Origin of the sequence: Streptomyces sp. NPDC057939, from assembly GCF_042887545.1 — a bacterium.
GTDB lineage: Bacteria > Actinomycetota > Actinomycetes > Streptomycetales > Streptomycetaceae > Streptomyces.
Genome location: NZ_JBHVPG010000008.1, coordinates 54481 through 226116 on the forward strand (window position 1 = coordinate 54481; position 171636 = coordinate 226116).

Consider the following 171636-nt stretch of genomic DNA (forward strand, 5'->3'; position numbering starts at 1 on the left):
GCCGAGCTGTCGTACGGGAACGGCGCGGTGATGCTCGGCAGCAAGGGCACCGGCGGCGCCTTCGACAAGGCCATGGAGGGCGCCGGCCCGGCCGGGGTCTACGTCGTCGTGGACGACGTGGACGCGCACCACCGCCGGGCGGCCGAGCACGGGGTGGAGATCGTCATGGAGCCGACCGACCAGGACTACGGATCGCGGGACTACATGGCGCGCGACGGCGAGGGCAACGTCTGGAGCTTCGGCACGTACGCGCCGCAGGTCTGACCCGCGGCGCGCACCCGTCCGTTCGGGTCCGCCCCGGCTACGCCCCGCCGGTGTGGACCTGGAAGGCCGCCCGGCGGACGGCCTTGGCCAGGGCCGGGTCGGGGTGGGCGGCGGCCAGTGCCACCAGGACCTGCACGGTGCGGGGGTGCCCCACCGCGCGGACCTCGTCGAGCAGTCGGGGGACGGTCGTGCGGACGGCCGAGTCGAGGTGGCGCGCCAGCAGGTCGGCCTCGCCGTGGTCGGCGATGGCGGCGGCCGTGTCCACCCAGAGCCAGGTCGACTCCTCGGCGGTGAGGACCTCCTGGGCCTCGTCGGGGTCGACCCCGTCGTGCTCGGCGAGCCACAGCAGGGCGTAGGGGCGCAGGGCGGGTTCGCGCACGGCGGCGCGGACCTCGCGCTCGGCGGGGGCGCCGACCACGCGCAGCGCCTCGAAGGCCAGGCCGCGCAGGAGGGCGTCCTCACCTCGGGCGGCGTGCAGCAGCTCGCTGACGGCGTGCCCGACGGGCCGGGCGGCGAGCCAGGCCTGGTACTCGGCGCGGGCCGGTCCCGGGGTCAGCCGGGCGCAGCCGTGGAGCATGGCGGCGGCGGACTGCTCGATGTTTCCGGCCGGGCTCTGCGCGGCGACGCAGATCTGCTCCAGCTTGACCCAGACGGCCCAGCTGCCGAGCGGGGTGAGGGTGGCCCGCGCGGGGCCCAGGGTGACGGCGTCGACGGCGGCGAGGCCCCCGAGCGCCCAGCGCAGCAGCCGGGCGAGGGGAAGGGGCCGCGATTCGGCGGGCGCGGCCTCGCCGGCCGGGTCCCGGGATCCGGCCGGCTCCCCCGCGTACGGGACCTCGCAGCGTTCGTCGCGCAGTTCGGTGACGCGCTGACCGAGGAGGTCCAGCAGGTCGGGGACGGTCACGGGACCGGCCGACAGCTGGAGGAGGGAGAGCAGCTGGGGCATCGCCTCGACGACCTCGGCGACGGCCCCGGGGGCGATGTCGGCGGGGGCGGGGTGGACGAGGGACCAGGCGTCGAAGAGGGCCACCCAGCCGCGCAGGACGGCGGTGTCGTCGCGGTCCCAGGCGCGCAGGCGCCAGCCGGGCCGGGCGTGGCCGCCGTGCACCTCGACGAGGCCGGAGAGCCGGGCGCGGTCCCAGCCGACCCGGATCTGACCGTGCGTCAGACGTAGTTCCGCGGCGGCCCGTTCCACGTCGGAGGCGGGCAGCGCGCCCGCCGTCGCGGGGCGCCCGCCATCGCCCGCCCCGAGGTTCAGCTCGGCCCAGCGGGCCAGCCGTACCGCGTCGGCGAGGGAGGCGCGGGCCCGGTTCGCCAGGTCTGCCGTGGCGGGGGTGCCCGCCGGCGGCCGGGGGGCCGGCCGGGTTCGCCGGTCGGTCACCGCCTTGCGCGCCGTGGCGACGGAGCGCGGGGAGACGAGTCGGAGTCTGGAGTCGCGAGCCAACTGCTCATCAGGCTTTCGGGACGTCACGGATGCAGTCTCGCCCGTCACTGGCCGAAAGCCCAAACGGAACCAGCCGTTTCCACAGGTCACCGGATGGATGAACCGGGACAATCCGCCCCCTACGTCCCGTCCGGCACGAGCCCTTCACCCCGGCGCCGCGCGGCGCGCCCGACGGCGCGTCACATGAGGGGGGTGAGGAAGCGGCGCAGCGCCTCCTCGTACCCGGCCGGGTCGACGTTCCACATCGCCCCGTGCGGGGCGCCCCGCACGGTGTGCAGGGTGACCAGGTCGGGACGGGCGGCGGCCAGCCGTCGGGAGGGCTCCCAGGGGGCGAGCGTGTCGTCGGGCCCGTGCAGGATCAGCACCGGTACGCGCAGGGCCGCCGGGTCCGCGCCCGGGGGGCGGCGGTCGGCGCGCAGTCCGGCCCGGCCCTCGGCGGCCCGTACCGCGAGCGGGATCAGGGGGGCCGGGGTGCGGCGGGCGGCGGCGAGGGCGCGCAGGGTGGCCTGCCAGTCCATGACGGGCGAGTCCAGCACCAGTCCGGAGATCCGGTCGGCCAACGCGGAGCGTTCGGCCGCGTGCAGGGCCATGGTGGCGCCGGTGGACCAGCCGTGCAGGACCACCCGCCGGGCTCCGTAGCGCAGGGCGTAGCGGATGGCGGCGTCCAGGTCCCGCCACTCCGACTCGCCGAGGTGGCCGAGGCCGTCCGGGGAGGCGGGGGCGCCGAGGTCGCCGCGGTAGGCGAGGTCGAGGACGGGGAGGTGGTGGCGGTGCAGGAAGGGCATGACCACCATCGGGTGCTCCCGGCCGGCGCCGAGCCCGTGGACGGTGATGACCCAGGTGTCACGGGCGGCCGGCACGAACCACGCGGGCAGCGCGCCGAGCTCGCCGGGGACGTCCACGTCGGCGTGGTCGAGGCCGAGCGCGGTGCGCGGGTTGCCCAGGTGCACCTGGGGGGTGAGCGTGACCCGGGCCCGCGGTTCGAGGCTGCCGTGGGTGACGGCGAGGAGGCTGCGCACGACGGCGTCCGGGTCGTGCGGGACGTCGGGCAGGACGGGTCCGACCGCGGCGTGCACGCCGGGCGCGGACAGGCCCCAGGTGCCGGGCAGCAGTGAGGCGAGCGAACGGGTGAGCGTCACCCGGCCCGCACCGGCGGAGTGGACGCTCAGCCGGGGCCCGCCGGGCAGCGGGCGTCCGGGTTCGGGCCGCAGGGCGGCGTCGGCGGCGTACCGGCCGGCCGCGACCGCGGCTGCTCCGGCACCGATCAGGGTCGTTGTGACGGCCGCTGCCGTCGCTGTGGCGGTACGCACGGCTCCAGTGTCGGGGCGGGCCGGCGGTCGGGCCACCGGAGCCGATCGCCCCGCGCCGCCGTCCGGCGGAACCGGAACCCGGCCGACGGCCGCTCGGGGTGACGGCCGCGGCGGGGCCGGCCGGAGCCCGCCGAGGGCCCCCGCGCGTGATCTGGGTCTCTTCCGTGCCGTCGCGGGCGGGTCGCCCCGGGCCGGAAGTCCTCCCGGAAGGGGCGTGTTCGCCCCGCTCTGACGTGCACGAATCGCTATATTCGCGGTGGAACCGGGAGATAGGTCCCGATCACACGGCACACCGAGACACCACTCCGCCCGCCCCAGTTCACCTTCCGTTCATCCACGTTGCCTACGGTCGCCGAGCCAATGACGTCAAACAGAAGCCTGGGTAAATGGAGCACATAACGCTTCTCCTCGGGATCGTGATCATCACCGCTCTCGTGTTCGACTTCACGAACGGTTTCCACGACACGGCCAACGCGATGGCCACCACCATCTCGACCGGCGCCCTCAAGCCCAAGACCGCGGTCGCCATGTCCGCCGTGCTGAACCTCGTCGGCGCTTTCATGTCCGTGGAGGTCGCCAAGACGATCTCCAAGGGCCTGGTCAACGAGGAAGGCATTCAGCCGGAGGTGATCTTCGCGGCCCTGGTCGGCGCGATCCTCTGGAACCTCGTCACCTGGCTGGTCGGACTGCCCTCCAGCTCCTCCCACGCCCTCATGGGTGGCCTCATCGGTGCCGCGGTCGCCTCCGCGGGTCTCGACGCGGTCAACGGCAGCGTCGTCGTGACGAAGGTGCTGATCCCCGCGATCGCCGCCCCGCTCGTCGCCGGTGTGGCCGCCATGCTGGCCGCGAAGCTGACGTACAAGCTGGGCAACCAGGTCGGCGAGAAGACCTCCGCCAAGGGGTACCGCGCCGGTCAGATCGCCTCGGCCGGTCTCGTCTCCCTCGCGCACGGCACCAACGACGCGCAGAAGACGATGGGCATCATCACCCTGGCGCTGATCGCCGGGAACGCCCTCCCCGCCGGCGCCAACCCGCCGGTCTGGGTCATCGTCTCCGCCGGTCTGGCCATCGCGATGGGCACCTACCTGGGCGGCTGGCGCATCATCCGCACCATGGGCAAGGGCCTCACCGACCTCCAGCCGCAGCAGGGCTTCGCCGCCCAGACCTCGGCCGCGAGCGTCATCCTGGCCTCCTCCACCCTCGGCTTCTCCCTCTCCACCACCCACGCGTGCTCCGGCGCCGTCATGGGTGCCGGCCTGGGACGCAAGGGCGGTGTGGTCCGCTGGTCCACCGCCACCCGCATGTTCATCGCCTGGGGCCTGACCCTGCCGGCCGCCGCGCTCGTCGCCTCCATCGCCGAGCTCGTCATGCGCACCGGTGACATCGGCATCGCCGCGGTCACGGTCTTCCTGGTCGGTTCCTGCTTCGCCATCTGGCTGATCTCCCGCCGTCAGGTCGTCGACCACAACAACGTCAACGAGCTGGAGACCCCCGGCGCGACGGACGAGCCCGGTGTCGTCACCACGGCCATGGCCGCCGTCACCGTCCCGCCGACCACCGCCGCGGCCGGTACCACCGCCGCCGTGACCGACGAGGACCTCAAGGCCACCATCCCGGCCTCGACCGCGACCCCCGCGGCTCCGGCCGCAGCGGTCTGACCCCGAGAACGACAGAGGATTCAGCGGTATGAAGATCGACTGGGCATCACTCGGCTCCGTCTTCGGAGTCAGCCTCACCGCCACGGTCGCCCTCGTGGCCCTCTTCACCCTGGGCCTGGTGGGCCTGTCCAAGCACGAGGCAGCCACCGAACGCGGCGGCGCGGCTGTCATGGCCCGCAGCGGCGCGTACGTCTGCTTCGCGCTCTGCACGGCGGCCGTGTCGTACGGGATCTACCTGATCGTCAGCTGAGACGGTGCGTCCGAAGCTCCCTCCGGGTCTCCCGGGGGGAGCTTTCGCATGCCCCGGCGCACTACCCGCCGGCACCTCGCCCGGCACCCCGCCGCGCACCCGCCGCAGGTCAACGGCAAGTTGACGGGCGTTCTCGGTGCGTGGTGGACTGCGCGAGCCAATACGGCGGCATGGAAGAGGAAGTCCGGTGCGAATCCGGCGCGGTCCCGCCACTGTCACCGGGGCGGCGCACACGGTGCGCGCCCCGGGAGCCAGGAACTCTCGCCGCCGGACACGTCGAACCAGGGCGCGGACCCTGAGTGAGGACATAGCTGCCACCATGCGTGCCGATCGCGTCTTCGCGTACGGCGCCGCGGCGGGCCTGATCGGCGACCGGATCCTCGGGGATCCGCGCCGCGGGCACCCCGTGGCCGCCTTCGGGAGAGCCGCCGCCGCCGTCGAACGCGCCCTGTGGCGCGACGACCGCGCCCGCGGCGTCCTCCACACCCTGGTGTGCGCCGGGGGCGCGACCGCCGTCGGCGTCCTGGCCGCCCGCGCCGTGCGCTCCCGCCCCGCCGCCGCCCGCGTGGCCCTGACCGCCGCCGCCACCTGGGCCGTCGTCGGGGGCACCTCGCTGGGCCGGGAGGCCCGCGCCATCGGCGGGGCCCTCGCCGTCGGCGACACCGAGGTCGCCCGCGAACGGCTGCCCCACCTGTGCGGGCGCGACCCGCAGTCCCTGGACGGGCAGCAGATGGCCCGGGCCGTCGTGGAGTCCGTCGCCGAGAACACCTCCGACGCGGTCGTCGGGGCGCTGGTGTGGGGGGCCGTCGCCGGGGTGCCCGGCCTGCTGGCCTTCCGCGCCGTGAACACCCTGGACGCCATGGTGGGCCACAAGTCACCCCGTCACCTGCGCTACGGCTGGGCCTCCGCCCGCCTCGACGACCTGGCCGGCTGGCCCGGAGCGCGCCTCACCGCGCTGGCCGCCGTCGTGGCCGGTCCCGACCGGCGGGGAGCCGTACGCGCCTGGCGCGCCGACGCGGCCGCCCACCCCAGCCCCAACGCCGGACCGGTGGAGGCCTCCTTCGCGGGGGCGCTCGGGGTCCGGCTCGGCGGCACCCTGTCCTACGGCGGCCGGACCGAGCACCGTGCCGTGCTCAACGGGGGAACCGGGCGGCCCGTGGAGGTCGCCGACATCGAGCGGGCCGTACGCCTGTCGCGGCAGGTCACCTGGCTGGCGCTGGGCGCCTGCGTCGCGGTCCGGCTGCTGGTCTCCCGTACCACTTCGAAGGGACGGCGCGCATGAGCGGCACCGGGCGCGGCGGCGGGATGCTGGTCGCCGGCACCACGTCGGACGCGGGCAAGAGCGTGGTCACGGCGGGCATCTGCCGGTGGCTGGCCCGCCGGGGGGTGAAGGTGGCCCCCTTCAAGGCGCAGAACATGTCGCTGAACTCGTTCGTGACCCGGGAGGGCGCCGAGATCGGCCGGGCCCAGGCCATGCAGGCCCAGGCGGCCCGGGTGGAACCGACGGCCCTGATGAACCCGGTCCTGCTCAAGCCGGGCAGCGACCGCAGCAGTCAGGTCGTGCTGCTGGGCAAGCCGGTGGGCGAGATGAGCGCGCGCGGCTTCTTCGGCACGGCGGGCCCCGACCGGATCCCCGGGTCGGCCGCGCCCGGTGGGCACCGCGAGCAGCTCCTCGGCGTCGTCACGGACTGCCTGGAGCAGCTGCGGGGCACGTATGACGCCGTGATCTGCGAGGGGGCGGGCAGTCCGGCCGAGATCAACCTGCGCCGGACCGACATCGTGAACATGGGCATCGCGCGGGCCGCGCGGTTCCCCGTCGTCGTGGTCGGGGACATCGACCGGGGCGGCGTCTTCGCGTCCTTCTTCGGGACCACCGCCCTGCTGTCCCCCGAGGACCAGTCGCTGATCGCCGGATACCTGGTCAACAAGTTCCGGGGCGACGTCTCCCTCCTGGAGCCCGGCCTGGAGATGCTGCGCGGGCTCACCGGCAGGGCGACGTACGGGGTGCTGCCCTTCCAGCACGGGCTGGGCATCGACGAGGAGGACGGGCTGCGGGTCTCCCTGCGCGGCGCCGTCCGGGAGTCCGTGGTGGCCCCGCCGGTCGGCGAGGACGTGCTGCGGGTCGCGGTGTGCGCGGTGCCGCTCATGTCGAACTTCACCGACGTCGACGCCCTAGCCGCCGAGCCCGGCGTGGTCGTGCGGTTCGTGGACCGGGCCGAGGAGCTGGCCGACGCCGACCTGGTCGTCGTACCGGGCACGCGCGGCACCGTGAAGGCGCTGGCCTGGCTGCGGGAGCGGGGGCTCGCCGACGCGCTTTCGCGGCGGGCCGCCGAGGGCCGCCCGGTGCTCGGCATCTGCGGCGGCTTCCAGGTGCTCGGTGAGCACATCGAGGACGAGGTCGAGTCGAAGGCCGGCGCGGTGGACGGGCTCGGCCTGCTGCCCGTGCGGGTCCGCTTCGCCCGGGAGAAGACCCTGGCGCGGCCGGTCGGCTCGGCGCTGGGCGAGCCCGTCGAGGGCTACGAGATCCATCACGGGGTGGCCGAGGTGCTGGGCGGGGAGCCGTTCCTCGACGGCTGTCGCGTCGGCGCCGTGTGGGGCACCCATTGGCACGGCTCGCTGGAGTCGGACGGCTTCCGGCGGGCGTTCCTGCGGGAGGTGGCCGCGGCCGCCGGCCGCCGGTTCGTGCCGGCCCCGGACACCTCGTTCGGGCTGCTGCGCGAGGAACAGCTCGATCTGCTGGGCGACCTGATCGAGGAACACGCCGACACCGCCGGCCTGCTGCGGCTCGTCGAATCGGGCGTCCCGGACGGGCTGCCGTTCCTGCCGCCGGGTGCGCCGTGACGGCGCCGCGCGTCCCGGGGCCCGCCCCCTCGGACGCGGCGAGCGCGGCGGTGGACCGGCCCCGGACGCACCGGGAACACAAGAACCCCATGGCCGAAGGCCGTCGCGGCCCGATGAGCGACCGGCCCAGTCCACTCGAAGGAGTGATCAGCGGATGAGCAGCACCCACTTCCCGTTCACGGCGGTGGTCGGGCAGGACGACCTGAGGCTGGCGCTCCTGCTGAACGCCGTCAGCCCGGCGGTCGGCGGCGTGCTGGTGCGCGGTGAGAAGGGGACCGCCAAGTCCACCGCCGTGCGCGCGCTCTCCGCGCTGCTGCCGCAGGTGGACGTCGTGCCCGGCTGCAGGTTCTCGTGCGCGCCCGCCTCGCCCGACCCGGCCTGCCCCGACGGTCCCCACGAGCCCGGCCCCGGCAGCGCCCGCCCCGCGCGGATGGTGGAGCTTCCGGTCGGCGCCTCGGAGGACCGTCTCGTCGGCGCCCTCGACATCGAGCGGGCCCTCTCCGAGGGTGTGAAGGCCTTCGAGCCGGGTCTGCTCGCCGACGCGCACCGCGGGATCCTGTACGTCGACGAGGTCAACCTCCTGCACGACCACCTCGTGGACGTGCTGCTGGACGCCGCCGCGATGGGTGCCTCGTACGTGGAGCGCGAGGGCGTCTCCGTGCGCCACGACGCCCGCTTCCTGCTCGTCGGCACCATGAACCCCGAGGAGGGCGAGCTCCGGCCGCAGCTCCTGGACCGGTTCGGGTTGACCGTGGAGGTCGCCGCGTCCCGCGAGCCCGCCCTGCGGGTCGAGGTGGTGCGCCGCCGGCTCGCGTACGAGGACGATCCCGCGGGCTTCGCCGGCCGCTGGGCCGGGGACGAACGCGAGGTCCGGGCCCGGGTGGTGGCCGCGCGGACCCTGCTCCCGAAGGTGGTGCTGGACGACACGGCGCTGCTGCGGATCGCGGCGACCTGCGCCGGTTTCGAGGTCGACGGCATGCGCGCCGACATCGTGATGGCCCGCACGGCGACCGCCCTGGCGGCCTGGGCCGGGCGGACGGACGTCCGCAAGGAGGACGTCCGGCAGGCGGCCCTGCTGGCGCTCCCCCACCGGCGCCGCCGCAACCCGTTCGACGCGCCCGGCCTGGACGAGGACAAGCTCGACGAGATCCTGGACCGCTTCCCCGACGACGAGCCCGAGCCGGACCCGGAGCCCGAGGGCCCGGACGACGACGGCCCCGACGGCGGACCCGACGGCGGCGGCACTCCCCCGCCCGACGAGGGTCGGGGCCGGCCGGCCCCGCCCGCTCCCGAGGGCTCCGATGACGCCCGGTCGCCGGAGGCCGAGCCGTCCGAGCCGTCGGAACCCCGTCCCGAGCCGCAGCCCGCGCAGGGCGACGCCGGCGCCGACGGGCCCGAGCAGGCCGCCGTACGGGCCTCCGAGCCGTTCCGGACCCGGATGCTCAGCGTCCCCGGTCTCGGCGAGGGCGGCGCGGCCGGTCGGCGCTCGCGCGCCCGTACCGCGCACGGCCGGACCACCGGCGCCCGGCGGCCCCGGGGTCAGCTGACGAAGCTGCACCTGGCGGCGACCGTCCAGGCCGCGGCCCCGCACCAGCGGGCGCGCGGGCGCAGCGGAACGGGCCTGGTGGTCCGCAAGGACGACCTGCGGCAGGCGACCCGGGAGGGTCGCGAGGGCAACCTCGTGCTGTTCGTGGTCGACGCCTCCGGATCGATGGCCGCCCGGCAGCGGATGAGCGCGGTCAAGGGCGCGGTGCTGTCGCTGCTGCTCGACGCCTACCAGCGCCGGGACAAGGTGGGTCTGGTCACCTTCCGGGGTGCGGCCGCCGAGCTGGCGCTGCCCCCGACCTCGTCCGTGGACGCCGCCGCGACCCGGCTGGAACGGCTGCCGACCGGGGGTCGCACCCCGCTGGCCGCCGGGCTGCTGAAGGCCCGTGAGGTGCTGCGGATCGAGCGGCTGCGCGATCCCTCGCGCCGGCCGCTGCTGGTCGTCGTCACCGACGGCCGGGCCACCTCGGCGGGCGGCGTCGGCGGTTCGACCCCGGGCACGCCCCGCGAACTGTCCGAGCGCGCCGCCCTGTTGCTGCGTGCGGAGGGGGTCACCTCGGTGGTCGTGGACTGCGAGGCCGGTCCGGTCCGGCTGGGGCTGGCCGGGGTGCTGGCCGCGGACCTCGGCGGTCCGGCCGTCACCCTCGACGGGCTGCGGGCGGACGCGCTGGCCGGGCTCGTGAAGAACGTACGTACCTCGGTGGCGTCCACCGCCGGGCACAGCAGCAACAGGAGGGTCGCGTAATGCCTCAGGGACAGCCGTCCGTCGTTCCGGACGACGGGCTCACGACGCGGCAGCGCCGCAACCGTCCGCTCGTCTTCGTCCACACCGGCCCGGGCAAGGGCAAGTCGACGGCCGCCTTCGGCCTGGCGCTGCGCGCCTGGAACCAGGGCTGGCCGATCGGGGTGTTCCAGTTCGTCAAGTCGGCGAAGTGGAAGGTCGGCGAGGAGAACGCGCTCAAGGCGCTCGGGGAGACCGGCAAGGGCGGCAGCGTCGTCTGGCACAAGATGGGCGAGGGCTGGTCCTGGGTCCAGCGCGACGCCCAGCTCGACAACGAGCAGGCGGCCAAGGAGGGCTGGGAGCAGGTCAAGCGCGATCTGGCCGCCGAGACCCACAAGCTGTACGTGCTGGACGAGTTCGCGTACCCGATGCACTGGGGCTGGATCGACGTCGACGAGGTCATCGAGGTGCTGCGGAACCGACCGGGCACCCAGCACGTGGTCATCACGGGCCGCAACGCCCCGGAGAAGCTGGTCGGGTTCGCGGACCTGGTCACCGAGATGACCAAGGTCAAGCACCCGATGGACACCGGCCAGAAGGGCCAGAGGGGCATCGAGTGGTGATGTCCGTGAACGTGCCCCGGCTGGTCATCGCCGCGCCGTCGTCCGGCAGCGGCAAGACCACCGTGGCGACGGGCCTGATGGCGGCCTTCGCGGAACGCGGCCTGGCCGTGTCCCCGCACAAGGCCGGGCCCGACTACATAGACCCGGGTTACCACGCGCTGGCCACCGGCCGCCCGGGCCGCAACCTCGACGCCTTCATGTGCGGGCCGGAGCTGGTCGCGCCGCTGTTCGCGCACGGTTCCGCCGGCTGCGACCTGGCCGTGGTCGAGGGCGTCATGGGGCTGTACGACGGGGCCGCGGGGCGGGGCGAGCTGGCCTCGACGGCGCAGGTCGCGAAGCTGCTGCGGGCGCCGGTGGTGCTGGTCGTGGACGCCTCCTCGCAGTCGCGTTCGGTGGCGGCGCTGGTCCACGGCTTCGCCTCCTTCGACCCGTTGGTCCGCCTCGGCGGGGTGATCCTCAACAAGGTGGGTTCCGACCGGCACGAGGTCATGCTGCGGGAGGCGTTGGAGGAGGCCGGGATGCCGGTCCTCGGCGTGCTGCGGCGCGCCCCCCAGGTGGCGACCCCGTCCCGGCACCTCGGGCTGGTCCCGGTCGCCGAGCGGCGTACGGACGCCCTGGCCTCCGTGGCGGCGCTGGCGGAACAGGTCCGCGCCGGCTGCGACCTGGAGGCGCTGATGGCGCTGGCCCGGACGGCGCCGGCCCTGGAGTGCGAGCCCTGGTCGCCCGGGGCCGCCCTGGCCGAGGAGGCCGGGGACACGGCCGTCGGTCCGCTCGACGGGCGGCCCGTGGTGGCCGTCGCCGGCGGGGCGGCGTTCACGTTCTCGTACGCCGAGCACGCGGAGTTGCTCACCGCGGCGGGCGCGCGCGTGGTCACCTTCGATCCGCTGCGGGACGAGGCGCTGCCGGACGGTACGGCCGGCCTGGTGATCGGGGGCGGGTTCCCCGAGGTGTACGCGCCGGAACTGTCGGCCAACGAGCCGCTCCGCAAGGCGGTCGCCGCGTTCGCCGAGGCGGGCGGGCCGGTGGCCGCCGAATGCGCGGGGCTGCTCTACCTGGCCCGGAGCCTGGACGGGAAGCCGATGTGCGGGGTCCTCGACGCGGACGCCCGGATGTCGGAGCGGCTGACGCTGGGCTACCGCGAGGCGGTCGCCGTGTCGGACAGCGCCCTGGCGGCGGCCGGTACCCGGCTGCGCGGGCACGAGTTCCACCGGACGGTGATCGAGCCGGGCGCGGGCTCCGCGCCGGCGTGGGGGTTCACCCATCCGGAGCGCCGCGTCGAGGGCTTCGTCCGGGACGGGGTGCACGCCAGCTACCTGCACACCCACTGGGCGGCCCGGCCGTCCGTCGCCCGTCGTTTCGCGGAAGCCGCGGCGCGGCACCGGTGACCGGCAGGTGAGTTCACTCCGCGAGGCCCACGACGAGCCAGATGCCCGCCACCCCGCCCACCGTGCACATCGTGTCGACAGGGCGGGGTGTTCGTGGTGCGCCTCGGGCAGGATCTCGGCCGCCGCGAGGTACAGCAGGACCCCGCCGAAGAAGCCGAGGTACGCGCCCAGAGGTTCCTCCGGAAGGGTGAACAGCAAAGTGGACGCGGCGCCCACGACGGGTGCGGCGGCGTCCGCGAACAGCATCAGCACGGCCTTGCGGCGAGCGTTCCCGTACAGCCGGGTGAGCGTGTACGTGTTGAACCCGTCGGCGAAGTCATGGGTGATGACGGCCAGCGCGACGGCGACGCCCATGCCGCCGCCGACCTGGAACGCGGCGCCCAGCGCCACCCCGTCGGCGAGGCTGTGGCCGACCATCGCGGCGGCCGCCGTGAGCCCGACCTGGGGCACCCGGGCGCCGTCCTCGGCGCCGTGCGCGGCCTGGCGTACGGCCAGCAGGCGCTCCACGACGTGCCCGACGAGGAAGCCGGCCACGAACAGCAGCAGCGCGAGGGGGACGCCGAAGACCTCGCTGCCCGCCGCGTGCATCGCCTCGGGGAGCAGGTCGAGGCCGACGACGCCGAGCATCAGTCCTCCGGCCAGGCCCAGCACGAGGTGGCGGCGGTCGGTGACGCGTTGCGCCGTCCAGCCACCCGCCAGCGTCATCAGGAACGCGCCCAACGCCACGATCACCGCCATGTGCCCCTGAATACCGACTGCGGGGCGCGGGCGCACTTCCGTGTGCGGGTGGCGGACTACGCGGTGTTGACGCGGGAACGCGGTACCGGCGAGGAACGAACGACGTACGGACGGATGGCCGACGGGTGACCGCGACCGTGACGAGGGAGGGAGGATCCCGGTGGGTGACTACGTGACGCGGCTGGTGGTCGGGGTCGGCGCACGCGCGGGGGTCTCGGTGGCGGAGGTCTGCGCGCTGATCGAGGAGACCCTGCGGGGCGCCGGGCTCACCGTGGAGGCGGTGGCGGCGCTGGCGACCGTGGAGGCCAAGACGGCGGAGCCGGGCATCGTGGGTGCGGCGGAACGTTTCGGCGTGCCGTTGGTGGGCCATCCCGCCGAGGAACTCGCGCGGATCTCGGTGCCGCACCCGTCGGGGGCGGTGCTGGAGGCCGCGGGGACCGGCTCCGTCGCGGAGGCGGCGGCGCTGGCGGGCGGCGGGGAACTCCTGGTGCCCAAACGCCGGTCCGTGGCGGCGACCTGCGCCGTGGCCACCGTCCAGCCGCACGACCTGCGCCACCACGGGGACGCGGAGGTCCTGGACGCGGGCGGGGCGCTGGTCGACCTGGCGGTCAACGTACGGGCGGACACGCCGCCGGCGTGGCTCAAGGAGCGGATCGCGGCCTGCCTCGGGGACCTCGCCGCCTACCCGGACGGTCGGGCGGCCCGCGCGGCCGTCGCCCGGCGACACGGGCTGCCGACCGAGCGGGTGCTGCTGACGGCGGGGGCCGCGGAGGCGTTCGTGCTGATCGCGCGCGCCCTGGAGGCGGTGCGGCCCGTGGTGGTGCACCCGCAGTTCACCGAGCCGGAGGCGGCCCTGCGGGACGCCGGACACCAGGTGGAGCGCGTGCTGCTGCGGGCCGCGGACGGCTTCCGGCTGGACCCGGAGGCGGTGCCCGAGGACGCGGACCTGGTGGTGATCGGGAACCCCACCAACCCGACGTCCGTCCTGCACCCGGCGGCGACCCTGGCCGCGCTGGCCAGGCCGGGCCGGATCCTCGTCGTCGACGAGGCGTTCATGGACGCCGTCCCGGGCGAGCGGGAGGCCCTCGCCGGGCGGCTGGACGTGCCGGGCCTGGTGGTGCTGCGCAGCCTGACCAAGACGTGGGGGCTGGCGGGGCTGCGCGTCGGTTATGTCCTGGCGGAGCCGGAGGTGATCGCGAAGCTGGCGGCGGCGCAGCCGCTGTGGCCCGTGTCGACCCCGGCGCTGGTCGCGGCCGAGGCCTGTCTGGAGCCGTCCGCGCTGGCGGAGGCGGAGGCGGCCGCCGGGCGGATCGCCGTGGACCGGGCGCACCTGCTGGCCGGGCTCGCGGAGTTCGACGAGGTCACCGTGGTGGGAGAGGCCGAGGGGCCGTTCGTCCTGATCCGGGTGGAGGGGGCGATGGAGGTACGGACCCGGCTGCGGGCGCTCGGCTTCGCCGTCCGGCGCGGGGACACCTTCCCGGGCCTCGACGGGTCCTGGCTGCGACTGGCCGTCCGCGACCGGGCGACGACGGGCCGACTGCTCCAGGCCCTGGACCACGCCCTTGCCCTGGCCGGGCGGTGATCGGGGGCGACGCCCGCGGCCCCCGAACCGGCCACGGCCCCGACCCGGAAGCCGAGGAGCGACTGCCGTCGGCCGTCGGGGGTCGGGCGTCGGGCGTCGGGCGAACCGGACCGGTCACCGGCGTGCGGCGGCGGCCCCGGCGTGGGGCGGTGTGCCCGGTGAGTGACGGCGGGCCCGACGTGTGACCACGGGCCCGGCGGCGTGCCGGCCCGATCGACGGCGTGCACCCCACGTCCCCGGTGGCGACGCGGGATCCCGGACCCGGCCCCGGGAGCTGAGAAGTGACGGCCGGCGGGCCGGAACCGTCGCAGGCGTATGGCCACGGGCCCGGGGCGTTCCGGCCCCATCGACGGCGTACGGACCCCACGTCCCCGGTGCCCGGTCCGCCGTGTCCGGCCCAGGGCGTACGGCCCCCGGCAGCCCCGCGGGGTCACCCCGGTGGCGACGCGGGATCGCGGACCCGACCCCGGAAGCCGGGACACTACGCCCGGCGGGCCGGGAATGTCGCAGGCGTGTGGCCACGGGCCGGGGGCGTTCCGGCCCCGATCGCCGGCGCGCGGACCCACGTCCCCGGTGCCCGGTCCGCCGGGCGCAGGGTTCCGGCGGCGCCGCGGGGTCGTGCCGCGGCTGCGGGGGCGGGGGTGGTCCGCGGTGCGGCAAGGCGCCCCGGGGTGCGGTCCTCCTCCGGCAGGGTCCCGGCGGCGGGGCGGGCGGGGCGTGCCTACGATGGCGGCCCCGGCAGGTGTGCCGGCGGCGCGTGACGACAGGGGGCGGCGGCCGTGAAGGCTTCCATACGAATAGGCGTGGTTCTGGCGGGGCTGGTCGTGGCGGGCGGTGCGGCCGTGTACGCGGTTCCGGGTCTGCTGGACAGCGGTGCCACGGACCAGCGCCTCCAGGGCCGGCCAGGGGGGACCGAACCCGGCCCGGCGGCGAGCGGCGGCAGCCCCGGAAAGCCGTTCACGCTGGTGGCGACGGGTGACATCATCCCGTACCCGTCGATCATCCAGCGGTCGGCGGACGACGCGGGCAAGGCGGGCGAGTACGACTTCCGGAAGATACTCGCCGGCGTCAAACCGGTGGTGTCCGCCGCCGACCTGGCGGTGTGCCACCACGAGATACCGTACGGGCGGCCCGGCGGCCCCTACACCGGGTACCCGACCTTCAAGGCCCCCCACCAGCTGGCCGACGCGCTCAAGGACGCCGGGTACGACAGCTGCTCGACCGCCTCGAACCACACCCTGGACGACGGGTACGACGGTCTCGTCCGCACCCTCGACCACCTCGACCGGGTCGGGATCCCCCACGTCGGTTCCGCCCGCAGTGCCGAAGAGGCCAAGGCCCCGGCCCTGCTGTCGGCGGGCGGCGCGAAGGTCGCCCAGCTGTCGTACACGTACGGCACCAACGGAATCCCGCTCCCCGCGGGCAAGCCCTGGGCGGTCAACCTCATCGACCGGCAGCGGATCATCGACGACGCCCGGGCGGCCCGGGCCGCCGGCGCGCACGTGGTGGTGCTCAGCATCCACTGGGGCACCGAGTGGCAGACCGCGCCCGACCAGCAGCAACGCGATCTGGCGCAGGCGTTGACCGCCTCGCGCTCGGCCGACGGCCTCGCCGACATCGATCTGATCATCGGCACGCACAACCACGTGCCCCAGCCCTACGAGAAGATCAACGGCACCTGGGTGGTCTTCGGCATGGGCGACCAGGTCGCCAGCTTCGTACCGGCCGACAAGCTGCGCGGCAACCAGTCCTCGATCCCCCGCTTCACCTTCTCCCCCTCGGCGGCGCATCCGGGCCGCTGGGAGGTGGTGAAGGCCGAGTACCTCACGCAGTACTCGGACATGGGGCCCCCGTTCCGGGTGGTCTGCGCCTCCTGTTCGACCTCCGACACCGCCCTCCCGGCTGCGAAGCGCACCGAGTACGGGCGCATCGACCGTCAGGTGACCGAGGCCGTGACCTCGCGCGGGGCCACCGCCCAGGGCCTGGAGCACGCCACCCGCTGAGCCGGTCGGCGCCCGCCCGACGGGCCGTGCAACCCCGGGCCGCCGCGGCCCTGCGGGGCTCCGTCGCACCGGGTTCGTCCGGCGCGCGGAGCCCCGCCCCGCCGGGTCACGATCCCTGCGGGGCCTTGCCGCGCCGGGTGACGACGAGCGCGCACCCGCCGATGCCGAGCAGGAGCAGCGCGCCACCCGCCACGTACGGGGTCACCGAACCGGCGCCCGTCTCGGCGAGGTTGGCCTGGGCGGCGGGCTTGCCGCCCGTCGTGGTCTGCGGCTTGACTTCGGCGACGGCCGCCGGCTTGGCTTCCGGCTTCGCCGCGGGCTCGGCGCTCGGGGCCCGGCCCGTCGGGGCGGTGCAGTGCGCCTCGGCGAGCACGATCTCGCCGTCGACCTCGGCGACGTTCAACTTGGCGGGGTTCACGGCCACCTTCAGTTTCAGCGCGGTCGCGGCGGCCGTGGTGGAGGTGGTCTCCGTCGCGGACAGCTGGAGGGTGACCGAGCCGACGCCGGGCACGTCCACGACGGTGGGTCCGGCGGCGGACAGGGTGATCTTCTTGCCCAGGGCGGTCACCGAGCCGAGGACGTTGGAGGTGGCCACGGGCTTCTTGCCGGCTTCGCAGACGGCCTTGGAAGTGACCTTCTCGACCTCGATGAGGGAGAGGGCGGGCAGCCCCGGGACGTGCACGCGGGCCTTGGCGAGGTTGGCCTCGGCCTCGGCCCGGTTCTTGTCCGCGGTCGCCTCGGACGTGGCGACGTCCGCCTTGAGGATGTTGATGGGCTGCCCCTGCTCGACCCCTTCGAGGGTGACGGTGAGGGCCCTCTGCTGAGCCGTCCGGGGCGCGCTGACCTCGTTGAGCGAGGTCTTCAGCGGTACGTTCACGGTCTTGTTGAGCAGGCTCACGTCCAGTCCGGCCCGCAGGACGACCGCGCCGGAACTGCCCTCGGCGCCCTCGCCGCCACCGCCGGGGCCGCCCGTGGCGAGGGCGGGCGGAGCGGTGAGGAGGGCGACCGCCCCCGCGGCGAGCAGGGCGACCGCGGGCATGCGGAAGGTGTTGCTGTTCAAGGTGGTGGAACCCCCGGGGAGATGGGAGCCGTCGCGCCGCCAATGGGGGACATTGCGCGCGCCGACGGCCTCGACCCTGGGAATTTTTACGCACTCCGGGTGAACGGGCGGAAACCTGGAGGGAGTTCACCCCAACGGGTGGTTTCCACGCACACATTCGATTCATTGCGCCCCGACCGGCACACAAGTGCTCTCCTGCCCCGCCCGCAGGGCCCACCACCACCCTGAAAGGGCATTTCAAACGACGGAAGGGCCGCGCCGACACGGCCCGTCAACCCGGTGCGCCGGGCGGCCTGGGCACGCCGACCCCCGGCCGCCGCGCTTCAGGCGCGGACCGTCCCGTTCACGATCACCCGGTCCGGCTGCGCCAGCGCCCGTACGTCGGCCCGCGGATCGGTGCCGTAGACGACGAGGTCCGCGGGCGCGCCCTCGACCAGACCGGGCCTGCCGAGCCACTCGCGCGCCGCCCACGTCGTCGCCGAGAGGGCGTCCGGGGCCGGGATCCCGGCCTTGACGAGTTCCATGACCTCGGCGGCGACCAACCCGTGCGGCAGGGAACCCCCCGCGTCGGTGCCGACGTACACCGGGACGCCCGCGTCCCAGGCCGCCCGGACGGTGTCGTACCGCCGCTCGTGCAGCCGCCGCATGTGCGCCGACCAGCGGGGGAACTTGGCCTCGCCACCGGCGGCCATCTTCGGGAACGTGGCGATGTTGACGAGGGTCGGCACGATGGCGACGCCGTGTTCCGCGAACAGCGGGATGGTGTCCTCGGTGAGCCCCGTGGCGTGTTCCACGCAGTCGATGCCCGCCTCGACGAGGTCCCGCAGGGAGTCCTCGGCGAAGCAGTGCGCCGTGACCCTGGCGCCCAACCGGTGCGCCTCGGCGATGGCCGCCTCGACCTCGGCGCGCGGCCAGCAGGCCGTCAGGTCGCCGACCTCGCGGTCGATCCAGTCCCCCACCAGCTTGACCCAACCGTCGCCGCGCAGGGCCTCGCGGCCGACGTACTCGACGAGGTCGGCCGGTTCGATCTCGTGGGCGTAGTTGCGGATGTAGCGGCGGGTGCGGGCGATGTGCCGGCCGGCGCGGATGACCTTCGGGAGGTCGTCGCGGTCGTCGATCCAGCGGGTGTCGGAGGGGGAACCGGCGTCGCGGATGAGGAGGGTGCCGGCGTCCCGGTCGGTGAGGGCCTGCCGTTCGGCGGTCGGCGCGTCGACGGCGCCGTGGCCGTCCAGGCCGACGTGGCAGTGCGCGTCGACCAGGCCCGGCAGCGCCCAGCCGGTGACCGTGGTGACCTCGCGGGCGGTGCGCGGCCGCTCGTAGGAGATCCGGCCGCCGACGATCCAGAGTTCGTCGCGCACCTCGTGGGGCCCGACGAGCACGCGTCCCTTCACATGCATGACTGCGCCGTCATGCATGGCCATTGCATCGGTCATGTCGGCACTGTACGTGCGCGCTGGGTACGCTCGACCGGAAACCCCGGACGAAGAGAGCACCGCCGTGACCCACCCCCTCCTGGACCTTCCGCCGCTCACCGCCGAGCACTTCGCGTCGATCGAGCGGGGGGTCGCGCGGCTCCTCGACACCCGGCAGGACGTGGTGATCACCCAGGGCGAGGCGCTGCTGCCGCTGGAGGGGTGCATCCGCTCGGGGGCGCGGCCCGGCTCGACGGCGCTGAACGTCGTCACCGGCCCCTACGGGACCACCTTCGGCAACTGGCTGCGCGACTGCGGGGCGAACGTGGTGGACCTGGCGGTGCCGTTCGACACGGCGGTGACGGGCGCGCAGGTGGCCGACGCCCTCGCCGCGCACCCGGAGATCGACTTCGTGTCGCTCGTGCACGCGGAGGCGGCCACCGGCAACACCAACCCGGTCGCGGAGATCGGTGAGGCCGTACGGGCCCACGGGGCGCTGTTCATGCTGGACGCGGTCGCCTCGGTGGGCGCCGAGCCGCTGCTGCCGGACGCGTGGGGCGTCGACCTGTGCGTGATCGGCGCGCAGAAGGCGATGGGCGGCCCGGCGGGCGTCTCGGCGGTGTCGGTCTCGGAGCGCGCGTGGGCGCGGTTCGCCGAGAACCCGGCGGCCCCGCGCCGCTCGTACCTCTCGCTCCTGGACTGGAAGGAGCGCTGGATCGACGGGGGTCGCAGGACGCTGCTGCACGCGCCCGCGCAGTTGGAGATGCTGGCGCTGGAGGCCTGCCTGGAGCGGATCGGGGTCGAGGGCCCGGACGGGGTCCTGGCCCGGCACGCGGGCGCGGCCCGGGCGACGCGGGCGGGCGCCGCCGCGCTGGGTCTGTCCCCCTGGGTGCGCGATCCCGCGCAGGCCGCTCCGGTGGCGACGACGCTGCGGGTCGCGGACGCCTCCTCGCTGGTGGCGAAGGCCCTGGCGGCGGACCCGGCGGCCCCGCTCGCCGCGGGCGGCGGGGCGCTGGCCTCGGAGATGGTCCGGGTCAACCACTACGGCCCGGCGGCCTCGCCGGAGGCGGTCGAGGCGTCCCTGCGCGCCCTGGCCGCGGCCATGTCCGCCGACCCGGCGCCGGCCCTCTCGGCGGCGGCCTCGGCCTGGCGGTAGGGGCAGGGTACGGTCCCCGTCGCCGTCGAACGGCGACGGGGACCGAGGGCGGTCAGGCCGCCAGTACGTCGAGCAGCCGGTCGACGTCCGCCTCGGTGTTGTAGAGGTGGAAGGAGGCCCGCAGCGCGCCCGCGCGGGCGGCGGTGGACACGCCGGCGGCGAGCAGTTCCGGCTGCCGGGAGGCCAGGCCGGGGACGGAGACGATCGGCGCCGTGCCCGGCACGGGTTCGTGGCCCAGACGGGCCAGGCCGGCCCGGTAGCGGGCGGCGAGGGCGGTGTCGTGCGCGTGGACGGCCTCGATGCCGACCCGCTCCAGCAGGGCCAGTGCGGGCTCGGCGGCGTGATAGGCCAGGAAGGCCGGCGACTCGTCGAAGCGGCGCGCGTCGTGGGCGAGTTCCGGCATCGGGCCGTAGGTGGCTTCCCACATGGACTCCGCCGCCACCCACCCCGCGTGCAGGGGCGTCAGGTCCTGCTGGGCCTCCTCGGACACCGTCAGGTACGAGGCACCGCGCGTGCCGAGCAGCCATTTGTAGCCGGCGGTCACGGTGTACTCGTAGGGCGCGGCGTCGAAGGGCAGCCAGCCCGCCGCCTGGGTGGCGTCGACGAGCATGCGCGCGCCGTGGGCGCGCGTCGCCGCGCGGACGGCGGCGAGGTCGGCCGTCCGCCCGTCGGCGGACTGCACGGCACTGAGGGCCACCAGCGCCGTGTCGGGGCCGACGGCTCCGGCCATCCCCTCCAGGGGCGCGTAGCGGACCTTGAGGTCCCCGCGCAGGGCGAAGGGGTTGATGACGGAGGCGAACTCGTTCTCGGGGCAGAGGACTTCGGCGCCGGGCGCGAGGGAGGCGGCGACCAGCCCGACGTGGGTGGCGACGGCCGAGCCGACGGCCACCCGGGCCGGGTCGACTCCGACCAGCCGGGCGAAGGAGGCCCGTACCCGGTTGACCCGGTCGAAGTCGCCGAAGCCTGCGGGGTCCGCGGCCCCGGCCGCGTCGGCCAGGGCCCTTACCTCGGCGACGGCCGCCCGCGGGAGGATCCCGCAGGTGGCGGTGTTCAGGTAGGTGGTGGAATGCGCGAACTCGGCGCGGGACACGTCGGAGAGCGGAAGACCCATGCCGTCAACTCTGCGCCAGGATCACCCCAAAGTCCATTGCCGAGTTCTGCGCGTTCACCCAAAGGTTCACTTATGCATGGCGGATCGGGGCGCTCCGGTCCAGAGCCGGCCCCGTCCCTACTTCTGCGGGACGGCGCAGGAGCCGTCGGGCTCGCACGCGTCGACGGCGGCGGGTTCGGCCACCTCGCGGCCGGCCCAGGCCTGCTCCAGAGCCCGGGTGAACACCTCGGCCGGCTGCCCGCCGGAGATGCCGTAGCGGCGGTCCAGGACGAAGAACGGCACGGCGTTGGCACCGAGTTCGGACGCCTCCCGCTCGTCGGCCCGCACCTCGGCGGCGTAGGCGGAGTCGTCGGCGAGGACCGCGCGGGCCTCCGCCTCGTCCAGCCCGGCCTCCACGGCGAGGGTCACCAGGACCTCGGGGTCGAAGACGGAGCGCTCCTCGCCGAAGTTGGCGAGGTAGGCCAGGTCGAGCAGTTCCTCCTGGCGACCGCGGGCGGCGGCCAGGTGCAGGAGGCGGTGGATGTCGAAGGTGTTGCCGTGGTCGCGGCCCTCGGTCCGGTACGTCAGCCCCTCGGCGCGGGCGGCGGAGGCCACGTGCTCCTCCATGCCGCGGGCCTCTTCGAGGGTGCGGCCGTACTTGCGGGCGAGCATGTCCACGACGGGCGCGGTGACGCCCTTGGCGCCGCCCGGGTCGAGTTCGAAGGAACGGAAGACGACCTCCACCTCGTCGCGGTGCGCGAAGTCGGCCAGGCCCTTGGCGAAGCGGGCCTTTCCGATGTAGCACCAGGGGCAGGCGATGTCGCTCCAGATCTCGACGCGCATGTTCCTTCTTCTCTCCGGTTCCCGGGGTTGACGGTTCGAGCCGAACGGTTCGAACCGAACGGTTTGAGCTTCAACCATTCGCCCCGGCGTCTCATTCCCCGGACACGGGAGGTACGCGCAACCGGAGGGTGAGGTGCGAGCCGGTGCGACCGGACGGCGGCTCCGACTCCCAGCCGTGGGCCGCGTAGAAGGCCTGGGCGCGGAGGTTGTGCCCGTAGACCTCCAGGCGGACCTGTTCGATCCCGGCCCTGCGCCAGGCGTCGAGGCAGGCCTCGTGGAGGGCGGCGCCGGTACCCCGGCGCCAGTGGTCGGGGTCGACGTGGAGCTGGGTGAGGGTGGTCTCGCCGTCGGCGTTGCGGAAGGCCGCGACGCCGGTGACCTCGCCGTCGCGCTCGGCGCACAGGACCTCGCCCTCCGGCGCGGTCCTGGCCACGGCGCGGGACCAGGCCTCGCGGGCCCGCGCGAGCGCGAGGTCACCCGCGTAGGTCTCCTCCGGCACCCGGCCCTCGTAATAGGTGGCCCGGGCCCGCACGTGCAGGGCGGCTATGGCGTTGACGTCGTCGGCGCGCGCGTTCCTGATCATGGAGGGGAAAACGCGCCGGGAACCAGGTCGGTTCCCGGCGCGCGGGCCGTGCGGGAGGGGGTGTCCGTGCCCGGGGCTACTTCTTCACCCAGGCCGCCATCATCTTCTGGGCGATCGGCGCGGCCAGCTTGCCGCCGCCGATCTCGGTGCGGTCGGTGTCCGAGTTCTCGATCATCACGGCCACCGCGATCTGCTTGTCCCCGGCCTTGGCGTACGAGGTGAACCAGGCGAGCGGCGGGATGCTGTTGTTCACGCCGCGCTGGGCGGTACCGGTCTTGCCGCCCACCTCGGCGCCCGCCACCTGGGCGGGCTTGCCGCCGCCCTCGGTGGCGACCGTGCGCATCGCGTCCGCGAGCATCGACGCCGTCTTCGGGCTCAGGACCTCTTCGGACTTCGGGTCCTTGAAGCTCTCCAGGACGTTGCCGTCCGCGTCGGTCACCTCGGAGACCACGTGCGGGGCGACCAGCTTGCCGCCGTTCTGGATCGCGGCGGTCACCATGGCCATCTGGAGCGGGGTGGCCTGCACGTCGAACTGGCCGATGCCGGTCTGCGCGACCTGGTCGACGGACATCTTCTTCGACGGGTACTTGCTCGACGGGTTGGTCCGGATCGGGGTGTCGATCTGCTCGTTGAAGCCGAGCTTCTCGGCCATCGCGCGCATCTTGTCCTGGCCCAGCTTGAAGGCCAGCTCCGCGAAGACGTTGTTGCAGGACAGCTTGAGCGCGGTACGGGCCGAGACGTTGTTGCAGGCCGCGTCGCCCGCCTCGCTGGGCAGGTTCGTACGGGTGCCGGGGATCGTGTACGGGGCCTGGATCCCGGTCTGCTGATCGATGTTGGTGATCAGCCCGTTCTCGATCGCCGCCGCGAGGGTGACCAGCTTGAAGGTGGAACCGGGGGCCTGCGGCTTGCGCAGGGCGACGTTCTCCATGGCCTTGCCCTTGTCGGCCGAGAGTTCCTCCCAGGCGGCCGAGTCGTTGGCACCCGAGATGCGACCGGGATCGAAGGACGGGTTGTTCACGACGGCGAGGATCGCGCCGGTCGCCGGGTCGATCGCCACGGCGGAGCCCTGCTTGCCGTCGAGGGCGTCGTACGCGGCCTTCTGGACACCCTTGTCGATCGTGGTCAGGACGTTGCCCGGGTCGGCCCGCTTGTTGGTGAGCATGTCCATCACGGTCTTCAGCCGGGTGTCGTTGCCGTTCAGGATGTTCTTGTAGACACCCTCCAGCATGGTCGTGCCGTAGGCCTGCGAGCTGTAACCGGTGATCGGCGCGTAGAGGGGACCGTCGACGTAGGTCCGCTTGTACGCGAAGTCCTTGCCGCCCGTCTTCTCCGATCCGGTGATCGCCTCCCCGCCCACGATGATGTTGCCCAGCGGGTTCTCGTACTGCCCGATGAGGTTGCGCCGGTTGTGTTTGTCGTCTGCGAGGGCCTGGCCTTGGTACGCCTGCACCCAGGTGACCCGCACCAAAAGGGCCAGCACCAGAAGCAGACAGAAGACCGACGCACGCCTGATCGTCTTGTTCATCCCCCAGAAGGACGCACCAATGGCCCCGGGCGTTCCGCTCTGCCCCGATTGTGGCGGGGTTCTCAGTCTTTCTTCATGATGAAGCCCCCCTCGTAGGCCGCGATGACCGCCTGCGTACGGTCGCGGGAACCGGTTTTGGCGAGGACGGACGCCACGTGCGTCTTGACGGTCTGCGGTCCCACCCCGAGCCGCTCGCTCAGCTCGTGGTTGGACAGGCCCGTGGCCATCAGGCGCAGGACGTCCGCCTCCCGCTCCGTCAACCGGGCCGCCCAGGCCGGGGCGGCGGGCGGGGTGGCCGCCGCGTGCGCCGCGGCCAGGGTGCGGACGGCTGACGGGAAGAGCAGCGAGTCCCCGCGGGCGACGAGACGGACCGCGCCGATCAGCTCGTCCGGGTCGGCCCGCTTGAGGAGGAACCCGGCGGCGCCCGCGCGCAGCGCGTCGTACACGTAGGCGTCGTTCTCGAAGGTGGTGACCACCACGATCCTGGGCGGCGTTTCCATGGTCCGCAGGATCTGCTCGGTGGCCCGGATGCCGTCCGCCCCGGGCATCCGGACGTCCATCAGCACCACGTCGGGGGCCAGGGAGCGGACCACCGAGACCGCCTCGGCGCCGGAGGCCGCCTCGCCGACGACCTCCATGTCCGGTTCGGCCTCCAGGATGACCCGGAGGGCGGTGCGGACCATGCGCTCGTCGTCGGCGAGGACGATGCGCAGCGGCGGCCGGCTCATCGCGCGACCCCGCCGAGCGGCAGGACCGCCCGCAGCCGCCACAGGCCCTCGTGCGGTCCGGCCTCGATGAGGCCGCCGAGGAGCGCGGCCCGCTCCGCGGAGCCCCGCAGTCCGCGGCCGCCGCCCGTGCGCGGCTCAGGTGCCCCTCCCCCGTGCGCGGAGGGAAGGGTGGTCGGCGGATTGGTCATGGTGATCTCCAGTTCACGGTGTGCGTCGCGGACGCGGACGACGATCGACAGGACGACGGGGCCCCCGCCGTGGCGCAGGGCGTTGCTGAGGCCCTCCTGGACGATGCGGTACGCCTCGCGGGAGGTGATGGCGGGCAGGTGCGCCCAGTCACCGGCCGGGCCGGGGTCCTGGTGGGCGGTGACGGTGGTGCCACCGGCCCGGGTGCGGGCCAGCAGCCCGGTGAGGTCGGAGGCCAGGGTCGGGGCGGGAGCGACCTCGGCGCGGGCCGGGTCGCCGTCCCGCAGGAGCCCGAGGACCGCGTCCAGCTCGCCGACCGTGCGCCGGGTGGTGTCCTCGATCGCGGCGAGCGCCTCCCGGACGAACTCCGGATCGCGGTCGAGTACGCGGCGGGCCGCGCTCGCCTGGAGGGTGACTGCGCTCAGCGCGTGCCCGACGGCATCGTGGAGTTCCCGGGCCAGCCGGTTGCGCACCGCCAGGTCGGCGGCCCGTTCCTCGGCGGCGGCCAGCCGGTCCGCCGCGGTCGGTCCGAGCAGCAGGGGGGCGCACCGGGCCAGCAGCGCCCCGGCCCCGACGGCGCACAGGGTGAGCCCCACCAGGACCCCCGCCCCGAGCAGGGGGGCCGCGTACACCGAGCCCCCGGTACGGAACCAGCCCCCCGCGACCGGGGACTCCCGCAGCCGCTCCGAGAACGGCAGCACCATCAGCAGCACCGCCATCGGCGGCAGCGCCAGGCTGAGCCCGCTGACCAGCGCGCCGACCCCCAGGTGCAGGGTCCACCAGGCCGAGGCCCGCCACCGCGCGGCCCAGGACCGGGCGGGCCCCTCGGCCAGCCGCTCCCCCGGCACCCCGCACATGGACCGTACGGCGGCCACCGACAGCGGCCGGACCGGCCCGAACAGGGCCGTGGCGGCGGCCATCGGGAGTGCCACGGCGTAGCTGAGGAGGGCTCGCGGCAGGGAACTGACCACCTGGCCCCCGCCGGAGAACAGGCCGGCCCCGACATCGGCGAGGAGGAAGTAGGGCATCAGCATCGCGCCGCCGAGGATCAGGTGCACCCACCGCAGCCGAACCCGCTCCCCCACCACCGCCCGAAGCCGTGCCACGCCCGCGACCCCCGGCCCCCACGCCCCCCGCCCGCACGCTCCCGACATCCGCACTCCCCGCTCCGTCGCACCCGCCCGGGGCGCCCGGGGCGCCCCGGCACCCTGCCCGTCCGGATCCTCCGCTCCCGCCCCGGTCCCCGCGGTGGGCCCCACCCCCGCGCCGCCCCCCGGCATCGCCTCCCCCTCAGGCCGCGCGGTCCGAGCCGAGGTACCGGATCAGGACGGCGGCCGCGAGCAACCCGGTGAGCGTCTGGCCAGCGTAGGTCAGCATGATCATGGCGGTGGGGGGTTCGGTCGGACCGAAGTCCAACCCGAGCTGCGTCGTCAGCATCCACAGCCCCCAGGCGGCGGCCGCGGACCCACCGACCCAGGTCAGGGCCAGCGGCCAACGCGCCCGGCGCTTCCCGCCCCTCGCCAGCATCACCGCCCCCACCCCGGCGGCCAGCGCGCACGCGGCGTGGGCCACCGACACCACGCCCGTCTCCGCGGAGTGCTCCGCGATGCGCGCGGCGGGCAGCCAGGCCGTCCCCCCGAAGGCCCAGTACAGGTGCACCGCGCCGACCGCAGTGCCCATGACCGCGCCGGCTCCCGCCACCACCCCCGTGGGTGACGGGAGCCGGCGCCGCGGCGCACCCGGTCCTCGCCCGCCCCAACGCTCCCGCGCATAGGGGACGAACAGACCGGCCAGGGCGAGGCCTTGGATCGTGAAGCCTCCGTAGACGACGGTGAACACCCACGGGTCGAGGAAGGGGTCCCGCGCCGCCCGCACGGCCTCCCCGGCCCCCAGCCCCACGGTTCGGAGCAGCATCTGCCCCGGGAAACCGATGAGGATCGGGGTCAGCAGTCCGGTGGCGACGAACACCGGGACGGTCAGCAGCCATCCCGGTACGCGCATGCCCCAGGGGCGGGTGAGCGCCAGCACGAGCACGATCAGGCAGGCGTCCATGGCCAGGGTCGCGGTGTTCGCCACGACGACGACCGGCCCGTTCTCGCGCAGCACGCTGCCCTCGGGTATCCCCATGTGACTCCCCGCCACCCAGGCCGCCTTGAGGGCGAGGTAGGGCACCGTCGAAGCCAGGGCGACGGCCCGCAGGATCCGCCGGCCGGTGCCCGGGGCGGGGACCGGCGGCCGTGTCGCGTACGTGGGGCGGAGAACTCGTGTGGTCATGCGCCAACGGTCCCGTGCCCGCGGCCCCGCCACCTCCCCCACGAAGGTGAACCGTCTCCCCCGCGTGGGGGAGGTACCCGCGCATCCACCGGGTCCCCCGGAGTCCCGCCGCCCCGTCACCCCGCCCCGGTCACCCCGTCACATGCGCCGCGTCACCACGGACAGCCGGTCCCTGGCCTCGAACAGCGCCGCCTTGATCACCTGCTCGTGCCCCGCCGTCAGCCGGGCCACCGGCACCGAGCAGCTCACCGCGTCCCGCGCCGGCGTGCGGTACGGCACCGCCACACCGAAGCAGCGCAGTCCGAGCGTGTTCTCCTCGCGGTCCACCGCGTACCCCTGCTCCCGCACCAGCGCCAGCTCCTCCACCAGTTGCTCCCGGTCGGTGATGGTGTGCTGCGTGACGGCCTCCAGCCGCCGCGGCAGCAGCCTGCGCACCTCCTCGTCGGTGTGCGTGGCCAGCAGCGCCTTGCCGAGCGCCGTCGAATGGACCGGCAGCCGGCGTCCCACCCGGGTGAAGGGCCGCAGGTAGTGCTGCGACTGGCGGGTGGCGAGGTAGACGACGCTCGTCCCGTCCATCCGGGCCAGGTGGATGGTCTCGGTCGTGTCGTCGGAGAGCCGGTCCAGGGTCGGCCGGGCCGCCGCGACGACCTCGTCCCCGTCGATGTACGAGCTGCCGACCAGCAGGGCCCGGACGCCGATCCCGTACCGGGTGCCGGTGGCGTCCGTCTCCACCCATCCGAGGCTCACCAGGGTGCGCAGCAGCATGTAGAGGCTGGACTTGGGCAGGGAGAGGTCGCTCTGGATGTCGGCGAGGCTGTGCAGGCCCGGTCGTGCCGCGAAGTGTTCCAGCAGCAGCACGGTTCGGACCGCCGACTTCACCGGCGCCGCCGGGACACCACCGGGCCCGCCCGCACCCTCCCCGCCGTCCCCGCCACCCGTGCCGTCCGCCCCGACCGCACGTTCCACGCCTTCCACGCCGTGCCCGCCCGCCACGTCCTCCGCGGCGGCAGGGCCCTCCGGCTCGGCTGTCGTCATACGCCTGGTTCCCCTCTGGTCGGCTCTGATCGCCTCTTGTCACGCGGTGGACGCGGAAATAGGCTCCGCAGCAGAAGTGATCATTCATCCACCGGAACGGCGTTCAGAATACTGAACGATCCAGGAGGTAGCGGGCGATGGCAGCGAACCCAGTCTGGAGTGTGGACCCCCGCACCGGGAAGCAGCGCGAACGGGTTGCGGCGGAAGCCACACCCCGCGAGGTGGACGACGCCGTCCGCGCGGCGCACGCCGCTCGCGGCGCACTCGCCGACGCCTCCGCCCGCGCCGCCTTCCTCCGCGGCGCCGCGGACCTCCTCGACGGCTCCGCCGACCTCGTCGTCGCGACCGCCGACGCCGAGACCGCGCTGGGCACGGCCCGGCTCACCGGCGAGCTGGCCCGTACCGGCGGACAGCTGCGGGCCTTCGCCGACGCCGTCGACGAGGGCTCCCACCTCGACGTGCGCATCGACCGGGCCGACGCCTCGCTCACCCCGCCCCGCCCCGAACTGCGCCGCTACAAGGTGCCGCTGGGCGTGGTCGCCGTCTTCGCCGCCTCCAACTTCCCGCTGGCCTTCTCCGTGCCCGGCGGCGACACCGCGAGCGCCCTGGCCGCGGGCTGCCCCGTCGTCGTCAAGGCGCACCCCGACCACCCCGCCACCTCCGAACTGTGCGTCTCGCTGCTGCGCCGGGCCGCCGTGTCGGCCGGGCTGCCCGCCGACGTGATCGGCCTGATCCACGGCTTCGACGCCGGCCCGGAGCTGATCCGCCACCCGCTGGTCGGCGCCGCCGGCTTCACGGGCTCCGTGCGCGGCGGGCGGGCCCTGTTCGACGCGGCCGCGGCCCGCCCCGTGCCGATCCCCTTCCACGGTGAGCTGGGCTCCCTCAACCCCGTCGTCGTCACCCCGGCGGCCGCCGCCGAGCGCGCCGAGGAGATCGGCGCCGGGCTGGCGGGGGCCGTCACGCTGGGCGTGGGCCAGTTCTGCGTCAAGCCCGGACTGGTCCTGGTTCCCGAGGGCGCGGACGGCGACCGACTGACCGCAGCGCTCGCCAAGGCCCTCGGGGACGGCGGACCGGGCGTGCTCCTCGACCACCGGATGCGGGAGAACTTCCTCGCGGGGGTCCGCGAGCGCGCGACCCTGCCCGGCGTGGCCGCCCCGGTCGCCGCGGGCCCGCACGGCGAGCACGCCGTCGTCCCGGGCTTCCTGGACGTCGCCGCCCGCGAGCTGCTGGAGGGCGCCGGGCACGAGCTGCTGCTGGAGGAGTGCTTCGGCCCGGTCACCGTCGTGGTCCGGTACGCCGGACAGCACGAGGCGGCCGACGTGCTGGGGCGCCTGGGCGGGAACCTGAGCGCCACCCTCCAGCTGTCCCGCGCCGAGGGCGAGGGGGCTCCGGGTCCGGCCGCCGAGCTGATCCGGCAGGTCACGCGGCTCGCGGGCCGGATCGTGGTGAACGGCTGGCCCACCGGGGTGGCCGTGGCCCCGGCCCAGCACCACGGCGGCCCCTACCCGGCCGCCACCTCCCATTCCACCTCGGTCGGCGGCACCGCCATCGAGCGCTGGCTGCGCCCGGTGGTCTACCAGTCGGTCCCTGACGCCCTGCTCCCCCCGGAACTGCGCGAGGCCAACCCCCTCGGCGTCCCGCGCCGCGTGACCGGCGCCTGACCCGGGGCACCGGGCACCGCCCGCGCCGCACACCGGCGCGGGCGCACCGACCACCGGGCCGACCGGCCGCCGGGCGGACCGGCCGCCGGGCGGACCGGCCGCCGGGCGGACCGGCCGCCGGTAATTGCGTTGCCGGCCCGCCCGCGCCCCGGCAGGCTGCCACCCATGCCGAAGCCACAGGGATTCACGTACGAGACGCACCGGGACGGGACCGTGGTCATCACGCACCGGGGCCGTGACGCGGGCACCCTGCGCGGTGGTCGGGCCGCCAAGTTCCTGGCCGAGGTGGAGTCCGGCGACGCGCAGCTCGTCATGGCCCGCTGGACCGGCGCCTACAAGTTCGGCAACGAGCGCATGGCGAAGAACCACCCGCGCAACCGGCACTGAAATTGGCCACGAGGGTAAGGGAACGGCAAAGCCCCTCCGGTCGTTCACCCGGCATGACCGCTATGACCCCTGGTTCCAACCTGCCGCTCAATACCGCCCGTGTGACGGTGGACGTGGCTGCCCCGGTGCGGCTCGACGTGTCGGGACTCCTCCTCACGGCGGACGGCAAGGTGCGTTCCGACGCCGACTTCATCTTCTACAACCAGCCGTCCGGCCCCGGTATCACCTACCGGTCCGGAGGCGGGTCGGCGCCCGACTCGATCACCGTGGACACCGCCGCGTTGCCGCCGGGCATCGAGCGCATCGTGGTCACGGCCAGCCCCGACGCCGCCGGGCAGACCTTCCAGGGCGTCGAGCCCACCGCCACCGTGCGGGACGCGGTCGGCGGCTCGGTGATCGCCACCTTCACCCCGCCGCAGCTCGGTTCCGAGACGGCGCTCGTGGTCGTCGAGGTGTACCAGCGGGGCGGCGCGTGGAAGGTCCGCGCGGTCGGCCAGGGGTACTCCAACGGTCTCGCCGGGATCGCGACCGACTTCGGGGTCTCGGTGGAGGACGAACCGGCTCCGGTGGCCGCCGTCGCTCCCGTCACGCCGGCCGCGCCCCCGGCGCCGCCCGCGCCGCCCACCCAGCACCAGGTCTCCCCGTGGATCGGCGGTCCCACGACCCCCGCGGCCCCCACCACCCCCTCGGCCCCGCCCGTGCCCCCGTCGGCCCCGCCGGTGGCCGCCGCGCCCGGCGCCGGGAAGATCAACCTCGACAAGGGGCGGGTCAACCTCCAGAAGAACCAGACGGTGTCCCTCGTCAAGGGCGGCCGCCCGCTGCTGTCGCAGGTCAAGATGGGCCTGGGCTGGGAGCCCGCGTTCCGCGGCCGGGACATCGACCTCGACGCGTCCGTCATCGCGTACGGCCCGCAGCGCAACCACCTCGACAGCTGCTATTTCGGCAAGCTGTCCATCCTGAACGGCTCCATCAAGCACTCCGGCGACAACCTGACCGGTGAGGGCGCCGGGGACGACGAGGTGATCGTCGTGGACCTCGGCCGGTTGCCCGCCGACGCCACCGGCCTCGTCTTCACCGTCAACTCCTTCTCCGGGCAGAAGTTCACCGAGGTCGCCAAGGCCTACTGCCGTCTGATCGACGCGGCGAGCGGCGAGGAGCTGGTGCGCTTCGACCTCACGGGCGCCGAGCCGCAGACCGGCGTCATGATGGCGAAGCTGATCAAGCAGTTCTCCGGCGAATGGGAGATGACGGCCCTCGGGGACTTTGTGAAGTCCCGCACAGTGCGCGGCATGGTGAAGCCCGGTTCACAGGCACTCTGAGCAGGTGGGCGGGCACATGGCGCTACGGGCGTCCGTACCGGGTGATCGACCACACCCGTAATTCGGAAGTCTGCGCCGGTGCCCGCCCGTAGCCTTGACCCATGCAGAAAACACTCCGGCCCGCGGGTCCCGCGCGCCCGTCCGCCGCCGAGGCGAACGAGGCGATCCGGCACCTCGTGGAGACGCGGGTGGACGGCGAGTGGCCCTCGGACGCCTACGAATTCCTGTTGGAGGAGTGGGCCACGGCCAGCGCCGAGGCCGGCGCGGCCCAGTAGCCGGGCCGCGCCGCCCCCGCCCCTCACCCGCCGCGGCCTCAGCGCCCGCGCCGCCACGGTCCGGTGACGGCCAGCATGATGCCCGGGTCCTGGATGTTGGCGTACAGGGTGCGTCCGTCCGGGGAGAAGCACACCCCGGTGAACTCCGAGTACTCCGGCTCCTCGGCCGACCCGATGTTCAGCTCGTTGCGCGCCAACGGATAGGTGCGGCCCGATTCCGTGGCGCCGAACAGGTGCTGCAGGCCGCTGCCGTCCTCCGCGATGACCAGCCCGCCGTACGGCGACACGGTGATGTTGTCGGGGCCGTCGTACCCACCGCCGGTCGACGGGTCGGCGTTCACCCCGATGAGGACGGTCAGTCGGACCGTGCGCCGCTTGGGGTCGTAGAACCACACCTGGCCGTCGTGCGCGGCGCCCGGGCTCTCCTCCCGCGCGTACGAGGAGACGAAGTAGGCCCCGCCGTCGGCCCACCACATGCCTTCCAGCTTGCGCCCCCGGGTGATGGCGCCGTCGGCGAACTGCTTGCGCACCGGTACCGCCCGCGCGTCGCGGTCGGCGACCGGCGACCAGTCGACCCCGAACACCGTGCCGATCCGCGTCGCCCGCGAGAGGTCGTCCACGAAGCGGCCCGAACTGTCGAAGCACTTGGCGGCGGCGAGCACTCCGGCGTCGGCGGCGAGCGTACGCAGCCTGCCGCGCCCGTGGCGGAACCCGCGCGGCGGGGTCCAGCGGTAGAGCAGCCCGTTGGGGCCGGAGGCGTCCTCGGTGAGGTAGGCGTGGCCCTGGCGCGGGTCGATGACCACGGCCTCGTGGTCGTACCGCCCGAAGGCCTTGATGGGGCGCGGGTCGCGGTTGGCCCGCCGGTCGCACGGATCGACCTCGAAGACGTAGCCGTGGTCCTTGGTCATGCCGTTCCTGCCGGCCAGGTCCGAGTTCTCCTCGCAGGTCAGCCACGTGTCCCACGGGGTCGAGCCGCCCGCGCAGTTGGTGGAGGTGCCGGCGATGCCCACCCATTCGGCGACCTCTCCGCCGCGCCGGACCTCGACGACCGTGCAGCCGCCCGCGGCGGCCGGGTCGTAGACGAGGCCCTCGGCGAGCGGGACGGGGTGCTTCCAGCCCGTGCGCGGGCCCTTGAGCTCGTGGTTGTTCACCAGGAGGGTGACCCCCCGATGCCCCTCGAAGGCGGCCGTGCCGTCGTGGTTGGAGGGGGTGCTCTCACCGGATTCGAGCGTGGTGACGCCACTGTGGGTGATCACCCGGTAGGTGAAACCGGCCGGTAGCGCGAGCAGTCCGGCGGGGTCCGGGAGGAGGGGGCCGTAGCCGGGGCCGGGCGGGCGGCCCTGCTCGTCGTGCCGCGTTCCGTCACCGGCCGCCAGGGCCCCGGGGGCGGTGGCGAGCGCGCCGACTGTTCCGGTCAGGGCGACGCCCGCGCCGGCGAGCGCGGTGCGGGCGGTGAAGTCTCTGCGACTGAGGGGCATCGGGTCTCCAGGGGTGGGGAGGTGGCGCGCCTGACGTACGGTCGTCGGCGCACACGCTCCCGCCCGTACGTGAACGGCCGCTGAACTACCCAGAAATGCGGAAGGTCCCCTTGAGAGCGCCCGGAATGGCGCACTCCGACCCGGGGAACGGCCTGTTGTGGGTCCCCGACGCGCCGCCGGACGCGTCCCCCGGTCGAAGTGGCCCCCGGTCGAAGTGGCCCCCGTGCGCGGGCCCGGCGGGTCAGGGCTGCCGGGAGCGGGCCTTGAACGCGGCCTTGCGGGCCTCCTTGGACGCCTTCTTGTCCGGGTGCAGCCGCCCCATGGCCTCCAGGACGTACGCCGTCGCCGGGTGCTCCACCCGCCAGACCTGGTCGAAGAAGCCCGTGTGGTGCTCCGTCAACGACTGCATCAGCAGCGGGAGTTCCTCCGTCTCGCCGTCCGCGGCGAGCTGCGCCGCGATCGTGTCGACGGTCAGCCAGAACACCATGGTCCCGTCCGGCGCCGGTACGTCGGCCGCCCCGCGTTCGGCCAGCCAGACCCGCGCGAGCCCGCCGAGTTCCGGGTCGTCCAGCACGGCCCGGACGGCGTCCTCGGCCTCCGGTCCGGCGGGGGCGAGCGCCTGCTGGCAGCGCAGCCGGCGCAGCGGGCCGCCCTCGTCCACCCCGCGGGCCGCGGCGAGCAGTTCGGCGACCGCGGCGGGCATGTCACGACCGGCCAGCCACTGCTCGATCTCGGCCTGGGCGGCGCCCTCCGGATAGAAGGAGACCGCGTCGAGGAGGGTGTCGGCGCCCTTGTCGGCGAGTTCCCCGATCGCCGGGGCCTCCACCCCGGCCTCCAGCATGCGGGCGCGGACGCCGTACAGGCCGAGCGGGGTCAGCCGGACCATGCCGTACCGGGAGACGTCCTCGTCGTCGTCCCGCCCGCCGGATTCCCCGGCCGCGGCCGGGGCGTCGGCGCCCTCGGTCGCGGGGAACTCCTCGGCTTCCACCATCAGGGCCTCGTCGACGGGCCGGAACTCGACCAGTCCGATCGGCTCCAGCTGCCGGAACTGGTCGTCGAGGCGCATCATCGCGTCCGACACCTGCTCCAGCACGGCGTCACTGGGGTCACCCATGTCGTCGGGGACGATCATCGACGCGGCGAGCACCGGGAGGGGCACCGGCGCCTCGCCCGCGCCGCCCTCGGTGACGCTGAGCAGGTAGAGGTTGGCGAGGACGCCGTCGAGGAAGTCGGCCTCGCGCTGCGGGTTCCAGTCCAGCCGGTCGAAGTCGATCTCGCCGCCCTCGTCCATGGCGTCGACGAGGTCGTCCAGGTCGGGTACGGCGGCGTCCGCGAGAACGGTGTCCAGGGCCGCCAGCCACAGGTCGAGCACGTCGCCGGGTGCCCCGCCGGCCAGCAGGGCAAGGTCCTCCCCGGGGGCGGCGGTGCCGTACTCCGGCTCCCCGCCCTCGGCGCCGTCGCCGGTGTCCTCCTCGGGTTCGGTCACGTCGACCAGCCCGGTGTCCACGGCCACCCGCCAGGCCTGACTCGCGTGGACGGGTCCGTCCTCGTCGGCGGGGTCGAGGCCGAGCACGGCGGCGGCCTCGGGCAGTTGCTCGGCGACGAGTTCACCGCCGACGTCGACGCGGGTGTCGGGCCCGGCCCAGCGGGCGAGCCGGACGGCACGGGCGAACAGCGGGGCGACGAGGGCGTCGCGGGCCAGCTCCGCATCGGAGTGCAGCCGTACCGGCGGCAGCGTGGGGTGCGGCTCTGCGGACATGGGGTGGTTCTCCTCGGACACGACGGGATGTGGGGCCTTGAACACGACGGGACGTGGGGTGTTGAACACGGCGGCCCGACGGGACGGCCCCGCCCGGGCGGGCCCCCGCAGGGGCCCGTTCCGGGGCCGGTGCCGGGCCGTCAGGCCTCGTACGGCGACCCAGCGTAGACGCAATTCGGGCAGCTCCGGGGGGCCATCGCCTTTGGTTCATCCCACAGTCGACCGGTGTATCCCCTGGAGGCCTTGACAACGTCGATGGTCACCCAGGAAATTGACGCGCGTAGATGTATCGGGACCCTCAGGGTTCACCCTCCACCTCCTCCACACACCGGAGTTCCCGCCCATGCGCTCCTCGCATCCCCGTTCCGCCGCCGTCGCGGCCCTCGTCGCCACCGCGCTGGCCACCGGCCTGCTCGTCGGTACCGCCGACGCGGCCGAAGGCGCCGTGTCCGCCGATCCGATACGCATTCACGACATCCAGGGCACGACCCGGATATCCCCGCTCAACGGCAAGGCCGTCGCCGACGTCGAGGGCATCGTCACGGGCGTGCGCACGTACGGTTCGCGCGGATTCTGGATCCAGTCCGCCGACGACGCCGCCGACGACGACGCCGCGACCAGCGAGGGCGTCTTCGTCTTCACCAGTTCGGTCCCGACCGTCGCCGTCGGCGACGCGGTCAAGGTCTCGGGCACGGTCGGCGAGTACGTCCCCGGTGGCGTCAACTCCGGCAACCAGTCGGCCACCCAGATCTCCAAGCCGACGGTCACCGTGGTCTCCTCGGGCAACGCGCTGCCCCGGGCCACCGCCATCAACGAGTACACGGTCCCCGCCGAGTACGCCCCGGCCGGCGACACCGCCGCCGGCGGCAGCATCAACGGCCTGGCGCTGGACCCCTCGCGCTACGCGCTCGACCACTACGAGTCGCTGGAGGGCATGAACGTCAAGATCGGCACCTCGCGCGTCGTCGGCGCCACCGACCCGTACTCCGAGCTGTGGGTCACGGTGAAGGGCTGGGAGAACACCGCCAAGCGCGGCGGGACGATCTACGGCTCGTACGAGTCCCAGAACACCGGTCGCCTCCAGATCCAGCAGCTCGCGCCCGTCGCGCAGCAGCCCTTCCCGGTCGCCAACGTCGGCGACAAGCTGACCGGCACCACCGAGGGCCCCCTGGACTTCAACCAGTTCGGCGGCTACACGCTGGTGGCGCGCACCCTGGGCACCGTCAAGGCGGGCACCCTCGCCCCCGAGAAGACCAAGGCGCAGGCGGCGAACGAGCTCGCGGTGGCCACGTACAACGTCGAGAACCTCGACCCGACCGACCCGCAGGAGAAGTTCGACGCGCTGGCCAAGGCCGTCGTGGAGAACCTCGCCTCCCCGGACATCCTGGCCCTGGAGGAGATCCAGGACGACAACGGCGCCAAGAACGACGGCGTGGTCACGGCCGAGCAGACGCTGACGAAGTTCACGGCGGCCATCGCGGCGGCCGGCGGCCCGGCCTACCAGTGGCGGACCGTCAACCCGGAGAACAACAAGGACGGCGGCGAGCCCGGCGGCAACATCCGTCAGGTGTTCCTCTTCAACCCGGCGCGGGTCTCCTTCACCGAGCGCGCCCCGGGCGACGCGGTGACGGCGACCGGCGTGACCACGGTGAACGGCAAGGCCGCGCTGACCCACTCCCCCGGCCGCGTCGACCCGGCGAACCCCGCGTGGGCCGACAGCCGCAAGCCGCTGGCGGGCGAGTTCTCCTTCAAGGGCAAGCCGGTCATCGTGATCGCGAACCACTTCGGTTCGAAGGGCGGCGACGAGGGCCTGACCTCGCACCACCAGCCGCCGGTGCGCTCCTCGGAGGCCAAGCGCCTGCTCCAGGCCCAGGCGGTGAACGGCTTCGTCAAGGACGTCCTGGCGGCGCAGAAGAACGCCAACGTGCTCGTCCTCGGTGACATCAACGACTTCGAGTTCTCGGCGACGACGGACGCCCTCGCGGACGGCGGCGCCCTGTACCCGGCGATCAAGTCGCTGCCGAAGGCGGAACGGTACTCCTACGTGTACCAGGGCAACGCGCAGGTGCTGGACCAGATCCTGACCAGCCCGGCGATCAAGACCTTCACGTACGACAGCGTGCACATCAACGCGGAGTTCGCGGCGCAGAACAGCGACCACGACCCGCAGGTGCTGCGCTTCCGTCCGTAGTACCCACGGACCGCAGGGGGCCCGGGCGCCGTCCCGCCCGGGCCCCCTGCCCGCGTTCCGGGGTGGGAACGGCGCCGTCGGGTGGGCGCGGGCCGGTGGGTGTCGCGGGACAACCAGGGACTTTCGGCACTGGCGTGAGCCTCGCCACATCCTTCCCGAATGGGCCGGTTGTGGTGGTTGAGTATGCGCACGCCCGATCTTCCACCCGTATTCGTACCGGCTCGTCCCGCTCGCACCCCGCGGAGGACCGCGTGTTCCCCTCCATCTCGCCCGCCCAGGAAATCGGCCTCGCGATCCTGTTCGTGGCCGCGCTCGTATGGATCGTCGGCCTCGGCCACATGTTGTGGGACAGCCGCTTCCACCACCCCGAGCCGGCCGGCCACGAGGGCCTGTCGGTCATCCCGGTCCAGCGCGGTCCGCAGTCGCACCCGATGGAGTCGGTGGAGCTGACCGAGGCGGAGCAGGAGGCCTTCGCCGGCCTGGTCCGGACGATCCCGCTGCGCTGACGCCCCTCCCCCGGAGCCCCGCGCGGCCCTGCCCGGGCGCACCGGACGAGCGGACGGAGCCCCCCACCCGGTCGGGTGGGGGGCTCCGCGCGTACCGGCCCGCGAGGGTCAGTTGTGGCTGTGCAGTACCTCGTTGAGGCCGCCCCAGGCCGCCTTGTACGGGCGGGCCTCGACGGCGCCGGTCACCGAGTTGCGGCGGAAGAGGATGTTGTTGGCGCCGGACAGCTCCAGGGCCTTGACGATCTGGCCGTCCGGCAGGGTGACGCGGGTGCCCGCGGTCACGTAGAGGCCCGCCTCGACGACGCACTCGTCGCCCAGCGCGATGCCGACGCCGGCCTCGGCGCCGATCAGGGTGCGCGCGCCGATCGAGATGATCTGCTTGCCGCCGCCCGAGAGGGTGCCCATCGTGGACGCGCCGCCGCCGATGTCGGAGCCGTCGCCGACGACGACGCCCGCGGAGATGCGGCCCTCGACCATGGAGGTGCCGAGGGTGCCGGCGTTGAAGTTGACGAAGCCCTCGTGCATGACGGTGGTGCCCTCGGCGAGGTGCGCGCCGAGGCGGACGCGGTCCGCGTCGGCGATGCGCACGCCCTTGGGGGCGACGTAGTCGGTCATGCGCGGGAACTTGTCGATCGAGGTGACCTGGAGGTGCAGGCCCTCGGCGCGGGCGTTCAGGCGGACGGTCTCGACCTGGTCGACGGCGACCGGGCCCAGCGAGGTCCAGGCGACGTTGGTCAGCAGGCCGAAGACGCCGTCCAGGTTCTGGCCGTGCGGCTTGACCAGGCGGTGGCTCAGCAGGTGCAGGCGCAGGTACGCGTCGTGGGCGTCGAGCGGCTTGTCCTCCAGGGAGGCGATCACCGTGCGGACGGCTACGACCTCGACACCGCGGACCGCGTCCGAGCGGATGGCCTTGGCAGCGGCGGCGCCGAGGAGCTCCACGGCGCGCTCGGCGGTGAGGCGCTCGGTTCCGGCCGGGCCGGGCTCGGCGACCAGCTCGGGGGCGGGGAACCAGGTGTCGAGGACGGTGCCGTCGGCGGTGAGGGTGGCAAGTCCGGCGGCGACGGCGCCGGTGGTACGCGTAGCAGTCATGCCCGAAACCTAACCGGCGACGGCCCGCGGTCGCGAACCGGTCTCATGTGACGGTCGCGCGGCGCGTCGGGCCTGCCGCAGCGAGAGCCCGATGACGACCGCGCCGGCGCCGCCCGCCAGCGCCGCGCACAGGGGCCACAGCAGCCCGGGGGCGGCCGCGTAGAGGGCTCCGCCCGCGGAGGGTCCGATGACGACGCCGCAGACCGAGACCCCCGCGTACAGGCTCTGGAACCGGCCGACGGCGTGTTCGGGGGCCTGATCGGCGACGTAGGCGGTGGCGGTGGTCTTGTAGAGGATCTCGCCGAGGCTCAGCAGCACCATCATCGCGACGGCGGCAACCGGCCCGGCGCCCGTGATCAGCGCCGCGTACCCGGCTCCGACGAGGACGAGTCCGGTGCCGATGACCGCGAGCGGCGGCCGGTCGCGCAGGGCGACGGCGGCGGGCAGCTCCAGCAGCAGGACGACGGCCCCGTTGAGGGCGATGACGAGGCCGAAGGCGCGCACGTCGAGGCCGTGGTCGGCGAGGAAGACGGGGAAGGTGAAGTACTGCTGCCGGTAGACGACGTCCACCACCATGATCGCCACGAGCAGCACGGGCACGGCGGGGCGGGCCCACAGTTCCGCGAGGACGCCGCGGCCCAGACCCCCGTCCGGGGCCGCGGCGCCCTTGCGGACGGCGCCCCGGGCGGGTACGGCCCGGGCGGTCCAGAGGGCGAAGAAGAGGGTGCCGAGGCCGTCGCCGACGAAGAGCCACTCGTACGAGAGGCCGCTCGCGACCAGGGCGCCCAGCGGCGGGCCGAGGGTGAAACCACCGTTGGCCGCGCACCGTACGACGGCGAACGCCTGGCGGCGGTTCCCTTCGGGGACGGTCACGGCCACCAGGGCCGCGTTGGCGGCGCGGACCACGCCGGAGGCGTACTGGGCCAGCGGCAGGGCCGCGTACAGCAGCGGGGTGGTGAGCAGCGGGAAGGCCATCAGGGTCAGGCCGCCGAGGGTGGAGGCGGCGAGCAGGACGCGGCGGTGGCCGAAGCGGTCGCCGTACCAGCCGCCGGTGAAGTTGCCGGCGACCAGGCCGACGCCCCCGATCCCCGTGACGACGCCGGCCTCGGCGGCGCCGAGGCCGCGCGGGCCGGTCAGGTAGAGGAAGACGAAGACGAACGTGAAGCTGACGACGGCGTTGACGAACACTCCCGCGGCCAGCAGCCACACGACCCTCGGTACGCCCTTGAACCCCTGCGGCACACCGCACCCCCGCATTCCCCGAGTAAGTTCCCTTTAGGAACGGACTATGTCAGCATGGCAGCCTGGGGTCAACGGACGAAGGAGTACCCATGGCCCAGCGCACGCACCTCGGCGACGCGGACTGTTCCATCGCCCAGGCGCTCGACGTCGTGGGCGACTGGTGGACGCTGCTGATCGTGCGCGACACCGCGCGCGGCGTGCACCGCTTCGACGAGCTCCAGCGCGAACTCGGCATGTCCCGCAAGGTCCTCACCGAGCGACTGAAGATGCTGGTCGAGGCGGGGGTGCTGACGCGCGAGCCGTACCAGGAGCGCCCGGTGCGGCACGAGTACCGGCTGACCCCGCGCGGACGGGGCCTGCTGCCCGTCCTGGTGGCCCTCCAGGACTGGGGTGACACCTGGGTCCTGGGAGAGGGAGAGATGACGGCGACGACGGAGGAGTCCTCGAAGGAGGCGGTACGGGTCCACGCGCTGCGCGGCACCCGACTGCCCGAGCTGCTGCTGCCGGACCGGTTCGGCGAGCTCCGCGACCCGGTCGCGGACACGCCCTTCACCGTCCTGTACTGCTTCCCGGGCGCCCACGCCCGGCCGGAGTCCTACCCGCCCGACTGGGCGGGGATCCCGGGCGCGCGGGGCTGCACCCTGGAGTCGTGCACGTTCCGCGACCGGCTCGCGGAGTTCACCGCGGCCGGCGCCACCGTGCACGGCGTCTCGACCCAGCGCCCCGACGAGCAGAGGGAGTTCGCGGAGCAGGAGCGGCTGCGCTTCCCGCTGCTGTCGGACGCGGGACTCGACCTGGTGACGGCGCTGCGGCTGCCGACGTTCCGCGCGGCGGGGGTGACCCGGATCAAGCGGCTGACGCTGCTGGTGGACCGGGACCGGACGGTGCGCGAGGTGTTCTACCCGGTCCGGGACATCGAGGCGAGCGTGGCGGCGGCCCTGGAGGCGGTCCGCGGGGCGGCCTGAGCCCCGACACCCGACCCACGGCTCCCGGACGGCCCCGGCACCGGCACCCGGCCCACGACTCCGGGGCGGCCCGCGCCCCGCCGCCCCCTCGTTCCCGGGGCGGGCCCGGGTCAGCGCCCGCCCAGCACGCGGGACAGGACCTCGCGGGCGTACGCCTCGTCGTACGGGGTGTCCGTCAGCATCACCTGCAGGCAGATCCCGTCGACCACGGCCACCAGGGCCCGCGCGGTCAGCGGATCGGTGTGCCGCGCGAGGCCGGCGGCGAACTCCCCGCACCACTGCGCCGCGATCGGCCTCAGCGCCGGCCGGCGCAGGGCTGCCAGATAGAGCTCGTACTCCAGCTCCGCCCGGCTCCGGTCGGCGGCCAGCAGCTCGCCCAGCAGCCGGGCGAGGGCGCCCGCGAGGTCCCCGTCCCGTACGTCCGGCACGAGCGCGAACCCGGTGTTCGCCTGCCGCAGGGCGGCGACCAACAGGTCGTCCAGCGTCTTGAAGTGATAGGTCGTCGAGCCCAGCGGCACGTCCGCCTCCGCCGCCGCGCTGCGGTGGCTCAGCCCGGCGATGCCCTTGGCCGCCACCACCCGGATCGCGGCGTCGATGATCCGCTGCCGGCGGTCCGGGTCGTAGCGGCGCGTCCCGGCGGCCATCAGTGCGCCGCCCCGCCCAGGTTGAGCAGGACCACACCGGCGATGATCAGCGCGATCCCGGCGATCTTCGCGGCGGTGGCCGCCTCCCCCATGAACACCATGCCGATCGCGGCGATGGCCGCCGTGCCGACGCCGGCCCAGATCGCGTACGCGGTCCCCACCGACATGGACTTCAGCGTCTGGGCGAGCAGCGTGAATGCGATGAGGTAACCCAGCACCGTGCCCAGGGAGGGCCACAGCCTGGTGAAACCGTCGCTGTACTTCATGGCGGTGGTGCCGGCGACCTCGGCGGCGATCGCCGCGGCAAGCAGTACGTAGGGCATGCGTACAAGAGTACATATCGATGCGTACATGCGTACACACGAACGGACGGCCGCCGGCCCCGGGTCAGCGCAGGGTGAACCAGGCGGACCGCGCCTTCTTCCACTCCGGGTGATCCAGGTCCTTCGCCTCGGTCCCGTCGCCGTACAGGTCGGCGGAGCCGCTGTCGGTGATCAGCTGGACCCGTGCCCCGCGCGCCCGCAGGTCGGGGACGTTCACCACGGCCTCCCAGCCGCCCGGGTCCCCCGTCGGCAGGTCGGCGCGCTTCTTCGGGGCGTGTCCGGCGACGCCGTCCCACTGGTAGAGGGCGTAGGGGTCGGAGTTGTCGTCGGCCGCCCAGGAACCGGCCAGGATCAGGTACTGGTTCGAGGCGTTCTTGCGGATGTCGCGCACCGCGAGCCCGCCGAGGTCCATCTCGATCGGCCGGCCGAACACGGCCCCGGCCCCGTCCGCCACGACCTTGTCGATGTTGGTCACGGGCACGACCAGCGCCTTGCCCCCCGGTACGGCCGGGGCGAGCGGGGCCCGGAAGCCGAGGTAGGCGGTGGTGGTCGAGCCGGGGGCGAACTCCAGGCCCTCCACGTTGAAGCCGTCGATCTGCTTCGGCACCTCACCGGCCGCCGTCCCGGCGGCGAAGCCGTAGCGGTTCCCGTTCGCCGCGTCCCAGGCGACCAGGTCCTCGCGCAGGCCCTTGTAGGCGGCCTGGAAGGTGACCTCGGTCGCCGCGCCCGATCCGGTGATCCGCGTGGTGAAGACGGTGTTCCGTTCGGCCTTGTACTTGCCGTCCTTGTTGTTGCCGAGCGAGCCCGTCCAGTAGACGGTGTCGCCCACCCGTGCGGCGCCCTCGATGTCGGCCTCCTTCTTCCACCCCAGGGCGGGGCCGAGGTCCCAGGTCTTCACGGGACCGCCCGAGCGGAACCGGTCGTACAACCGGAGCACGTTCGACTCGTCGTCGGCGACCAGGACGTGCCCGCCGCCCACGTCCACCGCGGCCGAGGCGTCCGAGGAGCCGGTGAGGTAGCGGGTGACGGCCGCGTCCGCGGTCCGCGCCGAAGCGGCGTAGGAGAGGGTCGCCGTGGCGGTCCTCCCGCCGCGGCCGGTGACCTCCAGGGTCAGGTCGGTGCGGCCCTGGGCACGGGCGGTCACCGTGAGCCTGCGGTCGCCGTCCCGCGTGCGCACCTGCCGGACGTCCCCGACGCCCGCGACGGCCGGGTTGCTGGAGGAGACGACCCTCAGCCGCAGGAAACCTGCCGGTACGCCCTGCTGCTCCACGTCCACCGTGACGGTCGGATCGCCGAAGGCTCCCACCGCGCCGCTCAGGTGCGTCGCGGACAGGGCGATCGTCGGGGCTGCGTGGTCGCGCCCGGGGCCGCCCGCGGCGTGCGCGGACGCGGGCGCGGTGAGTCCGGCGAGGAGCAGGGCCGCGGCTCCGGCGGCTCCGGCGGTGCCCCAGCGGCGTCCCGGTGCAAGGCGAAGGGTCACAGGTGTTCCTCTCGTGTGCTGCGTCACTGCGTGACGGCCGTCGAGAAGGTTCGGCCACGGCGGCGAACTCCCGGTGCACGGTGCCTGTCCGCCCGGAGAACAGCCCGCCCGGAGAACAGCGAGGGCCCCCGGCACGACCGTGCCGGGGGCCCTCCTGGTTGTCCGTCGCTCAGACGTTGAAGCCGAGCGCGCGCAGCTGCTCACGGCCGTCGTCCGTGATCTTGTCCGGGCCCCACGGGGGCATCCAGACCCAGTTGATGCGGAGCTCGTTGACGATGCCCTCCGTCGCCGACTTTGCCTGGTCCTCGATGACGTCGGTCAGCGGGCAGGCCGCGGAGGTCAGCGTCATGTCGAGGGTCGCGATGTTCGCGTCGTCGACGTGGATGCCGTAGATCAGGCCCAGGTTGACGACGTCGATGCCCAGCTCGGGGTCGACCACGTCGTAGAGGGCCTCGCGGACCTCTTCCTCGCTGGCCGGCTTGATCGACGCCTCGGGCGTCGCGTTCTCGGTCATGCCGTCTTCCTCTCCGCGTCGCCCAGTGCCTGGGCGGTCGCGTCCTTCCACGCCATCCAGCTCAGCAGAGCACATTTCACGCGCGCCGGATACTTGGAGACGCCGACGAACGCGACCGCGTCCTCCAGCACCTCCTCCATGGCCTCGTCGGGCTCGATCTGGCCCTTGGACTGCATCAGCTCCAGGAACACGGCCTGGATCTTCTGCGCGTCCGCCAGCTCCTTGCCGACGAGCAGCTCGTTCAGTACGGAGGCGCTCGCCTGGCTGATGGAGCAGCCCTGGCCCTCGTAGGAGACGTCGGTGAGCGTCTGCCCGTCGTACTTCACGCGCAGCGTGATCTCGTCCCCGCACGTCGGATTGACGTGGTGCACCTCGGCGTCGCCGTCGCGCAGGCCACGCCCGTGCGGGTGCTTGTAGTGGTCCAGGATCAGTTCCTGGTACATCGAATCCAGCTTCACAGCGTCCTCGTCAGCCTCTTGTCGTCCGACTCGTCGTCATCCGAAGAAGTTCCGTACGTGCTCCAGCCCGTCGATCAGCGCGTCGACCTCGGCAGGAGAGGAGTACAGGTAGAAAGACGCCCGCGTCGTCGCGGGAATTCCGTACCGCAGGCAGACCGGACGCGCGCAGTGGTGACCCACGCGGACGGCGATGCCCTGCTCGTCGAGCACCTGGCCGACGTCGTGCGGGTGGATGTCCCCGAGCGTGAAGGAGATCGCGGCGCCGCGGTCCTCGGCCGTCGTCGGGCCGATGATCCGCAGGTCGGGCACCTCCAGGAGGCGCTTGACCGCGTACTCGGTGATCGCGTGCTCGTGCGCGGCGATCTTGTCCATGCCGATCGCGGTCAGGTAGTCCACGGCCGCGCCGAGGCCGACGGCCTGGGCGATCGGGGGCGTACCCGCCTCGAACTTGTGGGGGGCCGGGGCGTACGTCGACGAGTGCATCGACACGGTCTCGATCATCTCGCCGCCGCCGAGGAACGGGGGCAGGTCCTCCAGCAGCTCCTGGCGACCCCACAGGACGCCGATGCCGGTCGGGCCGCACATCTTGTGGCCGGTGAAGGCGACGAAGTCGGCGCCGAGGGCCTGGACGTCCAGCGGCATGTGCGGAGCGGCCTGCGAGGCGTCGATCAGCACCAGCGCGCCGACCTCCTGCGCGCGCCGGACGATCGCCTCGACCGGGTTGACCGTGCCCATGATGTTGGAGACCAGCGTGAAGGAGACGATCTTCGTCTTCTCCGTGATGACCTCTTCGATGTTGGACAGGTCGAGCCGGCCGTCGTCGGTGAGGCCGAACCACTTCAGCTTCGCGCCGGTGCGCTGCGAGAGCAGCTGCCACGGGACGATGTTGGAGTGGTGCTCCATCTCCGTGATGGCGATCTCGGTGTCGTGGTCCACCCGGTAGGGCTCGTCGGCCCAGCCGAGCATGTTCGCGACGAGGTTGAGCGACTCCGAGGCGTTCTTGGTGAAGATCACCTCGTTGCGGCTCGGTGCGTTGATGAAGGCGGCGACCTTGTCGCGGGCGCCCTCGTACAGCGCCGTGGCCTCCTCGGCGAGCACGTGCACGCCGCGGTGGACGTTGGCGTTGTGCTGCTCGTAGTACTCGTTCAGCGCGTCGAGCACCTGGCGCGGCTTCTGCGAGGTCGCCGCGTTGTCCAGGTAAACGATCTTCTTCCCGTCGTGGACCACACGATCCAGCAGGGGGAAGTCCTTGCGGATCGCCTCGATGTCGAGGAGGCCAGGCAGCTGTGTCACGCGGTCGCGCCACCCTTCACGTACTTGTCGTAGCCCTCGGCCTCCAGCTGGTCCGCGAGCTCGGCGCCGCCGGACTCGGCGATCCGACCGTTCGCGAACACGTGGACGAAGTCGGGCTTGATGTAGCGCAGGATGCGCGTGTAGTGCGTGATCAGCAGGGTGCCGACCTCGCCCGACTCGCGGACCCGGTTGACGCCCTCCGAGACGATGCGCAGCGCGTCGACGTCCAGGCCGGAGTCGGTCTCGTCCAGGATCGCGATCTTCGGCTTGAGGAGCTCCAGCTGGAGGATCTCGTGGCGCTTCTTCTCACCGCCGGAGAAGCCCTCGTTGACGTTGCGCTCGGCGAAGGCCGGGTCCATGTGGAGCTGCTCCATCGCGGACTTGACCTCCTTCACCCAGGTGCGCAGCTTGGGGGCCTCGCCGCGGATGGCGGTGGCGGAGGTGCGCAGGAAGTTGGAGACCGAGACGCCGGGAACCTCGACCGGGTACTGCATGGCGAGGAAGACGCCGGCGCGGGCGCGCTCGTCGACGGACATCTCCAGGACGTCTTCGCCGTCGAGGGTCACGGTGCCACCGGTGATGGTGTACTTCGGGTGACCGGCCAGCGAGTACGCCAGCGTGGACTTGCCGGAGCCGTTGGGGCCCATGATGGCGTGCGTCTCGCCCTGCTTGACCGTGAGGTCGACACCCTTGAGGATCTCGCGGGCGCCGTTCTCGGCCTCGACGGAGACGTGCAGGTCGTGGATTTCAAGCGTTGCCATGGATACCTCAGGACTCCTGGGTGAGGGAGGCGCGTACGTCGACAAGGACGTTGCCCCCTTCGATCTTTACGGGGTAAACGGGTACGGGGCGCGTCGCGGGCAGACCGGACGGCTTTCCGGTGCGCAGGTCGAAGGCCGACCCGTGCAACCAGCACTCGATCATGCAGTCCTCGACCTCGCCCTCCGAGAGCGAGACGTTCGCGTGCGAGCAGATGTCGTTGATCGCGAACACCTCGCCCTCGGTGGAGACGATGGACACCGGCGTGCCGTCGACTTCCACCCGCTTGGGGGTGTCCGCCTCCAGCTCGCTCAGCGCACAGGCCTTGACGTAATTCATCAGACGGAACCCTGGAGCTCGGCCTCGATCTTGGTGAGGAGGCGCTCCTCGATGTCGTCGACACCGATCTGCTGGACGAGCTCGGCGAAGAAGCCGCGCACGACCAGGCGACGGGCCTCGTCGGCCGGGATGCCCCGGGCCTGGAGGTAGAACAGCTGCTCGTCGTCGAAGCGGCCGGTCGCGGAGGCGTGGCCGGCGCCGACGATCTCGCCGGTCTCGATCTCGAGGTTCGGCACCGAGTCGACGCGCGCGCCGTCCGTGAGGACGAGGTTGCGGTTCATCTCGTAGGTGTCGGTGCCCTCGGCGGTCTTCTCGATGAGCACGTCACCGATCCAGACCGCGTGGGCGTCCTGGCCCTGGAGCGCGCCCTTGTAGACCACGTTCGACTTGCAGTGCGGGGCGCTGTGGTCGACCAGGAGGCGGTGCTCCTGGTGCTGGCCGGCGTCCGTGAAGTACAGGCCGAAGAGCTCGGCCTCGCCGCCGGGGCCCGCGTAGGTCACGCGGGGGTGCAGGCGTACGAGGTCGCCGCCGAAGGTGACCACGATCGACTTGAAGGTGGCGTCGCGGCCGACCAGCGCGTTGTGCTGGGAGACGTGGACGGCGGTGTCGTCCCAGTCCTGGACCGACACGACGGTCAGCTTGGCGCCGTCGCCGACGAGGAAGTCGACGTTGGCGGCGCGCACGCCGTCACCGGTGTGGTCGATGACGATGACGGCCTCGGCGAAGGCCTGGACGTCGAAGACGGTGTGGCCGAAGGTCGTGCCGCCCTCGCCGTGCAGCGAAACGCGCACGGGCTCGGTCAGCACGGCCTCCTTGGGCACGGTGACGACCGTGGCCTTGGCGAAGGACGAGAACGCCTGGGCGGCGATCCGGTCCACGGGGGTGCCGGCCTTGCCGATGCGGGCGTCGCCGCGCTCGACGGACTCGATCGTCACGCCCTCGGGCGCGTCGATCTGGGCCTTCATGGTGCCGTTGGCGACCGCGGTGCCGTCGTGCAGACCCTTGAGGCGGGCGAGCGGGGTGAACCGCCACTCCTCCTCGCGGCCGTGCGGAACGGGGAAGTCCGCCACGTCGAAGGACGGGGGCGCACTCATCCGGGTGGCGACGGTGGACTCGGCGGCCACCGCGATCGCGCCGGCGGTGGTGGAACCCGCCGGAATGTTCTGAGCCTCAGCCATGGCTGTCTTCGTGCTCTCTTCCTACGTCAAAGAATGTCTGCGGGGCGGTCGGGCGGTCGGGACTAGCCGACCGACCCCTCCATCTGCAGCTCGATCAGCCGGTTCAGCTCCAGCGCGTACTCCATGGGCAGCTCGCGCGCGATGGGCTCGACGAAGCCGCGCACGATCATGGCCATGGCCTCGAACTCGGTCAGACCGCGGCTCATCAGGTAGAAGAGCTGGTCGTCGGAGACCTTCGAGACCGTCGCCTCGTGCCCCATGGACACGTCGTCCTCGCGGACGTCCACGTAGGGGTACGTGTCCGAGCGGGAGATGGTGTCGACCAGGAGCGCGTCGCAGAGCACGTTCGACTTGGAGCCGTGGGCGCCCTCGCCGATCTCCACGAGGCCTCGGTAGGAGGTACGGCCACCGCCGCGCGCCACCGACTTGGAGACGATGTTGGAGGAGGTGTACGGCGCCATGTGGACCATCTTGGAGCCGGCGTCCTGGTGCTGGCCCTCGCCCGCGAAGGCGATGGACAGGGTCTCGCCCTTGGCGTGCTCGCCCATCAGGTAGACGGCCGGGTACTTCATGGTGACCTTGGAACCGATGTTGCCGTCGATCCACTCCATGGTCGCGCCCTCGTACGCCACGGCGCGCTTGGTGACCAGGTTGTAGACGTTGTTCGACCAGTTCTGGATCGTCGTGTAGCGGCAGCGGCCGCCCTTCTTCACGATGATCTCGACCACGGCGCTGTGCAGCGAGTCCGAGGAGTAGATCGGGGCGGTGCAGCCCTCGACGTAGTGGACGTAGGCGTCCTCGTCGACGATGATCAGCGTCCGCTCGAACTGGCCCATGTTCTCCGTGTTGATGCGGAAGTAGGCCTGGAGCGGGATGTCGACCTTCACGCCCTTGGGGACGTAGATGAAGGAGCCACCGGACCACACCGCGGTGTTCAGCGACGCGAACTTGTTGTCGCCGACCGGGATGACCGTGCCGAAGTACTCCTGGAAGAGCTCCGGGTGCTCCTTGAGCGCGGTGTCCGTGTCGAGGAAGATCACGCCCTGCTCCTCCAGGTCCTCGCGGATCTGGTGGTAGACGACCTCGGACTCGTACTGGGCCGCGACACCGGCGACGAGGCGCTGCTTCTCCGCCTCGGGGATGCCGAGCTTGTCGTACGTGTTCTTGATGTCCTCGGGCAGGTCCTCCCAGGAAGCGGCCTGCTTCTCGGTGGAACGCACGAAGTACTTGATGTTGTCGAAGTCGATGCCCGAGAGGTCGGAACCCCAGTTGGGCATGGGCTTCTTGCCGAACAGCTTGAGGCCCTTGAGGCGGAGGTTCAGCATCCACTCCGGCTCGGACTTCTTCGCCGAGATGTCTCGGACGACGTCCTCGGACAGGCCCCGCTTGGCAGCGGCGCCCGCCGCGTCGGAGTCGGCCCAGCCGTATTCGTAGGTGCCGAGGCCATCGAGCTCAGGGTGAGCAGTCTCCGTGGTCATGCGGGGTTCCTCCCGGCCGTACTTGCAGATACTGATGTGTCGGTCTGTGTGGCGCTTCGCGGAATGAACGTCGTGCACACCCCGTCGCCGTGGGCGATCGTGGCGAGGCGCTGCACATGCGTCCCGAGCAGGCGGGAGAAGACCTCGGTCTCCGCCTCGCAAAGCTGCGGGAACTGCTCGGCGACGTGTGCGACCGGGCAGTGGTGCTGACAGAGCTGTTCACCGCTGTGCGGACCGGGAGCGCTCTTCGCCGTAGCAGCGTACCCGTCCGCGGTCAACGCCTTGGCAAGGGCCTCGGCGCGGTCCGCGGGTGCGGCCGCCTCGACGGATTCCCGGTAGGGCTCCGCCTGCGCCTCCATCCGCGCCCTGGCGAAGGCGGCCACTGCCGCCTCCCCCTGCTCCCCGCCGCCGGCGGCCTGCGCGATCCAGCGCAGGGCGTCCGCGGCGAGCGTGTCGTAGGACTGGTCGAAGGCGTCGCGGCCGCAGTCGGTGAGCGCGAAGACCTTGGCGGGCCGACCCCGGGTGCGTGCACCGTACACACGCTGCTCACGGGGTTCGACCACGTCGTCGGCGACGAGCGTGTCGAGGTGGCGGCGCACGGCGGCCTGAGTGAGGCCCAGACGCTGCGCGAGGTCGGCGACGGTGGACGGACCGTGGTCCAGGATGGAGCGCGCGACCCGGTTGCGGGTTGACCGCTCCCCGGTCACGAGTTCCCCCTGGGGGGTCTCGATCATCCGTTCGCCGTATTTCACAACGCCATTGTTGCGTAATTAACCGAGCGACGACAAGCCGTGATGGACGCCACTCCTGGTGGCATCCATCACTAAGGGTTACCTAATTTATCTACGGAGAGTTAATCGGACCCCATGATTCCGCGCTCTCGGTGAGCTCCGCCGGTGAACCAGTAAACGGCTCCCACCAGCAACCCCCCGCCCACGATGTTCCCGGGAACGGTAAACATCAAGTTCCGGAAAAGGTCACCGAAACCGACTGAGCCATCCAGGATCGCCAAGCTGAAAAGAGCCATGTTCGCGACACAGTGTTCGAATCCGACGGCCACGAAAACGGCCACCGGCAGCCACAGCACGAAGATTTTCGCCGCGTCCCCGCGGGCCCGGGTGAACATCCAGATCGCCAGGCAGACGAGCATGTTGCACAGCACCGCCCGCCAGAACAGCTGACCGCCGCCGAGCTCCGTCTTCGCGTGGACCATCTCGGTCAGCATCGCCCGCGCGGACGGCGAGGAGGTCACCCCCGAGGCGTGCACCATCGCCCCGAACACGAAGGCGCCGACCAGGTTCCCCGACAGCGACAACCCCCAGGACGCGAACAGGTCCCGCGGCCCGGTCCGCCCGGACAGCGCGCCGACCAGCATGACCATCACGTTGCTGGTGAAGAGCTGCGCACCCGCGAACATGACGATGGTCAGCGCCACCGGGAAGACCGCGCCCTCCAGCAGCTTCACCGCCGCCGACCCCTTGGCCACGAACGGCGAGATCGCCACGAGCAGCAGTACCTCACCGATGCCGATGTACGCGCCCGCCAGCATCGCCGACACGAAGTAGCGCGGCGGATGCCCCAGGTCGTGGGCCTTGTGCGCGGCCTGCCCGGAGGTGGCCTCGACGTTCTGAGCGATGCTGTTCACCACTCAACGCTAGGGCGGCGGCCCGCCCCCGAGCGCCCGAAAAGGTCACCGACCGGCGGGCCCCTGACCCCGCCACCCCCAGGACCAAGGACCCCTCCCCGCGCTCCGTAGACTCGACCCCCATGAGCAACGACCCCGCCGTGGAGATCCGCGGACTGGTGAAGCGGTACGGCCCCAAAACAGCGGTGGACGGCCTGGACCTCACCGTCCCCGGCGCCTCGGTCACCGCGGTCCTCGGTCCCAACGGCGCGGGCAAGACGACGACGGTGGAGACCTGCGAGGGCTACGTCCGGCCCGACGCGGGCACCGTCCGCGTCCTCGGCCTCGACCCCGTCGCCCGGGCCGAGGCCCTGCGTCCCCGGATCGGCGTCATGCTGCAGTCCGGCGGGGTCTACTCCGGCGCCCGTGCCGTCGAGATGCTCCGCCACATGTCCAAGCTGTACGCGCACCCCCTCGACGTGGACGTCCTGGTGGAACGCCTCGGCCTCGGCGGCTGCGGCCGCACCCCCTACCGGCGCCTGTCCGGCGGCCAGCAGCAGCGCCTCGCCCTCGCGATGGCCGTCGTGGGCCGCCCCGAGCTGGTCTTCCTCGACGAGCCCACCGCCGGCCTCGACCCGCAGGCCCGCCGCGCCACCTGGGACCTCGTACGGGAACTGCGGGCCGACGGGGTCACCGTCGTCCTGACCACCCACCACATGGACGAGGCCGAGCAGCTGGCCGACGAGGTCGCCATCGTCGACGCGGGCCGGGTCATCGCCCACGGCAGCCCCGAACAGCTGTGCCGCGGCGGCGCCGAGAACACCCTGCGCTTCACCGGCCGCCCCTCCCTCGACCTCGCCTCGCTGCTCAAGGCCCTGCCCGACGGCACGCAGGCCGCCGAGCTGACGGCCGGTTCCTACCGGGTCACCGGCGAGGTGGACCCCCAGCTGCTGGCCACCGTCGCCTCCTGGTGCGCCCAGCACGGGGTGATGCCGAGCAGCCTCTCGGTGGAGCGGCACACCCTCGAAGACGTCTTCCTCGAACTCACGGGCAAGGAGCTGCGCGCATGAGCGCCGGTACGTTCACCCCCCGACCGGGGGCCGCGCCCGTGTCCCGGATGATCCTGGCGCAGACCGCGCTGGAGACCCGGATGCTGCTGCGCAACGGCGAACAGCTGCTGCTCACCGTGATCATCCCGGCGCTGCTGCTGACCCTCTTCTCCTCCGTCGACATCATCAGCGTGCCCGTTCGAGCGGGCGGCGGCGAGAAGTCGGTAGACTTCCTGGCCCCCGGCATCCTCGCGCTCGCCGTGATGTCCACCGCCTTCACCGGCCAGGCCATCGCCACCGGCTTCGACCGCCGCTACGGAATCCTCAAGCGGCTCGGCGCCTCCCCGCTCCCCCGCTGGGCCCTGATGGCCGCCAAGACCTTGTCGGTGCTGGTCACGGAGGTGCTCCAGATCGCGCTGCTGACCGCGATCGCCCTCGCCCTCGGCTGGTCCCCGCAGGGCAACCCGCTCGCGGTGGCCGCCCTGGTGCTGCTGGGCACGGCCGCCTTCTCCGGCCTCGGACTGCTGATGGCCGGCACGCTCAAGGCCGAGGCGACCCTCGCCGCCGCGAACCTGGTGTTCCTGCTGCTGCTCGTCGGCGGCGGGGTGATCGTCCCGCTGGACAAGTTCCCCGGAGCGGTCCAGTCCGTCCTCGGGCTGCTGCCCATCTCCGCGCTCTCCGACGGGCTGCGCGAGGTGCTCCAGCACGGGGCCGCGCTGCCCTGGACCGATGTCGCGGTCCTGGCCGGCTGGGCCGTCCTCGGCCTGGGCGCGGCGGCCCGCACCTTCCGCTGGGAGTGAATCCCTTCCCCCGGACGTTGGCCTGGCAGGAGGATGAGCGCCTCCACACATCAGCGACGCACGACCAGGATGCCGGGGGCGGGGCATGGCGCAGCGGGAAGCCGTTCTGCGGCTGGACGAACAGTGGGCGAGGATCCGGTCGGGCGCTGCCCTGGCGGACCCGGCCGAGAGCGAGCGGCTGCTCGGCGAACTCATCGGCGCGCTCCGGGAGCCCGCCCGGACGGACGCGGAGTGCGCCGCCCGGCTCGGGCTCCGCCTGGGCGACCTCGCGGCGCGCCGCTTCGCGACCGGGGACCGGGCCGGGGCGCTGGCCGCCATCGAGGAGGGGCTGCACCACGGGCAGCAGGCCGCCGGGCACGCGCCGGAGTACGCCCGTTGGTACGCCCGGGGCCTGATCAACCAGGGGGTCTGGCTGGCCTGGCCGCTGAGCGACGCGGACCGGCTGCCGCGCCACCCGCTGGGCACGGTCTCCGAGAACGGCCCCAACGCGATGGAACGGGCCGCCGGCGAACGCGCCCGCGACCTGACCCGGGCCGCCGTCGAGGTGTGGGCCGGCCTCGACCAGCACGACCCGGTCAACCGGCGCGGGCTCGCCCAGGCCAAGGTCTTCCTCGGCGACCGGCTCGCCGAGCTGGGCTTCGCCGCCGACGCCGTCGCCTGGGCGGTGGACGCCGAGGCGGGCTTCCGCGCGCTGCTGCTCGCCGCACCCGGTACGGAGGAGGCGCAGGAGGCCGAGGAGGCCCTGGACCACATCGGGCGGCAGTTGGAACTGCGCCTGCGCTTCCTCGCCTTCGATTCCCTCGTCCGGCTGCGCGCCGACGGACTGCTGCCCGAACGGCTGCTGCCGCAGGCCGTGGTGGCCGCCCGGATCCAGGGCGTGCCCGGCCCCGAGATCGCCGCCCGGCTGGGGCTGGAGGCCGACCAGGTCTCCACGATGCTGGAGGTCACGCCCTGGCGTGCCGTGTGGCGCGTCGACGTGCGCGGCGCCGACGGCCTGTGGAACGTACAGGGACATCCGTGGCATGACGGAGCAGACGTACGAAACCGGACGGCCGAGGACGTAGCGGGCGAACTCGTCCGCGGTTTCAGGGAGTCGCCGGACTACCCCGGCGACGGCGGGCTTTGGTGCGTGCGCGTCTGGTGGCACGCCGAGGGCGACCCGGCCGGCGCCAGGTTCCGCCTGGTCATCGGCCCGGACGCGGCGGCACCCACCCCCTCGTGAAACTTTGCACAAGGCGCGGCCTACGATAGGGACGTGTTCAATCCCTTCGCCTACCTCGCCGCCCGCTGGACCCCCTCACCCCGGATCGTCCAGCGAGCCGCACTCGCCGCCCTCGTCATGACCGTCGTCATCGTCATCACCGGCGGGGCGGTGCGGCTGACCGGATCCGGTCTCGGCTGCGACACCTGGCCCAAGTGCACCGACGACAGCCTGATCACCACTCAGGCCCAGGGCATCCACGGCGCCATCGAGTTCGGCAACCGGATGCTGACCTACGTGGTCAGCGCCGCCGTCGGCTGGTGCATCCTGGCCGCCCGGTGCGCCAAGCCGTGGCGCCGGTCGCTGACCAAGCTCGGCTGGGCGCAGTTCTGGGTCGTGTGCGGCAACGCCGTGCTCGGCGGCATCACCGTCCACACCAAGCTCAACCCGTGGAGCGTGGCCGGGCACTTCCTGCTCGCCACCGCCCTGATCACCGTGACCACGCTCACCTGGCAGCGTGCCCGCGAGGGCGACGGCGCGCCCAAGCCGCGGGTTCCCGCCCCGGTGCGCAAGCTGTCCTGGGCGCTGGTCGTCACCACGTTCGTCCTGATCGCGGCCGGCACCGTGGTGACCGGCTCCGGTCCCCACGCCGGCGACAGCAGCGAAGTGCCGCGCATGCCGTTCGACTGGGCGACCACCGCCCACGTCCACGCCATCGCCGCCTGGCTGGTCTGCGCGCTCGCCGTCGCCATGTGGCTGGTGCTGCGCGTCGTGGACGCCCCCGCCGACACCCGGGCCCGGGCCCGCGACCTGCTGGTCGTCCTGCTCGCCCAGGGCGCCATCGGTTACGTGCAGTTCTTCACGGAGCTGCCCGAGGTGCTCGTCGCCGCGCACATGTTCGGCTCCTGCCTCGTGTGGATCGCGGTGCAGCGCGTGGCGCTCTCCCTGCGCGAGCGCCCCGCCGTCCACGCCGAGGTCCCCGCCCAGGGCGAGCAGCGGCTCTCCACCGTCTGACGGTTCCCGGCGCGACGGGCGGGGACGGTCAGCCCCGCTCGTCCAACCGGTAGACCCGCCGGGCGTTGCCGGCCGCGAGCATCCCCGCGACCCGGTCCGCGTCCCGCCGGGACCAGGAGCCGTCGGCGGCCCAGCCGCCCAGCACCCGGCCCAACGCCTCGCGGAACACCAGGGCGCCGACCGCGTGGAGTTCGGGCAGCGCTCGACCCCCGCTGGAGAACAGCAACTTCCCGAACGGCGCGAGTTCCAGCAGCTCCGCCAGGACCGCGGCCGCCCGTGCTCCCGTACGCGCCGGGTCCGGGCCGAGGTCGGCGTACACGTGCGGATGGGCCGCCGCGAGCCGGGCCGCCTGCCGGTGGTGCGGGTACGTGCCGAGCAGCACCAGCCTCGTACCGATGCCGGCCGTGGCCCGTACGAACCCGGTCAGCGGCTCCGGACCGGCCCCGCCGGTGTGCAGTTGGACGGGCAGCCCCGACGCCACCGCGCTCCACAGCAGGTGCCGCAGCAGGACGGGGTCACGGAGCGCGCCTCCCCTGCCCCGGGCGGCGAGCCACCGCCCGGCCGCCCCGCGCACCTCGCCGGGCCCCGGCGGATCGCCCTCCCCGGCGGCGGCGACCGCCGCGGCCCCGCAGCCGAACGCGACGGCGCCCGCGGCGGCGTGGTGGACGGCCCCCGAGAGGTTGGCCAGGAAGGCGGCCACGGTGCCCGAGGTGTCGGCGACCTGCTCGGCCAGTAACTCCAGCCGGACCACCTCGTAGGTCTGCGCGTCCCCCGCCACTGCCAACTCCTTGGGGTCCGTGAGGTCACCGGGCGCGCCGGTGTCCACGAGGTACGCCCCCACTCCCGCGCCGCGCAGCAGCCTGCGCCCCGCCTCGACGACGCCCAGTTCCCGGCGCCGAGCCAGGTACCGGGCGGGGGCGCAGTGCGGTTCGAGCCCCAGCAGCGGCGGACACCAGCGGCGGACCGCGAAGCCCGTCTGGGTGTCGAAGAGGGTGGTGCCCGCGGCGGGCGGACCGGCCGACGGGACCAGTGCGGCCTCGAAGGTGCCGAGGCCCAACTCCGTGCGGAGCACCCCGTGGCAGTACTGGTCCACCAAGGGCGGCGTTTCGATCATCCGGGCATCCCGTTGCGGACGTGAGGAAGCGGCTTCCACACGTCCTAACGGGTGAGCGGGGCATGAGGTGTTGCCCGGGACGCATTGGTGTTGCCCGGGACGCGTTTTCGCGGCTCGCGGCCGCGCCGGTCAGGCCTTCGGGTTGGCGGGACCGCCGAGCTGGAGGCCGGCCATGCGGGACCACTCGTACGGGCCCGTCCGCACGCGGGCGGCCAGCTCCCCGTCGAACTCGTCCAGGAAGGTCAGGCCGGACTTCTCCGCCGCCAGCCGGGCCACCTCGTACGTCGGGGCGACGAGGTCGCCCCAGCCGCCGTCGGTGCCCACGAGGACGATCCGGGTGCCGGCCTGGCCGATGTGCGCGAGCTGGCCCTCGGCGCCGCCGTGCTCCTTGGCGAACGCGCCGATCTGTCGGGCCAGCTTCGCCGCCGTACGGTCCTGCTTCTTGTCTGCGGTGTCTGCGGTCTCTGCCATGCACGGCATGCTACCGGCGGGTAATGAACGGAGGAAGCGTCAGCGGAGGAAGGGATCCACGGCCACCGCGACGAACAGGAGCGAGACGTAGGTGATCGACCAGTGGAACAGTCGCATCTCCTTGAGCTTCGCACCCGTCAGACCGGACTTGGCCCGGGCGTGCAGCGCGTGCGCCTCCCACAGCCACCAGCCGCCGGCCAGCAGCGCGACCGTCGTGTAGAACCAGCCCGTGTAGCCCAGCGGGGTCAGCAGGAGGGACACACCCACCATGACCCAGCTGTAGAGGACGATCTGGCGGGCGACGACCCGGTTGCCGGCCACGACCGGCAGCATCGGCACGCCGACCCGCGCGTAGTCGTCCTTCACCTTCATGGACAGCGGCCAGTAGTGCGGCGGCGTCCAGAAGAAGATGACCAGGAAGAGGATGATCGCGGCCCAGGAGACCTCGTTCTTCACCGCCGACCAGCCGATGAGCACCGGCATGCAGCCGGCGATCCCGCCCCAGACGATGTTCTGCGAGGTCCGCCTCTTCAGCAGCATCGTGTAGACCACGACGTAGAAGAGGAGGGCGCCGAGCGCGAGGGCGGCCGACAACCAGTTGATCAGGAGCCCGAAGAACAGGGTGGAGATCACCCCGAGGGAGATGCCGAAGACCAGGCACTCCCGCGGGCTCACCATGCCGGTCACCAGCGGCCGCTGCGACGTGCGGTCCATCAGCGCGTCGATGTCACGGTCGATGTACATGTTCAGCGCGTTCGCGCCTCCCGCGGACAGGTAACCGCCGAAGCAGGTCGCGAGGACCAGCCACAGCGACGGCACACCCTGTTCCGCGAGGAACATGACGGGAACCGTCGTGATGAGCAGCAGCTCGATGATCCGCGGCTTCGTCAGCGCCACGAATGCCATGACCCGGGCCCCGAACGGCCGGTGACCGGAGCTCGTCCCGAGCACCCCCGCTGGACGGGATTCGACGGCCGTCACGCACACCCCTGAGAGAGAATCCAGCAAGCTCCGACTCGGCCCCTTCATGAGATGAAGGTCCGGTAAAGGCTTGCGCGTACCACGCCACTCTAGACGTTGCTGTTGCGTCGCCCCGCGCGGGGGTCGCCTCGTGTTGGGCCGATCGGACCGGGGCGGGCCGGATCGCAGGTGAACGGCGGGCGCCGCCCGGGCGACGCACTACCGGCACTCGAATAGCCGCACGCCCTGGCGGGGGTAGGCTCGGAATCGCGCCGGTGGCACCGTTCGTCACCGGGAAAACAACATGTGGAGAGGAGCCCTGACCAACGGTGAGCACCAAGCCGACCACCACAGAGCTCGCGTGGACCGAACTGGACCAGCGGGCCGTCGACACCGCCCGCATCCTGGCCGCCGACGCGGTCCAGAAGGTCGGGAACGGCCACCCCGGTACCGCGATGAGCCTGGCTCCCGCCGCGTACACCCTGTTCCAGAAGGTCATGCGCCACGATCCTGCGGACCCCCAGTGGGTCGGCCGTGACCGCTTCGTGCTCTCCGCGGGGCACTCGTCCCTGACCCTCTACACCCAGCTCTACCTCGGTGGCTTCGGCCTGGAGCTGGACGACCTCAAGGCGTTCCGCACCTGGGGTTCCAAGACGCCCGGTCACCCGGAGTACGGCCACACGGCCGCCGTCGAGACCACCACCGGCCCCCTGGGCCAGGGCATCGCGAACGCGGTGGGCATGGCGATGGCCTCCCGCTACGAGCGCGGCCTGTTCGACCCTGAGGCCGACGCGGGCACCTCTCCGTTCGACCACATGGTCTACGCGATCGCGGGCGACGGCTGCCTCCAGGAGGGCATCTCGCACGAGGCGTCCGCCCTGGCCGGACACCAGAAGCTCGGCAACCTGGTCCTGCTGTGGGACGACAACCACATCTCCATCGAGGGTGACACCGAGACGGCCGTCTCCGAGGACACCCTCAAGCGGTACGAGGCGTACGGCTGGCACGTCCAGCGCGTCGCCGCGCAGGAGAACGGCGACCTCGACCCGAAGGCCCTGTACGCCGCCTTCGAGGCCGCCAAGGCCGAGACGGGCCGTCCCTCCTTCATCGCCGCCCGCTCGATCATCGCCTGGCCGGCCCCGCACGCCCAGGGCACCGAGGCCTCCCACGGCTCGGCGCTCGGCGACGACGAGGTCGCCGCGACCAAGCGCGTGCTCGGCTTCGACCCGGAGCAGACCTTCGAGGTCTCCGACGAGGTCATCGCCCACACCCGCGCCCTCGGCGACCGCGGCCGCGAGGCCCGCGCCGCCTGGGAGAAGGACTTCTCCGCCTGGCGCACCGCCAACCCGGAGCGTGCCGCGTCCTTCGACCGCATCGAGGCCAACGAGCTGCCCGCGGGCTGGGAGGACGAGCTCCCCGTCTTCGAGCCCGGCAAGGGCGTCGCCACCCGCGCCGCCTCCGGCAAGGTCCTCCAGGCGCTCGGCGCGGTCATCCCGGAGCTGTGGGGCGGCTCGGCCGACCTGGCCGGCTCCAACAACACCACCATCGACAAGAACTCCTCGTTCCTGCCGGAGGGCAACCCGCTGCCGGAGGCCGACCCGTACGGCCGCACCATCCACTTCGGCATCCGCGAGCACGCCATGGCCGCGGCCATGAACGGCATCGCCCTCCACGGCCACACCCGCATCTACGGCGGCACCTTCCTGGTGTTCTCCGACTACATGCGCAACGCCGTCCGCCTGTCCGCGCTGATGCACCTGCCGGTGACGTACGTGTGGACGCACGACTCCATCGGCCTGGGCGAGGACGGTCCGACCCACCAGCCGGTCGAGCACGTCGCCGCGCTGCGCGCCATCCCGGGCCTGAACGTGGTCCGCCCGGCCGACGCGAACGAGACCGCCATCGCCTGGCGCGAGATCCTCAAGCGTCACACCAAGGTGTTCGGCAAGGGCGCCCCGCACGGCCTCGCGCTCACCCGCCAGGGTGTACCCACGTACCCGGCGAACGAGGACGCGGCCAAGGGCGGCTACGTCCTGTTCGAGGCCGAGGGCGGCCCCGCGCGGGTCGTGCTGATCGGCACCGGCTCCGAGGTCCAGCTCGCCGTCGCCGCGCGCGAGGCGCTGCAGGCCGAGGGCGTCCCGACCCGCGTGGTCTCGATGCCGTCCGTCGAGTGGTTCGAGGAGCAGGACCAGGACTACAAGGACGCCGTCCTGCCCCCGTCCGTCAAGGCGCGAGTCGCAGTCGAGGCGGGCATCGGCCTGACCTGGCACCGTTACGTCGGCGACGCGGGCCGGATCGTGTCGCTGGAGCACTTCGGCGCGTCGGCTGACGGCGCCGTGCTGTACCGCGAGTTCGGTCTCACCGCCGAGGCCGTGACCGCAGCCGCCAAGGACTCCCTCAACGCCGCTGACGCGCGCTGAAACCGGTACAAGAACCAGTAGGAGATGCAATTCCCATGACAGACGCACTCAAGCGCCTCTCCGACGAGGGCGTGGCGATCTGGCTGGACGACCTGTCCCGCAAGCGCATCACGTCCGGCAACCTCGCCGAGCTGATCGACCAGCAGCACGTGGTCGGTGTCACCACCAACCCGTCGATCTTCCAGAAGGCCATCAGCAGCGGTGACGGCTACGAGCAGCAGCTCGCGGACCTCGCCGCCCGCAAGGTCACCGTCGACGAGGCCATCCGCATGATCACGACGGCGGACGTCCGCGACGCCGCCGACATCCTGCGGCCGGTCTACGACCGGACCGAGGGCCAGGACGGCCGCGTGTCGATCGAGGTCGACCCGCGCCTGGCGCACAACACCACGGCGACCATCGCCGAGGCCAAGCAGCTCGCCTGGCTGGTGGACCGCCCGAACACCCTGATCAAGATCCCGGCGACCGAGGCCGGCCTGCCGGCGATCACCGAGGTCATCGGCAAGGGCATCAGCGTCAACGTCACGCTGATCTTCTCGCTGGAGCGCTACCGCGCCGTGATGGACGCCTACCTGGCGGGCCTGGAGAAGGCCAAGGCCGCGGGCCTGGACCTCTCCAAGATCCACTCGGTCGCCTCGTTCTTCGTGTCCCGCGTGGACAGCGAGATCGACAAGCGTCTGGACGGCATCGGCACCGACGAGGCCAAGGCCCTGAAGGGCAAGGCGGCCCTCGCCAACGCCCGTCTGGCCTACGAGGCCTTCGAGGAGGTGTTCGGCGGCGAGCGCTGGGCGGCCCTGGACAAGGCGCAGGCCAACAAGCAGCGTCCGCTGTGGGCCTCGACCGGCGTCAAGGACCCGGCGTACAAGGACACCCTGTACGTGGTGGACCTCGTCGCGCCCGGCACCGTGAACACCATGCCCGAGGGCACCCTGGAGGCCACCGCCGACCACGGCGAGGTCTCCGGCGACACCATCCGCGGCACCTACGAGCAGTCCCGCGCCGAGCTCGACGCGGTCGCGAAGCTCGGCATCTCGTACGACGATGTGGTGCAGCTGCTCGAGGACGAGGGCGTCGAGAAGTTCGAGGCGTCGTGGAACGACCTGCTGAAGTCGACCGAGGCGGAGCTCAAGCGCCTCGCCCCCACGGAGGACTGAGTCTTTTGTCGGTAAACGGAGCGAACCCGCTTCGTGACGCACAGGACCGGCGGCTCCCGCGCATCGCGGGGCCGTCCGGCCTGGTCATTTTCGGCGTTACGGGTGACCTGTCGCGCAAGAAGCTGATGCCGGCCGTCTACGACCTCGCGAACCGCGGCCTGCTGCCGCCGGGCTTCTCGCTGATCGGGTTCGCCCGCCGCGAGTGGCAGGACGAGGACTTCGCCCAGGAGGTGCACGACGCGGTCAAGGAGCACTCGCGCACCCCCTTCCGCGAGGAGGTCTGGCAGCAGCTGGTGCAGGGCTGCCGGTTCGTCCAGGGCGACTTCGACGACGACGCGGCCTTCGAGACCCTCAAGGCGACCATCGAGGAACTGGACAAGGCCCAGGGGACGGGCGGCAACTTCGCCTTCTACCTCTCGGTGCCCCCGAAGTTCTTCCCCAAGGTCGTCCAACAGCTCAAGGACCACGGTCTGGCGCAGAAGGAGGGATCCTGGCGGCGTGCCGTCATCGAGAAGCCCTTCGGCCACGACCTGAAGAGCGCGGAAGAGCTCAACAAGGTCGTCCACGAGGTCTTCCCCCGTGACGAGGTCTTCCGGATCGACCACTACCTCGGCAAGGAGACCGTCCAGAACATCCTGGCGCTCCGCTTCGCCAACACGATGTTCGAGCCGATCTGGAACCGGTCGTACGTCGACCACGTGCAGATCACGATGGCCGAGGACATCGGCATCGGCGGCCGGGCCGGTTACTACGACGGCATCGGCGCGGCCCGTGACGTCATCCAGAACCACCTGCTGCAGCTGCTGGCGCTCACCGCGATGGAGGAGCCCGGCTCCTTCCACCCGAAGGCGCTGGTGGCGGAGAAGCTCAAGGTGCTGACCGCCGTGGAGCTGCCCGAGGACCTGGGCAAGCACACCGTGCGCGGCCAGTACTCGGGAGCCTGGCAGGGCGGCGAGAAGGTCGTCGGGTACCTCGAAGAGGACGGCATCGACCCCAAGTCGAAGACCGACACCTACGCGGCCATCCGCTTGGAGATCAACAACCGCCGCTGGGCGGGCGTCCCGTTCTACCTGCGGACGGGCAAGCGCCTGGGCCGCCGGGTGACCGAGATCGCGGTCGTCTTCAAGCGGGCCCCCTACCTGCCGTTCGAGTCGGGCGCGACCGAGGAGCTGGGGCAGAACGCCCTGGTCATCCGGGTCCAGCCGGACGAGGGCGTGACCGTCCGCTTCGGCTCCAAGGTGCCCGGCACCTCGATGGAGGTCCGGGACGTCACGATGGACTTCGCCTACGGCGAGTCCTTCACCGAGTCCAGCCCCGAGGCGTACGAGCGGCTGATCCTCGATGTCCTGCTGGGTGACGCGAACCTCTTCCCGCGCCACCAGGAGGTCGAGCTTTCCTGGAACATCCTCGACCCGATCGAGGAGTACTGGGACAAGCACGGCAAGCCCGCCCAGTACCCGGCGGGTACCTGGGGGCCGGTCGAGGCGGACGAGATGCTCGCACGAGACGGACGGAGCTGGCGCCGGCCATGAAGATCGACCTCACGGAGACCACCTCCAGCAGGATCAACGCCGCGTTGGTGCAGGCGCGCCGGGACATCGGCACGCCGGCCATCGGCATGGTCCTCACGCTGGTGATCGTGACCGACGAGGAGAACGCGTACGACGCTCTCAAGTCGGCGAACGACGCTTCCCACGAACACCCCTCGCGGATCATCGTCGTCGTCAAGCGGATCAGCCGCTCGCCGCGCAGCCGCCGCGAAGCCCGTCTCGACGCGGAGATCCGCGTCGGTGCGGACTCCGGCACCGGCGAAACGGTTGTGCTCCGCCTGCACGGTGAACTGGTCGACCACGCCCAGTCGGTGGTTCTCCCGCTCCTGCTGCCCGACGCCCCCGTGGTCGTCTGGTGGCCGGAGGGTGCTCCGGCGGACCTGGCGGGCGATCCGCTGGGCGCGCTGGGGCAGCGCCGGATCACGGACACGTACTCGTGCGAGGACCCCATCGGGGCCCTCGGCGGTCGGGCGGCGGCCTACGCCCCCGGCGACACGGACCTGTCCTGGACCCGGATCACGCCGTGGCGCTCGATGCTGGCCGCCGCGCTGGACCAGCACCCCGACGTGGCGGTCGTCTCGGCGACCGTCGAGGGCGAGGACGACAACCCGAGCTGCGAGCTGCTGGCCATGTGGATGGCGGACCGCCTCGGCGTACCCGTCAACCGCACCCTGTCGGGCGGCCCGGGACTGACCGCCGTACGCATGGAGACCAAGGACGGCGTGATCGTCCTGGACCGCGCGGACGGCGCCCTGGCCACGCTGTGCATGCCGGGGCAGCCCGACCGCGCGGTGGCGCTCAAGCGCCGCGACACGGCCGAGCTGCTGGCGGAGGAACTGCGCCGGCTCGACCCGGACAACACCTACGAGGCCTCGCTGAAGTTCGGCGTGGCCCGGCTGGAGGCCTCCGCCGCGGCGGCGACCACCGCCAAGGCCCCGGAGAAGCCGGCCGGTACGAAGGCGTCCGGCCGGGCGGAAGCCCCGGCCGACGCCCCGGCCCCGAAGCCGGCCGCCAAGCCGGCCAAGAAGGCCGGAGCCAAGTAGTCGCTGTACGGGGCCCTTCCCCTCCGGGGGGGGGAGGGCCCCGCCCAGTACCACCCCGCACCACGCGCACCACCCGCACCCCGGAACTACCAGTAAGGCGGCAGCACATGGGTATGACGACTCCCCAGGTCGTCGTCCACCGGGACAAGGAGCTGATGGCCCAGGCCGCGGCGGCCCGGCTCATCACGAAGATCGTGGACGCGCAGGCGGCCCGGGGCAGCGCCTCCGTGGTCCTGACCGGCGGCCGCAACGGCAACGGCCTGCTCGCGGCCCTCGCGGCGGCCCCCGCCCGGGACGCGATCGACTGGGCCCGCGTCGACCTGTGGTGGGGCGACGAGCGCTACCTCCCCGCGGACGACCCCGAGCGCAACCACACCCAGGCCCGCGAGGCCCTCCTGGACTCCGTCCCGGTGGACCCGGCCCGCGTGTACGCGATGCCCGCCTCCGACGGCCCGTACGGCGCCGACGTGGACGCGGCGGCGGCAGCGTACGCCGCCCTGCTGGCGAAGGCCGCGGGCCCCGAGGACCACGGCCCGGTCCCCCGCTTCGACGTGCTGATGCTCGGTGTCGGCCCCGACACCCACGTGGCGTCCCTGTTCCCCGAGCACCCCGCGACCCGCGAGACGGAGCGTACGGTCGTCGGCGTCCACGGCGCCCCGAAGCCGCCGCCCACCCGGATCTCCCTCACCTTCCCGGCGATCCGGGCGGCCCGTGAGGTCTGGCTGCTGGCGGCCGGCGAGGACAAGGCCGGCGCGGTCACCATCGCCCTCGGCGGGGCCGGCGGCGTCCAGGCCCCGGCGGCCGCGGCCGTCGGCCGCAGCCGGACCCTGTGGCTGCTGGACCGCGCGGCCGCGGCGGGACTGCCGGCCGGCATGTACCCGCCGGCCTCCGCCTGACCGCTCACCCGTCCGTACGAAGGGCCCGTCCCCGCGACCGAACGGTCGTGGGGACGGGCCCTTCGTACGCGGGTCAGGAGCGGCCGCGCAGCTCGCGGTAGGTCGTCACCAGGGTCCGGGTCGACGGATCCATGGACTCGGTGCCCGTGCCCTGCGTCAGCGCGGGCTCCACGCGCTTGGCGAGCACCTTGCCGAGTTCGACGCCCCACTGGTCGAAGGAGTCGATGTTCCAGACCGCGCCCTGGACGAACACCTTGTGCTCGTAGAGCGCGATCAGCTGGCCCAGGACCGACGGGGTCAGCTCGGTGGCGAGGATCGTCGTCGTCGGGTGGTTGCCCCGGAACGTCTTGTGCGGGACGAGCTCCTCGGCGACGCCCTCCGCCCGGACCTCCTCGGCCGTCTTCCCGAAGGCCAAGGCCTGGGTCTGCGCGAAGAAGTTCGCCATCAGCAGGTCGTGCTGGGCCGCCAGGGTCGGCTGCAGCTCGGCCACAGGCCGGGCGAACCCGATGAAGTCGGCGGGGATCAGCTTCGTCCCCTGGTGGATCAACTGGTAGTACGCGTGCTGCCCGTTGGTGCCGGGCGTGCCCCACACCACCGGACCGGTCTGCCAGTCCACCCGGTTGCCGTCCCGGTCGACGGACTTGCCGTTCGACTCCATGTCCAGCTGCTGCAAGTACGCGGTGAAGCGCGACAGGTAGTGGCTGTACGGGAGGACCGCGTGCGACTGCGCGTCGTGGAAACCGCCGTACCAGATGCCCAACAGGCCCATCAGGAAAGGGGCGTTCTGCTCCGGCGGGGCCGTCCGGAAGTGCTCGTCCATGGCGTGGAAGCCGCCGAGCATCTCCTCGAAGGCGTCCGGGCCGACGGCGATCATCAGCGAGAGGCCGATGGCGGAGTCGAAGGAGTAGCGTCCGCCGACCCAGTCCCAGAACCCGAACATGTTGGCCGTGTCGATGCCGAACTCGGAGACCTTCTCCTCGTTGGTCGACAGCGCCACGAAGTGCCGGGCCACGGCGTCCTCGCCGGACCCCAGCCCGGTCAGCAGCCAGTGCCGCGCCGAGGTGGCGTTGGTGATGGTCTCGATGGTCGTGAAGGTCTTCGAGGCGATGATGAACAGCGTCTCGGCCGGGTCCAGGTCCCGTACGGCCTCGTGCAGGTCGGCGCCGTCCACGTTGGACACGAAGCGCACGGTCAGCGAGCGGTCGGTGAAGGCGCGCAGCGCCTCGTACGCCATCGCCGGACCGAGGTCGGAACCGCCGATGCCGATGTTGACGACGTTCTTGATCGGCTTGCCGGTGTGACCCTTCCACTCCCCCGACCGGACGCGGTCGGAGAAGGCGCGCATCTTGCCGAGGACTTCGTGCACGCCGGGTACGACGTTCTCGCCGTCGACCTCGACCACGGCGTCCGCCGGCGCGCGCAGGGCGGTGTGCAGGACCGCCCGGTCCTCGGTCGTGTTGATCTTCTCGCCGCGGAACATGGCGTCCCGCAGTTCGCTCACACCGGTCGCGGACGCCAGTTCGCGCAGCAGCGCGAGCGTCTCGTCCGTCACGAGGTGCTTCGAATAGTCGATGTACAGGTCCCCGACCCGCAGGGTGTAGTTGGTGCCCCGGTCCGGGTCCGTCTCGAACAGCTCCCGCAGATGCGTCCGCCCCAGCTCGTCGCGGTGCTTGCCGAGCGCGTTCCACTCGGGAGTCCGGTTGAGCCTCGTACGGCTGTCTGCGTTCATCTCGGACATCAACCCACTTCTTCCTGTCCTGTTGTGCCCCGCCGCCTCCAAACCTAAGGGATCCGAAGGGGGACAACGCACACAAAGGGGCCCGGCCCGCAGGATTCGTACTCCCACGGACCGGGCCCCCGGTCACTCTTGAGTGCTGCTCAGGTTTCCGCCGAGTCTCAGATCTCGCCGCGGAGCTTCGCGAGCGCCTCGGCGAGGATGGCCTCGCCGTCGGCGTCGGTGCGCCGTTCCCTCACGTACGCGAGGTGCGTCTTGTAGGGCTCGGTGCGCGGCGGGGCGGGCGGGTTGTCCCGGTCCTGTCCGGCCGGGAATCCGCAGCGCGGGCAGTCCCAGTTGTCGGGCACCTGCGCGTCGCTGGCGAAGCTGGGCTGCGTCTCGTGCCCGTTCGAGCACCAGAAGGAGATGCGCAGACGGGGCGCGGACTCACCGCGCTCGGCCTCGCCCATCGGCCCGGCTCCGACCCGACTTCCACGAATCGCGTTGCCACTTGCCACGGTCGTAACTCCCTGCGTGATGGTGCCGCCAAGCGTGAGGGTATACCCGCTGTGGGCGCCCCGGTCCACCTGGAGCCCAACCCGCCCACAACCGGAACGCCGGACCTCAGGATAGGGCCGCCACGGTGACCCGCACCGCCGCAATGACCAAAACCGGTCAGCTGCTCGTCTTCATGAAGAGGCCGAGCGCGACGATGCACGCGAACCACAGGAGGCCGACCACGACGGTGATGCGGTCCAGGTTGCGCTCCGCCACGGAGGAACCACCGACCGACGACTGCATGCCGCCACCGAACATGTCGGAGAGGCCGCCGCCCTTGCCCTTGTGCATCAGCACGAGCAGCATCAGCAGGGCGCTGAAGACGACCAGGGCGATCGAGAACCCCATAATCACGGCTGATTCCTACTTTCTGGGCATTCTGGCTTTCGGTTTCACCGGACCTGCGACGGGCGCGGGGGCCGGCGGCTGCTGGTGCAGCCGCCGGCCCCCGCAAGGGTACGACGGATCCGCCCTACCGCATACTCACTGGTCGCGGAAGCGAGCGATCTTGACGAACTCGTCCACGTCGAGTGCCGCGCCGCCGATCAGGGCGCCGTCGACGTCGGGCTGGGCCATGATCGCGGCGATGTTGCCGGACTTCACGGAGCCGCCGTACTGGATGCGGACCTTGTCGGCCAGCTCCTGCGAGTACAGCTCCGCGAGGCGGCCGCGGATCGCCCCGCACACCTCCTGCGCGTCCTCGGGGGTGGCGACCTCGCCGGTCCCGATCGCCCAGACGGGCTCGTAGGCGATCACGATGGACTCGGCCTCCTCGGCCGGCAGGTCCTTGAGGCCGCCGTCGACCTGCTTCAGCGTGTACGGGACCTGCTCGCCGGCCTTGCGGACGTCGAGGCCCTCGCCGACGCACAGGATCGGCGTGATCCCGTGCTTGTAGGCGGCCTTGACCTTGGCGTTGCAGATCTCGTCGCTCTCGCCGTGGTACTGGCGGCGCTCGCTGTGGCCGACGGCCACGAAGGAGCACTTCAGCTTCGCCAGCATCGGGCCGGAGATCTCGCCGGTGTAGGCGCCGGAGTCGTACTGCGAGATGTCCTGGGCGCCGTACTTGATCTTCAGCTTGTCGCCGTCGACCAGGGTCTGGACCGAGCGCAGGTCGACGAAGGGCGGCAGGACCGCGATCTCGACGGCGTCGTAGTCCTTGTCGGCCAGGGCGAAGGCGAGCTTCTGGACGTGGGCGATGGCCTCCAGGTGGTTGAGGTTCATCTTCCAGTTGCCCGCCATCAGCGGGGTGCGGCCGTTTTCAACTGCGGTCATGTGGGTTCAGCCCTCCAGGGCAGCGAGGCCGGGGAGCGTCTTGCCCTCGAGGTATTCGAGGCTGGCGCCGCCACCGGTGGAAATGTGACCGAAGGCGTTCTCGTCGAAGCCCAGGATGCGGACCGCCGCGGCGCTGTCGCCACCGCCGACGACGGTGAAGGCGTCGCTGTCGACGAGGGCCTGCGCGATGGCGGTGGTGCCGCCCGCGTAGTCGGGGTGCTCGAAGACGCCGACCGGGCCGTTCCAGAAGACGGTCCTGGCATCGGCGATCTTCGACGCGTAGAGCTCGCGCGTCTTCGGGCCGATGTCCAGGCCCTCCTGGTCGGCGGGGATCGCGTCGGCGGCGACCGTGGTGAAGTCCGCCGGGGCCTTGGTCTTCAGGTCCGGGAAGTCGGCCGAGACCAGGACGTCGACCGGGAGGACCAGCTCGACGCCGGTCTGCTCGGCACGCTTCATGTACTCCGTGACGACCGGGATCTGGTCCTCCTGGAGCAGGGAGATGCCGACCTCGTGGCCCTGGGCCTTGAGGAAGGTGTAGGCCATGCCGCCGCCGATGAGGATGCGGTCGGCCTTGCCGAGCAGTTCGTCGATGACGGCGAGCTTGTCGGAGACCTTGGCGCCGCCGAGGACCACCACGTACGGGCGCTCGACCTCGGCGGTCAGCTTCTTCAGGACGCCGACCTCGGTGGCGATGAGGTAGCCGGCCGCGTGCGGCAGGCGCGCGGGCAGGTCGAAGACCGAGGCGTGCTTGCGGTGGACGGCGCCGAAGCCGTCGCCGACGTAGACGTCGGCGAGTTCGGCGAGCTGGTCCGCGAAGGCGCCGCGCTCGGCGTCGTCCTTGGAGGTCTCACCGGCGTTGAAGCGCAGGTTCTCCAGTACGGCGACCTGGCCGTCGGTGAGGGCGGCGACGGTCTCCTTGGCGGACGCCCCGACGGTGTCGGTGGCGAACGCGACCTCCGCACCGAGCAGCTCGCCCAGGCGGGCGGCGGCGGGGGCGAGGGAGAACTCCGGCTCCACGCCGGTGCCCTTCGGGCGGCCCAGGTGCGAAGCGACGACCACGCGGGCGCCGGCCTCGGCGAGCTTCGCGACGGTCGGCCGGACGGCGCGGATGCGGCCGTCGTCGGTGATCGTGGTGGTGCCCTTGGCGAACGGGACGTTGAGGTCCGCGCGGACGAAGACCCGCTTGCCCTTGACGCCCTCGGCGAGCAGTTCGTCGATCGTCTTCATGTGTTTCTACTCCTTTGATGCCTTCACCCGAAGGGCGAGGAAGGGAGAACGAGGCAAGCAACAGGGCCCGTGCGGCGCTCCATCGCGCCACCCGGACCCTGTACTCACATCGTGGTGCCTTGCCCTGCGTACTTAGAGCTGACCGCCGACGAAGACGGTGAGGTCGACGAGACGGTTGGAGTAGCCCCACTCGTTGTCGTACCAGCCGACGACCTTAACCTGCGTTCCGTCCTGCACCATCGTCAGGGAGGAGTCGAAGGTGCAGGAGGCCGGCCAGTTGACGATGTCCGAGGACACGATGGCGTCCTCGGTGTAGTCGAGGATGCCCTTCAGCTGGCCCTCGGAGGCCTTCTGGAAGGCGGCGTTGATCTCTTCCACGGTGGTCTCGCGGGAGAGCTCCAGTACGAGGTCGGTGACCGAGCCCGTGGGGACCGGGACGCGCATGGCGATGCCGTCCAGCTTGCCCTTGAGCTGCGGGAGGACCAGCGCGGTGGCCTTGGCGGCCCCGGTGGACGTCGGGATGATGTTCTCGGCGGCGGCGCGGGCGCGGCGCAGGTCCGAGTGCGGGAAGTCCAGGATGCGCTGGTCGTTCGTGTACGCGTGGACCGTCGTCATCATGCCCTTGACGATGCCGAAGTTCTCGTCGAGGACCTTGGCCATCGGCGCCACACAGTTGGTGGTGCAGGAGGCGTTGGAGATGACGTGGTGGGAAGCCGCGTCGTACTTGTCGTGGTTGACGCCCATCACGATCGTGATGTCCTCGTCCTTGGCCGGAGCCGAGATGAGGACCTTCTTCGCGCCGGCCGCGATGTGCTTGGCGGCGTCCGCCTTCTTCGTGAAGATGCCGGTCGACTCGATGACGATGTCGGCGCCCAGCTCGCCCCAGGGGAGGTTCGCGGGGTCACGCTCGGCGAACGTCTTGAAGGTCTTGCCGTCGACCGTGATGGTGTCGTCGGTGTGGGAGACCTCGGCCTTGAGGCGGCCCAGGATGGTGTCGTACTTGAGCAGGTGCACCAGGGTCGCGTTGTCAGTCAGGTCGTTGACACCGACGATCTCGATGTCCGCTCCCTGCTCCAGGAGCGCCCGGAAGTAGTTGCGGCCAATTCGGCCAAAACCGTTGATGCCTACGCGGATCGTCACGAACCGATCTCCTCGTTGGTGCGCCGGCCTGTCCGCCGGCGAGCTGTATGGGATGTCCCCGACCGCTTACGACCCTACCTCTCTGTGAGCTTCGGAGTGACATCGATCGAGGCCTGACACGCCCCGGGGGCCGTACCACCGGTGCCGGCACGGGTTCCCCGGGACTTTGTGCCCGTCACTCAGGGTGAGCGACGGAAGGGGCGCTGATCAGCGGTTCAGCGCTCGGAGCGCCTTACCGACGAGTACGGCGCGGTCCGCTGTGGCGGGCACGTGTTCCAGGCCGAAGCCGAGGAGCACCGTGTCACGCGTAGTGACCGACGCGTAGGACTTGAACAGTTCGCCGGTCCTGGACCAATCGCCCGGAACATCGGGACTTCCGGCAGGGGCGCCCGGCGTGGTCCAGGCTCCGAGGGAGGTCTCGAAGCCCTCCGCGTCCCGGTCCGCACCTCCGACGTTGATCCGGGCCTCGTCCACGAACACGCCGCGGCCGCCGGAGCCCGGGTCGGTGATGGAGGAAAGGGAGACCTCGACGGACTTGCCCGCGTAGGCGCTCAGGTCGAAGGTGACCTGCTTCCATCCGCCGGAGGAGCCGGTGAAGCTGTTCCAGGTGCCGCTGGTGCCCTGCGGCGCGCAGCCGCCGGCGTCGAGGGTGAGGTAGCGGCGCAGGAAGGGGTGGCCGTTGAGCAGGAACCCAGCCTCGCACTCGGCCGGGACGGTGGTCGAGGTCAGCCCGCCCGCGTCCGGGAGCGTGGTCCAGTCGTCGCCGCCGGCCGTACGGGCCTCCAGGGCGGCGTGGTCGTAGCCCTCCTCGGTGTTCCAGTTGAGGGCGAGCTTGAGCTGCGGCTTGTCGGCGGCGGTGACCCCGGTCAGGTCGATGGTGCGGGTGAGCCGCTTCCAGTCGTCGTCGGCGTGGGTGGCCGAGGCCATCCCGGTGCCCGCATAGGGGGCGTACGGGTTCGACACCCCGGCGTACTGGCCCGTCTGGGCGCTCCTGAACTGCGGGAACTGCGCGGGCGGGAGGGTGTCGGAGGTCACGATGTAGGCGCCCGGGGCGTTGAGCGGGTTGCCCGCCGCGTCGCCGAGGCCCGCCTTGGAGCCGTTCAGGGCGCCCGCGCCGGTGAATCCGGTGGGCGCGCCGACGCTCGCCCGCCCGTAGGCGCCGAGCCAGTACTGGCTGAAGTCGTTGGTCACGGCCCGGCCGACCTGGGCGTTGCCGCCCGCCAGTTCACCGGCCTCGATGAGCTTGCCGCCCTCGTTGAGGAAGTCCCGGACGGCCAGTTGGGTGTCGCCGCCGGGGGTTTTGGCACCGGTGTAGTGCACGACGGTCCCGAAGTGCGAGAGCACTCCGAGGTGGTGCGGGACCCCCTGGGTGGCCACGTCCCAGACGGCCGCGGACTTCCCGTTGGCGCGCAGCGCGTCGACGTAGGCCGCGGTGTGCTGTGCCTTCGCGCCTTCCTCGGCGATGACCAGGACGTCCGCGCGGGGCCGTTCGGCGACGGTGTACGTGAAGTGCTCGCCGGAGACCTGCTTGCCGGAGCGGTCGCGGCCGGTGAACCAGACCTCGACCTTGTCACCGGGGCGGGCGCCGTCGACCTTCGCCCGGTACTCGTCGAACCAGTTGTTGTCCTCGCCGCCGTAGACGTCGCCGCCCTTCCAGGCCTTGAGCTCCTCGTCGTGCGTGCGACCGCCGTTGATCCGGTAGTTGAGTTCCTTGTCGCGCAGGGCCTTGCGGGCGGTGACGGAGACCGTCTGGTCCTCGCCCCGGGCGGCGTAGGAGGTGGTGAAGGGGTCCACCGTGAAGTCCGCGGCGCTCAGGCCGACGGCGGAGGCGGGCCGGTCCGGGTGTGCGGCGCTCTCGCCGACGGTCAGCGCGAAGGGGATGTTCTTGGCGAACTCGCCCTGGATGAGCTTCTCGTCGTCCGGGAAGTTGAAGCCGGAGGCGCAGTCCTCGGGCTTCCACGGGTCGTTCGGGTCGATCTCGGAGGCCGTCTGGCAGGTGGTCATCTCCGGGGTGAACATCATGATGCCGTTGACGTTCGCGGCGTGGCCGTCGGCCTCGCCGTTGGTGGTGTAGAGCTCGGAGGACAGCTGCGGGAGGTAGCCGGGGACGGCCGGGTTCTCCGGGGTGCCCGCGAGCGTCCGGTAGGCGACGTCGTCCGGGGTGGGGGTGGCCACCTGCCAGCCGACGCCGTAGAGGATCAGTTCGGAGGCGGAGTGGTAGTTGATGGCGTACTCGAAGCCGATGCGCTTCTGGAAGGCGTCGAGGGCGCGCGTCTCGGGCTCGGATCCGCCCTTGGGGCCCCGGTAGGTCTCGCTCGACGCGTTCGGTGAGGAACCCTCGTTGTCGTAGCCCCATTTGTAGGAGAAGTTGCGGTTGAGGTCGACGCCGTCGCCGCCGGTGATCTTCCCGTCGCCGTTGTTGTCGCGCATGTTCTTGCGCCACAGTCGGGCGCTGTCGGCGGTGAAGGTGTGGTCGTAGCCATCGGGGTTGGCGGAGAGCAGGAACCAAAGCTCGGTGGAGTCCACCAGCTTGGTGACCCGCGGGTCCTTGCCGTAGTTGTCGAGCGTGTGGTGCATCAGCCGCCGGGTCATCTCGGGGGTGATCCACTCACGGGCGTGCTGGTTGGACATGTAGAGCACGGACGGCTTGTCGCCGTCCTTGCCCTTCTTGGCGTTCTTGGTGACCTTGAGGGCGAGGATGTCCTTGCCCTGGACGGTCTTGCCGATGGACACGACCTTGGTGAGGGCCTGGTGCTCCTGGGCGGTGCGCAGGATCTCCTCCTGCAGTCCGCCCTTGCCGCTGTACGGGCGGAAGACCCCGTCACCGGCGGCCTTGGCGCGGGCCAGGCCCTGGGCGGACGCCTTGCGTTCGGCGAGCTTGATCCCCTGGGCGGCGAGCTGCTTCGCCTGTCCGCCGGTGAGGAAGAGTTCGACCTTGGCGGTCCCGTTCTCCGGGGCACGTTCGGCGAGTTCGTGGGCGTCCTGGCCGGCCGCGAGGACGAGCGGGACCTGCTCGCGGGTGATGTCGGCGTCGTAGACCCGTACCTCGTCGGCGCCGGATCCGGTGCCGGGTGCGGGCTGGGCCTGGGCCGCCGCGGGTAGGGCGGCCATGGTGGTTCCGAAGACGAGTGCGGTTGCGGCGAGGATCGTTCTCGCGCGGTGCCTCATGTGCCCCCCTGGGCGTCGTCTGCCACGAAAGCGTGCGGACGCCAGGCTCACGAGCGGCCCGTGCTCATGTCAATGGGGCGTACCGCGAAGGGGCCCGCACGGGTGAGCGTGCGGGCCCCTTGTGGCGTACGGGCGGGGGCGGGTCAGCCCGACATGTTGTCGGCCAGTTCCTCGCTGAGATCGAGGTTGGACTCCGTGCCCGGAATGCCGAGGTCCTGGGCGCGCTTGTCGGCCATCGCCAGCAGGCGGCGGATCCGGCCGGCGACGGCGTCCTTGGTCAGCGGCGGGTCGGCCAGGGCGCCCAACTCCTCCAGGGAGGCCTGCTTGTGCTCCATGCGCAGCCGGCCGGCCGCGGCGAGGTGCTCGGGGACCTCGTCGGCGAGGATCTCCAGGGCTCGCTGCACGCGGGCTCCGGCGGCCACCGCGGCCCGCGCCGAGCGGCGCAGGTTGGCGTCGTCGAAGTTGGCGAGGCGGTTGGCGGTCGCGCGGACCTCGCGCCGCATCCGCCGTTCCTCCCAGGCCAGCACCGACTCGTGGGCGCCGAGGCGGGTGAGGAGGGCGCCGATCGCGTCGCCGTCGCGGACCACGACCCGGTCCACGCCGCGCACCTCGCGGGCCTTGGCGGCGATGGACAGGCGGCGGGCGGCGCCGACCAGGGCCAGGGCGGCCTCCGGTCCGGGGCAGGTGACCTCCAGGGAGGAGGAGCGGCCCGGCTCGGTGAGGGAGCCGTGGGAGAGGAAGGCGCCGCGCCAGGCCGCCTCCGCGTCACAGGTGGCCCCGGAGACCACCTGTGGGGGCAGGCCCCGGATGGGGCGGCCACGGCCGTCCACGAGGCCCGTCTGGCGTGCCAGCTGGTCGCCTCCCGCCACGACCCGGACGACGAAGCGGCTGCCCCGGCGCAGACCGCCCGGGGCCATCACGACCAGGTCCGAGGAGTGGCCGAAGATCTCCAGGATGTCCTTGCGCAGCCGGCGCGCGGCGATCCCGGTGTCCAGTTCCGCCTCGATGACGATGCGGCCGCTCACCAGGTGCAGGCCGCCCGCGAACCGAAGGATCGCCGAGACCTCCGCCTTCCTGCAGCAGGTCCGGGTGACGGGCAGGCGAGAGATCTCATCCTTCACCGCGGGCGTCATCGCCATGGGCCGATCCTTCCATGCATCCGAAAAATACGGTCGTACGCGGCGGCCAGCAGCTCCGGGTCGTGTTTCGGAGAGCCGTCCTGTCTGGCCACCGGGGCCAGCTCGACCGCGGCACCGAACCGTTTTGCGGCATCGGCGAGGGACTCGCGGTCGGGCACGGCGGCCTCGTCGGCCAGCACCACGTCCAGGGCGAGTTTAGGGGCGTGTCGGGCCAAAACCTCCAAATGACGCTGCGGAGAGAAGCCTTCTGTTTCGCCGGGCTGCGGCGCGAGGTTCAGCGACAGCACCCGTCGCGCCTTCGTCTGCACCAGCGCGTCGAGCAGTTCGGGTACCAACAGGTGCGGGATGACGGACGAGAACCAGGACCCCGGGCCGAGCACCACCCAGTCGGCGTCGAGCACCGCGGCGACGGCCTCCGGCACGGCCGGCGGGTCACCCGGCACGACCTGCACGGAGAGCACCTCGCCCGGGGTGAGGGCCACCGTGGCCTGCCCCCGGACGGTGTCGACGTCCTCCGGGCGGGCCGGATCGTGCCCCTTGACGAGGGCCTGGAGTTCCAGCGGCACGGCCGACATCGGCAGGACGCGGCCCTGGGCGCCCAGCAGTTTCCCGACCAGGTCGAGGGCCTGCACGGGGTCCCCGAGCTGTTCCCACAGGGCGACGATCAGCAGGTTGCCGACCGCGTGTTCGTGCAGGTCGCCCCGTGACTGGAAGCGGTGCTGGATGACGCGGGCCCAGGTCTGGCCCCATTCGTCGTCCCCGCACAGCGCGGCCAGGGCCTTGCGCAGGTCGCCTGGCGGCAGGACGCCGAGCTCCTCCCGGAGCCGGCCGCTGGAGCCGCCGTCGTCGGCGACGGTGACCACCGCGGTGAGTTCACCGGTGATCCGGCGCAGCGCGGCGAGGGAGGCCGACAGCCCCATGCCGCCGCCCAGGGCGACGACCTTGGGGGCGACCACCTTGGGTGCCGCGCCGCGGCGGCCGGCGCGGCCCGTGCCCTCCTCCCCCGCGGGGGTGGAGCGGCGCAGGCGGCGCAGCCGCAGGGTCCGTCCGGTCACTCGCGCCCCATGTCCCGGTGGACTACGACGGTCTCGACTCCCTCGGAGGCGAGGCGGGCGGCGAGCTTCTCGGACATGGCCACGCTGCGGTGCTTGCCGCCCGTGCAGCCGACCGCGATGGTCACGTAGCGCTTGCCCTCGCGGCGGTAGCCGGTGGCGATGAGCTGGAGCAGTTCGGTGTAGCGGTCGAGGAACTCCTTGGCGCCGGGCTGGCTGAACACGTACCCCGACACCTCCTCGTTGAGCCCGGTGAAGGGGCGCAGCTCCGGAACCCAGTGCGGGTTGGGGATGAAGCGACAGTCGACGACGAGGTCGGCGTCGACGGGGAGGCCGTACTTGTAGCCGAAGGACATGACGGTGGCCCGCAGCTCGGGCTCCTCGTCGCCCGCGAACTGGGCGTCCATCTTCGCGCGCAGCTCGTGCACGTTCAGGCTGGAGGTGTCGATGACCAGGTCGGCGTCGCCGCGCAGCTCGCGCAGCAGGTCGCGCTCGGCGGCGATGCCGTCGGTGATGCGGCCGTCGCCCTGGAGGGGGTGCGGGCGGCGGACCGACTCGAAGCGGCGGACCAGGGCGTCGTCGGAGGACTCCAGGAAGACGATGCGCCGGTTGACGCCCTTGCTGTCGAGGTCGGAGAGGGACTCGCGCAGCGCGTCGAAGAACTGGCGGCCGCGGACGTCGACGACGACGGCGATCCGCGCCACGTTGCCCTGGGAACGGGCGCCGAGCTCCACCATGGTGGGGATCAGCGCGGGCGGCAGGTTGTCGACGACGAACCAGCCGAGGTCCTCCAGGCACTTGGCCGCCGTACTGCGGCCGGCTCCGGACATGCCGGAGATGATCACCAGTTCGGGGATGGCCGCCTCGGCGTTGTCGCCGGGCTCCACGGTCGTGCCCGTACTCACCTGTGCTCCGTCTCGGTCGTGCTCGGTCTGATCGGACTCGTGCTCGGTCATTGCTCGGTCCCCCGTTCGGACGATGCTCCCGCTGGTGCGGGGGTCTCGTCCTCCATGATCTCTCCTGTCGCCGTGTTGACGGCAGGACCGGCGGGTACCGCCCGTGCGAGGGCCGCGGCCACGGTCTCGGCCGTCTTGCGGCCTATGCCCGGGACCTCGCAGATCTGGTCGATTGTCGCCTGTCTCAGCTTCTTCACCGAACCGAAGTGCTTGATCAAGGCGTGCTTGCGGCTCTCCCCGAGGCCGGGGACCTCGTCGAGGGGCCCGGACTTCAGCCGCTTGGCCCGCTTGTTGCGCTGGTACTGGATGGCGAACCGGTGGGCTTCGTCACGGACCCGCTGGAGCAGGTAGAGGCCCTCGCTGGTGCGGGGCAGGACGACCGGGTCGTCCTCGCCGGGCAGCCACACCTCCTCCAGCCGCTTGGCCAGCCCGCACACGGCCACGTCGTCGACGCCGAGCTCCTCCAGGGCGCGCTTGGCGGCGGCGACCTGCGGCTGTCCGCCGTCGACCACGACGAGCTGCGGCGGGTAGGCGAAGCGGCGGGGCCTGCCGTCGTCCTCGACGGGGACCTCGCCGTCCCGCGCGTCCTCGGTGTCCGCGAGGTCCTCGGGCGACCACTCCCCCGTCTTCAGCTTCTCCTGGAGGTAGCGGCGGAATCGGCGGGAGACCACCTCGTGCATGGAGCGGACGTCGTCCTGCCCCTCGAAGGTCTTCATCTGGAAGCGGCGGTACTCGCTCTTGCGTGCGAGCCCGTCCTCGAAGACGACCATGGAGGCCACGACGTCGTCGCCCTGGAGGTGGGAGATGTCGAAGCACTCGATGCGCAGCGGGGCGCCGTCCAGGTCCAGGGCCTCGGCGATCTCCTCCAGGGCCCGGGAGCGGGTGGTGAGGTCGCTGGCACGTTTCGTCTTGTGCAGGGCGAGGGACTGCTGGGCGTTGCGGTGGACGGTCTCCATGAGGGCCTTCTTGTCCCCGCGCTGCGGGATGCGCAGGCTGACCTGCGAGCCGCGGCGCTCGGCCAGCCACTCGTTCAGCGCGGGCGTGTCCTCCGGCAGCGCCGGGACCAGCACCTCCTTGGGGACGGCCTCACCCTTCTCCTCCCCGTAGAGCTGCTGGAGGGCGTGCTCGACGAGGCCGGCGGTGTCCACCGCCTCGACCTTGTCGGTGACCCAGCCGCGCTGCCCGCGGACGCGGCCGCCGCGGACGTGGAAGATCTGCACGGCGGCTTCGAGCTCGTCCTCGGCGACGGCGATGAGGTCGGCGTCGGTGGCGTCGGCGAGGACCACGGCGTTCTTCTCCATGGCCCGGCGCAGCGCCCCCATGTCGTCGCGCAGTCGGGCGGCCTTCTCGTACTCCATCTCCTCGGCGGCCTCGTGCATCTGCGCTTCGAGGCGGGAGAGGTAGGTCCCGGTGCGGCCGGCCATGAAATCGCAGAAGTCCTCGGCGAGGTCGCGGTGTTCCTCGGGGGTGACCCGGCCGACGCAGGGCGCCGAGCACTTGCCGATGTAGCCGAGCAGGCAGGGGCGGCCGATCTGCGCGGACCGCTTGAACACCCCGGCGGAGCAGGTGCGGACGGGGAAGACGCGCAGCATCAGGTCGACGGTCTCGCGGATGGCCCAGGCGTGCCCGTACGGGCCGAAGTAGCGCACGCCCTTCTTCTTGGGGCCGCGCATGACCTGGACGCGGGGGTACTCCTCGTTCATGGTGACGGCGAGGGAGGGATAGCTCTTGTCGTCCCGGTACTTGACGTTGAACCGGGGGTCGAACTCCTTGATCCAGGAGTATTCGAGCTGGAGCGCCTCGACCTCGGTGGAGACCACGGTCCACTCGACGGAGGCGGCCGTCGTGACCATGGTGGCCGTGCGCGGGTGCAGGCCGGCGACGTCCTGGAAGTAGCTGGCGAGGCGTTGGCGCAGGCTCTTGGCCTTCCCGACGTAGATCACCCGGCGGTGCTCGTCGCGGAACTTGTAGACCCCCGGGGAGTCGGGGACCTGCCCGGGTTTGGGGCGGTAGCTGGAAGGGTCGGCCATGCCGCCCACCCTACTGGCGCGCGCCGACAACGGGCCGTACGCCGTCCGTACGAAGCCGGTGCGCGGGCGGGCGCCACCGGATGCGGTGGCCGCACCGCATCCGGTGGTGGCGGGACGTCGGCGGTGGGACCCGGCCGCTCGTGGCGGCCGGGTCCCACGGGGTGGGGGGAGGCAGGGGCCCGCGGGGTGGGGGGCCGGGCCCCGTGGGGAGGAGGGCTCCGCGGGGTGGGCGTCAGGCCCGCGGGGCGGACCGGCGGCGGCCCAGGAACAGCGCGCCCAGGGCGGCGGCCAGCAGACCGGCGCCCGCCCACCGGGCGAGCCCGCTCACCGACGTGTCGGGCGCGGTGGCGGCGGCCGGGGCGGCGGCGGACCCGACTGCGGGTTCCTCGAAGCCGCCGGCCTCCCCGTTCCTGGCGTAGGCGGAGCCGGGCAGCTTGTCCCCGTACGCCCGGGTCACCCGGGCCCGGTAGGCGTCCAGGCTGGTGCCGGCCTCTCCGACGGCCCGTACGGCGTCCTCGTCCAGCGGCAGCACCCTGCTGTCCCGGGCGACGTACCAGGCGTCGGTCTGGGGCTCGCGGAATACGGTGCCGCCGGGGAGTTTCGCGGCGCCGAGACCGGCGTAGCGGAACTCGTCGTCGCCGGTGGCGATGTTCACCACCTGCCAGCCGCGCTCCGTGCGCGCGGTCCACAGGGCGGCCTGTTGGCCGTCCGAGGACACCGCCCTGGTCGCGAGGAACTCCAGGCGGGCGACGCCCGCGCCGGCCCTGCCCGCGACGAAGTCCGGCGAGAGGTGGTGGACGGGTACGGTCTCGCCCTCGATCCGGGGCTGCGCCCCGGCGAGCGACACCTTGCCCTCGCGGGAGAAGAACCGGGAGAGGGTGGCCAGGACCGCGGGATCCGCGGCCGCCTCCCGGGCCTGGGCCCGGACCTCGGCCGTGGCGGCCGGGGGCTGGGGCACGGGGGCGGCGGCGGCCTGTCCGCCGAGGGCGAGCACGGCGGCGGTCGCGGCGAGGAGCGGGACGGCGGCGCGGAGCACGGGCCGGGGCCGTGGGTGGGGCCGCGGGCCGCGCCGGGTGCGGGGTACGGGGGTCATGGCGGTCACGCCCCGATCCGGTAGAGGGAGTGGGTCCAGGAGAAGGTGCCGTTGTTGACGTACCAGGCGTGGGAGGCCCAGTTGTAGCGGTCGCTGGAGGGCCAGGGGTCGCCCCAGTGGACCCAGCTGTTGGCGGTGTCGTAGCCGTAGAGCACGTGCATGTGGCCGCCGCCGTTGGACCACTGGATACGGGTCTCGACCGGACGGTCGGCATTGATCTCGGTCTGCACGGTGGAGTACTGGAGCCAGCCCGTCACGTAGCTGCCGGAGTTGATGCCGGCCCAGCGCAGGCCGGTCTGGACGTTGCCGAGGGTGGCCTGGTTGTTGGGGCACTCCGTGCCCTGTTGGCGGTTGAAGGCGGCGTTGCAGAACTGGTTCTGGCTGTAATTGCGGCCGAACCAGGTCGCGATGGTGTTGCCGCCCGCGGCCCAGCACCAGTTGGTCTTCTGCTGCGCCTGCATGGTGATGTTCAGGCGCTTGGAGGCGAGGGCGGCGCTCGCGGTGTCCGCGCCGGTGCCGGCCGCGGCGGCGGTGCCGGAGCCGATGGGCAGCAGGACGAGGAGCAGGGCGCAGACGAGGGTGGCGAGGGGTAACCGTCTGTGGCTGAAGCTGTGGCGCATCGCGTTCCTCCCGAGGTGGGGACCCGAGGTGGGAAGTGGGGGGGGGAGCGCGTCCGGACGCTGTTGAGGAGCATCAGGGTGTTGTCGCGGTCAGGTCAACACGCTTCAATACGCGGTGACGTCGCGGTGTGAACGGTGGGGCTGTGGTGTGAACGGTTGCTGTCGTTCCACCTGGTCTCCCCCGCGCCGCCCGCCGACCCCCACCTCGGCGGATGTGAACGTTCACAGAGGAGTCGCCATGCGCCCGACCGGCGACACGGCAGGCACGACGGGCACGGCAAGCACGGCAAGCACAACAAGCGCGACGGGCACGCCGGGCACGCCGGGGATCGACTCGCTGGGCCCGTTGCTCCGCGCCGGCCCCTTCCACCTCGCCCTGCGCGCCGCCCTGGCCGCGCGCGGGCTGCCCCTGCACCGGGTGCAGCACCGACTCGCCGCCCGTGGGATCAAGGTGGGCGTCACCAGCCTGAGTTACTGGCAACAGGGCGCCCGGCGGCCGCGCCACCCGGAGTCCCTGCGGGCCGTGTCCGCGCTGGAGCAGATCCTGGAGCTGCCGGAGGGTGCGCTGCTGCGGCTGCTGGCCGTCCCGGAGGGGACCTCGGAGCCGGGCCGCCCGGCGATCCGCTCGTACCGGTCCCTGGTGAGCGTGGGGGCGGCGGTGGAACAGCTGCTCGACGGCATGGAGCTGCCCGCCGACGGCGGCCTGCACTCGGTCGGCCACCACGAGCGGGTCCGCATCGGGGCGGACGGCGAACTGCGCCGCCGCGCCTCGCAGCAGATCGTCCGCGCCCACCGCGACGGCGTGGACCGCTACCTGGCCGTCCACCACGGCGATCCGGGCTGCGACGCCGCCCGGATGGAGGTCCGGGCGCACGAGAACTGCCGGACGGGGCGGATCCGCCGCCATCCGGAGGCGGGGGTCGTGGTCGCGGAGCTGCTGTTCGACGCCCGGCTGCGGCGCGGGGACACGTACGTCTTCGGCTACGGCATCGAGGACGGCACGGCGGCGCGGAGCACGGAGTACGTGCGCGGGTTCAGCTACGCGGGCGGCCAGTACATGCTCCAGGTCCACTTCGACGAGGCCGCCCTGCCGGTCCGCTGCCGGCGGTTCGCGCGGACCGGCCCGCTGGCCCCCCGCACGGGCCTGGTCGACCTGACGCCCAGCGGCCGCCACCGCTCCGTGCACCTGGTGGAGCAGGGGGTACGACGGGGGATCCTCGGGATCGCCTGGGACTGGGAGTGACCGGGCAGGGCGGGAAGGGCTGCCAGGTCCTAGCCGGCGATGATCTTGCCGTTCTCCGCCTTGACCGCGACGGCCGGCAGCGGCTCGGTGGCGGGGCCGCGCAGCACCTTGCCGGTGGCGAGGTCGAAGCGGCTGCCGTGGCAGGGGCAGTTGCCCTCCCCTTCGACGATCTTGTCGAGGACGCATCCGGCATGCGTGCACTGGGCGCTGAACGCCTTGTACTGGCCCTCCGCCGGGCAGCTGACGACGACCTTCCGCTCCCGGAACAGCTTCGCGCCGCCGACCGGGACGGCGGACACCGCGCCCAGCTCGACCGGCTCCTGCGGGACGGCGGGGCTGCCGTAGCCGCTGTTGGTCTCCGTGGAGCACGCCGACAGGGCCGCTCCGGCGCCGACGGCCCCCGCGAGCGCGGCGGCGCCCTTGAGGACGGTACGGCGGGCGGCGGACTGCGACGCGGACATGCGCTTCTCCTGGCACGAGGGGATCGGGCCCGCGGCGGCGGGACCGGTGGCGGTGGGACCGGTGGGTGGGGCCGCGGGGCTCACGACGAGGCGGGCCGGCGGGCCCACCCGACGATACCGGGGCCGGATGGGATACCTTCCCCCGCGTGATCGTCGTCGGTGGAGAAGCCCTGATCGACCTCGTGCCCGTCGCGCAGCCGCCGGGCGCCCTGCTGCCACGGCCGGGCGGCGGCCCGTACAACACGGCGCTGGCGCTGGGCCGGCTCGGGGCCGGCACCGCCTTCTGCTCCCGGGTGTCGTCGGACGGTTTCGGCGAGGACCTGCTCGCCGGGCTGCGGGCCGCGGGGGTGAACCTCTCGCTGGTGCAACGCGGGCCGGAGCCCACCACCCTGGCCGTTCCCTCACTGGCCCCGGACGGCTCGGCCGCGTACCGCTTCTACGTCGAGGGCACGGCCGACCGGTTCTTCGCCCTGCCGCCCGCGCTGCCGCCGCAGGCGCGGGCCCTCGCGCTCGGCACCTGTTCGCTCGTCCTGGAGCCCGGCGCGAGTGCCTACGAGGCCCTGTTGCGGCGGGAGTCGGGGCGCGGGCTGCTCACCCTGATGGATCCCAACATCCGCCCGGCGCTGATCACGGACCCGGCCGGGTACCGCGAGCGCTTCCTCGCCCGACTGCCGTACGTGTCCGTCCTGAAGCTCTCCGAGGAGGACGCGGCCTGGCTCGGCGGCCGACCCGCCGACTGGCTGGCCGCGGGACCGGCGGCCGTGGTGCTCACCCGGGGCGCGGCGGGGCTGACGGTGTGGACGGCCGGGGGCGCCGAACACAGCGCCTCGGCCCGCCCGGTCACCGTCGCGGACACCATCGGCGCGGGCGACACCGTGAACGCGGCGCTGCTGCACCGGCTCGTCGGGACGGATCCGGCGGGCGCCGACTGGCCCGACCTGCTGGCCTACGCCGCGCACGCGGCGGCCCTGACCTGCACCCGGGCCGGCGCCGAGCCGCCCTACGCGGCCGAGCTGGCCACCGGCCGTTAGGGCGACGGCGACCGGCCGATGACCCGGCCCGCCGGCGCTCGGCCGATGGCGGCCCACACCGTACGGGCGACGGCGGGGGCGAACTCGTCGACGGGCCGGACCGCGCCGGCCCCCGAGAAGTGCAGGAAGAAGGCCCGCTGGAAGCAGGCCCCGAGGAGCAGCGCGGCGGCCGCGTCGGGATCGGCGTCGGGGCGCAGCCGGCCCTCGGCGAGGTCCTCGCGCAGCCTGTGGGCAAGTGCCTCCAGGACCAGGTGCGGTCCCGCGCCGATCTCCTGGACGCCCTCGCGGTGGCGGGTGAGCAGGGCGGGCTCGGCGAAGAGGGAGGCGGCGATCGGCATGGCGTCCGCGTAGAAGAGCGAGGCGTTGCGGGCGATGACCGTCAGGGCCCGTTCGACGGTCCCCTCCCCCGGTTCGGCGTGGAGCGCCGCCATGAGGGGGCCCGCGTTGGGAGTGCGCTCCATCAGCACCCGCACGAAGAGTTCTTCCTTGTTGGCGTAGTGCTTGTAGAGCGCGGCCTCCGAGCAGCCCGCCTCACGGGCGATGGCCTTGGTGGTGGTGTTGGCCAGACCGATGGTGCGCATGAGGTGCTCGGCAGCGTCCAGCAGCCGCTCGGGGGTGGGGCGGCTTGACGTGGGGGTGGGCATTCGCTCACCCTAGTGGACGGAAGGGGTGAGTGAATGCTCACCCACCATGGTCCACGAGGCACTCCGGGGGTCCCCATGAAGCTCACGGTGTTCGGAGCCACGGGCGGCGTCGGCCGCGAGGTCGTCCGGCAGGCGCTCGCCGCCGGCCACGAGGTGACGGCCGTCGTCCGCGACCCGGCCCGGCTGGAGGTGCCCGCGCAGGACCGGCTCCGGGTGGCCGTGGTGGCCGACCTGACCGACGAGACGGCCCTGGAGCCCGTACTGATCGGCCGGGACGCCGTGGTGTCGGCGCTCGGCGCCGCGAGCAACAAGCAGGCGCGGCTCAACCCCGTCGCCGGGCCCGCGATGAGCGCCGTCGTGAACGTGATGGGGCGCACCGGGGTCGACCGGCTGTCGGCGGTCAGCGCCGCCCCGCTGGGACCGCGGTGCCCCGAGGACGGGGTGCTGCTGCGGGTGGTGCTGTATCCGGTCCTGCGCCGGGCCCTGCGCGACGTGTACGCGGACCTCGCGGTCATGGAGGCCGCCATCGGCGCGAGCGGCGTCCGGTGGACGGTGGTCCGGCCGCCGCGGCTCCTCGACCGACCCCGCACCGGCAGCTACCGGCGGGCCCTGGACGGCAACGTGCCGGGCGGGAAGGTCATCGCCCGCGGGGACGTCGCGGACGCACTGCTCAGCACCCTGACCGACCCCTCCACCGTCGGCCACGCCCTGGGCATCGCCGCCTGACCCCCGTCCGCCCCCGGGGCGCTTCGGCCGGCCGGCCCTGATCTACCGGGCGGCGCGCGCACGACACCGGACACCGGCGCTCCGGCGCTCCGGCGCTCCGGCGCTCCGGCGCTCCGGCGACACACGGGCGCACGGGCGCACAGGCTCACGGGCTCACGGGCTCACGGGCTCACGGGCAGCACACGACATGGGGCGGGGCCCCGGCCATGATGACCGGGGCCCCGCCCTGAACCGTGCCGCGCGGCCCCTCAGGCCTTGCGGGCGCGCGTCGCCTTCTTCGCCGGCGTGGCCTTCTTCTCGGCAGCCGCGACCTTGGTCGCCGCCGCCTTGGTCGACGCGACCTTGGCCGTCGCCGTCTTGGCCGTCGCCTTGGTCGCGGCGGCCTTCTTGGCCGGCGCCGCCTTCTTCGCGGCTGCCTTCCTCGCCTGGCGGGCCGGTGCGGCCGCCGGGGCCCCGGCGTCGGACACCCGGTCCGCGCCCAGGATGTCCCGCAGGAACTTGCCGGTGTGGCTCGCGCCCACCGACGCGACCTGCTCGGGGGTGCCCTCCGCGACGACGAGGCCGCCGCCGTAACCGCCTTCGGGGCCCATGTCCACGACCCAGTCCGCGGTCTTGATGACGTCCAGGTTGTGCTCGATGACGATCACCGAGTTCCCCTTGTCGACCAGGCCCGACAGCACCTTGATCAGCTTCGAGATGTCCTCGAAGTGCAGACCGGTCGTCGGCTCGTCGAGGACGTACACCGTCCGGCCCGTCGAGCGCTTCTGCAGTTCGGACGCCAGCTTGACGCGCTGCGCCTCACCGCCCGAGAGCGTCGGCGCGGACTGGCCGAGCCGGACGTAGCCGAGGCCGACCTCGTTGAGCGTCTTCAGGTGGCGCGCGATGGTCGGCACCGCCTCGAAGAAGCCGAGGGCCTCCTCGATCGGCATGTTCAGGACCTCGGCGATGGACTTGCCCTTGTAGTGGACCTCCAACGTCTCCCGGTTGTACCGGTCGCCGTGGCACACCTCGCACGGGACGTAGACGTCCGGCAGGAAGTTCATCTCGATCTTGATCGTGCCGTCGCCGGAGCAGTTCTCGCACCGACCGCCCTTGACGTTGAAGGAGAAGCGGCCCGGCAGGTAGCCGCGGACCTTCGCCTCCATCGTCTCCGCGAAGAGCTTGCGCACGTGGTCGAAGACACCCGTGTACGTGGCCGGGTTGGACCTCGGGGTCCGGCCGATCGGCGACTGGTCGACGTGGACGACCTTGTCGACCAGGTCGTCGCCCTCGACCCGGGTGTGGCGGCCCGGCACGGACCGGGCACCGTTCAACTCGCGGGCGAGGTGCGTGTACAGGATGTCGTTGACCAGGGTCGACTTGCCGGATCCGGAGACTCCGGTGACCGCGGTGAGCACGCCCAGCGGGAAGGACACGTCGATGTCCCGCAGGTTGTTCTCCTTGGCCCCGTGCACGGTCAGCCGGCGGCCCGGGTCCACGGGGCGCCGGATGTCGGGCAGCGGGATGGAACGCTTGCCCGACAGGTACTGCCCGGTCATCGACTCGGGGTTCTTCAGCAGGTCCTTCAGGGAACCGCTGTGCACCACCTTGCCGCCGTGCTCGCCGGCGCCCGGGCCGATGTCCACGACCCAGTCGGCCACCTTGATGGTGTCCTCGTCGTGCTCGACGACGATCAGGGTGTTGCCCATGTCCCGCAGTCGCACCAGGGTCTCGATCAACCGGTGGTTGTCCCGCTGGTGCAGGCCGATGGACGGCTCGTCCAGCACGTACAGCACGCCGACCAGGCCGGAGCCGATCTGCGTGGCCAGCCGGATGCGCTGGGCCTCGCCGCCCGACAGGGTGCCGGCGGCGCGGTTCAGCGAGAGGTAGTCCAGGCCGACGTCGACGAGGAAGCGCAGCCGCTCGTTGACCTCCTTGAGGACCCGTTCGGCGATCTTCTTGTCGCGGGCGTCGAGCCGCATCTGCCCCAGGAAGTCCGCGCACTCGCTGATCGACATCGCGGCGACCTCGGCGATGGACTTCTCCATCACCGTCACCGCGAGGACGATCGGCTTGAGGCGGGTGCCCTCACAGGTCGGGCAGGGCACCTCGCGCATGTAGCCCTCGAAGCGCTCACGACTGGCGTCGCTCTCGGACTCCGCGTGCCGACGCTTGACGAAGGGCACCGCGCCCTCGAAGGCGGTCGTGTACGCGCGCTCCCGCCCGTACCGGTTGCGGTAGCGCACCTCGATCTGCGTCTTGTGGCCGTACAGCAGGGCCTTCTTCGCGCGCAGCGGCAGCCCGGCCCAGGCGATGTCCGTCCGGAAGCCGAGCTCCCCGGCGAGCGCGCCGATCAGCCGCTGGAAGTAGTCCTTGGTGTGCCCGAGGGACCACGGGGAGACCGCGCCCTCGTCGAGCGACTTGTCCTCGTCCGGAACGATCAGCTCCGGGTCCACCTCCATGCGGGTGCCGATGCCCGTGCACTCGGGGCAGGCGCCGAAGGGGGAGTTGAAGGAGAAGGAGCGCGGTTCCAGCTCCTCGAAGGAGAGGTCGTCGTAGGGGCAGTAGAGGTGCTCGGAGTACATCCGCTCACGCTCGGGGTCGTCCTCGGCGAGGTCGACGAAGTCCAGGATCACCATGCCGCCGGAGAGGCCGAGGGCGGTCTCGACGGAGTCCGTGAGCCGGCGCTTGGCGCTGTCCTTGACGGTGAGGCGGTCGATGACCACCTCGATGGTGTGCTTCTCCTGCTTCTTCAGCACGGGCGGCTCGGAGAGCTGGATGGTCTCCCCGTCCACCCGCGCCCGGCTGTAGCCCTTGGTCTGGAGATCGGCGAAGAGGTCGACGAACTCGCCCTTGCGCTCGCGGACCAGCGGGGACAGCACCTGGAAGCGGCTGCCCTCGGGCAGCGCGAGCACCTTGTCGACGATCGCCTGCGGCGACTGCCGCGAGATCGGCCGGCGGCACTCGGGGCAGTGGGGCTTGCCGATGCGGGCGAAGAGCAGGCGGAGGTAGTCGTAGACCTCGGTGATCGTGCCGACCGTGGAGCGGGGGTTGCGCGAGGTCGACTTCTGGTCGATCGAGACGGCCGGGGAGAGGCCCTCGATGAAGTCGACGTCGGGCTTGTCCATCTGCCCGAGGAACTGACGGGCGTACGAGGACAGCGACTCGACGTAGCGGCGCTGCCCCTCGGCGAAGATCGTGTCGAAGGCGAGGGAGGACTTCCCCGAACCGGAGAGTCCGGTGAAGACGATGAGCGAGTCACGGGGGAGGTCGAGCGAGACGTTCTTGAGGTTGTGCTCGCGAGCGCCACGAACGATGAGACGGTCGGTCACGCCGGTCCGCACCTTTCTTGAGAGAGCGGGGGCACGGCCCCCGTCCCAGGGTATGGGGGACGCCGCTGCGATGGACTTGGTCCTTGGACTTCCGAGCGTATAGCACGCACATTCGATTTACGGCACTCGGAAGACCGCTTCACCCGATCGTGTGGCGCGGGATCCGGGCCCACTAGGCTCGGTTCCATGACTGATCATGTGCACGACCTGCGATCTGTACGTGAGGCCACGGACCGACTGCTGACCGCGGTCGCGAAACTGGACAACGCCGCCCTCGCCGAGGAGTCACACCTCCCGGGCTGGACCCGTGGCCACATCCTGGCCCACCTCGCGCGCAACGCGGACGCCCTCGTCAACGTCCTGGAGGGGCGCCCGATGTACGAGAGCGCCTCCGCGCGCGACGCGGACATCGCACGCGACTCCGGCCGGCCCCTGGAAGAACACCTGACGGACCTCCGTGATTCCGGGTCCGCCTTCCTCGCCACCTCGGAGCCCGACCAGGACTGGTCCCGCACGGTCGAGCTGCGCAACGGCGTCACCGACCTCGCCGCCAACGTGCCCTTCCGCCGCCTCGTGGAGGTCGAGCTCCACCACGTCGACCTGAACATCGGCCACGAGCTCGGCGACCTCCCCGCGGAGTTCACCGACCGCGAGATCGCCTTCCTCGCCGACCGCTGGTCGGGCCGCCCGGACGTCCCGCCGGTCACCCTGCGGCTTGGCACGGGGGACGACGCCCCCACCTGGCGCACCGGTGGCACCGAGGGCGCGCCCGTCGTCCTCACCGGCACCGGCGACGCCCTGCTCGGCTGGCTCGCGGGCCGCGGGGACCGCGGCGCGCGCCTGACCGTGCTCGAAGGCGGCCGGCTCCCCGAGCTCCCGCCCCTGTAGGCCCACACCCTTAGGATCGAGGACATGACGTACAGCGGAGCGGTCAAGGTCGGCGGTCCGGCCGACGTGCACGAACTCGCGGACCTGATGATTTCCAAGGTCGCGGTGGGCCCCATGAACAACAACGCCTACCTGCTGCGCTGCCGGGCCACCGGCGAGCAGCTGCTGATCGACGCGGCCGCCGAGGCGGACACGCTGCTCGGCCTGATCGGCGACGACGGCATCGCGTCCGTCGTCACCACCCACCAGCACGGCGACCACTGGGGCGCCCTCGCCGCGGTGGTCGACACCACCGGCGCCCGCACCCACGCGGGCGCCCTCGACGCCGAGGGCATCCCCGTCGGCACCGACGTCCTGGTGCAGGACGGGGACACGATCAAGGTCGGTCGGGTCGAGCTGACCGCGCGCCACCTGGTCGGGCACACCCCCGGCTCGATCGCGCTGGTCTACGACGACCCGCACGGCCACCCGCACGTGTTCACCGGCGACTGCCTCTTCCCGGGCGGCGTCGGAAACACGCACGGTGACCCCCAGGCCTTCACCCAGCTCCTCGACGACGTCCAGCACAAGCTCTTCGAGCGGCTGCCGGACGAGGCGTGGGTCTACCCGGGCCACGGCAACGACACCACCATCGGCGCCGAGCGGCCGCACCTGGCCGAGTGGCGCGAGCGCGGCTGGTGAACCCGGTCCGCCGGCGCCCGACCGCACCGGCCGGGCGCCGGCGCCGGTACCGGCAGGCGTCAACCTCGTGAGGCGATGCACACCTTCCGGTCGATGATTCCCGAACGCATGTCCTGGGGGTGCGGGCCGGGGTAGTTGCTGCACCATGCGACAGCACCCCTCCCCGCTCCCCTCCCGTCCCGGTGCCGACACCGGTACCGGGACGGGTACCCCTCCCTCGATGCTCCGGCTCGCCTCGGCCGCCCTGGCCGGCACCGCCATCGAGTTCTACGACTTCTTCGTCTACGGGACGGCCGCCGCCCTCGTCCTCGGCCCGCTCTTCTTCCCGTCGTTCTCGCCGCTCGCCGGAACCCTCGCGGCCTTCGCCACCTTCGGCGTCGGCTTCCTGGCCCGCCCCCTGGGATCGGCCGTCTTCGGCCACATCGGCGACCGCTACGGGCGCCGCCCGGTCCTGCTCGGTTCGTTGCTGCTCACGGGCCTCGCCACGGTGGCCGTCGGCTGCGTGCCCTCGTTCGCCTCGATCGGCGTCGCCGCACCCCTGCTGCTGGTCCTGCTGCGGTTCCTGCAGGGCTTCGGGCTCGGCGGCGAGTGGGGCGGGGCGGTCCTGCTGACCGCCGAGCACGCCCCGGAGGGGCGGCGCGGGCTGTGGTCGAGCTTCCCGCAGATCGGCCCGGCCGTCGGCTTCCTCACGGCAAACGGGCTGATGCTGGCGCTGTCCGGTTCGCTCACCGACGCGCAGTTCGCCGCCTGGGGGTGGCGGGTGCCCTTCTGGGCCGCCGGACTGCTCGCGCTGGCGGGACTGTGGCTGCGGCGCTCGGTCGAGGAGACCCCGGAGTTCCGCGCGCTCGCCGAGACCGGCAGGCGGGCCGAGGCACCCCTGTCCGAGGTCGTGCGCCACCACTGGCGGCTGCTCCTGCTGACCGGCGGGGCGCTGGCGGTCGCGTACGCCGTCTTCTACGCGGTGACCACCTGGGCGCTGGCCTACGCGACGACGGCCCTGCGCGTGGACCGCACCGTGATGCTGGCCTGCGTGATGGTCGCGGTCCTCGTGATGGGCGCGGCCACCCCGGTGATGGCGGTGCTCGGCGACCGCTGGGGGCGCCGGCCGCTGTGCCTGGCCGGCTGCGTCGCGAGCCTGCTGTGGATGGCGCCCTTCGTGGGCCTGCTGCGGACGGCGGACCCGGTGTTGATGACGCTGGGCTGCACGGTCTCGCTGCTGGGGATGGTGGCGATGTTCGCGGTGGTCGGCGCGTACCTGCCCGAGCTGTACGCGCCGCGGATCCGCTGCACGGGGGCCGCCGTCGGCTACAACCTGGGCGGGGTGCTGGGCGGGGCGCTGACGCCCGTCGTGGCGACCGCGCTGGCGGACGGCTCCGGCCCGCCGTGGGGCGTCGCCGCGTACCTGACCGCCGTCGCGCTGGTCAGCCTGGGCTGCTTCGCGCTGCTGCCGGAGACGAACCCGGCGGTGACGGGCCCGCGCGACGGTCTCGGCGGGCCGGCGCTCACGGAAGCGGGGGCGGCCGAAGCGGCCGCCCCCGCGTAGCCCCGTGGGGCAGGGACCTAGGCGTCGATGCTCTTGGTCTCCGGGTCGGCGGCGGCCTCGGCCGCCGCCTGCTTCTTCGAGGCGATCAGGCTGGTGATCGTGGTGATCACCAGGACGCCGCAGATGACGCCCAGCGAGACCGGGATGGAGATCTGCGGGACGTGCACCCCGGACTCGTGCAGGGCGTGCAGCACCAGCTTGACGCCGATGAAGCCCAGGATGATCGACAGGCCGTAGCTGAGGTGGACCAGCTTCTTGAGCAGGCCGCCGATGAGGAAGTACAGCTGGCGCAGACCCATCAGGGCGAAGGCGTTGGCGGTGAAGACGATGTACGGGTCCTGGGTGAGGCCGAAGATCGCGGGGATCGAGTCCAGCGCGAACAGCACGTCGGTGGTGCCGATGGCGAGCATGACGACCATCAGCGGGGTCAGGACGCGCTTGCCGTTGCTCTGGATGAAGAGCTTCGTGCCGTGGTAGCGGTCGGCGACGCCGAACTTCTTCTCGACCGACTTGAGGAGGCGGTTCTCCTCGAACTCCTCGTCGTCCTCGTCCTTGCGGGCTTCCTGGATCAGCTTCCACGCGGTGTAGATCAGGAACGCGCCGAAGATGTAGAAGACCCAGGAGAAGCTGGCGATGATCGCGGCACCGGCCGCGATGAAGATCGCGCGCAGCACCAGGGCGATCAGCACACCGATGAGCAGCACCCGCTGCTGGAGGTGGGAGGGGACCGCGAACTTCGCCATGATCAGGACGAAGACGAACAGGTTGTCGACGCTCAGGGACTTCTCGGTGATGAAGCCGGCGAAGAACTCCTGCGAGGCCTGGCCGTTGCCGAAGAACCACAGGCCGAGGCCGAAGAGCACGGCGAGGACGATCCAGACGATCGTCCAGATGCCCGCTTCCTTGATCGAAACGTCGTGCGGTTTGCGGCCGATGAAGAAATCGGCGCCGATGAGCAGGGACAGACCAAGAATGGTCATGGCCCAAAGGGCCCAGGAAACTTCCACTGTGAACACGCCTCCGGCGGATGGCTCAGCACTTCGTCAGCGTCATCGCTGCCGGAGGTCTCTTCCACCCGTACGACCTGGAGGCCGCGGGCCGACGCCCCGGGCCCGACTGCGCTGGTGATCCGCAGTGGTCCGTATTGACGGGCACGCCGTAGCAGGAAAGCAGGAATACTCCCCTCCGCACGCACCAGAGTACCCGCCCGCCCCGGAAAAGGTAAAGGGAGTACCAAGCGCTGGTCAGTGGTTGGTCATCCGCCGTTCCGTCGCGTCCGCGCCAATCTCTCCAGCGCCTGCTCCAGGACCCGGCTGCCCGCGGGCGGGAAATCGGGTGCGAAGGTCCAGGCGTGTTGGACCCAGGGGTCGGCCAGGTGGTTGTCCGGCACGGGGGACAGCCGCATCAGCGACCGCCACAGCGGATCCAGCAGCGGACCGTACGCCGAGGCTTCGTCGCGGTCGGCCACCATCAGGAGGTGCACTCCGACGGCGGGGCCCTCGTCGGCCAGGTAGCGCAACTGGGTGACGGCGCGGTCGTCGAAGCCGTGGGGGAAGTCGTGGACGACGAGCAGTTGCTCCGCCCGGTCGACGTCCGCGGGCAGTTCCTCCGGCGCCCCGGCGCGCAGGGCCATCTGTACGAGGTCCACCCGCCGGGTCAGCTGCGCCAGCGTCCGGGTGACCCCGGCCGCTCCGGCCGCCGGCGGCGAGGCCAGGACCCCGGCGTTCACCAGCGGGGCCAGCGAGGCCGCGCCCGCCCCGGCGGCGTCGATCACGTGGACGGACAGCCGACCGGCGGGTTGGACCGCGAGCAGCCGCACCATGTGGGCGACGGCCATGTCCATGGCCGCGCGCCGCAGCCGGTCGGTGTCCATCGCCATGGCGGCCTCGGAGCCGGTGCGGCCGTTGTCGATCCACAGCCCGCGCTCCAGCGGGAACCGCATCAGCATGGGGATCCGCAGGTCGGGCCGCTCGGGCAGGCTCAGGTCGCCGAGGCGCAGGGCGAGGGGCCCCTCCTCGGGGACGAGCCGGCCGTGCCAGACCGGGTTGTCCCAGCGGGCGTACGCGGCCGGCAGCGCGGGTTCGACCACCTCCACCTCCGCGGCCAGCTGGACGAGGTCACGGTCGAGGACGGCACGGGCCCGGGCGACCAGCTCGTCGTGGCGGGCCCGCGCGGTGTCCCGCGCGGCGTTGCCGGAGCCGCCGAGGCGGTGACGGGGGTCGGACAGGGCGTCGTCCAGCTCCCGGTCCAGCCGCGAGTCGGCGAACTCGACGGCGCCGCGGTAGGCGGCGACGGCACGGGCCAGGTCCTCGAACATCCCCCAGACCTGGTTGTAGAGCCGCTCCTCCATGGACCAGCCGGCGGCGTCCCCGGCGACGGGGCGCGGCGGCTGTCCGGGCTCCGCGGCCGGCGCCGGGCGGGGGCCGGGTTCGGGCGGCTCCGTGCTGGTGCGGCGGCGACGCGGGTGTGCGTAGTCGATGGTGGGCGGCCCTCCGTCGCCGGGGCCGGGCGTCGTGGGGCCGGGCGGGCCCGGGTACGGGAGCGGCGGGACGGGAACGGTGTCCGGCGCTCCGGCGGTGGGCGTGACGGGCGCCGGGACGGCGTCCTGCGGACCGGTGTCCTGGAGGGAGGTGTCCCGGGAAAGGGTGTCGGCGGGTGCGCCGAGGTCCCGGACCTGGGTGGGCATGGTCGCGAGGGTGCGGTCGGCGCCGTCGAGCGGTGCGGTGGCCCCCAGGACGGCCGCGGCCAGCGCGGTCGCCTCCGACTCGGGGAGTCCGCCGTCGGCGAGCAGGGCGGCCAGGCCCGTGGCGTACCCCTGGCCGACGGCCCGGACCTTCCAGGCGCCCTGGCGCCGGTACAGCTCCAGGGCGACCACGGCCGTCTCGGCGTCGAGCCCGGTCAGGGTGAAGCAGGCCAGCTCGGCCCCGCCCTCGGCGGCGACCGCCACGTAGGGGGCGGGGACCGCGCCGAAGCGGACCGCGCCGCCCGGCGGGAGGGCGAGGAGTACCGCGACCCGGTGGACGTCGGCCTCGACCGCGTCCAGGTCGACGGTGAAGGCGTGCCGGTCGGCGGCCGCCCCGAGCACCCCGAGTCCGGGGCGGGCCGGGGCGGCCGGGTGCGCCAGCGCCGCCGGGCCGGGGATCCTGCCCTGCTCGTCCGCGAGCGAGGCGAGGGCCAGGACGGGCGCGCCCGCCGAGACCCTGACCTCCACCCGACTCAGGGACACGGGGTGGTTCTGCCCCCGGACCAGTTCGGCCGTCATCGTGCAGCCCCTCCCCCGTGCCTTCTTCGTACTCGCGTTGCTTGCTCGCGTTGCTTACAGGTGCGGCAGGATCGCCGGCATCAGGTCCTGGAAGGTCCGGCCGTTGGCCGGGTTGCCGAGGGCCGTCATCTGCCAGCCGGTGCCCGCCCGGGACACCTTCGCCATGATCTGCGCGGTGTACTGGCCGCCGCCGTCGAGGGTGTAACGGGCCAGTTCCTGGCCGTTGGTCTCGTCGACGATGCGGCAGAACGCGTTCTGCACTTCCTGGAAGGTCTGGCCGGTGAACGAGTTCACCGTGAAGACGATCTGGTCGATGTGCACCGGCACGCGCTGGAGGTCGACGAGGATCGCCTCGTCGTCCCCACCCTGACCGACGCCGCCGACGAGGTTGTCGCCGGTGTGCCGGACCGAGCCGTCGTCGCTCTGCAGGTGGCGGAAGAACACCACGTCCACGGGCTGCTTGTCGGCGAAGAGCACCGCCGACGCGTCCAGGTCGATCTCCCGGGTCCGCGAACCGAACAGTCCGCGGCGCTTGGCCGCCTGCCAGCCGAGGCCCATGCGGACCGCCGTCAGCGTCCCGCCGTCCGCCTTCTGCAGACTGATGGCCTGACCCTTGGTCATGTTGACCGTCACGCGCTGTCCCCTCTCCGTAGCCCGCCCCGATAACGGGTGCGCAGCGTGTTCCTGCGGCTGAGACCCAACCCTACTGACCGCCCCCGGGTCAGGCGAGACCCGCTTCCTTCATCTGGCGAAGCTCCTTCTTCAGCTCCCCGACCTCGTCCCTCAGCCGGGCGGCGACCTCGAACTGGAGCTCGGCCGCCGCGCCCCGCATCCGGTCGGTCATCTGCTCGATGAGCGCGGCCAGTTCGGCGGCCGGACGGTCGGTGAGCACCTCGGCGCCCTTCGCGCCCTTGCCGCCCTTCGCACCCTTCCCGGCGACCGCCTTGCCGCCCAGCGCGGGAACGGGAGCCTTGGCCCCCTTGCCCTCCTTGGCCTGCCGGTATCCGGTTCCGAGCAGCTGCTCGGTGTCCAGTTCCTCGCGGGCGATCGTGGCGACGATGTCGTTGATCTTCTTGCGCAGCGGCTGCGGGTCGATGCCGTTGGCGGTGTTGTAGGCGATCTGCTTCTCGCGGCGCCGGTTCGTCTCGTCGATGGCCTTCTCCATCGCCGGGGTCATCTTGTCCGCGTACATGTGGACCTGACCGGAGACGTTCCGGGCCGCGCGGCCGATCGTCTGGATGAGGGAGGTCCCGGAGCGCAGGAACCCCTCCTTGTCGGCGTCGAGGATCGCCACGAGCGACACCTCGGGCAGGTCGAGGCCCTCGCGCAGCAGGTTGATGCCGACGAGGACGTCGTACTCGCCGGCGCGCAGCTCGCGCAGCAGCTCGATGCGTCGCAGGGTGTCGACGTCGCTGTGCAGGTAGCGGACCTGGATGCCCAGTTCCAGGAAGTAGTCCGTGAGGTCCTCGGACATCTTCTTGGTGAGGGTGGTGACCAGCACCCTCTCGTCCTTCTCGACGCGCGCGCGGATCTCGTGCACCAGGTCGTCGATCTGGCCCTCGGTGGGCTTGACGACGACCTCGGGGTCGATGAGGCCGGTGGGGCGGATGATCTGCTCGACGAAGCCGTCGCCGCGGGAGAGCTCGTACTTGCCGGGAGTGGCCGACAGGTAGACGGTCTGGCCGATCCGCCCCTGGAACTCCTCCCACTTCAGCGGCCGGTTGTCGAGCGCGGACGGCAGCCGGAAGCCGTGGTCGACCAGGGTCCGCTTGCGCGAGGCGTCGCCCTCGTACATGGCGCCGATCTGCGGCACCGTGACGTGGGACTCGTCGATGACGAGGAGGAAGTCCTCGGGGAAGTAATCGATGAGGGTGTTGGGGGCGGAGCCGCGCTCGCGGTCGTCCATGTGCAGCGAGTAGTTCTCGATGCCGGAGCAGGACCCAATCTGGCGCATCATCTCCAGGTCGTAGGTGGTGCGCATGCGCAGCCGCTGGGCCTCCAGCATCTTGCCCTGCTTCTCCAGCTCCGCGAGGCGCTCGGTCAGCTCCGCCTCGATGCCGCGGACCGCCTTCTCCATGCGCTCGGGGCCGGCGACGTAGTGGCTGGCGGGGAAGACGTACAGCTCGCGGTCCTCGCTGATGACCTCGCCGGTCAGCGGGTGCAGGGTGGAGAGGGCCTCGATCTCGTCGCCGAACATCTCGATGCGGACGGCCAGTTCCTCGTAGACCGGGAAGATCTCGATGGTGTCGCCGCGCACCCGGAAGGTGCCGCGGGTGAAGGCGACGTCGTTGCGCGTGTACTGGATGTCGACGAAGCGGCGCAGCAGCTGGTCCCGGTCGATCTCCTCGCCGATCTTGAGGGAGACCATCCGGTCGACGTACTCCTGCGGGGTGCCGAGGCCGTAGATGCAGGACACGGAGGCGACGACGATCACGTCGCGGCGGGTCAGCAGCGAGTTGGTCGCGGAGTGGCGCAGCCGCTCCACCTCCTCGTTGATCGAGGAGTCCTTCTCGATGTAGGTGTCCGACTGCGGTACGTAGGCCTCGGGCTGGTAGTAGTCGTAGTACGAGACGAAGTACTCGACGGCGTTGTTCGGCAGGAGCTCTCGGAACTCGTTCGCCAGCTGGGCGGCGAGGGTCTTGTTCGGCGCCATCACCAGGGTCGGGCGCTGAAGCTTCTCGATCATCCACGCCGTGGTCGCCGACTTGCCGGTGCCGGTGGCGCCGAGCAGTACGACGTCCTTCTCACCTGCGCGGATGCGCTTCTCCAGCTCGGCGATGGCCGCCGGCTGGTCGCCGCTGGGCTGGTAGGGGCTGACGACCTCGAAAGGCGCCACCGTGCGTTCGATCTTCGATACGGGCCGCATGGGTCAACCGTACGGCCCCCCACCGACAGCAGCACGGGTCCGGTCCGTCCGGCGCGCTCCGGTGACACCGCGGTGATCTTCCACTCCGTGATCGCCGCGCATTCGGCCCTCTGCCGTACACCGCCGCAACGTCCGGCGCCCCGCGTCCGTTTGCCGCACGAACACGGCTCTCGATTCGAGGAGAACTGCAGATGTACGTCGTCCGACCCGCCGCGGCGGCCGCCGCCGCCGCATTCCTGGGACTCACCCTGACCGTGCTGTGCGGGACGGTCGCGGCCGCCGCCCCCGGCCCGGGTCCCGCGGCCCCCTCCGCCGGGCCGGGCCCGATGGGCCTGGGGGGCCCCGTCGTGTACGCGCACCGGGGGGCCTCTGCCTACGCCCCGGAGAACACCCTCGAAGCGGTCGACCTGGCGAGGGAGCTGGGCTTCGACTGGGTCGAGAACGACGTCCAGCGCACGAGGGACGGCGAGCTCGTGGTGATCCACGACGACACCCTGGCGCGCACGACGGACGTGGAGGAGGTGTTCCCCGACCGCCGGCCCTGGCGGGTCCGGGACTTCACGGCGGCCGAGATCGCCCGGCTGGACGCGGGGAGCTGGTTCGGGGACGGCGGTCACACGGGGGCCCGGGTGCCGACGCTGCGCGAGTACCTGGACCGGGTACGGCTGAACCAGCAGCGACTGCTGTTGGAGATCAAGAAGCCCGAGCTCTACCCGGGGATCGAGGAGGACACTCTGGAGGTGCTGGAGGAGGCCGGCTGGTTGGAGGAGCGTCGCGTCGCGGAGCGCCTGGTCGTGCAGAGCTTCAGCGCCGACTCGGTCCGCGTCGTGCACGACCTGCGCCCGGACCTCGTGACGGCGTTCCTGGGCACCCCGGCCGTGGCCGATCTGCCGCTGTACGCCGAGTTCGCCGACCGGATCAACCCCTGGCACACCACGATCTCGGCCGACTGGGTCGCGGCGGTGCACCGGCTGCGGGGTGCTCACGGCCGGGCCATGGAGGTGGACACCTGGATCGTGGACGACGCCGCCACGGCCCGGAAGGTCCGGGACATGGGGGTCGACGGCATCATCACCAACGCCCCCGACGTGGTGCGCGAGGCCGTCGGCGGGTTCTGAGGCCCGCCCGACCGGAACCCGCGGGCCGGTCGGCCCCGAGCCGGCGCACCGCGGGCCGGTCCCGCGGACACCGTCCGCGCTGTCGGTGCGGGGCCGTACGGTGGACGCGTGGACAGCACCGAGCGGCCCCGCGGGCCGCACCTCGAATGGACCGTCGTCGCCAGTGACATCGGTCCCCTGCTCCTGGCCGCGACCCCCGAGGGGCTGGTCCGGGTCGAGTTCCATGCCGGACCCGACCGCGCCGACCGGATGATCGGCGCGCTGGTCTCGCGGCTCGGAGCCGACGCCGTGCGGCCGCGACCGGGCGCGGAGGTGCTGCTGGCGGAGCCGATACGCCAGCTGAAGGACTATTTCGCCGGTTCGCTGCGGCGCTTCGAACTGCCGCTGGACTGGCGGCTCAGCTCCGGTTTCAACCGCCAGGTGCTGCTGGAACTGGACCGGTCCGTGCCCTACGGATCGGTCGTCGGGTACGGGGAACTGGCCGCCCGCGTCGGGCAGCCGGGGGCGGCCCAGGCCGTGGGCAACGCCATGGGTTCGAACCCGCTGCCGCTGGTGGTGGCCTGCCACCGGGTCGTGGAGAACGACGGCGGCATCGGGGGCTTCGGGGGCGGCGTGGAGACCAAGCGGATCCTGCTCGCGCTGGAGGGGGTACTTCCGCAGCCCCTGTTCTGACCTGCGCCTCACCCTCCCGGCGGGCCTCCCGCCCGGCCGGGCCGGCGGGCCGGCATCCGGTTCCCCCGCGCGGTGGCGGGTGGGACACTTCCGCCGTGACGACTCCCGCCGCATCAGGCCTCACCGCCCGCCTCCTGCCCCCGACGCGACGGGGGTGTCCGGCGTGACCGCCTCCCCCGGAGCCGCTCCCGGCGCCGCGGCCGCCTCCCCCGCCCCCGCGGGGAAGGGCGGGCCGGTCGACCCGGCCGCGCTGCCGCGGATCCGGCGCAGGATCTCGGGCGTCCTGATCGCCGCCCAGGCCATCGGCGGGCTGGGCGTGCCGATCAGCATCGCCCTGGCTCCCGTACTGGCCACCGAGATCAGCGGTACCGAGGCGCTGTCCGGGTTCGCCTCCACGGCGGCGGTGATCGGCACCGCCCTCGTCTCGTTGCCGCTGGCCGCCCTGATGACGGCCAGGGGCCGACGCCCCGGGCTCGTCGTCGGGTACGCCGTCGGAGCCCTCGGCGCGGGCCTCGTCGTACTGGCCGCCGCGATCAAGAGCTTCCCGCTCCTCATGGTCGGCATGGCCGCCTTCGGCGCGGCGTCCTCCGCGAACCTCCAGGCCCGGTTCGCCGCCGCCGACCTCGCCGAGCCCGATCACCGGGCCCGCGCGATCTCCGTGGTCGTCTGGGCGTCGACCGTGGGCGCGGTCCTCGGCCCCAACCTGTCGGCCCCGGCCAGCGACAGTTTCGCCGGCACCTCCATACCCCAGACGGCCGGTCCGTTCGTCTGGGCCGCCGCCGTCTTCGTCCTCACCGGCACGCTGCTCGGCGTGTTCCTGCGGCCGGATCCGCTGCTGACGGCCCGGGCCCTGGCCCCGGTCGCGGAACAGGGCCGCGAGGGGCGCTCGCTGCGCGCCGGGTTCGCCGCCGTCAGGGCGTCACCGCGGGCCCGCCTCGCACTGGTGACCGTCGCCGTGTCGCACACCACCATGGTTTCGATCATGGTGATGACCCCGGTCGACCTGGGTCACCACGGCGCGGACCTCCGGCTCGTCGGCCTGGTGATCAGCGGCCACATCGCCGGGATGTTCGCCTTCTCCCCCGTCATGGGATGGCTCGCCGACCGCCTCGGCCGACTCTCCGTGATCGGCCTCGCGGCCGGGCTGCTGTCCGTCGCCGCGCTTCTCGCCGGCACCGCCGACGGCAGCCACGCCCAGAGCGCCGTCGGCCTCTTCCTGCTCGGACTGGGCTGGTCCGCCGGCATGGTCGCCGGTTCCGCGCTGCTGACGGACTCGGTGCCGCAGCCCGTGCGGGCCGCCGTCCAGGGACTGAGCGACCTGACGATGAACACCGCCGCCGGGGTCGGCGGCGCCGCGGCCGGCCTGATCATGTCCCAGGCCGGCTACGGCTGGCTCAACGCGATCGGCGCCGCGCTGCTGCTGCCGATGGCCGCGCTGGCCCTGTTCACCGCGCGGCGCCACCCCGGGCCCGCGAAGGGCCGGGCGGCCGCGGACTCGTAGGACAGCCCTCGCGGGGCGGCCCTCGCGGCGGATCTCGGGGGCGGATCCCGGGGGCGGATTTCGAGGGGCTCAGCAGTTGATGTGGTAGGCCTTGCGCAGCGTCTCGTGGACGGTCCAGGTGGTCCTGTCGCCCTCCCGCAGGACGCAGGCCGAGCCGGGGCCCACCTCCAGGGTCGCGCCGCCCTCGACCTCGATCGTGGCGCGGCCGCTGACGACGACGAACAGTTCGTCGGCCTCGGTGTCGGTGACCACGCCGGGGGTGATCTGCCAGATGCCCCTGATCTGCGAGCCGTCCGCGGACTCCCACAGCACCTTGCCGGTCACCACGGGTGTGCCGGAGAGGATCTGGGCGGGGTCGAGGTCCTCCGTCTCCAGTTCGGCGTCGGGGAAGTCGGCGACGGAGAGGGCGAAGGAGGCGGGGGCGGCGGGGCCGTGGTCACTGGTGCTCATGGCGCGTCAGCCTAGGGCCGGGGCGCCGGGCACGGGGTGTTCAGAGCGTCCAGCGTGGGCCGCCCGGACGCGTCATTGCGTCGAGCGGGTGCGGACGGCGTCCGTCGGGCCCCGTGGACGGGCACGGACGCCCGCCGGATTTCGGCCAGGGCGGCGCGGGCGGTGGCCCGTGGGCCGGGGTGGGTGCCCGTGGCGTCGCGGCACGCGTTCCGCCCCGTGACGGTCCGGGCGGTCGCCGAGTCCGTCGCGGAGGCCGTCCGCGCTCACGGGGGCACGCTACTCGGACAGGTTCGCGCCGGAGCGGGGACGGCGCGTTTGGGGGCGCGAATCACGTGCCATGGATGGGGACATGCCACAGCACAGAGCAGCCGAGGTCCCGGTCCTGTCCGAAGAGGTGCGCGAGGCGATCGACGCGGGGCGGCCCGTCGTCGCCCTGGAGTCGACGATCATCGCGCACGGCCTGCCGCGTCCCCGCAACCTGGAGGTGGGGCTGGAACTGGAAGCCCTGGTCCGGTCGGAGGGCGCGGTTCCGGCTACGGTCGCGGTGCTCGACGGGGTCGCGCACGCGGGCCTCGACAAGGCCCGACTGGAACGGATCGCCTCGGGTGGGGACGTGCGCAAGCTCGGCCACCGGGACCTTGCTCCGGCCCTGGCGACGGGCGCGACCGGGGCGACGACCGTCTCGGCGACGGCCCTGCTCGCCGCGCGGGCCGGGCTGCGGGTCTTCGCCACGGGCGGGCTGGGCGGCGTGCACCGGGAGTGGGCGCGGTCGTTGGACGAGTCGGCGGACCTGTCGCTGCTCGCCCGGACCCGGATCACGGTGGTGTGCGCGGGGGTGAAGTCGATCCTGGACGTGCCGGCGACGCTCCAGCGGCTGGAGACGCTGGGGGTGGGCGTGCTCGGCTACGGCACGACCCGCTTCCCCGGCTTCTACCTGGCCGACTCCGGCGAACCCGTGGACTGGACCGTGCACCGGCCGGAGGAGGTGGCCGAGGTGATGGCCGCCCAGGACGCCCTCGGCGGACCGGATTCCGCCCTGCTGGTCGCCAACCCCGTGCCGCTCGCCGAGCAGTTGGATCCCGAGCTCCACGACCGGGTCCTGACCGAGGCCCTGGCCGAGTGCCGGGAGCGCGGCATCACGGGGCAGGCGGTGACGCCGTTCCTGCTGGGGTTCCTGGTGCGGGCGACGGGCGGCGCCTCGCTGGAGGCGAACCTGGCTGCGGTGCGGGGCAACGTACGGCTCGGGGCCCGCATCGCGCGGGCCTGGGCGGCGCGGCCGTGACCGGCGCACCGGGGGCGCTGCTGGTGGTCGGCGACGTGGTCACGGACGTCGTGGCGGTGCACGCGGAACCGCTGGCACCGGCCACCGACACCGCCGCCCGGATCCGCACCCTGCCGGGCGGGGCGGGCGCCAACGCCGCGTGCTGGGCGGCCCGTACGGGGACGGCGGAGGTGCGCCTCCTCGCGCGGGTGGGTTCCGATTCGGCGCGCTGGCACGAACGGGCCCTGGTCGACGCGGGAGTGCGACCCCGACTGGTGATCGACCGCTCGGAGCCGACGGGAACGGTGGTGGCCCTGGTCGGCAAGGACGCCGAGCGCACCTTCCTGACCGACAGCGGGGCCTCGCTGCGCCTGTGCCCCGCCGACTGGGCGCCGGCCCTGCTGGACGACGCCGCGCACCTGCACCTGTCGGGGTACCTGTTCTTCGCCGACTCCAGCCGCGAACTGGCCCTGGTCGCCCTGCGGGCGGCCCGCACGCGGGGGGTGTCGGTGAGCGTGGACCCCGCTTCGGCGGGGTTCCTCGCCGCGTTGGGCCGGGAGCGGTTCCTGACCGCCGTGGCCGGGGTCGGCGTGCTCCTGCCCAACGAGGACGAGGCCCGGCTGCTGGCCGGCCTGCCGGACCCGGCCGGGGTGGCCCGCGCGGCCGTGGAACTGAGCCGGCGGGCGGGGCTGGTGGTGGTGACGCTCGGCGCGGGCGGGGCGCTGGTCGCCGAGAGCGGCCGGATCACCGCCGAGGTCGGGGCGGAGCCCGTCGAGGCGGTGGATTCCACGGGGGCCGGGGACGCCTTCACCGGCGGGTTCCTCGCCGCCCGTCTGGACGGCGCGGACCCGGTGGAGGCGGCGCGCGCGGGGTGTCGGACGGCGGCCCTGGCGGTCGGACGGCTGGGCGGCCGACCCTCGTAGCCCCGTAAGCCCCGTAAGCCCCGTAGGACGATCCGGAACGGGGCCCGACCGGTCCGGTTCCTCCGGCTGCGGCCCGCCGATCGCCGCACCTCCGACCGCCGATCGCCGCCCGACTCGGCCGCCCGCTCAGTCCGGCAGCCCGCTCCAGGCCGGGTGGCGCGGATCGTCCGCCTTGACCAGGACGTCGGCGGCCGTGGCCGGGCCGGTCTCCCGGGCGTAGCGGGCGAACGCCGGCAGCGTCCAGCGTTCGGACTCCTCGGTGCGGCGGGCCAGGGCACCGGGCGAGAGTCCGATGTGCACGCTGAGGTCGAAGGGGAACCAGTGCCCCAGCAGTAGCGGTCCGTGCACGATCACCACGCCGCCCGGGGCGAGTTCCACGTAGGGGCTGCGGGTGGCCCGGTCGGTCACCGGGTCCCACAGGTCGGGCAGCACCCGTCCGCTGCCGCCGGGGTCGGTCGGGCCGAAGACCTCGCGCCACAGGGCGCCGGTGTCGTACCAGCCGCCGAGGTAGGAGTCGACGTCGTGGCGCCCGTACTCGAAGCGGAGCGAGGCCGGTCGCAGGAAGCCCCCGGCGCCCACGACCAGTACCGAACGCCGGCGCGTGCGCAGCGCGTCGGCGAGGTGACCGGCGAGGACGTCGGTCGCGGCGGCGGGCGCGCCGTCGATGCCCACGCGCTGCCAGGTCGCCCCTCCCGGCGGGCCGGGAGGGGCGTCGGCGGGGGCTCCGCCGGGGGTGTCGAGGTGGGCGGCGAGCCGTCCGGCCAGCCGCTGCCAGGTGATCGCTTGGAGCTGCACCTGCCCATTGTCAGTGGCGGGGCCTATTTTTTTCCACGTAGGGATCACCGGTGGACAGGAGCCGGCGGCCCGGTTCGGAGGAGGGGTCTGTCATGGCTCGGGAGACGACGTACCTGGAGCTGTCTCAGGACGACGGCGCGGCGCACAAGTTCTACGAGGTGACGCTGGAGGGCACCGCCGTCTCGGTGCGGTACGGACGCATCGGCGCCGAGGGCCAGTTGCAGTCCTCCTCCTTCCCGACGGTGGAGAAGGCGCGGGCCGCGGCGGCCAAGAAGGTCGGCGAGAAGGTCCGCAAGGGGTACGCGCCGGCCGTGCGCGGTGCGCGCGCCGCACGCTCGGTGACCCGTCGCCAGGTGGCGTCGGCGCCGTCGACGGCGCGCGCCGTGGCCCCGGTGCTGTGGCGGTTCCGGACCGGCTCCTCGGCGTTCGGGATCCACGTGGACGAGGACCGCTGCTGGGTCGGCAACCAGGCCGGTGACGTCTACACGGTGAGCCACGGCGGTGAGGTGCTGGCCCGCTACTCCCTGCCGGACGGGGTGAAGTGCCTGGTCGCGGACGACTTCTGGATATACGCGGGCTGTGACGACGGCACGGTGTACGACCTGTCGTCGAAGGTTCCGTTCGGGGCCTACGGCATCGCGGCGGACGTGGACATCTACTGGCTCGACATCCACGAGGGCGTGTTGAACGTCTCGGACGCGAACGGCGGCCTGACCGTCATCGACCACGAGGACGAGCACCAGTGGTCGCGGAAGTCGTCCGGGGGCGGCGCGTGGATGGTCCGGGCGGACGAGCGGGCGGTCTACCACGGCCACGGCAACGGCGTGACGGCCTACGCGGCGGACGGTACGGGCGAGTTGTGGCACACGAAGACCCCCGGCGGGGTCCTCTTCGGGTGGCAGGAGGAGCACTCCGTGTACGCGGGGACGGTGCGCAACACCGTGCAGCGGCTGTCGAAGGCGACGGGCGCGGTCGAGGCCTCGTACCCGTGCGACGCGGCCGTGTACTCCTGCGCGACCTCGCCCGACGGCCGGCACGTGTTCGCGGGTGACTCGTCGTCCTCGGTGTACTGCTTCGACGCCGACGGACACCGGCTGTGGAAGCTGGGCACCGGTGGTGGTTCGGCGCTGTCGATGCAGTACCTGGACGGGCGGCTGTACCTGGTGACCACCGACGGTTCGCTGGTGTGCGTGGACGCGAGCGAGGTGGCCATCGCGGCCGCCCAGCAGGGGTCCGTCCCGACCGCGGTCGACGTGAAGTCGGCGGCGGCGCTGCCGGTCTTCACCCCGGCGGCCTCGGCCGCCGCGGTGGCGACGGTGTCGCGGGCCTCGGTACCGGTCGGTGGCGTCGTGGTGGAGTGCGTCCAGCAGGGGGCCCGCATGCGGGTGCAGGTCGTCTCCGAGGGCTTCGACTCCGCGTGGCACGTGCAGTTCCCGCGCGGGATCCGCGAGGTGGGGGCCCGGTACGTGGTGGACGGGCTGCACCCGGCCGCCGGTGGCTTCTACCGGGTGCGCGGGGAGATCCGCCGACTGGTCTGAGCGCGCCGGGGGCTCGACGGGGGTCGGACCGGGGGCGGGCCGGGCGGGGTGCGGGTCGGGCGGGTGCGTTCGGTGTCCGTGGTGGACGGGGGTCTCCACGGGCACCGGCCGGACCCGCCCGGCGGCGTGCCCCGGCCCGGGCCCCGCTCAGGGGCGGTGTTCCGGGCAGCCGCAGGGGGCGGCGCCGAGGGGGGCCGGGACGGCCGTCGCGAAGGGGGCGTCGGGCGGGAGGGCGCAGGTCACGTGGAGGACGATCGGCTCGCTGCCGAAGTTGCGGCCGAGGTGGACGTGTCCGAGGCCCTCCGGTTCGACGAAGGTGTCGCCGACGGTGTGCACCTCGACGGTGCCGTCGTCGAGGATCCGCGTCAGGGTCCCGGCCCTGACCACCGCCATCAGCGGTACCTGGTGGTAGTGCCAGCCCGTGCAACCGCCGGGCTCTATGACGACTTCCCGGCGCATGAGGTCCGAGGGCACCGTCGCCCTCGGGCGCCTCGCCATCGCCTGTCGTCCGCCCATGTGCCCTCCTCCATGGACCCCCCGCGGCCCACCCGATCCGACTCACGGTAGGAGGACATCATGACCTCGGGAAAGAGTTGATGAAAGGCTAACAACCTATCTTTACAAGGTGATATACGCACTGGTCGGCGGTATCACCCCTGTATGAGTCCCGTCGTTTTCGAGTCACAGAAGCAGATCCATTGCGCGGACTGTCGGCAGGGCCCGCTGCGGCACCTCGTCCGCGAGGCAGGGGTGCCCCGGTGCCTGGACTGCGCCGACCTCGGGCACCTGGTCTACCTACCGCGCGGCGACACGGCGCTCACCCGGCGGGCCCGCGAGGCCAGTTCGCTGTCGGCCGTGGTCCTACGTCGTCACAGGCGCCGCCGGCGCTACGAACGGCAGGGGCTGCTCGTCGAGGAGGCCGCGCTGGCGAGCGCCGAGCGGGCCTGCCTCGCGGACGCGGACGCGCGCGCCCGCCGACGGGAACGCGACCGGCTGCGGCGGGCCGCCGAGGACGTACGGTTCACGGCCGCCTTCGCCGCCGAGATCCTGCGGCTGTTCCCCGGGTGTCCCCCGGACCGCGCGCGGGCCATCGCCTCGCACGCCTCGCTGCGCGGCAGCGGTCGGGTGGGGCGCACCGCGGCCGGCCGGGCGCTCGACGAACTGGCGGTGTCCGTGGCGGTCCGGGCGGCCGTGCGGCACACCGACACCGAGTACGACGCCCTGTTGATGGCGGGGGTCCCCCGCTTCGCCGCCCGGGCCCGGCTGGCGGAGCGGATCGACGCGATCCTCGACGGCTGGCGGGCCTAGCCTCGACTCCCCGGACCGGGACCGGGGCGGCGGGCGGCGGGCGGCAGCGGGCAGCGGTCGGGCACGGCCCGCGCCGGACCAAGGGCGGCGGCGCGAGCGGGCGCGGCCGGACCCCGCGGCCCGGGCCCCGGCGGGAACCTTCGGAGGGCTCCCGGGGCTGTCGTCGAACTCCGGTCGACCCTGCGGGCGACGACGGGAGTTCGACGGAGCGCCCCGGGGCGTGTTCCAGAAGTGGCGCCGGACGCCGCGGGCCGGGCCGAACTTCTAGGACACGGGCTGGTTGAGGCGGAAGCGGCGGTACAGCAGCACGCCGCCGAGGAGGAGCCCGCCGCCTGCCGGCAGCAGGTAGCCGATGCCCTCGGAGCCGGTGTGGGCGAGCGCCGAGGTGTGGCGCGGCGGGGCGGGCGGCGTCACCGGCCTCGGCGCCACGGGCGGGGTGACGGGCGTGACCGGCGTGACGGGGGTGACCGGCTGCGGCGGCTTGCCCTGGGTGGGGGTCTCCCCGTTGATCGAGGTGTTTCCATGGGAGTTGTTGCCGACCCCGACGACGCTCACCGAGTTGCCGCTGAGGTTCACCGGGAGCTGTACGGGAAGCTGGATGCCGTTGCCCGACAGAAGTCCCGGCGAATCCTTTCCGCTTCCATGGGCCACCGCTCCGCCACCGTTGGCCGCCGCGGAGCCGGTACCGGAAGCCCCCCGGTCCGACGGGCCGGAGGCCCCCGGACCGCGATCCCCTCCCCCGGGTGAGGAATTCGTACAGCGGTTGCCGGCGGCGGAGTTGAGGACGCCGACCACGCTCACCGTGTTCCCGCAGACGTTGACCGGGGTGTGCACGGGCAACTGCACCAGGTTCCCCGACAGCAGGCCGGGCGAGCGCTCCGCCTTCCCGCCCGCTTCCGCATCGGCGTGGGCCAGACCGCCCACCCCCGCGACCGCCAGTCCACCGCTCGCGACCATCGCCGCGATCAAGCCGTTCCGACGACTGTGACGCATCAGTTTTCCTGCCTTCCGGAGGGATTGAGGGCATTGCCCCCACACCGGTAAACAACGCCGTAAACCCATTCGGGTTATAGAGGCGATAGGCATTTCACTCCATCGTGTACTGGGTAGTGCCTACTTCATGACGGAACGACCGCTGCTCCTGCTCGACGTGGACGGCCCCCTCAATCCCTTCCGCTCCCCCTTCGCCTCACTGCGCGGCTACACCAGCCACCGGATGCGACCGGACGTCTGGCTCTCCTACCGCGACCCCGAGTCGCGCGCGGCCCGGCGCGGGGCCCGGGTCAGGCTCCACCCGTCCCACGGGGCGCAGCTGTTGGGGTTGCCGTTCGAAATCGTCTGGGCGACCGCATGGACGCACCAGGCCAACACGATGATCTCCCCGCACATCGGTCTGCCCACGGACCTACGGGTCGTCGAGTGGCCCGAGTTGTTCGCCCGCGACCCCGAGGGGCTCTCCTGGAAGACGCGGGCGCTCACCGAGTGGGCGGCGGGCCGCCCCTTCGCCTGGGTGGACGACATGATCACGCCACGGGACCGGGCCTGGGTGGCCGCGCACCACCCGGCTCCGGCGCTGCTCCTGAAGGTCCTCCCGCGACACGGGCTGCGGTCGCGGGACTTCACCGCCCTGACCCGGTGGGCGGGCGGAATCAGCGGGACAGGGCGGTGACGGGGTCCGGGGAGGGTGCGGCGGCCGGCCACCAGTCCTCGTCGTCCGCACGGGACTCGTAGGCGTACCAGAGGCCCTCACGGCTGAGGCGGAGCTGACGGGTGCGGTCGGTGAGGCGGTTGCGCTCGGGACGGAAGGTGCCCAGCCCGGCGGCGAGGAGCGCGGGGCGGGCCCGGTCGAAAGGTCCGGCCGGGGGGTCCCAGGGCTCGTCGAGGACTGTGAGCGCCGGCAGCCCGCCCTGGCGCCAGGCCGCGGCGGCCCGGGCGAGTTCGGTGGTGGAGCGACCGGTGGCGCGCGCGAGGTCGCGGTAGAGCCCGCGGGCCGGGCCGGTGAGCCCCGCGGTGTGGTGGGCCGACGCCAGCCGGACGGCGTCCTGCCACAGCGTGAGGTGTCCCGTCGGGTCGGCCCCGGTGGTGAGCAGCACGAGGGCGCGGGCGGCCGCGTCGGTGGCGAGTTGGTCGAGGGCCAGCGGGTCCGGGGCGCCGGGGTCGGCCGGATAGGCGGGCGGCAGGCCGGCGACCGGGGGCGGCGCGAGCGGGGCGGGCAGCGGGGGCAGGACCGCGCGGGTCACCGCCGCCCGGGCCGGCACCCCGGGGAAGTCCGGTGCCGTGTCCGGCTGTTCGCGGGCGGCGTGGGCGGCGTTGCGACGGGCGAGCTCGTCGAGGAGTTCGCGCTCGCCCCGGCCCCGGAGCAGCAGCAGGACGAACGGGTCCTGGTCGAGGAGCCGCGCCGCCCGGTAGCAGAGGGCGGCGGCGTGCTTGCAGGGCGGCCGCGCCGTGTCGGGGCAGGAGCAGCGCGGTACGAGCTCGCCGGCTCCGGGCAGGATCGTCTCCGCGAGGGACTGTGGGACTTCCCGTTCCAGCAGGGTCGCGAGGGCCGACGGGTCCGCCGCCACCGCTTCCAGGAGCTCTGCCCATTCGCCGTCCGCGAAGGCGGCCAGGGACAGTTCGGTGCGGTACGGGCGGGCCCTGCTGCCGCGCACGTAGGCCACGATCCGGCCGGGGGTGACCGTGACGGCCTCGACGTGCCCCTCGGTGGCGTACGCACGGCCGCGCGCGAGCCGGGCCGCGTCGTGGGCGCGGGCCTCCAGGGCGGCGACCCAGGCCCGCCCCCACCAGGTGGCGGCCTCCACCCCGGCCGGCACGGTCTCGAAGGTGCGGCGCCGGTCGTCCCGCGCGGTGATCATGCGGGCCTCCGCAGCGAGACGAGATCGGCCAGTTCGCGGTCGGTCAGTTCGGTGAGGGCCGATTCCCCGGAGCCGAGGACGGCGTCGGCGAGGGCGCGTTTGGCTTCGAGGAGTTCGGCGATGCGGTCCTCGACGGTGCCCTCGGCGATGATCCGGTGGACCTGGACGGGTTGGGTCTGGCCGATGCGGTAGGCGCGGTCGGTGGCCTGTTCCTCGACGGCCGGGTTCCACCAGCGGTCGAAGTGCACGACGTGCCCGGCGCGGGTCAGGTTGAGGCCGGTGCCGGCCGCCTTCAACGACAGCAGGAAGACGGGCACCTCCCCGGACTGGAAACGATCGACGAGCTCCTCGCGGCGCGGGACGGGCGTCCCCCCGTGCAGGAACTGGTGGGAGATGCCCCGGGTCGCGAGGTGCCGCTCGATGATCCGGCCCATCGTCACGTACTGGGTGAACACCAGCACCGAGCCGCCCTCCGCGAGGATCGTGTCCAACAGCTCGTCGAGCAGGGCGAGTTTGCCCGACCGGTGCGGGATCCGGGGCGGCTCCTCCTTCAGGTACTGGGCGGGGTGGTTGCAGATCTGCTTGAGCGATGCCAACAACTTCATGATCATGCCCCGGCGTTCGATGCCCTCGCTCGCCTCGATCACGGCCATGGCCTCCTCCACCGCCGCCTGGTAGAGGGACGCCTGCTCGCGGGTGAGGGACACCGGGTGATCGGTCTCCGTCTTCGGCGGCAGTTCGGGGGCGATGCCCGGGTCGGACTTCTTGCGCCGCAGCAGGAACGGCCGCACCAGCGCGGCCAACCGGGCCACCGCGGCCTCGTTCCCGCCGTCCTCCTCCTGCTGGTGCTCGACCGGGCGGGCGTGCCGGGCTCGGAAGGCGGTGAGCGGGCCCAGCAACCCCGGGGTGGTCCAGTCGAGCAGGGCCCACAGCTCGGACAGGTTGTTCTCCACCGGGGTACCGGTGAGCGCGACGCGGGCCGGCGCCGGAATCGTCCGCAACGCCTTCGCCGTCGCCGAATGCGGGTTCTTCACGTGCTGCGCCTCGTCGGCGACGACCATGCCCCAGCCCTGCCCGGCGAGCCGGGCCGCCCCGGCACGCATGGTGGCGTACGTGGTGAGGACGAAGCCGCCGTCGAGGCCGTCGAGGGTGCGGCTGCCGCCGTGGAAGCGGCGGACGGGCGTCCCCGGCGCGAACCTCTCGATCTCCCGCTGCCAGTTGCCCAGCAGGGAGGCCGGGCAGACGACGAGGGTGGGCTCCGGACGGTCCCGGTGCAGGTGCAGGGCGATGAGCGTCACCGTCTTGCCGAGACCCATGTCGTCGGCGAGGCAACCGCCGAGACCGAGCGAGGTCATCAGGTCCAGCCAGGCCAGCCCCCGCAACTGGTAGTCCCGCAGCGTCGCCTTGAGGGCGGCGGGCGGCGCGACCACGGGCAGGTCACCGGTGAGCCGGTCGCGCAGCGCGGCCAGCGCGCCCACCGGGACGGCGGGCACCGGCTCGCCGTCGACCTCGGCCGTCCCGCTCAGGACGGTGGCCAGCGCGTCCACCGGGTCCAGCAGCCCCAGCTCCCGCTTGCGGGCCTTGCGCACCAGCGCCGGATCGACCCGCACCCACTGGTCCCGCAGCCGCACCACGGGCCGGTGCGCCTGGGCGAGGGCGTCCATCTCCCCCGGGGTGAGCCGGTCGCCGCCCAGCGCCAGCTCCCAGGAGAAGGCGAACAGCCCCGCCGCGTCGAAGAAGGCCGTGCCGTCGGTGGCGGAACCCGGCGCCGTGGACCGTACGACGGCGGTCGCGGACAGCGTACGGGCCAACTCGCGCGGCCAGTGGACCAGCACTCCGGCCGCCGCGAGCCGGGGCGCGAAGGCGCCCAGCAGGTCCTCCAGCTCGGGATCCGAGAGCGCGAGCGCGTCCGGTACCGGCTGGTCGAGCAGGCGCAGCAGCGGCGGCCAGACCCGGGCGGCGCGGCGCAGCGCGAGTACGGCATCGATGCGGGCGCGCGGCCCGAACGCGGCGGTGGCCGCACCGGCCCACAGCAGGCCCGCGTCGGTCACGAGCGTCGGATCGGCGAGGCTGTGGACCTGGACGACGGCCGCACCCGCACGCCGCACGTCCTGCGGCTCCGCCTCGTCGAACAGGCGGAACGACGACAGGTCGAGGCGCAGCGAGATGCCCACCCCCGCGTCGGCGCCGGCCGCGACCTGCGCGGCCCATTCCTGTATCCCCGGCACCCGTTGCGGTTCCTGCGCCGCGAACGGTCGCCCTGCGGCGAAGGGCGCCGCCGGGGTCCGGGGCAGCGTGTCGGCGACGGCGTCGAGGAAGGCCCGTACCAGGGCCTCCGGTTCGGGCAGGGTCAGCGGGCGGCGCCCGGCGAGCGGGGTGGCGTACCCCTCGTACGGCAGGGCGGCGGCGACGGCCCGCAGGTGCCCGACGTCCTGCGCGTCGAGCGGCCCGGCCCGCCACGCGTCGACACCCTCGGGGGTGACGCCGGGCAGCAGCCGACCCCGCGCCACCAGCGACAGTGCATGGGCCGCGGCGGTGCCCCAGGCCCGGGCGGCGGGCGACGCGGCGGCGCCGCGCGGCGCGTGGACGAGGACGGCGAGGGCCTCGGTGACCGACAGGGACGCAGCGGGAACCGTGTGGGTGCGGACCCCGTCGCCGTGCGGCCGGACCACCTGGATCGGGGACGGGCCACCGGCCTCGGGCAGCGGATCCCCGGCGGGACTCCAGAAGGCGAACCGCCCCTCGCGTGGCACCGCGGCCGGGAGGAACACGGGGGCGCAGCGGAGCAGGGCCGCCACCGACGGCTGCTGCGGCCGCCCGTGCGACTGCGACTGCGACTGCGTTTGCGTTTGCGTTTGCGTTTGCGGCATCACGGCGCCGTCGTCCCCCTTCCCGTCCTGCTCGCCCGGCTCCGCCCGGTCATGGCGGATCCACTGCCGTCGAGTCTAGGCGCGCCCACCGACAACGCCGCTGACCTGCGGTTACCACCGCCTCCACGGGGGCTTCGCCGACTACCTCGTCCAGCGGCCCTGCTCGCTCGCGAAGCCGTACTCGGGCCGGCCGACGGTGGCGCTCGTCCGCCAGGGCCGCCCGTCGTCGTCGAGGCGGAGGGTGCCGGACCCGGTGGGGCCGCTCCAACGCAGTTCGAGGTACCAGTCGCAGTCGCAGCCCGTGGCGGCGGCCACCACCCGCAGGACGACGGGCCGCGCCGCCGACACCTGCATCGGGAACACCGGCGCCGGGATCCGGTCCCCCGCGTCGTTGCCCGTCACGGGCCGCGCCAGCGGTCGCGGCGCGTCCAGGTTGACGGCGAAACCGGCCGGGGTGAGGGCCCCTCCGCAGCCCTGGGACATCTGGTAGACGTTCCAGGCGGGCGGGGTGCGCCGGGCGGTGACCCGTACCTGGAGGTCCTGGAGGACCACCGCCCCCTCACCCGCCCCGTGCAGGGTGACCTCGACGGTCTGGCTCCCGGCGTGCACGGCCCGCTGGGCCTGCGCCCAGGCGGCCGCGTCCGGCTCCAGGGGCGGCGGGGGCACCTCAGCCGGGGCCCGCTCCGAGAGGTAGGCGTGCTCGCAGCCCGCCGCCCACACGTGGGACCGTACAGCCGCCCTGAGCGGCGCTGCGGCCGGTGCGGATGCCGTCGACGGGGACGGTGCGGGCGGGGAGGCCGGGGCGGACGCCGGGGGCGTCGGTGAGGCGGTGGACGGGTCCGACACCGACGCGGAGGGCGCCGGCGACGCCCCGGCCGCCGGCGGGCGGGAGGGCGTCGGCGAGACGCCGGAGGTGCTCCCCGCCGGTCCCGCCTGCGCCGAAGGCCCCTCCGGCCCGGCGGCGGCCAACACCCCCGCCACGATCACGACGGCCGTCGCCCCCGCGGCGGCCACCACCATCCGCCGCCGCTGCCGACCCCACCGCCCGGCCCCGGGCGCGGGAACGGGAACGGCTTCGGGCGCGGGCGGGGGATCCTGCGCGGGGGCAGAGGCGCTCCCCGAGACAGGCTCGGACGTCGGCACGGGTACGGGTACGGGTACGGCAACGGCCCCGGGCGCGGCATCCGGAGCGGCGTCAGGAACGACACGTGGAACGACGTCCGGAACGGCGTCGGGGTCACCCCCTGGAACGGCCCCGCGGGCCGCCTCCCGGGCCGCTTCCGGGGTCACCGGCTCAGCCGCTCGATCCGGCTCCGGACCGGCCTCCTCCGCGGGCTCCCCCTCGGGCCCCGTCCCCGGCTCCGCCTCCGCCTCCGTCGCCGGCACGGTGTCCGGCAGTTCCCGGGACGCCGTCCCGGGAGCCGGGTCGTCCGGGACCTCCCCGGGCCGCGCCCGCGTACCCCGGCCGGTCGCCACCGCCACCGGTGCGGCCTCCGCGTCCTCCCCGGTCGCCGCCACCGTCACCGCCGGAGCCGCGACCACCGGCGACCGCCGGCGGGCGTCCGCCAGGAGCCAGGCCCGGTGGAGTGCCACCGCCTCCTCGCCCGTCGCCCCGCAGGCCCGCGCGAAGCGGTCCACCACCGCGAACTCCGCGGGCACCGCCTCCCCGTTGCAGTACCGGTGCAGGGTCGACGTACTGGTGTGCAGCCGTCGGGCCAGCAGCCCGTAGCTCACCCCCGCCCGTTCCTTCAGCTCCCGCATCAGCCGTGCGAACGCCTCCGCCTCGGCCGACCCCTTCACCGGCCGTTCCGCCTCGCCCACAGCACTCCCCCCCCGTCCCGTGACTCCGTTCCACCCGGGGGTGTTCCCCCAGGTGACGGCATGTACGGCCGTTCCAGTGTCCCGGATCCGGCGGGTTCCCTGGCCTGACACCCCGCAACGGGGGAAGGCTGTTGCCGCAGTCGACCTTCAACCGCACTTCGTACGGGGAGAACACCGTGTTCCGACGCTCCACCTCCGCCATGGCCACCGCGGTCCTCGCGGCCGCCGCCGCCCTGCTCCTGACCACCTCGACGACCGCGACGGCCGCCGCGGCCGCGCCCGGCTTCCTCAACGGGACCGACCTGCCGCCGCACCCCTCCTCCCCCTGGTTCGCGGGGAAGGTCACCAAGGGGCTTCCGGAGAACGCGCCGTTCTGTCTGGAGGGGGCCCTTCCGGCGGCCGGCAGCTGGCACCGCACCTTCGGCACCGAGCTCGACACCGGCGCCGCGCAGCTCTCCGTGCGGACCGCCTCGAACGCCGCCGCCGCCAAGCTCGTGACCGCCCTGGAACGCAAGGTCGCGGCGTGCGCCGCCGACTGGCTGCGCGGGAACCCGGGCGGGACCGCCTCCTGGCAGGACTACGGGAAGATCGCCGTGGAGGAGGGCGCGCACGTCTACGGGGTCCACGCCTCCATTCCGGAGTCCGAGCCGGGCGTGCACCTCTTCGGCATCGGGCGGGACGGCGCCACGGTGACCGTCGTGAACTGGGGCCAGATGGGATACCTGACGGACGCCCCCGTCCCCGCCTTCAAGAAGACGACCACGACGGCCGTCAAGAAGCTCATCCCGTAGGCGCGAAGTCCCGAGGTTCCCTGGTCCCGACAGCACCCGGGGGCACCGCCCCGCCCCCGGGTGGGACCATGGAACGGAGGGATCCGCCCCGGTTCGCACGGGACGGGGGCGGCGATCCGAGGCCGAGTCGATGCGGGACGAGGCGATGGGCATGCGTTCCGGAAACGAGCCGGTGACCGCCCGCAGTCCGCTGCGGCTGCGGTTCTGGCTGAGCCTGTGGGGGCTGATCTGGGCCGCGGCCGGGACGGTCGCCTTCGCGCTGGCCGCCCGGCCCGGCTGGGCGGCCGCCTGCGGGGTCGTGGCCCTGCTGGCGGCCGTGGACCTGGTCGTCGTGACCCGGCACATCCGTCAGGGCCCGCACTACCAGCCGGGCCGTGACGTCCCCCCGTACGAGCCTCCGCGCGTCCACTAGGCGGTCCCGCGCTCCGGGAACGCCGCAGGGGCCCGCCGCCGCACGGTCCTCGTAGAGCCCCGAAGCCTCGTGAAGTCCCGAAGGCTCCGTCGGGCCCCAGAAGCCTCGTCGTCCCCCAGGGACGTCGTCGGACCTACTGGTTGTCGTCGAACCGTGCCGCCGCCAGGTACTCGGGCTGCGGGTCGAGAGCGGCGGCCAGCCGGAAGTGGCGGCGGGCCTGCTCGCGCCGCCCGGACCGTTCGTGGGTGCGTGCGAGGGCGTAGTGGGCGAAGGCGTTGTCCGGTTCCCGCTCCAGCACCAGCTCGAATTCCAGCTCGGCCGGCCGCAGCTGCGCCGCCGCGAAGAACGCGCGGGCGCGCAGCAGCCGGGCGGCGGTGTTCTCGGGATGGGCGGCTATGACGGAGTCGAGGAGCTTGACCGCGCCGCGGGGGTCGCGTGCGGCGAGCAGCTGCTCGGCGGCCCGGAAGTCGATGACGTGCGTCTCGGGGCTCGCGGAGCCGGAAGACCTCGGACCTGACGGCTGGGACGGCGGCTGCGGGGGCGTGGTATCGGACACGGTGTCTTTCCTTCCCTCTACGGGCGCGTTCAACGCGCCCGTACGCCCGCGCTATTCCGCCCCCGTGCCGTTTCGCACGGGGGCGCTTCGCACCGGTGCCGTCGCGCGCCGGGGCGCACACCGCGCTCCTGCGTCGGCCTCAGGGCCCGGCGTCCCCGCCGGCCCGCTTCGTGAGCTCGTCCCACACCGTCCGCACCTGGGGTTCCAGCGCTTCCAGCGGCCCGTCGTTGTCGATGACGATCGTGGCCACCGCGAGCCGCTGTTCGCGGGTGGCCTGGGCCGCCATGCGGGCCCGCGCGTCCTCCTCGGTCATCCCGCGCCGCGCCGTCAGCCTGGCCAGCTGCGTTTCGGGGGAGGCGTCGACGACCACGACGAGGTCGTAGAGGGGGGCGAGGCCGTTCTCCGCGAGCAGTGGTACGTCGTGCACGACGATCGCGTCGGGCCCGGCCGCGCCCTCCAACTCGGCGGAACGGGCCCCGACCAGCGGGTGCACGATCGCGTTCAGGGTGCGCAGCTTCTGCGGGTCGCCGAACACGACGGCCCCCAGGGCGGGCCGGTCGAGTTCTCCGGCCTCGGTGAGCACGGACTCCCCGAAGGCCTCCACCACGGCCGCGAGACCCGGCGTGCCGGGTTCCACGACCTCCCGCGCGATCCGGTCGGCGTCGACGACCACCGCCCCGTACCCCGCCAGCAACCGCGAGACCTCGCTCTTGCCGGCACCGATTCCGCCTGTCAGGCCCACCTTCAACATGGTCGACACCCTAGGCCCCGCCGGAAGCCCGCGACCAGGCCCCCGGGCCCCCGCGGCGGACTACAGCTCTCCCTCGCGTTCCGCCAGGAACCGCTCGAACTCGCGCCCGATCTCGTCCGCCGAGGGGATCTCGGCCGGTTCGGCGATCATGTTGCCGCGGGTTTCGGCGCCCGCGGCGGCGTCGTACTGGTGCTCCAGGCCCTGGACGAGGGTGACGAGTTCCTCGTCGCCCTCGCGGATCTGCCGGTCGATCTCGGTCTGCGTGCGGTGCGCCTCGGTCCGCAGGGCGTGCGCGACGGCGGGCAGGACCAGACCGGTCGCCGCGGTGATCGCCTCCAGCGCGGTCAGGGCCGCGTCGGGGTACGGGGAGCGGGCGACGTAGTGCGGTACGTGCGCGGCGACGCCGAGGACGTCGTGCCCGGACTGGGCCAGTCGGAACTCGACGAGCGATTCCGCGCTGCCGGGGACCTGTGCCTCCTCGAACGGGCTGCGGTGGCCTGGCATCAGGTCGGTCCGGTTGCCGTGCGGGGTGATGCCGACGGGCCGGGTGTGCGGGACGCCCATCGGGATGCCGTGGAAGTTGACGGAGAGCCTGACCCCGAGCCGCTCGATGATCTGTCGGACGGCGACCGCGAAACGCTCCCACTCCACGTCCGGCTCGGGGCCGGAGAACAGCAGGAAGGGTGCGCCGGTGGCGTCCTGCACGAGGCGGACCTCCAGGCGGGGTTCCTCGAACTCGGTCCAGTGGTCGCGTTGGAAGGTCAGCAGCGGCCGGCGGGCCCGGTAGTCCACGAGACGGTCCGCGTCGAAGCGGGCGACCACCTGGTGGGGCAGGGTCTCCAGGAGTCGCTCGACGATCTGCTCGCCGGCCTCTCCCGCGTCGATGTACCCCTCGAAGTGGTAGAGCATGACCAGTCCGGCCGAGTCCTGGGCCAGCGCCAGGTCGGCCACCGCCAGGCCCTTGGCGTCCCATTCGTACAAACCCTGTGGATCAAGCACTGTCACCATTCCTCCCTCGTGGCGTTCTCTGCCAAGAACGTCCAAGGCGCCGTCGGCATTCCCCAGTTGACGCCCTTCGCGGGATTGCGACACCGCGGGACGGCACTCGACGGGTGTGGGCCCGCCCCCGCGCGCGGGTCGGGCCGGGGGCCTGGAACGCGGAAAGGCCCGCCCCCCGAAGGGGACGGGCCTCGCCGTTGGGCTCAGCTCAACTCACACCGGAGTGTGATGCGCGCTGCGATCAGCTCTGGCCGCCGGCCAGCTTCTCGCGGAGCGCGGCCAGGGCCTCGTCGGACGCCAGGGCGCCCGAGGTCTCGTCCGACTCCGAGGAGTACGAACCACCGGAGAGGCTGGCGCCACCACCGGTGTTGCCACCGGCGGCCGGGGCGGCAGCACCCTCGGCGGCAGCGGCCTCGTCGGCCTCGCGGCTCTTGATGACCTGCGCCTGGTGCTGCTCGAAGCGAACCTGCGCCTCGGCGTACTGGCGCTCCCACGTCTCGCGCTGGGTGTCGAAGCCCTCGAGCCAGTCGTTGGTCTCGGGGTCGAAGCCCTCGGGGTAGATGTAGTTGCCCTGGTCGTCGTAGGACGCGGCCATGCCGTACAGGGTCGGGTCGAACTCGACCGACGCCGGGTCGGCACCGAAGGACTCGTTGGCCTGCTTCAGCGACAGCGAGATCCGGCGACGCTCAAGGTCGATGTCGATGACCTTGACGAAGATCTCGTCGTTGACCTGGACGACCTGCTCCGGGATCTCCACGTGGCGCTCGGCCAGCTCGGAGATGTGGACCAGACCCTCGATGCCCTCGTCCACGCGGACGAACGCACCGAACGGAACCAGCTTGGTGACCTTACCCGGGACGACCTGGCCGATCTGGTGGGTCCGGGCGAACTGCTGCCACGGGTCTTCCTGCGTCGCCTTCAGCGACAGGGAGACACGCTCGCGGTCCATGTCGACGTCGAGGACCTCGACGGTGACTTCCTGGCCGACCTCGACAACCTCGGACGGGTGGTCGATGTGCTTCCAGGACAGCTCGGAGACGTGCACGAGACCGTCGACGCCGCCCAGGTCCACGAAGGCACCGAAGTTGACGATCGAGGAGACGACGCCGGAGCGGACCTGACCCTTCTGCAGGGTGGTGAGGAACGTCTGGCGAACCTCGGACTGGGTCTGCTCGAGCCAGGCGCGGCGGGACAGGACCACGTTGTTGCGGTTCTTGTCCAGCTCGATGATCTTCGCCTCGAGCTCCTTGCCCACGTAGGGCTGGAGGTCGCGGACGCGACGCATCTCGACGAGAGAGGCCGGCAGGAAGCCACGGAGGCCGATGTCGAGGATGAGACCACCCTTGACGACCTCGATGACGGTACCGGTGACGATGCCGTCTTCTTCCTTGATCTTCTCGATCGTGCCCCAGGCACGCTCGTACTGAGCGCGCTTCTTGGACAGGATCAGACGGCCTTCCTTGTCCTCCTTCTGGAGAACCAGGGCCTCGATCTCGTCGCCGACCTTGACGACCTCGTTCGGGTCGACGTCGTGCTTGATCGAGAGCTCGCGGCTCGGGATCACGCCCTCCGTCTTGTAACCGATGTCGAGGAGAACCTCGTCCCGGTCCACCTTGACGATGACGCCGTCGACGATGTCGCCGTCGTTGAAGTACTTGATCGTCTCGTCGATCGCCGCGAGGAACGCGTCCGCGTCGCCGATGTCGTTGACCGCTACCTGCGGAGGGGTGGTGGCGGTGGTCTCGGTGCTGCTCGTCATGTGGGAAAGGGCTCCGGTTACGGACAGAAAGTCGTAGGTACTGCTACGCCGGGAGCCCTTATCGGCATCTGCCGAAGCCGGACAGCCAAGGAAGCCCAGATCCGCACGAGCGGGAGGGCCTCGAAAACCGAGGGGACATCAACAGAGGCAAGCGCAGCCTGCTAGGTCTGAGGAGCACAGGCTCGCAGCGCAACTTGTAGCATACGGGGGCAGCAGGACAGGGTCAATGCGCGAAGGCGCACACCCCGGGCAGATCACCGCACAACCGGCACAATTCGTGGGCACAGCAGCCCCGATGGGCAATCCACATGGATTTTCCGAGCCATCCGCAGACTACGACGACGGGCCCCATGAACCAAGAGTCCTACGACAAGCACACCTCGGAAGACGGCCACGGGTCGGACGGCGGCGTCGAGGACGACGCTCGGGCCACCCGGCGTGACGCCGGGGACGCGGAGAGCAGTCGCGCCAACCGTGGCTGGTGGGACCGCAACGCCGACGACTACCAGAGCGAGCACGGCGCCTTCCTCGGCGACGACCGCTTCGTCTGGGGACCCGAGGGGCTCGACGAGGCGGATGCGGCCCTCCTCGGTCCGGCGTCCTCCCTCAAGGGCAAGGACGTCCTGGAGATCGGCGCCGGCGCCGCGCAGTGCTCCCGGTGGCTCGCCGCCCGGGGCGCCCGCCCGGTGGCGCTCGACCTCTCGCACCGCCAGCTCCAGCACGCCCTGCGCATCGACGGCTCCGATCAGCCGGCGGTCCGGCTCGTCGAGGCGGACGCCGGGAGGCTCCCCTTCCGGGACGGCTCGTTCGACCTGGCCTGTTCCGCCTACGGCGCGGTCCCCTTCGTCGCCGACCCGGTGAACGTGATGCGCGAGGTCCGCCGGGTGCTGCGCCCGGGCGGCCGCTGGGTCTTCTCCGTCACCCACCCGATCCGCTGGGCCTTCCCCGACGAGCCCGGCCCCGAGGGGCTCTCCGTCGCGGCCTCCTACTTCGACCGGACCCCGTACGTGGAGCAGGACGAGGACGGCGACGCCGTCTACGTCGAGCACCACCGCACGATCGGGGACCGGGTCCGGGACGTGGTCGCGGGCGGGTTCCGCCTGGTGGACCTCGTCGAGCCGGAGTGGCCCGAATGGAACGCCCAGGAGTGGGGCGGCTGGTCCCCGCTGCGCGGCAACCTGATCCCGGGGACCGCGATCTTCGTGTGCGAGAGGGACTGACCCCTTGATCCGCCAGGCCGACCTCGACGCCCTTCCCGTACGGGAGGCCGTGCCCGCCCTCGTCTCCGCGCTGGACGCCCGCGGCACTGCCGTGCTGTGCGCCCCGCCCGGCACCGGCAAGACCACGCTGGTGCCGCTGGTGCTGGCCGGGCTGGTCGGCGGCGGACCGCGGCGCCGGGTCGTGGTGGCCGAGCCGCGCCGGATCGCCGCCCGGGCGGCGGCGCGCCGGATGGCCTGGCTGCTGGGCGAGCGGCCGGGCGGATCGGTGGGTTTCACCGTGCGCGGCGAGCGGGTCGTGGGCGCGGGGACCGTGGTGGAGGTGGTGACCACGGGCGTGCTGCTCCAGCGCCTCCAGCGGGACCAGGAACTGGCCGGCACGGACGTGGTGGTCCTGGACGAGTGCCACGAACGGCATCTGGACGCCGACACCGTCGCCGCGTTCCTCCTGGACGTGCGCGCGACCCTGCGCCCGGAGCTGCGTCTGGTCGCGGCGTCGGCGACGACGGACGCGGCGGGCTGGGCGCGGCTGCTGGGCGACGCCCCGGTGGTGGAGGCCGCCGGGGTCGCCCACCCGGTGGAGACGGTGTGGGCGCCGCCGGCGCGGCCGGTGCGGCCGCCGCACGGGATGCGGGTGGATCCGGCGCAGCTGACGCATGTGGCGTCGGTGGTGCGACGGGCTCTGGCGGAACGTTCCGGCGACGTGTTGTGCTTCCTGCCGGGGGTGGGCGAGATCGCCCGGGTCGCCGGGCAGCTGGGCGGTGTCGACGCGGAGGTGCTCCAGGTCCACGGCCGGGCCCCGGCGGCCGTGCAGGACGCGGCGCTGACCGCGGCGGACCACCGCCGGGTGATCCTGTCGACGGCGGTGGCCGAGTCGAGCCTGACCGTGCCCGGCGTACGGGTGGTCGTGGACTCCGGGCTGGCCCGCGAGCCGCGGGTGGACCACGCGCGGGGGCTGGGCGCGCTGACGACCGTACGGGCGTCCCGCGCTTCGGGCCGCCAGCGGGCGGGCCGGGCCGGGCGGGAGGCGCCGGGCGTGGTGTACCGGTGCTGGGAGCGGGCCGAGGACTCCCGGCTGCCGGCCTTCCCCTCGCCCGAGATCCGGATCGCGGACCTGGCGCAGTTCGCGCTGCAGGCCGCCTGCTGGGGCGACCCGGAGGCGTCCGGGTTGGCGTTGCTGGACCCGCCGCCGGCCGGCGCCATGGCCGCGGCGCGGGAGGTGCTGCTCGCCGTCGGCGCGGTGGACGACTCCGGCAGGCCGGCCGCGCGCGGGCTGCGGATGGCCCGGCTGGGGCTGCACCCGCGGTTGGCGCGCGCCCTGCTGGACGGTTCGGCCGCGTTGGGCGCCCGCCGGGCGGCCGAGTTGGTGGCGCTGCTCAGCGAGGAACCGCCGCGGGAGTACGGGGACGACCTGGCCGCCGCCTGGCGGGCGGCCCGGCGGGGCGGCGACGGCTACGCGGCGCGCTGGCGCGCGGAGTGCCGCCGCCTGGAGCGCGCGGCGGGAACCCCGGACGCCGCCGGCAAGGACGTCGCGGGGAGGGCGGCCCTCTCGGACGACGGGGCCGCCGGGCTGGTGGCCGCCCTGGCCTTCCCCGAGCGGGTCGCCGCGGCCAAGGGGGGCGGGGCGTTCCTGATGGCCTCCGGGACGGGGGCCGAGGTGGGGGACGGATCGCCGTTGCGCGGCGCGCCCTGGCTGGCGGTCGCGGTCGCCGACCGGGCGGCCCACGCCACGTCCGCCCGGGTGCGGCTCGCCGCCGTCATCGACGAGGAGACGGCCCGTGCCGCCTGCGGGCACCTGCTGGGCGGTGGTGAGGAGGTGCGTTGGGAGGCGGGCGACGTGGTCGCCCGCTCCGTCGAACGGCTCGGCGCGATCGAGCTCACGGTCCGCCCGCTGCGCGCCCCCGACCCGACCCTCGTACGGGCCGCGCTGCTGGAAGGGCTGGCCGCGGAGGGGTTGGGGCTGCTGCGCTGGTCCGAGGACGCGCGGGCGCTCCGGGCCCGGCTGGGTTTCCTGCACCGCACGCTGGGCGGCGGCTGGCCCGACGTGGCCGACGACGCCGCGCTGCTGGAGCGGGCCGACGACTGGCTGGAGCCGGAGTTGTCCCGGGCGCGCCGCCGCGCCGACCTGGGCCGGATCGATGCCGGGCAGGGCCTGAACCGGTTGCTGCCGTGGGCCGGCGGGGAGGCGGGCCGGCTGGACGAGCTGGCTCCCGAGCGGTTGCCGGTGCCGAGCGGTTCCCGGATCCGGGTCGACTACTCCGGCGAGCAGCCCGTGCTGGCGGTGAAGCTCCAGGAACTGTTCGGGCTGGCCGAGACGCCCCGGGTGGCGGGGGTTCCCGTACTCGTCCACCTGCTGTCGCCAGCCGGGCGGCCCGCCGCGGTGACCGCCGACCTCGCCTCGTTCTGGCGGGGCGGCTACCGGGCGGTGCGCGCCGAGCTGCGCGGCCGTTATCCGAAGCACCCGTGGCCGGAGGACCCGGCGACCGCCGAGCCCACCCGCCACACCAACGCCCGGCTCAGACGCTGACCGCTTCCCGGGGGTGCGGGTCGGGCTCCCGGCCTCGGCGGCCCCGGGCCTCCAGCCAGAGGGAGAGGGCGAGGAGGCCCAGGGCGCCGAGGGCGAGTCCGCCGGGCGCCCAGGTGTGCAGCGCGAGGACCTTCGTACGGTTCGACTTGACGAGTTCGAGGGTGTGCTCGGCGTAGTCGGGGCGCATCTTGACGTGTCCGGCGAAGGCGGTCAGCTTGCCGTCGGGGCCGGCCGCCGCGATCCCGCCGCGCATCTCCTGCTGGATGACCTGTTCGGCGTTGACGGGTGCCCCGGTGACCGGGTCGACCCAGAACATCGCCTTGACCGTGTACCAGAGGCTGGTTCCGGTGGTCTGCTCGATGGTGGCCGGGTCGATGCCTTCGATGGGCATCTTCTTCGGCATGGGGACCTTGGTCCACGGGACGGTCTGCTCGAAGTAGTAGACCTCCATGCCCCGGTAGGTGCGTGGTCCGACGTAGTGGATGGGCGAGGACGTCCGGGTCTGCGCGTCGAAGTAGAGGTAGTCGCGGGGCTCGGTGAAGAAGGGCCACTTGAACTCGATGCCCTCGCGCTTGACCGGGTCGCCGTCGACCATCTCGCCGGTCGCGTGGACCGGGTCCTGGGTGTGGGCGTCGAAGATGTAGCGCTCGGGGATCTGCGAGACCATCTTCCCGTCCGGGCCGATGATGTAGGACAGCGTGTCCCAGACGACGACGTCCTTGCCTGCGTCGGCCTCGATCTCCTCGGAGGCCTCGACGTTGCCCTTGAGGGTCTGGACGATGGTGACCTTGTCCACCTTCTTGGGCTTCATGCCGTCGTTGTAGTCGATGAGGGTGGCGTCCTTCGCCTCCAGCACCATCTCCTGGTACTGGTTCGGCGGGATCTTGGCGAGCCGCGGGTACGCGTACCAGCGCAGCAGGGGTGCGAGGGCCGCGCAGAACACGGCGAGGGCAAGCAGGACGAGGCTCGCTCTGCGTCGCATGGCCGGGCCTCCTCTACTTTCCGGGCGCGGGGGGCGCGGTGGTGAGCAGCGGCTTGGGCGAGGTCCTGCCCTCCGGCGCCCCTGCCGCCGTGATGGCGAGGACGAGGGCGAGCGCGGCGGCCAGCCCGATGGCGGCGGCGACGAGAGCGCGCATGCCGGGGCCTCCGAAATCTGATAGGGCGTCAGAGATGGGGCACCGTAGCAACGCGGGGGCGAGATGAGAACCGTCTCGTGCGGTGATCGCGGGGATCGCCGGCGGGGGGACGGGGCGAGCGGCCGCGGTCCGCGCCGGAGCGGGGGCCGCGGCCCCCGCGTCACTCGTCGACGTCCTCGGCGCGGGTCACCGCCGGGCCGAGCCCCGGCGGGATGTGCGCGGCGACGAGCGCCACGGCCTCCTCGGCGGTGTCGGCCCAGCCGAACACGCCGCCGCTGCGGGCGAGCCGGACCCTGAACCGCCCGTCGGGCAGCGGGTCCACGGCCGGCACCCGCACGACGTACGGGAACTGGGTGCAGCTGCTGAGGTTCAGGCTGTGGTGGCTGGTGAAGGGGTACAGCTGCCGCAGCCTCGGCTCGGCGTACGCGGCCTCCAGCAGCGGGACGATCGGCGGGTACGGCCGATCCGGTCGGGACTCCAACTGGTGGTCGCGCATGGCCCGCCAGCTCAGCAGCAGCCGTTGCCAACTCACCTCGACGAACTCCGCCGGTCCGCGCAGGCGCGCGGCGGCCAGGTCGGGGAGGACGGGCCGGGGCAGGAGGGGTCTTTCGGCCGCGGGGACGTCAACGTTGTCGTTCATCGCGCCAGTCTGGCGGCGGGCACCGGCCCTGACCAGGGGTGGTGAGCAGGCGAGTATTCGCCGGCGCGGCCGGGACGTCCGGGCCGGTCGCGATGGCGCGATGACGTCGGGCCCGGCCGCCTCCCCCGCCGGGTGCGGCGGGGCGCGCACACCCGGGCGGGGCGGCCGTCACGACCGACGCCCGGGCGTCCACCAACGTCGGCCGCTCGCAGTGGTGTTGGCGGCGCAGGCGGCACCGGGGGTCGACGTCGACCCCCGGCCCCGGGGTGCCCGCGCCGTTCCTGCGGTTGCGGCTACGGAGTGCCGCTCGGGCTCGCCGCGGGCGCCGGGGCCGACTTCCCCGGGGCCGTGGGGCTCGGCGCGGGGGTGGTGGGCCGGGCGGTGGCGGTCGGGCTCGCGGTGGGCTTCGGGGTCGGGCTCGGCGCGGGGGTCGGGCTGCCCGTCGGGGTGGGTGTGGGGGTCGGCGTCGGGGTGGGAGTGGGCGTCGGGGTCGGCGTCGGCTTGGGGGTCGGGGTGGGCGTCGGAGTCGGAGTCGGGGTGGGCGTCGGGGTGGGCGTGGGCGTCGGCTTGGGATCAGGCGTCGGAGTCGGCTTCGGAGTCGGCTTCGGGTCCGGCGTGGGGCTCGGCTTCGGCGTCGGTGTGGTCACCGGACCCGGGGTCGGCTTCGTGCCCGGCCGGCCCGCCGGGGTTCCCGTACCGGGTCCGGTTCCGGTACCCGTACCCGTACCCGGCCCGGTTCCGGGGCCCGTGCCGTCCGGGACCTCGTGGGCGCCCGCGAGGTAGTACGCGAACCAGGACCGCACCGTCCGCAGGTACTCGGTGGACTGGTTGTAGGAGAGCACGGCCCGGTCCAGGTCCCCCGGGGTCCGCAGGTCCCGGGTGCCCGCGCACAGGTAGCGGCCGGCGGCCAGCGCCGCGTCGTGGATGTTGTTCGGGTTGCGCCGCCCGTCGCCGTCGGCGTCCTGGCCCCAGGACGCCCAGGTCGAGGGGATGAACTGCATCGGGCCGACGGCCCGGTCGTAGCGGGAGTCGCCGTCGTAGGCCCCGCCGTCGGTGTCGGAGATGTTCGCGAAGCCGTTGCCGTTGAGGACGGGGCCGAGGATCGGGCGCAACGTGGTCCCGGCGGCGTCGACCCGACCGCCGCCCGCCTGCCCGGACTCGACCTTGCCGATGGCGGCGAGGAGTTGCCAGCGCAGTCCGCACCCGGGGTCGGTCTCGCCGACCTTCTGCTCGGCCCGCCGGTACGCGGCGAGCACGCTCGCCGGTATCCCCTTGGCGCCCTCCAGGACGGTCACCGGCTCGGTGCGCGGGGTGTCCGCCGCGGCGGGCACCGGCGTGGGGGCGGGCACCGGGGTCGGTGTCGCGGCCGGGGTCGCCCCGTCCACCGGGAGTACGACGGCGGGCGGTTCGGGGCTCGGCAGGGGCGGCAGTTCGGTGAAGTAGGTGGAGTCGCCGCCGGATCCCGCGACGGTCGGGGCGGGCTGTGCGCTGCCCTCTCCCGCGGCGGCCATCCGGCCGGCGCTCCCGTCGTTCGGGCCCTGCGAGCCGGTCACCGCGGCCACGACGAGCGCCGAGATCACCGCGGCGAAACCACCCCTGCGCAGCCTGCGTCCGATTATTCGAGCCGCCATGAGCCGGACCCCTCCCCTAGACGTCCGCGTGACCCTACGTCAACTCCCTTCACGGAGCACGAACCGCGACCCGGATTTCACGACATCCCCACGTCCTGTGCAGGTCACGCATACTGTCCCGACGTTCCGCACCGAGGAGAAGCACCGTGCCGTTCACTCTCAGCCATGCGGCTGCCGTACTTCCGGCCGTCCGCCGGACCGGGCGGGCCCGGGGGCCCCTGGTGGCTTCCGCACTGGTTCTGGGGTCATTCGCGCCGGACACGTTCTACTTCATGGACGCGGTCGTCGAGGGCGTGATGGCCTACGGCACGTTCACGCATTCCCTGCCGGGCATCGTCACCGTGGACGCCGTGTTGACCGCCGTCCTCGTCGCGTGCTGGCTGCTGCTGCGCGAGCCGCTGATCGCGCTGCTGCCCCGGCGCCGTCAGGGCCGCGTCCACGCCTTCGTGCGCGGCGAGCACTGGCGGGGCCGGCGGCCGTCCTCGCTCGTCCTGTGGTTCTACGTCTCGGCGGTGGCCGGTTCCCTCACGCACGTCGTGTGGGACAGCTTCACCCACCTGGACCGCTGGGGCACGAACGCGCTGCCGGAGCTCGGCGAACCGCTCGCGTTCGGGCTGCCGCTCTACTCCTACGTCCAGTACGGCTCGTCCGCGCTCGCCGCCTGCGTCCTGTTCTGGTTCGTGGCGACCGGCCTGCGGCGGCTGCCGGAGGGGACCGCTCCGGCGTCGGTGCCGGTGCTCGGCCGTGCGGAGTTCCTGGGCGCCCTCGCGCTGTTCGCCGTGTGCGTGGCGGTGGGGGTCACGATGAGGGTGATCCGCTGGTACACGTTCTTCGACCGGATCGACAGCCCGCTCGACATCATCCCGACCGTCTGTTTCGGCGCGGGCGGCGGCCTCGCCGTGGCCCTGCTGCTGTACGGGGTCCTGTTCCGTCTGCGTCACCGCCACGACGGCGACCGCCGCCCGGACCGCGAGGCGCGCACGCCCGCCGGCGCCCGCCAGGGGGTGTTTCGGAAGTAGCGCCGGGCGCCCGGAGGGCGTGGCCCGCGGCGTCCGGTGCCGTGCCTCGCAAGGCGGAGGGTCGCCCGCGTACTGGACGTACTCGGGCGATTCCGACAACGCGGCGAGGTGCGGTGCCAGACGCCGCGGGCCAGGCGGGACTTCTGGAACACGCCCTAGCCGGGCCGCTCGTGCGGATGCCCGCCCCCTCGGTGCGAGGGGGCGGGCATCCGTACGGGTGGCGGGCGGGTCAGTGCGCGGCGGACTCCCAGTCGTCGCCGACGCCGACGGAAACGTCGAGCGGGGCTCGGAGTTCCACGGCGGCGCCCATCTCGCGGCGCAGCAGTTCCTCGACCCGCTCGGCCTCGCCGGGGGCGATCTCCAGGACGATTTCGTCGTGGACCTGGAGCAGCATCCGCGACTTGAGGCCCGCCTCGGTGATGGCCTTGTCGACGCGGAGCATGGCTACCTTGACGATGTCCGCGGCGGTGCCCTGGATCGGGGCGTTCAGCGCCATCCGCTCGGCGGCCTCGCGGCGCTGGCGGTTGTCGCTGTTGAGGTCGGGCAGGTAGCGGCGGCGCCCGAAGACGGTCGCCGTGTACCCGGTGGCGCGGGCCTCGTCGACCACGCGCTGGAGGTACTCGCGGACCCCGCCGAACCGCTCGAAGAAGGTGTCCATCAGCCCGCGGGCCTCGGCCGGCTCGATGTTCAGCTGCTGGGCGAGGCCGAACGCGGACAGCCCGTACGCCAGGCCGTACGACATGGCCTTGATCTTGCGGCGCATCTCGGCGTCGACCTGGGAGCGCTCGACGCCGAACACCTGGGAGGCCACGGTGGTGTGGAGGTCCTCGCCGGTGGCGAACGCCTCGATGAGGCCCTCGTCCTCGGAGAGGTGCGCCATGACCCGCAGCTCGATCTGGCTGTAGTCGGCCGTCATCAGCGACTCGTAGCCCTCGCCGACGACGAAGCCGCGGCGGATGGCGCGGCCCTCGTCGGTGCGCACCGGCACGTTCTGCAGGTTCGGGTCGGTGGAGGACAGTCGTCCGGTCGCGGCGACGGTCTGGCTGAAGCTGGTGTGGACCCGGCCGTCGGCGGCGATCGACTTGACCAGGCCCTCGACGGTGACGCGGAGCTTGGCCTGCTCCCGGTGTCGGAGCATGATCACCGGGAGTTCGTGGTCGGTCTGGCCGGCCAGCCAGGCCAGCGCGTCCGCGTCGGTCGTGTAGCCGGTCTTGGTCTTCTTCGTCTTCGGCAGGTCCAGCTCGCCGAAGAACACCTCCTGGAGCTGCTTGGGCGACCCGAGGTTGAACTCGTGGCCGACCGCCGCGTGCGCCTCCTTCACCGCCTGCTGCACGGCTCCGGCGAACTGCTGCTCCATGCCTTCGAGGTGGTCCCGGTCGGCGGCGATGCCGGCCCGTTCCAGCCGGGCCAGCAGCTCGGAGGTGGGCAGCTCCATGTCGTGGAGCAGTTCCGTCGCCCCGACCTCGTCGAGCTTCGTCGTGAGGGCGTCGCCGAGGTCGAGGACGGCGCGGGCCTGTCCCATCAGGGCGTCCGCCTCGGCCGTCTCGTCGGCGCCGAAGGCCAGCTGCCCGTCGGCCGCGGCGGGTGCCAGTTCGCGGTGCAGGTACTCGTTGGACAGCACGTCCAGCGCGAAGGAACGCCGGCCCGGCTTGACGAGGTAGGCGGCGAGGGCGGTGTCCATGGTGACGCCGGCCAGCGTCCAGCCGTGCTCGGGGAAGACCCGCATGAGGCCCTTGGCGTTGTGCACGACCTTGGGCTTCTTCTCGTCGGCCGCCCAGGCCGCGAAGGCCTTCTCGTCGGCCTCGTCCAGCTCGGACGGTTCGAACCAGGCGGCCGCCCCGCCGGCCGCGGCCAGCCCGATCTCGCTGACGTTGCCCTGGCCCAGCGCCCAGCTGTCGACGGTGGACACGCCCAGCGGGCCCGCCCCGTGGCTCTCCAGCCACGGCGCCAGCTCGCCGGTGCCCAGCACCGAACCGTCCAGTTCCACGGCTGCCGCCGCCGGGACGGGCGCCTCGTCCTCGGCGGCGCCCGGGTCGACGGCGAGCAGCCGCTCGCGCAGCGAGGCGTTGCGGATCTCCAGTACGTCGAGCACGCCGGTCACCGCGGACCGGTCGTAGGGGGCCCGGGCCAGGTCGGCGGGGGTCTTCGCCAGCTCGACGTCCTTGACCATCTCGGTCAGGACCCGGTTGAGCTTGACGGCCTCCAGGTGGTCCCGGAAGTTCTGCCCGGCCTTGCCCTTGACCTCCTCGGCCCGCTCCACGAGCTCCGCGAACGACCCGAACTGGGTGATCCACTTGGCGGCGGTCTTCTCCCCGACGCCCGGGATGCCCGGCAGGTTGTCGGACGGGTCGCCGCGCAGCGCCGCGAAGTCCGGGTACTGCTGCGGGGTGAGCCCGTACTTCTCCTCGACCTTCTCCGGCGTGAACCGGGTCAGCTCGGAGACGCCCTTGGTCGGGTACAGCACCGTCGTGTGCTCGGAGACCAGCTGGAAGGAGTCACGGTCACCGGTGACGATCAGGACGTCGAAGCCGAGCGCCTCGGCCTGCGTCGTCAGCGTCGCGATCACGTCGTCGGCCTCGAAACCGTCGACCGCGAACCGCGGCACCTTCATCGCGTCGAGGAGCTCGCCGATCAGCTCGACCTGCCCCTTGAACTCGTCGGGGGTCTTGGACCGGTTCGCCTTGTACTCGGGGAACTCCGTCGAGCGCCACGTCTTGCGCGACACGTCGAACGCCACCGCGAAGTGCGTGGGCGCCTCGTCGCGCAGCGTGTTCGCCAGCATCGACGCGAAGCCGTAGATGGCATTGGTCGGCTGGCCCGTCGCGGTCGTGAAGTTCTCCGCGGGCAGCGCGAAGAACGCCCGGTACGCCAGGGAGTGCCCGTCCATGAGCATCAGGCGGGGGCGGTCCGCTGCGGTCGTCTGGTCGGTCTTCTTCGATGCTGAATCTGCCACGCCCCCGATCCTAGGCGCCCCCGCCGACAATTCCGGCGCGGACGATCGCCGCACGGCCGCCGGGGCCGGGCCCCGGCCGGTCGCGGCCCGCGGGGCCCGGCCCCCGCACCGCCCCACCCGGCGCATCCGACCCACCGGCCGCCCCCGGCGCACCCCGCCCCGGCCCCGGCGGCCCCCGACCGCCCTCCCCCGCGAACGGGACCCGTGACAGGATCGAAGGATGCGGCCGCACGTGCCGCATCCGTACGCACGCTCGAAGGAGAGCGCCATGGCGACCAAGCCGCCCTCAGGTGACCCGGTACAGGACGCGCCGCAGGTCACGCCGCCGCAGCACGCGGCCGCGGGCCTGCCGGCGATCGGCCACACGCTGAAGGTCGCCCAGGCGCAGATGGGCCTGGCCCGTACCGCCCGCACCCTCCTCAAGGTCAACCAGAAGGACGGCTTCGACTGCCCCGGCTGCGCCTGGCCCGAGGGCGACAAGCGGCACGCGGCGGAGTTCTGCGAGAACGGCGCCAAGGCCGTCGCCGAGGAGGCGACGCTCCGCAGGGTCACCCCCGCCTTCTTCGCCGAGCACCCCCTGGCCGACCTGGCCGAACGCTCCGGCTACTGGCTGGGCCAGCAGGGCCGGATAACGGAGCCGATGTACCTGCCCGAGGGCGGCGACCGGTACGAGGCGATCGGCTGGGACCGGGCCTTCGAGATCATCGCGGAGGAGCTGAACGCCCTCGGCTCCCCCGACGAGGCCCTCTTCTACACCTCCGGCCGCACCAGCAACGAGGCCGCGTTCCTCTTCCAGCTCTTCGCCCGCGAGTTCGGCACCAACAACCTGCCCGACTGCTCCAACATGTGCCACGAGTCCTCGGGCTCCGCGCTGAACGAGACCATCGGCATCGGCAAGGGGAGCGTCTCCCTCGAAGACCTCCACCAGGCCGACCTGATCATCGTCGCCGGGCAGAACCCGGGCACCAACCACCCCCGGATGCTCTCCGCCCTGGAGAAGGCCAAGTCCGCCGGCGCGAGGATCATCTCGGTGAACCCGCTGCCCGAAGCCGGCATGGAACGCTTCAAGAACCCGCAGACCCCGCTCGGCATGCTCAAGGGCACCGCCCTCAACGACCTGTTCCTACAGATCCGCATCGGCGGCGACCAGGCCCTCTTCCGACTCCTCAACAAACTCGTCATCGAGGCCGGCGACGCCACCGACGAGACCTTCATCCGCGAACACACCCACGGATACGAGGAGTTCGCCGCCGCCGCCAAGGAAACCGACTGGGCCGAGACCCTCACCGCGACCGGCCTCACCCGCCCCGAGATCGAACGCGCCCTCGCGATGGTCCTCGCCTCGCGGCGCACCATCGTCTGCTGGGCCATGGGCCTCACCCAGCACAAGCACTCCGTCGCCACCATCCGCGAGGTCGTCAACCTGCTCCTACTGCGCGGCGACATCGGCCGCCCCGGCGCGGGCGTCTGCCCCGTGCGCGGCCACTCCAACGTCCAGGGCGACCGCACCATGGGGATCTTCGAACGCCCCGCGCCGGCCTTCCTCGACGCCCTCGACCGCGAGTTCGGCATCACCTCGCCCCGCGGCCACGGCTACGACGTCGTCCGCTCCATCGAAGCCCTGCGCGACGGCCGGGCCAAGGTCCTCTTCGCCATGGGCGGCAACTTCGTCGGCGCCACCCCCGACACCGACGTCACCGAGGCCGCGGTCCGCCGCGCCTCCCTGACCGTCCACGTGTCCACGAAACTCAACCGCTCCCACGCCGTCACCGGACGCCGGGCGCTGATCCTGCCCACCCTCGGCCGCACCGACAAGGACGTCCAGGCCTCCGGCAAGCAGTTCGTGACCGTCGAGGACTCCATGGGCATGGTCCACGCCTCCCGCGGCAACCTCGCCCCCGCCTCACCCTCGCTGCTCTCCGAGCCCGCCATCGTGGCCCGCATGGCCCGCGCCGTGCTCGGCCGGGGCTCCGCCACCCCGTGGGAGGAGTTCGAGGCGGACTACGCCGGCGTCCGCGACCGGATCGCCCGCGTGATCCCCGGCTTCGAGGACTTCAACACCCGCATCGCCCGCCCCGGCGGCTTCCGGCTCCCCCACGCCCCCCGCGACGAACGCCGCTTCCCCACCAAAACCGGCAAGGCCAACTTCACCGCCGCCCCCGTCGAGTACCCCCACCTGCCCGCCGGCAGGCTGCTGCTCCAGACCCTGCGCAGTCACGACCAGTACAACACCACCATCTACGGCCTCGACGACCGCTACCGCGGCATCACCGGCGGCCGCCGCGTGGTCATGGTCAACCCCGAGGACGCGGCCGAGCTCGGCCTCGCCGACGGCTCCTACACCGACCTCGTCGGCGAGTGGAAGGACGGCGTCGAACGCCGCGCCCCCGGCTTCCGCGTCGTGCACTACCCGACCGCCCGCGGCTGCGCCGCCGCCTACTACCCGGAGACCAACGTGCTGGTCCCCCTCGACTCCACCGCGGACACCAGCAACACCCCCGCGAGCAAGTCCGTCGTCGTGCGCTTCGAACCGGCCTGATAGAACGACCCAGGACACAATGGTTAACGATCGTTGACGAACGGAGCCGGCCCATGGGCGAGCAGCACAGCGTGAAGTTCCCGCAGGAAGTCCTCGACGAGTACGCGGCCCTGGGCATAGACCTGCCCGCGCTGTTCTCCGCGGGGGACCTCGGCCGCCGGATGGAGATCCGCATCCTGGAGGCCTCCGCCGAGCGGGTCGTCGCCACCATGCCGGTCAAGGGCAACACCCAGCCCTACGGACTGCTCCACGGCGGAGCCTCCGCGGTCCTCGCCGAGACCCTCGGGTCGGTCGGCGCGATGATGCACGGCGGCATCACCAAGGTCGCCGTGGGCGTGGACCTGAACTGCACCCACCACCGGGGCGCCCGCTCCGGCATCGTCACCGGCGTCGCCACCCCCGTCCACCGGGGACGCTCCACCGCCACCTACGAGGTCGTCATCTCCGACGAGCAGGACCGCCGGGTGTGCACGGCACGCCTGACCTGCCTGCTGCGCGACGCCGAGCAGGCCGCCGCCGGGGCCTGACCCCCGCGCGGGAACCCCGGGGCCACCAAACCCCCGCGGGCCCGCCCGCCCCAGGAGCCCCTCGACGGGCCCGGAAACCGCCCACCCGGCGACTCCGGGCCCGTTCCCGCACCCGGGCCGGCGCCGACCGCCCGCAGGTCGCCGGCGGGCCGCCCGCACCCGCCCGCCGACGCCCGCCCGCCGACACCCGCTCGGCGGCGCCCCGCCGGCCCGCGCGACGGATCCGGACCCGCGGAGCCCGCCAACCGCCCGGAATCCGCCAGTCCGCGCGTCGGGGGGCCACCGCTGTTGTGTCACCGATGGTGACCGCCTACGGTCCCCCCATGGGGACCCCGCCACCCGCCGCGGTCCGGTACGGCTCCGCGGCGCTCCTCGCGGCGCTCGCCCTCGCCGGATGCGCCGGCTCCACCTCGCCGGGCGCACCGACGCCGGACACGGCCACCACACCCGGCCGGGCCGCTCCCGCTCCCTCCACGCCCGCGCAGGTCTGCACGAGCCTGGTGTCCTACTGGGCGAAGGAGACCCTCACGGGCGGCAAGTGGTCCGGTCTGGACTGGGAGCAGAAGGGCCTGTCCAACCAGCAGTACGACATCCACGAGGAAGCGGTCGCCGCAGGCCGCTCCGAGGAGCGAACGGCCGGACAGGGCAAGGCACTTGAGCTGATCGACCGACTCGTGGCGCAGCGCTGCGCCGAACGGGACGGAGCCACCGGCAGCTCGGACGACCGGAAACCCCCGACGTGACCGGGGTCACCGGAATCCGCGCGCGCTGTCCGTCTTCCGGGCAGGTGCTCCCGTACGACCGAACCGCAGGTCGCAGCCCTCCCGCGACCCGGACCAAGATCGATCCACCCGAAGTGGATCAAGGGGGTCCGTCACGCTCTGTATTACCCACGCCATACGGAATCCCCCTTTTCCCCCCGGACAAAGCGACCCCCCGGATTCTTTCGGACACTCACCGCCACAATCGACCGAATTTGATCAGAGACAGGAGCATGAGGGCCTCAAGCCCCTTAGGGCAGCAGGTATTTCTCAGCATGTGGTCATTCTCCGGCGTTGCTTAACGCCCGATCTGTCCACACTCCCACCACGCATTCTTGCCCTTGGCATAACAAGAGCGTCACATCCTCCTTTCCCGGCTCCCCGTGCTCGCCACCTCGGGCCTAGAGTCACGGCCAGTCACCGCGCCGCCGGGCGCGAATCAGCACGGCCGTGTACCTCCCAGTGCGGCCCGGCGACCTAACGGCACCTCGACAAGAGGGCGCCGCGCCAGGGAAAGGAAGAATCGTGCGACACCGTTCTTTGCTCGTCCTCACCACCGTGATCACCACGGGAGCACTGACCCTCACCGCTTGCGGATCGCGCGACGGAGGCTCCACCGACAACAACGCCGACGGCAAGAAGACCGTCGTCGTCATCGGCGTGGACGCCCCCCTCACCGGCTCCCTCTCGGCGCTCGGCCAGGGCATCAAGAACTCGGTCGACCTCGCGGCCAAGACGGCCAACAAGAACAACGAGGTCCCGGGCATCGAGTTCAAGGTCGAGGCCCTCGACGACCAGGCCGTCCCCGCCTCCGGCCAGGCGAACGCCACCAAGCTCGTCGGCAACAAGGACGTCCTCGGCGTCGTCGGCCCGCTGAACTCGGGCGTCGCCCAGCAGATGCAGGGCGTCTTCGCCTCCGCCAACCTGGCGCAGGTCTCCCCCGCCAACACCAACCCCGCGCTCAGCCAGGGCGACAACTGGGGCAAGGGCGAGTTCAAGCGCCCCTTCAAGACCTACTTCCGCACCGCCGCCACCGACGTGGTCCAGGGCAAGTTCGCCGCCCAGTACCTCTTCAAGGACGCCGGCAAGAAGAAGGTCTTCGTCGTCGACGACAAGCAGACCTACGGCGCGGGCCTCGCCGCGATCTTCTCCGACGAGTTCAAGAAGCTCGGCGGCGAGGTCGTCGGCACCGACCACGTGACCGTGAAGGAGACCGACTTCTCCTCCACCGCCGACAAGGTCAAGTCCTCCGGCGCCGACTCCGTCTACTTCGGCGGCCAGTACCCCGAGGGCGGCCTGCTCGCCGACCAGATCAAGAAGACCGGCGCGCAGATCCCGCTCATGGGCGGCGACGGCATCCAGGACCCCGCCTTCATCACCGCCTCCGGTGAGGCCAACGAGGGCGACCTCTCCACCTCCATCGGTTACCCGGTCGAGAAGCTCCCGACCGCCAAGACCTTCATCGCCGACTACCAGGCAGCCGGCTACAAGGACCCGTACGCGGCCTACGGCGGCTACTCCTACGACGCCGGCTGGTCCGTCGTCCAGGCCGTCAAGGCCGTCGTCGCCGCCAACGGTGGCAAGCTCCCCGCCGACGCCCGCGCCAAGGTCGTCGAGGCTCTCGGCAAGGTCTCCTTCGAGGGCGTGACCGGCAAGGTCGCCTTCGACGAGAACGGCGACACCACCAACAAGCAGCTCACGGTCTACAAGGTCGAGGGCGGCAAGTGGATCGACGTCAAGAGCGACACGTTCAACCAGTAATCCCCACGGCACCACGCACCACCCGCACCACCTGAACCACCCCACCACCGCGCGAGGGCGCAAACAGCGCCCTCGCGCGGAGTCTTATCCGACACGCTCATCGGAGGCCCTGCGGTGCACGAACTGCCGCAACAGCTGGCCAACGGCCTGGCCCTCGGTGCCCTGTATGGCCTCATCGCCATCGGGTACACCATGGTCTACGGCATCGTCCAGCTCATCAACTTCGCCCACGGCGAGATCTTCATGATCGGCGGCTTCGGCGCCCTCACCGCCTACGCCATCCTCCCGACCGGCACCTCCCTGCTGATCGCGATACCCGTCATGATCATCGGAGGCTCCCTCGTCTCCGTCCTCGTCGCCATGGGAGCCGAACGCTTCGCATACCGTCCCCTGCGCAGCGCACCCCGGCTCGCACCCCTCATCACCGCAATCGGCCTCTCGATCGCGCTGCAACAGCTCGTCTGGCAGTTCTACCCGGACGCCAAGAAGGCAGTCAGCTTCCCCGAGTTCAAGGGCGAGGCCTTCAAGCTCACCGACAGCCTCTCCATCCAGCGCGCCGACGCCTTCGTCCTCATCCTCGCCCCGCTCTGCATGCTCGCCCTCGGCGTCTTCGTCTCGAAGAGCCGCAGCGGCCGCGCCATGCAGGCCACCGCGCAGGACCCGGACACCGCGAAGCTGATGGGCATCAACACCGACCGCATCATCGTCATGGCCTTCGCCATCGGTGCCGCGTTCGCCGCCATCGCCGCCGTCGCCTACGGCCTCGACAAGGGCCAGATCAACTTCGAGATGGGCTTCATCCTCGGCCTCAAGGCGTTCACCGCGGCCGTCCTCGGCGGCATCGGCAACATCTACGGAGCCATGGTCGGCGGCGTCGTCCTCGGCCTCGCCGAGGCCCTCTCGATCGCCTACATCGAAGAGATCCCCGGCATGCAGCAGCTCGGCGGTGGAGCCTGGTCCAACGTCTGGGCGTTCGTACTCCTCATCGTCGTCCTCCTCGTGCGGCCGCAAGGCCTGCTCGGTGAGCGCGTCGCGGATCGGGCGTGAGAACCATGACCACCAACACCACCCAGAACGACACGGTCAAGCAGGCCAACAGCCCCACCGCACTGCTCTACGCGGTCATCGGCGGAAGCCTCCTCACCGTCGTCAGCGCCTTCCTCGCCTGGACCTGGACCGCCGAGTTCCCCGGTGACCTCACCTACTACGGCAGCCCGGCACCCATCCAGTTCCTGAGCCTCGTCGGCGCCCTCCTCACCGCCGCCCACGCGCTCTCCGGACTCGGCGTCAAGGGCCTGCGCTGGCTCACTCCCACCGGCACCCGCAAGCCCGTGTGGATCCTCTCGCTCGGCACCCTCGCCGGCACCTGGTTCACCGTCCTGGCCATCGCCTGGGTCCTCGGCGGCTTCGCCCACCTGGAGCCCGGCGCCTACGTCGCCCTCGTCGGCTCGCTGATCCCGGCCCTCGCCGCGTTCAAGCTCCCCGACGACAGCCACAAGGCCGCCCCCGCCAAGAAGCTGGCCTCCTGGGTCGAGATCGTCATCATCGCGGTCTCCTTCGCCGTCGGCCTCTTCGTCGTCACCTTCGGCATCGACACCGACGACAAGGAGCCCCAGCTCTTCGTCACCTACCTGATCATCATCGGCTTCGCGGCCACCGCCCTGCTCAAGTCGGGCCTCTTCGACCGACTCGGCACCCTCACCGCGAACAACCGCCAGGTCACCCTGATCGCCACCGCCGCCGCGGCGATCACCTTCCCCTTCATCCAGCAGAGCGGCGACACCTACACGCTCATCGCGGTCAACATCCTGATCTTCGCGACCGTCGCCCTCGGCCTCAACGTCGTCGTCGGCCTCGCGGGTCTCCTCGACCTCGGATACGTCGCCTTCCTCGGCGTCGGCGCCTACGCCGCCGCCCTGGTCTCCGGCAGCACCGCCTCCGCCTTCGGCATCCACCTGCCCTTCTGGGCAGCGGTCATCGTCGGCGCCCTCGCCTCGCTCATCTTCGGCGTGGTCATCGGAGCACCCACCCTGCGCCTGCGCGGCGACTACCTCGCCATCGTCACCCTCGGCTTCGGAGAAATCTTCCGCATCGCCATGGGCAACCTCGACGGCACCTCCGGCCCCGACATCACCAACGGCCCCAACGGCATCCCCAACATCCCCCACCTCGAACTCTTCGGGTGGAACTTCGGGGAGTCCCACACGGTCGGCGGCATCGTCCTCGGCGCCTACGCCAACTACTACTTCCTGATGCTGCTCGTGATGGCCCTGGTCATCGTGGTCTTCGCCCGCGCCGGCAACAGCCGCATCGGCCGCGCCTGGGTCGCCATCCGCGAGGACGAAACCGCCGCCGAGGCCATGGGCATCAACGGCTTCAAGGTCAAGCTCATCGCCTTCGCCCTGGGCGCCACCCTCGCCGGCCTCGCCGGCACCGTCCAGGCACACGTCAACAGCACGGTCGTCCCCGAGAACTACGTCTTCGCCGGGCCCGTCCCGCCGAACTCCGCGTTCCTCCTCGCCGCCGTCATCCTCGGCGGAATGGGCACCATCCGCGGCCCCATCCTCGGCGCCGCACTGCTCTTCCTGATCCCCGCGAAGCTGGCCTTCCTCCAGGACTACCAGCTCCTCGCGTTCGGCATCGCCCTCATCCTGCTCATGCGCTTCCGCCCCGAAGGCCTCATCGCCAACAAGCGCGCGCAGCTCGAGTACCACGACGACACCGCTGGCCAGGCCCCCACGGACCTCGCCACCGCCAAGGCGGGTGCATAAGCCATGACGACCAGCGAGACCACCGACACCACCACCAAGACCACGGTCCTCGAAGCCAGCGGCGTCACCATGCGCTTCGGCGGCCTCACCGCGGTCAAGGGCGTGGACCTCAAGGTCAACGCGGGCGAGATCGTCGGCCTCATCGGCCCCAACGGTGCCGGCAAGACCACCTTCTTCAACTGCCTCACCGGGCTGTACGTCCCCACCGAGGGCACCGTCAGCTACAAGGGCACCGTCCTGCCGCCCACGCCCCACAAGGTCACCGCCGCAGGCGTCGCCCGGACCTTCCAGAACATCCGGCTCTTCCACAACATGACCGTGCTGGAGAACGTCCTCGTCGGACGCCACACCCGCACCAAGGAAGGCCTCTGGTCCGCCCTCCTGCGCGGCCCCGGCTTCAAGAAGGCCGAAGCCGCCGGCGAAGCGCGCGCCATGGAACTCCTGGAGTTCATCGGCCTCCAGCACAAGGCCCAGCACCTCGCGAAGAACCTGCCGTACGGCGAGCAGCGCAAGCTCGAAATCGCCCGCGCCCTCGCCAGCGACCCGGGCCTCATCCTGCTCGACGAGCCCACCGCCGGCATGAACCCGCAGGAAACCCGCGCGGCCGAGGAACTCATCTTCGCCATCCGCGACATGGGCATCGCCGTCCTCGTCATCGAGCACGACATGCGCTTCATCTTCAACCTGTGCGACCGCGTCGCCTGCCTCGTCCAGGGCGAGAAGCTCATCGAGGGCACCGCGTCCGAGGTCCAGGGAGACGAACGCGTCATCGCCGCCTACCTCGGCACCCCCTTCGAAGGCGCCCCCGGCGCCGAGGAGGACGCCGAGGTCCAGGCCGCCGAGGCCAACGCCGAGGCGGCCACGGCCGACGCGGTCGGGACCCCGGCCGTCGAAACCCCGGCGGAGGTCGAAGCCCCCGCGGAGGCGGACACCCCCACCGAGGCCGAGGCCCCCGCGGTCGAGGCGACCCCCGCGGCCGAAGAGGCTTCCGAAGAGGCCCCCGCGGCCGACCCGGACGCCGAAACCGGCCCGGACACGAACAGCACCACCGGCACCACCGGCACCACCAGCACGGAAGGAGAGACCAAGTGACCGCACTCCTCAAGGTCCAGGACCTCAAAGTCGCCTACGGCAAGATCGAAGCCGTCAAGGGGATCTCCTTCGAAGTCAACCAGGGCGAGATCGTCTGCCTCGTCGGCACCAACGGCGCCGGCAAGACCACCACCCTGCGCACCCTCTCCGGGCTCCTCAAGCCCACCAGCGGCAGCATCGTCTTCGACGGCCAGCCCCTGGCGAACGTCCCCGCCCACAAGATCGTCGCCATGAAGCTGGCCCACTCCCCCGAGGGACGCCACATCTTCCCCCGGCTGACGATCACCGAGAACCTCCAGCTCGGCGCCTTCCTGCGCACCGACAAGGAGGGCATCGAGAAGGACATCCAGCGCGCCTACGAGCTCTTCCCCATCCTGGGAGAGCGCCGCAAGCAGGCCGCCGGCACCCTCTCGGGCGGTGAGCAGCAGATGCTCGCCATGGGACGCGCGCTCATGTGCCAGCCCAAGCTGCTCATGCTGGACGAGCCCTCCATGGGCCTGTCCCCGCTCATGATGCAGAAGATCATGGCGACCATCGCCGAGCTCAAGGCCACCGGGACCACCATCCTGCTGGTCGAGCAGAACGCCCAGGCGGCCCTTTCGCTGGCCGACAAGGCGCACGTGATGGAGATCGGCAAGATCGTGCTCTCGGGCACCGGCCAGGAACTCCTGCACAACGAGGACGTCCGCAAGGCCTACCTCGGCGAGGACTGACAGCCCCCGCACCCGCACCAACGCCGTGAGGCCCGTCTCCCCTCGGGGGGAGACGGGCCTCACGGCGTACTGCGGACCACCGGCCTACTTGGCCGCGTTCTGCTGCTGCTTCTTCTCCTCGGCGTCCTCGATGACCGCCTCGGCGACCTGCTGCATGGACATGCGGCGGTCCATGGAGGTCTTCTGGATCCAGCGGAAGGCCGCGGGCTCGGTGAGCCCGTACTGGGTCTGCAGGATGCTCTTGGCCCGGTCGACCAGCTTGCGGGTCTCCAGACGCAGGGAGAGGTCCGCGACCTCCTTCTCCAGCGCCTTCAGTTCGGCGAAGCGGGACACGGCCATCTCGATGGCCGGCACGACGTCGCTCTTGCTGAACGGCTTGACGAGGTACGCCATGGCGCCGGCGTCGCGGGCCCGCTCGACGAGGTCGCGCTGCGAGAACGCGGTCAGCATCAGCACGGGGGCGATGGACTCCTCCGCGATCTTCTCGGCTGCGGAGATCCCGTCCAGGACGGGCATCTTCACGTCCAGGATGACGAGGTCCGGCCGGTGCTCGCGGGCCAGCTCGACGGCCTTCTGGCCGTCCCCGGCCTCACCGACGACGGAGTACCCCTCCTCCTCCAGCATTTCCTTCAGGTCGAGACGGATGAGCGCCTCGTCCTCGGCGATGACGACGCGCGTCGTCAGCGGCGGAACGTGCGACTGGTCGGCGTCGGGCGTGGGCGTCGACTCGTGCTCGGCGGTCACGGGGGGCTCCTCTTTGCGGGGCTGTGCTGCTTGGATGAGCCTACCTAGCAGCGCCGCCGCCTGGTCACCCGGTACACTCCGACATGCAGCCCGGCCGGGTTGGTGGAATGGCATACACGGATGTCTCAAACACATCTGCCCGTGAGGGCTTGCGGGTTCGAGTCCCGCACCCGGCACCAGTCCGAAAAGCGGACGTTCACATTCGGATGAACGTCCGCTTTTTGCTACGCAGTGCGACCTCGGTTCACGCAAAGTGTCGGCCATGGAGTTCCATCAGCCGGAAACCCGGAACACGGCCATCGCCCTGCTGCGTGGCGGCACACCCAACGCCCAAGTGGCTCGTCGGCTCGGCGTGCCGGTCGGCACGGTCGGCTATTGGAAGCACACGGACCGCGCCGAGCGTGGTGAGTGCCCCGGACGCCACCAATCGCAATGCCCCCACTGCCTGGACAGCCCGCTCGACGCCGAAGCGTACGCGTACGTCCTGGGTCTCTATCTCGGGGACGGTCACATATCCCGTTACTCCCAGCACCGCGTGCCGAGCCTGATGGTCACGTGCGACGACAAATGGCCCGGCCTCATGGATCTGGCAGAGCAGGCCATTCGCTGCGTGTTCCCCACGAACAAGGTCTGCCGGGTTCGCAAAGCCGGGAGCCACAACGTGAAGGTCTACTCACAACACCTTGAGTGCCTGTTCCCGCAACACGGGCCCGGGAAGAAGCACGAGCGGCGGATCGCGCTCGAAGCGTGGCAGCAGGAGATCGTCGACGCGCATCCGTGGGAGTTCGTCCGGGGGCTGATCCACTCCGACGGCTGCCGCATCACGAACTGGACCACCCGCACCGTCGGCGGGGTCACCAAGCGGTACGAGTACCCGCGGTACCTCTTCACCAACAAGTCGGACGACATCCGGAAGCTCTGCACCGACACCCTCACCGCGGTCGGCGTCAGGTGGACGGTCCTGGCGAGGGGCGGTGCCCCCTTCAACGTGTCCGTCGCGCGCAAGGAGTCCGTCGCGCTCATGGACTCCCACGTCGGGCCGAAGCACTGACCCCCGGCTCCGCCGTGCGGGGCCGCGCGTAGGGTGCGTAGGGGATTCGGCACCGTGAGAAGGGGACTCCGTGATGAGCGAGAAGGCTCGCAAGCTGTTCGAGGCGTTGGATCTGAACCACGACGGGGAGCTGACCCGGGCGGAGGTGATCAGTGCGTTGCGGGCACAGGGGCCGACGTTGGCTGCTCGGGGCGATCTGCCGTTCTGGGGTGTGGGTGATGCGGACGCGTCGTCGGCGTTGTTCGACGAGGCGGATCAGAACGGGGACGCGGTGTTGTCGTTCGAGGAGTTCGCGCGGGTGGTGGACCGGCGGTTCGGTTGGTAGGCGGGCCACGTCCGGCGGGCGGCGGGTCTAGGCCTCAGTTTCGGTTTCGGTTTCGGTGTGGTGGACGCGCAGGCCTCGGCTCCGGTAGTTGAGGAGGGCGCTGGGGTGGTCGTCGGAGTTGGTGTGGAGCCGGACCCGGTGGACGGTTCCGGCGTCGAGCGGGGTGGTGGCCCATGCCTGTCCGATGGCGAGGGTCAGGGCGTGGCCGCCGAGTCCTCGGCCGATGTGTTCGGGGAGCAGGCCGAAGGTGCGGATCTCCACGTCGCCGCCGGGGTGGGGTTCGAGTGCGGTGATGCCGACCGGCTCGCCGGCGAGGGTGATCAGCCAGTACTCGCGGTGGGGGTGGGTGCGGGCCAGTTCGTCCCACTGTTGTTCGGTGCGGGTGGAGCTGCGCCATCCGTGGGCGGCTCCGACGCGGGCCTGGAGGGTGCGGGCGAGGGCGGTGAGGCCTGTTTCGCGGCGGAGTTCCAGGGCGGGTACGGGGCGACCCGGGCGCAGTTCGCCGGGGTCGGTCATCTCCAGGTGCGTGATGGTGCGGGCCATCACGCCACCGTACCCGCGCCGTGCGGCGGGTGGGGGCGGGGTGGGCGGGGGCCCTCCGTCTTGCCGGGTGGGCCGCTGGTGGGTGGTGCGGGTTCGCCGGCAAGTTGTGGAGGGACGGGGTGGGTCAGCGTACGGCGTCGCCGATGTGGTGGATGCGGACGAGGTTGGTCTTGCCGCTGACGCCGGGGGGTGAGCCCGCGGTGATGACGACGATGTCTCCGGGTACGCAGCGTCCGATGCGCAGGAGTTCTTCCTCGACCTGGGCGACCATGGCGTCGGTGGAGTCGACGTGGGGGCCGAGGAAGGTTTCGACGCCCCAGGTGAGGTTGAGTTGGGAGCGGGTGGCCTGGTCGGGGGTGAAGGCGAGGAGGGGGATGGGTGAGCGGTAGCGGGAGAGTCGGCGGACGGTGTCGCCGCTCTGGGTGAAGGCGACGAGGAACTTGGCGCCGAGGAAGTCGCCCATTTCGGCTGCGGCTCGGGCGACGGCTCCGCCTTGGGTGCGGGGCTTGTTGCGTTCGGTGAGGGGCGGGAGGCCCTTGGCGAGGATGTCCTCCTCGGCGGCTTCGACGATGCGGGCCATGGTGCGGACGGTTTCGATGGGGTGTTTGCCGACGCTGGTCTCGCCGGAGAGCATGACGGCGTCGGTGCCGTCGATGACGGCGTTGGCGACGTCGGAGGCTTCGGCGCGGGTGGGTCGGGAGTTGTCGATCATCGAGTCGAGCATTTGGGTGGCGACGATGACGGGTTTGGCGTTGCGCTTGGCGAGTTTGACGGCGCGCTTCTGGACGATGGGGACTTGTTCGAGGGGCATTTCGACGCCGAGGTCGCCGCGGGCGACCATGATGCCGTCGAAGGCGGCGACGATGTCGTCGATGTTGTCGACGGCCTGGGGCTTTTCGACCTTGGCGATGACGGGGAGGCGGCGGCCTTCCTCGTCCATGATGCGGTGGACGTCCTCGATATCGTGGCCGCTGCGGACGAAGGAGAGGGCGATGACGTCGGCGCCGATGCGCAGGGCCCAGCGGAGGTCTTCGATGTCCTTGTCGCTGAGGGCGGGGACGGAGACGGCGACTCCGGGGAGGTTGAGTCCCTTGTGGTCGGAGACCATGCCGCCTTCGATGACGCGGGTTCGGACGCGGGGTCCGTCGACGGCGGTGACTTCGAGGGTGACGCGGCCGTCGTCGACGAGGATGCGTTCGCCGGTGGTGACGTCGGTGGCGAGTCCCTTGTAGGTGGTGCCGCAGGTGTGGCGGTCGCCTTCGTGTTCCTCGACGGTGATGGTGAACTCGTCGCCGCGTTCAAGGAGTACGGGACCTTCGCGGAAGCGGCCGAGTCGGATCTTCGGGCCTTGAAGGTCGGCGAGGATTCCGACGCTGCGGCCGGTTTCGTCGGAGGCCTTGCGTACGTGGTGGTAGCGCTCCTCGTGTTCGGCGTAGGTGCCGTGGCTGAGGTTGAAGCGGGCGATGTCCATTCCGGCTTCGACCAGGGCTTTGATCTGGTCGTACGAGTCGGTGGCGGGGCCCAGGGTACAGACGATTTTGGCTCGGCGCATGGGTCGAGCGTATGCCCCTACCAGGGAGTAGGAAATTGGTTGCGGGTGTCTGCTCAACAACCTTTGGGCGAAAGCTTGTTGACAACTGTTGAATGTGCATGGGGGTGCTCATCGGAGCACCCCCGTGGCGCATTTTGTACGGTTTTCGCTCGCGGTTCCTTCGGGTCGTCAGAGTTGCGGCGGGGTCATCGTGAAGCGGGCGTTCACCTGTGCGTGGACGGTCTGGCGCTGGGGTTCGAGGTCGAGGGGCGGGGCGGTGTCGTCCTCCATGGCGCCGGCGAAGGCCATGCTGCGCATCGCGCTGCCGCCGGGGCGCGCGAAGGGGGTCTCGTCCTCGGCTTCGACGTCGGCGAGTTCGACGAGGGCGGCGAGGTCGGCGCCGAGGGCGTGGGCGTATTCGCGGGCGCGTTGGACGGCTTCGAGGACGGCTTGGCGGCGGGCTTCGCCGTGGGCGGGCGAGGTGGGGCGCAGGGCCCACCAGGGGCCGTCGACGCGGGTGAGTTCGAGGTCGGCGAGGCGGGTGGTGAGTTCGCCGAGGGTGGTGAAGTCGTTGAGTTCGGCGGTGATGTGGACGCGGCCGTGGTAGGCGCGGACGCGTTCGGCGCGGCCGTGGCGGGTGAGTTCGGGGGTGATGGAGAAGGAGCCGGTTTCGAGTTTTTCGACGGGTTCGCCGTAGCTCTTGAGGAGTTCGAGGACGGTGTTGTTGCGGCGGGTGAGGTCGTCGAGTGCGGTGCGGCGGTCGGTGCCGCGGGCGCTGACGGTGACGGTGATGCGGGCGATCTCGGGGTCGACTTCGAGGCGGGATTCGCCGCGGACGGCGACGCGGGGCACTTCGGGGGTTCCGTAGGGCTGGTGTGCGGTGTCGTGGGTCATGTTTTCCACTGTCGCACCGTGGTCCGTGGGGGGTGTGGTCATCGGATCGAAACCTGGTGGGGGTGTTGTTGCTTGTTACTCGTGGGTCAGAATCTACGCGCGTTGTTCAGGGCCTCACGAGGGAGATGGCATGACGTTCGACCGTAGGAAGTTCATGGGGGCTTCGGCCGCGACGGGTGCGGCCGTGGCGTTGGCGGGGGCCACGAGCTCCCCGGCCGCCGCCGCGCAGGAGCACGGGGGCGTGAAGGGGAAGGGACCGCGGACGTACGCGTTCACGGTGATGGGGACGACGGACCTGCACGGGAACGTCTTCAACTGGGACTACTTCACGGACAAGGAGTTCGACGACAAGGCGCACAACGATGTGGGTCTGGCGAAGATCTCGACGTTGGTGAGTCGGGTGCGGGCGGAGAAGGGGCGGCGGAACACGCTGCTGATCGACGCCGGTGACACGATCCAGGGGACGCAGCTTTCGTACTACTACGCGAAGGTCGATCCGATCACGGCGCGGCGCGGGCCGGTGCATCCGATGGCGCAGGCGATGAACGCGATCGGGTACGACGCGGCTGCGCTGGGGAACCACGAGTTCAACTACGGGATTCCGGTGCTGCGGAAGTTCGAGGAGCAGTGCGACTTCCCGCTGTTGGGGGCGAACGCGTTGGACGCGAGGACGCTCCGGCCGGCGTTCGCGCCGTACAGCATGCACCGGTTGCGAACGCCGTTCGGGCGGGACGTGAAGGTGGCGGTGCTGGGGCTGACGAACCCGGGCATCGCGATCTGGGACAAGGCGCACGTGCAGGGGAAGATGACGTTCCCGGGTCTGGAGGAGCAGGCGGCGAAGTACGTGCCGCGGCTGCGGTCGATGGGTGCCGACGTGGTGATCGTGTCGGCGCATTCGGGGTCGAGCGGTACGTCGAGCTACGGGGACCAGTTGCCGCACGTGGAGAACGCGGCGGGTCTGGTGGCCGAGCAGGTGCCGGGGATCGACGCGATCCTGGTGGGTCACGCGCACACGGAGATCCCGGAGTACCGGGTGAAGAACCGGGCGACGGGCAAGGACGTGGTGTTGTCGGAGCCGCTGAAGTGGGGGCAGCGGTTGACGCTGTTCGACTTCGAGCTGGTGTGGGAGCGGGGCTGCTGGTCGGTGTCGAAGGTCGCGGCGAAGGTGTTGAACTCCAATGCCGTGGAGGAGGACCCGAAGATCACGCGGTTGTTGTCGGACGAGCACCGCAAGGTGGTGGCGTACGTCAACCAGGTGATCGGTACGTCGACGCAGGCGATGTCGACGGCGGAGGGTCCGGTGAAGGACGTTCCGGTGATCGACCTGATCAACCACGTGCAGGCGGAGACGGTGCGGGCGGCGCTGTCGGGCACCGAGTGGGCGTCGTTGCCGGTGGTGTCGCAGGCGTCGTGCTTCTCGCGGACGGCGTCGATACCGGCGGGTCGGGTGACGATCCGGGACGCGGCGGGGCTGTACCCGTTCGAGAACACGTTGGAGGCGCGGCTGCTGACGGGCGCGCAGTTGAAGGACTACCTGGAGTACTCGGCGCGGTACTACGTGCGGACGGCGGCGGGTGCGCCGGTGGATCCTGCGGCGTTGACGAACGCGGAGGGCATTCCGGACTACAACTACGACGCGGTGTACGGGTTGGCGTACGAGATCGACGTGGCGCAGCCGGTGGGGTCGCGGATCGTGGGGTTGTCGTTCGCGGGGAAGCCGGTGGATCCGGCGGGGCGGTTCGTGTTGGCGGTGAACAACTACCGGGCCTCGGGCGGGGGCAATTTCCCGCACGTTCCGCAGGCCAGGCAGTTGTGGGCGGATTCGGACGAGATCCGTAACACGATCGTCCAGTGGGTGAAGGCGAAGGGGACGGTGGATCCGGCGGCGTTCGCCTCGGTGGATTGGCGGCTGACGCGGGCCGGGGTGCCGGTCTTCTAGCGGGGCCGCCGTTCGGGGGGGCGGCTAGGGGTGTTCGACGAGCGGGAGCAGCTCGCCTGCGGGATGGGGGCGGGTGTGCTCCCGCTGTTCGAGGCCGAAGGTGGTGAAGGCGGTGCGGCGGGGCTGGGGGTAGGGCTCCTTGTCGGTGAGGGTGTTGAGGATGGCGGCGCTGCGCCAGGCGGCGAGGCCGAGGTCGGGGGCTCCGACGCCGTGGGTGTGGCGTTCGCCGTTCTGGACGAAGACGGTGCCGGTGACGGAGGGGTCGAGGATCATGCGGTGGCGGTCGTCGATGCGGGGGCGGCCGGAGGAGTCCTTGCGGAGGTAGGGGTCGAGGCCGGCGAGGATGCGGGTGAGGGGGCGTTCGCGGTAGCCGGTGGCGAGGACGACGGCGTCGGTGGTGAGGCGGGAGCGGGTGCCCTGCTGGGTGTGTTCGAGGTGGAGTTCGATCTTGGTGGTGGCGACGCGGCCGGCGGTGCGGACGTTGACGCCGGGGGTGAGGACGGCGTCGGGCCAGCCGCCGTCGAGGGTGCGGCGGTAGAGCTCGTCGTGGATGGCGGCGATGGTGGCGGCGTCGATGCCCTTGTGGAGTTGCCATTGGGCGGGGACGAGTTGGTCGCGAACGGGTTCGGGGAGGGCGTGGAAGTAGCGGGTGTAGTCGGGGGTGAAGTGTTCGAGGCCGAGCTTGGAGTACTCCATCGGGGCGAAGGACGGGGTGCGGGCGAGCCAGCTGAGGCCTTCGCGGCCGGTGGGGCGGTTGCGGAGCAGGTCGAGGAAGACCTCGGCTCCGGACTGGCCCGATCCGATGACGGTGACGTGCGCGGCGCCGAGGATGCGTTGCCGGTTGTCGAGGTATTCGGCGGAGTGGATGACGGGGACGGTGGGGGCTTCGGCGAGGGGGCGCAGGGGGTCGGGGACGTGGGGTGCGGTGCCGATGCCGAGGGCGAGGTTGCGGGTGTGGGTGCGGCCGAGGGCTTCGGCTTCGCCGTCGGGGTCGATCCGGGTGTAGTCGACTTCGAAGAGGTCGCGTTCGGGGTTCCAGCGGACGGCGTCGACCTGGTGGCCGAAGTGGAGGCCGGGGAGGCGGCCGGCGACCCAGCGGCAGTAGGCGTCGTATTCGGCTCGTTGGATGTGGAACTGCTCGGCGAAGTAGAAGGGGAAGAGACGTTCCTTGTGCTTGAGGTAGTTGAGGAACGTCCAGGGGCTGGTGGGGTCGGCGAGGGTGACGAGGTCGGCGAGGAAGGGGACTTGGAGGGTGGCTCCGTCGATGAGGAGGCCGGGGTGCCAGCGGAAGTCTCGTCGTTGGTCGTAGAAGGCGGTGTCGAGGGGGCCGATGCCTTGTTGGGGGAGGCCGTGGGCGAGGGCGGCCAGTGAGAGGTTGAACGGGCCGATTCCGATTCCGACGAGGTCGTGGGGGGCGTCGAGTGGGGCGGTCATCGGTGGGTCCTGCCTTCCAGGAGGGTGACGAGGGTTTCCAGGTCCTGTGCCGTGATGTGGGGGTTGAGGAGGGTGGCTTTGAGCCACAGTCGGCCGTCGGCGGTGGCGCGGCCGAGGACGGCGGTGCCGTCGTGGAGGAGGGTTCGGCGCAGGGTTGCGAGGTGGTCGTCGTCCGTGGGGGTGGGCCGGAAGAGGACGGTGGTGAGGGTGGGGGGTGCGTGGAGTTCGAAGCGGGGGTGTGCGTCGAGGAGTCCGGCGAGGTGGTGGGCTGCGGTGGTGGTGCGGTCGATGAGGTCGGCGAGGCCGTCGCGGCCGAGTGAGCGCAGGGTGACGGCGATCTTGAAGGCGTCGGGGCGGCGGGTGGTGCGCAGGGAGCGGCCGAGGAGATCGGGGAGGCCGGCTTCGGTGTCGTCGGTGGCGTTGAGGTAGTCGGCCTGGTGGGCGAGGGGGGTCAGCAGTGCGCGGTCGGGGACGACGAGGAGTCCGGCGGCGACGGGTTGCCAGCCGATCTTGTGGAGGTCGACGGTGAGGGATCGGGCGCGGGTGAGGCCGTCGACGAGGTGGCGCCGGCGGGGGCTGAGGGCGAACGGGCCTCCGTAGGCGGCGTCGATGTGGAGGTCGGCGCCGTGGTGGTCGCAGAGGTCGGCGAGGGCGTGGAGGGGGTCGACGAGGCCGGCGTCGGTGGTGCCGGCGGTGGCGGTGACGAGCACCGGTCCGGTGGTGCGGGCGAGGGCTTCGGCGAGGTCGGCGGGGTCGAGGGTGCCGGTGGGGGTGGGGAGGGCGGTGGCGGGGCGCAGGCCGAGGAGCCAGGCGGCGCGGGGTACGGAGTGGTGGGCGTTGGCTCCGTGGAGGACGGTGAGGTGGGGGCCGTGGCGTTCGCGGGCGAGGAGGAGGGCCAGTTGGTTGGCTTCGGTGCCGCCGGTGGTGAGGAGGGCGTCGGGGTGGGGGGTGTCGTAGAACTCGGCGGCGAGGGTGCGGGTGAGTTCGGCTTCGATGGTGGAGGCGGCGGGGGCCTGGTCCCAGGAGTCGAGGGAGGGGTTGAGGGCGCTCGCGGCGAGGTCGGCGGCGGTGGCGACGGCGAGCGGCGGGCAGTGCAGGTGGGCGGCGCACAGGGGGTGGGCGGGGTCGGCGGCGCCGGCGGCGAGGGTGTGGACGAGGGTGCGGAGGGCTTCGTGGTCGCCGGTTCCGTGGGTGGGGAGTACGTCGCCGAGTGCGGCGCGGACGCGTGCGGTGACGGTGTCGGGGCCGCCGGCGGGGAGGGGGCCGCCGCGTTCGCGGGTTCCGGTGCGCAGGGCGGTGAGGACGGTGTCGATGAGGGGCCGCAGTGCGTCGGCTCCGCCGGGGCCGCCGGCGAGGGGTGGCGGTGGGGGCGGGGTGCGGGGCGGCTCGGTCATCGGGGGTCCTTCACGCGGCTGGGCGGGGACAGCGTGGTCCCCGCCCGATACAACGATCAGACCCGAATGGGGTAACCGCCGGGGTTTGTCCGCTGCGGCGCTGTCGGCCGGTCGTTCGGACGCACCCGGGAGGAGGCCCGCCGAGACGACGCCGATTGCGGGGGCGGGGGCGCGGGGCGCGGGCGGGACCGTGACCGGGCGGAGGCCGGGCGGAGGCCGGACGGCGGGCGGTGGCGGAGGCCGGGCGGCGGGCCGGGCGGCGGGCGGTGGTGGAGGCTCGCGCTTGGGCGCGCCGGAGGCAGCGGCGCCGGGTGGCGGGCGGTGGGCCTGTCCCCGGCAGTGGGCAGGAGCCCGTGGCGGCCGGGGGCCCGGCGACAGGCCGGGCGCCGGTGGCGGCGGCGGGAGCCGGCGGAGTCTCGTGCGTCGGGCCGCGCCGGACGCGGGGCGCTCGCCGGCCGTCCGGGGCGGGGCAGCGGGGACGGCAGGCCCGGAGCGGGGCAGCGGGGACGGCAGGCCCGGGGCGGCGGACCGAGGCCCGGGGGCCCGGGAACCGGAGGCCGGACCACGGATCAGGGGCCGAGCCCGGAGTCCAAGGCCGGACCACGAATCAGGGGGGCGAGCCCGGGGCCGAAGGCCGCCGGCCGGGCGACTGCGGTACGGGTGGGCAGCGGCGGGTAGGGCCAACGGTGGTGCAGGGGGCGGTAGTCGCGCACCAGCAGGACGGGTAGCAGCGGTACAGGTGGCGGCAGCCGCGCACCAGCGGGCCGGGTAACGGCGTTACGGGTGGCGGTGGTTCGGGGCGTGGCGGGTGTTCGCCGGACGCCGCTGCGGGGGCGGCGTCCGACGGTGGTGGGTCAGGCGGTGATGGGTCAGGCGGGGGTGCGGACGCGCAGGGCTCGGGCGAGGTCGTCGAGTTGGTCGACGAGCTTGCGCCGCAGCAGCGGGATGAGGTCGGGGTCGTCGAGGCAGGTGCGTCCGGCCCGGAGGTTGGCCTCGTCGATGGCGTACGCCGGGAAGGCCCAGCGGCCGGCGGCTTCGGCGATGGCGGGGCCCCGGCGGGCTCCGAGGGCGACGGCCTCGGGGTAGTAGCGGGGGACGTAGGCCTCGACGAGGTCGGCCTGTTCGGGTTGCCAGAAGCCCTGTGCGGTGGCGGTGAAGAGGTAGTTGGAGAGGGTGTCTTCGTGGAAGAGGCGTTGCCAGGCGGCGGCCTTGGCCTCGGGGGTGGGGAGGGCGGCGCGGCAGCGGGCGGCGCCTTCGCTGCCGGTGGCGCTGGGGTCGGCGGCGAGGGCGGCGTCGATGGTGTCCTCGTCCGCGGCGCCGAGGACGCTGAGGCGGGCGAGGATGCGCCAGCGCAGTTCGGGGTCGAGTTCGGGGCCGCCGGGGACGGTGCCGTCGGCGAGCCAGCCGGCGAGGGTGTCGGGCTGGGTGGCGCTGTCGATGAGGACGCGTACGGCGGCGAGCCGCAGGCCGGGTTCGGTGCCGTCCTCGGTGCGGCGGAGCAGGTTGCGGGTGAGGGAGGTGATGAGGGTGAGGGCGGCGCCGCGTTCGGTGGGGGCGAGGTAGCGGTCGGCGACGTGGGTGCGGGCGAAGCCGAGGACGCCCTGGACGATGGCGAGGTCGCTCTCGTCGGGGAGGTGGGCGTCGGCGGTGGTGAGGTAGGCGCCGGGTTCGAGTTCGCCGTCGCGGACCATGTCGCGCAGGGAGCCCCAGACGACGGCGCGGGTGAGGGGGTCGGGGAGGCGGGAGACGCCGCGCAGGGCGGTTTCCAGGGAGGGTTCGTCGAGGCGGATCTTGGTGTAGCCGAGGTCGCCGTCGTTGAGGACGAGGAGGTCGGGTCGGGGGCCGCTGCCGGAGAGGACCTCGTCGGAGGGGACGTCGATGCCGAGGAGTTCGCCGCGTTCCAGGAGGCCGTCGGGGGTGCGGTGGTAGGTGCCGGCGGTGATGTGGTGGGGTCGGCTGCCGTTGTGGTCGACGGTGAGGGTCCAGCCGCCGGGGCTTTCCTCGATGCGGGGGGTGAGGGTGTCGACGCCGGTGGTGCGGAGCCAGATCCGGGCCCAGGCGTGGACGTCGCGGTCGGTGTGGGTGGCGAGGGAGTCCACGAAGTCGGCGAGGGAGGCGTTGGCGAACTTGTGGCGGGCGAAGTGGGTGTTGATGCCGGCCAGGAAGTCCTTCTCGCCGAGCCAGGCGACGAGTTGGCGCAGGGCGGAGGCGCCCTTGGCGTAGGAGATGCCGTCGAAGTTGAGGAGGGCGGAGGCGGTGTCGGGGACGTCCTCGGGGGCGGGGGCGACGGGGTGGGTGGAGGGGCGTTGGTCGGCGTCGTAGCCCCAGGGCTTGCGGACCATGCCGAATTCGGTCCAGGTGCCGGTGAAGCGGGTGGCTTCGGTGAGGGTCTGGTAGCCCATGTACTCGGCGAAGGACTCGTTGAGCCAGATGTCGTCGAACCAGGCGAGGGTGACGAGGTCGCCGAACCACATGTGGGCCATCTCGTGGGCGATGACCATGGCGCGGCTCTGGCGCTCGGTGTCGGTGACGGCGGAGCGGAAGACGAACTCGTCGCGGAAGGTGACGAGGCCCGGGTTCTCCATGGCGCCGGCGTTGAATTCGGGGACGAAGGCCTGGTCGTAGGAGTCGAAGGGGTAGGGCTCGGCGAACTTCTCGTGGTAGCGGTCGAAGCAGTCGGTGGTGACGGAGAGGATCTCGTCGGCGTCGGCGTCGAGGTGGGGGGCGAGGGACTTGCGGCAGTGGATGCCGAAGGGGAGTCCGGCGTGTTCGGTGGTGATGCTGTGCCAGGGGCCGCCGGCGACGGCGGCGAGGTAGGTGGAGATGACGGGGGTGGGGGCGGAGCGCCAGATGCCGGCGCCGTCGGTGTCGCGGTCGCCGGTGCGGGTGGTGATGCCGTTGGCGAGGACGGTCCAGTGGGCGGGGGCGGTGACAGTGAACTCGAAGACGGCCTTGAGGTCGGGCTGGTCGAAGGCCGGGAAGACGCGTTGGACGTCGTCCATGAACATCTGGGAGTAGACGTACGTTTCGTCGTCCGCGGGGTCGGTGAAGCGGTGCAGGCCCTCGCCGGTGCGGGAGTAGCGCATGCGGGCGTCGACGCGCAGCTCGTGGTCGCCTTCGGTGAGGCCGGCGAGCGGGAGGCGGTTGTCGGTGAGGGCGGCGGTGTCGAGGGGCCGGCCGTCGAGCGTGGCGGAGCGCAGTTCGTCCGGTTTCAGTTCCACGAAGGTGTCTCCGGCGGCGCGGGCGGCGAAGCGGATGACGGTGGTGGAATCGAAGGTGTCGTCACCGGTGGTGAGGTCGAGGGTGACGGCGTAGTGGTGGACGTCGAGGAGCTGGGCTCGGAGCTGCGCTTCGTTGCGCGTCAATGCGGACATGGGGCCATGCTGCCCGACGGGGACGCCCGGACCCAGGGGGTATCGGCGGACGGCCGCGGCGTCGCTCCGCGGTGGTGGGTGGCGGGCGCCGGCGTCGGCGCCCGCCCCGGGGATCAGTCCTCGCCCGCCGCGATCGTCTCGTGGTGGCGGATGACCTCGGCGATGATGAAGTTGAGGAGCTTCTCGGCGAAGGCCGGGTCGAGCTTGGCGTTCTCGGCGAGCTGCCGCAGCCGGGCGATCTGGCTGGCCTCGCGGCCGGGGTCGGCGGGGGGCAGCTGGTGGCGTGCCTTGAGGTGGCCGACCTGCTGGGTGCATTTGAAGCGTTCGGCGAGCATGTGCACGACGGCCGCGTCGATGTTGTCGATGCTGTCGCGCAGGCGGGACAGTTCCGCGGCGACGTTCTCGTCGATATCGCTGTTGTTCATGGTTCCCGAGAATACGTGGCGTGCGGCACGGTCCTCCCGGGGAGCCGGCCCGTGAGACGGGGCGGGGGTCGGGGTGGTGGGGGCCGGGTGGGACCGGGGTGGGGGCCGGTGTCGGGTCGGGGTCACAGGGGCAGGACGGCCGTGACGAGCCAGCCGCCTTCGGGGGCGGGGCCGGCGGTGAGGGAGCCGCCGAGGGCCTCGGCGCGTTCGGCCATTCCGACGAGGCCGTAGCCGCCGCCCCGGGCCTTGTCGGAGAGGCGGGCGGGGATGCCGCCGTCGTCGGCGATGCGTACTTCGAGGCCGTTGGGGACGGTGCGCAGGCCGACGCGTACGGCGGTGGCGGTGGCGGCGTGCTTGCCGATGTTGGTGAGGGCTTCGAGGACGATGCGGTGGGCGGTGGCGGCGACGTCGCCGGGCAGGCGGGTCGCCAGGCCGTCCTCGATGTACAGGGCGACGGGCGGGCCGGTGACGGTGAAGCGTTCGGCGAGCGAGCGGATGTCGGCGAGGCCGGCGACGGGGGCCGTCCCCGGTCCGCCCGCGCGCCCGGGGGCCCCTCCCCCGGTGCGGTCGCCGGCCGCGGCCCGGGCGTCGTCGCCGTCCTTGGCCCCGTCCTTGCCGCTGTCGGTGTCGTCGTCGCGGAGGACCTTGACGAGGCGGCGCATGGAGCCGAGGGCTTCGTCGCCGGCGGTTTCGATGCGGCCGAAGATCTCGGCGGCGCGTTCGGCGGAGACCTTGGTGAAGCGGGCCGCGCGGGCCTCCACGACGATGCCGGTGACGTGGTGGGCGACGAGGTCGTGGAGTTCGCGGGCCAGTTCCAGGCGTTCGGCGGTGCGGACTGCGCGCAGTTCGCGGACGCGTTGGACGGACTGGAGGCGCAGGAGCAGGGAGTACGCGCCGACGACGACGGCGAGGACGGAGAAGAGCAGGGTGAAGCGTCCGGGGTCGGTGTCCCGGACGGGTACGGCCGTGCAGCCGAGGCCGAGGAGGGGTCCGAGGACCGCGGCGGTACGGGCGGGTGCGCGGAGCAGGACCTGGGAGAGGAGGACGAGCAGGGCGATGGCCTCGCCGCCGCCCCAGACGACGAGGGGGTGGTTGCCGAAGATGAGGAGGAGGGTGACCGTCCAGGTGGTGGCGGCGGCGAACCAGGCGCGGGTCAGGAGGGGGATCCGGGGCCAGGGTGCGGCGCTGAGGCAGACGAGGATCCCGGAGATCCAGACGGCGGTGTGCGGGAGGCTGGGCCGGCGGGCGAGGATGATGCCTTCCGCGGTGACGAGGCCGATCAGGACCAGGGTGAGGACCCAGCGGAGCCAGTCGGCGACGTGCGGGTGGCGTCGCGCCCAGCTCGCGAGCGGGCTCACCGTCGTCCCTCCGCGGTGGGCGTGGCGGGTGGCGGGGTCACGCCGCGCCGACGGCCAGGCCGCTCTCCCAGGCCCAGGCGGCGATCTCGACGCGGTTGCGGGCGTCGAGCTTGGCCTGGACGTTGGCCAGGTGGGTCTTGACGGTGGACAGCGATACGTACAGTTCACCGGCGATCTCGGCGTTGGTGAGCCCTCGTGCGAGGCAGCGCACGACGTCCCGTTCGCGTTCGGTGAGGGGCTCGGCGGGGCGGCGGGCCGCCTGGGCGGCGGTGGTGCGCGGGGCCATCTCGCGCAGGAGCCGTACGGTGATGGCGGGTGAGACGAGCGCGTCCCCCGCGGCTGCCGCCCGTACCGCTTCGACCAGCATGGCCGGGCTCGCGTCCTTGAGGAGGAAGCCGGACGCGCCGCCGTGGAGGGCGGCGTGGACGTACTCGTCGAGGTCGAAGGTGGTGACGATGACGATGCGCGGCTTGTCCTGGCCGGAGAGTCGGCGGGTGACTTCGAGTCCGTCGAGGCGGGGCATGCGGATGTCGAGGAGGAGGACGTCCGGCCGGTGCTCGGCGACGGCGGCGAGTGCCGCTTCGCCGTCGACGACGTCGGCGACGACCTCGATGTCGGACATGCTCTCCAGGATCATGCGGAAGCCGGTCCTGACCATGTCCTGGTCGTCCGCGATGACCACGCTGATCGTCATGCGCTGCCTGCCCCACTGTTGCCCGCTGCCGCCGATGGACTCCTCCCATCGGACCGGTGCGGGCGTCGGACCGCAACCGCACGGGGGGCCGCCGGATGGGTGTCGCGGGGTGGGGGCAGCGGTGTTCCGGCCTCGCGGTACGTCCTTCGAGCGTACGTACGTCCGGGGTGGTGCGCTTCGCCCTTCCGGCCGGTTCGCGGCCGGCCGGAAGGACGAAGGGGTGCCGCGCGGTGGGCGGGGGATGCCGCGCGGTGGATCGGGGGCGCCGCCGGCCGGATCGGGGGCGCCGCTCGGTGGGCCGGGGCTAGAGGGTCGCGGCCGCGCTCTTGATCGCTCCCGCGAAGGTGGACACCTCGGTGTAGACGCCGGGGTAGTTGGGGCGTGCGCAGCCCTGGCCCCAGCTGACGATGCCGACCTGGATCCAGGCGTTGGCGTTGTCGCGGCGGAACATGGGGCCGCCGGAGTCGCCCTGGCAGGTGTCGACCCCGCCCTGGGGGAGGCCGGCACAGATCTCTTCGGAGGGTACGAGGTCGCTGCCGTAGGAGCTCTGGCAGGAGGCGTCGGAGACGAAGGGGACGGTGGCCTTCATGAGGTAGCGCTGCTGGCCGCCGCCCTCGCGGGTGGCGCCCCAGCCGGCGACGGTGAAGGTGCCGTTGTCGTAGGCCTTGGTCTCGGCGATCTTCAGGGTGGGCAGGTTGATGGGCTTGGCGAGCTTGATGAGGGCCCAGTCCTTGCCCGTGCCGTTGTAGCCGGGGGCCTGGAGGACCTTGGTGGACTTGACCTTGATGGCGCTGGAGCTGTTGAGGTCGACGACGCCCGCGGTGGCGGTGATGGAGGTGTTGTTGCCGGAGCCGTTCACGCAGTGGGCGGCGGTGAGGACGATCTGCTGGGTGTAGAGGGCTCCGCCGCAGCCCATGGAGAGGCGGACCATGAAGGGGAACTCGCCCTGTGCGGCGCGGGTGCCGCCGACGACGGGGGGCTGGGCGGCGCCCGCTCCGGTCGTCTGGAGGCTGACGGCGGCGAGGGCGACGGCGCCGACGGCGAGGGACTGCTTGAGGACTCTGCCGAGGTTGGCCATGGTCAACACACTGCCTTTCGTGGGGGGTTGGGCTGTGCGCGTCATCGGGTGAATGACGAGTCCATGACACAACCGAACGTCTGGAGCAATCAAGAACGCGTTTTCGGACAACTTCCGGCCGGGGAGGCGGTGTGACGCAGAACCGCAGGCGCGACAGCCCGGTGGAGCACGGATTTCCGCACTTGGAGACCGTTCGCGCCTCGCTCACGGCCCTGTTCCGGCGCCTGGGGCCGGAGGGCGTCCGCACCTACGCCACGAGCTTCGCGGCGGCCGACGCGGCGTTCGACGGGGACGACGACCTGCACCTCGGCGCCCATCGGGTGGCGTCCGCGATGGTGCGCGCGCTCGGACAGCCGGACGCGCGCGTCGTGGTCGAGTTCCGGCCGATGCGGGACGCGGCGACGGTGGATCCAACAGCGGGCCCCGAGTGCTTCGAGTCGCACCCGGACGGGCAACGGGTGAGCTTCCCGCGCCCGGTGGGCGCCGGGCGGATGCGGGTCACGGTGCCGGGGCCGCAGCGGGTGCGGTGCGGGGTGTGTCGCACGGTGCTGGAGTGCGACACGTAGCGGGGGTTCATCGGGCGGCCCCGAAAAGTTTCCTACCGACCGGTAGACAGGGGGAACGGCACTGCCTCAGCCTGATCGCGTACATGCCAATTCGTGACCGAGGAGCGCCCCCACATGCGCATCACCCGCCGCACCCTCCCCACCCGTACCGGCCATCCCCGCCGCGGCGCCTCCGCCGCCGCCGGCGTGGTCGTCGCGGGAGCCGTCCTGGCCCTGCTGCCCGCCACCACGGCCGGGGCCGCCCCCGCGGAGCGGGCCGTGACCGCGCCGGCCGCGGCGAGCGCCGTCACCGCCTCCGCCCCCGGGGGCAACGCGGCGATCCTCGGCATCGACTACGCCACCTGGCAGCGCGACGTGGCCGCCGTCATCGACGCCGCCCGTCCCGCGATCGAGCAGCGCATCGCCGCCTCCCCGGCCGGGGAGAAGCCGGCGCTCGTCCTCGACATCGACAACTCGTCGCTGGAGACGGACTTCCACTGGTTCTGGACGTTCCCGACTCCCGCGATCTCCAAGGTCCGCGAGCTGACCCGGTACGCCAACGACCGCGGCGTCGCGATCTTCTTCGTCACCGCCCGGCCCGGGATCATCGAGTCCCTGACCGAGCACAACCTCAAGGCCGTCGGCTACCCCGTCTCGGGCCTCTACGTCCGGGACCTGCCCGACCTGTTCAAAGAGGTGAGCACCTACAAGACGGCCAAGCGCGCCGAGATCGAGGCCCGCGGCTACACGATCATCGCGAACATCGGCAACAAGCAGAGCGACCTGGTCGGCGGCCACGCCGAGCGCACCGTCAAGCTGCCGGACTACGACGGCAAGCTGTCCTGATCCGGCGGCGCGCCGGGGCGGCGGCCGTCAGAGGCCGCCGCCCCCGCCGCAGCCGCCCCCGCCCCCTCCGCAGCCCCCGCCGCCTCCGCAGCCGCCGTGTCCGCCGTGCCCGCCACCACCGCCGTCCCCGCCGCCGCCGCCGTCCCCGCCCGGGCTGCCGAGTCCGACGCCGTCACTGCCGCCGCCGAAGCCGCCGCCGGAGCCGGACGACTCCCACGCCTCAAGCAGAACGAAGCCCAGGAAGAGGGAGAACGCGGCGGCCATGACGGCGAGCCCCACCATCCACCCCGTCCCCATCGTCTCCTGGGCTCCCTGCAGTTCCGGATCCACCGCGACCCAGATCAGGGCCCCCCACGTGCCGAGGCACACCACCCCGCCGACCAGCGCCCACACGCCGGCCCGGCTCACTCCCCCGCCGCCTTTGTCTCCATACGGGGCGTTGTGCCCGCGCCCCGCCGGCGGAACACCGGCGTCCGTCAGAAGTCGGCGGCAAGTTCCTCCGCGATGGCGTTGACCGCCGCCCAACCGAAGGCCATCGCTGGGCCGATCGTCGCGCCGGGGCCCGGGTAGGTCTCGCCCATGACCGCCGCCGAGCAGTTGCCCGCCGCGTACAGGCCGCCGATCGGGGAGGCGTCCTCGCGCAGCACCCGGCCGTCGCCGTCCGTGACCAGGCCGCCCTTGGTGCCGATGTCGCCCGGGTGCACGGGGACCGCGTAGAAGGGGCCCTTGTCGATCGGCGCCAGGTTCGGGTTGGGCAGCGTCGGGTCGCCGTAGTAGCGGTCGTAGGCGCCGGCGCCGCGCCCGAAGTCCTCGTCCACGCCGCGCTCGGCGAAGCCGTTGAAGCGGCGGACCGCGGCGGGCAGGCCCGGCGCGGAGATCAGCCGCGCAAGTTCCTCCACCGTCGCGGCCTTCTTCACGAAGCCGCTCTCCAACCACCGCGCCGGGAAGGGCTGTCCGGGGAACAGTCCGGCGAAGAGGTAGCGGGCCTTCGAGCGGGCGTCGAGGACCAGCCAGGACGGTACGGTGCTCGCCCCGGGCCGGTCGGCGGCGTACATCCGGTCCACGAACGCGTGGTAGGGCAGCGCCTCGTTGGCGTACCGCTCCCCCGACCCGTCGACGATCACCATGCCGGGGATGCCGCGGTCTGCGACCAGGAAGAAAGGCTTCTCCCCCGGCGGGCACACCGACGGCGCCCCCCACACCCGGTCCAGCAGGTCGGTGGCCGCGCCGAGTTCCTCACCGAGCCGCAGGGCGTCGCCCGTCTGCCCCTCGGAGGCGTGCGTCCAGTCGGTGGAGGTGGGTGCGGGCAGGTGCTTCTCCCGCAGTTGCGCGTCGTGGGAGAAGCCGCCCGCGGCGAGCACGACCCCGCCCCGCGCCCGTACGGTCACCTCGCGGCCCGCGCGGACGACCCGTACGCCTTCCACCCGGCCGGCGGCGTCCGTGACCAGGCCGGTCAGGGGCGCCGAAAGCCACAGGTCGCCGCCGAGCCGGTCCATCGAGAGCCGCATCCGGGCGATCAGCGCCTCCCCCAGGGAGAGCAGCCTGCGGCCGGTGGCGAGCGCCTTCACCGCCCGCATGACCACCTTCACGGAGGTCAGCCGGCCCGCCCGGGTGCGGGCCACCATGTTCAGGAAGCGGAAGTCGTACGAGGTCATGGTCAGCCCGTACGTCGGCAGCCCCGCGCGGCGCATGGTGCGGCCGAGCCGGCCCAGCCGCCGGAAGTCCACGATGCACGGTTCGACGGAACGCCCCTGGGCCATGCCGCCCGGCTCCTCGGGGAAGTAGTCCGGGTAGCCGGGGGTGTACATGAAGCGGACCTCGGTGCGGTCGTGGAACTCCCGCACCATCCGCGGGCCGTGGGCAAGGTAGGCCTCCTTGCGGGCGTCGGGGACCCGGTCGCCGACGGTCGCGTCGAGGTAGGCGCGCGCCTTGTCGTGGGTGTCGGCGATGGCGGCCCGGTCGAGGTGGAAGTTGCCGGGCACCCAGATCGCGCCGCCGGACAGGGCGGTGGAGCCCCCGTACGCCCCGGTCTTCTCCACGACCAGGACGGTCAGTCCGCGCAGTCGGGCGGTGATCGCGGCGGCCAGTCCGGCCGCGCCGGAACCCGCCACCACCACGTCGTACTCGTACGTGTCCCCGTGCGCGTGTTCGTCGGTCATCCGAAGGCTCCGGTGGCGTAGTCGCTGCGGAAGTACAGCAGGGGCGATCCGCCGTCGCGGGCGGTGAGTTCGAGGACCCGGGCCGTGACCAGGTAGTGGTCGCCCGCCTCGTGGACGGCCTCCAGGGCGCAGTCGACGGTGGCGAGGGCCCCGGAGATGCGGACGGTTCCGTGCGCGGAGGTCTCCCACTCCACCCCGGCGAACTTGTCGCCGCCGCGGCGGCCGAGGGCCTCGCAGACGGCCCGCTGCGCCGCGTCGAGGATGCTGACGCCGAACCGGCCCGCGGCCCGTACGGCGGGCCAGCTGGAGGAGCCCTTGCCCACGCAGAGGAGCACCAGCGGCGGGTCCAGGGAGAGGGAGGCGAAGGACTGGCAGGCCAGCCCGACGGGGCGGCCCTCGGGGTCGGTGGCGGCGAGGACGGTGATGCCGGAGGCGAAGGCGCCCAGTACCTCGCGGAACACGGCGGGGTCGACGGGCGCGGCTTCGACGGGCGCGGCTTCGCACGCAGCGGGGTCGACGGGCGCGGGCGCGGTCAGCCGTTCCACTGGTGGCCCCAGAAGCTGTCGGCGGTGATCTCCTTCGCGGTCCAGGCCGCGGGGTCGACGATGAGGCCGTCCCAGCCGTACTCGACCTGGAAGCCGCCGGGGGCCTGCGCGTAGAACGACACCATGTGGTCGTTGGAGTGCCGGCCGAGGGTGGAGGCGATGGGGATGCCCGCCGCGTTCATCCGGTCGAGGCAGTAGCCGACGTCGTCGAGGCGTTCGAGTTCGACCATGAAGTGGACGATGCCGGGCGGCAGGGCGCCGGGGTAGAGGCCGAGGCTGTGGTGGCGGCGGTTGGGGCTGAGGAAGTGCATCCAGTGGAAGGGCCGGTCGGGGTCCGCGGTGGGGACGGCGACGGGCGGCAGCCTCATCGAGTCGCGCAGTTGGAAGCCGAGGAGGTTCTCGTAGAAGTCGAGGCTCGCCGCGGTCTCCGGGGCGGGCAGGACGACGTGGCCGAGGCCGAGGTCGCCCGTGACGAAGCGGTTGCCGTAGGGCGCGGCGAGCGGGCCGTGGTCCTGGGCCTGGCCCCAGTAGATCTCCAGGGGGTTGCCGCTGGGGTCCTCGCAGTGGATCAGGCCCTGGACGCGGCGGTCGGCGAGGGTGGCGTCGTCGCCCTGCTTGACGGCGTGGCCGGCGGCCTCCAGTTCGGCGGCCGCGTCCCGCAGGGCGCGGGCGTTCGCCACCTCGAAGCCCGCGGCGAGGAGGCGGTCCGTCGTCCCGGCGACGAACTGGAAGCGGTGGACGCGGTCGTCGATGCGGACGCACAGCAGGGTGTCCGTGCTGCCCTGGCCCTCGGTCATGCCGAGGACGTCGAGGGCGTAGGTGCGCCAGGCGGCGAGGTCGGCGGTCTCGATGCGGAGGTAGCCGAGTGCGCGGATGTCCATGGGGGTCCCCTGGTGGCTAGTGGAGGAAGAAGTCGGTGGCGAGGCGGTTGAACTCGGCGGCGGCCTCGGTCTGGGCCCAGTGCCCGCAGTGCGGGAAGACGTGCAGGCGGGCGTCGGGGATGGTCTTGAGGGCGAGGAAGGCGCCGTCGACGGGGTTGACCCGGTCCTCTCGGCCCCAGGTGAGGAGGACCGGTCGGGTGATGCGGTGGGCCTCGCGCCACAGGAGGGTGTCCTCGGGCCATTTCGTGAAGGCGGCGGCCATGCGTGCGTTGCCGAGCCTGGCCTCGGGGTCGGTGGCCTGCGCGTAGCGCTCCTCGACGAGGGCGTCGGTGACGACGGCCGGGTCGTGGACGAGGGTGGTGAGGAAGGTGCGCATCGCGGCGCGGGTGGGTTCGGGGGCGAGGCTGAACTCGAAGAGCCGTTTGATGCCTTCGGTGGGGTCGGCGGAGAACAGGTTCAGGGAGATGCCGCCGGGGCCCATCAGGAGCAGTTTCGCGACCCGTTCGGGGTGGTCGAGGGCGATGCGGACGGCGGTGCCGCCGCCGAGCGAGTTGCCGATGAAGTGGGCGTCCTCGATGCCGAGTGCGTCCATGAGGGCGACGACGGCGCGGGCGCTGAAGGTGAAGTAGTCGCAGTCGGGTTCGGGCTTGTCGGAGCGGCCGTAGCAGGGCAGGTCGACGAGCAGGGTGCGGAACCGGGCGGCGAAGTGGGGCAGGTTGGCGCCGAAGTTGGACCAGCCGGAGGCGCCGGGGCCGCCGCCGTGCAGCATGATCACGACGGGTGCGTCGTCGGGTCCCGCCTCGTGGAGGTGGAGGGTGAGGTCGCCGGCCTTCACGGTCCGGGAGGTGTTCTCGTACGTGGGGCTCACAGCATCGTGTCCTGGATGTCGAGGCCGAGGGCGCCCTGGCCGAAGAGGACCAGCGCCCGTTCGGGGTCGTTGGCGGCGTGGCCGCGTCCGGTGTGGACGTCGCGCCAGGCCCGCTGGACGGCGTTGGTGCCGGTGCGCATGGCGCCGCCGCCCGCGTTCTCCATCAGGAGGTCGACGGCGGCGACGCAGCGTTCGGTGGCGAGGACCTGGTCGCGGCGGACCCGGGTGCGCAGGTCGAGCGGTAGGGGCTCGCCGCGTTCGGCGAGGGCGTGGAGGTCGGCGATGTTGCGCCGGAGTTGGAGCCAGGAGGCGTCGATGTCACTGGCGGCGCGGGCGATGCGGACCTGCGCGAAGGGGTCCTCGGCGACCTGCTGGCCGTAGGAGGTCCGGAAGCGTTCGCGGGTGGCGGCCACGTACCCCTCGTAGGCGCCCTCGGCGATGCCGACGATCGGGGTGGAGATGGTGGTCGTGAAGATCGAGGCGTACGGGAGCCGGTAGAGGGGCTCGGGGTTGACCGCGTGGCCGGGGACGTCCAGGGCGGTGACGGGGCCGAAGCTGAGGGCCCGGTGTTCGGGGACGAAGACCTCCTCGACGACGATGTCGTTGGAGCCGGAGCCGCGCAGGCCCACGGTGTCCCAGACCTCGTCGATCCGGTACCGGGTCCGGGGCACGAGGAAGGTGCGCATGTCCACGGGACGGCCCTCGGCGTCGGTGACGAGCGCGCCGAGCAGCGCCCAGTCGGCGTGGTCGCAGCCGGAGGAGAAGTGCCAGCGGCCGCTGAGGGTGAAGCCGCCGGCGACCGGGGCGACCTTGCCGGTGGGGGCGTAGGAGGAGCAGATGCGGGTGTCGCGGTCCGTGCCCCAGACCTCCTCCTGGGCGCGGGGGTCGTAGAGCGCGACGTGCCAGGGGTGGACGCCGACGACGGAGGCGACCCAGCCGGTGGAGCCGCAGGCCTTGGCGATCTCCTTGACGGCCTCGTAGAAGATCCCGGGGTGCGCGGCTCGCCCGCCGTACGCCCTGGGCTGGAGCAGGCGGAAGAATCCGGTGTCCGTCAGTTCCTTGATGCTCGCCTCGGGGACCTTGCGCAGGCCCTCCGCTTCGGCGGCGCGTTCGCGCAGCGCCGGGGCGAGGGCGCGAACTGCGTCGAGGACGTCTTCGTCGCTCATGGTGTCCCTTTCTCGGGGTCGTCGGCTCGGGGTGCGGTGAACGTACGCCCGGGGGTCGGGGGCGAGGAACGGGGCGTTCCCGCTGAGTGGGAAGGCGTCGTGGAGGGTGGCTCGGTGGTCGCCGCCGGCATCGCGCGACCGCTTCTCATGACGATCCGAAGTATTACTGAATGAAATACATGGTTCCGGGTTCTTCCCCGCGCCGGGGGCCGCGTGGCAGGGTCGCCCCAACGCCTCACGCAGGGGGTTCCTCGTGCTCGATCAGGTCATGGAGAGCGGGCTCGCACCGCTGTCACTGCTGGAGAAGGCCGCCAAGGTCCTGGGCGCCTTCGAGGGTCCGCAGCCACGGCTCTCGCTGACCGAGGTGGTGCGCCGCAGCGGGATCCCCCGCTCGTCCGCCCACCGGATCCTGGACCAGCTGGTGCAGTTGCGCTGGCTGGACCGGGAGGGCCGGGACTACCGGATGGGCATGCGGATGCTGGAGCTCGGCGCGCTCGCCGCCCACCACAACCGGCTGCGCCGGGCGGCCCTGCCGCTGCTGCACGCGCTGCACGAGCAGACCGGACAGCTGGTGCACCTGTGGGTGCTGGACGGGGCGGAGGTGGTGTGCCTGGAACGGATCGGCGGGTCGGAGGCGGGCGCCGTGCCCTCCCGGGTCGGCGGCCGGATGCCGGCCTGCTCCACGGCCGCCGGGAAGGCGATGCTCGCCTTCGGCGACCAGGACGCCGTCGAGGAGGTCCTGGCCCGCGGCCTGCGCCCGCGCACGGCCCGGACCCTGGTCCGCCCGGCCGCGCTGCGGGCGGAGCTGGCTGCCACCCGCGAGCGCGGCGTCGCCCACGACCGGGAGGAGACCTTCCGCGGGGTCCACTGCGTGGCCGCGCCGCTGCGGGGCGCGGGACGGGCGGTCGCCGCCGTGTCCCTGTCCTCCTGCCGGGGCGAACGCGAGCTCGCCCGGCTGGCGCCCGCGGTCCTGGCCTGCGCGCGGTCCGTGTGGCGCGAGCTGTACGGGCCGGGTCGGGCGGGCCGTGCCGCGGCCGCCGTACCGCCCGTGGCCGCCGAGCCGGCGGTGTCGGCGCGGGAAATGGACAACATGATGGGCTGGTTGCGGTTCAGCGAGTGGATGTAGTGGGTACGGATACCTCATCGCACACACACCGGACCCGACCCCTCGCCAGGGGGCCGGGCCCGTTGCGTTTCAGCCGTAGGTCACCCCGACCCGGTCGGTGAGCGGAAAGGCCTGGCAGGCGAGGACGTAACCGTCGGCCAGGTCCTCGCCGTCGAGAACCTCGTTGCGGACCATCGTCACCTCACCCTCGACGACCCGGCAGCAGCAGGCCGCACAGGCTCCCTCGCGGCAGGAGTACGGGGCTTCGACACCCGCGGCGAGGAGCGCGTCGAGCAGCGTAGCCCGGCGCGGCCAGGGCGCCGTGCGGGTCTCCCCGTCGAGTTGGACGACGGCGACGGCGTCGACGCCGGCACCGGGCGGGGCGTCCGTGGGCGTCGCCGCCGGGGCGAACACGTCTGCGCCGAGCGAGAAGTAGCGCTCGCGGCGGATGCGGGCGCCGGCCGCCCCGGCCGAGCGCAGGGCCGTCTCGGCGGCGTCCATGAGCGGCCCGGGCCCGCACAGCCAGGCCTCGCGGTCCGCGTACGGGGCGACGAGCCCCCCGAGCCGCGCGGCGGTCGGCAGCCCGCGCAGGCTCTCCAGCCAGTGCACGACGGTGAGCCGGTCGGGGTGCCGGGCGGCCAACCCGTCCAGCTCGTCGCGGAAGATGACCGATGCGGGGTCCCGGTTGGCATACAGCAGGGCGATCCGGCCCCGGCCGGCGGCGAGGGCGGACTTGGCCAGGGAGAGCACCGGGGTGATCCCGCTGCCGCCCGCGACCAGCAGCAGGTCGCCGTCGAGGCCGTCCGGGCCGGGGGTGAAGGTGCCCGCGGGCGGCAGGACCTCCAGTTCGTCCCCCTCCGCGACGGTGTCGCAGACCCAGCCGGAGCCGAGTCCGCCGGGGACCCGCTTGACGGTGATCCTCATGGGCTCGCCGGTGTGCGGCGAGCTGGCCAGGGAGTAGCAGCGGGCGCCGCCGCCGGGGATCCGCAGGGTGAGGAACTGGCCCGGCCGGTAGGTGAGTTCCGCGTCGAGCACGAGGGACACCGCGTCCGGGGTCTCCTGGATCCGCTCCCGGACCCGGACCCGCAGCGGGCCGGCGGGGGCCGCGGGTGCCGGTGCGGCGGGGGCGGCGGCCCGTCCGGTGGTGGTCTCAGACATCGGCGGGCACCTCCAGCCGGCCCTCCCGTACGGCCGCCTCGATGCCGGCACGCAGGGCCGGGCAGGAGCGGACGCGGGCGCTGAGTTCGCCGGCGGCGACCCGGGCCGCGATGCGGGGGCACACCGAGGCCGCCCGGTCCGTCCACTGGACCTGGGTGTGGGCCGCGCTGAACTTCTCGCACAGCACCTCGGTGCCGCACTCCGCGCAGGCGACGGGGGTCATCACGCACCGCCCGGGGACGCGGCGCGGCGGGCGAGGTTCGCCTCGACCTCCGCCTTCCAGGCGGCGGTGGCGCGAGTGGTGTCGATCTCGAACTCGAAGCGCCGGACCATCTCGTCCTTGACGTCGTCGGCGTCGACGTAGAACTGCTCGTACCAGCGTCGGAGCTGGTAGACGGGGCCGTCCTCCTCGGTGAGGAGGGGGTTGTCGATGCGGGTCTTGTTCCGCCAGATCTCCACGTCCTGCTCGAAGCCGACGGCCAGCCCCTCGGCGGTGAGGCGGGCGGCCTCGGCGGCCTGTGCGTCGTCCATGCCGGGGAGCTTCCTGACGCTCGCCCCGTACATCAGGACGAAGCTGTTGCCGTCGATCGGGTAGTGGCAGTTGATCAGTACGGATTCCATTTCCACGCCGCCGCCGACGTCGCTCCACAGCCGGTCGATCATGTAGGAGGGGCCGTGGTAGGAGGCGTCGGAGCGCAGGCCTCCGCCGGTGGAGAGGGTGCCGAGGTCGACGTCACCGCGCGGGGTGGACTCCATGTACTGGGTGGCGACGTGCCCGTCGAAGACGTTCTTGAAGTAGTGGGGGAAGGCGTAGTGCACGTAGTAGAAGTGCGCCATGTCCACGACGTTGTCGACGATCTCCCGACAGTTGGCGTTCTCCACGCGCAGGGAGTTCCAGCTCCACTCGCTCCAGTCGGCGCCGCCGTACCCCTCGATCTCGGGGATGGTGACGCCCTCGGGCGGCGGGTTGCCCTCCGGGTCGTGCCAGACGTAGAGCTGGCCGTTGCGCCGCAGGGTGGTCCAGGCACGGGTCCGGGCGCGCGGCGGGACCCGGCGGGCGTAGGGGACGTCGGCGCAGCGGCCGTTGCCGGACCAGCGCCAGTCGTGGAAGGGGCAGGCCACGGTGTCGCCCTTGACGCTGCCGTGGGCGAGGTTGCCGCCCATGTGCGGGCAGTAGGCGTTCAGGACGCTCAACTCCCCGCTGTCGGCGCCCCGGAAGACGACGAGGCGGGTCCCGAAGGCCTCCACCTCGTGCGGGGCGCCGTCCTCGAAGGAGGAGGCGAGGCCCAGGCAGTGCCAGCCGCGGGCGAACCGGGTGGGCACGGCCGCCGCCTCGATGACGCGGGGTCCTTCGTCGGTTGAGGCCATGGGGAGGCCCTCCACTTCTTTGTGGGTGTGCTGCGGGGGGTGCCGTGCGGCGGCGCGGGCCGGGGCGGGCCGGGTTACGCGCGGGAGTCCCCGGCCTCGGCGGCGAGTTCCAGGGCGATGTCGATGAGCTGGTCCTCCTGGCCGCCGACGAGGCGGCGTTCGCCGGCGCGCAGCAGGATCCGCGCGCCGGGGACGCCGTAGCGTTCGGCCTGCCGGTAGGCGTGGACGAGGAAGCTGGAGTAGACCCCGGCGTGGCCCATGAGCAGGGACATCCGGTCGAGACGGCACTCCTCGTCCATGACGGGTCGCACCACGTCCTCGGCCGCGTCGATGATGGCGAGGACGTCGATGCCGGTGCGGACGCCCATCTTCTGGCAGACGGCGGCGAACGCCTCGACGGGCGTGTTGCCGGCGCCGGCGCCGAGGCGGCGGGTGGAGCCGTCGATCTGCAGGGCGCCGGCCCGGACGGCGGCGACGGAGTTGCCGACGCCGAGGCCGAGGTTCTCGTGGCCGTGGAAGCCGACCTGGGCGTCGTCGCCGAGCTCGGCGACCAGGGCCTGGACCCGGTCGGTGACCTGGTCCATGACGAGCGCGCCCGCGGAGTCCACGACGTACACGCACTGGCAGCCGGCGTCGGCCATGATCCGGGCCTGGCGGGCGAGGTTCTCGGGGCTGGTGGAGTGGGCCATCATCAGGAAGCCCACGGTCTCCAGGCCCATCGCGCGGGCCAGCCCGAAGTGTTGGACGGAGATGTCGGCCTCGGTGCAGTGGGTGGCGATCCGGCAGATGCTCCCGCCGCTCGCGTGGGCGGCGCGGATGTCGTCCTTGACGCCGAGCCCGGGCAGCATCAGGAAGGCGATCTTCGCGTTCCGGGCCGTTTCGGCGGCCGCCCTGATGAGTTCCTGCTCGGGGGTCCGGGAGAAGCCGTAGTTGAAGGAGGACCCGCCCAGTCCGTCGCCGTGCGCGACCTCTATGACGGGGACCCCCGCCGCGTCGAGGGCGGCGACGATCGACGTCACGTCCTCGACGGTGAACCGGTGCCGCTTGGCGTGCGAGCCGTCCCGCAGGGAGGAGTCGGTGACGCGGATGTCGAGGGTGTCGGAGTAGGCGTTCACTGGTGCAGCTCCTTGGCGAACTCCTCGCCGACCTTGGTGGCGGCGGCGGTCATGATGTCGAGGTTCCCGGCGTACGGCGGCAGGTAGTCGCCCGCGCCCTCGACCTCCAGGAACACCGCGACGCGGGCGTTGCCGCCGTTCGCCGCGGACGGTTCGTCGAACTGCGGCTCGGTGCGCAGCCGGTAGCCGGGGACGTACGAGGCGACCTCGCGGACGACCTGGTGGATGGAGGCGGCCACGGCCTCCCGGTCGGTGTCGGGCGGGATCGCGCAGAAGACGGTGTCGCGCATCATCACCGGGGGTTCGGCGGGGTTGAGGATGATGATCGCCTTGCCGCGGGCGGCGCCGCCGATGTCCTCGATGCCGCGGGCGGTGGTGCGGGTGAACTCGTCGATGTTGGCGCGGGTGCCGGGGCCGGCCGAGACGGAGGCCACCGAGGCGACGATCTCCGCGTAGGCCACGGGCACCACGCGGGAGACGGCGTACACCATCGGGATAGTGGCCTGGCCGCCGCAGGTGATCATGTTGACGTTGGCCCGGTCGAGGTGGGCGGTGAGGTTCGCGGGCGGGACCACGGCGGGGCCGATCGCGGCGGGGGTGAGGTCGACGGCCTTGATGCCGAGCTCGGCGTAGCGCGGGGCGTTGGCCCGGTGGACGGAGGCGGAGGTGGCCTCGAAGACCAGGTCGGGCAGTTCGTCGCGGGCCAGGAGCCAGTCGACGCCCTCGTGGGAGGTGTCGAGGCCGGCGCGGCGGGCGCGGGCGAGGCCTTCGCTGTCGGGGTCGACGCCGATCATCCAGCGGGGTTCGATGTGCGGGGAGCGGAGGAGTTTGTGGAGCAGGTCGGTGCCGATGTTGCCGGAGCCGACGACGGCTGCGGTGGCTTTCTTCATGCGGTACTCCCGTACGGGCCTCAGACGAAGGAGAGGGACACCGGGCCGAGCCCGGTGAAGTCGGCGGTGTAGGTCCGTCCGGCGTGTACGTCCACGGCGCGGGTGCACGACCCGGGCAGGATCAGGTGGCCCTTGCGCAGCGGGACGCCGAACCGGGCGACGGTGCGGGCCAGCCAGGCGACGGCGGTGGCGGGGTCGCCGAGGACGGCGTCGGAGCGGCCCTCGGCGAGGAGTTCGCCGTCGCACGCGACCTTGGCCCCGATCGCCTTCAGGTCGAGTCCGCGGGGGTCTCGGCCCTCGCCGATGACGTAGCCGGCGGAGGAGGCGTTGTCGGCGATGGTGTCGGCGATGGTGATGCGCCAGTCGGCGATCCGGCTGTCGATCAGCTCCAGTGCGGGGACGACGCGTTCGGTGGCGGCCAGCACGTCGGCCACGGTGCAGCCCTCGCCCGGCAGGTCGGCGCCGAGGATGAAGCCGACCTCGGCCTCGATGCGGGGCGCGCAGTACGCGGCGGCTCGGACGGGGTCGTCCCGGCGCAGCTCCATCGTGTCCAGCAGGTGGCCGTAGTCGGGCTCGTCGACGCCCATCATGGCCTGCATGACGGGCGAGGAGAGGCCGACCTTGTGGCCGGTGACGCGGGCGTCGCCGCCGCCGGTGCGGTGGCGGACGTTGATCAGCTGGATCTCGTAGGCGTCCTGCGTGTCGATGCCCTCGAACAGCTCGGTGAGCGGCCGTACGGGGGTCCGGTGCCGTTCGGCGCCGCGCAGCAGCTCGGCGGCCTCGCGCCGGCGCCGGTCGTCGATCATGGGGTCCTCCCGGCTGCGTGGTGTGTGGTGCGGCAGACGGTAGGCGGGCGGCGGGCGCGGGCGGGAGGGCGTGTTCCCGGTGAGCGGGAAAGGCCGTGGGCCGGGACGTTTCCGGGCCCGCCCGGGGGGGTGGGGCGGGCGGCGGGGGGGCCGCGGGGGCGGGGGGGCCGCGGGGGAGGGGGCCGCCCGCGGCGGGGGGGGGCCCGGGGCGGCGCGGGGTG

The 171636-nt window shown here is 72.6% G+C and carries 151 protein-coding genes, 1 tRNA gene, 1 pseudogene and 1 riboswitch (1 of these 154 only partly in view); of the genes and pseudogenes, 62 read left to right on the forward strand and 91 right to left on the reverse strand.

Features of this window, described 5'->3' with window-relative positions; translation table 11 throughout:
* Positions 1-264: the 3' portion of a VOC family protein gene (locus ACFVS6_RS12080; protein WP_389703033.1), read on the forward strand. The gene continues 132 nt to the left of window position 1, outside the view; only the last 264 of its 396 coding nucleotides appear in the window; its start codon lies off the left edge, out of view; its stop codon occupies positions 262-264.
* Between the two features lie 37 nt (positions 265-301).
* On the opposite strand, the gene ACFVS6_RS12085 is transcribed toward ACFVS6_RS12080, so the two are convergent.
* Positions 302-1732, reverse strand: coding sequence for a hypothetical protein (locus tag ACFVS6_RS12085; RefSeq protein ID WP_389703035.1), 1431 nt, complete (start codon positions 1730-1732; stop codon positions 302-304).
* 152 nt (positions 1733-1884) lie between these two features.
* Complete coding sequence (locus tag ACFVS6_RS12090; RefSeq protein WP_389703037.1) at positions 1885-3015, reverse strand: alpha/beta hydrolase family protein; 1131 nt, start codon at positions 3013-3015, stop codon at positions 1885-1887.
* A gap of 386 nt (positions 3016-3401) precedes the next feature.
* On the opposite strand from ACFVS6_RS12090, the gene ACFVS6_RS12095 reads away from it, so the two are divergent.
* The 7 genes from ACFVS6_RS12095 (at position 3402) to ACFVS6_RS12125 (ending at position 12038) form a co-directional block, all read left to right on the forward strand.
* Positions 3402-4673 (forward strand): anion permease, encoded by a 1272-nt coding sequence (locus ACFVS6_RS12095; RefSeq protein WP_389703038.1) that lies wholly within the window; start codon positions 3402-3404, stop codon positions 4671-4673.
* A gap of 28 nt (positions 4674-4701) precedes the next feature.
* Positions 4702-4923, forward strand: a complete 222-nt coding sequence (locus ACFVS6_RS12100) for a hypothetical protein (RefSeq protein WP_389703040.1) — start codon at positions 4702-4704, stop codon at positions 4921-4923.
* 127 nt (positions 4924-5050) lie between these two features.
* Positions 5051-5207: riboswitch (cobalamin riboswitch) on the forward strand.
* A gap of 35 nt (positions 5208-5242) precedes the next feature.
* Positions 5243-6205 (forward strand): cobalamin biosynthesis protein, encoded by a 963-nt coding sequence (locus ACFVS6_RS12105; protein ID WP_389703041.1) that lies wholly within the window; start codon positions 5243-5245, stop codon positions 6203-6205.
* On the forward strand, positions 6202-7764 hold the full coding sequence (locus tag ACFVS6_RS12110; RefSeq protein WP_389703042.1) for a cobyric acid synthase: 1563 nt from the start codon (positions 6202-6204) through the stop codon (positions 7762-7764). Before ACFVS6_RS12105 ends, ACFVS6_RS12110 begins: the two co-directional genes overlap by 4 nt.
* 154 nt (positions 7765-7918) lie before the next feature.
* Positions 7919-10054 carry a putative cobaltochelatase gene (locus ACFVS6_RS12115; protein ID WP_389703043.1) on the forward strand — a complete coding sequence of 712 codons (2136 nt, stop codon included), beginning with the start codon at positions 7919-7921 and terminating at the stop codon, positions 10052-10054.
* The gene (gene cobO / locus ACFVS6_RS12120) at positions 10054-10653 is read left to right on the forward strand and encodes a cob(I)yrinic acid a,c-diamide adenosyltransferase (RefSeq protein ID WP_362878120.1); all 600 of its coding nucleotides are present in this window, start codon (positions 10054-10056) and stop codon (positions 10651-10653) included. The genes ACFVS6_RS12115 and cobO overlap by 1 nt, the downstream gene beginning before the upstream one ends.
* Positions 10653-12038: a cobyrinate a,c-diamide synthase gene (locus ACFVS6_RS12125; protein WP_389703045.1), complete on the forward strand. Its 1386-nt coding sequence runs from the start codon at positions 10653-10655 to the stop codon at positions 12036-12038. Before cobO ends, ACFVS6_RS12125 begins: the two co-directional genes overlap by 1 nt.
* A gap of 13 nt (positions 12039-12051) precedes the next feature.
* Here the strand turns inward: ACFVS6_RS12125 and ACFVS6_RS12130 are convergent.
* A pseudogene (locus tag ACFVS6_RS12130) lies at positions 12052-12776 on the reverse strand (ZIP family metal transporter).
* A gap of 172 nt (positions 12777-12948) precedes the next feature.
* Here ACFVS6_RS12130 and cobC point away from each other — a divergent pair.
* Both cobC and ACFVS6_RS12140 read left to right on the forward strand, forming a co-directional pair.
* Positions 12949-14358, forward strand: a complete 1410-nt coding sequence (cobC, locus tag ACFVS6_RS12135; RefSeq protein WP_389703248.1) for an Rv2231c family pyridoxal phosphate-dependent protein CobC — start codon at positions 12949-12951, stop codon at positions 14356-14358.
* Between the two features lie 779 nt (positions 14359-15137).
* Positions 15138-16361, forward strand: a complete 1224-nt coding sequence (locus tag ACFVS6_RS12140; RefSeq protein ID WP_389703046.1) for a CapA family protein — start codon at positions 15138-15140, stop codon at positions 16359-16361.
* 106 nt (positions 16362-16467) lie between these two features.
* Here ACFVS6_RS12140 and ACFVS6_RS12145 read toward each other — a convergent pair whose 3' ends face one another.
* The gene (locus tag ACFVS6_RS12145) at positions 16468-17421 is read right to left on the reverse strand and encodes an SCO1860 family LAETG-anchored protein (protein ID WP_389703048.1); all 954 of its coding nucleotides are present in this window, start codon (positions 17419-17421) and stop codon (positions 16468-16470) included.
* Positions 17422-17744: 323 nt separating this feature from the next.
* Positions 17745-18836: an amidohydrolase family protein gene (locus ACFVS6_RS12150; protein ID WP_389703250.1), complete on the reverse strand. Its 1092-nt coding sequence runs from the start codon at positions 18834-18836 to the stop codon at positions 17745-17747.
* Between the two features lie 82 nt (positions 18837-18918).
* Between ACFVS6_RS12150 and ACFVS6_RS12155 the strand changes: the two genes are divergently transcribed.
* Positions 18919-19989 (forward strand): pyridoxal-phosphate-dependent aminotransferase family protein, encoded by a 1071-nt coding sequence (locus tag ACFVS6_RS12155; protein ID WP_389703049.1) that lies wholly within the window; start codon positions 18919-18921, stop codon positions 19987-19989.
* A 52-nt stretch (positions 19990-20041) separates the two neighbouring features.
* On the opposite strand, the gene ACFVS6_RS12160 is transcribed toward ACFVS6_RS12155, so the two are convergent.
* The 8 genes from ACFVS6_RS12160 to ACFVS6_RS12195 all read right to left on the reverse strand — a co-directional run bounded on the left by ACFVS6_RS12160 (position 20042) and on the right by ACFVS6_RS12195 (position 28253).
* Positions 20042-21100: an aminotransferase class V-fold PLP-dependent enzyme gene (locus ACFVS6_RS12160; protein ID WP_389703051.1), complete on the reverse strand. Its 1059-nt coding sequence runs from the start codon at positions 21098-21100 to the stop codon at positions 20042-20044.
* Positions 21101-21217: 117 nt separating this feature from the next.
* Positions 21218-21922 (reverse strand): DsbA family oxidoreductase, encoded by a 705-nt coding sequence (locus ACFVS6_RS12165; RefSeq protein ID WP_389703053.1) that lies wholly within the window; start codon positions 21920-21922, stop codon positions 21218-21220.
* Between the two features lie 91 nt (positions 21923-22013).
* A complete protein-coding gene (locus tag ACFVS6_RS12170; RefSeq protein ID WP_389703054.1) occupies positions 22014-22505 on the reverse strand; it encodes a GNAT family N-acetyltransferase in 492 nt (163 codons plus the stop codon).
* Between the two features lie 76 nt (positions 22506-22581).
* On the reverse strand, positions 22582-24030 hold the full coding sequence (locus ACFVS6_RS12175) for a peptidoglycan D,D-transpeptidase FtsI family protein (RefSeq protein WP_389703055.1): 1449 nt from the start codon (positions 24028-24030) through the stop codon (positions 22582-22584).
* Positions 24031-24092: 62 nt separating this feature from the next.
* Positions 24093-24758, reverse strand: coding sequence for a response regulator (locus ACFVS6_RS12180; protein WP_389703056.1), 666 nt, complete (start codon positions 24756-24758; stop codon positions 24093-24095).
* A complete protein-coding gene (locus ACFVS6_RS12185) occupies positions 24755-26050 on the reverse strand; it encodes a sensor histidine kinase (protein ID WP_389703057.1) in 1296 nt (431 codons plus the stop codon). Before ACFVS6_RS12185 ends, ACFVS6_RS12180 begins: the two co-directional genes overlap by 4 nt.
* Before the next feature lie 184 nt (positions 26051-26234).
* Positions 26235-27218, reverse strand: coding sequence for a hypothetical protein (locus ACFVS6_RS12190; RefSeq protein ID WP_389703058.1), 984 nt, complete (start codon positions 27216-27218; stop codon positions 26235-26237).
* 138 nt (positions 27219-27356) lie between these two features.
* Positions 27357-28253 carry an IclR family transcriptional regulator gene (locus ACFVS6_RS12195; RefSeq protein WP_389703059.1) on the reverse strand — a complete coding sequence of 299 codons (897 nt, stop codon included), beginning with the start codon at positions 28251-28253 and terminating at the stop codon, positions 27357-27359.
* A gap of 137 nt (positions 28254-28390) precedes the next feature.
* On the opposite strand from ACFVS6_RS12195, the gene ACFVS6_RS12200 reads away from it, so the two are divergent.
* From ACFVS6_RS12200 to ACFVS6_RS12215, 4 genes are all read left to right on the forward strand, one after another.
* A complete protein-coding gene (locus ACFVS6_RS12200) occupies positions 28391-29914 on the forward strand; it encodes an aldehyde dehydrogenase (NADP(+)) (protein WP_389703060.1) in 1524 nt (507 codons plus the stop codon).
* Between the two features lie 165 nt (positions 29915-30079).
* Positions 30080-30301, forward strand: coding sequence for a hypothetical protein (locus ACFVS6_RS12205; RefSeq protein ID WP_388899402.1), 222 nt, complete (start codon positions 30080-30082; stop codon positions 30299-30301).
* A 62-nt stretch (positions 30302-30363) separates the two neighbouring features.
* Entirely contained in the window at positions 30364-31620 is a 1257-nt protein-coding gene (locus ACFVS6_RS12210) for a TerD family protein (RefSeq protein WP_389703251.1), read from the forward strand.
* A 101-nt stretch (positions 31621-31721) separates the two neighbouring features.
* Positions 31722-31895, forward strand: coding sequence for a hypothetical protein (locus ACFVS6_RS12215; RefSeq protein ID WP_389703062.1), 174 nt, complete (start codon positions 31722-31724; stop codon positions 31893-31895).
* Positions 31896-31933: 38 nt separating this feature from the next.
* On the opposite strand, the gene ACFVS6_RS12220 is transcribed toward ACFVS6_RS12215, so the two are convergent.
* Both ACFVS6_RS12220 and ACFVS6_RS12225 read right to left on the reverse strand, forming a co-directional pair.
* Positions 31934-33373: an alkaline phosphatase PhoX gene (locus ACFVS6_RS12220; RefSeq protein WP_389703064.1), complete on the reverse strand. Its 1440-nt coding sequence runs from the start codon at positions 33371-33373 to the stop codon at positions 31934-31936.
* Between the two features lie 241 nt (positions 33374-33614).
* The gene (locus ACFVS6_RS12225) at positions 33615-35132 is read right to left on the reverse strand and encodes a hypothetical protein (RefSeq protein ID WP_389703065.1); all 1518 of its coding nucleotides are present in this window, start codon (positions 35130-35132) and stop codon (positions 33615-33617) included.
* A 343-nt stretch (positions 35133-35475) separates the two neighbouring features.
* Here ACFVS6_RS12225 and ACFVS6_RS12230 point away from each other — a divergent pair, with 343 nt between their 5' ends.
* Positions 35476-37323, forward strand: coding sequence for an endonuclease/exonuclease/phosphatase family protein (locus tag ACFVS6_RS12230; RefSeq protein WP_389703066.1), 1848 nt, complete (start codon positions 35476-35478; stop codon positions 37321-37323).
* Between the two features lie 251 nt (positions 37324-37574).
* The gene (locus ACFVS6_RS12235; RefSeq protein WP_389703068.1) at positions 37575-37829 is read left to right on the forward strand and encodes a hypothetical protein; all 255 of its coding nucleotides are present in this window, start codon (positions 37575-37577) and stop codon (positions 37827-37829) included.
* Positions 37830-37937: 108 nt separating this feature from the next.
* Here the strand turns inward: ACFVS6_RS12235 and dapD are convergent, their stop codons facing one another.
* Positions 37938-38918 (reverse strand): 2,3,4,5-tetrahydropyridine-2,6-dicarboxylate N-succinyltransferase, encoded by a 981-nt coding sequence (gene dapD, locus ACFVS6_RS12240; RefSeq protein WP_389703070.1) that lies wholly within the window; start codon positions 38916-38918, stop codon positions 37938-37940.
* A 9-nt stretch (positions 38919-38927) separates the two neighbouring features.
* Entirely contained in the window at positions 38928-40175 is a 1248-nt protein-coding gene (locus ACFVS6_RS12245; protein ID WP_389703072.1) for an MFS transporter, read from the reverse strand.
* 74 nt (positions 40176-40249) lie between these two features.
* Between ACFVS6_RS12245 and ACFVS6_RS12250 the strand changes: the two genes are divergently transcribed.
* Positions 40250-41125 carry a winged helix-turn-helix transcriptional regulator gene (locus tag ACFVS6_RS12250; RefSeq protein WP_389703074.1) on the forward strand — a complete coding sequence of 292 codons (876 nt, stop codon included), beginning with the start codon at positions 40250-40252 and terminating at the stop codon, positions 41123-41125.
* 110 nt (positions 41126-41235) lie between these two features.
* Here ACFVS6_RS12250 and ACFVS6_RS12255 read toward each other — a convergent pair whose 3' ends face one another.
* The 12 genes from ACFVS6_RS12255 to ACFVS6_RS12310 form a co-directional block, all read right to left on the reverse strand.
* Positions 41236-41769, reverse strand: coding sequence for a TetR/AcrR family transcriptional regulator (locus ACFVS6_RS12255; RefSeq protein WP_389703075.1), 534 nt, complete (start codon positions 41767-41769; stop codon positions 41236-41238).
* Entirely contained in the window at positions 41769-42092 is a 324-nt protein-coding gene (locus ACFVS6_RS12260) for a multidrug efflux SMR transporter (protein ID WP_281206621.1), read from the reverse strand. Before ACFVS6_RS12260 ends, ACFVS6_RS12255 begins: the two co-directional genes overlap by 1 nt.
* Before the next feature lie 64 nt (positions 42093-42156).
* The gene (locus tag ACFVS6_RS12265) at positions 42157-43572 is read right to left on the reverse strand and encodes a DUF3616 domain-containing protein (RefSeq protein WP_389703077.1); all 1416 of its coding nucleotides are present in this window, start codon (positions 43570-43572) and stop codon (positions 42157-42159) included.
* 169 nt (positions 43573-43741) lie between these two features.
* Positions 43742-44086, reverse strand: a complete 345-nt coding sequence (locus ACFVS6_RS12270) for a metal-sulfur cluster assembly factor (RefSeq protein WP_053681645.1) — start codon at positions 44084-44086, stop codon at positions 43742-43744.
* Positions 44083-44544 carry a Fe-S cluster assembly sulfur transfer protein SufU gene (gene sufU, locus ACFVS6_RS12275; RefSeq protein ID WP_362878157.1) on the reverse strand — a complete coding sequence of 154 codons (462 nt, stop codon included), beginning with the start codon at positions 44542-44544 and terminating at the stop codon, positions 44083-44085. The genes ACFVS6_RS12270 and sufU overlap by 4 nt, the downstream gene beginning before the upstream one ends.
* Positions 44545-44580: 36 nt before the next feature.
* Entirely contained in the window at positions 44581-45837 is a 1257-nt protein-coding gene (locus tag ACFVS6_RS12280; protein WP_389703079.1) for a cysteine desulfurase, read from the reverse strand.
* Positions 45834-46598, reverse strand: a complete 765-nt coding sequence (gene sufC / locus ACFVS6_RS12285) for a Fe-S cluster assembly ATPase SufC (RefSeq protein WP_389703081.1) — start codon at positions 46596-46598, stop codon at positions 45834-45836. Before sufC ends, ACFVS6_RS12280 begins: the two co-directional genes overlap by 4 nt.
* A 7-nt stretch (positions 46599-46605) precedes the next feature.
* Positions 46606-46935 (reverse strand): bifunctional 3-phenylpropionate/cinnamic acid dioxygenase ferredoxin subunit, encoded by a 330-nt coding sequence (locus ACFVS6_RS12290; RefSeq protein ID WP_281206616.1) that lies wholly within the window; start codon positions 46933-46935, stop codon positions 46606-46608.
* Positions 46935-48113, reverse strand: a complete 1179-nt coding sequence (gene sufD, locus ACFVS6_RS12295) for a Fe-S cluster assembly protein SufD (protein ID WP_389703083.1) — start codon at positions 48111-48113, stop codon at positions 46935-46937. Before sufD ends, ACFVS6_RS12290 begins: the two co-directional genes overlap by 1 nt.
* A gap of 62 nt (positions 48114-48175) precedes the next feature.
* The gene (gene sufB / locus ACFVS6_RS12300; RefSeq protein WP_281206614.1) at positions 48176-49591 is read right to left on the reverse strand and encodes a Fe-S cluster assembly protein SufB; all 1416 of its coding nucleotides are present in this window, start codon (positions 49589-49591) and stop codon (positions 48176-48178) included.
* Positions 49588-50325, reverse strand: coding sequence for a helix-turn-helix transcriptional regulator (locus tag ACFVS6_RS12305; protein WP_389703085.1), 738 nt, complete (start codon positions 50323-50325; stop codon positions 49588-49590). Before ACFVS6_RS12305 ends, sufB begins: the two co-directional genes overlap by 4 nt.
* Before the next feature lie 119 nt (positions 50326-50444).
* Complete coding sequence (locus ACFVS6_RS12310) at positions 50445-51236, reverse strand: formate/nitrite transporter family protein (RefSeq protein ID WP_389703087.1); 792 nt, start codon at positions 51234-51236, stop codon at positions 50445-50447.
* A 122-nt stretch (positions 51237-51358) separates the two neighbouring features.
* Here ACFVS6_RS12310 and ACFVS6_RS12315 point away from each other — a divergent pair, with 122 nt between their 5' ends.
* From ACFVS6_RS12315 to ACFVS6_RS12330, 4 genes are all read left to right on the forward strand, one after another.
* Positions 51359-52285, forward strand: a complete 927-nt coding sequence (locus ACFVS6_RS12315; protein WP_389703089.1) for an ABC transporter ATP-binding protein — start codon at positions 51359-51361, stop codon at positions 52283-52285.
* Complete coding sequence (locus ACFVS6_RS12320) at positions 52282-53064, forward strand: ABC transporter permease (RefSeq protein WP_389703091.1); 783 nt, start codon at positions 52282-52284, stop codon at positions 53062-53064. The genes ACFVS6_RS12315 and ACFVS6_RS12320 overlap by 4 nt, the downstream gene beginning before the upstream one ends.
* Positions 53065-53149: 85 nt before the next feature.
* Entirely contained in the window at positions 53150-54286 is a 1137-nt protein-coding gene (locus ACFVS6_RS12325) for a hypothetical protein (RefSeq protein WP_389703092.1), read from the forward strand.
* 33 nt (positions 54287-54319) lie between these two features.
* The gene (locus ACFVS6_RS12330; protein ID WP_389703093.1) at positions 54320-55279 is read left to right on the forward strand and encodes a heme A synthase; all 960 of its coding nucleotides are present in this window, start codon (positions 54320-54322) and stop codon (positions 55277-55279) included.
* A 28-nt stretch (positions 55280-55307) separates the two neighbouring features.
* Here ACFVS6_RS12330 and ACFVS6_RS12335 read toward each other — a convergent pair whose 3' ends face one another.
* The 3 genes from ACFVS6_RS12335 to ACFVS6_RS12345 all read right to left on the reverse strand — a co-directional run bounded on the left by ACFVS6_RS12335 (position 55308) and on the right by ACFVS6_RS12345 (position 57845).
* Positions 55308-56393 carry an amidohydrolase family protein gene (locus ACFVS6_RS12335; RefSeq protein ID WP_389703095.1) on the reverse strand — a complete coding sequence of 362 codons (1086 nt, stop codon included), beginning with the start codon at positions 56391-56393 and terminating at the stop codon, positions 55308-55310.
* Between the two features lie 129 nt (positions 56394-56522).
* Positions 56523-56864, reverse strand: a complete 342-nt coding sequence (locus tag ACFVS6_RS12340; RefSeq protein ID WP_389703096.1) for a hypothetical protein — start codon at positions 56862-56864, stop codon at positions 56523-56525.
* Between the two features lie 39 nt (positions 56865-56903).
* The gene (locus tag ACFVS6_RS12345) at positions 56904-57845 is read right to left on the reverse strand and encodes a heme o synthase (RefSeq protein ID WP_389703098.1); all 942 of its coding nucleotides are present in this window, start codon (positions 57843-57845) and stop codon (positions 56904-56906) included.
* 308 nt (positions 57846-58153) lie between these two features.
* Here ACFVS6_RS12345 and tkt point away from each other — a divergent pair, with 308 nt between their 5' ends.
* The 5 genes from tkt to pgl all read left to right on the forward strand — a co-directional run bounded on the left by tkt (position 58154) and on the right by pgl (position 64887).
* Positions 58154-60244 (forward strand): transketolase, encoded by a 2091-nt coding sequence (gene tkt / locus ACFVS6_RS12350; RefSeq protein ID WP_389703100.1) that lies wholly within the window; start codon positions 58154-58156, stop codon positions 60242-60244.
* A gap of 35 nt (positions 60245-60279) precedes the next feature.
* Positions 60280-61398 (forward strand): transaldolase, encoded by a 1119-nt coding sequence (tal, locus tag ACFVS6_RS12355; RefSeq protein ID WP_389703102.1) that lies wholly within the window; start codon positions 60280-60282, stop codon positions 61396-61398.
* Positions 61399-61403: 5 nt separating this feature from the next.
* On the forward strand, positions 61404-62930 hold the full coding sequence (gene zwf, locus ACFVS6_RS12360) for a glucose-6-phosphate dehydrogenase (RefSeq protein ID WP_281209421.1): 1527 nt from the start codon (positions 61404-61406) through the stop codon (positions 62928-62930).
* The gene (gene opcA / locus ACFVS6_RS12365; RefSeq protein WP_389703105.1) at positions 62927-63991 is read left to right on the forward strand and encodes a glucose-6-phosphate dehydrogenase assembly protein OpcA; all 1065 of its coding nucleotides are present in this window, start codon (positions 62927-62929) and stop codon (positions 63989-63991) included. Before zwf ends, opcA begins: the two co-directional genes overlap by 4 nt.
* Before the next feature lie 113 nt (positions 63992-64104).
* Positions 64105-64887: a 6-phosphogluconolactonase gene (pgl, locus tag ACFVS6_RS12370; protein WP_389703106.1), complete on the forward strand. Its 783-nt coding sequence runs from the start codon at positions 64105-64107 to the stop codon at positions 64885-64887.
* A 73-nt stretch (positions 64888-64960) separates the two neighbouring features.
* Here the strand turns inward: pgl and pgi are convergent, their stop codons facing one another.
* The 13 genes from pgi to ACFVS6_RS12435 all read right to left on the reverse strand — a co-directional run bounded on the left by pgi (position 64961) and on the right by ACFVS6_RS12435 (position 80856).
* The gene (pgi, locus tag ACFVS6_RS12375; protein WP_389703253.1) at positions 64961-66616 is read right to left on the reverse strand and encodes a glucose-6-phosphate isomerase; all 1656 of its coding nucleotides are present in this window, start codon (positions 66614-66616) and stop codon (positions 64961-64963) included.
* Between the two features lie 167 nt (positions 66617-66783).
* The gene (locus tag ACFVS6_RS12380; RefSeq protein ID WP_078904317.1) at positions 66784-67119 is read right to left on the reverse strand and encodes an RNA polymerase-binding protein RbpA; all 336 of its coding nucleotides are present in this window, start codon (positions 67117-67119) and stop codon (positions 66784-66786) included.
* A 157-nt stretch (positions 67120-67276) separates the two neighbouring features.
* Positions 67277-67507, reverse strand: coding sequence for a preprotein translocase subunit SecG (secG, locus tag ACFVS6_RS12385; protein WP_281209427.1), 231 nt, complete (start codon positions 67505-67507; stop codon positions 67277-67279).
* Between the two features lie 135 nt (positions 67508-67642).
* Positions 67643-68431: a triose-phosphate isomerase gene (tpiA, locus tag ACFVS6_RS12390; protein ID WP_389703108.1), complete on the reverse strand. Its 789-nt coding sequence runs from the start codon at positions 68429-68431 to the stop codon at positions 67643-67645.
* A gap of 6 nt (positions 68432-68437) precedes the next feature.
* A complete protein-coding gene (locus ACFVS6_RS12395; protein ID WP_389703110.1) occupies positions 68438-69658 on the reverse strand; it encodes a phosphoglycerate kinase in 1221 nt (406 codons plus the stop codon).
* 132 nt (positions 69659-69790) lie between these two features.
* Entirely contained in the window at positions 69791-70798 is a 1008-nt protein-coding gene (gene gap / locus ACFVS6_RS12400; RefSeq protein ID WP_281209416.1) for a type I glyceraldehyde-3-phosphate dehydrogenase, read from the reverse strand.
* 207 nt (positions 70799-71005) lie between these two features.
* Complete coding sequence (locus tag ACFVS6_RS12405) at positions 71006-73966, reverse strand: M14 family zinc carboxypeptidase (RefSeq protein ID WP_389703112.1); 2961 nt, start codon at positions 73964-73966, stop codon at positions 71006-71008.
* 143 nt (positions 73967-74109) lie between these two features.
* Positions 74110-75105, reverse strand: a complete 996-nt coding sequence (gene whiA / locus ACFVS6_RS12410) for a DNA-binding protein WhiA (RefSeq protein WP_281209414.1) — start codon at positions 75103-75105, stop codon at positions 74110-74112.
* Positions 75096-76160 (reverse strand): uridine diphosphate-N-acetylglucosamine-binding protein YvcK, encoded by a 1065-nt coding sequence (gene yvcK / locus ACFVS6_RS12415; protein ID WP_389703114.1) that lies wholly within the window; start codon positions 76158-76160, stop codon positions 75096-75098. Before yvcK ends, whiA begins: the two co-directional genes overlap by 10 nt.
* A complete protein-coding gene (gene rapZ, locus ACFVS6_RS12420) occupies positions 76157-77113 on the reverse strand; it encodes an RNase adapter RapZ (protein ID WP_389703116.1) in 957 nt (318 codons plus the stop codon). The genes yvcK and rapZ overlap by 4 nt, the downstream gene beginning before the upstream one ends.
* Positions 77110-79143: an excinuclease ABC subunit UvrC gene (uvrC, locus tag ACFVS6_RS12425; RefSeq protein WP_389703117.1), complete on the reverse strand. Its 2034-nt coding sequence runs from the start codon at positions 79141-79143 to the stop codon at positions 77110-77112. Before uvrC ends, rapZ begins: the two co-directional genes overlap by 4 nt.
* A 232-nt stretch (positions 79144-79375) precedes the next feature.
* Positions 79376-80236, reverse strand: coding sequence for a hypothetical protein (locus ACFVS6_RS12430; RefSeq protein WP_389703254.1), 861 nt, complete (start codon positions 80234-80236; stop codon positions 79376-79378).
* A 5-nt stretch (positions 80237-80241) separates the two neighbouring features.
* Positions 80242-80856, reverse strand: coding sequence for a papain-like cysteine protease family protein (locus tag ACFVS6_RS12435; protein ID WP_389703119.1), 615 nt, complete (start codon positions 80854-80856; stop codon positions 80242-80244).
* A 238-nt stretch (positions 80857-81094) separates the two neighbouring features.
* Here ACFVS6_RS12435 and ACFVS6_RS12440 point away from each other — a divergent pair, with 238 nt between their 5' ends.
* Positions 81095-82099: a hypothetical protein gene (locus ACFVS6_RS12440; protein ID WP_389703121.1), complete on the forward strand. Its 1005-nt coding sequence runs from the start codon at positions 81095-81097 to the stop codon at positions 82097-82099.
* Positions 82100-82128: 29 nt separating this feature from the next.
* On the opposite strand, the gene ACFVS6_RS12445 is transcribed toward ACFVS6_RS12440, so the two are convergent.
* The gene (locus ACFVS6_RS12445; protein WP_389703123.1) at positions 82129-82560 is read right to left on the reverse strand and encodes a Rieske (2Fe-2S) protein; all 432 of its coding nucleotides are present in this window, start codon (positions 82558-82560) and stop codon (positions 82129-82131) included.
* Positions 82561-82706: 146 nt separating this feature from the next.
* Here ACFVS6_RS12445 and ACFVS6_RS12450 point away from each other — a divergent pair, with 146 nt between their 5' ends.
* The gene (locus ACFVS6_RS12450; protein WP_389703125.1) at positions 82707-83591 is read left to right on the forward strand and encodes a carbohydrate kinase; all 885 of its coding nucleotides are present in this window, start codon (positions 82707-82709) and stop codon (positions 83589-83591) included.
* Here ACFVS6_RS12450 and ACFVS6_RS12455 read toward each other — a convergent pair.
* A complete protein-coding gene (locus ACFVS6_RS12455; protein WP_389703127.1) occupies positions 83588-84235 on the reverse strand; it encodes a TetR/AcrR family transcriptional regulator in 648 nt (215 codons plus the stop codon). The two genes, ACFVS6_RS12450 and ACFVS6_RS12455, sit on opposite strands and share 4 nt — an antisense overlap.
* Before the next feature lie 75 nt (positions 84236-84310).
* On the opposite strand from ACFVS6_RS12455, the gene ACFVS6_RS12460 reads away from it, so the two are divergent.
* The gene (locus tag ACFVS6_RS12460) at positions 84311-84961 is read left to right on the forward strand and encodes an NAD(P)-dependent oxidoreductase (protein ID WP_389703129.1); all 651 of its coding nucleotides are present in this window, start codon (positions 84311-84313) and stop codon (positions 84959-84961) included.
* Positions 84962-85209: 248 nt separating this feature from the next.
* Here the strand turns inward: ACFVS6_RS12460 and uvrA are convergent, their stop codons facing one another.
* A complete protein-coding gene (uvrA, locus tag ACFVS6_RS12465) occupies positions 85210-88272 on the reverse strand; it encodes an excinuclease ABC subunit UvrA (protein WP_389703131.1) in 3063 nt (1020 codons plus the stop codon).
* 186 nt (positions 88273-88458) lie between these two features.
* On the opposite strand from uvrA, the gene ACFVS6_RS12470 reads away from it, so the two are divergent.
* The 3 genes from ACFVS6_RS12470 to ACFVS6_RS12480 all read left to right on the forward strand — a co-directional run bounded on the left by ACFVS6_RS12470 (position 88459) and on the right by ACFVS6_RS12480 (position 91384).
* Positions 88459-89160 (forward strand): maleylpyruvate isomerase family mycothiol-dependent enzyme, encoded by a 702-nt coding sequence (locus tag ACFVS6_RS12470; protein WP_389703133.1) that lies wholly within the window; start codon positions 88459-88461, stop codon positions 89158-89160.
* A gap of 24 nt (positions 89161-89184) precedes the next feature.
* Positions 89185-89841: an MBL fold metallo-hydrolase gene (locus tag ACFVS6_RS12475; protein WP_389703135.1), complete on the forward strand. Its 657-nt coding sequence runs from the start codon at positions 89185-89187 to the stop codon at positions 89839-89841.
* A 220-nt stretch (positions 89842-90061) separates the two neighbouring features.
* Positions 90062-91384 (forward strand): MFS transporter, encoded by a 1323-nt coding sequence (locus ACFVS6_RS12480; protein ID WP_389703256.1) that lies wholly within the window; start codon positions 90062-90064, stop codon positions 91382-91384.
* A gap of 17 nt (positions 91385-91401) precedes the next feature.
* Here ACFVS6_RS12480 and ACFVS6_RS12485 read toward each other — a convergent pair whose 3' ends face one another.
* Entirely contained in the window at positions 91402-92391 is a 990-nt protein-coding gene (locus ACFVS6_RS12485) for a TerC family protein (RefSeq protein ID WP_389703136.1), read from the reverse strand.
* A gap of 20 nt (positions 92392-92411) precedes the next feature.
* Between ACFVS6_RS12485 and ACFVS6_RS12490 the strand changes: the two genes are divergently transcribed.
* Positions 92412-92546, forward strand: coding sequence for a hypothetical protein (locus tag ACFVS6_RS12490; RefSeq protein ID WP_389703138.1), 135 nt, complete (start codon positions 92412-92414; stop codon positions 92544-92546).
* A gap of 93 nt (positions 92547-92639) precedes the next feature.
* Here ACFVS6_RS12490 and ACFVS6_RS12495 read toward each other — a convergent pair whose 3' ends face one another.
* The 3 genes from ACFVS6_RS12495 to uvrB all read right to left on the reverse strand — a co-directional run bounded on the left by ACFVS6_RS12495 (position 92640) and on the right by uvrB (position 97512).
* Positions 92640-94646: a TerD family protein gene (locus ACFVS6_RS12495; RefSeq protein ID WP_389703139.1), complete on the reverse strand. Its 2007-nt coding sequence runs from the start codon at positions 94644-94646 to the stop codon at positions 92640-92642.
* A gap of 54 nt (positions 94647-94700) precedes the next feature.
* Positions 94701-95279 carry a TerD family protein gene (locus tag ACFVS6_RS12500; protein ID WP_281208937.1) on the reverse strand — a complete coding sequence of 193 codons (579 nt, stop codon included), beginning with the start codon at positions 95277-95279 and terminating at the stop codon, positions 94701-94703.
* An 88-nt stretch (positions 95280-95367) separates the two neighbouring features.
* Positions 95368-97512, reverse strand: a complete 2145-nt coding sequence (gene uvrB, locus ACFVS6_RS12505) for an excinuclease ABC subunit UvrB (RefSeq protein WP_389703141.1) — start codon at positions 97510-97512, stop codon at positions 95368-95370.
* A gap of 191 nt (positions 97513-97703) precedes the next feature.
* Between uvrB and ACFVS6_RS12510 the strand changes: the two genes are divergently transcribed.
* From ACFVS6_RS12510 to ACFVS6_RS12520, 3 genes are all read left to right on the forward strand, one after another.
* Positions 97704-98630, forward strand: coding sequence for a glycerophosphodiester phosphodiesterase (locus ACFVS6_RS12510; protein WP_389703143.1), 927 nt, complete (start codon positions 97704-97706; stop codon positions 98628-98630).
* Between the two features lie 108 nt (positions 98631-98738).
* Positions 98739-99302, forward strand: coding sequence for a methylated-DNA--[protein]-cysteine S-methyltransferase (locus ACFVS6_RS12515; RefSeq protein WP_389703145.1), 564 nt, complete (start codon positions 98739-98741; stop codon positions 99300-99302).
* Between the two features lie 250 nt (positions 99303-99552).
* Positions 99553-100803, forward strand: a complete 1251-nt coding sequence (locus ACFVS6_RS12520) for an MFS transporter (RefSeq protein ID WP_389703258.1) — start codon at positions 99553-99555, stop codon at positions 100801-100803.
* 69 nt (positions 100804-100872) lie between these two features.
* On the opposite strand, the gene ACFVS6_RS12525 is transcribed toward ACFVS6_RS12520, so the two are convergent.
* Positions 100873-101253, reverse strand: coding sequence for a cupin domain-containing protein (locus ACFVS6_RS12525; protein WP_389703147.1), 381 nt, complete (start codon positions 101251-101253; stop codon positions 100873-100875).
* Between the two features lie 349 nt (positions 101254-101602).
* Between ACFVS6_RS12525 and ACFVS6_RS12530 the strand changes: the two genes are divergently transcribed.
* Positions 101603-102535 carry a pseudouridine-5'-phosphate glycosidase gene (locus tag ACFVS6_RS12530; protein WP_389703149.1) on the forward strand — a complete coding sequence of 311 codons (933 nt, stop codon included), beginning with the start codon at positions 101603-101605 and terminating at the stop codon, positions 102533-102535.
* Positions 102532-103437, forward strand: a complete 906-nt coding sequence (locus ACFVS6_RS12535) for a carbohydrate kinase family protein (protein ID WP_389703151.1) — start codon at positions 102532-102534, stop codon at positions 103435-103437. The genes ACFVS6_RS12530 and ACFVS6_RS12535 overlap by 4 nt, the downstream gene beginning before the upstream one ends.
* 126 nt (positions 103438-103563) lie before the next feature.
* On the opposite strand, the gene ACFVS6_RS12540 is transcribed toward ACFVS6_RS12535, so the two are convergent.
* Positions 103564-104232, reverse strand: a complete 669-nt coding sequence (locus ACFVS6_RS12540) for a uridine kinase (RefSeq protein ID WP_389703153.1) — start codon at positions 104230-104232, stop codon at positions 103564-103566.
* A 92-nt stretch (positions 104233-104324) separates the two neighbouring features.
* Between ACFVS6_RS12540 and ACFVS6_RS12545 the strand changes: the two genes are divergently transcribed.
* Complete coding sequence (locus ACFVS6_RS12545) at positions 104325-105770, forward strand: WGR domain-containing protein (protein WP_389703155.1); 1446 nt, start codon at positions 104325-104327, stop codon at positions 105768-105770.
* 147 nt (positions 105771-105917) lie between these two features.
* On the opposite strand, the gene ACFVS6_RS12550 is transcribed toward ACFVS6_RS12545, so the two are convergent.
* Positions 105918-106286 carry a cupin domain-containing protein gene (locus tag ACFVS6_RS12550; RefSeq protein ID WP_389703156.1) on the reverse strand — a complete coding sequence of 123 codons (369 nt, stop codon included), beginning with the start codon at positions 106284-106286 and terminating at the stop codon, positions 105918-105920.
* A gap of 144 nt (positions 106287-106430) precedes the next feature.
* Here ACFVS6_RS12550 and ACFVS6_RS12555 point away from each other — a divergent pair, with 144 nt between their 5' ends.
* Positions 106431-107078, forward strand: a complete 648-nt coding sequence (locus ACFVS6_RS12555) for a DUF2293 domain-containing protein (RefSeq protein ID WP_389703158.1) — start codon at positions 106431-106433, stop codon at positions 107076-107078.
* A 264-nt stretch (positions 107079-107342) separates the two neighbouring features.
* Here the strand turns inward: ACFVS6_RS12555 and ACFVS6_RS12560 are convergent, their stop codons facing one another.
* Positions 107343-108071, reverse strand: coding sequence for a chaplin (locus ACFVS6_RS12560; RefSeq protein WP_389703160.1), 729 nt, complete (start codon positions 108069-108071; stop codon positions 107343-107345).
* A gap of 127 nt (positions 108072-108198) precedes the next feature.
* Here ACFVS6_RS12560 and ACFVS6_RS12565 point away from each other — a divergent pair, with 127 nt between their 5' ends.
* Positions 108199-108747 carry a hypothetical protein gene (locus ACFVS6_RS12565; protein ID WP_389703162.1) on the forward strand — a complete coding sequence of 183 codons (549 nt, stop codon included), beginning with the start codon at positions 108199-108201 and terminating at the stop codon, positions 108745-108747.
* Here the strand turns inward: ACFVS6_RS12565 and ACFVS6_RS12570 are convergent.
* The 3 genes from ACFVS6_RS12570 to ACFVS6_RS12580 form a co-directional block, all read right to left on the reverse strand.
* Positions 108728-109933 carry an SWIM zinc finger family protein gene (locus tag ACFVS6_RS12570; protein WP_389703164.1) on the reverse strand — a complete coding sequence of 402 codons (1206 nt, stop codon included), beginning with the start codon at positions 109931-109933 and terminating at the stop codon, positions 108728-108730. The two genes, ACFVS6_RS12565 and ACFVS6_RS12570, sit on opposite strands and share 20 nt — an antisense overlap.
* Positions 109930-112803: a DEAD/DEAH box helicase gene (locus ACFVS6_RS12575; protein ID WP_389703166.1), complete on the reverse strand. Its 2874-nt coding sequence runs from the start codon at positions 112801-112803 to the stop codon at positions 109930-109932. The genes ACFVS6_RS12570 and ACFVS6_RS12575 overlap by 4 nt, the downstream gene beginning before the upstream one ends.
* A gap of 141 nt (positions 112804-112944) precedes the next feature.
* Positions 112945-114624 carry a helix-turn-helix domain-containing protein gene (locus ACFVS6_RS12580; RefSeq protein WP_389703168.1) on the reverse strand — a complete coding sequence of 560 codons (1680 nt, stop codon included), beginning with the start codon at positions 114622-114624 and terminating at the stop codon, positions 112945-112947.
* Positions 114625-114755: 131 nt separating this feature from the next.
* Here ACFVS6_RS12580 and ACFVS6_RS12585 point away from each other — a divergent pair, with 131 nt between their 5' ends.
* Positions 114756-115415 carry a hypothetical protein gene (locus ACFVS6_RS12585; RefSeq protein WP_389703169.1) on the forward strand — a complete coding sequence of 220 codons (660 nt, stop codon included), beginning with the start codon at positions 114756-114758 and terminating at the stop codon, positions 115413-115415.
* A 151-nt stretch (positions 115416-115566) separates the two neighbouring features.
* Positions 115567-115827: a DUF6343 family protein gene (locus ACFVS6_RS12590; protein ID WP_389703170.1), complete on the forward strand. Its 261-nt coding sequence runs from the start codon at positions 115567-115569 to the stop codon at positions 115825-115827.
* Between the two features lie 133 nt (positions 115828-115960).
* Here the strand turns inward: ACFVS6_RS12590 and ACFVS6_RS12595 are convergent, their stop codons facing one another.
* The 4 genes from ACFVS6_RS12595 to rpsA all read right to left on the reverse strand — a co-directional run bounded on the left by ACFVS6_RS12595 (position 115961) and on the right by rpsA (position 119892).
* Positions 115961-116383, reverse strand: a complete 423-nt coding sequence (locus tag ACFVS6_RS12595) for a tetratricopeptide repeat protein (protein WP_389703172.1) — start codon at positions 116381-116383, stop codon at positions 115961-115963.
* Positions 116384-116522: 139 nt separating this feature from the next.
* Complete coding sequence (gene coaE / locus ACFVS6_RS12600; protein WP_389703174.1) at positions 116523-117134, reverse strand: dephospho-CoA kinase; 612 nt, start codon at positions 117132-117134, stop codon at positions 116523-116525.
* A 60-nt stretch (positions 117135-117194) separates the two neighbouring features.
* Positions 117195-118133, reverse strand: a complete 939-nt coding sequence (locus tag ACFVS6_RS12605) for a PAC2 family protein (protein WP_389703175.1) — start codon at positions 118131-118133, stop codon at positions 117195-117197.
* Between the two features lie 241 nt (positions 118134-118374).
* Positions 118375-119892 (reverse strand): 30S ribosomal protein S1, encoded by a 1518-nt coding sequence (rpsA, locus tag ACFVS6_RS12610; protein ID WP_281206708.1) that lies wholly within the window; start codon positions 119890-119892, stop codon positions 118375-118377.
* Positions 119893-120242: 350 nt separating this feature from the next.
* On the opposite strand from rpsA, the gene ACFVS6_RS12615 reads away from it, so the two are divergent.
* A complete protein-coding gene (locus tag ACFVS6_RS12615) occupies positions 120243-121112 on the forward strand; it encodes a class I SAM-dependent methyltransferase (protein WP_389703177.1) in 870 nt (289 codons plus the stop codon).
* A gap of 4 nt (positions 121113-121116) precedes the next feature.
* The gene (gene hrpB / locus ACFVS6_RS12620) at positions 121117-123636 is read left to right on the forward strand and encodes an ATP-dependent helicase HrpB (protein ID WP_389703179.1); all 2520 of its coding nucleotides are present in this window, start codon (positions 121117-121119) and stop codon (positions 123634-123636) included.
* On the opposite strand, the gene ACFVS6_RS12625 is transcribed toward hrpB, so the two are convergent.
* From ACFVS6_RS12625 to ACFVS6_RS12640, 4 genes are all read right to left on the reverse strand, one after another.
* Positions 123626-124618 (reverse strand): DUF3068 domain-containing protein, encoded by a 993-nt coding sequence (locus tag ACFVS6_RS12625; protein WP_389703181.1) that lies wholly within the window; start codon positions 124616-124618, stop codon positions 123626-123628. The two genes, hrpB and ACFVS6_RS12625, sit on opposite strands and share 11 nt — an antisense overlap.
* A 13-nt stretch (positions 124619-124631) precedes the next feature.
* Positions 124632-124772, reverse strand: coding sequence for an SPW_0924 family protein (locus tag ACFVS6_RS12630; RefSeq protein WP_385584534.1), 141 nt, complete (start codon positions 124770-124772; stop codon positions 124632-124634).
* A 160-nt stretch (positions 124773-124932) separates the two neighbouring features.
* On the reverse strand, positions 124933-125412 hold the full coding sequence (locus tag ACFVS6_RS12635; protein ID WP_389703183.1) for a DUF6193 family natural product biosynthesis protein: 480 nt from the start codon (positions 125410-125412) through the stop codon (positions 124933-124935).
* 293 nt (positions 125413-125705) lie between these two features.
* Positions 125706-127043 (reverse strand): lytic transglycosylase domain-containing protein, encoded by a 1338-nt coding sequence (locus tag ACFVS6_RS12640; protein WP_389703185.1) that lies wholly within the window; start codon positions 127041-127043, stop codon positions 125706-125708.
* Positions 127044-127189: 146 nt separating this feature from the next.
* On the opposite strand from ACFVS6_RS12640, the gene ACFVS6_RS12645 reads away from it, so the two are divergent.
* Positions 127190-128062, forward strand: a complete 873-nt coding sequence (locus ACFVS6_RS12645) for a DUF4184 family protein (protein ID WP_389703187.1) — start codon at positions 127190-127192, stop codon at positions 128060-128062.
* Positions 128063-128291: 229 nt separating this feature from the next.
* Here the strand turns inward: ACFVS6_RS12645 and polA are convergent, their stop codons facing one another.
* Entirely contained in the window at positions 128292-131015 is a 2724-nt protein-coding gene (gene polA / locus ACFVS6_RS12650; protein ID WP_389703189.1) for a DNA polymerase I, read from the reverse strand.
* Positions 131016-131283: 268 nt separating this feature from the next.
* On the opposite strand from polA, the gene ACFVS6_RS12655 reads away from it, so the two are divergent.
* The 8 genes from ACFVS6_RS12655 (at position 131284) to ACFVS6_RS12690 (ending at position 141179) form a co-directional block, all read left to right on the forward strand.
* Positions 131284-133554 carry an FdhF/YdeP family oxidoreductase gene (locus ACFVS6_RS12655; protein ID WP_389703191.1) on the forward strand — a complete coding sequence of 757 codons (2271 nt, stop codon included), beginning with the start codon at positions 131284-131286 and terminating at the stop codon, positions 133552-133554.
* A 53-nt stretch (positions 133555-133607) separates the two neighbouring features.
* The gene (locus ACFVS6_RS12660) at positions 133608-134081 is read left to right on the forward strand and encodes a PaaI family thioesterase (protein ID WP_389703192.1); all 474 of its coding nucleotides are present in this window, start codon (positions 133608-133610) and stop codon (positions 134079-134081) included.
* A gap of 323 nt (positions 134082-134404) precedes the next feature.
* Positions 134405-134824: a hypothetical protein gene (locus ACFVS6_RS12665; protein WP_389703193.1), complete on the forward strand. Its 420-nt coding sequence runs from the start codon at positions 134405-134407 to the stop codon at positions 134822-134824.
* A 543-nt stretch (positions 134825-135367) separates the two neighbouring features.
* Positions 135368-136603, forward strand: coding sequence for a branched-chain amino acid ABC transporter substrate-binding protein (locus tag ACFVS6_RS12670; RefSeq protein ID WP_389703195.1), 1236 nt, complete (start codon positions 135368-135370; stop codon positions 136601-136603).
* A gap of 114 nt (positions 136604-136717) precedes the next feature.
* Positions 136718-137650 (forward strand): branched-chain amino acid ABC transporter permease, encoded by a 933-nt coding sequence (locus ACFVS6_RS12675; RefSeq protein WP_281206695.1) that lies wholly within the window; start codon positions 136718-136720, stop codon positions 137648-137650.
* A gap of 5 nt (positions 137651-137655) precedes the next feature.
* Positions 137656-139374, forward strand: a complete 1719-nt coding sequence (locus tag ACFVS6_RS12680) for a branched-chain amino acid ABC transporter permease (protein WP_389703259.1) — start codon at positions 137656-137658, stop codon at positions 139372-139374.
* Positions 139375-139377: 3 nt separating this feature from the next.
* Complete coding sequence (locus tag ACFVS6_RS12685) at positions 139378-140466, forward strand: ABC transporter ATP-binding protein (protein ID WP_389703197.1); 1089 nt, start codon at positions 139378-139380, stop codon at positions 140464-140466.
* Complete coding sequence (locus ACFVS6_RS12690; RefSeq protein ID WP_281206693.1) at positions 140463-141179, forward strand: ABC transporter ATP-binding protein; 717 nt, start codon at positions 140463-140465, stop codon at positions 141177-141179. Before ACFVS6_RS12685 ends, ACFVS6_RS12690 begins: the two co-directional genes overlap by 4 nt.
* A gap of 84 nt (positions 141180-141263) precedes the next feature.
* Here the strand turns inward: ACFVS6_RS12690 and ACFVS6_RS12695 are convergent, their stop codons facing one another.
* On the reverse strand, positions 141264-141923 hold the full coding sequence (locus ACFVS6_RS12695; protein ID WP_389703198.1) for an ANTAR domain-containing response regulator: 660 nt from the start codon (positions 141921-141923) through the stop codon (positions 141264-141266).
* A 93-nt stretch (positions 141924-142016) separates the two neighbouring features.
* Here ACFVS6_RS12695 and ACFVS6_RS12700 point away from each other — a divergent pair.
* From ACFVS6_RS12700 to ACFVS6_RS12710, 3 genes are all read left to right on the forward strand, one after another.
* A tRNA-Leu gene (locus ACFVS6_RS12700) sits at positions 142017-142102 on the forward strand.
* Between the two features lie 83 nt (positions 142103-142185).
* Positions 142186-142974, forward strand: a complete 789-nt coding sequence (locus tag ACFVS6_RS12705; RefSeq protein WP_389703199.1) for a helix-turn-helix domain-containing protein — start codon at positions 142186-142188, stop codon at positions 142972-142974.
* A 73-nt stretch (positions 142975-143047) separates the two neighbouring features.
* Positions 143048-143299 carry an EF-hand domain-containing protein gene (locus tag ACFVS6_RS12710; RefSeq protein ID WP_389703200.1) on the forward strand — a complete coding sequence of 84 codons (252 nt, stop codon included), beginning with the start codon at positions 143048-143050 and terminating at the stop codon, positions 143297-143299.
* A 27-nt stretch (positions 143300-143326) separates the two neighbouring features.
* Here ACFVS6_RS12710 and ACFVS6_RS12715 read toward each other — a convergent pair whose 3' ends face one another.
* The 3 genes from ACFVS6_RS12715 to ACFVS6_RS12725 form a co-directional block, all read right to left on the reverse strand.
* Positions 143327-143842, reverse strand: coding sequence for a GNAT family N-acetyltransferase (locus ACFVS6_RS12715; RefSeq protein WP_389703201.1), 516 nt, complete (start codon positions 143840-143842; stop codon positions 143327-143329).
* A gap of 124 nt (positions 143843-143966) precedes the next feature.
* A complete protein-coding gene (gene pyk, locus ACFVS6_RS12720; RefSeq protein WP_389703203.1) occupies positions 143967-145394 on the reverse strand; it encodes a pyruvate kinase in 1428 nt (475 codons plus the stop codon).
* A gap of 168 nt (positions 145395-145562) precedes the next feature.
* Positions 145563-146267: an SIMPL domain-containing protein gene (locus tag ACFVS6_RS12725; RefSeq protein ID WP_389703205.1), complete on the reverse strand. Its 705-nt coding sequence runs from the start codon at positions 146265-146267 to the stop codon at positions 145563-145565.
* Positions 146268-146397: 130 nt separating this feature from the next.
* Here ACFVS6_RS12725 and ACFVS6_RS12730 point away from each other — a divergent pair, with 130 nt between their 5' ends.
* Positions 146398-148206 (forward strand): bifunctional metallophosphatase/5'-nucleotidase, encoded by a 1809-nt coding sequence (locus tag ACFVS6_RS12730; RefSeq protein WP_389703207.1) that lies wholly within the window; start codon positions 146398-146400, stop codon positions 148204-148206.
* 24 nt (positions 148207-148230) lie between these two features.
* Here ACFVS6_RS12730 and ACFVS6_RS12735 read toward each other — a convergent pair whose 3' ends face one another.
* The 7 genes from ACFVS6_RS12735 to ACFVS6_RS12765 form a co-directional block, all read right to left on the reverse strand.
* Complete coding sequence (locus tag ACFVS6_RS12735; RefSeq protein WP_389703208.1) at positions 148231-149640, reverse strand: lysine N(6)-hydroxylase/L-ornithine N(5)-oxygenase family protein; 1410 nt, start codon at positions 149638-149640, stop codon at positions 148231-148233.
* On the reverse strand, positions 149637-151034 hold the full coding sequence (locus ACFVS6_RS12740; RefSeq protein ID WP_389703209.1) for a pyridoxal phosphate-dependent decarboxylase family protein: 1398 nt from the start codon (positions 151032-151034) through the stop codon (positions 149637-149639). Before ACFVS6_RS12740 ends, ACFVS6_RS12735 begins: the two co-directional genes overlap by 4 nt.
* 869 nt (positions 151035-151903) lie before the next feature.
* Positions 151904-154408 carry an aminopeptidase N gene (gene pepN / locus ACFVS6_RS12745; RefSeq protein WP_389703211.1) on the reverse strand — a complete coding sequence of 835 codons (2505 nt, stop codon included), beginning with the start codon at positions 154406-154408 and terminating at the stop codon, positions 151904-151906.
* Positions 154409-154521: 113 nt separating this feature from the next.
* Positions 154522-154833: a chorismate mutase gene (locus ACFVS6_RS12750; protein WP_281206681.1), complete on the reverse strand. Its 312-nt coding sequence runs from the start codon at positions 154831-154833 to the stop codon at positions 154522-154524.
* Between the two features lie 122 nt (positions 154834-154955).
* Positions 154956-156191, reverse strand: a complete 1236-nt coding sequence (locus ACFVS6_RS12755) for a sensor histidine kinase (RefSeq protein ID WP_389703213.1) — start codon at positions 156189-156191, stop codon at positions 154956-154958.
* A gap of 37 nt (positions 156192-156228) precedes the next feature.
* Positions 156229-156885, reverse strand: a complete 657-nt coding sequence (locus ACFVS6_RS12760) for a response regulator (RefSeq protein WP_389703215.1) — start codon at positions 156883-156885, stop codon at positions 156229-156231.
* Positions 156886-157189: 304 nt separating this feature from the next.
* Positions 157190-157963, reverse strand: a complete 774-nt coding sequence (locus ACFVS6_RS12765) for a S1 family peptidase (RefSeq protein WP_389703216.1) — start codon at positions 157961-157963, stop codon at positions 157190-157192.
* 131 nt (positions 157964-158094) lie between these two features.
* On the opposite strand from ACFVS6_RS12765, the gene ACFVS6_RS12770 reads away from it, so the two are divergent.
* Entirely contained in the window at positions 158095-158529 is a 435-nt protein-coding gene (locus ACFVS6_RS12770; protein WP_389703218.1) for a hypothetical protein, read from the forward strand.
* Positions 158530-158643: 114 nt separating this feature from the next.
* Positions 158644-159354, forward strand: a complete 711-nt coding sequence (locus tag ACFVS6_RS12775) for an HAD family acid phosphatase (protein ID WP_389703220.1) — start codon at positions 158644-158646, stop codon at positions 159352-159354.
* A 27-nt stretch (positions 159355-159381) separates the two neighbouring features.
* Here the strand turns inward: ACFVS6_RS12775 and ACFVS6_RS12780 are convergent, their stop codons facing one another.
* From ACFVS6_RS12780 to hsaA, 6 genes are all read right to left on the reverse strand, one after another.
* Positions 159382-159762 (reverse strand): hypothetical protein, encoded by a 381-nt coding sequence (locus ACFVS6_RS12780; protein ID WP_389703222.1) that lies wholly within the window; start codon positions 159760-159762, stop codon positions 159382-159384.
* A gap of 68 nt (positions 159763-159830) precedes the next feature.
* Positions 159831-161513, reverse strand: a complete 1683-nt coding sequence (locus tag ACFVS6_RS12785) for an FAD-dependent oxidoreductase (RefSeq protein WP_389703224.1) — start codon at positions 161511-161513, stop codon at positions 159831-159833.
* A complete protein-coding gene (locus tag ACFVS6_RS12790) occupies positions 161510-162058 on the reverse strand; it encodes a flavin reductase family protein (RefSeq protein WP_389703226.1) in 549 nt (182 codons plus the stop codon). The genes ACFVS6_RS12785 and ACFVS6_RS12790 overlap by 4 nt, the downstream gene beginning before the upstream one ends.
* On the reverse strand, positions 162046-162939 hold the full coding sequence (locus tag ACFVS6_RS12795) for a VOC family protein (protein ID WP_389703228.1): 894 nt from the start codon (positions 162937-162939) through the stop codon (positions 162046-162048). The genes ACFVS6_RS12790 and ACFVS6_RS12795 overlap by 13 nt, the downstream gene beginning before the upstream one ends.
* Positions 162940-162955: 16 nt before the next feature.
* Positions 162956-163807: a 4,5:9,10-diseco-3-hydroxy-5,9,17-trioxoandrosta-1(10),2-diene-4-oate hydrolase gene (gene hsaD / locus ACFVS6_RS12800; RefSeq protein WP_389703230.1), complete on the reverse strand. Its 852-nt coding sequence runs from the start codon at positions 163805-163807 to the stop codon at positions 162956-162958.
* Entirely contained in the window at positions 163804-164973 is a 1170-nt protein-coding gene (hsaA, locus tag ACFVS6_RS12805) for a 3-hydroxy-9,10-secoandrosta-1,3,5(10)-triene-9,17-dione monooxygenase oxygenase subunit (RefSeq protein WP_389703232.1), read from the reverse strand. Before hsaA ends, hsaD begins: the two co-directional genes overlap by 4 nt.
* Before the next feature lie 253 nt (positions 164974-165226).
* Between hsaA and ACFVS6_RS12810 the strand changes: the two genes are divergently transcribed.
* Complete coding sequence (locus tag ACFVS6_RS12810; RefSeq protein WP_389703234.1) at positions 165227-166099, forward strand: IclR family transcriptional regulator; 873 nt, start codon at positions 165227-165229, stop codon at positions 166097-166099.
* Between the two features lie 69 nt (positions 166100-166168).
* Here the strand turns inward: ACFVS6_RS12810 and ACFVS6_RS12815 are convergent, their stop codons facing one another.
* The 6 genes from ACFVS6_RS12815 to ACFVS6_RS12840 all read right to left on the reverse strand — a co-directional run bounded on the left by ACFVS6_RS12815 (position 166169) and on the right by ACFVS6_RS12840 (position 171415).
* Positions 166169-167236 (reverse strand): 2Fe-2S iron-sulfur cluster-binding protein, encoded by a 1068-nt coding sequence (locus ACFVS6_RS12815; protein ID WP_389703235.1) that lies wholly within the window; start codon positions 167234-167236, stop codon positions 166169-166171.
* Positions 167229-167459: a hypothetical protein gene (locus tag ACFVS6_RS12820; RefSeq protein WP_389703236.1), complete on the reverse strand. Its 231-nt coding sequence runs from the start codon at positions 167457-167459 to the stop codon at positions 167229-167231. Before ACFVS6_RS12820 ends, ACFVS6_RS12815 begins: the two co-directional genes overlap by 8 nt.
* Entirely contained in the window at positions 167459-168604 is a 1146-nt protein-coding gene (locus ACFVS6_RS12825; protein WP_389703237.1) for a Rieske 2Fe-2S domain-containing protein, read from the reverse strand. The genes ACFVS6_RS12820 and ACFVS6_RS12825 overlap by 1 nt, the downstream gene beginning before the upstream one ends.
* A gap of 74 nt (positions 168605-168678) precedes the next feature.
* Positions 168679-169719 carry a 4-hydroxy-2-oxovalerate aldolase gene (dmpG, locus tag ACFVS6_RS12830; RefSeq protein WP_389703239.1) on the reverse strand — a complete coding sequence of 347 codons (1041 nt, stop codon included), beginning with the start codon at positions 169717-169719 and terminating at the stop codon, positions 168679-168681.
* Entirely contained in the window at positions 169716-170609 is an 894-nt protein-coding gene (locus ACFVS6_RS12835) for an acetaldehyde dehydrogenase (acetylating) (RefSeq protein ID WP_389703241.1), read from the reverse strand. The genes dmpG and ACFVS6_RS12835 overlap by 4 nt, the downstream gene beginning before the upstream one ends.
* A gap of 20 nt (positions 170610-170629) precedes the next feature.
* Positions 170630-171415: a 2-keto-4-pentenoate hydratase gene (locus ACFVS6_RS12840; RefSeq protein ID WP_389703243.1), complete on the reverse strand. Its 786-nt coding sequence runs from the start codon at positions 171413-171415 to the stop codon at positions 170630-170632.
* Positions 171416-171636: the final 221 nt, after the last annotated feature.

Bases quoted from the DNA above. Each gene is read 5' to 3' on its own strand.
- ACFVS6_RS12095 (WP_389703038.1), top strand. From the start codon at position 3,402: ATGGAGCACATAACGCTTCTCCTCGGGATCGTGATCATCACCGCTCTC.
- ACFVS6_RS12100 (WP_389703040.1), top strand. From the start codon at position 4,702: ATGAAGATCGACTGGGCATCACTCGGCTCCGTCTTCGGAGTCAGCCTC.
- ACFVS6_RS12105 (WP_389703041.1), top strand. From the start codon at position 5,243: ATGCGTGCCGATCGCGTCTTCGCGTACGGCGCCGCGGCGGGCCTGATC.
- ACFVS6_RS12110 (WP_389703042.1), top strand. From the start codon at position 6,202: ATGAGCGGCACCGGGCGCGGCGGCGGGATGCTGGTCGCCGGCACCACG.
- ACFVS6_RS12115 (WP_389703043.1), top strand. From the start codon at position 7,919: ATGAGCAGCACCCACTTCCCGTTCACGGCGGTGGTCGGGCAGGACGAC.
- cobO (WP_362878120.1), top strand. From the start codon at position 10,054: ATGCCTCAGGGACAGCCGTCCGTCGTTCCGGACGACGGGCTCACGACG.
- ACFVS6_RS12125 (WP_389703045.1), top strand. From the start codon at position 10,653: ATGTCCGTGAACGTGCCCCGGCTGGTCATCGCCGCGCCGTCGTCCGGC.
- ACFVS6_RS12150 (WP_389703250.1), bottom strand. From the start codon at position 18,836: ATGCATGACGGCGCAGTCATGCATGTGAAGGGACGCGTGCTCGTCGGG.
- ACFVS6_RS12160 (WP_389703051.1), bottom strand. From the start codon at position 21,100: ATGGGTCTTCCGCTCTCCGACGTGTCCCGCGCCGAGTTCGCGCATTCC.
- ACFVS6_RS12165 (WP_389703053.1), bottom strand. From the start codon at position 21,922: ATGCGCGTCGAGATCTGGAGCGACATCGCCTGCCCCTGGTGCTACATC.
- ACFVS6_RS12170 (WP_389703054.1), bottom strand. From the start codon at position 22,505: ATGATCAGGAACGCGCGCGCCGACGACGTCAACGCCATAGCCGCCCTG.
- ACFVS6_RS12175 (WP_389703055.1), bottom strand. From the start codon at position 24,030: ATGAACAAGACGATCAGGCGTGCGTCGGTCTTCTGTCTGCTTCTGGTG.
- ACFVS6_RS12180 (WP_389703056.1), bottom strand. From the start codon at position 24,758: ATGAGCCGGCCGCCGCTGCGCATCGTCCTCGCCGACGACGAGCGCATG.
- ACFVS6_RS12190 (WP_389703058.1), bottom strand. From the start codon at position 27,218: ATGACCACACGAGTTCTCCGCCCCACGTACGCGACACGGCCGCCGGTC.
- ACFVS6_RS12195 (WP_389703059.1), bottom strand. From the start codon at position 28,253: ATGACGACAGCCGAGCCGGAGGGCCCTGCCGCCGCGGAGGACGTGGCG.
- ACFVS6_RS12200 (WP_389703060.1), top strand. From the start codon at position 28,391: ATGGCAGCGAACCCAGTCTGGAGTGTGGACCCCCGCACCGGGAAGCAG.
- ACFVS6_RS12205 (WP_388899402.1), top strand. From the start codon at position 30,080: ATGCCGAAGCCACAGGGATTCACGTACGAGACGCACCGGGACGGGACC.
- ACFVS6_RS12210 (WP_389703251.1), top strand. From the start codon at position 30,364: ATGACCCCTGGTTCCAACCTGCCGCTCAATACCGCCCGTGTGACGGTG.
- ACFVS6_RS12215 (WP_389703062.1), top strand. From the start codon at position 31,722: ATGCAGAAAACACTCCGGCCCGCGGGTCCCGCGCGCCCGTCCGCCGCC.
- ACFVS6_RS12220 (WP_389703064.1), bottom strand. From the start codon at position 33,373: ATGCCCCTCAGTCGCAGAGACTTCACCGCCCGCACCGCGCTCGCCGGC.
- ACFVS6_RS12225 (WP_389703065.1), bottom strand. From the start codon at position 35,132: ATGTCCGCAGAGCCGCACCCCACGCTGCCGCCGGTACGGCTGCACTCC.
- ACFVS6_RS12230 (WP_389703066.1), top strand. From the start codon at position 35,476: ATGCGCTCCTCGCATCCCCGTTCCGCCGCCGTCGCGGCCCTCGTCGCC.
- dapD (WP_389703070.1), bottom strand. From the start codon at position 38,918: ATGACTGCTACGCGTACCACCGGCGCCGTCGCCGCCGGACTTGCCACC.
- ACFVS6_RS12245 (WP_389703072.1), bottom strand. From the start codon at position 40,175: ATGCGGGGGTGCGGTGTGCCGCAGGGGTTCAAGGGCGTACCGAGGGTC.
- ACFVS6_RS12250 (WP_389703074.1), top strand. From the start codon at position 40,250: ATGGCCCAGCGCACGCACCTCGGCGACGCGGACTGTTCCATCGCCCAG.
- ACFVS6_RS12255 (WP_389703075.1), bottom strand. From the start codon at position 41,769: ATGGCCGCCGGGACGCGCCGCTACGACCCGGACCGCCGGCAGCGGATC.
- ACFVS6_RS12260 (WP_281206621.1), bottom strand. From the start codon at position 42,092: ATGCCCTACGTACTGCTTGCCGCGGCGATCGCCGCCGAGGTCGCCGGC.
- ACFVS6_RS12270 (WP_053681645.1), bottom strand. From the start codon at position 44,086: ATGACCGAGAACGCGACGCCCGAGGCGTCGATCAAGCCGGCCAGCGAG.
- sufC (WP_389703081.1), bottom strand. From the start codon at position 46,598: ATGGCAACGCTTGAAATCCACGACCTGCACGTCTCCGTCGAGGCCGAG.
- ACFVS6_RS12290 (WP_281206616.1), bottom strand. From the start codon at position 46,935: ATGAATTACGTCAAGGCCTGTGCGCTGAGCGAGCTGGAGGCGGACACC.
- sufD (WP_389703083.1), bottom strand. From the start codon at position 48,113: ATGGCTGAGGCTCAGAACATTCCGGCGGGTTCCACCACCGCCGGCGCG.
- sufB (WP_281206614.1), bottom strand. From the start codon at position 49,591: ATGACCACGGAGACTGCTCACCCTGAGCTCGATGGCCTCGGCACCTAC.
- ACFVS6_RS12305 (WP_389703085.1), bottom strand. From the start codon at position 50,325: ATGATCGAGACCCCCCAGGGGGAACTCGTGACCGGGGAGCGGTCAACC.
- ACFVS6_RS12315 (WP_389703089.1), top strand. From the start codon at position 51,359: ATGAGCAACGACCCCGCCGTGGAGATCCGCGGACTGGTGAAGCGGTAC.
- ACFVS6_RS12320 (WP_389703091.1), top strand. From the start codon at position 52,282: ATGAGCGCCGGTACGTTCACCCCCCGACCGGGGGCCGCGCCCGTGTCC.
- ACFVS6_RS12325 (WP_389703092.1), top strand. From the start codon at position 53,150: ATGGCGCAGCGGGAAGCCGTTCTGCGGCTGGACGAACAGTGGGCGAGG.
- ACFVS6_RS12335 (WP_389703095.1), bottom strand. From the start codon at position 56,393: ATGATCGAAACGCCGCCCTTGGTGGACCAGTACTGCCACGGGGTGCTC.
- ACFVS6_RS12340 (WP_389703096.1), bottom strand. From the start codon at position 56,864: ATGGCAGAGACCGCAGACACCGCAGACAAGAAGCAGGACCGTACGGCG.
- tal (WP_389703102.1), top strand. From the start codon at position 60,280: ATGACAGACGCACTCAAGCGCCTCTCCGACGAGGGCGTGGCGATCTGG.
- opcA (WP_389703105.1), top strand. From the start codon at position 62,927: ATGAAGATCGACCTCACGGAGACCACCTCCAGCAGGATCAACGCCGCG.
- pgl (WP_389703106.1), top strand. From the start codon at position 64,105: ATGACGACTCCCCAGGTCGTCGTCCACCGGGACAAGGAGCTGATGGCC.
- pgi (WP_389703253.1), bottom strand. From the start codon at position 66,616: ATGAACGCAGACAGCCGTACGAGGCTCAACCGGACTCCCGAGTGGAAC.
- secG (WP_281209427.1), bottom strand. From the start codon at position 67,507: ATGGGGTTCTCGATCGCCCTGGTCGTCTTCAGCGCCCTGCTGATGCTG.
- tpiA (WP_389703108.1), bottom strand. From the start codon at position 68,431: ATGACCGCAGTTGAAAACGGCCGCACCCCGCTGATGGCGGGCAACTGG.
- ACFVS6_RS12395 (WP_389703110.1), bottom strand. From the start codon at position 69,658: ATGAAGACGATCGACGAACTGCTCGCCGAGGGCGTCAAGGGCAAGCGG.
- ACFVS6_RS12405 (WP_389703112.1), bottom strand. From the start codon at position 73,966: ATGAGGCACCGCGCGAGAACGATCCTCGCCGCAACCGCACTCGTCTTC.
- whiA (WP_281209414.1), bottom strand. From the start codon at position 75,105: ATGGCGATGACGCCCGCGGTGAAGGATGAGATCTCTCGCCTGCCCGTC.
- rapZ (WP_389703116.1), bottom strand. From the start codon at position 77,113: ATGACCGAGCACGAGTCCGATCAGACCGAGCACGACCGAGACGGAGCA.
- uvrC (WP_389703117.1), bottom strand. From the start codon at position 79,143: ATGGCCGACCCTTCCAGCTACCGCCCCAAACCCGGGCAGGTCCCCGAC.
- ACFVS6_RS12430 (WP_389703254.1), bottom strand. From the start codon at position 80,236: ATGACCCCCGTACCCCGCACCCGGCGCGGCCCGCGGCCCCACCCACGG.
- ACFVS6_RS12435 (WP_389703119.1), bottom strand. From the start codon at position 80,856: ATGCGCCACAGCTTCAGCCACAGACGGTTACCCCTCGCCACCCTCGTC.
- ACFVS6_RS12440 (WP_389703121.1), top strand. From the start codon at position 81,095: ATGCGCCCGACCGGCGACACGGCAGGCACGACGGGCACGGCAAGCACG.
- ACFVS6_RS12445 (WP_389703123.1), bottom strand. From the start codon at position 82,560: ATGTCCGCGTCGCAGTCCGCCGCCCGCCGTACCGTCCTCAAGGGCGCC.
- ACFVS6_RS12455 (WP_389703127.1), bottom strand. From the start codon at position 84,235: ATGCCCACCCCCACGTCAAGCCGCCCCACCCCCGAGCGGCTGCTGGAC.
- ACFVS6_RS12460 (WP_389703129.1), top strand. From the start codon at position 84,311: ATGAAGCTCACGGTGTTCGGAGCCACGGGCGGCGTCGGCCGCGAGGTC.
- ACFVS6_RS12470 (WP_389703133.1), top strand. From the start codon at position 88,459: ATGACTGATCATGTGCACGACCTGCGATCTGTACGTGAGGCCACGGAC.
- ACFVS6_RS12475 (WP_389703135.1), top strand. From the start codon at position 89,185: ATGACGTACAGCGGAGCGGTCAAGGTCGGCGGTCCGGCCGACGTGCAC.
- ACFVS6_RS12480 (WP_389703256.1), top strand. From the start codon at position 90,062: ATGCTCCGGCTCGCCTCGGCCGCCCTGGCCGGCACCGCCATCGAGTTC.
- ACFVS6_RS12490 (WP_389703138.1), top strand. From the start codon at position 92,412: ATGGCTCAGCACTTCGTCAGCGTCATCGCTGCCGGAGGTCTCTTCCAC.
- ACFVS6_RS12495 (WP_389703139.1), bottom strand. From the start codon at position 94,646: ATGACGGCCGAACTGGTCCGGGGGCAGAACCACCCCGTGTCCCTGAGT.
- uvrB (WP_389703141.1), bottom strand. From the start codon at position 97,512: ATGCGGCCCGTATCGAAGATCGAACGCACGGTGGCGCCTTTCGAGGTC.
- ACFVS6_RS12510 (WP_389703143.1), top strand. From the start codon at position 97,704: ATGTACGTCGTCCGACCCGCCGCGGCGGCCGCCGCCGCCGCATTCCTG.
- ACFVS6_RS12525 (WP_389703147.1), bottom strand. From the start codon at position 101,253: ATGAGCACCAGTGACCACGGCCCCGCCGCCCCCGCCTCCTTCGCCCTC.
- ACFVS6_RS12530 (WP_389703149.1), top strand. From the start codon at position 101,603: ATGCCACAGCACAGAGCAGCCGAGGTCCCGGTCCTGTCCGAAGAGGTG.
- ACFVS6_RS12545 (WP_389703155.1), top strand. From the start codon at position 104,325: ATGGCTCGGGAGACGACGTACCTGGAGCTGTCTCAGGACGACGGCGCG.
- ACFVS6_RS12550 (WP_389703156.1), bottom strand. From the start codon at position 106,286: ATGGGCGGACGACAGGCGATGGCGAGGCGCCCGAGGGCGACGGTGCCC.
- ACFVS6_RS12555 (WP_389703158.1), top strand. From the start codon at position 106,431: ATGAGTCCCGTCGTTTTCGAGTCACAGAAGCAGATCCATTGCGCGGAC.
- ACFVS6_RS12560 (WP_389703160.1), bottom strand. From the start codon at position 108,071: ATGCGTCACAGTCGTCGGAACGGCTTGATCGCGGCGATGGTCGCGAGC.
- ACFVS6_RS12565 (WP_389703162.1), top strand. From the start codon at position 108,199: ATGACGGAACGACCGCTGCTCCTGCTCGACGTGGACGGCCCCCTCAAT.
- ACFVS6_RS12570 (WP_389703164.1), bottom strand. From the start codon at position 109,933: ATGATCACCGCGCGGGACGACCGGCGCCGCACCTTCGAGACCGTGCCG.
- ACFVS6_RS12575 (WP_389703166.1), bottom strand. From the start codon at position 112,803: ATGCCGCAAACGCAAACGCAAACGCAAACGCAGTCGCAGTCGCAGTCG.
- ACFVS6_RS12590 (WP_389703170.1), top strand. From the start codon at position 115,567: ATGCGTTCCGGAAACGAGCCGGTGACCGCCCGCAGTCCGCTGCGGCTG.
- coaE (WP_389703174.1), bottom strand. From the start codon at position 117,134: ATGTTGAAGGTGGGCCTGACAGGCGGAATCGGTGCCGGCAAGAGCGAG.
- rpsA (WP_281206708.1), bottom strand. From the start codon at position 119,892: ATGACGAGCAGCACCGAGACCACCGCCACCACCCCTCCGCAGGTAGCG.
- ACFVS6_RS12615 (WP_389703177.1), top strand. From the start codon at position 120,243: ATGAACCAAGAGTCCTACGACAAGCACACCTCGGAAGACGGCCACGGG.
- ACFVS6_RS12625 (WP_389703181.1), bottom strand. From the start codon at position 124,618: ATGCGACGCAGAGCGAGCCTCGTCCTGCTTGCCCTCGCCGTGTTCTGC.
- ACFVS6_RS12630 (WP_385584534.1), bottom strand. From the start codon at position 124,772: ATGCGCGCTCTCGTCGCCGCCGCCATCGGGCTGGCCGCCGCGCTCGCC.
- ACFVS6_RS12635 (WP_389703183.1), bottom strand. From the start codon at position 125,412: ATGAACGACAACGTTGACGTCCCCGCGGCCGAAAGACCCCTCCTGCCC.
- ACFVS6_RS12640 (WP_389703185.1), bottom strand. From the start codon at position 127,043: ATGGCGGCTCGAATAATCGGACGCAGGCTGCGCAGGGGTGGTTTCGCC.
- ACFVS6_RS12655 (WP_389703191.1), top strand. From the start codon at position 131,284: ATGGCGACCAAGCCGCCCTCAGGTGACCCGGTACAGGACGCGCCGCAG.
- ACFVS6_RS12660 (WP_389703192.1), top strand. From the start codon at position 133,608: ATGGGCGAGCAGCACAGCGTGAAGTTCCCGCAGGAAGTCCTCGACGAG.
- ACFVS6_RS12665 (WP_389703193.1), top strand. From the start codon at position 134,405: ATGGGGACCCCGCCACCCGCCGCGGTCCGGTACGGCTCCGCGGCGCTC.
- ACFVS6_RS12680 (WP_389703259.1), top strand. From the start codon at position 137,656: ATGACCACCAACACCACCCAGAACGACACGGTCAAGCAGGCCAACAGC.
- ACFVS6_RS12685 (WP_389703197.1), top strand. From the start codon at position 139,378: ATGACGACCAGCGAGACCACCGACACCACCACCAAGACCACGGTCCTC.
- ACFVS6_RS12705 (WP_389703199.1), top strand. From the start codon at position 142,186: ATGGAGTTCCATCAGCCGGAAACCCGGAACACGGCCATCGCCCTGCTG.
- ACFVS6_RS12710 (WP_389703200.1), top strand. From the start codon at position 143,048: ATGAGCGAGAAGGCTCGCAAGCTGTTCGAGGCGTTGGATCTGAACCAC.
- ACFVS6_RS12715 (WP_389703201.1), bottom strand. From the start codon at position 143,842: ATGGCCCGCACCATCACGCACCTGGAGATGACCGACCCCGGCGAACTG.
- pyk (WP_389703203.1), bottom strand. From the start codon at position 145,394: ATGCGCCGAGCCAAAATCGTCTGTACCCTGGGCCCCGCCACCGACTCG.
- ACFVS6_RS12725 (WP_389703205.1), bottom strand. From the start codon at position 146,267: ATGACCCACGACACCGCACACCAGCCCTACGGAACCCCCGAAGTGCCC.
- ACFVS6_RS12730 (WP_389703207.1), top strand. From the start codon at position 146,398: ATGACGTTCGACCGTAGGAAGTTCATGGGGGCTTCGGCCGCGACGGGT.
- ACFVS6_RS12735 (WP_389703208.1), bottom strand. From the start codon at position 149,640: ATGACCGCCCCACTCGACGCCCCCCACGACCTCGTCGGAATCGGAATC.
- ACFVS6_RS12740 (WP_389703209.1), bottom strand. From the start codon at position 151,034: ATGACCGAGCCGCCCCGCACCCCGCCCCCACCGCCACCCCTCGCCGGC.
- pepN (WP_389703211.1), bottom strand. From the start codon at position 154,408: ATGTCCGCATTGACGCGCAACGAAGCGCAGCTCCGAGCCCAGCTCCTC.
- ACFVS6_RS12750 (WP_281206681.1), bottom strand. From the start codon at position 154,833: ATGAACAACAGCGATATCGACGAGAACGTCGCCGCGGAACTGTCCCGC.
- ACFVS6_RS12760 (WP_389703215.1), bottom strand. From the start codon at position 156,885: ATGACGATCAGCGTGGTCATCGCGGACGACCAGGACATGGTCAGGACC.
- ACFVS6_RS12765 (WP_389703216.1), bottom strand. From the start codon at position 157,963: ATGGCCAACCTCGGCAGAGTCCTCAAGCAGTCCCTCGCCGTCGGCGCC.
- ACFVS6_RS12775 (WP_389703220.1), top strand. From the start codon at position 158,644: ATGCGCATCACCCGCCGCACCCTCCCCACCCGTACCGGCCATCCCCGC.
- ACFVS6_RS12785 (WP_389703224.1), bottom strand. From the start codon at position 161,513: ATGACCGACGAACACGCGCACGGGGACACGTACGAGTACGACGTGGTG.
- ACFVS6_RS12795 (WP_389703228.1), bottom strand. From the start codon at position 162,939: ATGGACATCCGCGCACTCGGCTACCTCCGCATCGAGACCGCCGACCTC.
- hsaA (WP_389703232.1), bottom strand. From the start codon at position 164,973: ATGAGCGACGAAGACGTCCTCGACGCAGTTCGCGCCCTCGCCCCGGCG.
- ACFVS6_RS12815 (WP_389703235.1), bottom strand. From the start codon at position 167,236: ATGTCTGAGACCACCACCGGACGGGCCGCCGCCCCCGCCGCACCGGCA.
- ACFVS6_RS12820 (WP_389703236.1), bottom strand. From the start codon at position 167,459: ATGACCCCCGTCGCCTGCGCGGAGTGCGGCACCGAGGTGCTGTGCGAG.
- ACFVS6_RS12825 (WP_389703237.1), bottom strand. From the start codon at position 168,604: ATGGCCTCAACCGACGAAGGACCCCGCGTCATCGAGGCGGCGGCCGTG.
- ACFVS6_RS12835 (WP_389703241.1), bottom strand. From the start codon at position 170,609: ATGAAGAAAGCCACCGCAGCCGTCGTCGGCTCCGGCAACATCGGCACC.
- ACFVS6_RS12840 (WP_389703243.1), bottom strand. From the start codon at position 171,415: ATGATCGACGACCGGCGCCGGCGCGAGGCCGCCGAGCTGCTGCGCGGC.